The sequence below is a fragment of the Streptosporangium sp. G12 genome, assembly GCF_052983175.1.
Genome location: NZ_JBRIQO010000012.1, coordinates 1 through 225,613, shown reverse-complemented (window position 1 = coordinate 225,613; position 225,613 = coordinate 1). Strand labels below are relative to the sequence as shown.

The 225,613-nt window shown below is 72.0% G+C and carries 207 protein-coding genes and 2 riboswitches; of the genes, 113 read left to right on the top strand and 94 right to left on the bottom strand.

Going from position 1 to position 225,613, the window contains the following annotated elements:
• The first annotated feature begins 65 nt into the window (after nt 1-65).
• The 8 genes from ACVCAG_RS20080 to ACVCAG_RS20045 all read left to right on the top strand — a co-directional run bounded on the left by ACVCAG_RS20080 (nt 66) and on the right by ACVCAG_RS20045 (nt 10,189).
• Nucleotides 66-911 carry a hypothetical protein gene (locus tag ACVCAG_RS20080; RefSeq protein ID WP_440084828.1) on the top strand — a complete coding sequence of 282 codons (846 nt, stop codon included), beginning with the start codon at nt 66-68 and terminating at the stop codon, nt 909-911.
• Nucleotides 908-2,281, top strand: coding sequence for a CocE/NonD family hydrolase (locus ACVCAG_RS20075; protein WP_440084827.1), 1,374 nt, complete (start codon nt 908-910; stop codon nt 2,279-2,281). Before ACVCAG_RS20080 ends, ACVCAG_RS20075 begins: the two co-directional genes overlap by 4 nt.
• Nucleotides 2,282-2,343: 62 nt before the next feature.
• Nucleotides 2,344-3,750 (top strand): YcaO-like family protein, encoded by a 1,407-nt coding sequence (locus tag ACVCAG_RS20070; RefSeq protein WP_440084826.1) that lies wholly within the window; start codon nt 2,344-2,346, stop codon nt 3,748-3,750.
• Nucleotides 3,751-3,785: 35 nt separating this feature from the next.
• Entirely contained in the window at nt 3,786-4,997 is a 1,212-nt protein-coding gene (locus ACVCAG_RS20065) for a YcaO-like family protein (protein ID WP_440084825.1), read from the top strand.
• 169 nt (nt 4,998-5,166) lie between these two features.
• Entirely contained in the window at nt 5,167-6,156 is a 990-nt protein-coding gene (locus ACVCAG_RS20060; RefSeq protein ID WP_440084824.1) for an ABC transporter substrate-binding protein, read from the top strand.
• Nucleotides 6,157-6,260: 104 nt separating this feature from the next.
• Nucleotides 6,261-7,322, top strand: a complete 1,062-nt coding sequence (locus ACVCAG_RS20055; protein WP_440084823.1) for an iron chelate uptake ABC transporter family permease subunit — start codon at nt 6,261-6,263, stop codon at nt 7,320-7,322.
• Nucleotides 7,319-8,095, top strand: a complete 777-nt coding sequence (locus tag ACVCAG_RS20050; protein WP_440084822.1) for an ATP-binding cassette domain-containing protein — start codon at nt 7,319-7,321, stop codon at nt 8,093-8,095. Before ACVCAG_RS20055 ends, ACVCAG_RS20050 begins: the two co-directional genes overlap by 4 nt.
• 318 nt (nt 8,096-8,413) lie before the next feature.
• Complete coding sequence (locus ACVCAG_RS20045; protein WP_440084821.1) at nt 8,414-10,189, top strand: MOSC domain-containing protein; 1,776 nt, start codon at nt 8,414-8,416, stop codon at nt 10,187-10,189.
• 272 nt (nt 10,190-10,461) lie between these two features.
• Here ACVCAG_RS20045 and ACVCAG_RS20040 read toward each other — a convergent pair whose 3' ends face one another.
• Complete coding sequence (locus tag ACVCAG_RS20040; RefSeq protein ID WP_440084820.1) at nt 10,462-11,124, bottom strand: response regulator; 663 nt, start codon at nt 11,122-11,124, stop codon at nt 10,462-10,464.
• Nucleotides 11,125-11,180: 56 nt separating this feature from the next.
• Nucleotides 11,181-12,365, bottom strand: coding sequence for a histidine kinase (locus ACVCAG_RS20035; protein ID WP_440084819.1), 1,185 nt, complete (start codon nt 12,363-12,365; stop codon nt 11,181-11,183).
• 158 nt (nt 12,366-12,523) lie between these two features.
• Here ACVCAG_RS20035 and ACVCAG_RS20030 point away from each other — a divergent pair, with 158 nt between their 5' ends.
• Nucleotides 12,524-12,760 (top strand): hypothetical protein, encoded by a 237-nt coding sequence (locus ACVCAG_RS20030; RefSeq protein ID WP_440084818.1) that lies wholly within the window; start codon nt 12,524-12,526, stop codon nt 12,758-12,760.
• 98 nt (nt 12,761-12,858) lie between these two features.
• Here the strand turns inward: ACVCAG_RS20030 and ACVCAG_RS20025 are convergent, their stop codons facing one another.
• Complete coding sequence (locus ACVCAG_RS20025; RefSeq protein ID WP_440084817.1) at nt 12,859-14,103, bottom strand: MFS transporter; 1,245 nt, start codon at nt 14,101-14,103, stop codon at nt 12,859-12,861.
• A 143-nt stretch (nt 14,104-14,246) separates the two neighbouring features.
• Between ACVCAG_RS20025 and pdxR the strand changes: the two genes are divergently transcribed.
• Both pdxR and ACVCAG_RS20015 read left to right on the top strand, forming a co-directional pair.
• Complete coding sequence (gene pdxR / locus ACVCAG_RS20020) at nt 14,247-15,716, top strand: MocR-like pyridoxine biosynthesis transcription factor PdxR (protein ID WP_440084816.1); 1,470 nt, start codon at nt 14,247-14,249, stop codon at nt 15,714-15,716.
• 327 nt (nt 15,717-16,043) lie between these two features.
• A complete protein-coding gene (locus tag ACVCAG_RS20015; protein ID WP_440084815.1) occupies nt 16,044-16,895 on the top strand; it encodes a serine hydrolase in 852 nt (283 codons plus the stop codon).
• Nucleotides 16,896-16,925: 30 nt separating this feature from the next.
• Here the strand turns inward: ACVCAG_RS20015 and ACVCAG_RS20010 are convergent, their stop codons facing one another.
• The 3 genes from ACVCAG_RS20010 to ACVCAG_RS20000 all read right to left on the bottom strand — a co-directional run bounded on the left by ACVCAG_RS20010 (nt 16,926) and on the right by ACVCAG_RS20000 (nt 19,156).
• Nucleotides 16,926-17,156 (bottom strand): hypothetical protein, encoded by a 231-nt coding sequence (locus tag ACVCAG_RS20010; protein WP_440084814.1) that lies wholly within the window; start codon nt 17,154-17,156, stop codon nt 16,926-16,928.
• A gap of 59 nt (nt 17,157-17,215) precedes the next feature.
• Complete coding sequence (locus tag ACVCAG_RS20005; protein ID WP_440084813.1) at nt 17,216-17,986, bottom strand: Clp protease N-terminal domain-containing protein; 771 nt, start codon at nt 17,984-17,986, stop codon at nt 17,216-17,218.
• Nucleotides 17,987-18,091: 105 nt separating this feature from the next.
• Nucleotides 18,092-19,156: a hypothetical protein gene (locus ACVCAG_RS20000; protein WP_440084812.1), complete on the bottom strand. Its 1,065-nt coding sequence runs from the start codon at nt 19,154-19,156 to the stop codon at nt 18,092-18,094.
• Nucleotides 19,157-19,304: 148 nt separating this feature from the next.
• Here ACVCAG_RS20000 and ACVCAG_RS19995 point away from each other — a divergent pair, with 148 nt between their 5' ends.
• The 5 genes from ACVCAG_RS19995 (at nt 19,305) to mug (ending at nt 26,815) form a co-directional block, all read left to right on the top strand.
• On the top strand, nt 19,305-20,228 hold the full coding sequence (locus ACVCAG_RS19995) for a TIGR03560 family F420-dependent LLM class oxidoreductase (protein WP_440084811.1): 924 nt from the start codon (nt 19,305-19,307) through the stop codon (nt 20,226-20,228).
• 308 nt (nt 20,229-20,536) lie between these two features.
• Nucleotides 20,537-22,216, top strand: a complete 1,680-nt coding sequence (locus tag ACVCAG_RS19990) for a 3' terminal RNA ribose 2'-O-methyltransferase Hen1 (RefSeq protein WP_440084810.1) — start codon at nt 20,537-20,539, stop codon at nt 22,214-22,216.
• On the top strand, nt 22,209-24,707 hold the full coding sequence (locus ACVCAG_RS19985; protein WP_440084809.1) for a polynucleotide kinase-phosphatase: 2,499 nt from the start codon (nt 22,209-22,211) through the stop codon (nt 24,705-24,707). Before ACVCAG_RS19990 ends, ACVCAG_RS19985 begins: the two co-directional genes overlap by 8 nt.
• A gap of 83 nt (nt 24,708-24,790) precedes the next feature.
• Nucleotides 24,791-26,200 carry a sugar porter family MFS transporter gene (locus tag ACVCAG_RS19980; protein WP_440084808.1) on the top strand — a complete coding sequence of 470 codons (1,410 nt, stop codon included), beginning with the start codon at nt 24,791-24,793 and terminating at the stop codon, nt 26,198-26,200.
• 9 nt (nt 26,201-26,209) lie between these two features.
• Nucleotides 26,210-26,815, top strand: coding sequence for a G/U mismatch-specific DNA glycosylase (gene mug, locus ACVCAG_RS19975; RefSeq protein WP_440084807.1), 606 nt, complete (start codon nt 26,210-26,212; stop codon nt 26,813-26,815).
• Between the two features lie 117 nt (nt 26,816-26,932).
• Here mug and ACVCAG_RS19970 read toward each other — a convergent pair whose 3' ends face one another.
• Together ACVCAG_RS19970 and ACVCAG_RS19965 are read right to left on the bottom strand one after the other, a co-directional pair.
• The gene (locus tag ACVCAG_RS19970) at nt 26,933-27,484 is read right to left on the bottom strand and encodes a DUF1707 SHOCT-like domain-containing protein (protein WP_440084806.1); all 552 of its coding nucleotides are present in this window, start codon (nt 27,482-27,484) and stop codon (nt 26,933-26,935) included.
• 7 nt (nt 27,485-27,491) lie between these two features.
• Nucleotides 27,492-28,274 (bottom strand): helix-turn-helix transcriptional regulator, encoded by a 783-nt coding sequence (locus tag ACVCAG_RS19965; RefSeq protein WP_440084805.1) that lies wholly within the window; start codon nt 28,272-28,274, stop codon nt 27,492-27,494.
• Nucleotides 28,275-29,113: 839 nt separating this feature from the next.
• Here ACVCAG_RS19965 and ACVCAG_RS19960 point away from each other — a divergent pair.
• The 6 genes from ACVCAG_RS19960 to ACVCAG_RS19935 all read left to right on the top strand — a co-directional run bounded on the left by ACVCAG_RS19960 (nt 29,114) and on the right by ACVCAG_RS19935 (nt 37,850).
• Nucleotides 29,114-29,842 (top strand): metal-dependent hydrolase, encoded by a 729-nt coding sequence (locus tag ACVCAG_RS19960; RefSeq protein WP_440084804.1) that lies wholly within the window; start codon nt 29,114-29,116, stop codon nt 29,840-29,842.
• Nucleotides 29,843-30,032: 190 nt separating this feature from the next.
• Nucleotides 30,033-32,804, top strand: a complete 2,772-nt coding sequence (gene acnA, locus ACVCAG_RS19955; RefSeq protein ID WP_440084803.1) for an aconitate hydratase AcnA — start codon at nt 30,033-30,035, stop codon at nt 32,802-32,804.
• A 484-nt stretch (nt 32,805-33,288) separates the two neighbouring features.
• Nucleotides 33,289-34,404, top strand: a complete 1,116-nt coding sequence (locus ACVCAG_RS19950; protein WP_440084802.1) for a substrate-binding domain-containing protein — start codon at nt 33,289-33,291, stop codon at nt 34,402-34,404.
• 193 nt (nt 34,405-34,597) lie between these two features.
• Nucleotides 34,598-35,362, top strand: a complete 765-nt coding sequence (locus tag ACVCAG_RS19945) for an ATP-binding cassette domain-containing protein (RefSeq protein WP_362681189.1) — start codon at nt 34,598-34,600, stop codon at nt 35,360-35,362.
• Nucleotides 35,359-36,606 (top strand): ABC transporter permease subunit, encoded by a 1,248-nt coding sequence (locus ACVCAG_RS19940; protein ID WP_440084801.1) that lies wholly within the window; start codon nt 35,359-35,361, stop codon nt 36,604-36,606. Before ACVCAG_RS19945 ends, ACVCAG_RS19940 begins: the two co-directional genes overlap by 4 nt.
• A 35-nt stretch (nt 36,607-36,641) precedes the next feature.
• A complete protein-coding gene (locus ACVCAG_RS19935) occupies nt 36,642-37,850 on the top strand; it encodes an ROK family transcriptional regulator (protein WP_362681183.1) in 1,209 nt (402 codons plus the stop codon).
• A gap of 188 nt (nt 37,851-38,038) precedes the next feature.
• Here the strand turns inward: ACVCAG_RS19935 and ACVCAG_RS19930 are convergent, their stop codons facing one another.
• The 3 genes from ACVCAG_RS19930 to ACVCAG_RS19920 all read right to left on the bottom strand — a co-directional run bounded on the left by ACVCAG_RS19930 (nt 38,039) and on the right by ACVCAG_RS19920 (nt 40,680).
• Nucleotides 38,039-38,617 carry a hypothetical protein gene (locus tag ACVCAG_RS19930; protein ID WP_447190108.1) on the bottom strand — a complete coding sequence of 193 codons (579 nt, stop codon included), beginning with the start codon at nt 38,615-38,617 and terminating at the stop codon, nt 38,039-38,041.
• 292 nt (nt 38,618-38,909) lie between these two features.
• The gene (locus ACVCAG_RS19925) at nt 38,910-39,692 is read right to left on the bottom strand and encodes a neutral zinc metallopeptidase (protein ID WP_440084799.1); all 783 of its coding nucleotides are present in this window, start codon (nt 39,690-39,692) and stop codon (nt 38,910-38,912) included.
• Nucleotides 39,693-39,834: 142 nt separating this feature from the next.
• On the bottom strand, nt 39,835-40,680 hold the full coding sequence (locus tag ACVCAG_RS19920; protein WP_440084798.1) for a neutral zinc metallopeptidase: 846 nt from the start codon (nt 40,678-40,680) through the stop codon (nt 39,835-39,837).
• A 182-nt stretch (nt 40,681-40,862) separates the two neighbouring features.
• Here ACVCAG_RS19920 and dxs point away from each other — a divergent pair, with 182 nt between their 5' ends.
• Nucleotides 40,863-42,782 carry a 1-deoxy-D-xylulose-5-phosphate synthase gene (gene dxs / locus ACVCAG_RS19915; protein ID WP_440084797.1) on the top strand — a complete coding sequence of 640 codons (1,920 nt, stop codon included), beginning with the start codon at nt 40,863-40,865 and terminating at the stop codon, nt 42,780-42,782.
• On the opposite strand, the gene ACVCAG_RS19910 is transcribed toward dxs, so the two are convergent.
• Nucleotides 42,727-43,383, bottom strand: coding sequence for a VTT domain-containing protein (locus ACVCAG_RS19910; RefSeq protein ID WP_440084796.1), 657 nt, complete (start codon nt 43,381-43,383; stop codon nt 42,727-42,729). The genes dxs and ACVCAG_RS19910 overlap by 56 nt on opposite strands.
• Nucleotides 43,384-43,516: 133 nt before the next feature.
• On the opposite strand from ACVCAG_RS19910, the gene ACVCAG_RS19905 reads away from it, so the two are divergent.
• Nucleotides 43,517-44,977, top strand: a complete 1,461-nt coding sequence (locus tag ACVCAG_RS19905; protein WP_440084795.1) for an amino acid permease — start codon at nt 43,517-43,519, stop codon at nt 44,975-44,977.
• Between the two features lie 57 nt (nt 44,978-45,034).
• Here ACVCAG_RS19905 and ACVCAG_RS19900 read toward each other — a convergent pair whose 3' ends face one another.
• Together ACVCAG_RS19900 and ACVCAG_RS19895 are read right to left on the bottom strand one after the other, a co-directional pair.
• Nucleotides 45,035-47,137 carry a 3-hydroxyacyl-CoA dehydrogenase NAD-binding domain-containing protein gene (locus ACVCAG_RS19900; RefSeq protein WP_440084794.1) on the bottom strand — a complete coding sequence of 701 codons (2,103 nt, stop codon included), beginning with the start codon at nt 47,135-47,137 and terminating at the stop codon, nt 45,035-45,037.
• Nucleotides 47,134-48,333, bottom strand: coding sequence for an acetyl-CoA C-acyltransferase (locus tag ACVCAG_RS19895; protein ID WP_440084793.1), 1,200 nt, complete (start codon nt 48,331-48,333; stop codon nt 47,134-47,136). The genes ACVCAG_RS19900 and ACVCAG_RS19895 overlap by 4 nt, the downstream gene beginning before the upstream one ends.
• A 203-nt stretch (nt 48,334-48,536) precedes the next feature.
• Between ACVCAG_RS19895 and ACVCAG_RS19890 the strand changes: the two genes are divergently transcribed.
• On the top strand, nt 48,537-49,529 hold the full coding sequence (locus ACVCAG_RS19890) for a substrate-binding domain-containing protein (RefSeq protein ID WP_440084792.1): 993 nt from the start codon (nt 48,537-48,539) through the stop codon (nt 49,527-49,529).
• Between the two features lie 193 nt (nt 49,530-49,722).
• Here ACVCAG_RS19890 and ACVCAG_RS19885 read toward each other — a convergent pair whose 3' ends face one another.
• The 5 genes from ACVCAG_RS19885 to ACVCAG_RS19865 form a co-directional block, all read right to left on the bottom strand.
• The gene (locus tag ACVCAG_RS19885) at nt 49,723-50,469 is read right to left on the bottom strand and encodes a hypothetical protein (RefSeq protein WP_440084791.1); all 747 of its coding nucleotides are present in this window, start codon (nt 50,467-50,469) and stop codon (nt 49,723-49,725) included.
• 127 nt (nt 50,470-50,596) lie between these two features.
• Nucleotides 50,597-51,442 carry a TIM barrel protein gene (locus ACVCAG_RS19880; RefSeq protein ID WP_440084790.1) on the bottom strand — a complete coding sequence of 282 codons (846 nt, stop codon included), beginning with the start codon at nt 51,440-51,442 and terminating at the stop codon, nt 50,597-50,599.
• Nucleotides 51,439-52,578: a dihydrodipicolinate synthase family protein gene (locus tag ACVCAG_RS19875; RefSeq protein WP_440084789.1), complete on the bottom strand. Its 1,140-nt coding sequence runs from the start codon at nt 52,576-52,578 to the stop codon at nt 51,439-51,441. Before ACVCAG_RS19875 ends, ACVCAG_RS19880 begins: the two co-directional genes overlap by 4 nt.
• Entirely contained in the window at nt 52,578-53,720 is a 1,143-nt protein-coding gene (locus tag ACVCAG_RS19870; protein WP_440084788.1) for a Gfo/Idh/MocA family protein, read from the bottom strand. Before ACVCAG_RS19870 ends, ACVCAG_RS19875 begins: the two co-directional genes overlap by 1 nt.
• A 407-nt stretch (nt 53,721-54,127) precedes the next feature.
• Nucleotides 54,128-54,439: a hypothetical protein gene (locus tag ACVCAG_RS19865; RefSeq protein WP_440084787.1), complete on the bottom strand. Its 312-nt coding sequence runs from the start codon at nt 54,437-54,439 to the stop codon at nt 54,128-54,130.
• A 492-nt stretch (nt 54,440-54,931) separates the two neighbouring features.
• Between ACVCAG_RS19865 and ACVCAG_RS19860 the strand changes: the two genes are divergently transcribed.
• From ACVCAG_RS19860 to ACVCAG_RS19850, 3 genes are all read left to right on the top strand, one after another.
• On the top strand, nt 54,932-55,498 hold the full coding sequence (locus tag ACVCAG_RS19860; RefSeq protein ID WP_440084786.1) for a helix-turn-helix transcriptional regulator: 567 nt from the start codon (nt 54,932-54,934) through the stop codon (nt 55,496-55,498).
• A 116-nt stretch (nt 55,499-55,614) separates the two neighbouring features.
• Complete coding sequence (locus tag ACVCAG_RS19855; protein ID WP_440084785.1) at nt 55,615-56,334, top strand: VOC family protein; 720 nt, start codon at nt 55,615-55,617, stop codon at nt 56,332-56,334.
• A 265-nt stretch (nt 56,335-56,599) separates the two neighbouring features.
• Entirely contained in the window at nt 56,600-57,232 is a 633-nt protein-coding gene (locus ACVCAG_RS19850; RefSeq protein WP_440084784.1) for an HNH endonuclease family protein, read from the top strand.
• A gap of 204 nt (nt 57,233-57,436) precedes the next feature.
• Here ACVCAG_RS19850 and ACVCAG_RS19845 read toward each other — a convergent pair whose 3' ends face one another.
• Together ACVCAG_RS19845 and ACVCAG_RS19840 are read right to left on the bottom strand one after the other, a co-directional pair.
• The gene (locus ACVCAG_RS19845) at nt 57,437-57,742 is read right to left on the bottom strand and encodes a glycoside hydrolase family 95-like protein (RefSeq protein ID WP_440084783.1); all 306 of its coding nucleotides are present in this window, start codon (nt 57,740-57,742) and stop codon (nt 57,437-57,439) included.
• Nucleotides 57,742-58,263 carry a hypothetical protein gene (locus ACVCAG_RS19840; RefSeq protein WP_440084782.1) on the bottom strand — a complete coding sequence of 174 codons (522 nt, stop codon included), beginning with the start codon at nt 58,261-58,263 and terminating at the stop codon, nt 57,742-57,744. The genes ACVCAG_RS19845 and ACVCAG_RS19840 overlap by 1 nt, the downstream gene beginning before the upstream one ends.
• Nucleotides 58,264-58,663: 400 nt before the next feature.
• On the opposite strand from ACVCAG_RS19840, the gene ACVCAG_RS19835 reads away from it, so the two are divergent.
• The gene (locus tag ACVCAG_RS19835; RefSeq protein ID WP_440084781.1) at nt 58,664-59,149 is read left to right on the top strand and encodes an ATP-binding protein; all 486 of its coding nucleotides are present in this window, start codon (nt 58,664-58,666) and stop codon (nt 59,147-59,149) included.
• Between the two features lie 122 nt (nt 59,150-59,271).
• Here ACVCAG_RS19835 and ACVCAG_RS19830 read toward each other — a convergent pair whose 3' ends face one another.
• Together ACVCAG_RS19830 and ACVCAG_RS19825 are read right to left on the bottom strand one after the other, a co-directional pair.
• On the bottom strand, nt 59,272-60,498 hold the full coding sequence (locus tag ACVCAG_RS19830) for an HRDC domain-containing protein (RefSeq protein ID WP_440084780.1): 1,227 nt from the start codon (nt 60,496-60,498) through the stop codon (nt 59,272-59,274).
• A complete protein-coding gene (locus ACVCAG_RS19825; protein ID WP_362681124.1) occupies nt 60,495-61,091 on the bottom strand; it encodes a DUF3000 domain-containing protein in 597 nt (198 codons plus the stop codon). The genes ACVCAG_RS19830 and ACVCAG_RS19825 overlap by 4 nt, the downstream gene beginning before the upstream one ends.
• Nucleotides 61,092-61,790: 699 nt before the next feature.
• Between ACVCAG_RS19825 and hemE the strand changes: the two genes are divergently transcribed.
• Nucleotides 61,791-62,828: a uroporphyrinogen decarboxylase gene (hemE, locus tag ACVCAG_RS19820; protein ID WP_440084779.1), complete on the top strand. Its 1,038-nt coding sequence runs from the start codon at nt 61,791-61,793 to the stop codon at nt 62,826-62,828.
• 78 nt (nt 62,829-62,906) lie between these two features.
• Here the strand turns inward: hemE and ACVCAG_RS19815 are convergent, their stop codons facing one another.
• Nucleotides 62,907-63,974: a DUF4349 domain-containing protein gene (locus ACVCAG_RS19815; protein WP_440084778.1), complete on the bottom strand. Its 1,068-nt coding sequence runs from the start codon at nt 63,972-63,974 to the stop codon at nt 62,907-62,909.
• Between the two features lie 136 nt (nt 63,975-64,110).
• Here ACVCAG_RS19815 and hemG point away from each other — a divergent pair, with 136 nt between their 5' ends.
• From hemG to ACVCAG_RS19800, 3 genes are all read left to right on the top strand, one after another.
• Entirely contained in the window at nt 64,111-65,553 is a 1,443-nt protein-coding gene (hemG, locus tag ACVCAG_RS19810; protein WP_440084777.1) for a protoporphyrinogen oxidase, read from the top strand.
• A gap of 2 nt (nt 65,554-65,555) precedes the next feature.
• Nucleotides 65,556-66,257 (top strand): hydrogen peroxide-dependent heme synthase, encoded by a 702-nt coding sequence (gene hemQ, locus ACVCAG_RS19805; RefSeq protein WP_440084776.1) that lies wholly within the window; start codon nt 65,556-65,558, stop codon nt 66,255-66,257.
• Nucleotides 66,258-66,677: 420 nt separating this feature from the next.
• Nucleotides 66,678-67,247 (top strand): hypothetical protein, encoded by a 570-nt coding sequence (locus ACVCAG_RS19800; RefSeq protein ID WP_440084775.1) that lies wholly within the window; start codon nt 66,678-66,680, stop codon nt 67,245-67,247.
• Here ACVCAG_RS19800 and ACVCAG_RS19795 read toward each other — a convergent pair.
• Together ACVCAG_RS19795 and msrB are read right to left on the bottom strand one after the other, a co-directional pair.
• On the bottom strand, nt 67,225-67,362 hold the full coding sequence (locus ACVCAG_RS19795; protein ID WP_440084774.1) for a hypothetical protein: 138 nt from the start codon (nt 67,360-67,362) through the stop codon (nt 67,225-67,227). The genes ACVCAG_RS19800 and ACVCAG_RS19795 overlap by 23 nt on opposite strands.
• A gap of 170 nt (nt 67,363-67,532) precedes the next feature.
• Nucleotides 67,533-67,934: a peptide-methionine (R)-S-oxide reductase MsrB gene (msrB, locus tag ACVCAG_RS19790; protein ID WP_440064253.1), complete on the bottom strand. Its 402-nt coding sequence runs from the start codon at nt 67,932-67,934 to the stop codon at nt 67,533-67,535.
• Nucleotides 67,935-68,384: 450 nt separating this feature from the next.
• On the opposite strand from msrB, the gene ACVCAG_RS19785 reads away from it, so the two are divergent.
• The gene (locus ACVCAG_RS19785) at nt 68,385-68,885 is read left to right on the top strand and encodes an NUDIX domain-containing protein (RefSeq protein WP_440084773.1); all 501 of its coding nucleotides are present in this window, start codon (nt 68,385-68,387) and stop codon (nt 68,883-68,885) included.
• A gap of 155 nt (nt 68,886-69,040) precedes the next feature.
• Here the strand turns inward: ACVCAG_RS19785 and ACVCAG_RS19780 are convergent, their stop codons facing one another.
• Both ACVCAG_RS19780 and ACVCAG_RS19775 read right to left on the bottom strand, forming a co-directional pair.
• Nucleotides 69,041-69,412 carry a hypothetical protein gene (locus ACVCAG_RS19780; RefSeq protein ID WP_440084772.1) on the bottom strand — a complete coding sequence of 124 codons (372 nt, stop codon included), beginning with the start codon at nt 69,410-69,412 and terminating at the stop codon, nt 69,041-69,043.
• A gap of 46 nt (nt 69,413-69,458) precedes the next feature.
• Nucleotides 69,459-70,187, bottom strand: coding sequence for a pyrimidine reductase family protein (locus ACVCAG_RS19775; RefSeq protein ID WP_440084771.1), 729 nt, complete (start codon nt 70,185-70,187; stop codon nt 69,459-69,461).
• A 146-nt stretch (nt 70,188-70,333) separates the two neighbouring features.
• On the opposite strand from ACVCAG_RS19775, the gene ACVCAG_RS19770 reads away from it, so the two are divergent.
• Complete coding sequence (locus tag ACVCAG_RS19770) at nt 70,334-70,720, top strand: hypothetical protein (protein WP_447190107.1); 387 nt, start codon at nt 70,334-70,336, stop codon at nt 70,718-70,720.
• 136 nt (nt 70,721-70,856) lie between these two features.
• Here the strand turns inward: ACVCAG_RS19770 and glgX are convergent, their stop codons facing one another.
• From glgX to ACVCAG_RS19750, 4 genes are all read right to left on the bottom strand, one after another.
• Nucleotides 70,857-72,977, bottom strand: coding sequence for a glycogen debranching protein GlgX (gene glgX / locus ACVCAG_RS19765; protein ID WP_440084769.1), 2,121 nt, complete (start codon nt 72,975-72,977; stop codon nt 70,857-70,859).
• Between the two features lie 313 nt (nt 72,978-73,290).
• Nucleotides 73,291-73,719, bottom strand: a complete 429-nt coding sequence (locus ACVCAG_RS19760) for an OsmC family protein (protein ID WP_329083919.1) — start codon at nt 73,717-73,719, stop codon at nt 73,291-73,293.
• A 110-nt stretch (nt 73,720-73,829) separates the two neighbouring features.
• A complete protein-coding gene (locus ACVCAG_RS19755; RefSeq protein ID WP_440084768.1) occupies nt 73,830-75,470 on the bottom strand; it encodes an isovaleryl-CoA dehydrogenase in 1,641 nt (546 codons plus the stop codon).
• A gap of 203 nt (nt 75,471-75,673) precedes the next feature.
• Complete coding sequence (locus ACVCAG_RS19750) at nt 75,674-77,131, bottom strand: ankyrin repeat domain-containing protein (protein WP_440084767.1); 1,458 nt, start codon at nt 77,129-77,131, stop codon at nt 75,674-75,676.
• A gap of 143 nt (nt 77,132-77,274) precedes the next feature.
• Between ACVCAG_RS19750 and ACVCAG_RS19745 the strand changes: the two genes are divergently transcribed.
• Both ACVCAG_RS19745 and ACVCAG_RS19740 read left to right on the top strand, forming a co-directional pair.
• Nucleotides 77,275-78,051 (top strand): DUF1707 SHOCT-like domain-containing protein, encoded by a 777-nt coding sequence (locus ACVCAG_RS19745; protein ID WP_440084766.1) that lies wholly within the window; start codon nt 77,275-77,277, stop codon nt 78,049-78,051.
• A gap of 130 nt (nt 78,052-78,181) precedes the next feature.
• Entirely contained in the window at nt 78,182-79,240 is a 1,059-nt protein-coding gene (locus tag ACVCAG_RS19740) for a sigma factor (RefSeq protein ID WP_440084765.1), read from the top strand.
• A 29-nt stretch (nt 79,241-79,269) separates the two neighbouring features.
• On the opposite strand, the gene ACVCAG_RS19735 is transcribed toward ACVCAG_RS19740, so the two are convergent.
• The 6 genes from ACVCAG_RS19735 to ACVCAG_RS19710 all read right to left on the bottom strand — a co-directional run bounded on the left by ACVCAG_RS19735 (nt 79,270) and on the right by ACVCAG_RS19710 (nt 83,516).
• A complete protein-coding gene (locus ACVCAG_RS19735; protein WP_440084764.1) occupies nt 79,270-80,031 on the bottom strand; it encodes a CbiX/SirB N-terminal domain-containing protein in 762 nt (253 codons plus the stop codon).
• Nucleotides 80,028-80,756, bottom strand: coding sequence for a phosphoadenylyl-sulfate reductase (locus ACVCAG_RS19730; protein WP_344746662.1), 729 nt, complete (start codon nt 80,754-80,756; stop codon nt 80,028-80,030). The genes ACVCAG_RS19735 and ACVCAG_RS19730 overlap by 4 nt, the downstream gene beginning before the upstream one ends.
• Nucleotides 80,753-80,950: a hypothetical protein gene (locus ACVCAG_RS19725; RefSeq protein WP_440084763.1), complete on the bottom strand. Its 198-nt coding sequence runs from the start codon at nt 80,948-80,950 to the stop codon at nt 80,753-80,755. The genes ACVCAG_RS19730 and ACVCAG_RS19725 overlap by 4 nt, the downstream gene beginning before the upstream one ends.
• The gene (locus ACVCAG_RS19720) at nt 80,947-81,090 is read right to left on the bottom strand and encodes a hypothetical protein (protein WP_012893136.1); all 144 of its coding nucleotides are present in this window, start codon (nt 81,088-81,090) and stop codon (nt 80,947-80,949) included. The genes ACVCAG_RS19725 and ACVCAG_RS19720 overlap by 4 nt, the downstream gene beginning before the upstream one ends.
• Before the next feature lie 79 nt (nt 81,091-81,169).
• Nucleotides 81,170-82,852 (bottom strand): nitrite/sulfite reductase, encoded by a 1,683-nt coding sequence (locus tag ACVCAG_RS19715; RefSeq protein ID WP_440084762.1) that lies wholly within the window; start codon nt 82,850-82,852, stop codon nt 81,170-81,172.
• A gap of 538 nt (nt 82,853-83,390) precedes the next feature.
• Nucleotides 83,391-83,516 carry a hypothetical protein gene (locus ACVCAG_RS19710; RefSeq protein WP_440064229.1) on the bottom strand — a complete coding sequence of 42 codons (126 nt, stop codon included), beginning with the start codon at nt 83,514-83,516 and terminating at the stop codon, nt 83,391-83,393.
• 92 nt (nt 83,517-83,608) lie between these two features.
• Between ACVCAG_RS19710 and ACVCAG_RS19705 the strand changes: the two genes are divergently transcribed.
• The 5 genes from ACVCAG_RS19705 to rsgA all read left to right on the top strand — a co-directional run bounded on the left by ACVCAG_RS19705 (nt 83,609) and on the right by rsgA (nt 88,629).
• Nucleotides 83,609-84,394 carry a TIGR03084 family metal-binding protein gene (locus ACVCAG_RS19705; RefSeq protein WP_440084761.1) on the top strand — a complete coding sequence of 262 codons (786 nt, stop codon included), beginning with the start codon at nt 83,609-83,611 and terminating at the stop codon, nt 84,392-84,394.
• On the top strand, nt 84,391-84,525 hold the full coding sequence (locus ACVCAG_RS19700; RefSeq protein ID WP_440084760.1) for a hypothetical protein: 135 nt from the start codon (nt 84,391-84,393) through the stop codon (nt 84,523-84,525). Before ACVCAG_RS19705 ends, ACVCAG_RS19700 begins: the two co-directional genes overlap by 4 nt.
• A gap of 93 nt (nt 84,526-84,618) precedes the next feature.
• Nucleotides 84,619-85,647: a YihY/virulence factor BrkB family protein gene (locus tag ACVCAG_RS19695; RefSeq protein WP_362681055.1), complete on the top strand. Its 1,029-nt coding sequence runs from the start codon at nt 84,619-84,621 to the stop codon at nt 85,645-85,647.
• Nucleotides 85,641-85,724, top strand: a riboswitch (ZMP/ZTP riboswitch). Its footprint overlaps the gene before it by 7 nt.
• Nucleotides 85,725-85,756: 32 nt before the next feature.
• A complete protein-coding gene (gene glyA / locus ACVCAG_RS19690; protein WP_362681052.1) occupies nt 85,757-87,013 on the top strand; it encodes a serine hydroxymethyltransferase in 1,257 nt (418 codons plus the stop codon).
• Between the two features lie 497 nt (nt 87,014-87,510).
• Nucleotides 87,511-88,629 carry a ribosome small subunit-dependent GTPase A gene (gene rsgA / locus ACVCAG_RS19685; protein ID WP_440084759.1) on the top strand — a complete coding sequence of 373 codons (1,119 nt, stop codon included), beginning with the start codon at nt 87,511-87,513 and terminating at the stop codon, nt 88,627-88,629.
• A gap of 131 nt (nt 88,630-88,760) precedes the next feature.
• Here the strand turns inward: rsgA and ACVCAG_RS19680 are convergent, their stop codons facing one another.
• From ACVCAG_RS19680 to ACVCAG_RS19665, 4 genes are all read right to left on the bottom strand, one after another.
• Nucleotides 88,761-89,075, bottom strand: a complete 315-nt coding sequence (locus ACVCAG_RS19680) for a WhiB family transcriptional regulator (protein WP_012893126.1) — start codon at nt 89,073-89,075, stop codon at nt 88,761-88,763.
• A 104-nt stretch (nt 89,076-89,179) separates the two neighbouring features.
• Complete coding sequence (locus tag ACVCAG_RS19675; protein ID WP_440084758.1) at nt 89,180-90,127, bottom strand: sucrase ferredoxin; 948 nt, start codon at nt 90,125-90,127, stop codon at nt 89,180-89,182.
• Between the two features lie 252 nt (nt 90,128-90,379).
• Nucleotides 90,380-91,948 (bottom strand): FAD-dependent oxidoreductase, encoded by a 1,569-nt coding sequence (locus ACVCAG_RS19670; RefSeq protein ID WP_440084757.1) that lies wholly within the window; start codon nt 91,946-91,948, stop codon nt 90,380-90,382.
• A complete protein-coding gene (locus ACVCAG_RS19665; RefSeq protein WP_440084756.1) occupies nt 91,945-92,520 on the bottom strand; it encodes a TetR family transcriptional regulator in 576 nt (191 codons plus the stop codon). The genes ACVCAG_RS19670 and ACVCAG_RS19665 overlap by 4 nt, the downstream gene beginning before the upstream one ends.
• Before the next feature lie 46 nt (nt 92,521-92,566).
• On the opposite strand from ACVCAG_RS19665, the gene ACVCAG_RS19660 reads away from it, so the two are divergent.
• Nucleotides 92,567-94,141: an FAD-linked oxidase C-terminal domain-containing protein gene (locus ACVCAG_RS19660; protein ID WP_440084755.1), complete on the top strand. Its 1,575-nt coding sequence runs from the start codon at nt 92,567-92,569 to the stop codon at nt 94,139-94,141.
• A gap of 65 nt (nt 94,142-94,206) precedes the next feature.
• Here ACVCAG_RS19660 and ACVCAG_RS19655 read toward each other — a convergent pair whose 3' ends face one another.
• Nucleotides 94,207-94,617 carry an acyl-CoA thioesterase gene (locus tag ACVCAG_RS19655; RefSeq protein WP_362681037.1) on the bottom strand — a complete coding sequence of 137 codons (411 nt, stop codon included), beginning with the start codon at nt 94,615-94,617 and terminating at the stop codon, nt 94,207-94,209.
• Between the two features lie 118 nt (nt 94,618-94,735).
• Between ACVCAG_RS19655 and ACVCAG_RS19650 the strand changes: the two genes are divergently transcribed.
• The 3 genes from ACVCAG_RS19650 (at nt 94,736) to ACVCAG_RS19640 (ending at nt 99,638) form a co-directional block, all read left to right on the top strand.
• On the top strand, nt 94,736-96,397 hold the full coding sequence (locus tag ACVCAG_RS19650) for a protein kinase domain-containing protein (protein WP_440084754.1): 1,662 nt from the start codon (nt 94,736-94,738) through the stop codon (nt 96,395-96,397).
• A 92-nt stretch (nt 96,398-96,489) separates the two neighbouring features.
• Complete coding sequence (locus ACVCAG_RS19645) at nt 96,490-97,998, top strand: metallophosphoesterase (RefSeq protein ID WP_440084753.1); 1,509 nt, start codon at nt 96,490-96,492, stop codon at nt 97,996-97,998.
• Between the two features lie 35 nt (nt 97,999-98,033).
• A complete protein-coding gene (locus ACVCAG_RS19640) occupies nt 98,034-99,638 on the top strand; it encodes a bifunctional 3'-5' exonuclease/DNA polymerase (RefSeq protein ID WP_440084752.1) in 1,605 nt (534 codons plus the stop codon).
• A 36-nt stretch (nt 99,639-99,674) separates the two neighbouring features.
• Here ACVCAG_RS19640 and ACVCAG_RS19635 read toward each other — a convergent pair whose 3' ends face one another.
• The 5 genes from ACVCAG_RS19635 to ACVCAG_RS19615 all read right to left on the bottom strand — a co-directional run bounded on the left by ACVCAG_RS19635 (nt 99,675) and on the right by ACVCAG_RS19615 (nt 107,132).
• A complete protein-coding gene (locus ACVCAG_RS19635; RefSeq protein ID WP_440084751.1) occupies nt 99,675-100,988 on the bottom strand; it encodes an MFS transporter in 1,314 nt (437 codons plus the stop codon).
• Nucleotides 100,989-101,062: 74 nt separating this feature from the next.
• Nucleotides 101,063-103,186: a protein kinase domain-containing protein gene (locus ACVCAG_RS19630; protein WP_440084750.1), complete on the bottom strand. Its 2,124-nt coding sequence runs from the start codon at nt 103,184-103,186 to the stop codon at nt 101,063-101,065.
• A 221-nt stretch (nt 103,187-103,407) separates the two neighbouring features.
• Nucleotides 103,408-104,823 (bottom strand): oxamate carbamoyltransferase subunit AllG family protein, encoded by a 1,416-nt coding sequence (locus tag ACVCAG_RS19625; RefSeq protein ID WP_440084749.1) that lies wholly within the window; start codon nt 104,821-104,823, stop codon nt 103,408-103,410.
• Nucleotides 104,824-104,848: 25 nt separating this feature from the next.
• A complete protein-coding gene (locus tag ACVCAG_RS19620; RefSeq protein WP_440084748.1) occupies nt 104,849-106,252 on the bottom strand; it encodes an FdrA family protein in 1,404 nt (467 codons plus the stop codon).
• Nucleotides 106,239-107,132: a DUF2877 domain-containing protein gene (locus ACVCAG_RS19615; protein ID WP_440084747.1), complete on the bottom strand. Its 894-nt coding sequence runs from the start codon at nt 107,130-107,132 to the stop codon at nt 106,239-106,241. Before ACVCAG_RS19615 ends, ACVCAG_RS19620 begins: the two co-directional genes overlap by 14 nt.
• 189 nt (nt 107,133-107,321) lie before the next feature.
• Between ACVCAG_RS19615 and ACVCAG_RS19610 the strand changes: the two genes are divergently transcribed.
• The 6 genes from ACVCAG_RS19610 (at nt 107,322) to cutA (ending at nt 114,596) form a co-directional block, all read left to right on the top strand.
• Nucleotides 107,322-108,902: a PucR family transcriptional regulator ligand-binding domain-containing protein gene (locus ACVCAG_RS19610; protein ID WP_440084746.1), complete on the top strand. Its 1,581-nt coding sequence runs from the start codon at nt 107,322-107,324 to the stop codon at nt 108,900-108,902.
• A 20-nt stretch (nt 108,903-108,922) separates the two neighbouring features.
• Nucleotides 108,923-109,138: an RNA-binding S4 domain-containing protein gene (locus tag ACVCAG_RS19605; RefSeq protein WP_362681009.1), complete on the top strand. Its 216-nt coding sequence runs from the start codon at nt 108,923-108,925 to the stop codon at nt 109,136-109,138.
• Between the two features lie 270 nt (nt 109,139-109,408).
• Nucleotides 109,409-110,797 carry a solute carrier family 23 protein gene (locus ACVCAG_RS19600; protein ID WP_440084745.1) on the top strand — a complete coding sequence of 463 codons (1,389 nt, stop codon included), beginning with the start codon at nt 109,409-109,411 and terminating at the stop codon, nt 110,795-110,797.
• Nucleotides 110,794-111,663 carry an FAD binding domain-containing protein gene (locus ACVCAG_RS19595; RefSeq protein ID WP_440084744.1) on the top strand — a complete coding sequence of 290 codons (870 nt, stop codon included), beginning with the start codon at nt 110,794-110,796 and terminating at the stop codon, nt 111,661-111,663. Before ACVCAG_RS19600 ends, ACVCAG_RS19595 begins: the two co-directional genes overlap by 4 nt.
• Nucleotides 111,656-112,132 (top strand): (2Fe-2S)-binding protein, encoded by a 477-nt coding sequence (locus ACVCAG_RS19590; RefSeq protein ID WP_350970475.1) that lies wholly within the window; start codon nt 111,656-111,658, stop codon nt 112,130-112,132. Before ACVCAG_RS19595 ends, ACVCAG_RS19590 begins: the two co-directional genes overlap by 8 nt.
• A gap of 73 nt (nt 112,133-112,205) precedes the next feature.
• On the top strand, nt 112,206-114,596 hold the full coding sequence (gene cutA, locus ACVCAG_RS19585) for an aerobic carbon-monoxide dehydrogenase large subunit (RefSeq protein WP_440084743.1): 2,391 nt from the start codon (nt 112,206-112,208) through the stop codon (nt 114,594-114,596).
• A 160-nt stretch (nt 114,597-114,756) separates the two neighbouring features.
• On the opposite strand, the gene ACVCAG_RS19580 is transcribed toward cutA, so the two are convergent.
• Nucleotides 114,757-115,101, bottom strand: a complete 345-nt coding sequence (locus ACVCAG_RS19580) for a winged helix-turn-helix transcriptional regulator (protein WP_440084742.1) — start codon at nt 115,099-115,101, stop codon at nt 114,757-114,759.
• Between the two features lie 87 nt (nt 115,102-115,188).
• Between ACVCAG_RS19580 and ACVCAG_RS19575 the strand changes: the two genes are divergently transcribed.
• Nucleotides 115,189-116,079: a pirin family protein gene (locus tag ACVCAG_RS19575; RefSeq protein ID WP_440084741.1), complete on the top strand. Its 891-nt coding sequence runs from the start codon at nt 115,189-115,191 to the stop codon at nt 116,077-116,079.
• Nucleotides 116,080-116,207: 128 nt separating this feature from the next.
• On the top strand, nt 116,208-116,564 hold the full coding sequence (locus ACVCAG_RS19570) for an antibiotic biosynthesis monooxygenase (protein WP_440084740.1): 357 nt from the start codon (nt 116,208-116,210) through the stop codon (nt 116,562-116,564).
• Between the two features lie 355 nt (nt 116,565-116,919).
• On the opposite strand, the gene ACVCAG_RS19565 is transcribed toward ACVCAG_RS19570, so the two are convergent.
• Entirely contained in the window at nt 116,920-117,516 is a 597-nt protein-coding gene (locus ACVCAG_RS19565) for a TetR family transcriptional regulator C-terminal domain-containing protein (RefSeq protein WP_440084739.1), read from the bottom strand.
• A 150-nt stretch (nt 117,517-117,666) separates the two neighbouring features.
• Here ACVCAG_RS19565 and ACVCAG_RS19560 point away from each other — a divergent pair, with 150 nt between their 5' ends.
• Nucleotides 117,667-118,893, top strand: coding sequence for a nucleotide disphospho-sugar-binding domain-containing protein (locus tag ACVCAG_RS19560; protein WP_440084738.1), 1,227 nt, complete (start codon nt 117,667-117,669; stop codon nt 118,891-118,893).
• 202 nt (nt 118,894-119,095) lie between these two features.
• Entirely contained in the window at nt 119,096-119,515 is a 420-nt protein-coding gene (locus ACVCAG_RS19555) for a TIGR03618 family F420-dependent PPOX class oxidoreductase (RefSeq protein WP_440084737.1), read from the top strand.
• A 120-nt stretch (nt 119,516-119,635) separates the two neighbouring features.
• Here the strand turns inward: ACVCAG_RS19555 and ACVCAG_RS19550 are convergent, their stop codons facing one another.
• The 3 genes from ACVCAG_RS19550 to ACVCAG_RS19540 all read right to left on the bottom strand — a co-directional run bounded on the left by ACVCAG_RS19550 (nt 119,636) and on the right by ACVCAG_RS19540 (nt 122,133).
• Complete coding sequence (locus tag ACVCAG_RS19550; RefSeq protein WP_440084736.1) at nt 119,636-120,355, bottom strand: spermidine synthase; 720 nt, start codon at nt 120,353-120,355, stop codon at nt 119,636-119,638.
• 101 nt (nt 120,356-120,456) lie between these two features.
• Nucleotides 120,457-121,344 carry an LLM class flavin-dependent oxidoreductase gene (locus ACVCAG_RS19545; protein WP_440084735.1) on the bottom strand — a complete coding sequence of 296 codons (888 nt, stop codon included), beginning with the start codon at nt 121,342-121,344 and terminating at the stop codon, nt 120,457-120,459.
• A 72-nt stretch (nt 121,345-121,416) separates the two neighbouring features.
• Nucleotides 121,417-122,133 carry an SDR family oxidoreductase gene (locus tag ACVCAG_RS19540; protein WP_440084734.1) on the bottom strand — a complete coding sequence of 239 codons (717 nt, stop codon included), beginning with the start codon at nt 122,131-122,133 and terminating at the stop codon, nt 121,417-121,419.
• 88 nt (nt 122,134-122,221) lie between these two features.
• Here ACVCAG_RS19540 and ACVCAG_RS19535 point away from each other — a divergent pair, with 88 nt between their 5' ends.
• Nucleotides 122,222-122,800, top strand: coding sequence for a TetR family transcriptional regulator (locus ACVCAG_RS19535; protein ID WP_440084733.1), 579 nt, complete (start codon nt 122,222-122,224; stop codon nt 122,798-122,800).
• A 165-nt stretch (nt 122,801-122,965) separates the two neighbouring features.
• On the opposite strand, the gene ACVCAG_RS19530 is transcribed toward ACVCAG_RS19535, so the two are convergent.
• Entirely contained in the window at nt 122,966-123,511 is a 546-nt protein-coding gene (locus ACVCAG_RS19530; protein ID WP_440084732.1) for a MarR family transcriptional regulator, read from the bottom strand.
• 173 nt (nt 123,512-123,684) lie between these two features.
• On the opposite strand from ACVCAG_RS19530, the gene ACVCAG_RS19525 reads away from it, so the two are divergent.
• A complete protein-coding gene (locus tag ACVCAG_RS19525) occupies nt 123,685-125,310 on the top strand; it encodes an LLM class flavin-dependent oxidoreductase (RefSeq protein ID WP_440084731.1) in 1,626 nt (541 codons plus the stop codon).
• Nucleotides 125,311-125,369: 59 nt separating this feature from the next.
• Here ACVCAG_RS19525 and cydB read toward each other — a convergent pair whose 3' ends face one another.
• Both cydB and ACVCAG_RS19515 read right to left on the bottom strand, forming a co-directional pair.
• Nucleotides 125,370-126,311 (bottom strand): cytochrome d ubiquinol oxidase subunit II, encoded by a 942-nt coding sequence (cydB, locus tag ACVCAG_RS19520; RefSeq protein WP_440084730.1) that lies wholly within the window; start codon nt 126,309-126,311, stop codon nt 125,370-125,372.
• An 11-nt stretch (nt 126,312-126,322) separates the two neighbouring features.
• On the bottom strand, nt 126,323-127,807 hold the full coding sequence (locus tag ACVCAG_RS19515; protein ID WP_440084729.1) for a cytochrome ubiquinol oxidase subunit I: 1,485 nt from the start codon (nt 127,805-127,807) through the stop codon (nt 126,323-126,325).
• Nucleotides 127,808-128,349: 542 nt separating this feature from the next.
• On the opposite strand from ACVCAG_RS19515, the gene ACVCAG_RS19510 reads away from it, so the two are divergent.
• Nucleotides 128,350-128,877, top strand: a complete 528-nt coding sequence (locus tag ACVCAG_RS19510) for a hypothetical protein (protein WP_440084728.1) — start codon at nt 128,350-128,352, stop codon at nt 128,875-128,877.
• Between the two features lie 127 nt (nt 128,878-129,004).
• On the opposite strand, the gene ACVCAG_RS19505 is transcribed toward ACVCAG_RS19510, so the two are convergent.
• On the bottom strand, nt 129,005-131,266 hold the full coding sequence (locus ACVCAG_RS19505) for a hypothetical protein (RefSeq protein ID WP_440084727.1): 2,262 nt from the start codon (nt 131,264-131,266) through the stop codon (nt 129,005-129,007).
• 108 nt (nt 131,267-131,374) lie between these two features.
• Nucleotides 131,375-132,256 carry a polysaccharide deacetylase family protein gene (locus ACVCAG_RS19500; RefSeq protein WP_440084726.1) on the bottom strand — a complete coding sequence of 294 codons (882 nt, stop codon included), beginning with the start codon at nt 132,254-132,256 and terminating at the stop codon, nt 131,375-131,377.
• Nucleotides 132,257-132,518: 262 nt separating this feature from the next.
• Between ACVCAG_RS19500 and ACVCAG_RS19495 the strand changes: the two genes are divergently transcribed.
• The 9 genes from ACVCAG_RS19495 (at nt 132,519) to ACVCAG_RS19455 (ending at nt 142,239) form a co-directional block, all read left to right on the top strand.
• Nucleotides 132,519-133,601 carry a fatty acid desaturase gene (locus ACVCAG_RS19495; RefSeq protein WP_440084725.1) on the top strand — a complete coding sequence of 361 codons (1,083 nt, stop codon included), beginning with the start codon at nt 132,519-132,521 and terminating at the stop codon, nt 133,599-133,601.
• Nucleotides 133,602-133,756: 155 nt separating this feature from the next.
• Nucleotides 133,757-134,506: an SRPBCC family protein gene (locus ACVCAG_RS19490; protein ID WP_447190106.1), complete on the top strand. Its 750-nt coding sequence runs from the start codon at nt 133,757-133,759 to the stop codon at nt 134,504-134,506.
• Nucleotides 134,507-134,739: 233 nt separating this feature from the next.
• Nucleotides 134,740-137,535 carry a Na+/H+ antiporter subunit A gene (locus ACVCAG_RS19485; protein ID WP_440084723.1) on the top strand — a complete coding sequence of 932 codons (2,796 nt, stop codon included), beginning with the start codon at nt 134,740-134,742 and terminating at the stop codon, nt 137,533-137,535.
• A complete protein-coding gene (locus ACVCAG_RS19480; RefSeq protein ID WP_440084722.1) occupies nt 137,532-138,353 on the top strand; it encodes a Na(+)/H(+) antiporter subunit C in 822 nt (273 codons plus the stop codon). The genes ACVCAG_RS19485 and ACVCAG_RS19480 overlap by 4 nt, the downstream gene beginning before the upstream one ends.
• Before the next feature lie 64 nt (nt 138,354-138,417).
• Nucleotides 138,418-140,061: a Na+/H+ antiporter subunit D gene (locus tag ACVCAG_RS19475; RefSeq protein WP_440084721.1), complete on the top strand. Its 1,644-nt coding sequence runs from the start codon at nt 138,418-138,420 to the stop codon at nt 140,059-140,061.
• Between the two features lie 14 nt (nt 140,062-140,075).
• Nucleotides 140,076-140,618, top strand: a complete 543-nt coding sequence (locus ACVCAG_RS19470) for a Na+/H+ antiporter subunit E (protein WP_440084720.1) — start codon at nt 140,076-140,078, stop codon at nt 140,616-140,618.
• A gap of 109 nt (nt 140,619-140,727) precedes the next feature.
• A complete protein-coding gene (locus tag ACVCAG_RS19465) occupies nt 140,728-140,988 on the top strand; it encodes a monovalent cation/H+ antiporter complex subunit F (protein WP_440084719.1) in 261 nt (86 codons plus the stop codon).
• On the top strand, nt 140,985-141,314 hold the full coding sequence (mnhG, locus tag ACVCAG_RS19460) for a monovalent cation/H(+) antiporter subunit G (protein WP_447190105.1): 330 nt from the start codon (nt 140,985-140,987) through the stop codon (nt 141,312-141,314). Before ACVCAG_RS19465 ends, mnhG begins: the two co-directional genes overlap by 4 nt.
• A 25-nt stretch (nt 141,315-141,339) precedes the next feature.
• Nucleotides 141,340-142,239 carry a hypothetical protein gene (locus ACVCAG_RS19455; protein ID WP_440084717.1) on the top strand — a complete coding sequence of 300 codons (900 nt, stop codon included), beginning with the start codon at nt 141,340-141,342 and terminating at the stop codon, nt 142,237-142,239.
• 72 nt (nt 142,240-142,311) lie between these two features.
• Here ACVCAG_RS19455 and ACVCAG_RS19450 read toward each other — a convergent pair whose 3' ends face one another.
• Entirely contained in the window at nt 142,312-143,298 is a 987-nt protein-coding gene (locus ACVCAG_RS19450; RefSeq protein ID WP_440084716.1) for an MBL fold metallo-hydrolase, read from the bottom strand.
• Between the two features lie 217 nt (nt 143,299-143,515).
• Nucleotides 143,516-144,397 carry a serine hydrolase gene (locus ACVCAG_RS19445; RefSeq protein WP_440084715.1) on the bottom strand — a complete coding sequence of 294 codons (882 nt, stop codon included), beginning with the start codon at nt 144,395-144,397 and terminating at the stop codon, nt 143,516-143,518.
• A gap of 130 nt (nt 144,398-144,527) precedes the next feature.
• On the opposite strand from ACVCAG_RS19445, the gene ACVCAG_RS19440 reads away from it, so the two are divergent.
• Nucleotides 144,528-145,532 carry a LysR family transcriptional regulator gene (locus ACVCAG_RS19440; RefSeq protein WP_447190104.1) on the top strand — a complete coding sequence of 335 codons (1,005 nt, stop codon included), beginning with the start codon at nt 144,528-144,530 and terminating at the stop codon, nt 145,530-145,532.
• A 156-nt stretch (nt 145,533-145,688) separates the two neighbouring features.
• Here the strand turns inward: ACVCAG_RS19440 and ACVCAG_RS19435 are convergent, their stop codons facing one another.
• On the bottom strand, nt 145,689-146,138 hold the full coding sequence (locus tag ACVCAG_RS19435) for a nuclear transport factor 2 family protein (RefSeq protein ID WP_440084713.1): 450 nt from the start codon (nt 146,136-146,138) through the stop codon (nt 145,689-145,691).
• Nucleotides 146,139-146,196: 58 nt separating this feature from the next.
• Here ACVCAG_RS19435 and ACVCAG_RS19430 point away from each other — a divergent pair, with 58 nt between their 5' ends.
• From ACVCAG_RS19430 to ACVCAG_RS19415, 4 genes are all read left to right on the top strand, one after another.
• Entirely contained in the window at nt 146,197-146,886 is a 690-nt protein-coding gene (locus tag ACVCAG_RS19430) for a MarR family winged helix-turn-helix transcriptional regulator (RefSeq protein WP_447190103.1), read from the top strand.
• Between the two features lie 480 nt (nt 146,887-147,366).
• Nucleotides 147,367-147,561 carry a DUF5999 family protein gene (locus tag ACVCAG_RS19425; protein WP_440084711.1) on the top strand — a complete coding sequence of 65 codons (195 nt, stop codon included), beginning with the start codon at nt 147,367-147,369 and terminating at the stop codon, nt 147,559-147,561.
• Complete coding sequence (locus ACVCAG_RS19420) at nt 147,558-148,019, top strand: ATP-binding protein (protein ID WP_440084710.1); 462 nt, start codon at nt 147,558-147,560, stop codon at nt 148,017-148,019. Before ACVCAG_RS19425 ends, ACVCAG_RS19420 begins: the two co-directional genes overlap by 4 nt.
• A 471-nt stretch (nt 148,020-148,490) precedes the next feature.
• Nucleotides 148,491-149,189: a DsbA family protein gene (locus ACVCAG_RS19415; RefSeq protein ID WP_440084709.1), complete on the top strand. Its 699-nt coding sequence runs from the start codon at nt 148,491-148,493 to the stop codon at nt 149,187-149,189.
• A 42-nt stretch (nt 149,190-149,231) separates the two neighbouring features.
• Here ACVCAG_RS19415 and ACVCAG_RS19410 read toward each other — a convergent pair whose 3' ends face one another.
• On the bottom strand, nt 149,232-149,864 hold the full coding sequence (locus ACVCAG_RS19410) for a thymidine kinase (protein ID WP_440084708.1): 633 nt from the start codon (nt 149,862-149,864) through the stop codon (nt 149,232-149,234).
• Nucleotides 149,865-150,123: 259 nt separating this feature from the next.
• Nucleotides 150,124-150,762: a hypothetical protein gene (locus ACVCAG_RS19405; RefSeq protein ID WP_440084707.1), complete on the bottom strand. Its 639-nt coding sequence runs from the start codon at nt 150,760-150,762 to the stop codon at nt 150,124-150,126.
• 303 nt (nt 150,763-151,065) lie between these two features.
• Here ACVCAG_RS19405 and ACVCAG_RS19400 point away from each other — a divergent pair, with 303 nt between their 5' ends.
• The 3 genes from ACVCAG_RS19400 to ACVCAG_RS19390 all read left to right on the top strand — a co-directional run bounded on the left by ACVCAG_RS19400 (nt 151,066) and on the right by ACVCAG_RS19390 (nt 156,045).
• Nucleotides 151,066-151,512: a hypothetical protein gene (locus ACVCAG_RS19400; RefSeq protein WP_362680870.1), complete on the top strand. Its 447-nt coding sequence runs from the start codon at nt 151,066-151,068 to the stop codon at nt 151,510-151,512.
• A gap of 173 nt (nt 151,513-151,685) precedes the next feature.
• On the top strand, nt 151,686-153,902 hold the full coding sequence (locus ACVCAG_RS19395) for a hydantoinase/oxoprolinase family protein (protein WP_447190102.1): 2,217 nt from the start codon (nt 151,686-151,688) through the stop codon (nt 153,900-153,902).
• Between the two features lie 262 nt (nt 153,903-154,164).
• Nucleotides 154,165-156,045: a hydantoinase B/oxoprolinase family protein gene (locus ACVCAG_RS19390; protein WP_440084705.1), complete on the top strand. Its 1,881-nt coding sequence runs from the start codon at nt 154,165-154,167 to the stop codon at nt 156,043-156,045.
• Nucleotides 156,046-156,093: 48 nt separating this feature from the next.
• Here ACVCAG_RS19390 and ACVCAG_RS19385 read toward each other — a convergent pair whose 3' ends face one another.
• The 5 genes from ACVCAG_RS19385 to ACVCAG_RS19365 all read right to left on the bottom strand — a co-directional run bounded on the left by ACVCAG_RS19385 (nt 156,094) and on the right by ACVCAG_RS19365 (nt 159,445).
• Nucleotides 156,094-156,495 carry a hypothetical protein gene (locus tag ACVCAG_RS19385; protein WP_447190101.1) on the bottom strand — a complete coding sequence of 134 codons (402 nt, stop codon included), beginning with the start codon at nt 156,493-156,495 and terminating at the stop codon, nt 156,094-156,096.
• Between the two features lie 63 nt (nt 156,496-156,558).
• Nucleotides 156,559-157,062 carry a hypothetical protein gene (locus ACVCAG_RS19380; RefSeq protein ID WP_447190100.1) on the bottom strand — a complete coding sequence of 168 codons (504 nt, stop codon included), beginning with the start codon at nt 157,060-157,062 and terminating at the stop codon, nt 156,559-156,561.
• 150 nt (nt 157,063-157,212) lie between these two features.
• The gene (locus tag ACVCAG_RS19375; RefSeq protein WP_447190099.1) at nt 157,213-158,094 is read right to left on the bottom strand and encodes an ABC transporter ATP-binding protein; all 882 of its coding nucleotides are present in this window, start codon (nt 158,092-158,094) and stop codon (nt 157,213-157,215) included.
• Nucleotides 158,091-158,525, bottom strand: a complete 435-nt coding sequence (locus tag ACVCAG_RS19370) for a GntR family transcriptional regulator (RefSeq protein WP_440084702.1) — start codon at nt 158,523-158,525, stop codon at nt 158,091-158,093. The genes ACVCAG_RS19375 and ACVCAG_RS19370 overlap by 4 nt, the downstream gene beginning before the upstream one ends.
• Before the next feature lie 110 nt (nt 158,526-158,635).
• The gene (locus ACVCAG_RS19365) at nt 158,636-159,445 is read right to left on the bottom strand and encodes a TetR/AcrR family transcriptional regulator (protein WP_447190098.1); all 810 of its coding nucleotides are present in this window, start codon (nt 159,443-159,445) and stop codon (nt 158,636-158,638) included.
• A gap of 124 nt (nt 159,446-159,569) precedes the next feature.
• Between ACVCAG_RS19365 and ACVCAG_RS19360 the strand changes: the two genes are divergently transcribed.
• A complete protein-coding gene (locus ACVCAG_RS19360; protein ID WP_440084700.1) occupies nt 159,570-159,824 on the top strand; it encodes a hypothetical protein in 255 nt (84 codons plus the stop codon).
• A gap of 229 nt (nt 159,825-160,053) precedes the next feature.
• Nucleotides 160,054-160,257, top strand: coding sequence for a cold-shock protein (locus ACVCAG_RS19355; RefSeq protein ID WP_049562746.1), 204 nt, complete (start codon nt 160,054-160,056; stop codon nt 160,255-160,257).
• Nucleotides 160,258-160,400: 143 nt separating this feature from the next.
• Here ACVCAG_RS19355 and ACVCAG_RS19350 read toward each other — a convergent pair whose 3' ends face one another.
• Nucleotides 160,401-161,558 carry a hypothetical protein gene (locus ACVCAG_RS19350; protein WP_440084699.1) on the bottom strand — a complete coding sequence of 386 codons (1,158 nt, stop codon included), beginning with the start codon at nt 161,556-161,558 and terminating at the stop codon, nt 160,401-160,403.
• A 75-nt stretch (nt 161,559-161,633) separates the two neighbouring features.
• Between ACVCAG_RS19350 and ACVCAG_RS19345 the strand changes: the two genes are divergently transcribed.
• From ACVCAG_RS19345 to ACVCAG_RS19330, 4 genes are all read left to right on the top strand, one after another.
• Nucleotides 161,634-162,287 (top strand): TetR/AcrR family transcriptional regulator C-terminal domain-containing protein, encoded by a 654-nt coding sequence (locus ACVCAG_RS19345; protein ID WP_440084698.1) that lies wholly within the window; start codon nt 161,634-161,636, stop codon nt 162,285-162,287.
• Nucleotides 162,288-162,662: 375 nt separating this feature from the next.
• Nucleotides 162,663-163,826, top strand: coding sequence for a CoA transferase (locus ACVCAG_RS19340; protein ID WP_440084696.1), 1,164 nt, complete (start codon nt 162,663-162,665; stop codon nt 163,824-163,826).
• A gap of 49 nt (nt 163,827-163,875) precedes the next feature.
• Nucleotides 163,876-165,372, top strand: coding sequence for a carboxyl transferase domain-containing protein (locus ACVCAG_RS19335; protein WP_440084695.1), 1,497 nt, complete (start codon nt 163,876-163,878; stop codon nt 165,370-165,372).
• 117 nt (nt 165,373-165,489) lie between these two features.
• A complete protein-coding gene (locus ACVCAG_RS19330; protein ID WP_440084694.1) occupies nt 165,490-167,007 on the top strand; it encodes an MFS transporter in 1,518 nt (505 codons plus the stop codon).
• A 147-nt stretch (nt 167,008-167,154) separates the two neighbouring features.
• Here ACVCAG_RS19330 and ACVCAG_RS19325 read toward each other — a convergent pair whose 3' ends face one another.
• From ACVCAG_RS19325 to ACVCAG_RS19300, 6 genes are all read right to left on the bottom strand, one after another.
• Entirely contained in the window at nt 167,155-167,586 is a 432-nt protein-coding gene (locus ACVCAG_RS19325; protein ID WP_440084693.1) for a hypothetical protein, read from the bottom strand.
• Entirely contained in the window at nt 167,583-168,044 is a 462-nt protein-coding gene (locus tag ACVCAG_RS19320) for a hypothetical protein (protein WP_362834929.1), read from the bottom strand. The genes ACVCAG_RS19325 and ACVCAG_RS19320 overlap by 4 nt, the downstream gene beginning before the upstream one ends.
• Before the next feature lie 10 nt (nt 168,045-168,054).
• Nucleotides 168,055-168,849: a carbon-nitrogen hydrolase family protein gene (locus ACVCAG_RS19315; protein ID WP_362680824.1), complete on the bottom strand. Its 795-nt coding sequence runs from the start codon at nt 168,847-168,849 to the stop codon at nt 168,055-168,057.
• The gene (locus ACVCAG_RS19310; protein WP_440084692.1) at nt 168,846-169,916 is read right to left on the bottom strand and encodes a DUF418 domain-containing protein; all 1,071 of its coding nucleotides are present in this window, start codon (nt 169,914-169,916) and stop codon (nt 168,846-168,848) included. The genes ACVCAG_RS19315 and ACVCAG_RS19310 overlap by 4 nt, the downstream gene beginning before the upstream one ends.
• A 125-nt stretch (nt 169,917-170,041) precedes the next feature.
• Nucleotides 170,042-171,454, bottom strand: a complete 1,413-nt coding sequence (locus ACVCAG_RS19305) for an extracellular solute-binding protein (RefSeq protein ID WP_440084691.1) — start codon at nt 171,452-171,454, stop codon at nt 170,042-170,044.
• A gap of 48 nt (nt 171,455-171,502) precedes the next feature.
• Entirely contained in the window at nt 171,503-173,497 is a 1,995-nt protein-coding gene (locus tag ACVCAG_RS19300) for a substrate-binding domain-containing protein (RefSeq protein WP_440084690.1), read from the bottom strand.
• A gap of 212 nt (nt 173,498-173,709) precedes the next feature.
• Between ACVCAG_RS19300 and ACVCAG_RS19295 the strand changes: the two genes are divergently transcribed.
• The 3 genes from ACVCAG_RS19295 to ACVCAG_RS19285 all read left to right on the top strand — a co-directional run bounded on the left by ACVCAG_RS19295 (nt 173,710) and on the right by ACVCAG_RS19285 (nt 176,661).
• The gene (locus tag ACVCAG_RS19295) at nt 173,710-174,906 is read left to right on the top strand and encodes a pyridoxal phosphate-dependent aminotransferase (protein WP_440084689.1); all 1,197 of its coding nucleotides are present in this window, start codon (nt 173,710-173,712) and stop codon (nt 174,904-174,906) included.
• A gap of 10 nt (nt 174,907-174,916) precedes the next feature.
• Nucleotides 174,917-174,999, top strand: a riboswitch (ZMP/ZTP riboswitch).
• Between the two features lie 14 nt (nt 175,000-175,013).
• Nucleotides 175,014-175,937, top strand: a complete 924-nt coding sequence (locus tag ACVCAG_RS19290; protein ID WP_440084688.1) for a tetrahydrofolate dehydrogenase/cyclohydrolase catalytic domain-containing protein — start codon at nt 175,014-175,016, stop codon at nt 175,935-175,937.
• Nucleotides 175,938-176,157: 220 nt separating this feature from the next.
• A complete protein-coding gene (locus tag ACVCAG_RS19285) occupies nt 176,158-176,661 on the top strand; it encodes an RICIN domain-containing protein (protein ID WP_344749122.1) in 504 nt (167 codons plus the stop codon).
• Nucleotides 176,662-176,866: 205 nt separating this feature from the next.
• Here ACVCAG_RS19285 and ACVCAG_RS19280 read toward each other — a convergent pair whose 3' ends face one another.
• A complete protein-coding gene (locus ACVCAG_RS19280; protein ID WP_440084687.1) occupies nt 176,867-178,486 on the bottom strand; it encodes an MFS transporter in 1,620 nt (539 codons plus the stop codon).
• 81 nt (nt 178,487-178,567) lie between these two features.
• Between ACVCAG_RS19280 and ACVCAG_RS19275 the strand changes: the two genes are divergently transcribed.
• The 5 genes from ACVCAG_RS19275 to ACVCAG_RS19255 all read left to right on the top strand — a co-directional run bounded on the left by ACVCAG_RS19275 (nt 178,568) and on the right by ACVCAG_RS19255 (nt 182,902).
• Nucleotides 178,568-179,128, top strand: a complete 561-nt coding sequence (locus tag ACVCAG_RS19275) for a TetR/AcrR family transcriptional regulator (protein ID WP_440084686.1) — start codon at nt 178,568-178,570, stop codon at nt 179,126-179,128.
• 130 nt (nt 179,129-179,258) lie between these two features.
• Entirely contained in the window at nt 179,259-179,987 is a 729-nt protein-coding gene (locus ACVCAG_RS19270; RefSeq protein ID WP_440084685.1) for an alpha/beta fold hydrolase, read from the top strand.
• Nucleotides 179,988-180,183: 196 nt separating this feature from the next.
• The gene (locus ACVCAG_RS19265; RefSeq protein ID WP_440084684.1) at nt 180,184-181,092 is read left to right on the top strand and encodes a carbamate kinase; all 909 of its coding nucleotides are present in this window, start codon (nt 180,184-180,186) and stop codon (nt 181,090-181,092) included.
• Between the two features lie 27 nt (nt 181,093-181,119).
• Nucleotides 181,120-182,211, top strand: a complete 1,092-nt coding sequence (locus ACVCAG_RS19260) for a barbiturase (protein ID WP_435290259.1) — start codon at nt 181,120-181,122, stop codon at nt 182,209-182,211.
• Nucleotides 182,212-182,338: 127 nt separating this feature from the next.
• On the top strand, nt 182,339-182,902 hold the full coding sequence (locus ACVCAG_RS19255) for an SseB family protein (protein WP_440084683.1): 564 nt from the start codon (nt 182,339-182,341) through the stop codon (nt 182,900-182,902).
• Here ACVCAG_RS19255 and ACVCAG_RS19250 read toward each other — a convergent pair.
• Nucleotides 182,823-183,842, bottom strand: a complete 1,020-nt coding sequence (locus ACVCAG_RS19250) for a hypothetical protein (protein ID WP_440084682.1) — start codon at nt 183,840-183,842, stop codon at nt 182,823-182,825. The two genes, ACVCAG_RS19255 and ACVCAG_RS19250, sit on opposite strands and share 80 nt — an antisense overlap.
• Nucleotides 183,821-184,813 (bottom strand): hypothetical protein, encoded by a 993-nt coding sequence (locus ACVCAG_RS19245; protein ID WP_440084681.1) that lies wholly within the window; start codon nt 184,811-184,813, stop codon nt 183,821-183,823. Before ACVCAG_RS19245 ends, ACVCAG_RS19250 begins: the two co-directional genes overlap by 22 nt.
• Before the next feature lie 146 nt (nt 184,814-184,959).
• Here ACVCAG_RS19245 and ACVCAG_RS19240 point away from each other — a divergent pair, with 146 nt between their 5' ends.
• The 5 genes from ACVCAG_RS19240 to aroQ all read left to right on the top strand — a co-directional run bounded on the left by ACVCAG_RS19240 (nt 184,960) and on the right by aroQ (nt 189,292).
• On the top strand, nt 184,960-185,712 hold the full coding sequence (locus tag ACVCAG_RS19240; protein WP_440084680.1) for a prepilin peptidase: 753 nt from the start codon (nt 184,960-184,962) through the stop codon (nt 185,710-185,712).
• Between the two features lie 136 nt (nt 185,713-185,848).
• A complete protein-coding gene (gene aroC / locus ACVCAG_RS19235) occupies nt 185,849-187,027 on the top strand; it encodes a chorismate synthase (protein ID WP_440084679.1) in 1,179 nt (392 codons plus the stop codon).
• A gap of 64 nt (nt 187,028-187,091) precedes the next feature.
• The gene (locus ACVCAG_RS19230; RefSeq protein ID WP_440084678.1) at nt 187,092-187,595 is read left to right on the top strand and encodes a shikimate kinase; all 504 of its coding nucleotides are present in this window, start codon (nt 187,092-187,094) and stop codon (nt 187,593-187,595) included.
• Nucleotides 187,592-188,668 carry a 3-dehydroquinate synthase gene (gene aroB / locus ACVCAG_RS19225; RefSeq protein ID WP_440084677.1) on the top strand — a complete coding sequence of 359 codons (1,077 nt, stop codon included), beginning with the start codon at nt 187,592-187,594 and terminating at the stop codon, nt 188,666-188,668. Before ACVCAG_RS19230 ends, aroB begins: the two co-directional genes overlap by 4 nt.
• Before the next feature lie 189 nt (nt 188,669-188,857).
• Nucleotides 188,858-189,292, top strand: coding sequence for a type II 3-dehydroquinate dehydratase (gene aroQ / locus ACVCAG_RS19220; protein WP_440084860.1), 435 nt, complete (start codon nt 188,858-188,860; stop codon nt 189,290-189,292).
• Between the two features lie 114 nt (nt 189,293-189,406).
• Here the strand turns inward: aroQ and ACVCAG_RS19215 are convergent, their stop codons facing one another.
• Nucleotides 189,407-191,527, bottom strand: coding sequence for a helicase C-terminal domain-containing protein (locus ACVCAG_RS19215; RefSeq protein WP_440084676.1), 2,121 nt, complete (start codon nt 191,525-191,527; stop codon nt 189,407-189,409).
• 265 nt (nt 191,528-191,792) lie between these two features.
• Here ACVCAG_RS19215 and ACVCAG_RS19210 point away from each other — a divergent pair, with 265 nt between their 5' ends.
• From ACVCAG_RS19210 to ACVCAG_RS19190, 5 genes are all read left to right on the top strand, one after another.
• The gene (locus ACVCAG_RS19210; protein WP_440084675.1) at nt 191,793-193,253 is read left to right on the top strand and encodes a hypothetical protein; all 1,461 of its coding nucleotides are present in this window, start codon (nt 191,793-191,795) and stop codon (nt 193,251-193,253) included.
• 178 nt (nt 193,254-193,431) lie between these two features.
• Nucleotides 193,432-195,015, top strand: a complete 1,584-nt coding sequence (locus ACVCAG_RS19205; protein ID WP_440084674.1) for a Na+/H+ antiporter — start codon at nt 193,432-193,434, stop codon at nt 195,013-195,015.
• A 97-nt stretch (nt 195,016-195,112) separates the two neighbouring features.
• Nucleotides 195,113-195,862, top strand: a complete 750-nt coding sequence (locus tag ACVCAG_RS19200) for a hypothetical protein (protein WP_440084673.1) — start codon at nt 195,113-195,115, stop codon at nt 195,860-195,862.
• Between the two features lie 56 nt (nt 195,863-195,918).
• Nucleotides 195,919-196,575 carry a dihydrofolate reductase family protein gene (locus ACVCAG_RS19195; RefSeq protein ID WP_447190097.1) on the top strand — a complete coding sequence of 219 codons (657 nt, stop codon included), beginning with the start codon at nt 195,919-195,921 and terminating at the stop codon, nt 196,573-196,575.
• Nucleotides 196,576-196,630: 55 nt separating this feature from the next.
• Nucleotides 196,631-197,353 (top strand): hypothetical protein, encoded by a 723-nt coding sequence (locus ACVCAG_RS19190; protein WP_447190096.1) that lies wholly within the window; start codon nt 196,631-196,633, stop codon nt 197,351-197,353.
• A 26-nt stretch (nt 197,354-197,379) separates the two neighbouring features.
• Here the strand turns inward: ACVCAG_RS19190 and ACVCAG_RS19185 are convergent, their stop codons facing one another.
• On the bottom strand, nt 197,380-197,637 hold the full coding sequence (locus ACVCAG_RS19185; RefSeq protein ID WP_362680756.1) for a ubiquitin carboxyl-terminal hydrolase 14: 258 nt from the start codon (nt 197,635-197,637) through the stop codon (nt 197,380-197,382).
• A 200-nt stretch (nt 197,638-197,837) separates the two neighbouring features.
• On the opposite strand from ACVCAG_RS19185, the gene ACVCAG_RS19180 reads away from it, so the two are divergent.
• From ACVCAG_RS19180 to ACVCAG_RS19165, 4 genes are all read left to right on the top strand, one after another.
• Nucleotides 197,838-198,239 carry a hypothetical protein gene (locus ACVCAG_RS19180; RefSeq protein WP_440084670.1) on the top strand — a complete coding sequence of 134 codons (402 nt, stop codon included), beginning with the start codon at nt 197,838-197,840 and terminating at the stop codon, nt 198,237-198,239.
• Between the two features lie 159 nt (nt 198,240-198,398).
• Nucleotides 198,399-198,740, top strand: a complete 342-nt coding sequence (locus tag ACVCAG_RS19175; protein WP_440084669.1) for a DUF202 domain-containing protein — start codon at nt 198,399-198,401, stop codon at nt 198,738-198,740.
• A gap of 7 nt (nt 198,741-198,747) precedes the next feature.
• Entirely contained in the window at nt 198,748-199,080 is a 333-nt protein-coding gene (locus ACVCAG_RS19170) for a DUF202 domain-containing protein (protein ID WP_440084668.1), read from the top strand.
• A gap of 23 nt (nt 199,081-199,103) precedes the next feature.
• Nucleotides 199,104-199,835 (top strand): hypothetical protein, encoded by a 732-nt coding sequence (locus tag ACVCAG_RS19165; RefSeq protein WP_440084667.1) that lies wholly within the window; start codon nt 199,104-199,106, stop codon nt 199,833-199,835.
• 69 nt (nt 199,836-199,904) lie between these two features.
• Here ACVCAG_RS19165 and ACVCAG_RS19160 read toward each other — a convergent pair whose 3' ends face one another.
• Nucleotides 199,905-201,026 carry a diiron oxygenase gene (locus ACVCAG_RS19160; protein ID WP_440084666.1) on the bottom strand — a complete coding sequence of 374 codons (1,122 nt, stop codon included), beginning with the start codon at nt 201,024-201,026 and terminating at the stop codon, nt 199,905-199,907.
• Nucleotides 201,027-201,119: 93 nt separating this feature from the next.
• Here ACVCAG_RS19160 and ACVCAG_RS19155 point away from each other — a divergent pair, with 93 nt between their 5' ends.
• The gene (locus ACVCAG_RS19155; protein ID WP_440084665.1) at nt 201,120-201,752 is read left to right on the top strand and encodes a TetR/AcrR family transcriptional regulator C-terminal domain-containing protein; all 633 of its coding nucleotides are present in this window, start codon (nt 201,120-201,122) and stop codon (nt 201,750-201,752) included.
• Nucleotides 201,753-201,862: 110 nt separating this feature from the next.
• On the opposite strand, the gene ACVCAG_RS19150 is transcribed toward ACVCAG_RS19155, so the two are convergent.
• Entirely contained in the window at nt 201,863-202,357 is a 495-nt protein-coding gene (locus tag ACVCAG_RS19150; protein ID WP_440084664.1) for an aggregation-promoting factor C-terminal-like domain-containing protein, read from the bottom strand.
• A gap of 339 nt (nt 202,358-202,696) precedes the next feature.
• Nucleotides 202,697-203,086 (bottom strand): aggregation-promoting factor C-terminal-like domain-containing protein, encoded by a 390-nt coding sequence (locus tag ACVCAG_RS19145; RefSeq protein WP_440084663.1) that lies wholly within the window; start codon nt 203,084-203,086, stop codon nt 202,697-202,699.
• A gap of 220 nt (nt 203,087-203,306) precedes the next feature.
• Here ACVCAG_RS19145 and ACVCAG_RS19140 point away from each other — a divergent pair, with 220 nt between their 5' ends.
• Entirely contained in the window at nt 203,307-203,792 is a 486-nt protein-coding gene (locus ACVCAG_RS19140; RefSeq protein WP_440084662.1) for a glutathione peroxidase, read from the top strand.
• Here ACVCAG_RS19140 and ACVCAG_RS19135 read toward each other — a convergent pair.
• Nucleotides 203,764-204,762, bottom strand: a complete 999-nt coding sequence (locus tag ACVCAG_RS19135; protein WP_362680727.1) for a LacI family DNA-binding transcriptional regulator — start codon at nt 204,760-204,762, stop codon at nt 203,764-203,766. The two genes, ACVCAG_RS19140 and ACVCAG_RS19135, sit on opposite strands and share 29 nt — an antisense overlap.
• A 177-nt stretch (nt 204,763-204,939) precedes the next feature.
• Here ACVCAG_RS19135 and ACVCAG_RS19130 point away from each other — a divergent pair, with 177 nt between their 5' ends.
• Complete coding sequence (locus tag ACVCAG_RS19130) at nt 204,940-206,160, top strand: ABC transporter ATP-binding protein (protein ID WP_362680724.1); 1,221 nt, start codon at nt 204,940-204,942, stop codon at nt 206,158-206,160.
• A 120-nt stretch (nt 206,161-206,280) separates the two neighbouring features.
• Here ACVCAG_RS19130 and ACVCAG_RS19125 read toward each other — a convergent pair whose 3' ends face one another.
• Nucleotides 206,281-207,033, bottom strand: coding sequence for an SDR family NAD(P)-dependent oxidoreductase (locus tag ACVCAG_RS19125; protein WP_440084661.1), 753 nt, complete (start codon nt 207,031-207,033; stop codon nt 206,281-206,283).
• A gap of 180 nt (nt 207,034-207,213) precedes the next feature.
• Between ACVCAG_RS19125 and ACVCAG_RS19120 the strand changes: the two genes are divergently transcribed.
• The 5 genes from ACVCAG_RS19120 (at nt 207,214) to ACVCAG_RS19100 (ending at nt 212,951) form a co-directional block, all read left to right on the top strand.
• Nucleotides 207,214-207,615, top strand: coding sequence for a DUF6223 family protein (locus tag ACVCAG_RS19120; protein WP_440084660.1), 402 nt, complete (start codon nt 207,214-207,216; stop codon nt 207,613-207,615).
• Nucleotides 207,616-207,953: 338 nt separating this feature from the next.
• Nucleotides 207,954-209,162, top strand: a complete 1,209-nt coding sequence (locus tag ACVCAG_RS19115; RefSeq protein WP_440084659.1) for a PQQ-dependent sugar dehydrogenase — start codon at nt 207,954-207,956, stop codon at nt 209,160-209,162.
• Nucleotides 209,163-209,351: 189 nt separating this feature from the next.
• Nucleotides 209,352-210,275 (top strand): LPXTG cell wall anchor domain-containing protein, encoded by a 924-nt coding sequence (locus tag ACVCAG_RS19110; RefSeq protein ID WP_447190095.1) that lies wholly within the window; start codon nt 209,352-209,354, stop codon nt 210,273-210,275.
• Between the two features lie 49 nt (nt 210,276-210,324).
• A complete protein-coding gene (locus tag ACVCAG_RS19105; protein WP_440084657.1) occupies nt 210,325-212,109 on the top strand; it encodes a DUF4012 domain-containing protein in 1,785 nt (594 codons plus the stop codon).
• Nucleotides 212,110-212,219: 110 nt separating this feature from the next.
• Nucleotides 212,220-212,951, top strand: coding sequence for an arsenate reductase/protein-tyrosine-phosphatase family protein (locus ACVCAG_RS19100; RefSeq protein WP_440084656.1), 732 nt, complete (start codon nt 212,220-212,222; stop codon nt 212,949-212,951).
• Here the strand turns inward: ACVCAG_RS19100 and ACVCAG_RS19095 are convergent.
• From ACVCAG_RS19095 to ACVCAG_RS19060, 8 genes are all read right to left on the bottom strand, one after another.
• The gene (locus ACVCAG_RS19095) at nt 212,929-214,314 is read right to left on the bottom strand and encodes a polysaccharide biosynthesis tyrosine autokinase (RefSeq protein ID WP_440084655.1); all 1,386 of its coding nucleotides are present in this window, start codon (nt 214,312-214,314) and stop codon (nt 212,929-212,931) included. The genes ACVCAG_RS19100 and ACVCAG_RS19095 overlap by 23 nt on opposite strands.
• A 1-nt stretch (nt 214,315) precedes the next feature.
• A complete protein-coding gene (locus ACVCAG_RS19090) occupies nt 214,316-215,353 on the bottom strand; it encodes an MraY family glycosyltransferase (RefSeq protein WP_440084654.1) in 1,038 nt (345 codons plus the stop codon).
• Nucleotides 215,350-216,339 carry an NAD-dependent epimerase/dehydratase family protein gene (locus tag ACVCAG_RS19085; RefSeq protein WP_440084653.1) on the bottom strand — a complete coding sequence of 330 codons (990 nt, stop codon included), beginning with the start codon at nt 216,337-216,339 and terminating at the stop codon, nt 215,350-215,352. Before ACVCAG_RS19085 ends, ACVCAG_RS19090 begins: the two co-directional genes overlap by 4 nt.
• A gap of 57 nt (nt 216,340-216,396) precedes the next feature.
• Complete coding sequence (locus ACVCAG_RS19080; RefSeq protein ID WP_440084652.1) at nt 216,397-217,359, bottom strand: NAD-dependent epimerase/dehydratase family protein; 963 nt, start codon at nt 217,357-217,359, stop codon at nt 216,397-216,399.
• Entirely contained in the window at nt 217,356-218,537 is a 1,182-nt protein-coding gene (locus ACVCAG_RS19075) for a glycosyltransferase (RefSeq protein WP_440084651.1), read from the bottom strand. Before ACVCAG_RS19075 ends, ACVCAG_RS19080 begins: the two co-directional genes overlap by 4 nt.
• Before the next feature lie 225 nt (nt 218,538-218,762).
• Nucleotides 218,763-220,082 carry a hypothetical protein gene (locus ACVCAG_RS19070; RefSeq protein WP_440084650.1) on the bottom strand — a complete coding sequence of 440 codons (1,320 nt, stop codon included), beginning with the start codon at nt 220,080-220,082 and terminating at the stop codon, nt 218,763-218,765.
• A gap of 3 nt (nt 220,083-220,085) precedes the next feature.
• Complete coding sequence (locus ACVCAG_RS19065) at nt 220,086-221,150, bottom strand: glycosyltransferase (RefSeq protein WP_440084649.1); 1,065 nt, start codon at nt 221,148-221,150, stop codon at nt 220,086-220,088.
• A gap of 20 nt (nt 221,151-221,170) precedes the next feature.
• On the bottom strand, nt 221,171-222,289 hold the full coding sequence (locus tag ACVCAG_RS19060) for a glycosyltransferase (RefSeq protein WP_440084648.1): 1,119 nt from the start codon (nt 222,287-222,289) through the stop codon (nt 221,171-221,173).
• Nucleotides 222,290-222,848: 559 nt separating this feature from the next.
• On the opposite strand from ACVCAG_RS19060, the gene ACVCAG_RS19055 reads away from it, so the two are divergent.
• Entirely contained in the window at nt 222,849-224,045 is a 1,197-nt protein-coding gene (locus tag ACVCAG_RS19055) for a hypothetical protein (protein ID WP_440084647.1), read from the top strand.
• Between the two features lie 21 nt (nt 224,046-224,066).
• Here the strand turns inward: ACVCAG_RS19055 and ACVCAG_RS19050 are convergent.
• The coding region (locus tag ACVCAG_RS19050; protein WP_440084646.1) for a hypothetical protein at nt 224,067-225,613 on the bottom strand (1,547 nt) is incomplete at its 5' end.

Sequence of the window (225,613 nt, the reverse complement as noted above, 5' to 3'; positions counted from 1 at the left end):
GCATGAGCCAACCACGCCCGCACCCGGGTGCGAGGGATGTTACTTCGAAGAAAGGTGCGCTCGCGATGACTTCCGGGCTGGATCGGCCCGCGCGCTGGGCGGCTGGGACCACGTTCGTGCCCACCGGGGACGGGTGGCTGGTCCACGGCCCTGATGAGGACTTCATGGTCGTGCAGGTGCCGCCGCAGGACCAGGCCGCGGTGGCGGGGCTGATCAGCGGGCGGCTCGGGGTGCGGGCCGCGCTCGAGCGCCTCCCGGACGCCGCCGACCTGGTCGCCGAACTCACCGTGGCGCCGCAGGACACAGCCGACGCCGCCGACACAGCCGACACAGCCGCCGCGTCCCCATCCGCGGCCGAAGTCCTCCTGATGGGCGACGGCCCGCTGCTGGACCCGCTTTCCCGCCACCTGCGCCAGGCGGGCCTGACCGTACGGCGGGGCGAGCCCGGCCAGGACCTCCAGCCGCAGGCCGTAGCCCTGGTCGCCTGCGCCGAGTACCTGCCCGACACGGCCTGGCGGGAACTGGACGCCCGCTGCCGCGATCTGCGCCTCGCCTGGCACCGCGGCCACAGCGAGGGCCGCCGCTGGTACGTCGGCCCGTTCACCCCGCCGACCGGCGGCGCCGGGTATGAGGATGTGCGGCTGCGCCGCCTGGCGGCCTGCCCGTGGCCGGACGAGCTGGCCGCCTACTGGGCCTTCCTGGAGGCCGGCGGCCGGCCCGCGGCTCCGGCCGACCCGGCCGGAGCCGAGGTCGCCGCCGCCCTGGTCGCCGCCGACCTGCGCGCCTGGTTCGACGGCGCGCCCCCACCCGGCGGCGGGCACCAGGTGGGGATCGACTTGGCGGCCGGGGAGATCCGCCGTCACCCCGTGCTGCCGGTGCCACGCGGCCTGATGCGTGAGACACCCGCGTGAGCAAGGTGCGTACCGGCCTGACGGTGAAGGCGTCCGACGGCGCGCGGTTGGTGGCCGACCTGGTCCTGCCGGACCGGCTGCCCGCCCCCGCGGTGGTGATCCGCACGCCCTACGGCGCCTCGGGCTGCCTGCCCGAGGCGCTCTCCCTGGCCGAGGCCGGATTCGCCTGCCTGGTGCAGGACCTGCGGGGCCGCCACCTGTCGGAGGGGGCCTTCACCCCCGGCGCCGACGAGACCGCCGACGGCCACGCGAGTTTGGACTGGACGGCGGCCCAGCCCTGGTGCGACGGCGAGGTGTTCCTGTACGGCCTGGCCTACGAGGCCTACGCCGCCTGGTGCGCCGCCGGCCACCCCGCGGTCCGCGGGATCGTCAGCCGCCAGCCCTGGCCGCCGATCGGCTCGCCCGCCCTGGACGAGGAACTGTGGTGGCGCACAGACCTGGGCACCGGCCGGACGGTGCGCACCGGCCTGTACGACGCGGCCCTGGCCCGCGCACCGCACCTGACCGCGCTGATCCCGGCGGCCGCCGTCGCCAAGGCCTGGCCGGTGGACGTCGGCCCGTGGCCGGCCACGCCCAGCACCTACAGGACCGCGGCCCGGCGCATGGCGCGGGCCGCGCGCACCGCCACCGTGCCCAGCCTGCACCTGGGCAGCTGGTACTGCCGGTCGGCGCCGACCACGCTGCGTCAGGCCATGCTGGCAGCACGCGCCGAAGCCGTCGTCGGCGGCTGGGCGAGCGCGCTCACCCACCGCCTCCAGCCCGAGTGCGCCCTGCCGGAACCGGCCGGACCGCATCCCTTCGCGCTGGCACTGGAGTGGCTGGGCGGCTTCCGCCGCAGCGGGTGCCTGCTGCTGGGCACCGGCCGCTGGACGGACACCGATCCGATCCCGCCCGGCCGCCCCGGCTGGACCGCCCTGCCGCTCGGTGCCGACGGCATGCGACTGCGGCACGACCCGGCCGACCCCTGTCCGTCGGCGCCGCACTCCGCCGACCTGGCACCGTTGGCCGACCGCGACGACGTCGTCCGGCTGACCCTGGACGGCCCGTTGTACTGGCACGGCACACCCCGCCTCACCGCCGAGGTCACCACCGACACCGGCACCGAACTGGTCGCCACCCTCGTCCACGAGCAGCCTGATGGCACCGCCACCCGGATGGCCGACGGCACGGCGCCCATCGCGACGGGCACCTCCCGCTGCGAGATCCGCCCGGCCCCGGCCGCGGCCGAGCTGCCGCCCGGCCACCGGCTCCACCTGGAGCTGACCGCCGGGCGCACCCCCCGCTACCCGGCGCCGCAGCGGCGGGCCGAGCTCTCCTTCCGCGACGTGACGCTGCACCTCCCCCGCCCGAGAAAGGACGCCTTCGCATGACGGACGCAGGCGGTACGCCAGGTGTCACGACCGACACAGGCGAGAACACAAGGGGTGACACGATGGGCGCCGCCGACCGGCCGGACATCGCACAGGCCGGCAACGACCCGCTGGCGCTCCTGGCCGACGAGCGCACCGGCCTGATCCGCAGAATCGACCTCCTGGAGCCGGAGCCGTGGTGGCCCGACGGGCTCGCCATCTGCTCGGCCGAGGTGAGCTCGCCCTACCGGCTGCTGCCCTGGCCCGCCGACCGCGTTTCCACCGGCACCGCGTTCGGCGACCCAGGCCGGGCCAGGATGAGCGCCGTCGGCGAGGCGGTGGAACGCTACTGCGGCAACTTCGTCCCCGCCGGCCTGTTCCGCTCCTCCTACCGGCGGCTGCGCGAACCCGCCCTGGACCCGGCCCGGCTCGCCCTGTACCGCGACGCCCAGCACGCCGAGCCCGGCTTCCCGTTCACCCCGTTCACCGCGGACCTGGAGGTGCTGTGGACCCAGGGGACGGACCTGAGGGACGGCACGCCCGCCTGGCTGCCGGCCTCTCTCGTCTACGTCAACTACTTCACCCCGCCCCGCACCGGCGAGCCGCCGACCAACTACGCCATGCTCGCCGGCATCGCCGCCGGGTCCTCCGCGCGAGCCGCCCGCACGGCCGCGCTGGAGGAGGTCATCGAACGCGACGCCACGGTCGTGTGGTGGGCCGGCGAGCTGCCCGCCCGGCCCGTCACCGGCGCCGGCCATCCCGCGGCGCCGCTGCTGCCGGAGGCCGAACCCGGCTGGTACCGCGCCGCCGGTGCGGCCGGAAGCTGCCGCTACCGGGTCGTGGCCATCCCCACCGTCTTCGAGGTCGCGGTCCTGGGCGTGCTGCTCGACGACCCGCAGGCCGGCATCGCCGTCTTCGGCGTCGCCGCGCGTCCCGATCCCGCCGAGGCCGTGCGCAAGGCGCTGGCCGAGGCCGTCACCCTGCGCCGCTACGCGCTGGGCCTGATCGACCCGGAGGGGGAGATCTGGGCCGCCGCAGCGGCCGGCGTCATCGACGCCCGCATCTTCAAGCCCCACCGCGCCGACCGCCGCTACGCCGACGACTACCGAGGCGACTTTCGCGATGTCGTCGATCTGGGCTGCCACAGCCAGCTCTGGCTCGACCCCCGGATGCGCGCGCACCTGGCGCCGATCACCGCCTGCACCGACGCGATCGCCCTGGCCGACCTGCCGCACGTGGACGGCGATGTGCTCGACGGCTACCTCGAGCGGGTCGCCGCCCAGGGACTGGGCGCTTACGCGGCCGACCTGACCACCCCCGACATCGCGGCCGCCGGGCTGTCGGTCGCCCGGGTGATCGTGCCCGGCGCCTACTCCAACGCACCCGCCGCCTTCCCCTTCCTCGGCGGGCACCGCCTGCGCGAGGACCCCGCCCGGCTCGGCCTGCGAGCCGCCGACCGGGTCAACCTCGTCCCCCTGCCGCACACATGATCCCCGTCGACTCCCGAACCGGTCTCGTCACCGGCGTGCGCACCGCACTCCTGCGCGGTCGCCTGCACGTCGCCTTCGCCGACCTCGCCGCCACCGCCGGGTACGGCCTGCCGCTCGGCAACCCCACGGTCTGCGGCGCCTCCTGGCACGATCCCGCCGAGGCCCGCCGCCGCGCCCTGGGAGAGGCGGCCGAACGCCACTGCGGCCACCTCGTCCCCGGAGACCGGCTGGTGCGGGCCACCTGGCACGAACTGGCCCCTGGCGCCGTCGACCCGCAGACCCTGGCGCTGTACTCACCCGAACAGACCGCCCGCGACGGATTCCCCTTCACCGGGCTGGCGCGTACCGACCGCACCCACTGGGTGCGGGGTGGTCACTGTGACGGCGCGCCGGTCTGGGTGCCCGCCGCACTGGCCTGGCTCACCCCCTTCCGCGTGCGGTCCCGGCCCGTCGTCCTGCCGGTGTCGGCCGGGATCGCCGCGGGCCCCGACCTCGCCTCCGCGCGCTCCTCGGCGCTGGCGGAGGTCGTGGAGCGGCACGCGCTGGCCACCGCCTGGGCCTCAGGGCGCGCCTTCCCTGAACTGGCGGACGTGCGGCTGCCCCAGGTGCCCGGGGTGCGGCTGAGCGCGCACGCCGTACCGAACCTCCTGGACGCCCCGGTGGTGCTGTGCGTCGCCGAGGACACCGGAGAAGAATTCGGCGGGACGGCGGGGGTCGGCTGCGCGTTCGTTCCCGGAGCCGCCGACCCGCTGACCGCGGCCGCCTGGAAGGCCGCGGCCGAAGCCGTCCAGTCCCTGGACACCACCGCCCAGCTCGCCGCGGGCGACCTGTCCGAGTGGGAGCGCCCGCACGGCCCGCTCGCCCCCCACCGCCCCGACCGCGCCTTCGCCTCCTCCTACCGGCCCGACCTCGCCGACGTCACCGACGTCACCTGCCATCTGCAGCTCCTGGCCGACCCCTCCTTCTCCGCCCGCGTGCTGACCCGCCTGGCCCGCGGCGGGCTCACGACACCCGCGGAGCCCACCGTGATGGGCCGCTTCGACACGGACGCGGCGCTGACCGGCAGCGGCCTGCAGGCCGTCACGGTGGACCTCACCAGCCCTGACGTCGCCGTCTGCGGCCTGGCCGTCGCCCGCGTCGTCGTGCCCGGCCTGAGGGCCACGGCCCCGGCGGCCTTCCCCTTCCTGGGCGACGGCGCCGACCCCCTCCCCGGCCGCCCCGACCTGTCGCCGGTGCCCCATGCCTGAGCGCCCGTCCCGTCCCCCCGGACGACCTGCACCGTGAAGGGTTCGCCGCCGGCCGGGCCACGTCGGCCGGAGCCGAACCGCCCGGCGCGATCCTCGACGTACTCCGGCCGCGCGGCCGCCACGCCGACCGCCTGAAGAACCCGCACCAACCCGAAAGAGAGCACCTCCGATGAGACTCATCGCCCCTCGCGCGGCCCAGGCCCTGCTCGCCGGGGCCACCGTGCTCGCCGCCGCCGCGTGCGGCCAGACCGCCGGCCCCGCCACGGGCACCACCGCCGCCGCACAGGCCACCGCGCGGCCCTCGGCCACCCCGGTGGAGGTGAGCAACTGCGGCGCCACCTACCGCTTCGAGCGTCCGCCGCAGCGCATCGTCACCTCCAGCACGATCGCCACCGAGATCGTGCTGGCCCTGGGCGCCCGCGACCGGCTGGCCGGCACGGTCGCCCCGGGCGAGCTCCTGCCCGAGGTCGCCCCCGCCTTCGAAGGCGTGAACATCATCGCCAAGTCCGCCTTCCCACCCCCTTCCAAGGAGACGGTCTTCGCCGCCAATCCCGACTTCGTGGTCAGCGGTTACGGCGACGACTACGGCCCCAAGGCACTCGGTGATCGGGCACAGCTGCAAAAGGAGGGCGTCGACTCCTACCTGCTGTCGGGCAACTGCCCCGGCCGCAAGGCCACCGTCGAGGACACCTATACCGACATCCGCGAGCTGGGCCGCGTCCTGGGCGCCCAGGACGCGGCCGAGGACCTGGTGAGCAAGCTCACCGCCGAGGTGGAGGGCGTGAAACCGGTCTCCGGCACCCCCAAGGTGTTCGACTACGCGGGCGGCCTGGAGAAGCCGAGCACCGCCGGATCCAACGGCCTGATCGACGACCTCATCCGCCGAGCCGGCGGCGAGAACATCTTCCCCGAGGTGACCTCCTACGCGCAGATCTCCTGGGAGGAACTGGTCAAGCGCGACCCCGACGCCATCGTCGTCGAGGACCAGGCGTTCGAGCCGGCCGACAAGGCGATCGCGTTCTTGACCTCCTACGAGCCGATCAGGAACGTCACCGCGATCAAGGAGAGGCGATTCATCGTGATCCCGGTCAACGACACCCAGCCCGGCCTGCGCAACGGCCGGGCGCTGAAGACGCTCGTCGCCGGATTGGCCAAGTGACCTCTCCGGGGGCGGAGTCCCAGGCTCCGCCGGGGACGCCAGGGCCGCAGCGGCCACCGGGCTCCGCGGGACCCTCCGTCGCGGCTTCGAGACGGCGGGGCCCGGTGTCCGGCGCGCCGCGACGACCAGCGCCGGCCGGCCGCCTGACCTTCCTGGGCACGCTGGCCCTGCTGTCGGCATTGCTGGGTGTCTCGCTGGTCGCCGCCGTCGGTCTCGGGCCGGTCGCCATCGGTTCCGGCGACGTCGCCCGCATGCTCGGCCATCGGCTGCTGCCCTGGTTCGTGACCGAGGCGCCGGCCGGCCCCCAGGCGGTCATCGTGCTGGACATCCGCTTCCCCCGAGTCCTGCTCGGCGCCGTGGTCGGCGCGGGGCTGGCCCTCGTGGGCGCGGTGCTGCAGGCCGTACTGCGCAACCCGCTGGCCGACCCCTACATCATCGGAGCGAGCTCCGGGGCGTCCCTGGGCGCGGTGCTGGTGATGCTGGCGGGACTGTCACCGTTCGGGCCGCTGTCCCTGCCGCTGTCGGCCTTCGCCGGCGCCATGGCCGCCTTCACGCTGGTCCTGGCGCTGTCACGGCGCGGCGGACAGCTGGCACCGACCCGGCTCATCCTCGCCGGTGTCGCGGTCGCCGCGCTCACCGAGGCCGTCACCAGCTACATCGTGCTCACCACACCGGACAAGGAGGTGCGCTCGGCGCTGTTCTGGACCCTGGGCGGCCTGTCCGGCACCCAGTGGCGCGACGTGGGCGTGCCCGCGCTCATCGTCGCCGCGGCCACCGTCTGGGCCGCCACGCGGGCAAGCCTGCTCAACGCCCTCGTGCTCGGCGACGAAGGCGCCACCGGCCTGGGGGTGGAGGTCGACCGGCTGCGGCTGCGCCTGATCGTCATGTGCGCGCTGGTCATCGGCACGGTCGTCGCGGTGAGCGGCGGCATCGGCTTCGTCGCGCTCATGGTCCCGCACGCCGTACGGCTCGTGCTCGGCGGCGACAACCGCCGCCTGGTCCCGCTCGCCGCGCTGACGGGAGCGCTCCTGCTCGTCTGGGTCGACGTGGCGGCCCGCATGCTCAACCAGCCCGACGAGATCCCCATCGGGGTGATCACCGCCGTGCTCGGCTCGCCCTTCTTCCTCATGCTGCTCATCCGCGCCGATCGAAGGGCCCTGCGATGAACGTCGACATCCAGGACGTCTCCTGGCTGCACGTGCTGCACGACGTCAGTCTCACGGCCGGTTCCGCAAGGGTGACCGGGCTGATCGGTCCCAACGGCAGCGGCAAGTCCAGCCTGCTGCGGTGCGTCTACCGCCGGATCCGCCCGGACCGCGGCAGGGTCCTGATCGACGGCGCCGATGTGTGGCGGACCCCGCCACGCCAGATCGCCCAGCAGGTCGCCGTCGTCACCCAGGACACCCCCGCCGACCTCGACGACAGCGTCGAGCAGATCGTCGCCCTGGGCAGGATCCCCCACCTCGGAGCGCTGGGCCGGCTCTCGGCCGCCGAACGGGCGCTCATCGCCGAGACGATGGAGCGATGCGACGTCTCCGCGCTGGCGCACCGGCCGTTCGCGACCCTGTCGGGAGGCGAGCGCCAACGGGTCCACCTCGCCCGCGCACTGGTCCAGCAGCCCCGGCTACTGATCCTCGACGAGCCCACCAACCACCTGGACCCGCGCCACCAGGTCGACCTCCTGCGGCTGGTCCGCACGCTCGGCATCACCGTCCTGGTGACCCTGCACGACCTCCAACTCGCGGCCGCCGCCTGCGACCGCCTCGTCGTCCTCGACGGCGGACGCATCGTCGCCGACGGCCCGGTGACCGAAGTGATCACCACAGACCTCCTGCGCGCGGTCTACCGGGTCGAGGCCGAGGTAGGTCACGGACGTGACGGCCTACCCCGGGTCTTCCTGCCGCTGGACCGGCTCACCGAACCGATGCACCCGAGGTGACGGAAACCGGGGACCGGGCGCGCCGGCGGCTCACCCCCGAAGCAGGCCGGACAGGTCCCAAAAAGCCGACGGCCCCGACATCGGCCCGGCCTGAATTTACTTGGTAAAGGAATCCGGGCCGCACACCATGTGCGGCCCGGATTTCGTCATCTCCTGGCGAATCACGTCAAGGCGCGGAAAGAGGACTGGAAGATGAACGCCACGGCCGGGGCCGCGCTGCGCGCAGGCACGGGGACCGTGCTGCGAGATCCCAGCTGACCTGCGAGAACGAGGTATCGTGCAGGGGAGCCCGGTGCCTCTTGACGAGGGGGAAGACACGTGGCGACGCTCCTGTCGATCAATGTCGGCCTGCCCAGGGACGTCCCGTGGCACGGCACGACGGTGCACACCGGGGTGTGGAAGCGGTCCGTGGCCGGGCCGCGCACGGTGCGCCGGCTGAACATCGACGGGGACGGCCAGGGAGACCTTCGGGGGCACGGCGGCGAGCACCGCGCGGTGCTGGTCTACCAGATCGACTCCTACCGGCACTGGCAGGAGGAGTTCGGCCGCGACGACTTCGTCTACGGGCAGTTCGGGGAGAACCTCACGGTCGACGGGCTGCCCGACGACGAGGTGTGCGTCGGCGACCGCTACCGCGTCGGGGAGGCGGTGTTCGAGGTCACCCAGCCCCGGGTCACCTGCTACCGGGTAGGCCTGCGGATGAACGAGCCGCGGATGGCGGCCCTGCTGGTGTCCCACCGGCGTCCCGGGTTCTACTTCCGGGTGATCACCGAAGGGCGGGTGGAGGCGGGCGACGAGATCGTCAAGGTCGCCTCCGGACCGGAGGCGATGTCCGTCGCGGAGATCGACGCCCTGCTCTACCTGCCGGGGCACCCCCGCGACCGGCTGGAGCGGGCGCTGCGCATCCCCGCACTGAGCGAAGGCTGGCGGGCGTCCCTGCAGGCCCTGCTCGACCGGCCTGATGACAAGGGCACGAAGAAGGGATCGGCGGGGAACCCGGGGCTGACGCCCGCCGCGGCCGGGCCGCCGCCCGCCTGGCCGGGGTTCCGGCCGCTGCGGATCACCCGGATCGACGCCGAGAGCCGCAGCGTGTTCTCACTGACCCTGGAGGCCACCGGCGGGAAGCCGCTGCCGGCCGCCCTGCCGGGCCAGTTCCTCACCGTACGGCTGCGCCCCGAGGGCGGCGGTCCACCGGTCATCCGCAGTTACTCGCTGTCCGGCCCGCCCGACGCCGGTCGCTACCGGATCAGCGTCAAGCAGGAGCCCAGGGGTGTCGCCAGCACCTATCTCCGCACCCACCCGCGTGTCGGCGACCTTCTCGAAGTGGCGGCGCCGCGCGGCACGTTCACCCTGGAAGACGGCGACGCTCCGGTCCTGCTGCTCTCGGCGGGCATCGGCGCGACCCCCGTCCTCGCCATGCTGCACGCCCTCGCCGCCGCCCGCTCGACCCGCGAGGTGTGGTGGCTGTACGGCACGCGCGGCGGTACGGAACACCCGTTCGCCGCGGAGAGCGGCGGCCTTCGCGCGCTGCTTCCCAACGCGCACGAGCACGTCTGCTACAGCCGGCCCGCGCCCGGCGACCGCCAGGGAGCCGACTACGGCACGGCGGGACGGCTGTCGGTCGAACTGCTCGGCCGCCTCGGCGTCCCGCACGCCGCCGACGCCTATCTTTGCGGTCCTCCTGCCTTCATGCGCGACCTGCCGCCCGCCCTCGTCGCCTCCGAACTCGCCCCCGCGAGCGTCCACACGGAAGTCTTCGGCGCGGAGGCGGCGCTGACGCCGGGAGTGGCCCCGGTAGCCGCCCGCCCCCCGCACCCACCCGTCGGCGCGCCGGGAGCCGGGCCCGCCGTCACGTTCGCGCGCAGCGGCCTCACCGTCTCCTGGGACCCCGCCTACGAGAGCCTGCTCGAACTCGCGGAGGCGTGCGATGTGCCGACCCGCTGGTCGTGCCGTACCGGGGTCTGCCACACCTGCGAGAGCGGTCTGCTGTCCGGCGCGGTCGGCTACTCGCCGGAGCCGGTGGACGCCCCCGCCGACGGCAACGCGCTGATCTGCTGCTCGCAACCCCGCGAGGACCTCGTCCTCGACCTCTGACGCCCTGTCCCGCCGTCGGGCCGGACACGGAGGAACCCCTGTCCGGCCCGCCGCGCCGGGGAACTCGCGACAGTCGAGTACGCGAGCTCAGCTCATGCTCAATGGCCGGACCCGGCATGCGCTGGGCCTGGCGGCGCCGCGGCTCGTTGACCGGCCGCGTGATGGCCGGGTGTTCGTGACGAGGCGTCGGTCTCCGGGCGGCACTGGGCGGAGCCCGCTCGGCGCGGCGAACCGGCGGCGCGTCCGGTACGAGTGCCCGCCCGGCGGCGGTCTCACAGGCCTCCCGGCGTGCTCGCGTCGTGGACCAGCAGGGCGATCTGGACCCGGTTGTTGAGATCCAGCCGGGTCAGGATCCGTGACACGTGCGTCTTCACCGTCGGCAGCGCCAGATGCAGCTCCCGCGCGATCTCCGCGTTGGAGCGGCCGCGCCCGACCGCCAGGGCCACCTCCCGCTCCCGCTCGGCCAGCAGCGCCAGCCGGGCCCGGGCGGCGGCGGCCCGGTCCTCCTGCCCGGAGCCGTCCGTCACCTGCTCGATGAGGCGGCGGGTGACGGCGGGGGAGAGCACCGGATCTCCGGCGGCCACCGTCCGGACGGCCGTGACGATGTCCTGCGGCGGGGTGTCCTTGAGAAGGAAGCCGGCCGCGCCGGCGCGCAGCGCCCGCAGCACGTGCGCGTCGGTGTGGAAGGTGGTCAGGACCAGCACCTCCGGGGCACCGGGCCGGGCCCGGAGCCTCTCGGTGGCGGCCAGCCCGTCGACGCCCGGCATCCGGATGTCCATCAACACCAGATCGGGTCCGTACGCGGCGACCAGGGCGGGCACCTCCGCCCCGTCGGCGGCCTCCGCGACGATCTCGACGTCCGGGGCCCCGCCCAGCATCAGGCGCAGCCCGGCCCGCACGATCGCGTCGTCGTCGACCAGCAGGACGCGGATCACCTCGTCCCCCTCCTCGGCTCAGGCCCGCGGCGGACGCGGGTCATCTCGTCCCCTCCTCAGCCCCGGCCCGTGACGGGCGCGAGGTCCGTCGCCGGCCAGGGTAGTGAGGCGTGGACCCGGAAACCACCGTCGGCGGGACCGGCCGTCAGCTCACCGCCCGCCAGGCGGGCCCGTTCGGCCAGCCCGATCAGCCCCTGCCCGACGCCCCCGCCCTCGCTCGCGCCGGAGGCCGGAGCCGGTCCGGGCGGCGGCGCGTTACGGACCTCCACCGCCAGCCCGCCCGCCGGGCCCCCGGTCACCTCTACCGCGATCGCCGCGCCGGGCGCGTGCTTGCGTGCGTTGGTCAGCGCCTCCTGGACGATCCGGTACGCCGTACGCCCCACCACGGGCGGCGGCGCCGGTCCTTCCGGCGGCCCGGTCAGCTCGATCCGGCCGCCCGTCGCCCGGGCCTCCGCCACCAGCCGGGCCAGGTCCGCCAGTTCCGGCTGCGGGCGCTCACCCTCCTCAGGTCCGGCCCGCAGCACCCCGATCACCTCGCGCAGGTCGCGCAGGGCCAGGTGGGCGCTCTCCCGGATCACCCCGGCGGCCCGCGCGATCTCCTCCCCGGGCGCGCCCGGGTTGAACTCCAGCGCTCCCGCGTGCACGCTCAGCAGCGACAGCCGGTGACCGAGCACGTCGTGCATCTCGCGGGCGATCTCCTCCCGCGTCTCCCGCCGGACCCAGTCGGCGCGCGACTCCGCGTCCGCCTCCGCCAGTTCGGCACGCTCTCGCAGCGAGGCGATCAGCTGCTGCCGGGAGCGCCGGAACAGCCCCCACCCGACGGCCCCGGCGATCAGCGCGAAGTACGCCAGCGCCGAGTCCGCGCGGGCCTCGGGTATCTCCGCCACCTGCCACAGGAAGACGGGCAGCGGCGCGAAGGCCAGCGCCGCCACCCACGCCGTGACCCGCCACGGCCGGGTCGCGGCCACCGTGAACACCGCCACCATCGCCGGGCCGGTCAGGTGGTGCGCCTGGGTGCCCGCGAGCAGCAGCGTCACCGCCAGCGTCACCGGCCAGCGCCGCCGCAGGAGCACCGCCGCGCACCCCAGTCCGCCGGCCACCTGGTCGGCGTCCCGCCACACGGGATCGAGGTCCTCGGGGATCGGGACGGACTGCGAGCTGACGGCGGCGAAACAGGCGGCGAAGAGGAACAGCGCCAGGTCGGCGACCCAGTCGCGGCGGGTGCGGTGGATGCGGCGCATACTCAGAAAACCTACGCGCCCCCCGCCCGCGAACGGGCGTCCAGGCCGCGGCCGGATACTTAAGTACGACCCCCGGCCCGCCGGCGGCCGACCTTGGTCACCATCCGGCCGTCTTGAGCCCGATCCGGGGCCCGGAGCCACACGCCTACCGTCGGGCCATGACCTCCACCTCGAAGTCCCCCCTGGCGGCCTTGTCCGGCCTGATCTGCTTCGTCCTCGTCGTCGGCGGTGCGAGCGGCCTCCTGCACGAGTGGTTCGGCTGGATCCACTTCATGGGCTTCGTCCGTTTCCTCGTCCCCGGCGGCTACGAGATCTACAGCTACGTCGTCATGATCGTCCTCGGCCTCGCGGTGGGCGCGGCCGGCGACGCGGTCACCCGGCGAGGCCGCGGATGACCCACCGGGCGTCCACGAGCCGGCCCGCGGAACGGCGCGGCGGGTCATCCGGCGGGAACGGCCGCCCGGCCTCGGCGGTCCCGCAGCGCCCGCGCCCGCTACCCGGACACCCCCTCGGCGGCCGGCTCCGCCCGCCGGGTTCGCAGGGCCCAGCGCACGGCCGGTCCCGTGGCGAGGCCGGACAGCAGGAACAGGCCGCCGAGCACCAGCCAGCCCGGGGTCCCCCAGGTGAGGATCAGCGTCGTGAGCAGCAACGGGCCGAGCATCCTGGCGACCGCCGCGCCGGACCCGAAGAAGCCCTGGTACTGCCCCTGCCTGTCGGCCGGGGCGAGATCGAACCCGATCTCCCAGGCGCCGGAGGCGTGCGCCATCTCGCCGAACACCTGCAGGCAGGCCGCGAGGAGCAGGACGAGCGCGGCGGCCCACGCCGAGGACCAGGCCGACGACGCCGACGACAGGGCGAACACCGCGCACGCGGCGAGCAGCACCGCGCCCGCCCGCCGTACGGACCTGGAGGCGCTCTCCAGGTCCGTGACCCGCCGGGCCACCCGCACCTGGAACAGCACGACGCCCAGGGTGTTGAGGATCAGCAGGGCGGAGACCGTCCAGCTCGGGGCCTCGGTCCGCTGGACGATCCACAGGGGGATGACCAGGCTGAGCAGCGGCATGTTCAGCAGCGTGACCATGTTGAGCAAGGAGAGCAGGGCGTACGGCCTGTCCCTGAGCACCGCTAGCGCCGGTTCGCCCGCCGGTGCGGCCGCCGCGGGCGGCACAGGGGGGAGGCGGAGCAGGATCAGGGCGGAGAGCAGGAAGCTCAGCGCGTCCATCCCGAGAACCGTCAGGTAGGCCGCCCGGGTGTCGAGGTGCAGTGCCGCCCCGCCGAGCGCGGCGCCGACCGCCAGACCGGCGTTGACCGTCGCCTGCAGGTGGGCCCGGACCCGCGTCCGCCGCGTCCTGTCCACCAGACCGGCGAGCAGCGCCTGCCTGGCCGCGGCGAGACCGCACTGCGAGATCGCGTACAGGCAGGCGGCCACCACGAATACGGGGAAGGAACGGACGAACAGGAACGAGCCGACCGCGGCGGCCGTGGCGACGGCCAGCAGGACCGCCGTGCCGCGAGGTCCCCGGCGGTCGGCGAGGTGGCCGAGCGGGACGCCCGCCACGAAGCCGACGGCCCAGCCGAACGTCAGCGCGAAGCCGACCTGGGTCGGCGAGAGCCCCACGATCCGGATGAAGTAGAGCGCCGAGCACACGTAGTACGCGCCGTCCCCGATGGAATTGGTCAGTTGCGCGAGGGCGAGGACCCGGGGCGGCCCGGACGAGGGCATGATCCGGTTGAGCATGGTGCTCCTTCATCGGCTGTTCGGTCGTCACGGGCTTGGCGGGCCTCGCCGCGAGCCGTGCAGAGGGCAACTTTAGGGAGCCCATTGGTCCCATGTAAGATCCAATATGAGGAGAGTCCACTGGGCCAATACGAGGGGACGCAATGGACTTCCACGTGAGCCTCACCGGTCGCGGCGACCTGTCCGCCCGCATCTACCGGCAGCTCCTGGACGCCGTCCTCGACGGCCGCCTGCGCCCGGGGGAGCGTCTGCCCCCCACCCGCGAGCTGGCGCGGCGGCTTGACGTGTCGCGCAACACCGCGGCCGTCGCCTACGAGCGGCTCATCGCCGAGGGCGTTCTCGTCGGCAGGGTCGGGGCGGGCACCTTCGTGTGCGCCGAGCCCCTCGCCCGCACCCGTCCCAGGAACGCGCCCGCGGGCGGCGGCGTGCGTCCCCGCCGCCTCTGGCGCTCCCCGGCCGCCCCGCAGGCCGAACCGGAGGGGGAGGCGGTCTACGACTTCAGGGTGGGGCTCCCCGACGCGGAGCTGTTCCCGCTCGAAACGTGGCGCAGGCTCGTCGCCCGCGAGCTGCGCCCGGCGCTGGTGCGCTCCGCCGGCTACGGCGACCCCGCCGGGTACGCGGACCTGCGGGAGGCCGTCGCCCGCCACGTCGGTGTCTCCCGCTCGGTGCGGGCGAGCGCCGATGACGTGCTCGTCACGCAGGGAGCCCAGCAGGCGCTCGACCTGATCGGCCGCGTCATGATCGAGCCGGGCTGCCGGGTGGCCGTCGAGGAGCCGGGCTACCCTCCGGCCAGGCTGCTGTTCCGGTCCCTGGGCGCGCGGGTCGTCGGCGTCCCCGTCGACGGGGAGGGCCTGGACGTGGCCGCCCTCCCCGACTCCGCCCGCCTCGTCTACGTCACGCCGTCACACCAGTTCCCGCTGGGTACGCCGATGTCGCTCGGCCGCCGCGCCGCGCTGCTCGAATGGGCCGGGCGGCGCGGCGCCGTGGTGATCGAGGACGACTACGACAGCGAGTTCCGCTTCGAGGACCGCCCGCTCGAACCGCTCCAGAGCCTCGACCGCAGCGGTCACGTCATCTACGTCGGCTCCTTCTCCAAAACGATGCTGCCGATGCTGCGTCTGGGCTTCCTGATCGCCCCCGCCTCGCTCCAACCCGCCCTCCGCGCCGCCAAGCGGCTCACCGACTGGAGCGGCGAGCTTCCCGCCCAGGCGGCGCTGGCCTGCTTCATCGACGAGGGCCTCCTCGGGCGGCACGTCCGCAGGGCGACGCGCGAGTACGCGGCCCGCCACGAGCGGATCCTCACCATCCTCCGGCGTGACTTCCACGACTGGCTGGAGCCGGTTCCCTCCGCCGCGGGCCTGCATCTCTGCGCCCACCTGAAGCCGGGCGCCGGGGTCGACACGGCCCTTGTGGCGGCGTACGCGTGGGAGGCGGGCGTCGCGCTGCAGGACCTCGCCGCCTACTACGGCGAGGCCCCCGCGCGGGCGGGACTGGTGCTCGGGTACGGCGCGATCCCCCTGGAGAGGATCGAACCGGGCCTGGGGCGCCTCGCGGAGAGCTTCCGCGAGGCGGGGAGCCTCCGCGTCGGAGCGCGATGCCGACCGGTGCCCTGACGGTGCCCCACCGGTTTTCCCTCGCCGTCCTCCCGCCGCCCCCTGGCCACCGTCGGCCGCCGTGCGGGGGACCGTCCTCGGGCCGGTTCACAGCCGGTCCGGCCGGTTCGCCGTGGGGTGCGCACGAGCCATGGGGCGCGCACGACCGGAGGGGGTAGGGGAGGCCCTCCCGCAAGAGCGGTGCAGGCGTCACTGCTCTTCCCCCCTCCACCGGACAGAGTCGGAGGCGTCATTCGTCCCCCGATCCCTAAGGCGAACCCATGCCTCGGAAGAACTCCCGCCGGCTGCTCGCGACCGCGGTCGCCGGCGCGCTGGTCCTGGCCGGTCATGGCGGTGACCGTGATGCGGCTGGCAGAGCGGAAGAGGATCGACCTGGACGCGCCCGTCGACCGTTACCTGCCCGGCACCGTACGCGGGAAGGGCGCGGGCGCGGCGACGGACGGGCGGAGGATCACGGTGCGCGACCTCCTCCGGCAGACCAGCGGGCTGCCCGAATACGCCGACGTGGCCGACTGGTCCAAGATCCCCCAGGACTACCTCGGGCTCGCGCTCGCCCGGAAGCCGACGCCTCTCGGCCGGTTCGCCTACTCCAACACCAACTACCTGGTCGCCGGCATGATCGTGCGTGCCGTGACCGGCCGCGACTTCCGCGAGGTCAGCCACGATCTGGTGATCGAACCGCTGGGCATGCGGAACACCTACTGGCCGGCCCGCGGCGAGACGGGCATCCGCGGGGCGCACGCGCACACCTACGGTGTGCAGCCCGCGAATCCCGGAACCGGGATCGTCGACCTCACGAGGTTGCCCGGCTACGAGTTCGGCGCCGGCGGCGGCCTGGTCTCCACACCCGGCGATCTCGACCGGTTCTGGCGAGGGGTGTTCGACGGCAAGGTGCTGTCACGCGAGACGCTGCGGACGATGGTCGGCGCTCCCGTGCCCGTCGGGGAGGCGGGCTGGCCCGCGGACGCCCGGTACGGTCTCGGCATCGCCCGCGCCCGGCTGAGCTGTGGTCCGGCCTGGTTCCACGGCGGTGACGTGCCCGGCGTGTCCGTCATCAGCGGGCGCGACCGGGCGGGACGCCAGGCGACCGTCTACACCACGGGCCAGGCCGGTACGGCAGGGCGGCGCGAGCACCTGATCGCAGCCTTCGAGACCGCCCTGTGCGGCCGAGCACGGTGAGGTCCCCGGCGCCCCGCCGGTCTCCAGCGGTCACCGGACCGGGGGCGCCACCCGCCGGGCACCGGATCCCGGTTCCCGGTCCGGGCCCGCCTCGGCCAGGAAGCGCCTGATGAGGGCGTGCGCGCCCATGCCCGCGCCCATGCCCGCAGGCACCCCGGCGAGCACGCCCGAGCCCATCCCCACGAGCACGCCGACGGCGATCCCGGTGACCAGCCACGCGATCACGCCCGCGACCAGGTACACGGCCGGGCGGGTGGTCACCGGGTACCCGCGGTGTGGAGGTCCCGTCCCTCGGGGCGGGGAGGGAATCGCGCCCACGGCTACGCCTCGTCCGCCGTGCCGAGGCGCTCCTCCAGCCGTTCGAGCCTGAGCAGGACGGGGCGCAGCTCCTCGCGCACGGCCGCCGACAGGGTGCTCGCCGCGTCGGCGGGCAGGGCCGGGGAAGGGGCGGCGGGCCGGGTCTGCGCGCGCAGGTGGACGTATCCGGCGAGCGCGGCCGAGACCGCGTGGCGGGTCAGCCGGTGCTCGGCGCCCAGCTCCCGCAGGATGCGCCCGGCCGCCCCGTCCGGTTCGGCGACCAGTCCGAGGAGCAGGTGCTCGCAGCCGACGTAGTTGTGACCGAGCGAGGTGGCCTCGGTGACGGTCATCTCCAGGGCCGCCGCCGCGGGCGCCCCGAAGGCGAGCTCCGCCTCGTCGGCGCCGGTCGCGGCCGGGGTGTCGAGGCTGAGCCGGTCCAGGCGCCGCCGCACCTCCTCGGGGTCGATCTCCAGGGCGCCGAGAACCTGGATCGCCAGGTTGCCTCCCTCGGCGAGCATGCCGCCCAGCAGGTGCTCGGTGCCGACCTCGGCCGCACCCAGGGCGCGCGCCTGCTCCACCGACAGCCTGACCACGTCCCGGGCCCGCGGGGTGAAGTGGGTGAGGCGCGCGGTCAGGTCGTCGAGGTCGGGGGCGCCGAGCGCCGTCTCGCGGATGGCCGTCACCCGCCGTACGGCCTGCTCCAGAGCCCGCTGGCACACGGCGGAGACCGGCACGCCCGCCTTCTTCACCGCTTCTGCCAGCTCGTCGGGCAGATAGACATTGATCTTCGGCATTTCATCTCCCCTATGGGGTTACAGGAGGGTTATAACCCATTGATAACCCCAAAGAAGGCGCTTGTCCAGTGCCTGCCCGGGTTTCCCGGGCCCGCCGAGGGCCGGCTAGCGCGTCGCGCCGGTGAGGAACCGGGTGATACCGGGAGAGAGGGCCGCGCCTCTCGTGGAGAGCCACGCCAGGCGGTTGCGGCTGGTGAAGGTGGCGAGCCTGCGGGCCTCCAGCCGCGTGAGGTCGCCGGGACCGGCCAGCACGGGTGTCAGGGCGATCCGGTTCCAGGCGGCGCTCTCGCCCAGGGAACGGGCGATCTGAGGGTGCGCGGCGCGGACGGCCGAGGCGATCGGGCGCAGGCGGTTCCCCGCGCCCGAGGCGGTGTCGACGGGCGCCAGGAGGTTGACGGCGGTGATCTCGGCGCCCGCCGCCCGGGTGGTCCGGAGCATCTCCTGGTCGGCGGGGGACAGGCCGGCCCCGGTGACCGGAAGGGTGAAGCTCACCGTGAGGGAACGGCCCTCGCCGGCCGCCTCGCGCTGCAGGGCCGCGATCGCCCTGGCCCGCCGCAGCACGGTGGCGCCGCCCGCCGGGCCGTGGACCTCGAAGTCGATGTACGTGGCCTCGAAGGTGCCGATCGCCCGGCGGTAGGCGGCGGTGAGCCTGGCGAGGTCGAAGCAGGCTGCGGCGAGCTCGCGCCCCGCCGGGCCGCCGAAGGCGAGGCCCGCGTTCCCGCCCGCGGCGCGCAGGGGGGCGAGCCGGTTGGCGACCGGGTTGCCCCCCTGCGCCTGGAGCCCGCCCCACTTGGGGACGCAGCCCTTCTGCCCTGCGGTGAGGTGACCCAGCGTGAACCAGCGCACGTGGCTCCTCCTGGCCTCCCTGGAAAGGTTGAAGCGCGGCTCGCGGACCGCGTCCACGAACGCCACGAAGCCCGAAGGGCGGGTGACGGCCGGTGGGGGCGAGGGCTCGGCCGCGGACCCCGAGGCCGTTCCCGAGGGCGTCGCCCCGGACCCGGCCCGCCCCTCGAGGGGGGCCCACTCGCCCTGCGCCCTGGAGGGCAGCAGCCAGATCGCGGCCCCGGTGCCCGCGGCGAGCGCGATCGAGGCGAGCACCACGAGGGGCCGGGGCGGGGTGCCGGGCTCGCGGACCCGGCGGGTGTGGGGGCGGTCGGTCGCCACAGGCATGTGATCCCCTCCTCGACGGCCAAGGGGTGATCGCTGTGAGTGGTCGATCCGCTACCCGTTGCGTCAGAGGCCAGAACGTTAGCAAGCGTTCCCGCCGCGGCGCGGGCTTTCTGCGGATGCCGTCCGGAGTGCCCGGATAATGGTTCTCATGAAGTTGAGGATCTTCACTGAACCGCAGCAGGGTGCCACCTACGACGAACTGCTGACGGTCGCGCTGGCCGCGGAGCGGCTGGGGTTCGACGCCTTCTTCCGTTCCGACCACTACATGCGGCTCGGACCCGGCGACCCGGGACCCGGCTCCACCGACGCCTGGACGACCCTGGCCGGCCTCGCCAGGGACACCTCCACGATCCGTCTCGGCACCCTGGTCACGCCGGTCACCTTCCGGCTGCCGGGCCCGCTGGCGATCAGCGTGGCCCAGGTCGACCAGATGAGCGGCGGGCGGGTGGAGCTGGGCCTGGGCACCGGCTGGTACGACGCCGAGCACACCGCGTACGGCATCCCGTTCCCGCCGGTCGGTGAGCGGTTCGGCCGGTTCGAGGAGCAGCTGGAGATACTGGTCGGGCTCTGGACCACGCCCAAGGGTGAGACGTTCTCCTTCGAAGGGGCCCACTACCGGCTGGCCGACTCGCTCGCGCTGCCGAAGCCCGCGCAGAGCCCGAAACCGCCGATCATCATCGGCGGCACCGGCGCCACGCGCACCCCGCGCCTGGTCGCCCGGTTCGCCGACGAGTACAACGTGCCGTTCCGCACCCTGGAGGACACCTCGCAGGCCTTCGACCGGGTCAGAAAGGCGTGCGAGGCGGAGGGCAGGGAACAGGTCGTGTTCTCCGTCGCGCAGACCGTCTGCGTCGGTTCCGACGACGCGGAGATCGCGCGGCGGGCCGAGGCGACCGGGCAGGACCTCGCCGCGCTGCGTGCGACGGGCCTGGCGGGCACCCCCGCCGAGGTGGCCGAGAAGATCGGCCGGTTCGCCGAGCTGGGCGCCGAGCGGATCTATCTGCAGGTGCTGGACCTGGACGACCTCGACCAGCTGGAACTCATCTCGGACGAGATCCTGTCCCACGTGTAGGCCGCGGGCCCGCGCGTCACCGCGTACGGGCGGGCCGTTCACGGACCGGCTCGCCCCCGGCCTCCCGGCCCCCGCCCCCGCCCCTCGACCCGGCCCTCGCCCTCGGCCGTGAGCCGCCCCCGCGGGCGCGCTCCCGGTCCTGGCCCGGGACCGCGCCCTCGGAGCTCCCCGCTGGGAACGGATCATGACATGTCGCCCAACCGGCGGCGTGTCGTGTGGATCCGGAACCATCGGTCGATGGCCGGGTCATGGGGGTTCGGGGCGTTAACCGATGGCCGTCCCGGCGGGGGTGCGGCACACTGAACCGGGTGTTGCTGACGATCTCCACCACCGTGAGTCCCGCCACGGACCTCGGATTCCTGCTGCACAAGCACCCCGACCGGGTCCAGGAGTTCGGGCAGTCGTACGGCGTGGCACGTGTCCTCTACCCCGAGGCGAGCGAGGAGCGCTGCACGGCCGCGCTGATGCTCGACGTCGACCCGGTCCGCCTGGTGCGCTCGCGCGACCGGTCCACGCCCGACTACACGCTGGGCCAGTACGTCAACGACCGGCCCTACGCCGCGTCGTCGCTGCTGGCCGTGGCGCTGGCCGACGTGTTCCGCACGGCGCGCACCGGGCGCTGTGACAGCCGTCCCGAGCTGGCCGCGGGGCCGATACCGCTGGAGATCACCCTGCCCGTGCTGCCGTGCAAGGGCGGTCCCGAGCTCGCGCGCCGGCTGTTCGAACCGCTGGGCTGGCGGGTCGAGGCGACCGCCCTGCCGCTGGACGAGGAGTTCCCCGAGTGGGGCGACTCCCGTTACGTGCGGCTGGTGCTGCGCGGGGAGGTCCGCCTGGCCGACGCGCTCAACCAGCTCTACGTGCTGCTTCCCGTGCTCGACGACGCCAAGCACTACTGGGTGGCCCCCGACGAGGTGGACAAGCTGATCAGGGCGGGCGAGTCGTGGCTGGCCGCCCACCCCGCCCGGGGTCTGATCACTCACCGCTACCTCGGCCGTCGCCGGGCCCTCACCCGTACCGCCTTCGCCCGCCTCGCCGAGATCGGCGACGACGTGGAGGAGGACCTCGAGACCCCTGTCGAGGAGGACCCCTCGGCCGACCCCGCCGCGGAGGGTTCCGCCGGGGAGGAGCCGGGGGAGGGGCCGGGAGCCGCCGCCGTCGGCGGGACCGGCGCGCCGGACGGGGACCTTCCGGCCGGTGAGATCCCTTCCGAGGGGGAGTCGCGGACCGGGCCCGGGGGCGCCGCCAGGCGGCCGTTGAACATCCTTCGCCTGGAGGCCGTGCTCGCCACGCTGGAGGGACTGGGAGTGGGCACCGTCATCGACCTCGGGTGCGGTTCCGGCCGTCTGGTCGCGGCGCTGCTCGACCGGCCCCGGTTCACCAGGGTGGCGGGAGCGGACGTTTCCTCCCGGGCGCTGGCGCTCGCGGCCAGGCGGCTGAGGCTCGACCGGATGCCGGAACGCCGGCGGGAGCGGCTGGAGTTGTTCCAGGGCGCGCTGACCTACACCGACGTCCGGTTCGCCGGGTATGACGCCGCGGTGCTGATGGAGGTCGTCGAGCACGTCGATCCGCCGCGCCTGGACGCGCTGGAGCGGGTGGTCTTCGGAACCGCCCGGCCGGGGTACGTGATCGTCACGACCCCCAACGTCGAGCACAACGTCCGCTACGAATCCCTGAGCGGTGCGCGCCACCCCGACCACCGCTTCGAGTGGACCCGCGCCGAGTTCCGCGCGTGGGCGGCGAAGGTGTGCGGCGAGTACGGCTACCGCGCCGAGTTCCTGCCGGTCGGCGACGACGACCCCGAGGTCGGCCCGCCCACCCAGATGGCCCTGTTCGGCCTCGCGGGCGTGAAGGACCCCGCGGGCGTGAAGGGCCTTGCGGGCGTGAAGGACCTTGCGGGCGCGTCAGGCGGTCCCGGGAGTACCGAAGACGGTCCCGGAAGTACGGAGACGCCCATGGGCGCGGGAGACGCGGGAGGTGGAGATGACTGAGATCGCCGTACCGGAGATGTCGCTCGTCGTGCTCGTGGGGGTGTCCGGCAGCGGCAAGTCGACCTTCGCCGCCAGGCACTTCGCGCCGACCCAGGTGATCTCCTCCGACTTCTGCCGGGGGCTGGTCGCCGACGACGAGAACGACCAGGCCGCCACCCCCGACGCCTTCGACGTGCTCCACTACATCGTCGGCACCCGCCTGAGGCGCGGGCTGCTGACGGTCGTGGACGCCACGAACGTGCAGTGGGAGGCGCGCAAGCAGCTGGTCACCCTCGCGAAGGCGCACAACGTGCTGGTCGACGCGATCGTCCTGGACGTACCGGAGGAGCTGGCGATCGCGCGCAACGAGTCCAGGCCCGACCGGGACTTCGGGGCGCGCGTGGTCGTCAGGCAGCGCAAGGAGCTGCGCCGTTCCATGAGCAGGATCTCCCGTGACGGCTTCCGCCGGGTCCACGTGCTGCGCGGGGCCGAGGAGATCGAGGCCGCGACGGTCGTCACCGAGAGGGCGTGGACCGACAGGCGCGAGCTGACCGGCCCGTTCGACATCGTGGGCGACGTGCACGGCTGCCGCGCCGAGCTGGAGACGCTGCTGCGCGACCTCGGCTGGGAGGTCGACCCCGGCGGCGCGGGGGCGGTCCACCCCGAGAGCAGGACGGCGGTGTTCGTCGGCGACCTGGTGGACCGGGGGCCCGACTCGCCGGGCGTGCTCCGGCTGGTCATGGGCATGGTCGCGGCCGGGACCGCGCTGTGCGTGTCGGGCAACCACGAGCAGAAGCTGGCCCGCGCGCTCAACGGCCGCAAGGTCCGGGTGGCCCACGGCCTCCAGGAGTCCCTGGACCAGCTGGCCGCCGAGCCGGAGGAGTTCAGGCGGGAGGCGCTGGCCTTCATGGACGGCCTGATCAGCCACTACCAGCTCGACGGGGGCAAACTCGTCGTCGCCCACGCCGGGCTCAAGGAGGAGTACCACGGCCGCGCCTCCGGCAGGGTCCGCTCCTTCGCGCTGTACGGCGACACCACCGGCGAGACCGACGAGTACGGTCTGCCGGTGCGCTACCCCTGGGCGCACGAGTACCGGGGCCGGGCCATGGTCGTCTACGGCCACACCCCGGTCCCCGAGACCGAGTGGATCAACAACACGATCTGCCTGGACACCGGGGTGGTCTTCGGCGGGCGCCTCACCGCGCTGCGCTACCCGGAGCGGGAGATCGTCTCGGTGCCCGCCGAGCGCGTCTGGTACGAGTCGGTCAAGCCGCTGACCGCCCCCGGTCACCGCGCTCCCGGCATGCTCTCCGTCGACGACGTGCGGGGCACCCGCCACATCGAGGTGCGCCACGGCGGCGGCCGCATCAAGGTCCGCGAGGAGAACTCGGCAGCCGCCCTGGAGATCATGAGCCGGTTCGCGGTGGACCCGCGCTGGCTGGTCTACCTCCCGCCGACGATGGCGCCTCCGGAGACCTCCCGTCTCGACGGCTACCTGGAGCACCCGGCCGAGGCGTTCGCCGAGTTCGCGGCGGCCGGGGTGACCCGGGTGGTGTGCGAGGAGAAGCACATGGGCTCGCGGGCGGTGGCCGTGCTGGCCGCCGACCCGGAGGTGGCGGCGGCTCGGTTCGGGGTCACCGACGGCAGCGCGGGGGCGGTCTACACCCGTACCGGAAGGTCGTTCTTCGCCGACACCACCGAGCTGGTCGACAGGCTCAGGCGGGTGTGCGCGCCGCTGATGGAGGAGCTGGGGTCGGGCTGGATCGCCCTCGACTGCGAGCTGCTGCCCTGGTCGGCCAAGGCCGAGGGGCTGATCCGCGGCCAGTACGCGTCGGTGGGCGCCGCGGCACGCACGGTGCTGCCCGAGGCGATCACCGTGCTGGAGGCGGCGGCCGGGCGCGGTTTGGATGTGGGCGATCTGTTGGACCGCACCCGACGCCGCTCCACCAACGCTGCCCGTTTCAGGCAGGCATATGCACGTTACTGCTGGCCTGTCTCCGGACTCGAGGGTCTTCGGCTGGCACCGTTCCAGATCCTCGCCTGCGAGGGCAGGGCGACCGCGATCCAGGAGCCGCACTCCTGGCACCTGGATCTGCTGTCGCGGCTCGACGACCCGCTGATCGCGCCCACCCGGCACGTGTTCGCCGATCCGGCCTCGCCGGAGTCCACGGAGGCGGCCACGGCCTGGTGGTCGGCGCTGACCGCCGAGGGCGGCGAGGGCATGGTCGTCAAGCCGCTGGACCCGCCGGACGGGCGGAGCCGGGTGCAGCCCGGGGTCAAGGTGCGCGGACGGGAGTACCTGCGGATCATCTACGGGCCCGACTACACCGAGAGCCTGGACGTGCTGCGCCGCCGGTTCCTGGGCCGCAAGCGATCGCTCGCCCTGCGCGAGCACGCGCTGGGTCTCGAGGCGCTCTCCCGGCTGGCCGAGGGGGAGCCGCTGTGGAGGGTGCACGAGGCGGTCTTCGCCGTCCTGGCCCTGGAGTCCGAGCCGGTCGATCCCCGGCTGTAGTCCCCGCCGGTGGCCGGTGCATCCGCCCGTCCCGAAAGTCCGGAAGCCATGTCTCAAATCTCCTTCTGGGGGAAAGAACCCTCATGGCCAGCACTGCTCCCACGGGCACCTCCGGCGAGAACATCGGGCACGTCGTCTTCATCACCGCCGCGGCGGCGATCGGCGGCTTTCTCTTCGGGTACGACAGCGCCGTCATCAACGGCGCCGTCACCGGGATCGAGAAGAACTTCGACGTCGGCCCGGTCCAGACCGGCTTCGTCGTGGCGATCGCGCTGCTGGGCTCGGCGCTGGGCGCCTGGATCGCCGGAGGGCTGGCCGACCGCTGGGGACGCACCAGGGCGATGCAGGTGGCCGCGATCCTGTTCGCGGTCAGTTCCGTCGGCCAGGCCCTGCCCTTCGCGCTCTGGGACCTGGCCCTGTGGCGGGTGCTCGCCGGTGTGGGCATCGGCATGGCCTCGGTGATCGGCCCCGCCTACATCGCGGAGGTCGCACCGCCCGCCTACCGGGGGCGGCTGGGGTCCTTCCAGCAGCTCGCGATCGTGCTGGGCATCGCGGTCTCCCAGCTGGTCAACTACGCGATCGCGGAGCGGGCCGGGGGGGACGTCAACAACGAGCTGCTCGGGCTGCAGGCCTGGCAGTGGATGCTCGGCGCCTGCCTGATCCCCGCCCTGCTCTATCTGGTCTTCGCGACGATCATCCCCGAGTCGCCGCGCTTCCTCATCGCGGTCGGGAAGACGGACGCGGCGCGCAAGGTGCTGTCGGAGGTCGAGGGCGAGGGAACCGATCTGGACGCCCGGCTGGCGGAGATCGAGACCTCGCTGCGCAGCGAGCGCCGGCCCCGCCTGCGCGACCTGCGCGGTTCCCGGTTCGGGCTGATGCCGATCGTCTGGATCGGCATCCTGCTCTCCGTCTTCCAGCAGTTCGTCGGCATCAACGTGATCTTCTACTACTCGGCGTCGCTGTGGCAGTCGGTCGGCATCAACCAGTCGGACTCGCTGCTCATCAGTTTCTCCACCTCGATCATCAACATCGTCGGCACGTTCATCGCCATCGCGCTGGTCGACAGGATCGGCCGCAGGCCGCTGCTGCTGATCGGCTCCGCGGGCATGACGGCCGCGCTGGCCGTGGCCGCGTGGGCCTTCAGCGCGGGTGTCCCCAGTGGCGAGGCGGTCAAGCTGCCCGAGGCCCAGGGCACGGTCGCCCTGATCGCCGCGCACGTCTTCGTGCTGTTCTTCGCGCTGTCGTGGGGTGTGATCGTCTGGGTGCTGCTGGGGGAGATGTTCCCCAACCGCGTCAGGGCCGCCGCGCTCTCGGTGGCCGCCGCCGCGCAGTGGGTGGCCAACTGGCTGATCACCGTCTCGTTCCCGTCGCTGAGCGAGTGGAACCTGGCCGGGGCCTACGTGGGGTACGCCGCCTTCGCCGCGCTCTCCTTCGTCTTCGTGCTGTTCAAGGTACGGGAGACCAAGGGGCGAAAGCTCGAGGAGATGGGCTAGGTTCGTCCCGTGCCGTCCAAGAGACAGGAAAGTGCCCCGCTCGCGAGGCGGGCGACCTCCGGAGCGCGGCTCCCGGCGCGGCCGAGCCGCGCCGAGCTCGAGGCGGCCGGGGAGAGGACGATCGAGGACGTGCTCGGGCCCTCGCTGGACGTGCTGTTCTGCGGGATCAACCCCGGCCTGTACTCCGCGGCCACCGGCCATCACTTCGCCCGCCCCGGCAACCGCTTCTGGCCCGCGCTGCACCGCTCGGGCTTCACCCCCCGGTTGCTCTCGCCCGCCGAGCAGGACCTGCTTCCCTCGTACGGGCTGGGCATCACCAACGTGGTGCGACGGCCCACCGCGCAGGCGGCGGAACTGTCCGCCGAGGAGTTCCGCGCGGGCGGGGAGCGCCTGGCGGGGCTGGTCGCCGAGATCCGCCCGAGGGTGCTGGCGGTGGCGGGGGTGACCGCCTACCGGCAGGCGTTCGGCGTGCCCAAGGCCGTGATCGGGCCGCAGGAGAGCGAGATCGGCGGCGCGGCGGTGTGGGTGCTGCCCAACCCGAGCGGCCTGAACGCGCACTGGACGCTGGACGGGATCGCGGGAGAGATGCGCAGGCTCCGGGAGTCTCTCGCCTGACCGGCCGGTGCGGGCGCCCCCGCGAGCCGGTACGGGCTTCGGGCGAGCACGCCGCGCCCGCTCGCCCGAAGCCCTCAAAGGCCGGTGGAGGCCGGTCGGAAGCGGTTCAGAGGCGGGTCAGGACGCCGGACGGGGGCCGACCCCGCGGGAGCGCGTCCTGGAGCGCCCCCGCCCGCGGTGGAGCATGCCCAGCACCGCCATCACCAGCCAGGCGAGGAAGACGAACTTGAGCACCCCGAACCCGCCGATCAACACCCCGGCCACCATCACCGGGATGATCAGGGGGAAGAACGGCGGCCCGCCGCGGTGACCCCTGGGGCGGCGGCCCCCGGGACGGTGGTGGCCCCAGGGGTGGGCGTGCGCGCGGTGCCGGTGGCCCGGCCCCCACGGTCCGCCCGGCCCCCACGGTCCCCTCCCCGGACCCCAGGGGGCCCCCGCGCCCCAGGGACCCCAGGTGTCCTCGGACTCCTCCGGCCGGGAGCCGCTCGGGCCGGGCAGGTCCGCGCTCACCCGGGCCAGCTCGCCGCCGGTCCGCGCGGACAGGGTCAGTTCGAGGCGCTCGTCGAGCTCCTCGCGGGTCAGGCGGCCCTGCACGTAGTGCTCGCGCAGGGACTCCATCGCCGCGTCACGCTCGGCGTCTCCGATACGGAGGTCGTCTCGGGGGGTCATGGTCGGGTCACTCCTCGCCGGTGTCGCCGTCGGCCAAGATCTGGTAGAGCTTGCGGCGCGTCTCGACCAGGGTCTGCTTGGCCTGCCGGATCTGCGCGTCGCTGCCGGTCTGCAGGATCTGGAGCATGGCGAACCCCGACTGGCGGGTGATGTCCATCAGCTCCCAGGTGCTGTCGTCGACATCGGGCGTCATCTCCTCCCACGGGGCGCGGACCTCGTCGGAGTGCTCGGCCACGTAGGCGCGTCCGGCGTCGGTGAGGCTGAAGGTCTTGCGGCCCTCGTTCTCCTCGGCCAGGACCAGACCCTCGTCGGTGAGCTGCTGCAGGGCCGGGTAGACCGCTCCCGGGCTGGGCTTCCAGCCGCCCTCGCTGCGCCGCTCGATCTCCTGGATGATCTGGTAGCCGTTGCACGAGGACTCGGTGAGCAGGGCGAGGATCGCCGCGCGGACGTCGCCGCGCTTCGCCTTGCGCCCCCTCCCGAACGGCGGGCCGCCGAACGGGCCCCCGCCGAACGGGCCTCTGCCCCCCCTGCCGCCCCGGCCCATGTCCCAGGGGAACCCGCCGAAGGGGAAGGGGCCGCGGTGGCCGCGGTGCCGGTGCTCGCGAGGCCCGCCATCGTGGTGCTCGTGGTGGGTGTGGTGTGGCGCGCGGGGGCCGTGCTCCGGGCCGCCCTCGTGCCATCCGGCGGCCATCTGCCGCCATGCCTCCCTGGCCGCGCGCTTCATCTCGCGCCTGACCTCGTGGGACCCGAATCCGGCCCAGGGAGCGCCCATCGCGTTGGACGATGTCATGCCGTACCTCCATGCCGCGATCGTCTTTTGATCGCTCTCGATGCTTCAAAGATATATCGAGAACATTCTGACAGCAACCTCATGTCACGAAATGGGGGTTATGTGGGACCTGAGGCATTTGATCGTCGGCGGGATGAGACGCTTCCCGGCACGCCGGGGGTCGACCGAGCCCGGGCGGGAGTCGCCGAGCGGGTGGGCCCGGCACGGGCCCCGGAGCCTCCGGTTCGCCGCCCTCCGCCCCTGTTTCGGCCACCTTCGCCGAGAGTGATGACTCGTCACCCTGAGTAGAAGTGAGGCAGATCACGTAATTCTTGCCGGATTCTGGAACAAGTACTGAGACCTGCACGTTACAAAGGACGTAGACGGGATTCGTTCCGCGCCGGAAGGGCTGGGGGGTGCTTTCGGCGCGGAACGGTCCCGTCTGTCGTTTCTCCACGTTTTCGCACGTCTCTTCTTGATCGCGACCCTCCCGGGTTCGCGTCCGGGCCTCCGGTGAAGACCCCCGGAGGGCTCCCCGCCCCAGGCCCGCCCCGCGAGGGCGATCACTCCGCCGAGATGCTCCAGGGCCGCCGTCCCAGGCACCATTCGCCCGTTCCATCCGTTCCCCATCCGTAGGAAGATTCGGATGGCAGGCACCTCTCGTGAAGGGACGGGAAGATCGAAGCGGACCGTCGTCGCCCTCGGGCGACCCTGGAGTCGGCCGGAAACGATCAGCACGCACGCGCCGGGGCCGTCTCGCCCGCGCGACACGCCGATGGCGTGAAATGGCACGGTCCTCCATCTGGGGGAGGCTTTGACGTACAGTCTCCCGAGGTGATCTTGATGGGGGTTTTTGACCGATGATGGGGCATACGCACGCGCTGACAGGGGCGATCGCCTGGCTGGGGGTGGCGCCCGCGCTGGCCGCGCTGCCCTTGCTGACCGAGACGTCCAGGTTCATCGAGACCGGTGTCATGGTCAACGCGCTCAACCCGGCCGAGTTCGTCGCCGGGGCCATCATCTGCGCCGGTGCCGCGATGCTGCCCGACCTCGACCATCCGAGCGCGACGATCGCGCAGACGTTCGGGCCGGTCACCTGGGGGCTGAGCAAGGCGGTCTCGTGGCTCGCCGGAGGCCACCGCAACGCCACCCACTCGCTGGTGTTCGCGATCGCGGCGGGCTTCGGCGCGCACTACCTGGCCAACACCTATCCGATCGGCCGCGACATCCTGGTGATCCTGCTCATCGGCCTGTCGCTGCGGGCGATCGGCATCGGCATCCCGGGCAAGAAGTTCGCCTCGGCGATGCTCAACGTCGGCATGACGGCCGGGCTGTTCGTGGTGTTCCGCAGCGACAACGTGGAGTACGCCTGGCTGGGGCTCGCGGTCGCGATCGGGTGCCTCACCCACGTCGTGGGCGACTGCTGCACCGAGAAGGGCTGTCCGGTGCTCTGGCCGATGCGGCAGAAGTGGCTGCTGCCGTGGAAGATCGGCATCAAGACGGGCCGGGCCTTCGAGCAGAAGTTTCTCGCCCCGGTACTTTCCGTCGTCGTTCTCGGGTTGCTGTACCTCCGCCTCGCTCCGCAGTGATCATACTGAGGAGTAATTTGATGTCGAGATACCCGGAGGGATATCTTGATATCGAGACATCCGCTGCAACCTGCGGGTGGCCTGGAAGTTAGGCAGACCTAACAGTTCGGGGCGCTCGGGCGGTGCGGCAGGATTCAATCGCGCCCTATGTGCCGGCGCGCCAGACATCAGGTGATGAGGGAGGCGAACCGTGTCCGCGAACAGCTTCGGCAGTCGTGACACGCTCCGCGTCGGTGACGCGGAGTACGAGATCTACCGGCTGGACGCCGTGGAGGGGTCGGGACGTCTCCCGTACAGCCTGAAGATCCTTCTGGAGAACCTTCTCCGCACGGAGGACGGCGCGAACATCACCGCCGACCACATCCGTGCGATCGGCCAGTGGGACCCCGAGGCCGCCCCGAACGTGGAGATCCAGTTCACGCCGGCCCGCGTGATCATGCAGGACTTCACCGGCGTCCCGTGCGTCGTCGACCTGGCGACCATGCGCGAGGCCGTCCGCGACCTCGGCGGCGACCCGGCCAGGATCAACCCGCTCGCCCCGGCCGAGATGGTCATCGACCACTCGGTCATCGTCGACTTCTTCGGCGGCGCCGACTCCTTCCAGCGCAACGTCGACAGGGAGTACGAGCGCAACCGCGAGCGCTACCAGTTCCTGCGCTGGGGCCAGACCGCCTTCGACGAGTTCAAGGTCGTCCCGCCGGGCACCGGCATCGTGCACCAGGTCAACATCGAGCACCTGGCCCGGGTCGTGATGGTCCGAGAGGGTAAGGCATACCCGGACACCTGCGTCGGCACCGACTCCCACACCACCATGGAGAACGGCATCGGCGTCCTGGGCTGGGGCGTCGGCGGCATCGAGGCCGAGGCCGCGATGCTCGGCCAGCCGATCTCCATGCTCATCCCGCGGGTGGTCGGTTTCAAGCTGACCGGCAAGCTCCCCGCCGGGGCCACCGCCACCGACCTGGTGCTCACGATCACCGAGATGCTCCGCAAGCACGGCGTCGTCGGCAAGTTCGTGGAGTTCTACGGCGACGGCGTCTCCAGCGTGCCGCTGGCCAACCGGGCCACGATCGGCAACATGAGCCCCGAGTTCGGCTCGACCTGCGCGATCTTCCCGATCGACGGCCAGACGACCGACTACCTCACGCTGACCGGCCGCCCCGCCGAGCAGGTCGCCCTGGTCGAGGCCTACGCCAAGGCCCAGGGCATGTGGCTCGACCCCGAGGCCGAGGAGCCGGTCTTCTCCGAGTACATCGAGCTGGACCTGTCCACGGTCGTCCCGTCGATCGCCGGCCCCAAGCGGCCCCAGGACCGCATCGCGCTGTCGGACGCCAAGAGCGCCTGGCGCGCGGCCGTCAAGGACTACGTGTCGAGCGAGCAGGGCCCGCTCGACGAGGCGTCCGGCGAGTCGTTCCCCGCCTCCGACTCCCCGGCGGTCTCCCACAACGACAACGGCGACAAGCCGCACCCGGCCGGCCTCGGCGGCGAGCGCCCGCACAAGGTCGTGCGGGTCACCCTGGCCGACGGCACCGACTTCGAGATCGACCACGGCGTGGTGACCATCGCCGCGATCACCAGCTGCACCAACACCTCCAACCCGTACGTCATGATGGGCGCCGCGCTGCTCGCCAGGAACGCGGTCGAGAAGGGCCTGACCCGCAAGCCGTGGGTCAAGACCTCGCTCGCCCCCGGCTCGCAGGTGGTCACCGGCTATTTCGAGCGCTCCGGCCTGCAGCCGTACCTCGACAAGATCGGTTTCAACCTGGTCGGCTACGGCTGCACCACCTGCATCGGCAACTCGGGCCCGCTGCAGGAGGAGATCTCCGCCGCCATCCAGGAGAACGACCTCGCGGTCACCGCGGTGCTGTCGGGCAACCGCAACTTCGAGGGCCGGATCAACCCCGACGTCAAGATGAACTACCTGGCCTCGCCGCCGCTGGTCGTCGCCTACGCCCTCGCGGGCACCATGGACCTCGACCTGAACAACGAGCCGCTGGGGGTGGGCTCGGACGGCGAGCCGGTGTTCCTCGCCGACATCTGGCCGGCGCCCGAGGAGATCGCGGCGGTCGTCGCCTCCTCGATCGACCAGGAGATGTTCCTGCACGACTACGCCGACGTGTTCAAGGGCGACGAGACCTGGCGCTCGCTGCCGATCCCGACCGGCAACACCTTCGAGTGGGACCCGGACTCGACCTACGTCCGCAAGGCCCCCTACTTCGAGGGCATGCCGCCGGAGCCGGAGCCGGTGACCGACATCTCCGGGGCCCGGGTGCTCGCGAAGCTGGGCGACTCGGTCACCACCGACCACATCTCCCCGGCAGGCGCGATCAAGGTCGGCACTCCCGCCGCCGACTACCTGAAGGAGAACGGCGTCGGGGTCAAGGACTTCAACTCCTACGGCTCGCGCCGGGGCAACCACGAGGTCATGATCCGCGGCACCTTCGCCAACATCCGGCTGAGGAACCTGCTGCTCGACGGCGTGGAGGGCGGCTACACCCGTGACTTCACCCTTGACGGCGGGCCGCAGTCCTTCATCTACGACGCCTCGGCCAACTACCAGGCCGCGGGCATCCCGCTCGTGGTGCTGGCCGGCAAGGAGTACGGCTCGGGCTCCTCGCGCGACTGGGCGGCCAAGGGCACCGCGCTGCTCGGCGTCCGCGCCGTCATCGCCGAGTCCTACGAGCGCATCCACCGCTCCAACCTCATCGGCATGGGCGTGCTGCCGCTGCAGTTCCCCGAGGGCGAGACGGCGCAGTCGCTGGGCCTGACCGGCGAGGAGACCTTCGACGTCGTCGGCGTCGAGGCCCTCAACGAGGGCGGCGTCCCGCAGACCGTGACGGTCCGGGCCGACGGCAAGGAGTTCCAGGCGGTCGTGCGCATCGACACCCCCGGAGAGGCCGACTACTACCGGCACGGGGGCATCATGCAGTACGTCCTGCGCTCCCTGCTCGCCAAGAGCTGAGCAGGGGGGCGAGGCCGCACGTAAGCCTCGCCCGCATGGGGACACACCCCAGACGAGAACCGCCCGGCGGGACACCATCCTGCCGGGCGGTTCCGTGCTTTCCGGAGACTTTCGCGCGTCCCGAGGCGCCGGGATCCCGAGGATTCCCGAAGGGCGGGGCCGGGCAAGGGCAGGGGCCGACGGGGAGAGCGCCGCACCGCGCCGGGAAAAAGGCAGCTCAGAGCCGCGATCCCAATAACCGCAGGGGTATCGGGAAGGTGAAAGACCGGCTGGACCCGGGACGGTTAAGAGCGCGTTTCTGGATTGTTACCGGCCACAACAAACTTTACCTACGGAGGGTCTGGCGCTCCAGGCCAACGGCGGAATACGTTGCCGCAAACAACATTCAACGGAACGGTGAGCCGAGACCCGGCACAGCCGTACCCGCGAATTCGGCATGCCGCACGTCCGTACCCCCCAATTTCGAAGAAAGGACCCGTGCACCATGCGCAAGGGGATCCTCAGCCTTACCGCCGCCGCCGCGGCGATGACCCTCGGCCTCACCGCTTGCGGGAGCGACAGCCCCGAAACCAGCGCCTCGAGCGGTGCCGCCCCCACGGAGAGCGCGGCGGCCGCGGGCAAGGTCGGCGTCATCCTTCCCGACAGCAAGTCCTCCGCCCGCTGGGAGACCGCGGACCGCAAGTACCTGGAGGAGGCCTTCAAGGCCGCGGGTGTCGCCTACGACATCCAGAACGCCCAGGGTGACAAGACCCAGTTCCAGACCATCGCCGACCAGATGATCACCAACGGGGCCACGGTCCTGATGATCGTCAACCTCGACAGCGGCACCGGCAAGGCCGTGCTCGACAAGGCCAAGGCGCAGGGCGTGGCCACCATCGACTACGACCGCCTCACCCTCAACGGCGGCGCCCAGTACTACGTCAGCTTCGACAACACCAAGGTCGGCACCCTGCAGGGCGAGGGCCTGGTGAAGTGCCTGACCGACAAGAAGGCCGAGAAGCCGATCGTCGCCGAGCTCAACGGCTCGCCGACCGACAACAACGCCACGCTGTTCAAGAACGGCTACGACGGCGTGCTCAAGGCCAAGTACGACTCCGGCGAATACGTCAAGGGCCCGGACCAGTCCGTCCCCGAATGGGACAACACCCAGGCGGGCACGATCTTCGAGCAGATGCTCACCGAGCAGCCGAAGATCGCCGGCGTCCTGGCCGCCAACGACGGTCTCGGCAACGCCGCCATCTCGGTCCTCAAGAAGAACAACCTGAACGGCAAGGTCCCGGTCACCGGCCAGGACGCCACCGTGCAGGGCCTGCAGAACATCCTCGCCGGCGACCAGTGCATGACGGTCTACAAGGCGATCAAGAAGGAGGCCGACGCGGCCGCCGCGCTCGCCATCGGCCTGGCCAAGGGCGAGAAGCCCGCGGCGACCGGGACGGTCAAGGACACCGAGAGCGGCGCCGACGTGCCCTCCGTCCTCCTCGACCCGCAGCCGATCTTCTTCGACAGCGTCAAGGACGTCGTCGCCGACGGCTTCGTGACCAAGGACGAGCTGTGCACCGGCGAGTTCGCCGACAAGTGCACCGAGGCCGGAATCCAGTAAGGCGCGGAGGGGGCGGCCGGTCGTTCCCCCCGGCCGGCCGCCCCCTCGCGCTCGATCGCGGCACACCTCACCCTGTGACGCCGGGAGACGCGGCAGGTGGGCGTCTTCCGGCGTCACAGGGCGGGACGCCGCCCGCAGGCGTCCGAGCCGCGCGAGCTTCGCCGCGCGAAATGAACACAGGGAGCACAACCCCATGACCCCCGCACTGGAACTCCGCGGGATCGACAAGAGTTTCGGTCCCGTACAGGTCCTGCACGACGTCTCCCTCTCCGCGTACGCCGGAGAGGTGACCGCGCTGGTCGGCGACAACGGCGCAGGCAAGTCCACCCTCGTCAAGTGCGTCGGAGGCATCCACGCGATCGACTCCGGCGAGTACTTCTTCGACGGCAAGCCCGTCCAGATCGGCAGCCCGCGCGACGCGGCCGACCTGGGCATCGAGATCGTCTACCAGGACCTCGCGCTCTGCGACAACCTCGACATCGTCCAGAACATGTTCCTTGGCCGCGAGCACAAGCGCGGCATCGTCCTCGACGAGGACACGATGGAGGAGATGGCGGCCAGGACCCTGGAGAGCCTGTCGGTCAGGACCGTCAAGTCCATCCGCCAGCTCGTCGCCAGCCTCTCCGGCGGCCAGCGCCAGACGGTGGCCATCGCCAAGGCCGTGCTGTGGAACAGCAAGGTCGTCATCCTCGACGAGCCGACCGCCGCCCTCGGCGTCGCCCAGACGGCGCAGGTGCTGGAACTGGTCCGGCGCCTGGCCGACCAGGGCCTGGCCGTCGTCCTGATCTCGCACAACATGAACGACGTCTTCGCGGTGTCCGACCGGATCGCCACCCTCTACCTCGGCCGGATGGCGGCCCAGGTCAAGACCTCGGACGTCACCCACGCGCAGGTCGTCGAACTGATCACCTCCGGCCGCAGCGGGGACCTCGGCCTCACCAACGGAGTCACCGTATGACCGCCACGATTTCGCCGAAGACCGTACACGAGGCACCCTCGATCAGGACCAACGTCCGCGGCTACGCCGAGAGGGTACGCGGCGGCGACATGGGCGCGCTGCCCGCGGTGTTCGGCCTCGTGGTGCTCTGCGCGATCTTCGCCATCCTGCGTCCCTCCTTCCTGACCGCGGGGAACTTCGCCAACCTGTTCACCCAGGGCGCCGCGGTCACCGTGATCGCCATGGGCCTGGTCTTCGTGCTGCTGCTCGGCGAGATCGACCTGTCGGCGGGCTTCGCCAGCGGTGTCTGCGCGGCGGTGCTCGCGATCATGCTCAGCAGCCAGGGGCTGCCCTGGTACGTGGCGGTGGGCGCGGCGATCCTCACCGGCGTGGTGATCGGCACCGCGATCGGCTCCATCGTCGCGAAACTCGGCATCCCGTCGTTCGTGGTGACGCTCGCGGCCTTCCTCGCCTTCCAGGGCCTGGTCCTGCTGCTCGTCAAGGGCGGCACCATCATCGCCATCCGCGACGAGACCATCCTGTCGATCGCCAACAAGAACCTCCCGCCCACGCTGGGCTGGATCCTGCTGGTCGTGGGCGTCGCCGCCTACGCCGGTCTCCAGCTGCTGCGTGCCCGCAAGCGCACCTCCCGCGGCCTCACCTCCGACCCGATCTCGCTGATCGCGGTCAGGGTCGGCGCCCTCGCGCTGCTCGGCGGCCTCGCCGTCTACTTCCTCAACATCGAGCGCAGCCGCAACGTCGCCGTCGTCTCCCTGGCGGGCGTGCCGCTGGTGGTGCCCATCATCGTGGTGCTGCTGCTGATCCTGACGTTCGTGCTCCGCCGCACGGCGTACGGGCGCCACCTGTACGCGGTCGGCGGCAACGCCGAGGCCGCGCGCCGGGCGGGCATCAACGTCGACCGGATGAAGATCAGTGCCTTCGTGATCTGTTCCTCCATGGCCGCGGTCGGCGGCATCATCGCCGCCTCACGGGCCAGCTCGGTCGACCCCAACACCGGCGGCAGCAACGTGCTGCTCTACGCGGTCGGCGCCGCCGTCATCGGCGGCACCAGCCTGTTCGGTGGCAAGGGCCGGGTGCTGGACGCCATCCTCGGCGGTGCCGTGGTCGCGGTCATCGAGAACGGCATGGGCCTGATGGGCTACAGCTCCGGGGTGAAGTTCATGGTGACCGGATCGGTCCTGTTGCTCGCCGCCATGGTGGACGCGTTGTCCCGCAAGCGGGCGGCCGCCACTGGTCTAAGGTGATCAGCGACTCCGATCCACCGAAGGAACATCACGTCATGCGGGCAGGCCCCTCCCAGGAGGAGATCAGGCGTCACAACCTTGGGGCCCTGCTCAGGCACGTCCATCTGAGCGGCCCCACCTCGCGTGCGGAACTCACCAACCGGATGGGCCTCAACCGCAGCACCATCATGGCGCTGACCGCCGATCTGACAGCCGCGGGGCTGGTCAGGGAGGAACTCCCCAGGGAGACGGGCAGGGCCGGGCGTCCGTCCCTGGTGGTCCGCCCGGAGTCGGCGCGGGTCTACGTGTTCGCCCTCGACGTGGGCGTCGACCGGCTGGTCGCCGCCCGCGTCGGCCTGGGCGGCACCATCCTCGACCGCCGCGAGACGGTACGGCGGCGCGGTGACTTCTCCCTGGAGGAGATCGTCGGCCCGCTCGCCGCCTTCGCCCGGCAGATGCACCGCAGGACCCGGCCCGACACGGTGTGCGTCGGGGTGGCGGCGGCCTTCTCCGGGGGAGTGGGACGCGGCGACGGGGTCGTCAGGTTCGGGCCCAACATGGTCACCGTGGACGACGTGCCGTTCGCCGACGAGATGACCCGGCGGCTGGCCTTCGGCCTGCCGGTCACCGTCGGCAACGACGCCAACCTCGCCGCCCTCGCCGAGCAGACCAGGGGTGTCGGCGTCGGCTGCCGCGACCTCGTCTACCTTCACGGCGACGTCGGCATCGGCGGGGGAGTGATCGTCAACGGCCAGTTGCTCGGCGGCCACCTGGGCTTCGGCGGCGAGGTCGGGCACATGATCGTCAACCCTGACAAGGGACGGCTCTGCGGGTGCGGCTCGCACGGCTGCCTGGAGGCGGAGGTCGGGGAGCGCGCCCTCCTGGAGGCCGCGGGCCGCTTCGGCTCCCGGGTCGGCAGGGACGCCGTCCGCGCCGCGGTCGACGCAGCCGACCGGGGAGACGTCGTCGCGCAGGCGGCCCTGAGCCGCGTCGGCGACTGGCTCGGCCTGGGCGTCTCCAACCTCGTCAACCTGTTCAACCCCGAGATGGTCGTCTTCGGGGGCACGCTCAGGGAGATCTACCTCGGCTCCGCCGCGCAGGTCCGCAGCCGCCTCGCCCTCGACGCCCTGCCCCCGTGCCGCGAGCAGCTGCGCCTGCGCACCTCGGCCCTCGGCGATGACGCCACTCTCGTCGGCGCCGCCGAACTGGCCTTCTCCCAGGTCCTCGCCGACCCTCTCGAAGTCCTCGCCCGCGCCGGCTCCTGATCCTCCCGCGCCGTCCGGCGGTGGTGAGGAGCGGGGGCTGCCCCGCTGCCCGGGGTGGGGCGTTCTGATCCGCGGCGGTTCGTGGTCTGCGGCGATCCCGGTTCTCGGGCGATCGGTGCGTCGTGGCGATCCGTGGGGTGTCGCGCCGCCGGCACCCGCAGCCGTGGGGTGCCGGCGGTGGTGCGGGGTTACCTCACGAGACCGGCGACCAGGTGGCGCAGCTCGATGTGACCGGCCTTGAGTTCGGCGACGTCACCCTCGACGCGCTTCATGGAGAGCTCCAGGTTGCCGACGGAGCGCTTGACCACGGAGATCTCCTCGCGGAGTTCGGCGTGCCCGGCTCGCATCTCGGCACGGAGCTCGTCCTGTCCCGTGCGAAGTCCGGTCAGTTCCGTGCGGAAGCCGTCCATGTCCGTGCGGAAGCCGTCCATGTCCGTGCGGAAGCCGTCCATGTCCGTGCGGAAGCCGTCCATGTCCGTGCGGAGTCCGGTCAGTTCCGTGCGGAAGCCGTCCATGTCCGTCCGGAGTCCGGTCAGTTCCGTGCGGAAGCCGTCCATGTCCGTGCGGAGTCCGGTCAGTTCCGTGCGGAAGCCGTCCATGTCCGTCCGGAGCCCGGTCACCTCCGTCCAGAGTTCCGATGTCACCGTCCGCAGGTCCTTCAGAACCTCCAAGATGCCGGTGTTGATCACCCTGTTTTCCCGGTTCTGCGCGCGGAGCGCGGCGACGTCCGTTTCCAGGACGCTCAGGCGGTTGTCTGTTGTGTCCATTCCGTCTTTCTCCTTGCCGTCGACCAGCGGGGGGACCGGGCCTGGTTCCGTGGCGAGGAGGGCGCTCACGGGGAGGGTCGTTCAGGCGGCGTCGCAAGGTTACTGAATGTCATGAGGTCGTCGCCACTCGTGATCATGCTTCGTAGGGGGCCGCCCGCGCCGGGCGGGCACGGGGGATGAGGTCTGAGCCTCCCGGGGGATGAAACTTATACCGGGTGGAAAAGAACGACCACCCGTCACGCGTCCGTGGGACGGCGGCGGGTGGTCGCGGGGGTCAGCGCGGTCGGGAGGGTCAGGCGACCCTGGACTTGGGGGCGGAGAAGGTGTTGCAGGCGCCGGGGGTCTCCTGCTGGAAGCCGCGGGTCACCCAGTAGGCGATGCTCTTGGTCGTACCGTGGCTGGCCGTGCTGTAGGCGGCGTTCAGGACGTACCTGAAGTCCGACTCGCGGCGGCCGAGGGAACGCCAGATGCTGCCGATGAAGGCGCCGCTCAGGCACTCGGCCTGGAGCTCGACCTTGCGCAGCTCGGGCAGGTACGCCTTGTCGTTCTTGTACTTCCGCTTGAACACCGTGGGCAGGATCCCGGAGAGCTGCTGGACGTGGTGACCGTACTCGTGGGCCAGGGTCTGCAGCAGGAACAGCTCGGTCGCCTGGGAGAGGATCCCCTTGTCGAGGTAGAAGGTGATCTTCTTGTTCAGCGAGCAGTAGACCGCCTGGGCGCCCTTGGGGAACTTGCCGCAGCCGGTCGGGACGCCGATGCGCGTGGTGACCGCGAACTTGGGCTTGGAGAACGGCAGTTTCGTCTTGGAGAACTGGTACTCCCAGCCCTCGTTGAGGCAGTCCAGAGCGAAGCTGAGATAGGTCTCGGCGGTCTCCAGGTCGTCGTTGTAGACCGGTTGCTCCGGACAGGCATCCGGTTCGAGCTTGCCCGTCTTGTAGATCGGGTTGGCGGTCAGGGCGGCCTGGCCCGTGGGTACCGGCGCGAGTCGTCCGGTGGTGACCGCGGCGCCCGCCGTACCGGCGAGCAGCGTACTCACGAGCACGCCGGAGAGCAGTGCGATAAGGGGGATGCGCATGATCCTCAACCCTAGGGGAGGTTAAAGGGGGGGTAAAGCAGATATGCGGCCACGCTTGGGAAGCGCGGCCGCATATCGCGGTTTCGTGCCGGAAGTCAGGCGGCGTGCGGCGTGCCGGAGATCGGGCGACGGGTCGGGAGGCTCAGGCGACCCGGCCGGCCGGGGCCGTCCAGGTGTTGCAGCCGGACGGGGAGCTCGCGTCGAAGCCGCGCTCCATCCAGTAGGCCTGGCTGCGGCCCTTGCCGTGGTCGTTCTTGGGCCAGTTCTTGTGCCCGTTGGCGCTGACCCAGCTGACCATCGCCTCCCACTGCGCCTGCTCGACCGGCAGGTCGTCGGCGGCCTGGCGCAGGAAGGCGGAGGCCAGGCAGTCGGCCTGCAGTTCGAGGCGGCGGGAGAAGGCCAGCTTGGTGGACGAGGAGGCGCGCCAGATGCTGCGGCCGTAGTAGTCCATGATGCCCGCGAGGCGCTGCACGTGGTGGCCGTACTCGTGGGCGATGAACTGGGCGTGGTTGGCGGGGTGGGCGTTCTTCAGGACATCACGCGTGACACCGATGTAGATGGTGCGGTTGCTGGAGCAGTACAGCCCCCCGGCGCTGCTGGGCCACCGGCCGCAGGGGGTGTTCACCTTGGTGGTGGAGAAACGGAGCTTTGGGTGGGAGAACCCCAGGTTGGTCTTCCTGAACTGGGTCTTCCAGGCAAGGTTCAGGCAGCGGACGAGCTTGGTCACGAAGGTCCGGTAGGAGGCCGCGCTCCCCGCGCGGATCTGTCCGGCCTGACAGCGCATGGTGGGCAGGGTGCCGGTGCGGTAAAGGGGACTGGCCGTCGCGGCGGCCCGGCCGCGCGGGGGTGCCTGCTCCCTGGTGGAGGCGGCGGAGCTGGAGGGGGTGGTCGTACCCGACGTCGTCCCGGTGACCGGCGCGACCTGCTGCGAGGCGGAGGGCGCGATGGTCCGTGAGGCGGACGCGCCGGCCGGGCCCAGACCCGTCACCAGCGCAAACGTCAACGAGGCGGCAACAAGAGATGATAGTTGCCTATAGGGGAGAGTTTTCATGGTGGGGCAAAGGTTATTGCAAGTGTGGATAAAACGTGCAGAATCACTGCTCCCGGGGGTTGCGTCCTCCATCGCAACTAGACTCGTCGTGACGTTGACTGGACAGAGAGGATGATTCCGTGAGCGAGCGGACCGGGCAGCCTGGAAATCTTCTGGAGTCGGTCAAGGGGCCAGGAGACCTCAAGCGCTTGGCGGTGGACGAGCTACCGGTCCTCGCCGCCGAGATCAGGGATCTCCTGATCTCCTCCACCGCCCGCAGCGGCGGCCACCTCGGCCCCAACCTCGGCGTCGTCGAGCTGACGATCGCGATGCACCGGGTCTTCGACTCGCCACGCGACCCCATCCTGTGGGACACCGGCCACCAGGCCTACGTCCACAAGATGCTCACCGGCCGGGCCGGGCAGTTCGACACGCTCCGCCAGGAGGGCGGCCTGTCCGGCTACCCGAGCCAGACCGAGTCCGAGCACGACATCATCGAGAACTCCCACGCCTCGACCGCGCTGTCGTACGCCGACGGCCTGGCCAAGGCGTACAGGCTGCGCGGCGAGGCCGGCCGCACGGTCGTCGCGGTGATCGGGGACGGGGCGCTCACCGGCGGCATGGCCTGGGAGGCGCTCAACAACATCGCGGCGCGCAAGGACCTGCCGCTGATCATCGTGGTCAACGACAACGGCCGCTCCTACTCGCCGACCATCGGCGGGCTCGCCTCCCACCTGGCCTCCCTGCGCACGAACCAGCGCTACGAGGACGTGCTCGACTTCGTCAAGGGCAACCTGACCAAGGTCCCGGTGGTCGGCGCCCCCGTCTACGACGCCCTGCACGGCGTCAAGAAGGGCCTCAAGGACGTCCTGGCTCCGCAGGTCATGTTCGAGGACCTCGGCCTGAAGTACATCGGGCTGGTCGACGGCCACGACGAGCAGGCCGTGGAGTCCGCGCTGCGCAGGGCCCGCGACTTCCGCCGCCCGGTCATCGTGCACGTGCTCACCAAGAAGGGCTTCGGCTACTCCCCGGCGGAGAACCACGACGAGGACTGCTTCCACTCGCCGGGCGTCTTCGACCCGCTGACCGGTGAGGAGAAGCCGAAGCCGCACGGCTGGACCAACGTCTTCGGCCAGGAGATGGTGCGCCTGGGCGCCGAGCGGCGCGACATCGTGGCGATCACCGCCGCGATGCTCGGCCCCACCGGCCTGATCCCGTTCTCCGAGGCCTACCCCGACCGCCTCTACGACGTCGGCATCGCCGAGCAGCACGCCCTGACCAGTGCCGCCGGTCTGGCGCTCGGCGGCCTGCACCCGGTGGTGGCCGTCTACGCCACCTTCCTCAACCGGGCCTTCGACCAGCTCCTGATGGACGTCGCCCTGCACCGGCTCCCCGTCACGGTCGTGCTCGACCGGGCGGGCGTCACCGGCGACGACGGCGCCAGCCACAACGGCATGTGGGACCTGTCGATCCTGCAGGTCGTCCCCGGCCTCTCGGTCGCCGTCCCCCGCGACGAGCCCCGCCTGCGCGAGCTGCTGGCCGAGGCCGTGGAGATCGACGACGGCCCGACCGTCCTGCGCTACCCCAAGGGAGCGGTGACCGCCGAGATCGAGGCGGTCGGCCGTCTCGGCGAGATGGACGTGCTGCGCGCGGGCGATCCCGACGTGCTGCTCGTGGCCGTGGGGCCGATGGCCGGACTGTGCCTGGAGGCCGCCGACCTGCTCGACGCCCAGGGCATCTCCGCCACGGTGGTGGACCCGCGCTGGGTCAAGCCCCTGGACGAGGCCCTGGTGCCGGCCGCCCGCGCCCACAAGCTGGTCGTGGTGGTCGAGGACAACGGCCGGGTGGGCGCGGTCGGCGACGCGGTGGCCCGCATGCTGCGCGACGCCGACGTGGACGTCCCGATCCGCACCTACGGCATCCCGCAGCGCTTCCTCGACCACGCCAAACGTCCGAAGATCCTCGGCGAGATCGGCCTGACCTCGCAGGACATCGCCCGCCAGATCACCGAGGCGATCGCGAAGCGCTCCCCGGCCCTGGAGAACCACCCGGCCCGCTGACGGCGTCGCCCGCGCCCGTCCCCTCCCGGGGCGGGCGGGCGCGGTGGTTGATCACGAGGAGGCCCGCGACCACGACGGCCACGCACGCGAAGATCGGCACCAGTAGGTGCTGGTTCTGGCGCAGGGCCTCGCCCGCCAGGGCGCCCAGCGACAGGTAGACGGTCACCCAGACCGCGCCACCCGCCAGGGCCCAGCGGACGAAGCGCGTGTACGGCACGCTCGACGCCCCGGCGACGACCGGGGTGAGCGAGCCGACCACGGGCAGGAAGCAGGCGGCCGCCAGAGCCGGACCGCCGCCCGTGCCCGTGGCCAGTCGCTCGGCCCGCGACCAGCGCCGCTCGCCGATCCGGCGCCCGGTCCCGCCGCGGCGCAGCCGCGATCCGTACCGGCGGCCGACGAGCCAGCCGCCGGTCGCGTACAGGACACACCCGGCGCACCCGGCGAGCGCCACCACCGCGACGTCCCAGGGATCCGCCAGCGTCGCCCCCGCCACGAGGATCGCCGCGACACCGGGGACCAGCGATCCGGCGAACGCCAGCACCGCGAGGAGTACCGAACCGACCAGGTACGGAGACGACGACTGCAGCATGTCCAGGAGCATGACCCCAGGATCGCCGCCGTGAGCGGCGGCCGGCATCGGGGACCTCCCCCCAAACAACCCCGAGTTCGCCGTTCGGCCGCCGATCGGCTGGGCATGTGACCTGAAACACAGCGCCGGCGGCCGGGGAGGGACCATGAGTGTCTTGCGCGTCAAGTCGGTGGAACAGTCGATCTCGGATACCGAGGCGCCGGAACACCGGCTGCGCAAGGATCTCAGCGCGCTGGACCTCACCGTCTTCGGCATCGGCGTCGTCATCGGCACCGGCATCTTCGTGCTCACCGGCCGGGTCGCCAGGGAGACGGCCGGGCCCGCGGTCGCCCTGTCCTTCGTGGCCGCGGGCGTCGTCTGCGCGCTGGCGGCGCTCTGCTACGCCGAGTTCGCCTCCACCGTCCCGGCGGCCGGGTCCGCCTACACCTTCGCCTTCGCCACCCTCGGCGAGTTCCCCGCCTGGATCATCGGCTGGGACCTGATGCTGGAGATGATGCTCGGCGCCGCGGTCGTCGCGGTCGGCTGGTCGGGATACCTGACCTCGCTGCTGGCGTCCCTGGGCATAACGCTGCCCGGCGCGATCGCGGGGGAGGGGGCGGCGTTCAACCTGCCCGCCGCGCTCATCGTGCTGATCCTCACCGCCGTCCTGGTCGTCGGGATCAAACTGTCGTCCCGGTTCAACCTGGTCATCGTCACGATCAAGCTCGCGGTCATCCTGCTGGTCGTCGTGGCCGGGCTGTTCTTCGTCAGGGCCGCCAACTACTCCCCGTTCATCCCGCCGTCGAAGCCGACCCCCGCGGTGGAGGGGCTGTCCGCGCCGCTGATCCAGGTGCTGTTCGGGATCACCCCGGTCGCGTTCGGGGTGCTGGGCATCTTCAGCGCCGCGGCCATCGTGTTCTTCGCCTACATCGGCTTCGACGTGGTCGCCACCGCCGCCGAGGAGACGCGTAACCCGCAGCGGGACCTGCCCATCGGCATCCTGGCCTCGCTCGGCATCTGCACGGTGCTCTACGTCGCGGTCTCCCTGGTCGTCGTGGGCATGCAGCCCTACGGCCAGCTCAGCGAGGCGGCACCGCTCGCCGACGCGTTCAAGGCGGTCGGCCAGACCTGGGCCGCGTCACTGATCAGCATCGGAGCCCTGGCCGGCCTGACGACGGTCGTGATGATCCTCATGATGGGCATGTCGCGGGTGATGTTCGCCATGTGCCGCGACGGCCTGCTGCCGCGCGGGCTGGCCAAGGTGCACCCCAAGTACCGGACCCCGTACCTCATCACCATCATGATGGGCGTCGTCGTCGCGGCCCTGGCCGGACTGGTGCCGCTGTCCACCATCGCCGAGCTGGTCAACATCGGCACGCTCTTCGCGTTCGTGGTGGTCTCGACCGCGGTCGTCATCCTCCGCCGCGCCCGTCCCGACCTGCCGCGTTCCTTCCGCACCCCGCTCGTGCCGCTGGTGCCGATCCTGTCGGTGCTCGCCTGCCTCTACCTGATGCTCAACCTCCCGGTGGAGACCTGGCTCAGGTTCGTGGCGTGGATGCTCCTCGGGGTCCTGCTCTACTTCGGGTACGGCTACCGGCACAGCCGGCTGTCGGAGCACTCCCGGTGACCGCCGTACGGCTCCCCCGCCGCGGGAGGGCGGGGGAGCCGTACGGGGGACGGATCGTCAGGCGGGGACCGAGGCCACGCCCGGCGGCAGGAAGCGCGGCTCCGCGATGCCCGTCCGGTCGAGGTAGGGGGTGACGCCGCCCAGGTGGAACGGCCAGCCCGCGCCGAGGATCATGCACAGGTCGATGTCCTGGGGGGCCGAGACCACGCCCTCCTGGAGCATGAGGCGGATCTCCTCGGCCAGCGCCCGCAGCGCCCGCAGCCGCACCTCCTCCGCCGTCGATGGGGAGGTGCCGCCGGTGAAGAGGGCCACCGCCTCGGGGTCCAGCGAGAAGTCCGGCGCGTAGACGCCCGGCTTGCCCGCCGCGACCAGCCGGGCGAGGTTCTCCGACACCCCGTAGCGGGCCGGGAAGGCCTCGTGCATCGTCTCGGCGACGTGCAGCGCCACGGCGGGGCCCACCAGCTGCATCAGCGCGAACGGGGTCATCGGCAGGCCGAGCCCGTCCAGCGCGTGGTCGGCGACCTCCAGCGGGGTGCCCTCGTCGACGGCGCCGATGACCTCGCCCATGAAGCGCGTCAGCAGGCGGTTGACCACGAACGCGGGCGCGTCCTTGACCAGCACCGACGACTTCTTCAGCGACCGTCCGACGGAGAAGGCCGTGGCGAGCGTCGCGTCGTCGGTCTCCGCCCCCCGCACGATCTCCAGCAGCGGCATCACCGCGACCGGGTTGAAGAAGTGGAAGCCCACCACGCGCTCCGGGTGGCGCAGGCCGGAGGCCATCTCGGTCAGCGAGAGCGAGGAGGTGTTCGTGGCCAGCACGCACTCGGCGGAGACGACCTCCTCCACCTCGGCGAACACCTTCCGCTTGACCTTCATGTCCTCGAACACGGCCTCGATGACGAAGTCGGCGTCGGCGAACGCGTCCTTGGTCAGCGAGCCGGTCACCAGGGCCTTGAGCCGGTTGGCCTGGTCGGCGGAGACGCGCCCCTTGCCGAGCAGCTTGTCCACCTCGGCGTGGACGTAGCCCACACCCTTGTCCAGCCGGGCCTGGTCCAGGTCGGTCAGCACGACCGGGACCTCCAGGCGGCGGGCGAACAGCAGCGCCATCTGCGAGGCCATCAGGCCCGCGCCGACGACGCCGACCTTGGTCACCTTGCGGGCCAGCGCCCTGTCGGGGGCGCCCGCGGGCTTCTTGGCCCGCCGCTGGACCAGGTCGAAGGAGTACAGGCCGGCGCGGAGCTCGTCGCCCATGAGGAGGTCGGCCAGGGCCTGGTCCTCGGCGTCGAAGCCCTCGTCGCGCGAGGCGGTGCGGGCCAGCTCGACCAGTTCCAGCGCCCGGTACGGGGCCGGGGAGGCGCCGTGCAGCCTCATGTCGAGCAGGAAGCGCGCGTCGGCGACCGTCTTGGCCCAGTCGTCCCCGGTGTGGTCGGTACGGGAGACCGTCACGTCACCGCGCAGCACCTGGGCGGCCCAGCGCAGCGACTCCTCCAGGAAGTCGGCGGGCTCGAACATCGCGTCGGCGACACCGAGCGCGAACGCCTCCCTGCCCTTGATCATGCGGTTCTGCGAGAGCGGGTTCTCGACGATCAGCTTGACGGCCGCGGCCGGGCCGATCAGGCGGGGCAGCAGCTGGGTGCCGCCCCAGCCGGGGACCAGGCCGAGAAAGCACTCGGGCAGCGCCACGGCGGGCACCCCGGAGGAGATGGTCCGGTACGTGCAGTGCAGCGCGACCTCCAGGCCGCCGCCCATCGCCGCGCCGTTGACGAAGGCGAACGAGGGCACGTCCAGCTCGCCGAGGCGGCGGAACACGTCGTGTCCCAGCTTGCCGATCCGCAGCGCCTGCTCCCGCTCGGTGACCAGCGCGGCCCCCTTGAGGTCGGCGCCGACGGCGAAGACGAAAGGCTTGCCGACGACGCCCACCGCCGCCAGGTCGCCGCGCCCGGCGACCGCGTCCAGGGCCTCGCCCAGCGAGGTCAGCCCGCCGGGGCCGAACGTCGACGGCTTGGTGTGGTCGAAACCGTTGTCCAGCGTGATCAGGGCCATGGTGCCCGCCCCGTACGGCAGCTCCACGTCGCGGACGGCCGCCCGGGTGACGACCTCGTCGGCGAAGAGCTCCGCGATGTCGGTGGTGCCCGCGCCGCTCGTCTTGATGTCCGTCACTTCTCGCCCTCCCAGCCGAGGTTCTCCCAGATGACCGTTCCGCCCATGCCCAGGCCCACGCACATCGTGGTCACGCCGTAGCGGACGTCGGGGCGCTCGCCGAACTCGCGGGCGAGCTGCGTCATCAGGCGCACCCCGGAGGAGGCCAGCGGGTGGCCGAAGGCGATGGCGCCCCCGTAGGGGTTGACCCGGGGGTCGTCGTCGGCGATGCCGAAGTGTTCCAGGAACGCCAGCACCTGCACGGCGAACGCCTCGTTGATCTCGAAGAGCCCCATGTCGGAGACGGAGAGCCCGGCCAGGCGCAGCGCCCGCTCGGTGGACGGGATCGGCCCGACGCCCATCACCTCGGGGTCCACGCCCGCGAAGGCGTACGAGACCAGGCGCATCTTCGGCGCCAGGCCGAGCTCCTCCGCGACGTCGGCGGCGGCCACGACACAGCCGGTGGCACCGTCGTTGATCCCGGAGGCGTTGCCCGCGGTGACCCGGCCGTGCGGGCGGAACGGGGTCTTCAGCCCGGCGAGGCCCTCCAGCGTGGTGCCCGGGCGGGGCGCCTCGTCGGCGGTGGCCAGCCCCCACCCCTTCTCCGCGGACCTGATCGCCGTCGGGACCAGGTCCGGCTGGATCCTGCCGTCGGCGTACGCCTTGGCGACCTTCTCCTGGGAGGCGAGGGCGAAGGCGTCCGCGCGGTCCTTGGTGATGGAGGGGTAGCGGTCGTGGAGGTTCTCGGCGGTCATGCCCATGACGAGGGCGGAGCCGTCCACGAGCTGCTCGGCCAGGAAGCGGGGGTTGGGGTCGACGCCCTCGCCCATGGGGTGACGGCCCATGTGCTCGACGCCGCCGGCGATGGCGACGTCGTAGGCGCCGAAGGCGATGCCGCCGGCGACCGAGGTCACCGCGGTCATCGCGCCCGCGCACATGCGGTCGATCGAGTAGCCGGGCACGGTCTTGGGCAGGCCGGCCAGGATCGCGGCGGAGCGGCCCAGGGTCAGGCCCTGGTCGCCGATCTGCGTGGTGGCCGCGATGGCCACCTCGTCGACGCGCTCGGGAGGCAGATTCGGGTTACGCCGGATCAGCTCGCGGATGACGCGGATCACCAGGTCGTCGGCGCGCGTCTCGGCGTACAGGCCCTTGGGGCCCGACCTGCCGAATGGTGTGCGCACACCGTCGACGAATACGACGTCACGAGACGAAGGCACGGGGTTCGCTCCTCGTTGCTGGATGGCTTCCCCACCATGCTACTCGTCAGTAACAACGCTTGGCGCGGCCGGGCGCGCGAGAGGTGGGTAAGTTGTCCCCAAGGGTGTGCGGGCCTACGGCCCCACCTCGCGGGCCGTGTCCCGGGATGCGGGGCGAGGGTAACTCTGGCAGACTTTGGAAAACGCTTTCCGGGAGGTTGTCGGTGGTCACGCTTGAGGATGTCGCCCGGCAGGCGGGCGTCTCGCTCGCCACGGCGTCGCGGGTGCTCAACGGCAGCACCCGGCAGGTGGGCGCCTCCCTGCGGGCCAAGGTGGAACTGGCCGCCGCCGAGCTGGGGTACCGCACCAACGTGGCCGCGCAGACCCTCGCCAGGGGGGCCAGCAACGTGATCGGCCTGGTCGTCCACGACCTCACCGACCCCTACTTCGCCGCGATCGCCGACGGGGCCATGCGGGTCGCCGAGAGCCAGGGGCTCATGGTCATGATCGGTACGACCCACCGCGACCCCCAGCGGGAGATCGCCTACGTCTCGACGCTCAACGCCCAGCGGGTCCGTGCCGTGCTGCTCGTCGGCTCCCGGGTCACCGACCCGGAGGCGACCCGGCGGCTCCGGACGGAACTCGACCACTACCGGGAGTCCGGGGGCCGGGTCGCGTGCGTGGGCCAGAACCTGCTCGGCGTCGACACGGTGGTGCCGGACAACCGCCTGGGCGCCGCCGAGCTGGCCCGCGCCCTCGCCGGGCTGGGGCACCGCAACTTCGCGATCCTCGCCGGGCCGGACTGGCTGATCGCGCCCAAGGACAGGGTGGAGGGGTTCACCGGCGCGCTGGAGGAGCTCGGCCTGCCCGCGCCGCGCGTCCTGAACGGCTCCTTCGACCGGGAGGGCGGCTACGCGGCGGCCACCCAGGTGTCGGGGGTCACGTGCGTCTTCGCCGTCAACGACGTGATGGCGGTGGGCGCCCTGGCCGCCTTCAGGGACCGGGGCATCCGGGTTCCCGAGGACGTCTCCGTGGCGGGCTTCGACGACATCTTCACCCTGCGCGACCTGGTTCCCTCGCTGTCCACCGTGCGGCTGCCGCTCGCCGGCATGGGCGCCCGCGCGCTGGAGCTGGCCCTCGACCCTTCCGAGGAGTCCAGGGCCGAGATCGTGACCGGCGAGGTGATCCTCCGGGAGAGCACCCGCGGCCTGGGGTGACACGCCTCCGTCCCGAAAGGCCGGTCCGCCGCCCGTCACGGCGAGCGGATCCGGCGGCCCGGCCGCCACGGGGCCGTCCTGAGAGGCCGGAGGCGGTGAGGCCGGCACGACGATCGGCCCGGACACCTTCCGGGGTGTCCGGGCCGATCGTGTCGTAGGGGAAGGCGAGGGCGGGAAGAGAGAAGAGCGGGGGTCAGCGCATGCCGGGAACGGGGTTTCCCTGCTCGTTGACCGGCGGGACCATGATCTGGCCGCGCAGCCAGCGGATCGTCCTGATGACCCCGTCGCCGTAGCCGGGGGAGTGCTGGCGGCCCCGGCCGAGCTGCCGGGACACGTCCTCGGCGGCGCTCTCCTCCATGCCGAGGTTGAGGCCGGTCGGCCCGTGGATGGGGCGGGGAGTGTTACGGACCGGGGACTTCCTGCGGGTGCCGAGGACCCACTCGCACACGGCGATGGTGCCCGCGCACCATTCCTTCTCCCACTCGCCCGCCGCGTTGGGCCGGCCCTCGGCGGCCAGCTGGGCGACCTTGGCGATCTCGGCTTCGGTGCGCAGGATCACGCCGCGCCCGCCGACCAGGTGTCCCCAGCCCTCCGAGGACCGGCGGCCGGGGATGGGCAGCCCGTCCTTGGCGCCGATCAACCAGTTCAGGGTGCTGATGACCCCGTCGGCCGGCACGACCCGGCCCTCGCGCGGAACCCGCTCGGCGGCGTCGATCTCGGCGCGCGCCTCGGCCAGGGTGGGCGGGGATCCCGAGGAGGGGCGGCCGCTGATCGGCGCCTGCTCCCGCTTGCCCAGGGCCCAGAGGATCGCCTCTCCCTGGCCGGAGGGGGCCGAGTCGGGGTTGGCCGCCTCCCACTCCCTGATCGCTTCCAGTACGGCCATCACATGTTCCGGCGGCCGCTGTACGGCGGGGCTGGCTTCGCTTTCTGCGGTCGTCATACCCCTACCGTACGAGTACCTGCCATGTCACTCCAACGTGAAGCGGTAATCCGGGCCCGTCGAACACGTTTTCCTGCCCGTTGGAACGGTCCCCCGCCCCCGGAACACCGTGGCGGGGGACCGCGTGTCAACCGCCGACGAACTCGGCGAAGGCGGCCTTCACCCTGGCCAGGATCCCGTCGGGGTCGGCGGCCCACACGTCCGCGTTGAAGATCTCCACTTCGATGTCCCCCGTGTAGCCCGCCTCGGCCACCGCCCGGGTCATCGGCGCGAAGTCGATCACCCCGTCGCCCATCACCCCCCGGCCGAGCAGCACGTCGGCGGGCAGCGGCGACAGGAAGTCGCACACCTGGTAGCTCGCGATCCGGCCCGACGCCCTCGCGATCTCCTCCAGCACCCGCGGGTCCCACCACACGTGGAAGGTGTCGACGACGACGCCCACCTGCTCGGCGGGGTGCGCCTCGGCCAGGTCGAGCGCCTGGCCGAGTGTGGACAGCACGGCCCGGTCGGCGCAGTACATCGGGTGCAGCGGTTCGAGGGCGAGCCGCACCCCGCGCTCGCCCGCGTACGGGGCCAGCACGGCCAGCGCCTCGGCGACCCGCTCCCGCGCGGCGGGCAGGTCGCGGGAGATCGTGCCCAGCGGCTCGCCGGGCACCACGCCGGGCAGGCCGCCGACCACCATGACCAGGCAGGCGGCGCCCAGCGCCGCGGCCTCGTCGATCGCCCTGCGGTTGTCGTCCAGGGCCTCGGGCCCGCCGGAGGTGAGGAACCCGCCCCGGCACAGCGACGACACCCGCAGCCCGGCGTCCGCGACGAGCTTGACGGTCTGCTCCAGACCCTGCGCGGCGACGTCCTGCCGCCACAGGCCGACGGCCTCGACGCCGTGCCGCACGCACCCGTCGACGGCCTCGGCCACCGACCACCGCTTCGTGGTCCACTGGTTCAGCGAGAACCGGCTCGTACGCGCTCTCACAGGCCGTTCACCGCCAGCAGGGAGCGCATCCGGGAGACCGCCAGCTCGGGGTCGGCCAGCAGCCCGGCCCCGTCGGCCAGGCGGAAAACCTCGGCCAGGTGGGGCAGGGAACGGGCCGCCTGGGCGCCGTTGACCATGGCGAAGGCGTCCTGGTGGCCGTTGAGCCACGCCAGGAGGACGATGCCCGTCTTGTAGTTGTACGTCGGGGCCTCGAAGATCTTCCGCGAGAGCGGGACCGTGGGCTCCATGATCTCGTCGTACCGCCCGAGGTCGCCCGCGTCGAGCGCCTCCAGGGCCGCCGCGGCCGCGGGGGCGATCGCGTCGAAGATCCCCAGGAGGGCGTGGCTGCCCGATTTGATGAGCGAGGGGTAGTTGAAGTCGTCGCCGGTGTAGAGCCGCACGCCCTCGGGCAGCGCCGCGCGCAGCCCGATCTCGTGCTCGGCGTCCAGCAGCGAGACCTTGACCCCGTCCACCTTCGCCGCGTGGTCGCGGATCAGGGACAGGAAGGACGCGGTGGCCTCGGACACGTCCCGCGAACCCCAGTAGCCCGCCAGGTTCGGGTCGAACATCTCGCCCAGCCAGTGCAGGACCACCGGGCGGTCGACCCGGGAGAACAGCTCGCCGTAGACCCGGTGGTAGTCCTCCGGGCCCCGCGCGATCGCGGCCAGCTGACGGCTCGCCATCACGATGACCCCGGCGCCCGCGTCCCGCACGGTCTCGATCTGCTCGGTGTAGGCCGCCACGACCTCGTCCAGGGTCCGGGCGTGCGGGGCCTGGTCGGTCCCCGCGCCGCAGGCCACCAGCTCCGCCGGGTCGCCGAAGGCCTTCGCCTCGGTGGCGCTGCGCCGGATCAGCTCGCGGGTGGCCGCCCAGTCGAGACCCATGTTGCGCTGCGCGGTGTCCATGGCGTCGGCGACCCGCAGCCCGTACGACCACAGGTGGTGCCGGAAGCGCAGGGTGGCGTCCCAGTCGACGGCGGCGGGGGAGCCGGGGGTGTTGTCGCCGAGCGGGTCGGCGACCACGTGGGCGGCGGCGTAGACGGTGCGGCTCACCGCCGGGCCCGCGGGCCTGGTCCAGGTGACCCGCTCGCGCAGGGTGTGCTCCCCGCCGGGCAGCGCGATCCTCAGGGTGGTCATCAGGGCTCCACCGGCAGGCGGCGGCCCTCGGCGGAGGAGCGCAGGCCCAGCTCGGCGAGGCGGACGCCGCGCGCGCCCGAGGCGAAGTCGTAGGGGAAGGGCGCGTCCTCGACCACGTGGCGGACGAACAGCTCCCACTGGATCTTGAAGCCGTTGTCGAACTCCGCGTTGTCGGGCACCTCCTGCCAGCCGTCCCTGAAGCGGGCGGTGGCGGGCAGGTCGGGGTTCCAGACCGGCTTGGGAGTGGCGGCGCGGTGCTGGATCCGGCAGTTGCGCAGGCCCGCGACGGCGCTGCCGTGCGTGCCGTCCACCTGGAACTCCACCAGCTCGTCGCGGTTCACCCTGACGCTCCAGGAGGAGTTGATCTGCGCGATGGTCCCGCCCTCCAGCTCGAACACCCCGTAGGCGGCGTCGTCGGCGGTGGCCCGGTAGCTCTCGCCCCGCTCGTCCACCCGCTCGGGGATGTGGGTGACGGCCTGGGCGTAGACCGAGGTGACCCGGCCGAACAGGTTCTCCAGCACGTACGCCCAGTGCGGGAACATGTCGAGGACGATGCCGCCGCCGTCCTCGGTGCGGTAGTTCCACGACGGGCGCTGCGCGTCCTGCCAGTCGCCCTCGAACACCCAGTAGCCGAACTCGCCGCGCACCGACAGGATCCGGCCGAAGAAGCCGCCGTCGATCAGGCGCTTGAGCTTGAGCAGGCCCGGCAGGAAGAGCTTGTCCTGCACGACGCCGTTCTTCACACCCCTCGCGGTCGCGGCCTCGGCCAGCGCCAGCGCGTCCTCGTACGTCTCGGCGGTCGGCTTCTCCGCGTAGACGTGCTTGCCCGCCTCGATCGCCGCGAGCACGGCCTTCACCCGGGCCTGGGTGACCTGGGCGTCGAAGTAGACCAGGTTGGCGTCGTCCGCGAGGGCGGTGTCGAGGTCGGTGGTCCAGTCCGCGATGCCGTGCTCGCTCGCCAGCCTCTCCAGTTTCTCCGCGCTCCGGCCCACCAGCACCGGCCTGAGCAGAACCCTCCCGCCGCCCGACAGCGTCACGCCGCCCTGCTCGTTGATCGCCAGGACCGATCGGACCAGGTGCTGGCGGTAGCCCATGCGGCCCGTGACACCGTTCATCACGACGCCGATGCTTTGCGGGGACATCTTTTCTCCGACCTCCGATTGGAAAGCGCTTTCCTTTCCACGGTACGGCAGCCGTCCCGCCTGCTGCAAGCGCCGGGAGAAAGGAGGGGTGAGCTGGAGGGCGTCCGCGTGGGCGGCGGGCGGGCCGCGCCGGCGGCCGGTCCGGGGGTGGCGTGCGTGCCTCGCCCCGCGCCCGGAGGCGGGGCCCGCGCCGTCCTCGGCAAGGAAGGCGACTTCGCCGGCGCGATCGGCGAGGGACCCCGGGTCGTGTTCAACGTGATCGACCGGCACGCTGCGCGGCTGCTTCGTCGACGACGAGGGCACGAATCCGGCCGGCACCGCCGCAGTCGCCTACGAGCCGTGTCGCGCGGTCGGAACCCTGCCCGCCCCAGGGGTCCGTCAGATTTTGGTGGACCATTCCCTTCGAATTACCTGCCCTGATTTGTAGTAATTGACCTATTTTGAGTGCTTTTGATAGCTAATGTCGGGTATTTCTTCTTCGCTGAGACAGCGGCGGCCTCGCCGCTTCGGCTCCTGCCGATGCGACGGGCCGCACGACCAGCAAAGGAGATGACTGCCATGTCCACCAGAATTCGCCAAGCGATCGTAGTCGCCGTCGCCGGTATCGCGATTATCGGCAGCGGCACGATGAACGTGGCCTCGGCCGGCACGGCCTCCACGAAGACGGCGGTAGCCGATGCTTCACAGCGCGCGGCAATGGCAAGCACGTCCCAGGCCAAGCCCTGCCATGAAGACAAGCACTGCTCGCAGGGCTACAGCGCCGGGTACAGCGCCGGAAGGGCCTCCTGTAAAAGCGAGCGGCGGCGAGAGTACAGGCGGGAGAGCGGTCGCGGCTTCGGACGGTTCCAAACCGGGTTCGACATGGGATATGACCGAGCCCGTGCCAGGTTCTGCTGACGAAGAATAGGCACCCGAGAATTCGAGGTGCCGGCGGGTCCCGACCTTCCCTCCGGAGGTCGGGAGCCGCCGCCGCGACCGATCTCCGACGACGCCGGGCCGAGCGGGGAGCGAACGCGATGACGTCGTCGGTGGGTTCGGGCATGGGGGCCTCCCGTGGGCGCGTTCTGCATTACCGGCGGAAGCGGCGATCATCGGTACCGATGACGCCGTGCAGACGCACGCGGCCACGTTGATCATGTGAATTCCCTGGTCAAGCGTCATTCGTGTCTTCGGCCGGGGACCGGTAAACTCCGGTCACCGATCGTTCGGAGATGGGGGCTAGGGTGTCGGCCATCCGGCTGCTGGTGCTCGGGGCCGTCCGCGAACGCGGCCGGGCGCACGGTTACCAGGTGCGCGGAGACCTGGAGAGCTGGGGCGCGCACGAGTGGTCCACGGCCAAGCCCGGCTCGATCTACCACGCGCTCAGGCAGATGGCCAAGCAGGGGCTGCTGCGTGCCCACGAGATGGCGCCGAGCGCCGCGGGCGGACCGCCGCGCGTGGAGTACGAGCTCACCGACGCGGGTGACGCGGAGTTCCTGGACATGTTGCGCAAGGCCCTGGCCAGGCACGACCAGAAGATCGACGAGCTGACGGCCGGGGTGGGCTTCCTCACCTGCCTGCCCAGGGAAGAGGTGGTCGCGCTGCTCAAGAAGCGGCTGGCGGCACTCGACGGCTGGCGGGCGGAGGTCGCCCGCCACTGGACGGCCGACGACGCCGACTCCCGGGACTGGGAGCCGATCGCCGAGATCATGCGACTCTGGACGCACTTCTCCGGCAGCGGCGCCGAGTGGACCCGCGGGCTGATCGAACGCCTGGAAAGGGACGCGCGCGCGTCCTGAGGGAGGCCGTGCCGGTGCCGTCGGCTTCCGGTGGACACGAGTGGACATGGGCGATCGCCGCTACACTCGGCTCCGGCAATAGTAAAATTTGACTACTGCTCATCCGGAGGAGCGAGATGGCCGACGAGACGACCGTGCCGGCACTGCCCTGCCGATCGATCGACGAGATCGAGGAGTTCTACACCGCGCTGGGTTTCACCAGGACCTACCACCAGGTTCGCCCGAACCCGTACCTCGCCCTACGGCGGGAGGACATCCATCTGCACTTCTTCGCCATCCCGGGCTTCAACCCGGAGGACTCCTACGGCACCTGCATCATCACCGTCCCCGATACCGGAGCTCTCTTCAGCGCCTTCGCCGAGGGCATGCGATCCGCGTACGGCAAGCTCCTGATCTCCGGGATCCCCCGGATGACCAGGCCGCGGAAGCGGAAGAACGCCGGCGACCTCGCCGGGTTCACGATCGTCGACCCGGGAGGGAACTGGATCCGGATCTTCCCCGCGGCCGCGGCCGCGGACCGGGAGGAACCTCCGGCGGGCAGGCTCGCCACGGCGGTGCGGAACGCCGTCGTCATGGGCGACTCCCACGGCGATCACCGGCAGGCCGCCAAGATTCTCGACGGCGCGCTGGCGCGAGCCGGGGACGCGCCGAACGCGGACCTCGTCGAAGCGCTCGTCTACCGCGCGGAGATGGCCCTGGCGCTCTCCGACCACGGGCGGGCGGGCGAGCTGCTGGCCCGCGTCCGCGAGATCCCCCTGGACGCCGCGGAGCGGGAACGGCTGGCCGACTCGCTGGCCGGCGCCGACGACATCGAGACGATCCTGTCGGCCGGTTGAGCCTGGCGAGGATTCCGGCGTTCACCAGATCTTCATGCCGTATTGGCAGGGGAAAGGGAGGGCCGCGCCTTTCCGCGCGCCGTGTCGTCGCAGATCAAACGCATCCGATCATGGACCGAGGCAGTATCCGACCAAGCGCGCCCTGACTCGTCGTCAAACCATGACATTTAAGCATTTGTCATGAGTTGAGACGTTCCGTCTGTCGTCCTCTCGCCGTGCCCAGACCCCCCGACTGGCCGAGGTGGAGCGACAGAAGGGGCCACTCGTGAAACGAGTCGTCACCGGGATTTCCGCTGCCCTCACGGCAATTCTCCTCACCGTCTCCCTGACGACGGGAACGGCCTCGGCGACCCCGCCGAACATCCCCTCGGCGGCCACCGCCGCCAGCAGGCTGGCGACGCTCACCGTCGCCCCGGAGACCAACCAGTCCTCCTACGACCGGTCGCTGTTCAACCACTGGATCACCATCAGCGGCGCCTGCAACACCCGCGAGACGGTGCTCAAGAGGGACGGTACGGGAGTGGTCGTCAACTCCAGCTGCGTGCCCACCTCCGGCAGCTGGTACTCCCCGTTCGACGGCGCCACCTGGACCGCCGCGAGCGACGTCGACATCGACCACATGGTGCCGCTCGCCGAGGCGTGGCGCTCGGGCGCCTACGCCTGGACCAGCGCGCAGCGCCAGTCCTACGCCAACGACCTGGGCGGCCCCGAGCTGTGGGCGGTCACCGACGACGTCAACCAGGCCAAGGGCGACCAGGACCCCTCGACGTGGCAGCCGCCGCTGGGAGGCTTCGACTGCACCTACGCCAGGGCGTGGATCCAGGTGAAGTATTACTGGAAGCTGACGCTGCAGAGCTCGGAGAAGAGCGCCCTGCAGGGCATGCTCGCGACCTGCTGAGCGTCTCGTCCCTCTGGTCGGAGGGACGAGACGCCCGCCGTCCGCGTGACGGGGAGATCCCGCGTCGGGTCCCGCGCCCCGGCTCAGGGGTGGGGGCGGGACCCGGGGCCTCCCCGTCACGCGACGGCCGCCGTGAGACCGGCCAGGCCGGTCAGGCCGTACGGCTGGCGGAGACGGAGACGGAGACGGAAACGAAGACGGAGATCACGGGGCCGCGATGGTGTACGTCGCACCCGCCTGGGTCGGGAAGGTGATCACGTTGCCGCCGACGGTGTGGGCCACCGTGCCGCCGCCGACCCGGTCGACCACGATCGTCCGGCCGGGCCAGGGGTGCTGCAGGCGCACCTGGCGGCCCGCCTCGCTGGTGATGTCCACGTAGGTCACGCGACCGCCGGAGAACGCGCTGGAGACGACCAGGGCGCCCTTCTCCCGCAGCTTGACGAAGCTCGCGTTCCTGTTCGACGGCCAGACGGGGAACACCCGCATGACGCCGCCGTCACTTTGCAGCATCAGGTTGTTGACCGCCTCGATCGCCCCGCCCTTCTCGATCCCGTGGTGGGGGGTCGCGGACGGGCAGGTTGGCGTCCAGCTTGGCGCTGATCTGGTTCTTGAGCCTGTCGATCAGGCTCTGCGCCGGACGGCCCACCCGCGATGCCCGGATCGGACAGCCGGCCGGGCGGGTCCTCGACGCCCAGGCCGCGCAGCGCGGAGTCGAGCAGGCCGTCGTCGGTGAGGACGACCTGCCGGATGACGCTGACCACCACCGAGCTCAGCACCACGGGGGTGAAGAACACCCTCCGCGGCGCGACGTGGAGCCGGGTGGGCCGGTCGAGCAGCTGCGCGATGAGCAGGCCGCCCACGTTGGCCGGCACCATCACGATGACGGTCACCACGACGGTGTTCGCCAGCGCCTTGAGGAACTCGGCGTCGCCCAGCGGCTCGGTGTAGTTGCGCAGCCCCACTCGTCTGGTCGGCGGGTTGAACGGGTTGCGGTTGGTCAGGCCGTAGTACGCGGTCATGCCGATCGGCACCAGGACGAACAGCAGGTACGCCAGCAGCCCGGGAAGGGCGAACAGGGCAAGGTGGTGATCCTGCCGCTCACCCGCCGCCGGCCGCGGACGGGGGCGGCCGCGAGGGTCAGGCGGCCGGGGAGGGTGGGCGGTGCGCCGCGTGACGGTGCCGGTGGAGCTCCTCGCGCGGGGATCGGGGGAGTCGGCCCCCGGGACCTGACGGCTCCGGCGCCGTCGTCGCCCCGCCGCCGTCCCCGCGAGGCGAATGTCCAGGCTTCTTCGCCGGCCGCGTGAAAAGCGCGCGGCAGCGCGTACCCGTGCGTGTCGAGCCGGACACGAAGGGTAGTCGTCCTTTGGGGGGATTCCCGCGAGGGCGGATGTGACGACGGCGATTCGTGAGACCAGGTGGAGGGCTTCGGGCATGGAGACGGGAAAGCTCGCGGAGGTATTTCTGGACAGCGCCTACGAATCGGTCGGGCGGGCGCGCCGCGAGACGCACGAGGCCCTCGGGCCGGACCACGTCCTGCTGCCGGACGTCGTCCAGGTGGTCTCGGAACTGCTGGCGAACGCCGTGGAGCACGCCGACCGCGGACTGGTGGGCGACCTGATCGGCCTGACGCTGACCGCCACCCTCGACTCCGTCCACGTCGAGGTCTCCGATCCCGGCTCCGCCTCCCGCGCCCCGCACATCCCGCGGGACCTGCCTCCCGGTGCCAGGCGCGGGCGCGGCCTGCTCATCGTCGACCGGCTCTCCGGCGGGCGCTGGGGGACCCGCGAGCACGGCCCGGGGCTGGGCCGGACGGTGTGGTGCGCCGTTCCCTACGTGCGGCCGGAGCCACCCGCGGCGGAGGAGGAAGAGGCGGAGCGGTTCTCGTCGTGGGCCCTCTCGGCGGCCTGCCGGAACTGAGCCGGAACGTTCCCGCAGGCCGGGGAGCCGGGCCAGGAAGCCGGGCGGGGGAGCCGGGCCGGAGCGGGCCATGCCCGCCCGGGTCCCGGAAGTAGTGATCTACTTTGTAAAAGGCGGGGGTCTCACGCCTGCCCCTTGATCTCCAGACGGAGCAGCGCCTTGGCGATCGGATGGGCGGTCAGCCCGATCTGCCACTCACGGGCGCCCAGCTCGCGCAGCCGGGCGGTCACGGCCTCGTCGTCGATGACCGGGGGAGGCTCCCAGGTCAGCCGGCGTACCGCGTCGGGCTGGATCAGGTTCTCCGCGGGCATGTGGTGCTCGTCGGCGAGCGCGGCCACCACGGCCCTGGCGGCGGCCAGCCGGCGGGCGGCCACCGGGTCGCGGTCCATCCACCGGTTGGCCGGCGGCGGTCCGTCGCCGGGGGTGCTGGGCTGCGGCAGCTCCGCCTCGGGCAGCGAGCGGGCGGTGCCGATCGCGGCCAGCCAGTCGCGCAGATGCCGCCGGGCGCTGCGGCCGGTGAACGGGGGGATGTCGGTGAGCGCCTTGGTGGTGCGGGGCAGCTCCAGCGCGGCCGTGACGATCGCCGAGTCCGGCAGGACCCGGCCGGGGGCGACGTCGGACTCGCGGGCGAGCCCGTCGCGCAGCGTCCACAGCTCCCGTACCACCGCCAGCCCGCGCAGCGAGCGGACCTTGTGGATCCCCGAGGTACGCCGCCACGGGTCGGAGCGCGGGGCGGGGACCTTGTGCGCGAGCACGGCGGCGAACTCCTCACGGGCCCACGCCAGCTTGCCGCTGGAGACCAGCTCCTCGTACAGGACGTCGCGGAGCTCGATCAGCACCTCGACGTCGAGTGCGGCGTAGCGCAGCCAGTCCTCCGGCAGCGGGCGGGTGGACCAGTCGGCGGCCGAGTGGCCCTTCTCCAGCCTGAATCCGAGGACGTTCTCCACCATCAGGCCGAGCCCGACCCGCTCGTAGCCGAGCAACCGGCCGGCCAGCTCGGTGTCGAACAGCTCGCGCGGGTGGAAACCCAGCTCGGCCAGGCACGGCAGGTCCTGGGAGGCCGCGTGCAGCACGATCTCCGCGTCGGCCAGCGCCGCGTCTAGCCCCGACAGGTCGGGGCAGTGGATGGGGTCGATCAGGGCGCTGCCCGCGCCGGCCCGGCGCAGCTGGACCAGGTAGGCGCGGCCACTGTAGCGATAGCCGGAGGCGCGCTCGGCGTCGACGGCGACGGGGCCGGTGCCCTCGGCGAAGGCGCGCACCATGCGTGCGAGAGCGGCCGGGTCCTCGATGACGGGTGGGATTCCCTCGCGAGGTTCCAGCAGCGGGACTACGGTCGTCTCATCGGTCACGTTCTGAAGGGCTCCGGATCTTCGCGACGGCGCGGCGGCAGCGCCGCCACGTCGGGTGGCAGGGGTGGTATGCCCGCGGCAAGGCACATCAGGTCGCACCAGGCGGCGACATGGCCGGAGAGGTCCTCCTGCAGCGGCGACCAGGACGCGCGCAGCTCCAGCTCGGTGGTCACCGGGTCTTCGGCCTTGTTGCCGAAGCCCTCGGAGACCGCCCGGGTGACGGTGCCTCCGGCGGCGGCGTAGCCGGCGTCGTGCGCGTCGAGCGACTCGGTGAGCCAGCTCCACGCGACGGGCCCGAGCAGCGGGTCCTCGGTGATCTCCGGCTCCATGTCGGCCCGCACGTAGGCGACGAGCCGGAACTGGCCGTCCCAGCCACGCTGGCCGTCGGGGTCGAAGAGCACGATGAGGCGGCCGACGGCGAGCTCGTCGTCGTCGCGGTACACCGACGCGCCGATCGCGGCCGAGTAGGGGGCCAGGCGCTGCGGGGCCGGGATGTCCTCCAGCTCGATCTCGGGCCTGACCTCCGCGGGGCGCATGCTCGCCACCGCGCGCCTGAAGGCGGCGGGAGCGGGCGGCGCGTCACCGACGGTCATATCGGAAGCGTAGGTCGAAACTGAGCGCATGGGGACCACTGGGGTATGTGTAGGAGCCATTGGAGCCGATCAAGCCGCTGCCGGAGGCCTGCGGAGGGCGGGGACGACCCCGCCGACGGGAACTCCTGGAAAGAGCGCGCGACCGCGCGTGGCGCCGGCCCGTGCGGTGCGGGGCCGTTCCGGGCTCCCGTCTCGGCCTTGGTCGCCGGAGTGGGGTCGTGGTCGTGGAACCCGTCCGCGGGCGCAGGAGGCACGGTGCTCACCGCGATGTTCGGGTGAACTCCACATGGTGGACATCGCACGGGCCTTTCGTCGGGTCGTGGTCCGACGTTGGCACGTCGCGCCGACATTTCCGCGCAGCGTGCTCGGCGTGTCCCCAAAGTGGTGCGGGAATCGATGCCGCGCGGTGAGTTGGCGAACATTTGGACCAGCCGGGGGCCGGGCCAGGATCGCCGATGGGAGGAACTGTACCCGGAAACATGATCGCTTCGCTCCGCGCGACGGCACTTGTCGCGTACCAACATCGGATTTCAGTGGACGAAGCTCTCAAAACCGGTAAGACACGATCATTGTCATCACTTGGTCGTGCCTGGGTGGTGTGAGGTGGGATCTCATTGGATAGTCGGTGATTTCGTATCGACCTCACCGGTCGGCGGCCTTGGTGAGCCGACCGGTCCCCCGACGTGGCACCCTGGTGGGGTGACTTCCGAGCCCGCCGACTCCGCTTTCCTGCGCGCCTGCCGCCGCCGGCCCGTCTCCCACACCCCGGTGTGGTTCATGCGCCAGGCAGGGCGCTCGCTGCCCGAGTACCGGGCGCTCCGCGAGGGGGTGCCGATGCTCACGGCCTGCGCCACCCCCGAGCTGGTCGTGGAGATCACGATGCAGCCGGTCCGCCGCTACGGCGTGGACGCGGCCATCCTCTTCAGCGACATCGTCGTGCCGCTCAAGGCGATCGGCGTCGACCTCGACATCAAGCCCGGCGTCGGGCCGGTGGTGGCCGCGCCGATCAGGGACGCCGAGGCGGCCAGGGCGCTGCGCCCGATCGAGCCGGACGACGTCTCCTACGTCACCGAGGCCGTCCAGGCGCTGACGAAGGAGCTGGGCGCGACCCCCCTGATCGGTTTCGCGGGAGCGCCGTTCACGCTGGCGTCCTACCTCATCGAGGGCGGCCCCTCCAAGAACCACGACCACACCAAGGCCATGATGTACGGCGAGCCGGAGCTGTGGCACGCCCTCATGGACCGGCTGACCGAGATCACCCTGGGCTTCCTGCGCGTGCAGCTCGCGGCCGGGGCCTCCGCCGTCCAGCTCTTCGACTCCTGGGTGGGGGCGGTCTCGCCCGACGACTACCGCGAGTTCGTCCTCCCCTACACCAGCCGGATCTTCGCGGGCCTGGCCGGCCTGGACGTCCCGCGCATCCACTTCGGCGTCGGCACCGGCGAGCTGCTCGGCCTGCTCGGCGAGGCGGGGGCCGACGTCGTGGGCGTCGACTGGCGGGTCCCGCTCGACGAGGCCGCCCCGCGGGTCGGTCCTGGCAAGGCGCTGCAGGGCAACCTGGACCCGGCGATCCTGCTCGCCCCGTGGGAGGTCGTGGAGCGCCGCGCGGGCGACATCCTCGCCCGCGCGTCCAAGATCGAGGGTCATGTGTTCAACCTGGGGCACGGAGTGCTGCCCGGCACCGATCCCGACCAGCTGGCCCGCCTCACCGACTTCGTCCACGAGGCCTCGGCCCGCTGACCGTCCCGCTCGCCGAGGCCCGCTCACCGGGGTTCGTCCGCCGGGGTTCGTTCGCCCGGCCCCGTTCCCCGGAGGCGTTCACCCGGGGGTGTCGTTCCTTCGCGGGCTCATGGGGACGGGCCCCTCGTCGTCCTCCACCCTGTCATCGCCGTCGTCGACCTCCCTCTCCCTGTCCTCGACCGGCGCGGGGTCCGGGTCCGCCGGCGCGGGAGCGAGCGGCCTGTCGCCCCGCCCGCCGCGGCGCAGGCGCAGCAGGAAGGCCAGCACCAGCCAGACCAGGCCGATCAGGACCAGCCAGGGGAGCAGCACGCCCAGCAGCGTCAGGCCGATCTTGACGGCGGCGACGAAGGCGCTCCACCCCGTTTCCAGGCCGCCGAAGAAGCCGGACGGCTCGTCGTCCTCCTCCTGGACCACCGCCGCCGGGCCGACCAGGTTCAGCGTCAGCGTCGCCATGCTCGTCTGCGAGGCGAGGGTCCTCTGCCTGGCCTGCAGTGACTCCAGCTCGCTCTCGCGGTTGGAGACCTCCCGCTCCACGTCGAGCACCTCGCCGATGGTGTTGGCCCGCTTCAGCAGCGTGCGCAGCGAGTCGAGCGCGGCCTTGGCCGACTTCAGCCGGCTCTCCACGTCGGCCATCTGCTCGGTGACGTCCTTGGTGTTCTGCTGCAGCGACTCGCGCGTGCCCAGGTCCTTGCCCAGGCGGTCGAGCGTTCCCGGGTAGTTCCCCGGGGGGATCTTGAAGACCAGCGTCGCGGAGCCCTCGCCGTTGGAGTGGGCGTCCGACCTCTCCCTGGCCAGGTAGCCGCCCGCGGTGGTGACGATCTGCCGGGCGCGGTCCGCCGCGGCGGTGACGTCCTTGGCCCTCACCGTCATCTCCGCGGTGTAGACGATCGCCCGGTCCTCCGGGACCACCTTCACCTGGGCGGTGTTCTGGGAGTCGGACTGGGACGCCGGGGACACCGGGGACGCGGAGGACGCGGCGGCATCCCTGGCGGCAGACTCCCCCTCGGGAGCCCGCATGTCGGAGTCGGCGGCGGGTGCCGCGGCGCCGGACGTGCTCTGTAACTCGCCGCCACCGCAGGCGGACACCAACAGCGCCAGGCCCACCAGGGGGACCGCCAGGCGCGGGCCGTACCGGAATCTGCTCATGAACATCATGACGGCGGGCGCGGCGGAGGGGTTCGGCGAAGGGCAGTCACGATGGCGTCACGTTCTCCGCGCCGTCGGGTCACGGGGGCGCCGGGCGGGATGCGCGGGCGGGCGGGGGGACCGATACGGTCGGGTCATGGAAGGCAAGCGGAGGCATGTGGTGGTCGTCGGCGGCGGGATCGCCGGACTGGCCGCCGCGTGGCACCTGCGGCGGCACGGCGAGCACCTCAGGGTGACCGTCCTCGACGGTGCCTCGCGGATCGGCGGCAAGCTCCACGCCACCGAGGTGGCGGGTGTCGCGATGGACGCGGGGGCCGAGGCGATGCTCGCCCGGCGGCCCGAGGGCAAGGAACTGGCCAGGCTGGCCGGGCTGGGCGAGGAGCTGAGGCTCCCCGGCACCACCAAGGCGGGCATCCTGACCAGGGGCGTGCTGCGGCCCATGCCGGAGGGGCACGTCATGGGCGTCCCCTCCGACGTCCTCGCGCTGGCCAGGTCGGGCGTCCTGAGCCCGGCGGGCCTGGCCCGGGTGCCGCTGGACCACGTCCTGCCGGCCACGCGCGTCACCAACGACGTGTCGGTGGCGGCGTACATCCGGGCGAGGATGGGCGAGGAGGTGGTCGACCGGCTCGTCGAGCCGCTGCTCGGCGGCGTCTACGCGGGCAGGGCCGAGCGGCTCTCGCTGGACGCGACCATGCCGAGGATCGCCATCGCGGCCAGGTCCGAGCGGTCGCTGCTCACCGCGGCCAGGGAGATCGCCGCCGACGCCCCCAAGGACGCCGGACCCGTCTTCACCACCCTGAGCAGGGGGATGGGCAGCCTGCCCGAGGCCGTCGCCGCCGCCTCGGGGGCCGAGATCAGGACCGGTGTCACGGTCCGGGAGCTGCGCAGGACCGAGGACGGCTGGCTGCTGGTCACCGGCCCCGTCCCCGCGCCTGAGACCGTCGAGGCCGACGCGGTTATCGTCGCCGTTCCGGCCCCCGCGGCGAGCCGCCTGCTCGCCGCGGAGGTGCCCCGGGCCGCCGCCGAACTGGCCAGGATCGAGTACGCCAGCATGGCCATCGTCACCCTCGCCTATCCGCGCGAGGCGTTCCCCAAACCGCCGACCGGCAGCGGCTACCTGGTCCCGGCCGTCGACGGGCGCCCGATCAAGGCCGCCACGTTCAGCTCGGTCAAGTGGCCGCACCTGGCGGAGAGCGACCCCAACCTGGTCCTGCTGCGCTGCTCGATCGGCAGGATCGGCGAGGAGGCCGTGCTCCAGCGCGACGACGCGGAGCTGGTCGCGCTGGCGATGGCCGAGATGGTCGAGGTCATGGGCGTGCGCGGGCTGCCCCGCGACTCCCGGGTGACCCGCTGGGGAGGCTCCCTGCCGCAGTACGAGGTGGGCCACCTCGACCGGGTGGCCCGCATCCGGGCCGCCGCGGCCGACCAGCCGGGCCTGGCCCTGTGCGGTGCCGCCTACGACGGCCTCGGCATCCCCGCCTGCGTCGCCACCGCCCGCACCGCGGCGGCCCGGATTCTCGACCACCTGGACCCCGCGGGAGAATGGCAGGACAGCACCGATTCGTTGACAAAGGGGTGACGATGACGGACGGGAACCCGCGGCCCAAGGCGCGCGACCTGAACCAGGTGATCCGCTACACGATGTGGTCGGTCTTCAGGATGAAGGAGCACTGCCCGGGACACCGCGAGGGCATGGCCGCCGAGGTCGAGGAGCTCATGGCCCAGATGGGGCGCAAGGACGTGGTCACCCGCGGCCTGTACGACGTGGCGGGCTTCCGCGCCGACGCCGACTTCATGTTCTGGTGGCACGCCCCGACGGCCGAGGACCTGCAGGAGACCTACTCGCGCTTCCGCCGCACCGGCCTGGGGCAGCTGGCCGAGCCGGTCTGGTCGGCGATGGCGCTGCACCGCCCGGCCGAGTTCAACAAGTCACACATCCCGGCCTTCCTGGCCGAGGAGGAGCCACGGGCGTACGTGAGCGTCTACCCGTTCGTGCGCTCCCTGGAGTGGTACCTGCTGGACGACGCAGACCGCCGCCGGATGCTCGCCGAGCACGGCAGGATGGCCCGCGACTATCCCGACGTGCGGGCCAACACCGTCGCCTGCTTCTCGCTGAACGACTACGAGTGGATGCTGGCGTTCGAGGCCGACGAGCTGCACCGCATCGTCGACCTGATGCGCGTCCTGCGCGGCGCCGAGGCCCGGCGGCACACCCGCGAGGAGATCCCCTTCTACACCGGGGTCCGCAAGCCCCCGAGCGAGCTGATCGCGGCACTGCCTTGACGCGCTCCCCGGCCTGAAGGCCGGGGATTCAGCCTGTGCCGCGTCAAGCGGCACCTCTGAGGCTTCCTGCGCAGGCTTCGCGCGTTCCCGCGCCACCGCCGGGTCCGGCCCGGCGAAGGCGCGGTTTCCGCGAGCCTCGCGAAAGCCGTGAGTCCCGCGGACTCCGCGGATTCTGGGGGTTCGGCGGGTTCTGGGAGGTTCGGGAGTTCCGCCAGGTGAAGGATGTGTCTCCTGGGACGACCCCGCGAAAAATAATCCCGTGAAGGTCTCTTTACCGCTCCTTGGCTTTGTCATACTCGGGGAAAATCACCTGTCTATGTGAGGCCAAGGGTGAAAAGGGGCGAAGGTCTGGCACGATCCAGGCGGCGTGCTCGGGGGCGCCGGAGGAAGAAGTCTCGCTCGCACGTTCTCGAGGTCTCGGTGGCCGTCGTCGCCTTCGCGGTGGGGGCCCTCGCGGTGAGCGGGTGGTTCTCCGGTGGGGCGGCCCCCGCGGGCGGGACGGCTCGGGCGCCGGTTCCCGGCGGCGTGGCCGCCATGGCGCCCCCCGGGGCCCCGGCGGCCGGCACGGTGGTCGCCGCCGATGTGGACGGGAAGGGTGAGGGGAGCGAGGAGACGGCCGAGAAGCGGGCCAAGGCCGAGAAGAAACGCCAGAAGGACAGGGAGACCGAGGCGTCGGGGCCTTCCAGGCACACCGACAAGAAGGCGGTGGCCTACTTCGAGAGCCGTAAGGTGACCAAGCGGATCAAGGACATCCGCATGGTCGGCGGCTATCTGCGGATATATACAGACTTGCCGGAGACGGCGGACAACTCGAAGCAGGCGATCAAGCTCTGCGAGGCGGGCGTCGACTATCTCGTCGGAGAGCTCGGCATGCCCAGCCCCGTCGTCTTCGTCCAGGCCGAGTTCGGGGAGAACGGCAACCCGGTCCTGGCCAACGTCCTCGGCCCCGACGACGCCGACTGCCGCCTCACCTACCCGAGTCCGCGATAGTCGACGCGGGGGGCGCCGGGGTCACCCGGACCCTGGTCCTGCCGCAGATCGAGCAGCGCTGGGTGACCACCCGGCCGATGGTCTCGATGATCTCCCATCTGTGGCGGAGATGCACGGGAGCTCCTTAGGTGAACACGCTACGGATGTGTCCGAGCACTACGCGTCATCTCGCTCTGCCCCTCCTGGAGGCGATTAACCTCCGGACGGAGCGAGGCGGCCGTCCGAGCGCGGGAAGGCCCCGCCGGAGGTCGGTCCGGCGGGGCCTTCCACAGGTGAGCCGGTAGCCTACTCGACGGGCTCCAGCCTCAGCGAGATGGAGTTGATGCAGTAGCGGTCGTCGGTGGGCGTCCCATAGCCCTCGCCGTGGAACACGTGGCCGAGGTGCGAGTCGCAGGTCGCGCACCTGACCTCGACGCGGGTCATGCCCATCGAGCGGTCCTCGATCAGCGTCACGGCCTCGGACTTCGACGGCTCGTAGAAGCTGGGCCAGCCGCAATGACTGTCGAATTTGGTATCGGACCGGAACAGTTCGGTGCCGCAGGCCCGGCAGCTGTAGACGCCCACTGTCTTGGTGTCGACGTACTCGCCGGTGAAGGGACGCTCGGTCCCCGCCTGGCGGAGCACGCGGAACTCCTCGGGAGAGAGCTGGACGCGCCATTCGGCGTCGCTCTTTACCACCTTGTCCATTCCACCAGCCTATGCGGTCGCCGAAGCGGGCGGAGGGGCGAGTCCCGGCGTCGGGCGCCTGGCACGTACGCCCGGCTGATACGCCCGGAAAAAATCTTGATAGGCGAAGCATCCTTTGATGACCGTTTTGGCGTCTTTAATGGTGTGGAGGGTGGTTCACCTTCCCGTTGAGGGGTGAAATCATCTGCCGGTCGTCCGCGTACCGCGGATCGGCCACAATGCCGCCGTCCGGGTGGCGCGCCAGCGCCCGGACACCGGTGGGTACGGCAGGTGATTGTGCGGTCCGTCCCGTCGAGTGCCCGGTCCCGCCGCCGTGGCGGCTCCGGGGCGGACCTACCCGTTCTCAGGCGGTTCCCGTCCCGCCGCGACGGCCCGGTTTTCGGCTGGTCTACGGTTGGTCCCGACCGGCGGGCGGACGCCCGCGCCTCCCCTCACCCAGGACGGGCTCCCTTGAGCGACCGCGACCACGACCACGACCACGATGCGGCCCCCGTCGACCCCCGCCCGGCCGGCCGTTCCCACATCGGGGTCAGCTGCAGCTTCGTCTGTCACGACGGCGAGGGCCGGATCCTCCTGCACCTGCGTGGTCCCGGGGCGAGGGACAGCCGTGAGGTGTGGGACTCGGGGGCGGGCGAGCTCGGGTTCGGCGAGGACTTCGAGGAGTGCGTCCGGCGCGAGGTCGGCGAGGAGTTCGGCGCCACCGCCCTGGACGTGGTCCAGGTGGGGGTGGCCAACGTGAGGCGGACCTCGGGCGGGCTGCTGACGCACTGGGTGTCCGTCCAGTTCGCGGTGCTGGTCGATCCGCGGGAGGTCACGCCGTCGGAGCCTGACCGCATCGGGAACCTGACCTGGTTCGGTGAGGGAGAGCTGCCGACCGGCCTTCACCCCGCGCTGCCGGGCCTCCTCGCCCGCGCGGCCCCCCACCTCGGCTGGTCGGCCGCGCACGCCTGACCGGGTACGTGCCCGGGGGCCTCACCCCGCCGATGACGGCGCCGCGGAAGCCTCCTCGCCCGCCACGGGGTCCGGCCGTGCGCGGAAGCCTCCCGGACGCGCCTGCCCGGCGGGGGCCGCGGGAGCCGGGCGGGCGGCGGAGGCGGAGCCGGAGGTCAGCCCTGGCGGCGCCGCCCGAGGGTGAACGACATGTTCACGCTGACGATCCCGACCCACATGAGCACCAGGATGAACCCGAGGAGCGAGTCGCCCAGGCCGGAGTAGGACACCGCGATCGTCCCCGGCACCCCGAGCCCGAGGGAGATGATCGCCAGGGCCAGCCGCTGCCCGGCGTCCACGGAGGGGCGGACCCCGGGGCTCTCCGTGCGTGCGCGGGCGGCGAGCCGGTCGTCCACCCGCTTGTCGATCTCCTGGTCCACCTTCTCCAGGAAACCCTCGACGAGGGAGTCTTCGTATTCCGGCCCGAGGTGCCGGCGGGCCTCGAGCGAGGCGCGCAGTTCGTCACCGGAGGAAGAGGTTCGAGGCATATTCGAGATATATCGTTTCTTTGTCGGGATGTCCATACGAACGGCGTCACGACCCCTCGCGCCGCCGGACGTACCGCGTGAAGAGGAACCCCTCGTCCTCCAGGACGTGGGCCAGGCGCAGGCGCGCGAGCGAGGACGGGCCGTCGAGGACCCTGGCGGCGTCCCCGCCGATCAGCACCGGGCTCACCGTGAGGCAGAGCTCGTCGACCAGGTCCGCGGCGGCCAGCTGGGCGTTGACCTTCGGGCCGCCCTCGCACAGCACCCGGGTCAGGCCGCGCTCGGCGAGCTCCCGCATCGCCAGCGCCGGATCCACCCGCTCGTCCCCGGCCACGATCACGTCGGCGTGCCTGGCGGCCTCCTCGCGACGCTCCCTGGGCGCGGCCTCGCAGGTGATGACGATCGTCCGGGCGTACGGCTCCGCCTCGGCGAACAGCGGGCCCGACAGGTCGAGGTCGAGCCCGCGGGTGATCACCGCCACCGGGGGGACGGCCGGGCGGCCCTCGCGCAGCCCTCGCCACGACGGCCTGACCCGCGCCGGGCCGTACCCCTCGGCCCGTACGGTCGCCGCCCCGGCCACGATGACGTCGGCCAGCCCGCGCAGCACCCAGAAGACGTGGCGGTCGCCCCTGCCGGACAGCTCGCCCGACAATCCCTTCAGCCAGGTCCCGCCGTCGGCGCTGGCGACCATGTTGATCCGGAGACAGGGACCGGCCGGGTAGGCGTAGGCCCGCGCGAGGTCGACCTCGGCAGAGGTCTCGGGATGGATGAGGCGCATCGCCCTACCTTCGCACGAAGGCGGTCTGTGAGCTTTCCCGGCATGGTCGATAACGGTTGTGACGGCTTGTAGTGACTTCGGACGGCTCCCGATACATGATTCATCCTTGGAGACACGGGGAGGGCTGTGTGGGGCTTGTCGCGATCGTGACATGGTTGATCACCGCGATGGTCGGGATCTACCTGCTGTACCTGTGGCTCTCCGGGGGAGGGCTGCGCCAGCAGGCGACCAAGGTCACTCGGTTTCCGACATTGCTGATCTTCGCTCATCCGGTCCTGGCGGTCTCCGCCCTGGCCTGCTGGGTCGTCCACGTGCTCACCCTGGATCCGCTCTTCGCCTGGTTGTCGTTCGGCGTGCTCTCGGCCTCCGCGCTGCTGGGCTTCACGATGTTCACCCGCTGGCTGGGCGGTGGCCGCCACGCCCGCGGTGCCGAGCAGCGCTTTCCCATGGTCGCCGTCCTGCTGCACGGCGCCGTGGGGGTGGTGACCTTCGTGCTCGTCCTGCTCACCGCCGCGGTCGCGTCCGGCGCCTGAGAGGCCTCAAGGGCGCCCAAGGGACCTTCGAGGGCACCCAGGAGACCTGGAAAGACGCCTGAAAGGCCTCAAGCCGCCAAGGGATCTCAGGGCACGGGAGAAGGATCCCAGGACGCGCGAGAGGCCTCGAAGCGCTCTACAGGCGCGCGCAGCGCAGGATCCGCACCGAGCGCGCGGTCACCTCCACCGAGGCCTCGGCCGGCCACGACTCCTCGGCGAAGGGGGCCTCGGCCGGCCCGTCGTCCGCGGTGTCCAGCACGCGCTGCCACCGCTTGCCGTACTTCGCCTCGGGAAGGTTGAAGGACATGTCCTCGTGGTGGGCGTTGATCAGGAGCAGGAAGGAGTCGTCCGTGATCCGCTCGCCGCGCGTGCCCGGTTCGGTGATGGCGTCGCCGTTCAGGAAGACGGTCAGCGACTTGGCGTAGCCGGTGTGCCAGTCGCCGGCCGACATCTCCTCGCCGGCCGGGGTGAGCCAGACGATGTCGCGGGTCCCGTCGTCGGCCTTGTGGCCGTGGAAGAAACGGCGCCGCTGGAAGACGGGGTGCTCGCGCCGCAGCTTGGACAGGCCCCTGACGAAGTCGAGGAGCTCCCCCTCGGTGTTGACCAGCGACCAGTCGATCCAGGAGATCTCGTTGTCCTGGCAGTAGGCGTTGTTGTTGCCGCGCTGGGTCCTGCCGAACTCGTCGCCGGCCAGCAACATCGGCACGCCCTGGGAGATGAACAGGGTGACCAGGAGGTTGCGGCGCTGGCGCCGGCGCAGGCTCACGATCTCCGGGTCCTCCACCGGGCCCTCGGCGCCGCAGTTCCACGACCGGTTGTCGTCGGTGCCGTCGCGGTTGTTCTCCTTGTTGGCCTCGTTGTGCTTGCGGTCGTAGGAGACCAGGTCGGTCAGGGTGAACCCGTCGTGGCAGGTGACGAAGTTGATGGAGGCCACCGGGCGGCGCCCCGAGATGGCGTACAGGTCGGCGGACCCGGTCAGCCGGGAGGCGAACTCCGGCAGCGCGGACCCGCTCCCGCGCCAGAAGTCGCGCACGCTGTCGCGGTACTTGCCGTTCCACTCCATCCACAGCGGGGGGAAGTTGCCCACCTGGTAGCCGCCGGGCCCCACGTCCCACGGTTCGGCGATCAGCTTCACCTGGGAGATCACCGGGTCCTGCTGGATCAGGTCGAAGAAGGCGCTCAGCCGGTCGACGTCGTGCAGCTCGCGGGCGAGGGCGGAGGCCAGGTCGAACCTGAAGCCGTCCACGTGCATCTCCAGCACCCAGTAGCGCAGCGAGTCCATGATCAGCTGGAGGGCGTGCGGCGAGCGGACGTTGAGGGAGTTCCCGCAGCCGGTGTAGTCGAGGTAGTAGCGCCGGTCGCCGTCGTGCAGGCGGTAGTACGACCGGTTGTCGATGCCGCGGAAACCCAGCGTGGGCCCCATGTGGTCACCCTCGGCGGTGTGGTTGTAGACCACGTCGAGGATGACCTCGATCCCCGCCTCGTGCAGCGCCCGCACCATCGCCTTGAACTCCAGCACCTGCTCGCCGCGCTGGCCCGAGCCGGAGTAGGCGGCGTGCGGGGCCAGGTAGGCGATCGTGTTGTAGCCCCAGTAGTTGGTCAGCCCCCGGGCGACCATCGCGTGCTCGGGCACGTACTGGTGCACCGGCATCAGCTCCACCGCGGTGACGCCCAGGCTCAGCAGGTGGTCGATGACCGCCGGGTGGCCCAGCCCCGCGTAGGTGCCGCGCTGCTCCTCGGGCACCGCGGGATGGCGCATCGTGAGCCCGCGCACGTGCGCCTCGTAGATCACGGTCTGGTGGTACGGGGTCCGGGGCGACCTGTCGTTGCCCCACTCGAAGAACGGATTGATCACCACGTTCTTCGGCATGAAGGGGGCGGTGTCCTCGTCGTTGCGGGTGCCGGGATCGGTGAACTGGTACGAGAACATCGCCTCGTTCCACTTCAGGTCACCCTCGACGGCCTTGGCGTAGGGATCGAGGAGCAGCTTGGAGGGGTTGCACCGGTGCCCCTGGGAAGGGTTGTAGGGGCCGTGGACGCGGTAGCCGTACCGCTGCCCCGGCATGATCCCCGGGACGTAGCCGTGCCAGACGAACCCGTCGACCTCGGTCAGCTCGACACGCTCCTCACGGCCGTCGTCTCCGAAAAGGCAGAGTTCGACACGCTCCGCTACCTCGGAGAACAGTGAGAAGTTGGCACCCACGCCATCCCAGGTGGCGCCGAGCGGATAGGACTCTCCCGGCCAGACTGCGCGCATGTGACCCCGTTCTCCTCTGGTCCGGCTCCCTTGTGCAGGCTGTATCTCGCCCCTGTCACTTTAAGGTGGTATTGAGGAGTTTCGTATCCGGGGTATGGAGTGCTTTCCGTACCTACCCTTTTCCGTGCACGCCGTGCGACCACGCGTGACCGGAGGGGTACGCGTGGCCGCGAAGGCGTCGTGGCCGGCCCGCCGCCGGCCACCCTCGGTGACCGGTTCGAGGCGACCGTCCACTCCGGGCACCCCACCCGTGGTGAGCGCCCGGAGGGACGGTTCGACCGCGGTCAGCCCGATCGCGGAGGCAGGGCCGCGATCAGCTCAGCAGCTCGGCGTTGAGGCTGATCGTCGTGCCCGAGAGGGCCTTGCTCACCGGGCAGTTCGCCTTGGCGGTCTCGGCCGCCTCCTGGAACTGCTCGGCCGTCAGGCCGGGAACCTGGGCGCGGACCGAGATGACGATCCCGGTGATGCCCTCGCCCGGCTGGAAGGTCACGTCCGCCTTCGTCTCCACGGTCTGGGGCGGGGTGCCGGCCTGGGCCAGCCCGTGGGAGAGAGCCATCGAGAAGCACGAGGAGTGGGCGGCCGCGATGAGCTCCTCCGGGGAGGTCTTGCCGTTGGCCTGCTCGGCGCGCGAGGGCCAGGACACGTCGAACGTGCCCACCCCGGAGGAGTCGAGGGAGACGCTGCCCGAACCGTCGAGCAGCGCGCCCTTCCACTGAGTCGTCGCGGTACGTGTCGTCGCCATGGCGATTGTCCTTTCGATCATGAACCGTTGGCCATGACCGACCCTACTCGGCGCCGTGACCCGGCCGTGTCCCGGAGCACCCGTTGCGCCGGAACCCGGAGGGCCGGAGTTCAGAACGAGGCGCGCTCGACGAGGACGTCCAGGTCCAGGCCGGTGGGCAGGGTGCCGAAGGCGCGGCCCGCGTCGCCGGACAGGCGGGAGACGCAGAAGGCGTCGGCCACGGCCGCGGGGGCCAGCCGGACGAGCAGGGAGCCCTGCAGCACCAGCGCCATGTCCTCGGCGACGCGCCGGGCCCGGATCTCGAGGTCGGTGGTGTCGTCCAGGGACTTGCGCAGGCGGTCGGCGGCGGCGTCCAGGTGCCGGTCGGCTCCGGCGGCGAGCGCGACCTCGGCGAAGAACGCCTCCTGGGCCTCGGGCTCGCGGCCCAGGGCGCGCAGCACGTCCAGCGCCGCGACGTTCCCCGACCCCTCCCAGATGCCGTTCAGCGGCGATTCGCGGAACAACCGCGGCATCTGGGACTCCTCGACGTAGCCGTTGCCCCCCAGGCACTCCAGCGCCTCCGCCGCGTGGACCGGGGCGCGCTTGCAGACCCAGTACTTGCTCACGGCCAGCGCGGTGCGGCGCAGCGCGGCCTCGGCCTGGTCGCCGGCGATGGCCCGGTCGGTGGCCCCGGCCAGCCGCGTCATCAGGACGGTCGCCGCCTCCGACTCCAGGGCCAGGTCGGCCAGGACGTTGCGCATCAGCGGCTGGTCGGCGAGCTTCCTGCCGAACGCGCCGCGGTTCCCGGCGTGGTGGACGGCCTGCGTGACGCCGTACCTCATGCCGGCCGCGGAGCCGATCACGCAGTCCAGCCGGGTCATGTTCACCATCTCCAGGATGGTCCGCAGCCCCCGGCCCTCCTCGCCCACCAGCCAGGCCGTCGCGCCGTGGTACTCCACCTCGGCGCTGGCGTTGGACCTGTTGCCCAGCTTGTCCTTCAGCCGCATCAGATGGACGGCGTTGCGGGTCCCGTCGGGAAGGACGCGGGGGAGCAGGAAGCACGACAGCCCGCCGGGGGCCTGGGCGAGGACCAGGAACACGTCGCACATCGGGGCGGAGTTGAACCACTTGTGGCCGGTCAGGACGTAGCTCCCGTCGCCCTGCGGTTCGGCGCGGGTGGTGCCCGCGCGCACGTCGGAGCCGCCCTGCTTCTCGGTCATCGCCATCCCGGCGAGCACGCCGCGCTTGCCGAGCGGCGGGCGCAGCCCGAAGTCGTAGCTGCGGGCGGCGAGCAGGGGCTCCCAGTCCGCGGCGAGCGCCGGGCTGTGGCGCAGCGCGGCGATCGAGGCGTAGGTCATCGAGATCGGGCAGCCGTGCCCGGCCTCGACCTGGCCCCAGACGTAGAACTTGGCGGCGCGGGCCACGTGCGCGCCCGGCCTGGCGCTCGACCACGGGGTGGCGTGCATGCCGTTGTCGACGGCGACGGTCATCAGCTCGTGCCAGGCGGGGTGGAACTCCACCTCGTCGATCCGCCGCCCGTACCGGTCGTGGGTACGCAGGACGGGCGGGTGCTCGTTCGCCAGCCGCCCCCAGTCCTGGGCCTGCTCGGAACCGGCGAGGAGGCCGAGCCGGCGCAGTTCCCCGGTGGCCCACCCCGCGCCCTCGCGGGCCACGCCCTCCATCAGGGCGGCGTCGGCGGACACGTCGTGCCCGGTGAGCGGATGAGCCTGGTTGAAGACGTCATGGGTCACGTGCGGCCTCCGGTGAATCATCCGGCTCGTCGCCGGCTTCTGTGCCTATCTCAACACCCTTCCGGAGGGGGAGCGCCCTTTATTGGGGTCTATATCCGATTTTCGTCCATAGTTGGACACCGGCCTCCGGAAGTTCACCCCGGCGTACGCGGGACGGGCCCGTCCGCGCCCCGACGACGCCGGGGCGGGGACCGGGCCCGAGTGCGGAGCGGCCGGCTCGCGGGTCAGGGGTTCTTGACCAGATCGCGGATGTAGTCGTCGTCCTCGTCGCTCTCGGCGAGCACGCGGTCGGCGCCCCGCTGGGCCCGCGCGTCGCCCCGGGTGGCCAGGCCGCGCGTGGCCTCGGCGACCGTGTTCAGGTCCTCGTCGTCGAGCCTGGCGGCCAGCGCGTCGCGGATCCGCTCGCTGTCCTGCGGGGCCTCCGACAGGCCCGCCAGGCCCATGGTGGCCCAGTCGCGCACCTCCGCGTCGGGGTCCTCCGTCATGGCGATGAGCAGCGCGAGCCCCTCGGCGTCGCCCGGAGGCAGGACGGCGGCCAGCGCGGCGGGGTCGGCCTGCGTGCGGGTCCAGCCGTCGGCGTTGATGATCTCCAGCACCTCGGGCAGGGCGCGCGGGTCGGCGTGGTGGCCGAGCGCGCCGAGCACCGAGCGCAGCACCCGCTCGTCGCCCTCGGTGGCCGCCATCCGGCGCAGGATCGGCAGCGCCTCCTCCAGGTAGGGCTTCTCGTCGCCGGTGAACCCGAACTGGGCGAGCACGTCGACGGCGAACTCCCGCTTGCGCGGATCCTCGTTGGAGCACAGCCGCGCCGCCGCGTCGAAGGTCTCCCCGTCACCGCGCCCGCTCAGCGAGCTCGCCACGGTCCACCAGGTCTCGGCCTCCTCGTCGATGTCCCGGTAGGGCATCGCCCGCTCGACCAGCTCGTCGAACGGCAGCCGCTCGCCCGTGGCGTCCTCCAGCAGGGTGGCGACGGCCGCGTGCCCGCGCTGGCAGGTGAGCTCGGCCAGGCGGGTCCCGTCGGGGCCCACCGCCGCGACGGTCACCAGGTCGGTGCCGTCCTTCGCCCTGCTGCGGCCCACGACGAACTGCGAGTCCTCGGGGACCTGCTCGGTGAGCTGCTCCAGGAGCGCGCTCTCCAGCTGGGTGCCCAGCCAGTCGTAGGCGATGGACAGCGGCGTGTCGCCGTCGCCGTCGGGCCGGTCGGCCTCGGCGCCCGCCTGCAGCAGCGCCTGCACGACACCCAGGGCGCCGCGCCGGGTGGCCAGGGTGAGCGCGGTGTCGCCGGTCTCGTTGGAGTCCTCGGGGTCCGCCCCGGCGGCGAGCAACGCGTGGAGCGCGTCGGCCCGTCCGTTGGCGGCGGCCCAGAGCAGGGCGGTCCACCCGCCGGCCTCCCGCCCCGACACGTCGGCACCGGCGGCCAGCAGCGCCTCCAGGGCCTCGACACGGTCCAGGGCGGCGGCGGCCGACAGGGGCAGCCCTCCGTCCTCACCACCGCTGATCCGGTTGGGATCGGCTCCGTGGGCCAGCAGCGCGCGCACGACGGCCACGCGGCCCCGGTTCGATGCCAGGTAAAGGGCGGTGGGCTCTTCCGCGCCGTCGGGGTCGGCGCTCGTGCCGCCCTGCAGCAGCCGCTCGGCCCGCTCGGCGTCGTTGGCCGCCACCGCGTCCAGAAGTTCTCGGTACATGCCTCCGGATCATATGGCGTGCCTCCCCGGCTCGGCCGTACGCCGGCCTCGCGCCCGGCGACGAGGCGTCATCCGATGTGTTTATCGGGCTTCCTCCTTCCGAGGGATCCTCTATGGGGCCAACTCGCGATATGTTGTGAGTTATGAATGATCCCGGGGAAATGCGGGTCTCGGACGCGGAGCGGGAAGCCGCCGTGGAGTCGTTGCGGGTCGCCTCCGTCGAGGGCCGTCTGACCCTCGGGGAGCTGACCGAGCGCACCGAGGCGGCCTACACCGCCCGCACCCAGGCCGAGCTGGCGGTGGTCACCTCCGACCTGCCCGGCGGCCACCCGGTGCCCGCGCCCGCCTACTCCCCGCCCCCGGCGGAGCGGAGCGGCCAGGCGCGGCGCTGGTTCGTCGCGGTGATGGGCAGCTCCAAGCGGCGCGGTTCGTGGCGGATCGACAAGCCGCTGGGCGCCGTCGCCGTGATGGGCGACGTCGTGCTGGACCTGCGCCAGGCCGAGGTCCGCACCGGGGGAGTGGTCGACATCATGGCCACCGCGGTCATGGGCGACGTGAAGATCATCGTTCCGGACGGGGTGGACGTCGAGCTCGACGGCATCGCCGTCATGGGGGACAAGAAGGTCCAGGTCATCGAGGCGCCCCCGGGCACGAACGCGCCGCTCGTCAGGGTCAGGGCCTACGTCCTCATGGGAGACGTCAAGGTGGTCGGGGACGCCAAGGCCAAGCCCCTCAAGAAGGCGTGGGCCGCCTGGCGGGAGCAGTGGAACGAGCTGCGCGGCGAGCTCACCGGCGAGTCGGGGCCCTACCAGGTCGGACCGGGCTCCCACCAGATCCACCCCTCCCACCAGGAGTGGTCGCGGCACCCGCACCCGTGGCCTCCGGCGCCGCCCCAGCCCCCGCAGCCGCCCCGCCACTGAACGCGGCCCCGCTCTCGCCGCCCGCACGGGGACTCCGAGCCTTCGGCGGGTGAGCTCCGGGACACGTGCAACGTCCGAGGATCCCCGAGGCGTAGTGATCGGTGACACACACCGACAGTGAGGATCCCCGATGCGAGATCGGGCTGACTTCGAGCACTACGTGGAGCAGCGCTCGGCCCGCCTGTTACGGGCCGCATACCTGCTGTGCCGCGACCGGGGCACGGCGGAGGACCTGTTGCAGACGGCCCTGGCCAAGGCGTGGCTCGCCTGGCGGAGGGTGGGCGACGATCCGGACCCGTACGTCTACCGCATCCTGGTCAACACCCACGCCACCTGGTGGCGGCGCAGGTGGCGCGGAGAGGTGCCGAGCGCGGTCCTCCCCGAGGCGCCGGACGGCGACACGGTGGACGCCGTGGTGACGCGAGAGGCGGTCCGGCAGGTCCTGGCCGGACTTCCCGGCAGGCAGCGGGCCGTGATCGTCGCCGGCGTCCACCGGCGCGTCCGCGCGATCAGGCGTCGCCGCCGCTGGGTGGCGGGCGGCGCGGTCGCGGTGGCCCTCAACACACCCGCGGGCGGCGTCACGGACGACCTGGACGTCTGGACCGGCGTCATGGCCAGACCGTCCCCCACCGTCCCGACGACGTCACAGCCGCTGGGCGGACCATACCCCGGGGACGAGGTCGCGAGCGGCGGCTACAGGACCGGCGGGACGCGCGAGAGACTCCGGATCGAATCCGGGAGCGAGCTGCTGGGGGTGACCGTCCACTGCTCCGGGCCGCTGCGGCGAGCGATCGTCTGGATCGGCGACGGCCCTCCCCGACGGCACCTCTGCGGAACCGGTCCCGACGGATACCCCATGACGATCTTCAGGGAGACCCCGGGCGGCCAGGCGATCCGAGGTGGGGATCGCCTGGCCGGGGGGCGGTTCGTGTCCGCGGTCGTACTGCCCGGCGAGGTCGACAGGGCCGGCCGGACGGCCGGTGAACTCGTCGAGGAGATGGACGGCTTCTTCGAGGGATGGGAGGAGCAACTCGCCGAAGCGAAGTCCTTCCCTCTCGATTGGGCGCTCTCGGTGCGGGAGATGATCCCCTCGGTCTGCCGGGACAACGTACGCCAGCTGGATCCGCGCACCGGAGAGATGGTCCGCCTGACCTGCGAGGGCGGAACCACACCGCCGGGCGGTCCCTGAGATCCGCGCGGCTCCGCCCCCGCCGGCGTTCAGGCCGTGGCGAGCACAGGATGCCGGCGCGTGGCCCGCTCGTAGCGTTCGAGCAGCACCGCGGCGACCTCGGGGGCGGCGCCCAGCACGTCGGCGACGGCGTCGGCGCCCGCGGCCAGGGTCTCGCGGCGGATCTTGTCGGCGAAGTGGCCGGGGGCGAGCAGGTAGGGGGCGACCACGATCCGCGAGGCTCCCGAGCGTCGCAGGCGCAGCACGGCCTCCTCGGGGGTGGGGCCGGCGGCCGAGGCGTAGGCGGCGGTCACCGACCGCCAGCCGCGCGCCCTCGCCCAGTCCCCGGCGATCCCGGCGACCGTCGCGTTGGCCCGCCGGTCGCTGGAACCGGCCGAGACCAGCACCACGGCGGTGCCGGGCTCGCCCGGCTCCACGCCCGCCTCGGCCAGGCGCCGCTCCAGCGCGGTGACCAGCAGCGGGTGCGGGCCCAGCGTGGCGCCCGCGTGCACGCGCAGCAGGGGCCTGCGGGCCGTCGCCTCGGCCAGCGCGCCGGGGATGTCGACCCGGCTGTGGTAGGCCTCTGTGAGCAGCAGCGGCAGCACCGCAGCCTCGGCCAGCCCCGACAGCGCCATGGGAAGCGTCGGGGAGGCGTGGTCGAGGTAGGCGGTGCGTACGAGAAGCTCGGGCCGCGCACCCCGTACCAGGTCGAGCAGGTCCTCCACCGTCGCCGCGGCGCGCGGGTCACGGGACCCGTGCGCCACCGCGACCAGCGGTGTCCCGACAGCGGCGCCGGGGGCACGCCACGTCATACGTGCAGCCCGCACTCGGTCTTGCCCATGCCCGCCCAGCGACCGCTGCGCGGGTCCTCTCCCGGGGCGACCTGGCGGGTGCAGGGGGCGCAGCCGATCGAGGGGTAGTTGTCGTAGTGCAGCGGGTTGATCAGCACCCCGTTGTCGGCCATGTAGTTGTCGACGTCCTCCTGCGTCCACCGGGCGATCGGGTTGATCTTGACCATCTGGCGCTTGGCGTCCCACTCGACGACCTTGACGCCGGCGCGGGTGACGGCCTCATCGCGGCGGATGCCGGAGACCCAGGCGAGGTACGGTTCGAGGGCGCGGTTGAGCGGCTCGACCTTGCGCAGGTAGCAGCACAGGTCGGGGTTGCGCCCGAACAGGCGCGGACCCAGGTCGCGCTCCTGCTCGGCCACCGTGCGGGACGGCTTCACGTCGATCACGTTCACGTCGTAGACCTGCTGGACGGCGTCACGGGTGCCGATCGTCTCGGCGAAGTGGTAACCGGTGTCGATGAACAGCACGTCCACGCCCGGCTTGACCCGGCTGACCAGGTCGATCAGCAGGGCGTCGCTCATCGAGGCGGTCAGGCAGAGCCGGTCGCCGAAGGTCGCCGCCGCCCAGCGGATGATCTCGAGGGCCGAGGCGTCCTCGAGGAACCGCGCCGCGGACTCGACGATCTCCTGCAGATCGAGCGTCCCCCGCTGCTGACGTAATCCGACTTCGATGTCCACCAGTGTCATCGCTCGCTCACCCAATCCTCGTTCGCCGCGCGGGCAGATCGTGCCGCGCGGACCACTGCGCTCGTCGTCGTGCCGGGATCCGGCCGGGGTCCGGCCGGATCCACCGTGCGGGCCGTGCGGACCGCGGTGACCTCGCCGGCCGGAGAGGTCACCGCGGTCATCGCGTTCGCCGCGCCGGATTCGCCGCGCGTCACGAGCGCACCCCGATTCCGAGAAACTTCAATTTGAAGGCGCGCACGCACGACCGGCAGTACCAGCCGCCGTCGCCCTCGTAGGGCTCCAGGTCTTCCTCGCCGCAGTACGGGCAGTGGAAGGGAACGGCTCGCTCGCTCATCCGCTCCTCCTCGTCCCGGTGCGCGTCCGGCTCGTCTGGTTCGTCCGGCCCGTTCCCGGGAGGACGGCGTACCGGCCGTTCACTTCAGGTCCGTCTCGTCGGCGCGCTGCACCCAGTCGGAGAAGGTCTCCTCCTCGTCCTTCTGCTTCTCGAAGTTGCGGAGCACGCGCTCCACGTAGTCGGGAAGCTCCTCGGAGGTGGCCTTCAGGCCGCGGACCTTGCGGCCGAAGCCGGGGTTGACGCCCAGCGAGCCGCCCAGGTGGATCTGGAAGCCCTCGACCTGCTCGCCCTTGTCGTTGACGACGAGCTGGCCCTTGAGACCGATGTCGGCGACCTGGATGCGGGCGCAGGAGTTGGGGCAGCCGTTGACGTTGATGGTCAGCGGGCTCTTGAAGTCGGGCAGCCGCTGCTCCAGCTCGTCGATCAGGTCGGCCGCGGTGACCTTGGTCTCGACGATGGCCAGCTTGCAGAACTCGATCCCGGTGCACGCCATGGTCTGGCGGCGGAAGGTGGAGGGGTTGACCCGCAGGTCGCCCGCCTCCAGCTCGGCGACGAGGCTGTCGACCCTGTCGGGCGCCACGTCGAGGATGACCATCTTCTGCTCGACCGTGGTGTGCACCCGGTCGGAGCCGTGCCGCTCGGCGATGTCGGCGATCAGGTGCAGCTTGTCGCCGTCGAGGCGGCCGACCTTCGGGGCGAAGCCGACGTAGAAGTTGCCGTCCTTCTGCGGGAAGACGCCCACGTGGTCCCTGCGGCCGCCGCGCGGCGGCTCGGGCGCCGGGCCGTCGGGCAGGGTGTATCCCAGGTATTCCTTCTCCAGGATGTCGCGGAACTTCTCGACACCCCAGTCGTTGATCAGGAACTTGATCCTGGCCCGGTGGCGCAGCCGGCGGTAGCCGTAGTCGCGGAAGATGCCGATCACGCCGCCGTAGGCGGGGGCTACCTGCTCCGGGGTGAGGAAGACGCCGAGCCGCTTGCCCAGCATCGGGTTGGTGGACAGGCCGCCGCCCACCCACAGGTCGAAGCCGCGCTCGCCGCTCTCGTTCACGACGCCCACGAACGCCACGTCGTTGATCTCGTGCACGGTGCAGTGCGCCGGGCACCCGCTCACCGCGGACTTGAACTTGCGCGGCAGGTTGGAGAAGGCCGGGTCGCCGATGTAGGTGTCGTGGATCTCCTGGACCAGCGCGGAACCGTCGATGACCTCGTCGGTGTCGATCCCGGCCAGCGGGCAGCCCAGGATCACCCGCGGGGTGTCGCCGCAGGCCTCGGTGGTGGACAGGCCCACCGACTCCAGGCGCTCCCAGATGTCGGGGACGGCCTCGATCTCGATCCAGTGCAGCTGGATGTTCTGCCGGTCGGTGACGTCGGCGGTGCCGCGGCCGTAGAGGTTGGAGATGTCGGCGATGACGCGCAGCTGGGCCAGGTTGAGCCGGCCGCCGTCGATCCTGACGCGGAGCATGAAGTAGCGGTCGTCGAGCTCCTCCGGCTCCAGGATCGCGGTCTTGCCGCCGTCGATCCCGGGCTTGCGCTGGGTGTAGAGGCCGAACCAGCGCATCCGGCCGCGCAGGTCGGCGGGGTCGATGGAGTCGAAGCCGCGCTTGGAGTAGACGTCGATGATCCGTTGACGGACGTTGAGGCCGTCGTCGTTCTTCTTGTTCTCCTCGTTCTTGTTCAGGGGCTCGCGGTAGCCGAGAGCCCACTGACCTTCGCCGCGCGGGCGCTTGTGATGTCGATTCGCCGACCGGGCTGGGGTCGTCATGTGCGCGTCCTTATTGTGGCTCGATGGAATGATTTCCGGACGCGCACCGGCGGCACCTCCCGCCTCATCGTCGAGTGCGGGGGTTGATTACTCAGAAGAGGACGCCTGTTACGCGGCCGAGCTGGGTGAAATCAGCAGGGGGCGACGGTTAACGGACGTCACAACAGATGGCACTGTGGACACGCAGGAGGTCGACGTGGCGTCGCACGACGAGCAACGGGTCCGCTGGCATGTATACGACGATACCCCGGGCGTCGTGGATGTCCAATGTCAGTTCCACTATCTGGACGGGAACGTGGACGTCCGGTCGCGGGCGTAGGGATCCGGACCCGCGCCGGAGCACGGGGGCCGGGAGCGTCCGGAGTGCGGGGGTGCCGGCCCGCGCTGAGCGCCGGCCCGGCAGGGGAACCGGTCCGGCGCGGACGTCAGCCCGGGGAGGAGACCGGTCCAGAGGGGACACCGGTCCAGTGAGGAGACCGGTCCGGCGGGGACACCGGCCCGGCGGGGAGACCGGACGTTCCGCGGGCCGGGTCGTGGGTCATCCCTGGCGCGGCCAGTCCAGCGCCGACTCCCTGGGCTCGGGAGCGGGCTGGTGCTGGCAGTCGCACCACGAACCTCCCCGGCACTTCTCGTGCCGCCGCTCCTTGCAGTCTTCGCAGATCACGTGCAGTCCTCGCAGATCATGGGTCCATTCTGCGCTGTTCCTTCCAGAATATTACTCGGTTATCCTTGTCCGGGTCGAGACAGGGAGGCGTCATGGGGCTGATGGACGAGCTGCTGGCGGATCTGCGCGCCGAGACGGCCGAGTTCGACACCATGATCGGAGGCCTCGGCCCCGGCGAGTGGGAACTGCCCACCCCGGCCGAGGGCTGGGCGGTCCGGGACCAGGTCGGCCATCTCGCCTGGTTCGACGACGCCGCTTCCCTCTCCGCCGTCGATCCCGAGGCGTTCCGCGCCGCCCTGCCCGCGTTCCTCGCCCGCGGGGACTCCGCGGTGGACGAACTCGCCGCCGCCTCGCGCGGGCTGACCGCCGCCCGGCTCCACGAGTGGTTCCGCGAGGCGAGGGCCCGCTGCCTGGAGGCCTTCGCCCGGCTGGACGCCGGTGCCAGGCTGCCCTGGTACGGGCCGGAGATGTCGGCCGCGTCCTTCGTCACGGCGCGCCTGATGGAGACCTGGGCCCACGGGCAGGACGTGGCGGACGCGCTCGGTGTCGAGCGCGTGCCGACCGCCAGGCTCAGGCACGTGGCGACGCTCGGGGTGCGCGCGATGCCGTACGGCTTCGCGGTGCGCGGCCTGGAGCCGCCGTCGCGCCCGGTGCGGGTGGAGCTGACCATGCCCGACGGGTCGCCGTGGGAGGCCGGGCCCCCGGCCGCCGCCGACGTGGTCCGCGGGCCCATGCTCGACTTCTGCCTCCTGGTGGTCCAGCGCCGCCACCTCGCCGACACGTCCCTGCTGGTGCGCGGCGAGACCGCCCGGACGTGGACCGCGGTCGCCCAGGCCTTCGCCGGGCCGCCGGGCAAGGGGCGGGCCCCACTCGGGTGATCCGGCTCTTCCTGCCGATCATCGGCATCCCGCTGGGCCCGGCCGGCCTCAAGCCGATCCCGGTCTCCCCGCTGCCGCTGGGCGCGCGCATCGTCGACGCCGGCGACGCCGGGGCGTTCCACCACGGGTAGGTTTCGCCCCAGGCGGCGCGGGCAGGTGCGTGAGATTGGATCGTTGCCCGCCCGACTCGTGATCAAGCGCGGCTAGGAATACCGTTGTGTGGCATGACGTCCACTGATGCCCCGGCCCATCGGCCCGGGCCCGAGCGGCGCCCTCCGCGCGGGCCCGGGGTTCGCTGGCGCGCCGGGATCGCGTGGATCCGCGGTACGGACGTCTGGGCCAGGTTGCGGGCGTTGCGCGCGTGGATCCGCGGCACCGACGTGTGGACCCTGATCGTCGCCACCACGAACGCGGGCATCACCTATCGCGTCACCGGCCTGGCGGGCGAGGCGGCCTTCTTCGCGCTGCTGTCGCTGCCGCCGTTCATGCTCGGCCTGATCGGCGTGCTCGGCCAGCTGACCCGGGTGTTCGGCCCCGAGACGGTCAAGAACGTCAGCGTCTGGATCGACCAGCAGGCCCACCTGCTGTTCACCGACAGCGCCGTGGACACCGTCGTCACCCCCCTTCTCCAGGACGTGCTGAAGCCCGAGAACCAGGTCTCGCTGATCTCCCTGGGCTTCCTGCTCGCGCTCTGGTCGGGCTCGCGGGCGCTGTTCGTCTACGTCGACCTGATCTCGGTCGCCTACGGCCTCGGCGAGGAGCGCGGCATCATCCGCACCCGCCTGATGTCCTTCGGGTTCTATCTCGCGGGCCTGCTGATCGGGCTGGTGGTCATGCCCGTGCTCGTCCTCGGCCCGGCCGCGCTGCGCGGGGCCCTGCCGGCCGACTACACCGTGCTGGTCGACATCCTCTACTGGCCGGTGGTGATCATCGGTTCGGTGATCTTCCTTACCCTGCTCTACCACGTGAGCGTGCCCGTACGCACGCGCTGGTGGCGCGAGCTGCCCGGGGCGTTGCTCGCGCTCGTCATCTGGATCGTCTGCGCGGCCGTGCTACGCGCGGTCCTCGCCGCCTGGTTCTCGCCGGTCTCCATCTACGGCTCGCTCGCCGCCCCCATCGCCGTGCTGCTGTGGCTCTACATCACCGCGCTGGCCGTGCTCATCGGCGCCACGCTCAACGCCGAGGTCGACCGGCTCTGGCCTGTCGAGGGCGCAGGTCGCGCCGGGCGCGGAGCCCAGTCCGCTATCGTCTAAACCGCGACTGGCGCATAGGGTGGGAGAGACCACCGGGGAGCGAAAGGGCGAGGAGGCCGAGCGCCTGGGTCTTCGCGCGATGTCGACGATGACAGGGGAGTGAAGGCGCATGAGCGCTCTTTCCAGCGTGGATCCGCAGATCGCCGAGCTCATCAGGGCCGAGGAGCGGCGGCAGTCCGACACCGTCAAGCTGATCGCCTCGGAGAACTACGTCTCCAAGGCCGTCCTCGAGGCCACGGGCACCGTCCTGACCAACAAGTACTCCGAGGGCTACGCCGGCAAGCGTTACTACGAGGGCCAGCAGGTCATCGACCAGGTCGAGACCCTCGCCATCGACAGGGCCAAGGCCCTGTTCGGGGTGAACCACGCCAACGTGCAGCCCTACTCGGGCTCGCCCGCCAACCTCGCCATCTACCTGGCCTTCCTGAAGCCGGGCGAGACCGTGATGGGCATGGGCCTGCCGTTCGGCGGTCACCTGACCCACGGCTGGTCGGTCTCGGCCACCGGCAAGTGGTTCAACCCGGTCCGCTACGGCGTGCGGCAGGACACCGGCCGCGTGGACATGGACGAGGTACGCGAGATCGCCCTCCGCGAGCGTCCCAAGCTGATCTTCTGCGGTGGCACCGCGGTCCCGCGCACGATCGACTTCCCGGCCTTCGCCGAGATCGCCCGCGAGGTCGGGGCCGTGCTCGCCGCCGACATCGCGCACATCGCGGGCCTGGTGGCCGGCGGCGCCCACCCCTCGCCTGTCGGCCACGCGGACGTCATCTCCACCACCACCCACAAGACCCTGCGCGGTCCCCGGGGCGCCATGCTCATGGCCACCTCCGACGAGCACGCCACCGCCCTCAACAAGGCCGTCTTCCCCGGCCTGCAGGGCGGGCCGCACAACCACACCACCGCGGCCATCGCGGTGGCGCTCAAGGAGGCGTCGACCGACGACTTCAAGGACTACGCCCGCCAGGTCGTCCTGAACGCGCAGGCGCTGGCCGAGGAGCTTCTGGGCCGGGGCTTCGACCTGGTCTCCGGGGGCACCGACAACCACCTCATCCTGTTCGACCTCACCCCCAAGGGCATCGGCGGCAAGCCCGCCGCCCAGGCCCTGGACAAGGCCGGGCTGGAGACCAACTACAACAGCGTGCCCTTCGACACGCGCAAGCCGTTCGACCCCTCGGGCATCCGTATCGGCACCGCGGGCGTGACCAGCCGGGGCATGGGCGTCGCGGAGATGCGGCAGATCGGTGCCTGGATCGACCAGGTCGTCACCGCGCTGGCCAAGGACGAGGAAGAGGCCAAGCACGTGATCACCCGCGTCCACGGCGAGGTCAGGGAGCTCACCTCCCACTTCCCCGCCCCCGGTCTGTGACCGTGCCCGTGGCGTCCGGACCGCCGTTCTGATGACCTTCGCGGTTCGCGAGGTCTCCGGGGCGCCGTGACGCGCCGATCGACCACGTCGAGCGGGACGAGCAGGACGAGCGGGACGAGCGGGACGAGCAGGACGAGACGCCCGGCCGGGGACTCCCCGGCCGGGCGTTCTCGCGTCGCCGGGCGCCGTGGCGGCCGGAAGGTCCACCCCGGGGACGGAACCCGCCGCGCGGCACCGGGGCGGAGCGCGCCGGGCGCCGGCGGCGCCCGGGATTTCCGGGCCTCGGCCGTGGGAGGCGCGCCAAATGTGTTTGCGCCACAGGGGTGGCACTGCGCTAAGGTTCTCCCGAAGACGCCGTTCGAGAGACGCGCGGCCACGAGGCGACAGGAGGTGGGGACTATGCGGGTTGTTCTGGTGAGCCTGCCGTCCGTCAACCTCCGGGTGCCCGCCTAGCCGATTCGCGACAGGGCACCCGGCCTTCCACAAGGGTGCTTACGTTGTCTTCGCCAATCGTCTCTTCTTCATCCGTTCTCACCGCGCTCGGCTGGAACGACTCCTTCGCCGCCGAGCTTCCCGAGGGCCTGATCCCCGCCCGGGTGTCCCGCGTCGATCGCGGTGCCGCCGAGGTGCTGACGGCCTCCGGTCATCTCCGGGCCGACTACGGCGCCAGGGTGCGGCGCGACGCCGCCGCCGATCCCGTGGCCCTGCCCTGCGTCGGCGACTGGGCCGGGCTCCGCCGCCTGGCCGAGGGCCGCTTCGAGCTGGAGGCGCTGCTGCCCCGGCGCACCGCGTTCGTGCGCGGCGGCGTCGCCAGGGTCTCCAGGGGCGGGCTCTCCGGGGACTCCCAGGGCCAGGTGCTCGCCGCCAACGTCGACGTCGTGTTCGTCGCCGAGCCCGCCCTGCACGCCACCGACACCGCCGACCTGGGCAGGATCGAGCGGCTGCTCGCGCTCGCCTGGGAGAGCGGTGGCCGTCCCGTGGTGCTCGTCACCAAGTCCGACCTGATCGGCGAGGGCCTCGACTTCCTGATGGACGAGGTCGCCTCGGCGGCGCCGGGTGTGGACGTGCACCCGATCTGCTCCGTCACGGGCGAGGGCGTCGACATCGTCCGCGGATACCTGGGGGGCACGCGCACCGCGGTGGTGCTCGGCGCCTCGGGGGCGGGCAAGTCGACGCTCGTCAACGCCCTGGCGGGGGAGGGGGTCATGGAGACCCAGCAGGTCAGGGCCGGTGACGGCCGGGGCCGTCACACCACCGTGCACCGCGAGCTCATCCCGCTCGCGGGGGGCGGGCTCATCATCGACACCCCGGGCATCCGCCGCGTCGGCCTGTACGACATGGGCGAGGGCGTGGACATGGTCTTCTCGGACCTGGAGGAGCTCGCCGAGCGGTGCCGGTTCGGCGACTGCCGCCACGACAGCGAGCCGGGCTGCGCCGTGATCGCCGCGATCGAGGACGGCACGCTTCCCGAGCGGCGGCTGGAAAGCTGGAACAAGCTCCAGAGGGAGGCCGCGTGGATGGCGTCCAGGAGTGACGCGCGGCTCCGCAAGGAGCTGCAGAACAAGTGGAAGGTCATCCACAAGGAGATGCGGAAGACGGGCCGTAACCGGCCCTGAGCCGAGGGGAAAACCCGCCGTGCGGTCACCCGTCCTAGGGGCCGCACGAGCGGGGCCCGACACGACAACGTGTGATCTCGCAGGGGGTGCGCGAGATCACACGTGCGGGGGAAGCCGGGTGGAGGTACTGCTCAGGCGACGGCACTGATGCCGGCGCTGGCGGCGCGGCGCATACGACGGCGACGCTCGGAGGCGCGCTCGTCCTCGTTCAGACCGCCCCAGGTGCCGTACTTCTCCGGACGGGAAAGCGCGTAGTCCAGGCACTCTGCGCGAACGGGGCACTGGGCGCAGATCGCCTTGGCCTTACGCTCACGGATGTCACGCTCGGGCTGGCGCTCGCCGTCGGGGCCGAAGAAGAGCACGAGGTCCTCGCCCCGGCACGCGGCGTCATCCTGCCAGCCCCAGCTGGGCCGAGGCCGGGCGGTCTGCCGACGTACCTGAGACATGAGAAAACCACCTTATAGTGAGAGGTATTTCTGGTTAATGCCGCATTGGACGCTTGTGACGTCCCTGGGTCCAACGCCTGGATTGGCCGTGATGTTCCCTCAGGTCAGGTCAGAGCGGACGTGGCGTACCGCACAGGGGTGAGCCTGTCCAGCGTGACCAGCCGGTAGGTAGTGATCGTATCGGCGCAAGCCGTACCGCATGGCGTTGTCAGCGTCATGGGCTCAACCACTACCCGAAAACGAGCGCCACTACCGCGCACAAATGCCTCGGTGACGGCGCCGTCCAACCTGGAGGATTCCACGGCCACTCCGCCAACCGAGAGATCACCCGTATGAATGCGGATGAAATGCTCAGCGGCCTGCAGTGGCTCAGGGATGCCTGCGCGTCCCCGGAAACGGTCGAGGATGACCTCGCCGGACCGGTACGCGTCGGCTGCCGCGATCGCAGCAGCCTGAGACATGCTGCCGTAGTAAAGCCCGTGTGGCAAGCACACGAGGTTGGCGGCGTATCGATCGCCGCCAACATGTGATGTTTCCCATACTGTGTCCGGCAACGTTTTTGCCAAGGACCGAGCTAGGGGTAGTCCAATGCGGGCGCAGCACGCGTTGCGCTTGGCATGCGTGCAGACCAGAAAAACCGGCTCACTCACAAGTATGCAGGACTCCGGGACCACTCCGGCCACCACGCTGTCAAGGTTAAGATCGTCCGGATCTGCGATGACGCCTTCGGCGATCCATGGCTCGGCGGACCCGGAGTCGGCGACCATGACGTGGATGCCGGTTTCCTCGAGGTTCCTGCGTCCGGGACGACGGATCAGCTGGGGCCGGATGCCGAGCCGCGTGGCGCGTTTGATAAGGATGTGGACATCCTCGGGGAGGCTGCAGTCCTCCAGGTGGGAGGCCCAGGGGCCGGAGTGCTCGATGAGCAGCCAGAAACGGGCTCCGACGGTCGCGCTGGCGTGGACCGGCAGCTCGCCGGTGTGACAGCCCGGTGGGTGCGCGCACCCCTTGACCGTCGTATCCGCCCTGCTCACGACACTCCCCGCGCTCACGCTCTCTCCTCGCTCTGACTTAGGTAAGACTAACCTAACAGCCTGATCGACGTGGCGAAGAGTAAAACGATCACAGGGATGTAAAGGCGATGCGCCCGCCGCGGGGAGTACGCAGAAGGCAGCCGGCGTCCGCGGGAGGCGGCCGTGTGCCTGCGGGAGGCGGGTGTTCGCGGGAGAGCGCGGAGGAAGCCCGCGGGGAGGGATCCCCGTGGGCTCGGCGGCCTCCCGGGCGCCGGTGGACGGGCGCGGGCGTCAGTAGGCCAGCGCGGCGCGTGCCAGGGGAAGGGCCGCGGCGCGGTCCTGCGGGACGAGGCCGATCCTGGTCCGCCGGTCGAGGAGATCGTCCACGTCCAGGGCGCCCTCGTGCCTGACCGCCCAGACGAGCTCGGCCCCGGTGACCCCCGTCGGCCCGGACTCGGCCAGCCAGGGCTCCTGCGCCATCAGGGCCCGTACGGCGCCCGCCTCGCTCCCGTACCGCTCCAGCAGCCGATCCGGCTCCCGGACCTTCTCGCCGTCCGCGCCCTTCCCGCTCTTCGTTCCGCCCGCGCCGTTCGTGCCGCCCGCGCCCTCGGGGCCGTCCGCCGGGACGGCCCCGACCAGGGGCAGTTCCGCCGTGCGGCTGCGTCCCGCGTCGAGCCGGCCCAGCGACACGGCCCGGTCGACCGCGTCCTCGGCCATCCGCCGGTACGTGGTCAGCTTGCCGCCCACGATCGTCACCATCCCGTCCGGCGTGGTCAGCAGCGCGTGCCTCCTGGACAGGTCGGCGGTGCGGCCGTCGGCGGCGAGCAGGGGCCGCAGCCCCGCGTAGGTCCCGGCGACGTCCTCGCGCCGGACCGGCTCCTCCAGTACGGAGTTCAGGACGGCCAGCAGGAAGGTCACGTCCTCCTCCGGCACCGGGGGGACGTCCGGGACGGGGCCGTCCACCGGCTCGTCGGTGAGGCCGACGTGGACCCGTCCGTCGGGCTGGGGGAGAACCAGGGCGAAGCGATTGCTCTCCCCGGGAATCGGCACGTGCAGTCCCGCGGCCAGGCCCGGCAGCGTCTCGGGCCGCAGCACCAGGTGGGTGCCGCGCGAGGGGCGCAGCCGGATGCCCGGGTGCAGCCCGGCGGCCCAGACGCCGGTGGCGTTGACCACCGTCCTGGCCCGGATCGTGAAGGTGTCCCCGCCGAGCTCGTCGCGGACCAGCGCGCCGTCGCCGGACAGCTCCAGCGCCCGGCAGCGCGTCAGTATCCTCGCCCCCTGGGCGGCGGCCGTCCTGGCCACGGTGACCACCAGGCGGGCGTCGTCGGCCAGCCGCCCGTCCCACGACAGCAGGGCGCCGCGCAGTCCTCGCGAGGTCAGCGGCGAGGCGAGGGCGAGGGCCTGCGCGGCGGAGATCCGCGAGGGGCCGGGCAGGAGGTGACGCGGCGTGCGCGCGGCGATGCGCAACCCCTCGCCGGCGCGGTACCCGGTCATCACCAGTGCCGCGTGACGGCGGGAGACCTCAGGGACCAGCGGCAGCAGGTAGGGGTGGGCCCTGACCAGGTGCGGCGCGGTGCGCCCGAGCAGGTGGCCGCGCTCCACCGCGCTCTCGTACGCCACCCCGACCTGCCCTTTGGCCAGGTAGCGGAGCCCGCCGTGGATCATCTTGGAACTCCACCGGGAGGTCCCGAAGGCCATGTCGTGGGCGTCGATCGCGGCCACGGAAAGGCCCCGGGAGGCCGCGTCGAGCGCGACCCCGGCGCCGGTGGCGCCCAGACCCACCACCAGCACGTCCACCACGAGGTCGCGCACCTCGGCCAGCTCGCGTTCGCGGCGGGCGGCGTTGAGGGAGGAGTTCACGGTCGCAGATACCTTTCCAGGAGCGTGGTGAGCTCGGCGTCCAGGTCGTCCAGGTCGTCCAGGCCGACCGGGCCGAGCATGGTCGGGCCCGAGATCAGGAACGACTGGGCGGTCAGCAGCACGGCCCTGGACAGTCTCGCCGGGTCACCGGGGCGCACGGCGCCCTCCCGCTGGCCCCGGACGATCGCGGCCTCGACGAGCGTGAGCATGGCCTCGTGGCTGGCGCCCCTGCGGTCGAGCAGGTAGGGCAGGAGCAGCTCCGGGTCGACCTCGACGATCTTCCGCCAGAGCGGGTGGCCGCGCAGCGCCCGCACCACCGCCACCGACGAGGCGACCGGGTCCTCGGTCGCGAACCGGTCCGCGACGCGCACCCACTCGCGGGTCATCAGGTCGGCGACGAGGGTGCGCACGTCGGGCCAGCGGCGGTAGATCGTCATGCGGGAGAGCCCGGCCCTGCGCGCCACGTCGGTGAGCGTGGTGCGCCGCACCCCCACCGCGAGGACCGTCTCCCGGGCGGCGTCCAGAACCCGGTCGGTGCGCTCTGCGTCTGCATTGTGACGAATAGACGTCATATGTCACAGTGTAAGGGTGGAAAATCCGACGAGTGCTGCAGATCCCATGCTCTGGTCCGGCTGGGGTGACCCCGGCAAGGCCGCCGACCTGCCGGAACCGGTCAGAAAACTGCTCCAGGACGTGCTGGGCGTGCGCCCGCGGCAGGACCGGGCCGCCGAGCTCGGCGAGGTGCGGCTGCCCGCCGTGACCCTCTCCCCGCCCGTCCTGGCGGAGCTGCGCGGCGTCGTCGGCGCCGGCCACGTGCGCTCCGACGACGAGGCCCGCGTCCGGCACACCCGGGGCAAGTCCACCCCCGACTTGATGCGCATGCGCGCCGGAGACGGCTCCGACGCGCCCGACGCCGTGGTGCTGCCCGGTTCCCACCGGGAGGTGCTGGAGGTGCTGGCGGCCTGCGCCGCGCACCGGGTCGCGGTGGTCCCGTTCGGTGGCGGGACCTCCGTGGTCGGCGGCCTGGTCGCGGACCGGCGGGGCTTCGCCGGTGTCGTCGCGCTGGACCTGGCCAGGCTGGACCGGCTGGTCGCCGTCGACGCGGAGTCGATGGTCGCCGAGATGGAGCCGGGACTGCGGGCCCCGGAGGCCGAGCGGCTTCTGGCCGGGCACGGATTCACCCTAGGTCACTTCCCGCAGTCGTTCGAATACGCCACACTGGGGGGCTTCGCCGCGGCCCGCTCCAGCGGCCAGGCCTCGGCCGGGTACGGGCGCTTCGACGACATGGTGGTCGGCATGACCGTGGCCACTCCGCGCGGCACCCTGGAACTCGGCCGGGCGCCCAAGTCGGCGGCCGGGCCCGACCTGCGCCAGGTGATCCTCGGCTCCGAGGGCGCCTTCGGCGTGATCACCTCCCTGCGGCTCCGCGTCCGGCGCGCGCCCGCCGAGCGGGTCTACGAGGGGTGGCGGTTCGCGTCGTTCGCGGAGGGAACGGCCGCGCTGCGACACCTCGTCCAGGAGGGTGTCGTGCCCACCGTGCTGCGCCTGTCCGACGAGACCGAGACCATGGTCGGCCTGGCCCGCCCCGGCGAGATCGGCGCCTCGCCGACCGGCGCGGGCTGCCTGGCGATCGCCGGGTACGAGGGCTTCTCCGAGGTGCGCGCGCTGCGGGAGCGGGTCGCCGCCGTGCTGTCGGGCCTCGGCGGCGTCCACCTCGGCACGGAGCCGGGGGAGTCGTGGGCCCGCGGGCGCTACTCCGCGCCCTACCTGCGCGACTCGCTGCTCGCCGCCGGGGCGACCGTCGAGACGCTGGAGACGGCCGGGTTCTGGTCCAACCTGCCCCGCCTCTACGACGCCGTACGGCTCTCGCTGCACGCCTCGCTCGGCTCGCCGCTGGTGATGTGCCACATCTCCCACGTGTACGGCACCGGCGCCTCCCTGTACTTCACGGTCGTCACGGCGCAGGGCGACGACCCCGTCGGGCAGTGGGAGGCGGCCAAGCGGTCGGTCAACGAGGCGATCGTCGCCGCCGGGGGCACCGTCTCGCACCACCACGGCGTCGGCCGCGACCACCGGGAGGCCTACGCGACCGAGATCGGCGACCTGGGCGTGGAGATCCTGCGCGGGATCAAGGACCGGCTCGACCCCGAGGGCGTCCTCAACCCCGGCGTTCTCGTCCCTCCGGGGAGGTGACGGGTACGGGTTCGACCGGGGAGGGGCGATCGGGAGGGTCCGGCCGACGAGCTCGTCCCGGAAGGTCAACCGGCGACCACGAGCTTCTCCATGGCCTCGCGGAGCGGCCCGGGGATCCCGGCCGGCCGGCGTGTCTCCCGGTCGACGAACACGTGGACGAAGTGGCCCTCCGCCACGACCGTCTCGCCGTCCTCGCGGAACAGCCCCAGCTCGTACCGGACGCTGGAGCGGCCCAGGCGGCCGACCCGCAGCCCGACCCTGACGGCCTCGGGGAAGGACACCGAGGCCCGGTAGACGCAGTGCGACTCGACGCACAGGCCGATGGCGTCGCCGCCGTGGATGTCCAGGCCTGCGGTCCTGATCAGCCAGGTGTTGATCACCGTGTCCATCATCGAGTAGTGGACGGCGTTGTTGACGTGGCCGTAGACGTCGTTGTCCTTCCACCTGGTCGGAACCGTCTCCCAGTAGGCGTACACAGTAGAACCATATTCCAGAGGGGGTCGCTCCGGGTCCGCCTGACGATTTCCGAACAAGCCTGCCTTGATAGTGAAATTTCACTTCATTGAGTGATCCATCAAATCTAGGATCACCAGCGTGACGGCATACGGACTCCCTCCCGTTCTCGGCCTCGACCGCGGGGATCCGACCGAGCTCGGCCCCTACCGCATCGCCGGCCGCCTGGGCAGGGGCGGGATGGGCACGGTCTACCTCGCCGAGGGGCCGTCGGGGCCGGTGGCCGTCAAGGTGATCAACGCGCACCTGGCCGCGGACCGGGAGTTCGTGGCCAGGTTCAGGAACGAGGTGGCCGCGGCGCGCAAGGTCAGCCGGTTCTGCACCGCGCCGGTCCTGGACGCCAGGCTGGAGGGCGAGCCGCTCTGGGTGGTGACGGAGTACGTCGCCGGCCCCGACCTGGCCCGCGTGCTGCGTGACCACGGGCCGCTGAGCGGATCCAACCTGGAGGCGCTGGCCGTCGGGGTGGCGACCGCGCTCACCGCGATCCACGGCGCGGGGATCGTCCACCGCGACCTCAAGCCCGCCAACGTGCTGCTCTCCCCGCTGGGGCCGCGGGTGATCGACTTCGGCATCGCGCGGGCCCTGGCCGCGGAGGACGGGCAGACCGCGACGGGCCACATCCTCGGCACCCCCGAGTACATGGCCCCCGAGCTGGTCTCGGGGGAGCGGGCGGGCCCGCCCGCCGACGTCTTCGCCTGGGGATGCGTGGTGGCCGCCGCCGCGACGGGCAGGTCGCCCTTCTCCTCCAGGACCGTCCCCGAGGCGCTCTACCGCGTCGTGCACGACGTTCCCCGGCTGGACGACGTCGACCCCGCGCTGCGCGGCGTGGTCGAGGCCGCGCTCGCCAAGGACCCCGCGGCCCGGCCGACCGTCAGGGAACTGCTGGCCGGGCTGGTCGGGCGGAGCGACGCGGAGGACACCGCCAAGGTGGCGGGCACGCTGCGGCTGAACCTCTCCGGCCTCGTCCCGCAGGCCGCGCGGACCGTCGTGGACCCGGCGGACGGGCCGGGCGGCGCGGGCCCGGCGGTGTGGCGGTGGCGCCCGGTGGTCATCGGGGCCGCGGCGGCCGGAGTCCTGCTGCTGGCGGCGGTCGCCGTGGTCGGGAGCCGCCTGGTCTCCGGCGGACCGCCCGAGATCACCGACGTGCTGTACCGGGAGGGCTTCTCCGCCGACACCTCGGGCTGGTCCAGCGGCCTCACCGGCCTCAACACCTCGTACGGCTACACGGGGGACGGCCGCTACACGATGCTCACCGACGGCTCCAGCGTCGACCGGTGGGCCGGCGCGGTCGTCAACGCCGAGATCCCGGACCGGGTGCTGATCGGCGTCAAGACCGAGATCGTCCAGGGGGGGAGGAACGGCGCGTGGGCGGGGATCTACTGCGAGTACTCCAAGGACAGGAATCCCGAGAACTCCTTCTACTACTCGCTGGAGTTCGGCCCGGACGGCAGGGCCAGGATCGGCAAGGCGGTGGCGGGAAGGACCTGGGACCTCACGGCCGACCTGCCGATCCCGGGATTCGGCAAGGGCCCCGTCACGCTGCGGGCACGGTGCGAGCGCGGCGACGGTGAGGTGCGGGTGGGACTGTGGGCCGGTGACCACCTCGTGGCGGAGGTGGTGGACACCGAGGTCAAGGAGGCCACCGGCCGGCCCGGCTTCGGCCTGCACGTCCAGCAGCGTTCCGACGCGGAGGCCGCGACCCGGGCGTACTTCGACGACTTCGAGATCGGCCGCCTCCCCTGAGCCGTCGCGGGCCTTCTCGCGTTTCCCCGTGCTTCCCCGTGCTTTCCGAAGAGGACGTGCGGCCCTTTAAGATCATTGCCAAGATATGGGACATGGTTGACATAGGACAGGCGGCGGAGCGCGGGCGTGAGGCCTCCTCCCGGGTGTCGAAGGAGGGCGCGGGCTGGTCCTGCGCCCAGACGGGTACCTTCACGGACCTGCTGCCCAGCAAGGAGACCTTCTCCTGGCTGAACCCGCGCACCATCTGGCGGTCGCGGAACGAGGTCCTCGCGATCCTGTTCGGAGACCCCTCGGGGCAGGTGCGGGCGCGCTGGGTGGGCTCCCAGCGGGACCGGGGCGTCGACCCCTCCTTCCGCATCCCGATGGACGTCGGCCCCGAGTTCTCCTTCCTGGTCCTCGGCGACACGGGGGAGGGCGACGCCTCGCAGTACGCCGTGGTGCCGGGCATGCTCAAGATCGGCGAGGACACCGCCTTCGCGGTCGTCGCCAGTGACGTGATCTACCCCACCGGCTCGGGCAACGAGTACGAGGACAAGTTCTTCCGCCCGTACCAGGGCTACCGGGCGCCGATCTACGCGATCCCCGGCAACCACGACTGGTACGACGGGCTCGGCGGCTTCATGCGCGTCTTCTGCGACGCCCCGGCGCTGGCGGCCGAGAACGAGGGGTTCAAGCTGTCGCCCTCGGGGCTGCGCGGCCTGCTCTGGCGCAAGCCCGAGAAGATCGACGAGGCCCGGCTGGCCAGGGCGCGCGAGTGGCGGGCGCGGCCCGAGCAGCGGGTCGTGCAGCCCGCCCCCTACTGGGCGATGGAGACTCCGGGGCTGCTCATCGTCGGCGTGGACACCGGGATCCGCGGTGACATCGACAGGGAGCAGGCCGAATGGCTGCGCACGGTCTCCCGCGACCCCCGGCCCAAGGTGCTGATCACCGGGAAGCCCATCTACACCCGTAACGACCACAAGCCGTCGAAGCTGGCCGGCGGCGGCACCATCGACGACATCGTCACCGATCCCGCGCACAACTACGTCGCGGCGATAGGCGGCGACGTGCACAACTACCAGCGCTTCCCGATCAAGGTCGGGGAGCGGACCATCCAGTATCTCGTGGCGGGCGGCTCCGGGGCCTTCATGCACGCCACCCACACCATCCCGAGGGTCACCGTCGGCGGCCTGGACGAGGACGACTACCGCTGTTACCCGCTGCGCGGCGACTCGCTGTCGTTCTACAGCAGGCTCTACAGCGACCGGCTGCGCATGCGCTGGCTCTACCTCACGCCCGACGAGAGCGCGGCGCTGATGTCCCGCCGGATCGGCAACACCCCGGTGCGGGACACCCCGGCCGTGCCGATCACCCGGCGGATGAGGTGGGCGGCCCGGATCCTCGGTGGCTGGCCGATGCCGCTGCGGCTGCCCGTGGGCAGGACCTTCCACCGCTACCTGTCGGAGCTGTCCGACTGGGACACCCCGCCGTTCTTCAAGAGCTTCCTGCACATCTCGGTGACCCCGGAGGTCCTGACGATCCGCTGCTTCGCCGCCACCGGCTGCCTGCAGCAGGAGATCGAACCCCCGATCGAGGACGAGATCGCCATACCGCTCGTCTGATCGAGAATGTCGTGGCGGCGTGGCAGTGTTGGGGTATGCACGTGTCGGTCGCGGCGGCTCCCGGGGGCGGGGGCGTGCTGCGTGTGGACGGCGAGCCCGCCGGGGCCGTCGCCGATCTGGCCTCGGCCGCCCGCGAGCTGGAGGCCCGGAGCCCGCGCTGGGTCTGGGCCGACACGCGGGAGGTCTACCCCGCGCTGCTCGCCGCCGGGGTGCGGCTGGCGCGCTGCCACGACCTGGTGCTGACCGAGGGCCTGCTCCTGGCCCACGAGGGGCGGTTCGGCGAGCCGAGGTCCGTCCCCGCGGCCCACGCCCGGCTGCACGGCCTCCCCGTGCCCGACGACCACCACGGGCCCGCCGGGGGGCAGGCGCGGCAGGCCACCCTCTTCGAGGAGGAGGCGCCCCCGCCGGACGCGAACCTGATCGCCGAGGTGTACGCCGACCAGCTGCGCCGCATCGAGGCCACCGCCGACCCGCGGCGGTTCCGGCTGCTGGTCGCCGCCGAGTCGGCCGGGGCGCTGATCGCCGCGGAGATGGCCCAGGAGGGCATGCCCTGGCGGGAGGACGTGCACGACGAGCTGCTGACCGGCCTGCTCGGCCCGCGCCCGGTGCACGGCATGCGGCCCGTCAAGCTCCAGGCCCTGGCCGACCAGGTGGCGGCGGCCTTCGGCACGTCGTTCAACCCCGACTCCCCGCAGCAGATCGTCAGGGCGTTCAAGGCGGCGGGCGTGCCGGTCGCCTCCACCCGGGCCCACGACATCAAGCAGGTCGAGCACCCGGGCGTCGCGCCCCTGCTCGCCTACAAGGAGATGGCCAGGTTCTACAGCTTCCACGGCTGGGCCTGGGCCGACCAGTGGGTGCGCGACCACCGCTTCCGCCCCGAATACGTGGTGGGCGGCGTGGTGACGGGCCGCTGGGCCACCAACGGCGGCGGGGCCCTGCAGATCCACAAGCTGATGCGCAAGGTCATCGTGGCCGACGAGGGCTGGACACTCGTCGTCGCCGACGCGGCCCAGCTGGAGCCGCGGGTGCTGGCCGCCATGGCGGGAGACGGCGGCCTGGCCAGGGCCGCCGGGCAGGCCGACCTCTACCAGGCGCTGGCGAAGGCGTTCGGCGGCGAGCGCGACAACGCCAAGCTCGCCATGCTGTCGGCGATGTACGGGGGCACCAGCGGTGACGCGTCCAAGCTGCTGGCCGTGATGCGCCGGCGCTTCCCCCTCGCCCACCGGTTCGTGGAGGACGCCGCCCGGGCGGGGGAGGAGGGCAAGGTGGTCCGCTCCTGGCTGGGCCGCACCTCGCCCCCGCCCTCCGCGGGCTGGCGGGAGCTGGTCTCCGGTCCCGAGGGGGGCCGCGCGGCCCGCGACCGCGGCCGGTTCACCCGCAACTTCGTCGTCCAGGCGACCGCGGCCGAGTGGGCGCTCGCGCTGATGGCCGTGCTGCGCGGCCTGCTGCCCGACCCGGCCAGGCTGGTGTTCTTCCAGCACGACGAGGTGATGGTGCACTGCCCGGCCGACCAGGCCGGCGAGGTCGTCGCGGCGGTCGGCAAGGCCGCGGAGGAGGCGACCCGGCTGCTGTTCGGATCGACCCCGGTGCGCTTCCCCATGCAGGCCGTCGCGGTCAGGTGCTACGCCGACGCCAAATGACGCCCGGCGCCCCGCGCACTCCGGCCCTGACCGCGCTCAGGCGCGGGCCAGGGCCAGCCAGGCACCGGTGACCGTCACCATGACCGCGACGGCCGCGCCGAGCACGCCGTACGACAGGCTGCCGACGATCACTCCGGCGATCACGGTGCCGGTCGCGCCGCAGACGTTCATCAGCAGGTCCGAGAGGCCCTGCACGGGGGTGCGGTGTTCCAGCGGCACGGCCTCGCTGAGCATCGCCGAGCCGGAGATCAGCCCGCACGACCAGCCGAGGCCGAGCAGGACCAGGCCGGCGGTCACCTGCGGGACGTCGTGCGCCCCGGCCCCGCCCGCGAGGACGGCGGCGGCCAGCAGCAGGCCCATCCCCAGTACCAGCACCGGGGTCCTGCCGGCCCGGTCGGCCAGCCAGCCGACCACGGGTGACAGGACGTACATCCCCGCGATGTGCAGGCTGATCACGATGCCGATGACCGTGTACGTCGAGCCGCCGTGGTCGAGGTGGACCGGCGTCATGGACATGACCGAGACCATCGCGGTGTGGCTGACCGCGATCGCGACCAGGGCGCGGCCCGCCACGGGCGTCTCGCGCAGCACCCGCCAGGCGGTACGGAACGTTCTCCCGCCCTTCTCCGGAGAGCCGGCCTGGCCGGACGCGGGGGTGCCGGGAGCCGGAGACGCGTCCGGGGCACGGAGGGCGGCGTGGGCCAGGAGCAGCGGATCGGGGCGCAGGGCGATCACGATGATGCCGAGGGCGACGGCGAAGCCCAGCAGGGCGAGGGCGAACGGGCCGCTGCCCGTCGGCAGCCCGAGTCCGGCGCTGAACCGCTCCGCCGGTCCCGCGAGGTTCGGCCCGGTGACCGATCCGACGGTGGTGGCCCACACCACCAGCGACAGGTGCCGGGCCGAGTGCCCCGGCGGGGACAGGTCGGTCGCGGCGTAGCGCGAGGCCAGGCCTCCCGCGCTGGCCGCGCCGAACAGCACCAGCCCGGCCAGCAGCAGCGGCCACGATCCCAGGCCGACGGCGAGCAGCGAGACCAGGCAGCCGAGCAGGGCGCACCCGTAGGCCAGGGCGAGCCCGGCCCGCCGCCCGCCCCTGCCGGACGATCTCGCGGTGGGCAGTGCCAGCAGCGCGGCGCCCAGCACGGTCGCGGTCCCGGCCAGCCCGCTGAGCGCGGTGGAGCCGGAGAGCTCCTCCACGGTCACCGAGCTGAAGGTGAGCCCCACGGCGACACCGATCCCGCCGCTGATCTGGGCGGCGGACAGGACGGTGAGCGTCCGCCGCTGCACGGCGGCGATCCGTTCCGCATTGGGGGAGCCGCCGGGGTTCGCGGTGTTCGTGGGGTTCGCGGTCACGAGCGAAGTCTGCCATCACTCATGACCGGACCACGAGGCCATTTCGCCGACGGGGCGAGGAGACGGCCGGCGGATCAGTCGACCGGTACGAAGGTGGCGAAGAACGTCTGGAGGATCTCCGAGTTCTTCTCCCAGTCCAGATCCTGGACCCTGAACGTGATCTGGTAGGCGGTCAGGCCGTTGACGGCGATGTAGCGCGTCAGCCCGTGCATCGGGACGCCGTTGGACTGGACGTAGGTGTACTCCCAGTCCGCGGCCTTCCACGTGCGGTAGTTCACCGCCGTCACGCCGACCTCGGTGTATTCGTCCAGGCCCTTCTTGCTCGCCCTGCTCAGTGCCAGCACCGGCTCCGCGACCGGCACCTTGGCGACGACGATGTTCTGTCCGCCGCCCTTCGGCCCGGAGAAGGTGGCCGTTCCGCCGGCGCTCTCCTTCACCGTCCAGCCGTCGGGCACCGCGCCGGAGACGCCGGCGGCGTCCACCCGCTTGAAGCCCTCGGGGACCTCGCTCGGCCCGGCGGGGGTCAGCGGCTCGGCCGCCGTGGAGATCGCCGTGGACGGGGTCGCGGGGGCCGCGGGATCGGAGTTCCCGCCGGGCAGGAAGACGAGCAGCCCGGCGACCACGATGGCCAGCACGCCGCCCCCGCCGAACATCAGCAGGCGGACGTCGGGACCGCCGCCCTCGTTTCCCTGCGCGCGGCGCGCGCTCCCGCGCGCCCCGCTCCGGCCGGGAGAGGTCGGACTCTGCGAGTCCCGTACGGCGGCGCGGGAGGGCGCCTCCGGCGAGGAGGGGGTGGGCCAGAGCGCCGCCTCGCGGGCCCGGGACGCCTCGCTCTGCCCGCCGCGCCGCGGTGCGGCCGGTGGCGCGGACAGCGGCGCGGCCGGCGCGGCGACGGGCAGGTCGCCCGAGAAGCTGGTCAGCGGGTCGAACGGGTTGCCGTCGGGCCCGGTCGCCGGGATGCGCAGCGCGTCGTAGCCGCGCTGGTGCCCGCCGGTCAGGCCGGTGGCCGCGTCGGCGGGCGGCCCGCCCGCCCGCGGGAACCCGCCGGAGGCGGAGGCGGGGAAGGACAGCAGGTCCGCGCGCTGGGATCCCGACGGGCCGGAGAGCGCGTCGTAGGGGAGCGGGTGGCCACCGGAGGAGTCGTTGCCCGAGCCGTACGGCACCCGGATCGGGCCGGAGGGCGTCTCGATGATCCGGGAGGGCATCGGCCCCGACGGCATGTCCAGCGGGGGCATCAGGTGGATCGGCATGGAGTCGCCGGGGACCGGCATCGACGAGGGCGAGGGGGTGGGCGCGCGGTTCGGGGTGCTGGAGCCGTGGCTGCGCAGTATCCGGTCGAGCAGGTCGGACACCTGCGAGGCGCTCATCCGGTCGGCGGGGTTCTTGCGGAGCAGGCCCTCGATGACGGTGATCAGGGCGCCGGCCCGCTGGGGGCGGCTGGGCTCCTGGGTGAGGATCGCGCCGAGTACGGCCACCGCGTCCGGACCCTCGTAGGGAGGCCGCCCCTCGACCGCCGCGTACAGGGTGGCGCCGAAGGACCACAGGTCGGAGGACTGCGTGACCGGCTGGCCCGACAGCCGCTCCGGCGGGATGTAGCCGGGCGAGCCCATCAGCAGGCCGGTCTGGGTGATCGCGACGTCGCCCTCGATCGCGGCGATGCCGAAGTCGGTGAGGACCACCCGGTCGGAGGTGAGCAGCACATTGCCCGGCTTGACGTCGCGGTGCATGATCCCGGCGGCGTGGGCGTGGCGGAGCGCGTCGAGCACCCGGACGCCGATCTCGGCGGCCTGCACCACCGGCAGCGGCCCGCTCTGCCGCACGGCCTGCTCCAGCGACCAGGCGCGGACCAGCTCCATCACGATCCAGGGGCGGCCGTCCTCCTCGACGACGTCGTGGACGGTGACGATGCCGGGGTGGCTGAGCCGGGCCGCCGAGCGGGCCTCGCGCAGCATCCGCCGGTGGGCTCCCTGGGTGCCCGCGTGGTCGAGCCCGTAGGGGAGGATCAGCTCCTTGACCGCGACGTCCCGGTCGAGCAGGACGTCGTGCGCGTGCCACACCATGCCCATGCCGCCACGGCCCACCGGTGACACCAGGCGGTAGCGCCTGCCCACCAGCCTGCCCTGGCCCTCCGGTGTTCCGCCGGCGGAATCGCCGCCCTCAGGCCCCTGGGGGTTTCTCCCGAGCAAGCGATCGGTCATCGTTCCCCGTTCCCCATAACCAGCGCTTTCGTGAGGTGGACACGATAGCGAGATGGCATTTGGTTATGGAAGTTTGCATGCTGAGAAAGCACGTGACGGTATTTGTCAGGATCGGTGTTCTCCGGATCACTGAGGTCTGCGCCCGCGCTCTGACGTCGCCGAATGCTACCGGCGGATGGCGGAATTGTCAGCTTTACCCAATCTTAATAGACAAAAGATCACTAAGACGCCGTATGTTCATGATCGGTCACCTCGGCCGCCGCGGCCAGCGCGGCCAGCGCCGAGGTGAAGGCCGAGGCGGGCGGGCTGACCAGGCCCGCGCCGACCTGTCCGGTCCCCGCGACCCGTCCGGCGATACCGGTGTTCACGGTGGGCAGCAGGCCCGTCCTGGCGACCAGCGTGACGTCGACGCCGACCGGCGTGCCCCGGAAGTCCAGCCCCGGGATCTGGTACGCGGGGTGCTCGGCCAGGGTGATCTCGTACATGGACCGGGTGGCCGCCATCGCGTCCGACACGTCGCCGCCGACGAACCTCACGATCGCCGGGGCCGCGGCCATCGCGAAGCCGCCCAGCCCCGCCGTCTCGGTGATCGTCGAGTCGCCGATGTCGGGGTTGGCGTCGTCCGGGCCGTACGCGCCCAGGTAGAGACCGTCCGGCACGCCCGCGGGGCCGGTGAACCACCGGTCGCCCAGCCCGGAGACCTGGACCCCGAAGTCCGTGCCGTTGCGGGCCATCGCGACGACCATCGTGGAGCCGGGGACGTCCCGGGCGGCGTCCGTGCTGACCTTGCACGCGGCCATGCCCGCGTTGAGGAAGAAGTGGTCGTTGCCGTTGACGAAGCGCAGGACCTCGGCGGCGTGGCCGGGAGCGGCCTCCACCACGTCGGGGGCGAGCTCGCGCACCAGCAGCGAGGTGGCGGCGCGGTTGCGGTTGTGCAGCTCGTCGCCCATCTGCAGGGCCTGCGCGGCCAGCGACCTGAGGTCGAGCGGCCCGCTCCGCTGCAGGGTGGCCTGGAGCACCGGGCCGAGCACCTCGGCCATCCAGCGCAGCCGTTCCAGCACCTCGGGACCGTACGCGCCGTACCGCAGCACCTTGCCCAGGCCCTCGTTGAGCGAGCAGTAGGCGGTGCCGCCGTGCTCGGCGTCGTGGACCTCGAACATCCACATCGACGGGGTGACCACGCCCGCCATCGGCCCGACGGTCCGGTGGTGGTGGCAGGAGTCGAACCGGGCCCGCCCGGCGGCCAGCCGCTCCTCGGCCTCCCCGGCGTCGGCGGCCAGACCCTCCAGCAGCATCGCCCCGATGAGCGCGCCCCGCATCGGGCCCGACGCCCGTTCCCACTCGATCGGCGGTCCCGCGTGCAGGAACGTCCCCCTCGGCAGGTCGAGCACCTCGTGCGCGGGCCGCACCCCGACGAGCTGAGGCCGCGCCGAGACCAGGCGGCCCACGGCCGTCTCGTTGGCGCGGACCCTGCGCGGGTCGGCCAGCACCCTGGCCAGGTCCGCCTCGGTGCCGGGCATCGGCGGGCGCCAGTCCACCCGGACCCGCGGGACGGCCTGCGCGTCCAGCGCCTCGCCGAGCACGTCGGCCCCCACAGTGATCACTTCCGGCTCGCCGGAAAGCATGGACAGCGTCATCAGTTCTCCCTGAACCTGAAAACGGTCAACGGGCGTTCGCGGTGATCCCGGCGGCCGCTCGCGCGGCGTACCCGGCGGCCCCGGCGTTGGACGTGAACACCGCGGCCCCCGCCGCGTTCAGGGCCCCGGCCTGCGCGGCCAGCCCCTGCGGGTCACCCTCGGAGCCGACCAGCGCGACCACCGCCGTGACGCCTCTCGCGACGGCCTCGGCGATCGCGGGCGCGAGCCTGGCGGAGGGGTCGGGGTCGGCGCCGTGGCCGAGCACCACGTCGAGCAGGACGACGTCGCCGGGCGGCACCTCGGCCAGGGCCTCCAGGCGGAGCGTCGGGTCGATCATCGGGTGGGCCCTGCCGACCGTGTAGGCGTCGTCGCCGAAGTCGGTGAACTCGCCGCGCCCGGCGACCAGCCGCCCCTCCACGCACAGCGTCCCGCCCGAGTAGATCCCCCGCAGGTTCCCCCCGGCTCCCGCGCCGCCCGTCCCGGGGACGGGCCAGGAGGGCCAGGTGGGGACAGGGACGCCGAGGGCGCGCAGGGCGGCCTCGGTCACCGAGGTCAGGTCGTCCCGGCCGGGACCGAGCAGGGCGGTCACGACCGGCGTGCCGAGTTTCGCCACGGCCTCCTCGACGGCCCGTGCGACCTCGGGGGCCGGAGGCTTGGAGATCAGGACGATCAGCTCCGTGGCCGGGTCGGCGTCGAGGGCCTCCAGGGCGCGCAGGGTGGACAGCCCGCCCACGTCCGCGGACAGGTCGCGACCGCCCACGCCCAGCACGTGCGACACCCCCACCCCCGCCAGGTCGAGCAGGCAGGTCACCTGCTGCGCACCGGTCCCCGAGGCGGCCACCAGCCCGACCGGGCCCGGCCGCAGGACGTTCGCGAAGCCGAGACCCGCCCCGCCGACCACCGCGGTGCCGCAGTCGGGACCCATGACCAGCACGCCGCGCTCGGCGGCGCGCCTCTTGAGCAGCACCTCCTGCTCGACCGGCACGTTGTCACTGAAGATCATCACGGACAGGCCCGCCTCGACGGCGTCCAGCGCCTCGGCGAACGCGTGCGGGCCCGGCACCGAGACCAGGGCCAGGGTGGCGGCGCGCTCGCGGGCCGCGGCGCGGACGGTCCGCGGGGGGCGCTCGGCGGCACCGCCGCCACCCGCGGACGGGGCCGACAGCGCGGCGAGCAGCCCGTCGAGTTCCGCGGACGCGGCCTCCAGGGCGTCCGCCTCGCCGCGCAGCGCGATCAGCAGGTCGGCGGGATCCGCCCGGGGAAGGTCGAAGCCCAGCTCGGCGGCGATCCCGAGGTTGAGCTCGGTGGCCATCGCCACCACCGCGACCTCCACGCCGGGCAGCGCGGCCGCCGCGCGGCTGACCCGCATCAGGCTCACGGAGTCGTGGTAGACCCCCGTACGCGTCCGGACCACATCAGTACTCGCCATTGCCCCCGCCTTCCAGATCGATCACCGCCGCGAGCCCGATCCGCAGCCCCCACGCCAGGTCCGCCCCGGAGGTGTGGCCCAGTTGCAGGAGGCGGTGCAGCGCCGGCTCCAGGGACTGCCGTCCCGCCACGCCCCGCAGCACGGCCAGCACCTCGCCGCTGGCCTCGCCCCGGGCGGCGCAGTGCAGCAGCGCCGCCGAGATGGGGGTGGTCCTGCCGCGCACGTCGAAGGTGACCGCCGCGGCCAGCCAGCCGGCCAGCCAGACGGCCCGGCCCGCCCCCGCCGCCCCGCCCAGATGGCGCAGCGCGACCAGCAGTCCCGCGAGCACGTCGTCACCGCTCGGCGTGAGCCCGGGACCCAGGCCGACCAGCTGCTCGGCGGCGACCACGCTCTTCAGCAGCGAGCCCTCGGCGCATCCCTGGGCCAGCAGGCCGGCCGCGCCGTTGCCCTCCAGCCCCGGACGCCTCGGCGACCGCTCGCACAGCTCCGCCATCGCGGGCAGCGAGCGGGCCAGCCGCGCGACGTCCACGGCGCCGAGCGGCGGGGCCGGGTTCCACCAGCGGTGGGCCCGCAGGCTGAGCCGCCCGACGTCGATCGAACCGTCGCCGACGGACGCCTCGTCGCCCACCGCGACCTTCGGCATCGGGCCGGTGACCACCATGGCGTTGGGCAGGCGGGTGGCCTCCCCGGTCACCACCGCGATGACCTGCGGTTCCAGCTCGGTGCGTACCTCAAGGTAGACGCCGGCGGGGAAGGCCGCCAGCACCCGCGCCGGGCGGCGGGGCGCCTCCAGCATCCGGCGCAGGGCCGTGCTGGCCGCGCCGGTCCGGTGTGTCCGTACGTGTACGCGCTGCGCCCTCGGGCGCGTCTTGACGCTCATGAGCGCTCCTCGGCCGGCCCCGTGGGTGTGAAGGTGCTCTCTCCAGCGGTTCGCTCGCTCACGGACTCCCCCATCCATTGAGCCGACGGTAGAACGGGCGCGGACACAGGCCGTACGGAGAAAGCTGCCAACAGTCTGCCCAAAGGTTGGCTCTTCCTGACAGACGGGTCCATCAGTCACAATCACCTCATGGAACCCCCCGTGCGCCCGGCGAGCACCGGAACGATCATCCATGGCGTCGCCGTCGGCGAGGTCCTCGGCGTCTCGACACTGGCGGGGGCCCGGCTGATCGCGGGGGAGCGGGGCCTGGACCGCGTCGTGCAGCGCCTCAACGTGATGGAGGTGCCCGACGTCCTGGCCTGGGTCAAGCCGCACGAGCTGCTGCTCACCACCGGCTACCCGCTGCGCAACACCCCCCAGTCGCTCGGCAGGCTGGTGGCCGACCTCGACGAGCGCGGCCTGGCCGCGCTCGCCGTCAAGCTCGGCCGCTATCTCGACGAGCTGCCCGAGGAGATGGTGGAGCAGGCCGACCGGCTGGGCTTCCCGCTCATCCAGCTTCCCGACAACGTCGGCTTCGACGACATCCTCAACCAGGTCCTGACCGACATCCTCAACCGCCAGGCCGCCGTGCTGGCCAGGGCCGAGGAGGCGCACCGGGCGCTGGTCCAGGTCGTGCTCGCCGGGGGCGGGCTGCGCGAGGTGACGGCCGAGGTCGCCGGGCTGCTGGGCGTGGGGGTGGCGGTGCTGGACGGGACGGGCCACGTGCTGGCCGCGGCCGGGCCCGTCGAGCACGTGGCCACGCTGCGCGAGGCCCCTGGGGCCGCCGGAACCCCTGAGGGGCACCACACCTCGGTGCCGGTCGTGGCGGGTGGCCACCACCACGGCAGGATCGTCGCCTGCGGCCCTGTCGGGTCCATCGGTGACGGCGACGTCGGCATTCTGGAACGTGCCGCCACGGTCGCCGCGCTGGTGGTGACCCGGCAGGAGGCGGTCAACGCCGTCGAGAGCAAGTACCGCGCCGACTTCCTGCGCGACGTGCTCACCGGCAGGGCCGGGGGCTCCGAACGGGTCGCCTCCCGGGCCAGGGCCTTCGGCTGGGACCTGCAGCGCCCGGTCACCGTGCTGGTGGCCGAGCTCGACCCCGAGGGTGACGAGCGGGCCGCCCAGGACCGCCTGGTCACCTGCTGGACCGGCGCGATGCGCCGCCACGACGTGCGCGGCGCGGTGGCCGGGTTCTCCCACGAGGTCGTCACCGTCGTGGACGCGTCCGTCGACGCGGGCCGCCTGGCCAAGGACGCCGCGGCGGCCTTCGCCGAGTCCCTGCCCGCCACCTTCTCCACCGGCGCCAGCCGCACCGCCATCGGGGCCGAGGCGCTGCCCGAGGCGTACGGCCAGGCGCTGAAGGCCGCGCGGGTGGGCCGCCAGCTGCACGGCAACGGCGCGGTCGCGCACTTCGACCAGCTCGGCGTCTACCGGCTGCTCTCCCTGGTCAACGACACCGCCGAGCTGCACGCCTTCGTCCGCGAGACCCTCGGGCCGCTCGCCTCGGACGACGACGCGGAGAACGCCGACCTGCGCCGTACGCTGCAGGTGCTGCTGGAGACCAACCTCAACGTGGCCGAGACGGCGCGCAGGCTGCACTTCCACTACAACACGCTGCGCTACCGGATCGGCAAGCTGGAACGCATGCTCGGCGGCTTCACCGAGGACGCCCACCTGCGCCTGAACCTCACCCTCGCCCTGCACGTCCTGCGGATGCGCGGGATCTGACGGGATCTAAGCTGTTCGGCGTGAACGAGACCTTCGAGCTGGACACCGAATACATCCCGCTGTGCGACCTGCTCAAATACTGCGGCGTCACCGAGACGGGCGGCCAGGCCAAGCACTTCATCGCCGACGGCAACGTGCTGGTGGACGGCGAGGTCGAGCTCCGCAAGACCTGCAAGATCCGCGACGGGCAGGTGGTGACCGGCGACGGCTTCGAGATCCACGTGGTCGCGAAGTAGTGCGCGTCATGCGTGACTCCCGCCGGGCCGGCGGGTGCACCGTGCGTGATCCTCGCCGGGCCCGCGGGGGCGACGTACGCGATTCTCACCGGGCGGGTAGATAGGCCGTGCGCGAGGTGTCCACTGGTCGGCCGCTCAGATTTGGCAGATCATGACGGTGTAAGGGCATGCTTTCCGTCCTAACGTGCCCGCAACAGCTGTAAGGGGATTCGCCGGAGGGAAGCCCGCGGGGTGGTCACCGACCGACGGCCCGGTGAAAGGTGGGGCTCGATGGTTGCAGGTTGGACGAAACACGGCGACGGCAGGACACTCGCCCCGGGAGAGGTGGTCAGACCCGACGAGCGGCTGTCGTGGCCGCGCATGGTCGGGTTCGGGGCGCAGCACGTCGTCGCGATGTTCGGCGCGACCTTCGTCTTCCCCCTGGTGATGGGACTCGACCCCAACGTCGCCATCATGTTCTCGGGCGTCGGAACGATCATGTTCCTGCTCATCGTGAAGGGGAAGGTCCCCAGCTACCTCGGCACCAGCGCCTCGTTCGTGGGCGGTGTGCTCGCCATCCGGGCGCTCATGGGCGGCGACACGCCCGCCACCGACGCGATCGTCACCGGCGCCATCCTCGTCGCCGGGCTCGTCCTCGCGCTCGTGGGCGTGGCCATCCACTTCCTCGGCGTGCAGATCATCAACCGCGTCTTCCCACCGGTCGTCACCGGCGCCGTCGTCATGCTGATCGGCTTCGGCCTGGCGTACGTCGTCGCCGACATCTACTGGCCGCAGGACCAGTGGATCGCCCTGATCACGATGACCGTCACCTTCGTCATCATCGTGCTCTTCAAGGGCTTCATCGGCAGGATCGGCATCCTGCTCGGCCTGGTCATCGGTTTCCTGCTCTCCTGGGTGGCCGACAGGGTCTTCGGGAACATCACCGCCTTCAACGCGGCCACCGGCGCGGTCGACACGCACCCCAGGGTGAACTTCAGCGGTGTGGCGTCGGCCGACTGGATCGGCCTGCCGAGCATGCACTTCCCCGACTTCAGGTTCTCCGCCGTGCTGCTGGTCCTCCCGGCGGTGATCGCGCTGGTCGCCGAGAACGTCGGCCACGTCAAGGCCGTCGGTGAGATGACCAAGACCGACGTCGACCCGTACATGGGCCGGGCGGTCGCCGCGGACGGCGCCGCCACCGTCGTGGCCAGCGCCTTCGGCGGCTCCCCGACCACCACCTACGCCGAGAACATCGGCGTGATGGCCGCCACCCGCGTCTACTCGACGGCCGCCTACTACATCGCCGCCGTCATCGCGATCCTGTTCGGACTCTGCCCCAAGTTCGGCGCGCTGGTCGCGGCCACGCCGGGCGGCGTGCTCGGCGGCATCACCGTCATCCTGTACGGCATGATCGGCCTGCTCGGCGCGAAGATCTGGGTCGAGAACCGGGTCGACTTCGCCGACCCCGTCAACCTCGTCCCGATCGGGGCCGGGATCATCCTCGCCATCGGCCCGGTCAAGCATATGATCAGTTCGGACTTCACGCTGGAGGGCATCGCCCTCGGCACCATCGTGGTGGTGGCCGGCTACCACCTGCTCCGGGTCATCGCCGGGCGCGGCGGCACCGGCGGCGGCGCCGGTCCAGAGGTGTCCGAGCCGCAACGAGAGGCCGCCGGGTGAAGCCACCCCCGTTCGAATACCACGCCCCCCGCTCCCTCGGCGAGGCGCTCGACGCCCTCGCCGGGGCCGGGGAGCACGGCAAGGTGCTCGCCGGGGGGCAGAGCCTGATCCCGCTGCTGAACATGCGGCTGGCCGCCCCTGACCACCTGGTCGACATCAACCGGCTGCCGGAGCTGGCGTTCGTCGACGTCGCACCGGACGGTGTCCGGGTCGGCGCCCTGGCCAGGCACGCCCAGGTGGAACGGCACGAGCCGGCCGCCGCCGCCCAGCCGTTGCTGCGCCAGGCGCTCCGGCTGGTGGCCCACCCGGTGATCCGCAACCGGGGAACCGTCGTCGGCAGCCTGGCCCACGCCGACCCCGCCGCCGAGCTGCCCGCCGTCCTCACCCTGCTGAAGGGCTCGGTACGGCTGGCGCGGCCCGGCGCGGTCAGGGACGTCCCCGCGGACGCCTTCTTCACCGGCCCGCTGGAGTCGGCCCTCGCCCCGGGCGAGCTGGCCGTCTCCGCGTTCTTCCCCGCGCCGCCCCCGCGCTCGGGCACCGCGTTCCGCGAGGTCGCCCGGCGGCACGGCGACTACGCCCTGGCCGGGATCGCGGCGCTGGTCGTCCTGGACGACGACCTGAGGATCACCTCGGCCGCGGTGGCGTGCGTGAGCCTCGCCCTCGTCCCGCTGTTCGTCGACGTCACCGAGGCCGTCGGCCACCGCCCGGCCGCCTCGGCCGACTGGGACTCGGCGGCCCGGGTCGTACGGGAACGGGTCGATCCCGAGACCGACATCCACGCGACCGCCGCCTACCGGCGGCACCTCGCCGGGGTCCTCACCGAGCAGGCACTCCGTGACGCCGCCAGGGAGGCCGCGGATGCATGAGATCACGCTGACCGTCAACGGGGTGCTCCGGCAGGCCGAGGTCCCGGCGCGGCGGCTGCTGTCCGACTGCCTGCGGCACGATCTCGGGCTGACCGGCACGCACGTCGGGTGCGAGCACGGGGTCTGCGGCTGCTGCACGGTGCTGCTGGACGGCGAGCCCGTCCGCTCCTGCCTGACGTTCGCGGTCACCGTGGACGGGCGCGACATCACCACCGTCGAGGGGCTCGCCGACGGGGACGGCACGCTCTCGCCGGTGCAGCGGGCCTTCGCCGAGTGCCACGGCCTGCAGTGCGGCTTCTGCACCCCCGGCTTCCTGTGCACGGTGACCGCGCTGCTGCGCGACAACCCGGCGCCGACCGACGAGGAGGTGCTGGAGGGCATCTCCGGCAACCTGTGCCGGTGCACCGGGTACCAGAACATCGTCAAGTCCGTCCACCGCGCGGCCGAGATCATGGCGGAGGAGCCGTGAGCGGGCGTGGCGAACACCCGGGCGGGCGAGGCGGGGGACACGTCCCGGCGGGCCGGCAGGTGAGGCGATCATCATGACCACGAAACTGTTCGGCGAACCGGTCACCCGGCGCGAGGACCCCCGGCTGCTGACCGGGCAGGGCCGCTACGTCGACGACCTGGGAGCCGGGGCGCTGGAGGCGGCGTTCGTCCGGTCCCCGCACGCCCACGCCAGGATCCGCGACATCGACGTCTCGGCCGCCGTCGAGGTCGACGGGCTGGTGGCGATCTACACCTGGGAGGACCTGCCCGGCGCGCTCGCCCAGCCGCTGCCGCTGCTCATCCCGCACCCGGCGCTCACCCACGGCCGCACCGCGTACCCGCTGGCCCGCGAGATCGTCAGGCACGTCGGCGAGCCCGTCGTGATGGTCGTCGCCCGCGACCGCTACCTCGCCGAGGACGCCTGCGCGCTCATCCGGGTCGACTACGAGATCCTCAAGCCGGTGGTCGGCGTGGAGGAGGCCGCGCAGTCCGCCCAGCTCGTCCACGAGGGCGTGCCGGGCAACGTCGGCGCGCACCTGGTCCAGGAGGTGCCCTCGGCCGCCGGGCTCGGCGCGCGCGAGGCGATCGACGCCGCGCCGCACACCTTGTCCTTCCGGCTCGACATCGAGCGCAGCGCGTCCATGCCGCTGGAGGGACGCGGCGTGCACGCCCGCTGGGACGCCGACGACCGGTCCCTGCGCGTCCACTCCAGCACCCAGACCTCCACGAGCGTCCGCATGGCCATCGCGGCCAAGCTCGGCCTGCCGCTGCCGAAGGTCGAGGTGATCGCCCCCGACGTGGGCGGCGGCTTCGGTGTGAAGATCGTGCACCCGTGGCCGGAGGAGATCCTGGTCCCGTGGGCGGCGATCACGCTCGGCCACCAGGTCAAGTGGACCGAGGACCGGCGCGAGCACTTCGTCTCCTCCGCGCACGAGCGGGCCCAGGTGCAGTCGGTCCGGGTCGGCTTCGACGACGAGGGCCGGGTGCTCGGCCTGGACGTCGAGATCCTGCACGACCACGGCGCCTACACGCCGTACGGGATCATCGTGCCGATCATCACCTCCACCCAGCTGCTCGGTCCCTACCGGATCGGCGCCTACCGGGTCGAGTTCTCCTCGATCTACACCAACACCGTGCAGGTCACCCCGTATCGCGGGGCGGGCCGCCCCCAGGGGGTCTTCTGCATGGAGCGGACCATGGACCACATCGCCGAGCATCTCGGGGCCGACCGCACGGCGGTGCGCGCGGCCAACTTCATCCAGCCCGACGAGTTCCCCTACGACCAGGGCCTGATCTTCCAGGACGGCCGCCCGCTGATCTACGACAGCGGCGACTACCCCGAGTCGCTGCGGATGCTCAAGGAGCTGATCGGCTGGGACGACTTCCCGGCGCGCAAGGCCCGCGCCGCCGAGGAGGGCCGCACGATCGGGATCGGCGTCGGCTGCTACGTCGAGGGCACCGGCGTCGGCCCGTACGAGGGCGGGCACGTCCAGATCACCTCCGACGGCCGGGTGCACGTCTCCACCGGCCTCACCTCCCAAGGCCAGGGCCACGAGACGGTGTTCGCCCAGATCGCCGCGTCCGAGCTGGGCGTGCCGATGGAGCGGGTCTCGGTCGTCACCGGCGACACCCGCAGGTTCGGCTACGCGGTCGGCACGTTCGCCTCGCGCGCCGCGGTGATGAGCGGCAACGCGATCGCGCTCGCCTGCAGGAAGGTGAGGGAGAAGGCGCTGCGGATCGCCGCCGACGCGCTGGAGGCCGACCCGCGCGACCTGGAGATCGTCGACGGGGAGGTGCGGGTGGCGGGCACCCCCGGCGCCTCGATCCCGCTGGCGACCGTGGCGGTGCTGTCCAACCCGCTGCGCTACGCCTTCGACGAGGAGGCGGCGAGGGCCACCCAGTTCGCGGGCGCCGCGGCCTACGACCGGCCGCCGGTGGCGGAGGGGGAGGAGCCCGGGCTGGAGGGCCGCGACTACTACTCGCCGATCCGCTCGACCTTCGCCTCCGGCATGCACGCGGCGATCGTCGAGACCGACCCGCTCACCGCCGAGATCCGCATCCTGCGCTACGCCGTCGTCCACGACTGCGGCAGGCTGATCAACCCGATGATCGTCGAGGGCCAGATCCACGGCGGGGTCGCCCAGGGCGTCGGCGGGGCCCTGTACGAGAAGATGGTCTACGACGGCCACGGCCAGTTGCTGAACGCCTCGTTCATGGACTTCCTGATGCCGTACGCCACCGAGGTGCCCTTCATCGAGACCGCCCACCTGGAGACGCCGTCCCCGCTCAACCCGCTCGGCATCAAGGGCGCGGGCGAGGCGGGGGTCATCCCGGTCTCGGCGGTGATCGCCTCGGCGATCGAGGACGCGGAGGGGATCAGGATCGACAGGATGCCGATCTCCCCGTCGGACCTGTTCGACCTGCGTCGCGCCGCCGCGGGCTGACCCCTGGCGTTTTCAGGGTCTGCGGGGCCAGGCCTTCTCGGCCGGGCAGGACCCGTTCCCAGGGGGATGAGGGAATCTTCCCGAACTCCGCGGGATCATCCGGCCGGGCGGTCGTGGTCCCGGACGGTGCCGAACCGGACCGGCGGGGAGCCGCTCCGGGTCATACGTCGCCGGCCGGGAGATGTTGCTCACTCCAGCGCGACAACGGCTGAAGGGCGGAGATCAGCTCTTCGGCGTCGGGCGTGAGGGCGTAGGTGATCTGGACCGGCATGCTGGGGATCACCGTGCGTTCGATGAGCCCGCGGGCCTGGAGTTGCTTGAGCCGCAGCGTGAGCTGCGGATCCGAGATGCCCGGCACCAGGGCGCGGTACTCCTTGAACCGGCGGGCGCCGCGGACCGCGGCGAGCAGGATCGGCCCGGTCCAGCGGGTCCCGATGATGTCGATCGCGCGCAGGATGCGGTGGCAGTGCTCCTCGTCGATCGGAGCGCTGGGCGGCGTAGTCACTTTCCAAATGTAAGTAACTTTGGTGTCCTTTGCCAACCCGGGCCGGCGGATGGATGCTTTTGACGACCGACGAAAGGGAGGGGCGTCATGACCACGCGAACCGTGCCGGCGAGCCGGAAGGTGAACCGGGTTCTCGACAAGGTGGACATCGGTGCGACCGCGATGTCCGATCACAGCGCGATGATCATCGCACCGGGCAACAGCGCCTGGACCGATCCATTCCTGGTGATGGGGGAGGAACTGGTCAACCAACCGGGGTTCGACTGGCACCCGCACCGCGGGCTGGAGACCGTGACCCTGATCCTGGACGGGGCCCTGGAGCACGGCGACAGCATGGGCAACGCCGGTGTGCTCGGGGCGGGGGACGTGCAGTGGATGACCGCGGGGCGGGGCATCATCCACCGTGAGGTCGCCGCCCGCTCCGAGCGGGCCCACATCATCCAGATATGGGTCAACCTGCCGGCGCATCAGAAGATGGTACCCACCCGCTACCAGGACCTGCGGGCCGGCATGCACGCCGTGCACACCGAGGACGGTGTGCTGGTCCAGCTGATCTCGGGGGAGACCGGGCCGGCACGCGGGCCGGCGCTCAATCACTGGCCGATCCTGGGCATGGTGATCACGCTCGACCCGAGGACCGAGTACCGGCAGCTGCTCGACGGGGACCAGCGCGCGTTCGCGTACGTGCTCTCGGGCCGGCTGACGATCGCCGGCCGGACCGTGCACGCCGGGCAGGTCGCCTGGTCCGATCCGGTGTCCCGGCAGGGCGACGCGACCACGCTGACCCTGGCCACCGGCGACGGTGACGAACAGACCAAGGTGATGCTGTTCGCCGGGCGGCCCATCGGTGAGTCCGTGTACGCCAGCGGCCCCTTCGTGATGAACACTCGCGCCGAGATCGAACAGGCCTACCGCGACTTCCACTCCGGCAAGTTCGGCAAGATCCCCCGGCACACACGCCTGCCCGCCGGTGCGTAGTCGGCCGGGGTCGCCGCTTGTCGAACACGCGTGGCAACGCCTCTTCGTGTTCGCGCGGCGGCTTGGAACATCCTCATCGCCTCACCCCCGTACGGGTGAGGGACCAATGCTGTGAAGGGATCCATCCCATGAGCAACACCGACGGTGCCGTTCCCGAGGGACTGGTGCCGGCCGAGGTGCTCGCCTCGACCGGCCCGGTCGCCGTTCACGCGGTGGGCCGCGCGAAGCCCGGTAAGGACAAGGAGTTCGAAGAGCTGATCAAGTCGGTCGTTCCGCTGATACGCGCGGAACAGGGCTGCGAGCAGTACGTGGTCCACACCAGTGACGAGGAACCCGGCGTTTACGCGATCTACGAGCGTTTCTCGAGCGGTGCGGACATGGTGCGGCACATGCGGCAGCCGTTCGTGCAGGAGTACTTCGGCCAGGCGGGCAGGCTCCTGGAAGGGCGACTCGAGGCGAAGTGGCTCCGGCCCCTGGACGCCTGACACGCGATGGCAGGCCCGGTACGGCGAGGCCGGACGGCGCAGACCGTTCCCCTCGCGAGGGTTCCGACACGGGAGCGCGATGCGGGAAGACCGGTCAGCCCCCGGTCACCGCAGGGGGAGCGCCGACCGTGCCGGTCCACTGGTCGTTGATGCGCAGCCGGTCGGCGTCGTTCACCACGAAGATGCCGTTGTGCGGGTAGATGGTGTTGTCCTGCGACAGGTGGACGTAGTGGTACTCCGTGTCGGATCGGTGGCCGGGATCTGGGGCGCCGGGCGCGGCCGGCCTCGCCGCGGGGGTGGCGGTGGAGGCCGGGCCTCCGAGATCGGCTCGCTCGGAGTCTCCGACCGGTACGCGCTACGGGTCGCTGCGGGGGAACAGCCTGTCCAGGTGATAGTCCACCGTCGCCACGACGGCCTCCGGGGTGTGGTGGCCGATCAGCGCCGGGTTGACGAGGCCCTGGACGAGGGCGAACAGGATCGTCGCCTCACGCTCGGGGTCGAGGGTCGCCGGGACCTGACCGTCGCCCTGGGCGATCCTGATCTGCTGGGCGTAGAACCCGATGACGTGGGGCAGGGCGGCCCGCAGGAGGTCCGCGAGGTCGACGGCCACGACCGACCGGGCCAGGTAGGCCAGTGCGATGCGGGCCTCGGTGCGGCGCTCGTCGTCCAGCGGCAGCAACTCCAGGATTGCGGCGCGTACGAGTTCTCGCGGTGAGCCCCGATCCCGGGCGGCGGCGATCCGCAGGCCGATGCGCGCGTTCAGGTGCTCGAGCGCGACCATCAGCATCTCGTCCTTGGTCGCGAAGTAGTGCTGGACCATCCCCATGGACACGCCCGCCTCCGCCGCCACCTCCCGCAGGCTGACGGCGTCCAGCCCGTCCCTGTCGATGACCCGGTGGAGGGCCTCGGCGATGTGGCGCCGCCGCACCTCGTGATCCACCTTCTTCGGCATCCGTTTTTCCCATGCGGTCGTATTGAATGCGGCATCTCTTCTTTTTACAATGCGAGTGCATTGTATTGTGCCGTCCGAGGAGGCCGTGCCCATGCCCGTCTTTACCGCACGCAGTGTCGGCGCCCCGTCGGGCACGGAAGGCCCGCCCGCATGCGAGTGCTGATCATCGGGATCGGCACCCGAGGCGACGTCGCCCCTTACACCGGGCTGGGCTGCCGGCTCCGTGCCGCCGGGCACGAGGTGGCGATCGCGGCCCATGAGCCCCACGCCGAGATGGTGAGGGCGTGTGGACTGGAGTTCCGGCCGATCCCCGGCGACCCGCTCCCCCTCCTTCCCGCGGGCAAGGGGCATGGGCGGACGTCCATGACCGCCAAGGTCGGGATGTTCGCCGAGTACGAGCGCCAGACGGGCGACGGGATCGTGGCCGCGGCCGAACGCGGTGCCGACGTGCTGCTCCTCAACGTGCCGGCTTCGGCCGGAATCCACGTGGCCGAGGCCATGGGGGTTCCGAGCATGGGGGCGTATCTCCAGCCGGTCGATCCGACCGGTGACTTCTCCCCGGTCCTGGGCGCGTTCACCCGTTCGCTGGGCCGATGGGGCAATCGCACGGCGGCCCGGCTGGCGTTCACCACGCCCTCGCCGGTTTATCTGGGCGCCAGAAGACTGCGTGCCCGCCTGGGGCTTCCCGGTGCCACCGCCACCGCGACGTACCGTCGTCGCGAATCCACCCGCTGGCCGGTCTTCCACGGCTTCAGCCCGAGCGTGCTGCCGCGCCCGGCCGACTGGAGGGAGGGGCTCGAGGTGACCGGATACTGGTGGCCCGAGGATCCACCGGGCTGGCGACCGCCCGCGAAGCTGGTCGATTTCCTGGACGCGGGGCCGCCGCCGGTCTTCATCGGGTTCGGCAGCATGGGTTCCGGCCCCCTCGCGCGGGCGGACGAGGTGGCCGTGACCGCGTTGCGGCGGGCCGGGCTGCGCGGGGTGCTGCAGACCGGCACGGCTGACCCGGGCCTCGGCGGTGACGACGTGTTCCATGTCGGAGACGTGCCGCATTCCTGGCTGTTCCCTCGGATGGCCGCGCTGGCACACCACGCCGGCTGCGGGACCACGGCGGCCGGGCTGCGCGCCGGAGTGCCCGCCGTCGGGGTGCCGGCGATGGCCGACCAGCGGCTGTGGGCCTCGCGTCTCGCGGCACTCGGCGTGGGACCGGCCGCGATCCCTCTCGAACGCCTGTCGGCCGGGCGACTCGCGGCCGCCCTCGACGCCGCCGTGTCGGAGCGGTCCTATCGCGACAGGGCCGGGATTCTCGCCGGGCGGATCGAGGCCGAGGACGGTGCCGGAGCCGTCGTCGAGGCGGTGGGCAGGATCGGCGGCTGATCCGGTGGGGCGCCGGCGACGTGCGGCGGCACCGGGCGGCGAGGCTCGTGAGCCGCGGCGGGTCCCTCGGAGGCCGGCGAGCGGCCGTTTACGGAGGGTCGCCGGATCGTCACCATCCGGGATGTGACACCGTGGATGTGTATCTCGTGAACCGTACGCGCCGCCCTCACCGCAGGGGACGCCGGGGCGAAGAGGAGTGATCATGTCGAAGCCGCCGCTTCCCGAGGAAGCAGTCGCCATGCTGAGGAAACCGAATCACGCCGTCATCACCACGCTCCGGCCCGACGGCCAGCCCGTGTCCACGGCCACCTGGTATCTCTGGGACGACGGCCGGATCCTGGTCAACATGGACGGGGGCCGCAAGCGGCTGGAGCACCTGCGCGAGGATCCCCGGGTCTCCCTCACCGTGCTCGACGAGAAGGACTGGTACACCCACGTCAGCGTCGTCGGGCACATCGCCGAGATGCGCGACGACGGAGATCTGACCGACATCGACCGGCTGGCCCGCCAGTATCTGGGGAAGGAGTATCCGGACCGGAACCGCAGCCGAGTCAGCGCCTGGATCGAGGTCGATTCCTGGCACGGCTGGGGCGCGCACAAGGACAGCGACCAGCCCGGCTGACGTTCACTCCCGTCCGGGTGCCGGGCGGCCCGCCGGTCGAGACCGGATCTCGCCCGGCCTGACGGGCCGTCCCCGGACCGAACGCGGCCGGATGCCGAGGAGGCGGGCGGCGCCGGGGCGTCAGGTGACGTTCGTCGCGACGTAGACGGTGTTGGCCGACTCGCCGCCCCGCAGCGGGTTGGGGAAGGTGACGACGTGCGCCCGCGAGGTCGCGAAGACCTCCGCGAGCACGGCGGCGAAGTCCGGGTCCGGCGGGTCGTCCGACCACAGGGCGAAGACACCGCCCGGATGGAGGCGTTCGGCGAGCCGGCGCAGGCCCTCGGGGGTGTAGAGGGCGGCGTGGCTCGGGTGCAGCACGTGGCGCGGCGTGTGGTCGATGTCCACCAGGACGGCGTGGAAGCGCCGGTCCGGGGTCTCGGGGTCGAGGCCCGGACCGGCGGCGACCATCGCGAAGAAGTCACCGTGGACCAGGCGGCAGCGGGGGTCCGACATCAGCCGGGCGCCGACCGGCAGCAGCTCCCGCTCGTGCCACTCGATCACCTCGCCGAGCGCGTCGATCACGACGAGCGAGCGCACGCGGGAGTCCTCGAGCACGGCCTGGGCGGTGTATCCGAGCCCGAGCCCGCCCACGGCGACGTCGAGGTCCGAGCCCGGCAGCGCCGCCAGCCCGAGCCGGGCCAGCTCGATCTCGGCCACCGTGAACAGGCTCGACATGAGGAAGTCGTCGTCGAGTTTGATCTCGTAGACGTCGATGCCGAGCGAGGGTTCGCGCCGGCGCCGCAGGCTGATGGCGCCGATCGGCGTCGGACGCCAGTCGATCTCCTCGAAACGCGCGCTCATCGCAGCCGTCCGTCCATGGCGAAGGAGGCGGCCGGGCCGATGCCCGGGTCGGCCCCGGTGGTACCGGGCCTGAATCTATCCTGGCGGAGGCGTTTCGGTGGTCAGGGCAGGAGGGCGCGGACCTCGGCGAGCAGGTCGCACTGCTCGCGCCAGTCGCCTCCGGCGAATCCCAGGACCACGTGACGCGCCCCTGCCTCACGGTAGGCGGCCAGCTGCTCGGCCGCCCGTGCGGGTTTCCCGGTGACGGGGAGTCTCGTCGCCTCCTCCAGCGGGATGCCGTACCCGGTGATGCCCGAGGCGATGGAGGCGCGGGTGGGCAGGCCGGGTGCCGAGCCGAGGACGCCGGTGGCGCCGATGGCGACGACCGGCTCCGGGCGTCCGTGGGCGGCGGCGAGTTCGGCCAGCACGGCCCTTCCCGAGGCCACCGCGGCCGGGGGGACCATCGAGGGGAACCAGCCGTCCCCGTGGCGGGCCGCCCGCCGCACGGCCACCGCCGACGCGTTGCCGACCCAGATCGGCGGGGGCGTCACGGCCGGTTCGAGCCGCACCTTCGCCGGCTCGTCCGCCAATGTGACGGTCTCGCCGGCCAGCAGGCGCGGGAGCAGGTCCAGCGCGGTGTCGGTCCGCCTGCCGCGCTCGCCGTACGGCACCCCGGCCGCCGCCCACTGCCCGGCTCCGCCGCCGGACCCGACGCCCAGCACCAGCCGCCCGCCCGAGACGTGCTGCAGGCTCGCGATCTGCTTGGCCGACCAGGCGAGGGGACGGATCGCCGGGACGAACACGCTCGCCCCGATCCGGATCCGCGTCGTCGCCCCCGCCGCGACGGCCAGTGCCACGGCGCAGTCCAGCGAGGCCGCCCCGGTGGCCAGGTGGTCGCCGTGCCAGACGCCGTCCAGCCCCGCCTCCTCCGCGTGCCGCGCGGCGGTGCCCAGGTCGAGCCGCTGCTCCCGCTGCACGGCGACGGAAGGCAGGATCACTCCGATGTCCATGGAGGCCATCCTTCAACCTCAAGTCCCCTTGAGGTCAATCCGCGGCGGGTGGCCGGGCGTGAGGGGAGCGCCTCAGGCGGCGGCCCGGGGGAAGACCTGGGCGGGGTCCAGGGCGGCCGCCGCCTTGACCTGCACGCTGATCGGGTCCGCGAGGATCTCCGCCGCTCCGGCCTCGATGCCGTCGAGCGCCTTCCGCGCGATCTCGGGGGCCGGGGTCTTCTGCACGGTCGGGTCCCGCAGGATGTCGGTGTCGGTGAAGCCCATGTGAAGGCTGGACAGCTCCACGCCCCGCGCGGGGAGCGTGTCGCGCAGGCCGTTGGTCGCCATCAGGAGCGCGGCCTTGGTCGACGCGTACGCGGTGTACGACCCGAAACCGGGCGCCACGAGGAGGCCCAGGGCCGAGTTGACGTTCTGGATGTGGCCGCCGCCGTTGCCGGCGATGACCGGGGCGAAGGCGCGCATGAGCCGCAGCGGGCCGAAGAAGTTCACCTCGAACTCGCGGCGGACGTCGTCGAGGTCGTGGGTCAGGATGTCGTCGATGGCGAGGTCCACGCCGGCGTTGTTGATCAGGACGGTCACGTCGGAGGCCTGCTCGGCGGCCGCGGCGACCGCCTCGGGGTCGGTGACGTCCAGCTTCAGGGGCACGGCGTTCGGGGTGGAGACGGTCTTCGGGTCCCGGGCGGCGGCGTACACCTTGCGCGCGCCCCGCGCCAGAGCCTCCTCGACCAGGGCCCTGCCGATTCCGCGGTTGCCGCCGGTGACGAGCACGACGGCGTCTTGGATCTTCATGTGAGCCTCCAGAAGGTGGAAACCGATCGGTTTCCGCCATGGTAAACCGATCGGTTTCCAACGCCAAATCGGGAGGTACCCTTCAGGGGTGAGCACGATCCTGAAGGCCACCCCCCGCGAGCGGCTGCTGCGCGCCGCGGCGGACCTCTTCTACCGCGAGGGCATCACCGCGACCGGTGTCGAGCGGCTCTGCCGGGCGGCCGGGGTCTCGAAGCGGTCGATGTACCAGCTCTTCGAGACCAAGGACGAGCTGGTCGCGGAGAGCCTGGCGCTGCTCGGGGCGGACGTCCTCGCGGACTACTTCCCGGATGAGGCGGCCGGGCTGACCCCGCGCGAGCGGATCGTGCACGTCTTCGAACGGCTGGAGGCGCTGGCCGGAGATCCGGCCTTCCGCGGGTGCCCGTTCGTCGGCACCGCCACCGAGCTCAAGGACCCGGCCCACCCGGCGGCCCTGGTGGCCCGTGCGCGCAAGCAGGAGCTGACCGACTTCTTCGCGCGGCAGGCCGCGCTCGGCGGCGCGGACGATCCGGAGACGCTGGCGAACCAGCTGACGATCGTGTTCGACGGGCTGGCCGCCCGCGCGGTGGTTCGGGGGAGCGGGGTCGGGGGGCTGGCCGTCACCACCGCGTCGGTGCTGCTGGACGCCGGCGGGCTGCGCGCCGGTTAGGCCCGTTCCGGGCCGGGAGCCGGTCGTGGGGAGCGGGGGCGGCCGTCGGTCTCTCGAATCCCCTGGGCCTCCCGGGACTTCCGGGCTTTCCCGGGTCTTCCGGACCGCTCCGGGCCGGAGGCCTGGGCGGTCGTCAGGTGGGAGGGTGTCCGCGGCGGCCGGCGTTCAGCCGCGGGCGGAGCGCCGCGGTTTGGGAGGAGCGCCGTCGGGGTCCAGCTCCTCGACGAGCCGGCAGGCGCTGTGCACCGGGTCCACGCTGTTGGCCTGGACGGCCAGCTTCCGCAGCAGCTCCCGGAACACCGAGCGGTCGGCCGGGTCCAGCGGTGCCAGCACGTGCTCCTCGGCGTGTTCCAGCCGGGACTGCGTGTCGGTCCAGGTCGCCCTGCCCCGCTCGGTGGCGACGACGCGCTTGTTGCGCCGGTCGGCGGGGTCGGGGCGGCGCTCGACCAGGCCGGCCTTCTCCAGGTCGTCGAGCAGGTAGGTCATCACCGTCTTGTCGACGCCGAGGCGCTGTGCCAGCGCGCCCTGGCCGCCGGGCAGCCCCTGGACCGCGGCGACGAGGACCTGGTAGCCGCGCGGGCCACCGGGGAGATGGCTGACCAGCGCGTTCGCGGTCCTGACGTAGGAGCGGAAGACCACCCCGAGTGTCCAGCCCAGATCGGTGTCCAGGGCGTCCGGGGTCTCGGCGCCGGAACGTGGGGTTGCGGGCATGTCACGAGATTACCAGGATCGACGGTCGTCAAGACCTTCTGTTTGACAATTCATCTGCTTTGCATACGATCTGTCGTGCCGCACCATCGCGGCGCCACGCGTCCACGCGTCCGGGAACCCGGGCATCCGGGAGACGCGTGCCGCGCAGCCGAGATGACGCACCGAGGAGAGACATGGCCGACTACGGGCACGAGCTGCTGTTCGGGACCTTCCTGACCCCGATGGCCGACCAGGCCGAGAGAGTCGTCGCGCTCGCCCGGCTCACCGACCAGGCCGGTCTGGACCTGGTGACCGTGCAGGATCATCCGTACCAGGCGCGGTTCCTGGACACGTGGACGCTGTTGTCGGTCATCGCGGCGAGCACCTCGACGGTGCGGGTGTCGCCGAACGTGGCGAACCTGCCCCTGCGCCCGCCCGCGGTGCTCGCCCGCAGCGTCGCGACCCTGGACATCCTCAGCGGAGGCCGCGTCGAGCTCGGGCTCGGAGCGGGCGGCTTCCGGGACGGCATCGCCGCCGTCGGCGGCCCCCGGCTGACCGCCGCCCAGGGGGTCGACGCGCTGGAGGAGGGCATCCAGGTCATCCGAGCCATATGGGCGGAAGGGGGCGAAGCCGTACGGGTGGACGGCCACCACCACCGCGTCTGGGGGGCGCATCCCGGTCCGGCGCCCGCCCACGAGGTCGGCATCTGGCTGGGGGCCTACAAGAAGCGCATGCTCGACATGACCGGCAGGCTCGCGGACGGCTGGCTGCCCACCCACGCCTACGCCGCCCTGGACGCCCTCCCGGCCATGAACGCGATCATCGACGAGGCCGCTCTCGGCGCGGGGCGCTCACCGGCCGACGTACGGCGCCTGTACAACATCGCCGGCACCTTCACCGGTTCCGGCCGGGCCTTCCTCCAGGGGCCGGCGAGCGTCTGGGTCGAGCAGCTCGCCGAGCTCACCCTGGAGCAGGGGATGAGCGCCTACATCCTCGCGAGTGACGACCCCGACGACATCCGGCGCTTCGCCGCCGAGGTCGTCCCCGGCGTGCGCGAGCTCGTGGCCGCCGAGCGCGCCGCCTCGAGCGCGCCGGCCGCCGAGGACCGGTCCCGGCCGGCCGGGACGGGCACGCGGGCCGGTGACCGGAGCGCGTCACCGGCCACCGCGCCCGCCACCTCACCGGCCACCGTCGTGCCCGCCCGCACCGGAGGCGGGGCCCCCGCACTGGGGTTCATGCCGACCCCGGACGACGGCACCCGGCTCACCGACGTCCGGGTCTGGGACGAGTCCACCCGTCCCACCGGCCCGGCCCCCGACCCGGCCCGCACCTACACCGCCAGGGAGCAGGCGGCCGGACGCCATCTCGTCGACGTCCACGACCAGCTCCGCCAGGAGCTCGCCGAGGTCCGGCGGCTCGTCGAGGAGGTCACCGCCGGGGCGATGGATCCCGGCGTCGCGCGCTCGCACATCAACACGATGACGATGCGCCAGAACAACTGGACGGCCGGGGTGTACTGCGAGTCCTACTGCCGGATCGTCACGACCCACCACACCATCGAGGACCAGAGTCTCTTTCCCCATCTGCGCCGGGCGGACCCCAGGCTGGCGCCCGTCGTCGACCGTCTGGAGCAGGAGCACCACGCCATCCACGAGGTGCTCGAAGGCGTCGACCGGGCGCTGGTCGCCTTCGTCTCGGAACCCGACGGTCACAAGGCCCTGTGGGCCGCCCTGGACCTGCTGACCGACGCGCTTCTGTCGCACCTGTCCTACGAGGAGAGGGAGCTCGTCGAGCCGATCGCCCGGCTCGGCGCGCACTGAGGCGGCCGGTACCGAGAGGTGTCCGGTACTGAGACGGCCGGTCGAGGCGGCCGGCGTTCTCAGGACACCTCGGCGACCAGGCGCCTGCGGAAGACCCAGTACGACCAGGCCTGGTAGCCGAGCACGAACGGCAGCGCGATCAGGCCGATCCAGGTCAGCACCCCCAGCGTGTACGGGCCCGAGGCGGCCTCGGCGACGGTGAGGCCGGGGAACGGGGCGGGCCACAGGGCGCCGAACAGGGCGGCGCCGCCCAGCGCGATGGACGAGGCCGTTGCGGCGAACGCCCAGCCGTCCCGGCCGCGCCAGGTCAGCGCGACCCCGGCGGCCAGGGCCGCCATCGAGGCGAGCGCGCCCGCCCACAGCCACGGGGCGGCCGACCAGGCGCCGACCGCCGTACCCGCGACGGGGATGTGCGACAGGGCCGCCACCGCGGCGGGCAGCGCCACCGCGGAGGCGAGCATCGCGGCGCGCCGGGCGCGGGAGCGCACCGGCCCGGTGGTCTTGAGCGCGACGAACACCGCCCCGTGCAGCACGCACACCGAGAGCGAGAACAGCCCGCCGACCAGGGCGGCCGTCGCGCTGCCCCGCAGCAGGTCGGCGAAGACGGCGCCCCACAGGAACGCGGGCAGGGCGCTGCCGGCCAGCACGCCCAGGTCGCACCAGGCGCGGTCGGCGGCGTGCCGGACCTTGCCGCGCCACTCCAGGCCGACGCCGCGCACGATCAGCCCGACGAGGACCAGCACGATCGGCAGGTAGAACTCGCTGAGCAGCCCGGCGTACCAGGCGGGGAAGGCGGCGAACATGGCGCCGACCGCGGTGATCAGCCAGACCTCGTTGCCGTCCCAGACCGGGCCGATCGTGCCCAGGACCTGCTTGCGTTCGGCCTCGTTCCTGGCCAGCGCCGGTGCCAGCATGCCCACGCCGAAGTCGAAGCCCTCCAGCACGAAGTAGCCGGTCCACAGGAACGCGATGACCGCGAACCAGAAGGTGGTGAGTTCCATCGTCGTCGCCTTCAGTACATGAGGGTCGGCTGGAGCCGGGCGTCCGCGCTCTCGTCGTCGTCGCGGGAGGGCGGCGTACGGGGAGCGGCGGGGGCGGCGGGCTCGGGGCCCGTCTTGACGTGGCGCGTGAGCAGTATCGCCTCGGCCAGCGCGAGCGCGCCGTACAGCACCGTGAAGACCGTCAGCGAGACGGCCACCTCGGCCAGGCTGACGCCCGGCGAGACGCTCGCGGCCGTGAGCAGCTCTCCCTGGACGGTCCACGGCTGGCGGCCGATCTCGCTGAGCAGCCAGCCGGAGATCATCGCGATCGTCGGCAGCGGCAGCGCGAGCAGGCAGATCCGGGCGAACCAGGCGGGGACCTCCCGCGGGGTACGGGCGGCCACGGGGGTGCCGCGGCGCCTCCGGCGGGTGAGCCAGAGGCCGAGCACCGACAGGCCCACCGTGGACAGACCGAAGACGATCATCACGCGGAAGGACCAGAAGACCACCGGGAGGTTGGGCCGGTAGTCGCCGGGGCCGAACCGCTCCTCGTACCGCGCCTGCAGGTCCTCGGTGCCCTGGACCACCGCGTTCGGGTCGTCGGTGGCCAGGAAGCTGAGCAGCATGGGCACCTCCAGCCCGGGGACGGGGGAGAACGGCGCGCCGGCGGTGTCGTGCCGGAGTCCCTCGGCCGAGGCGAGCTTCATGGGCTGCTGCTCGTACAGCAGCTTGGCGGACATGTCGCCGCTGCCCGCGACCAGGGCCCCGGCGATCGCCGTCATCACCAGCGCGGCCCGCATCGGGGTCCGCCAGATGCTCACACCTCGCGACGCCGGTGCGGTCCCGCCGGTGGCCGTGGTCGTGGTGGTGCCGGTGGCGGCGGAGGCGGTGTGGCGCTCGCGCAGGAGGTGGTAGCCGCAGACCGCCAGCACGAAGGCGCCCGCCACGACGAAGGCTCCCGCGATCACGTGGGGCACCTGGGCGAGCGCGGTGGAGTTGGTGAGCACCGCCCACAGGTCCGTCATCCTGGCCTTGCCGTCGACCACCTCGTACCCGACCGGGTGCTTCATCCAGGCGTTGGCGGCGAGGATGAAGTACGCCGACAGGTTGGATCCGATGACCGCGGCCCAGATGGTGGCCAGGTGGACGCGTCTGGGAAGCCTGTCCCAGCCGAAGATCCACAGGCCGATGAAGGTCGACTCCAGGAAGAAGGCGAGCAGCGCCTCCAGCGCCAGCGGGGCGCCGAAGACGTCGCCCACGAAGATCGAGTACTCGCTCCAGTTCATGCCGAACTGGAACTCCTGCACGATGCCGGTCACCACGCCCATCGCGAAGTTGATCAGGAAGAGTTTCCCGAAGAACTTCGTGAGCCGCAGGTAGTGCTCCTTTCCCGTGCGGTACCACGCGGTCTGCAGCCCGGCCACGAAGACGCCGAGCCCGATCGTCAGGGGTACGAACAGGAAGTGGTACACGGTGGTCACCCCGAACTGCCACCGGGCCAGGTCTAGCGCTTCCATCGTTCCCCTTCGTTCCCCTCGCGGGCCTGGAGCTCTACAGCTTGTAGTTCTACTTCTAGTAGTACTACGGCTTGTAGAGCTATGGGCGGGAGAGGCGCCGCGAGCTACTGCGATCTTCGTCACATGGTCCGCCGGGAGACCGCACTTCTCCGTTGGACCGAGATCGTCTCCGTCGGCTCGCGACGCCGGCTCTCCCGTGCGCCACCGGGGACCCCTCCCCGGATGTCCCCCGCCCGAAGGGGCGTCCTTCCCGTCACGCCGGGCGATCCCCGTGCCGCCGTCCCCCGGGGCGTGACTCCATGGTGGGCCGGGCACCCCCCGCGAGGCGTCCGCCTCCGGGGTGATTTCCCGGTACGCCGGGCGGCGGACCCGCCACCCTCGACGACCGGGTTGTTCTCCACACGACCGGGTCAAGCCACTGCAAACGGCTCGCAAGTGCTCCGTAAGGAGCGGTACGGGGACCTGCAAGCCTCTCCCCATACAAAGGAGTCACTCCAGGGGGAAATCGGCAAAGGCCGGTTCGGGGAGGTAAAGGAGAAATCATGATCAAGCGACTTGCCACCGGCCTGCTGGCCACGGCCGCCCTCGGCGCGATCGCGCTCGCCGCGCCCGCCACCGCGCACGCCGCGACCACGGCGGCCCCGGCGGCGGCGACCACCGCCGCGACCGGCTCGTCCGGCTACGACTACAGCGAGAACTGGGGCCACTACTTCTCGTCCAACCACCGGGCCAAGAGCCGCGGCTGGATCGGCGTCGAGTGGGACGACCAGCAGAAGTGGAACCGGGTCGACGTCAAGGGCAAGCTGTACGACCTCGACCACCGCACGTACAAGCAGGGCGGCAAGTGCGCCTACGTGAAGTTCGCCGTCCACCACTTCGGCGACGGCGGCGGCGAGTGGTACGACGGCAAGTCCTACAAGTACTGCAACGCCGGGGGCGCCAAGCACTTCGCCTTCAGCAAGCACAAGGTCGACAGCGTCCGCGTCAAGGTCTGCCAGATCGGCCTGCACAGCTCTTACCCCACCCGGTGCGGCGACTGGGAGTACCTCTACACCGCCGAGAGCGAGTGATCACATATATCCCCGGACGGTCCGTCCCCCGCACCGGGGGCGGGCCGTCCGGCCGGGAACTCCCGCACGGGGGCGGGAGTTCCGCCGTCCGGTCCGGGGCTTCCGCCGCCGCGGCCGGGCGAGCGGTTCACCGTGCCGGCGTGGCGGGCGGCAGCGGCGGGAGAGGCGGGAGAGGCGGGAGAGCCCACGCCTGCCTGATCTGCTGCAGGGTCGATCTGGTCAGCGTGCCGGTCGTGCCGATCTCGCGCTGTGCCCGGGCCAGGGCCGAGAAGGAGCCGGGGAATCGAGGATCGGATGCCTTGACGACCAGTTCTCTGGACAGGTCCGCCGAGAAGATCCTCGACAGGGTGTCCATGTAGTACGCGCGGTTGGCGAGTGTCGTCCCCGACGTCGCGCCGTCCGTGGTCACGGCGGCGTGCCGGGTGACGCGGTCTCCGAGCTCGCCCAGCCCGCCGTGCGCGTGGACCAGATCCGCCTGGAAGAACCGGAGAAGCTCTTCCGAAGCCTCCGTGCCCGTGCCGGCGCTGACGGCGATCCGGGCCAGCTCGCGGTCGATCAGGGCGGCGGTGACCTCGGCCAGCGGACGAGGCCGATCCGGTGTGACGAGCGCGACCGCCGCCCGTGCCGTGCGGAGCAGATCGCGCGGGATGCCGCCGGACAGGCAGTAGAACAGTGCCGCGAACGGCGCGGGCAGGCCGATGACCCTGGTGTCGAGCAGTTTCACGGCGGTGGGGTGGTCCAGCGGCTCGACCCGGACGACCTCGTCGATGGCGCTGTCGAAGGCGTCGCGCCGGCCCGCCGGCGCGAGATCCGCCTCTCTGAGCGCCTCGTCGGAGACCGACAGCACGAACAGGCAGTGCGGCACGTCGAAGACGGCCTTGAGCTCGTTGAGGAAGTCGCGCGCGTCGGTCGCGGGCACGATCCGGTCGAGCTCGTCGACGCCGATCACCAGGCGACGCGCGGGCCTGGCGTCGTCGAGCTCTTTCGCCACCACGTCAAGGAAGTCCGTCAGCGCCTGGACGATCTCCGGGTAGGTGAGCGGCTGGCGCGCGTGACCCGTCCCGCGCCTGACCGACAGCCCCCAGCCGCCCCAGCCCGCGTTCGCGGTCGCCTCGGCCGACCGCGTCTGCAGGTAGCGGATCTGCCGCAGGTTCCTCGAGGCCTCGTTCGACGCCTTGAGGCCGGTGTTCATCACGCGAACGCAGAGTTTGGCGAACAGGTGCAGCATGAACTCGCGCCGATCGTAGACGACCGGCGCCGTCACCTCGACGCTCAGCTTGGCCGCCGCGCCACGGGCGGCCCCGTCGCCCTCCGCGCAGAACGTCCTCAGCAGCTCGGTCTTGCCCACCCCGCGTGGTCCGGACAGCGCGATGCTTCCGCCGTCCATCCCGTCGCTGATCATGATCAGCCTCTTCTCCGCGGAGGTCGGCACGTGGTAGTCCAGCGCCCGTATCCGGCGCAGGCCCGGAGCGGTTCCGATGTCGAGCGTCGTGGCGTACCGGCGCGCGAACTGCGTGCTGATCCGGGTGCTGATCTGCGCGCGCATGAAGCCCAGCAGGCTCTCGTGGAGCGCCTCCCGCCACGCGCTCTCCAGCCAGGAGGCCTGTCCCCTGCCCGCGCTGGAATCGGTGAACTCGGGCGTGAGCTCCACGAACGCGCGGGACCGCTCCTTCCTCAACGGCAGGAGTGCCGCGGCGTAGACGGCCAGGGCGCCGAGGAACACCCACCCCCACCAGCCGTAGGATTCATCCGGCCCCTGCAGACGCTGGTGGACGAGTTGCCAGACCAGTTCCTGGGCGGAGAAGGCGAGATTCGAGGCCACCATCACCGCCACGGTCCAGACCGTCACCGTCACCGTCACCGCCGTCTGCCGCTCCTCGGCCGAGGGAGTCCTCGCGCGTACGGCGGGTGAAAAGAGCCAGAACAGCCACCGGGTGGCGAGGGCCACGAGCGCGCCTATGAGGGGGATCGCCAGGAGCAATCCGACCCCGTTTAGCGCGACGTAGCCCACGGAGAGAGGGCGACGTTCGGTGATGGCCGCCTTGAGCTCGATGTCCCAGCCGCCCACCACGCCCAACGCCAGTGTGGCGAGCAGGGCCGCTCCCCACGCGATGCGGTACAGAATCCAGGTCAGACGTCGTGTGCCCAGCCTGGTCCGCTCCTGGGCGGTGGTCCGGCGGTGTTCCTCCTCCGCGGTGGTGGCCCGGCGGTATTCCTCCTCCGCGTTCCTGGCCTGTCCCAGAATGGACGCTCGCTCGTCCATCGCGGCTTCACGCAGTTCGCCGGCTGACGGCGCGTCGACGTCGTTCATGCTCGCGGTCAGCTCCGGCTCGTCCAGAACCTGGGCCAGAACCTCCGCGAAGACCTTTTCCCGATCGGTGTCCGTCAATCTCCAGCGCCTTCCATGCCGGGTCTTCGCCACAGAATGGCCCGGTATCGCGCCGGCCGCCAGGGACATTCACGAAAACGCGCGAGGACCGGACGGCCGGTCATCGCGTCAGCGGGCCGCCGCCTTCAGGTACGCGCCGAGGTTGCCGATCTCGAAACCCCGGCGCTTGATCTTCGCGACGAGGATCCTGAAGTCGCGGGCGAGGTTCGGGCGGAAGTGAAGCAGCAGGATGTCGCCGGGGCGGAGCTTCTTGTCGGGCACCTGGTAGGCGATCTTCCCACCCGGCTGCACGGTCGCGGTCCAGAGCAGGAGCGCGTCGATGCCGCAGGCCTTGGCGGCCCTGCGGGTCAGGGTGTTGTGGTTGCCGAACGGCGGGCGGAACAGCGTGGGCGCGGTGCCGGTGTGCCTGCGGATCAGCTTGGAGATGCCGCAGATCTCGGTCTTCTGCCCCTCGTAGCCGAGCGCCGGGAGGTTCGGATGGGTCAGCGTGTGGTTCTCGATCGTCGCCCCCGCGTCGCGCAGGTCGCGCACGTACTCCCACTTGCCCGCGCCCAGGAACCTGCCGCCCTGGGCGGTCGGATCGGCCGCGCCCCTGGCCTCCACGGCGTCGCGGGTGACGAAGGCCGCCACCGGGATCCGCTGGTCGCGGACCTGTGCCACGAAGCCGGGATCCTGCTCCCAGCCGTCGTCGATGGTGAGGAAGACGACTTTCCGCCTGGTGGGAATGGAGCTGATCACCGGAGGCAGGCCGTCGCCGGGGCGGGGGAACCGGCCCACCTCACCCGGCCTGGGCGTCACCCCGGGCGGCCCGGCCGGTCTCGCCGCCCGGTCGCCCGCACCGGAGGGGGCCTTCGACGCGTGGGAGGCGCCCGGACCGGGGGTGGCGCCGGCCCCGGTCCTTCCGCCGTCGGGGCTCGTGGCGCACCCGGCGCTCACCGCCAGAGCCGTCGCCGCCGCCGTTCTGATCGTCCAGTATGTCCCCGATGCCATGGGCGACCATCCTGCCAGCAGCCGGGAGTCCGACACAGCGGTCCTGAAAGGAGTGACTCCGGCGGCTATCGCGTGATCATCCGGGAATCATGGCATCTGCCAGGGTAGGGCCAGCACTACCACAAGCTGGGGTGTGAGCGGGGGTTTGGGATTACGGCGGGCACGGAATCCTGGGATGGTCGTCTTGCTTGGTCGACGTCGATCCGTGGCGCCACCGGCTGACGTGATCATGTCGAGTGATCCGGCCCATCTGAGGAGAACCGTGACCAACTCAACCGCGATCGATGACGCGGATCCTCCCGTCGTCCCCGAGAACGCCGTCCCCGGAGAAGGAGAGCGGGGCAGCGATTTCGCGCGCCTGTCGCGCCGGATCGCCCAGGCGGGACTGCTCGATCGGCGCCCCGGTTACTACGCCGCGCGGCTCGGCCTGGTCGCGGCGGCCTTCGTCGGCGGCTGGGCCGCCTTCTTCACCCTCGGTGACTCGTGGTACCAGCTGCTGGTGGCGGTCTTCCTCGCGGTGGTGTTCGCCCAGATCGGGCTGGTCGCCCACGACCTGGCCCATCGCCAGGTCTTCCGCTCCCGCCGCTCCAGCGAGATCGCCGGGCTGGTGGCCGGAAACCTCGCCATCGGCATGAGTTACGGCTGGTGGATGGACAAGCACACCCGCCACCACGCCAACCCCAACCACGAGGACCACGACCCCGACGTCAACCCCGACTTCCTGCTCTGGTCGCGCGAGCAGGCCGCCGCGAGCAAGGGGCTGCCCAGGCTCGTGGGCCGCTGGCAGGCGTTCCTGTTCTTCCCGCTGCTCACCTTCGAGGGGTTCAACCTCCACGTGTCCAGCGTCCGGGCGCTGACGCGCCCGACGATGAAGCACCGGGCCGTGGAGGCGTCGCTGCTCGTCGTGCACGCCGTCCTGTACCTGGGCGCGCTGTTCGCGGTGCTGTCACCCGTCAAGGCCGTGGTCTTCCTCCTCGTACACCAGGCGATCTTCGGCGTCTACCTGGGCTGCACCTTCGCCCCCAACCACAAGGGCATGCCGATGCTCAGGGGCGAGGACAAGCTCGACTTCCTCCGGCGCCAGGTGCTGACCTCGCGTAACGTGCGCGGCAGCGTGGTCCTGGACGTCGTGCTCGGCGGGCTCAACTACCAGATCGAGCACCACCTCTTCCCGAGCATGCCGATGCCCAACCTGCGCCGCGCCCAGCCGATCGTCCGGGCGTACTGCGAGGAGCTGGGGGTCGACTACCTGGAGTCCGGGATCGTCAGCTCGTACGCGCAGGCGTTGCGTCACCTGCACGACGTGGGCGTGCCCCTGCGGTCCGGGAGTCCCGTGCCCGGCTGATCCGTGGTGTCCCGCCCGAGCCGGGCCCCGGCCCGCGTTCCGGGTACGCCGGAGGCCGGTTCGAGGCACTGAGGCAGCACTGACAAGGGCGGGTCCCGCCGGCGGGCAGATGTTGCTGTTATCCGCCCGCCCGGCGATTGCCTAGGGTGCTTGGTGTGAAGCTCGCAGGCAGTGCCGTGCTCGGCATCGACAGAGATCGTGTGTGGTCAGCGCTCCAGAACCCGGCCGTGCTCGTACGCACGATCCCCGGCTGCGAGCGCCTGGAGGAGACGGGGCCGGACACCTACCGGATGACCGTCACCGCGGGGGTGGCCTCCATCAAGGGCGTCTACCAGGGCGAGGTCGCCCTGTCGGAGCCCGAGGCGCCGGCACGGTTCGTGCTCAGGGCCCGGGGCCAGGGTGCCCCCGGCACCGTGGACGCCACCGTGGAGATCCGCCTCAGCGAGGTCGAGGGCGGCACCCGGATCGACTACGACGCCGAGGCCGTGATCGGCGGCATGATCGGCGGGGTCGGTCAGCGCATGCTGGGCTCCGTCGCGAGGAAGACCGCGGGGGAGTTCTTCTCCGCGGTGGAGAGCCACCTCGCCTCGGGGGAGATTCCGGCCGCTCCCGCCCCCGTTCCCGCTCTCGGTTCCGTCCCCGGTTCCGGCGTCCTCACCCGGATCGCGCCGGGCGGCGGTCCGTCGCCCGCCGCACCCGCCGTGTCCGCCGAGGTCGCCGCGCCGGGATCGCCGGTCGCGGCCGGCCGGCCCGGATCCGCGCACGTCTTCGAACGCCCGGCCAAGCAGCCCAGGCCCGGGGTCCCCGCCTGGTCGCTTCTCGCCGCGTTCGGGATGGGCGCGGGCGTCGCGCTCGGCAGCGCGGTGATCGGCTGGCTGCTCGGCCGTACCGGCGGGAGGCGGTGACGGCGCTCCGCGACAGGACGCGGCTCCTCCGGGGGACGACCCTGCCGGTGGGACGCCGCTCTCCGGCGGGAAGCGGCGGGAGGCGGTGACCGTGCCCGCCGGCCCGAGGAGCTGATCACGCCTCGGTGAAGAACCGGCGGTGTTCGGGTCAAGCGGCCCGCGCGCTTGACCGGTGAAACGTGTACCTCCCGGCATTTTGGGATACGTCGGCCACGACGGGTGCCCGGGGGGACATGGAGCCGCTGCTGATCCTGCACGCCGTGGCGGCGGTACTCGCCCCGGCACTGGTGCGCCGCTTCGGCCGGGACGCGTTCTTCCCGCTCGCCGTACCGCCCGCCTGCGGGTTCGCCTACACGGTCCGGATCGCCCTGACCGGCGTCCCGGTCGAGTCGCACCATGACTGGGCACCCGCCCTCGGCCTGGGACTGTCCTTCCGCGCCGACGCGCCGGCCGCGCTGATGATGGCGCTGGTCACCGGCGTGGGCGCGCTGGTCGTGCTGTACTGCTCGCGCTACTTCGCCGTCACCGCCGAGGGGCTCGGCCGGTTCGCCGGGGCGCTCGTGGCCTTCGCCGGGGCGATGCTCGGCCTGGTGGTCGCCGACGACCTCCTGCTGCTGTACGTGTTCTGGGAGCTGACCACCGTCTTCTCCTACCTGCTGATCGGCCACGACCCCGCGAGCAGGGCCGGCCGCAGGGCCGCGATGCAGGCGCTGACCGTCACCGCGTTCGGCGGGCTGGCGATGCTGGGCGGCATGGTCGTGCTCGGCGAGGCCGCGGGGACGTACCGCATCTCGCGGATCGTCACGGACCCGCCGTCCGGCGGCCCGGTCCCGGTGGCGGTGGCGGTGGTGCTGATCCTGGTCGGCGCGCTGTCGAAGTCTGCGATCTTCCCGTTCAGCATGTGGCTGCCGGCCGCGATGGCCGCGCCGACGCCGGTCTCGGCCTACCTGCACGCCGCGGCGATGGTGAAGGCGGGGGTCTACCTGATCGCCCGCCTGGGCCCGGCCTTCGGGGACCTCGCCGTGTGGCGCTGGACGGCCGTGCCCCTGGGCCTGCTCACCATGCTGCTCGGAGCCTGGCGGGCCCTGCGCGAGTACGACCTCAAGAGGCTGCTCGCCTACGGCACGGTGAGCCAGCTGGGATTCCTGACCGTGCTGTTCGGGGCGGCCACCCGCGACACCGCGATCGCCGGGGCCGGGATGCTGCTCGCGCACGCGCTGTTCAAGGCGTCCCTCTTCCTGGTCGTCGGTGTCGTCGACCGCTCGACGGGAACCCGTGACCTGCGCGAGCTGAGCGGCCTGCGGCGCTCGGCGCCGTGGCTGTTCGCGACCGCCGCCGGGGCCGCCGCCTCGATGGCGGGCATCCCGCCGTTCCTGGGGTTCGTCGGCAAGGAGGCCGCCTTCGAGTCGCTGCTGACCGGGCGGCCCGCCGACACGGCGGTCCTCGCGGGAGTCGTCCTCGGCTCCGCGCTCACCGCCGCTTACAGCGCGCGTTTCCTGTGGGGCGCCTTCGGGAGCGAACCCGGCAGGGAACCGGTGCCGGTGCGCCCCGCCGGCACCGCGACGTTCCTGCCGCCCGCGCTGCTGTCGGTGCTCGGGCTCGCCGCCGCCCCGCTCGCCGGGCGGTACGGAGCGGCGATGGAGGGCTACACCGGCACCTTCCCCGGTCCCGGCCACGGCACCCACCTCGCGCTGTGGAGCGGCGCCCCGGTACCGCTGCTGCTGTCGGCCGCCGCGCCGGCGGGGGGAGCGCTCCTCTTCTGGGTCAGGGAACCGCTGGCCAGGGCGGGGACGGCACTGCATGTGGTCGACTCCGGCCGGGTCTACTGGGCGCTGGTCCGCGGGCTGGGCCGCTTCTCCCTGCAGCTGACCGGTGTCGTCCAGCGCGGTTCGCTGCCCGACTACCTCATGATCGCGTTCGTGTCCCTGGCGGGGATCGCGGCCTTCTCGCTGCTGTACGGGCCCTCGCCCGACCTGCGGCCGGACGTGGTGCTCTGGGAACGCGTCGAGCAGCCCGTCATCGGCGTGCTCCTCATGGCCACGGCCGCCGTCGCGCTCAGGGTGCGCTCGCACATCGTGCTGGTGCTGGTGGCGGGCCTGACCGGGTACGGCACGGCGCTGCTGTTCCTCGTCCACGGCTCGCCCGACCTGGCCCTGACCCAGTTTCTCGTCGAGACGCTGAGCCTGGTCGTGTTCGTGCTGGTGCTCCGCAGGCTTCCCCTCGGTCCCCGGGAGGAGCGGCCCCGGGTGCCGTTCACCGCGCGACTCACCCTCGGCGTCGTGAGCGGCGCGGTGGCGGCCGGGGCGGGGATGCTCGCGATGAACGCGCGGCAGGCGACGCCGGTCGGCACGCTGATGGTCCCGGCCGCGAAGGAGGCCGGGGCCGCCAACGTCGTCAGCGCGATCCTGGTCGACATCAGGGCCTGGGACACCATGGGGGAGACCTCCGTGCTCGTCGTCCTCACCCTCGGCATGACCGGCCTGGTCTTCCTGCGCAGCCGGTCGTACGCGCTGCGGGCCCCGCAGGGCAGGACCGGCGACGACTCCGGGACGTACTGGCTGACGGCCACCCTGCCTCCCGGGCAGCGGGCGGTCATCTTCGAGCTCGTGGCCAGGCTGACCTTCCACACGGTGATGGTGGTCTCGGTCTTCCTGCTGTTCACCGGGCACGGCGCGGTGGGCGGCGGGTTCGCCGGGGGCATGGTGGCCGGGCTCGCGCTGGTCATGCGCTATCTCGCCGGAGGCCGGTACGAGCTGGCCGCCGCCGCGCCGGTCACCGCCGGGGTGCTGATCGGCCTGGGGCTCCTGCTGTGCACGGTCACCGCGTTCTGGGGGATGCTGGCCGGCGCCGGACCGCTGGACATGCTCCCCGCCGGCCTGCGCCTCCCGCTCGTCGGCGACCTTCACCTGTCGACCGTGCTGCTGTTCGACGCCGGGGTCTACATCACGGTGATCGGCATGGTGCAGGACGTCCTGCGCAGCCTGGGCGCCGAGCTGGACCGGCGGATCGACGAGGGAGAGGACCGGTGACCGCCCCGCTGCTGCCCCTCCTGGTGGCCGGCACGCTCGTGGCCACCGGGGTCACGCTGCTGCTGGAGAGGAGCCTGGTCCGGCTGCTGGCCGGTGTCATCCTGCTCGGCAACGGGGTGAACCTGCTGATCCTCACCGCGAGCGGGCCGCCGGGAAGGCCGCCGCTCCTGGGCACGGCCGCCCCGGAGCGAATGGCCGACCCGCTGCCGCAGGCCATGGTGCTCACCGCCATCGTCATCACGCTGGGCGTCACCGCCTTCCTGCTCGCCATGGTCCACCGGTCCTGGCAGCTCACCGGTGCCGACGAGGTGCAGGACGACACCGAGGACCGCCGGGTGCGGCTGCGGGCCAGGCGCGGCGAGCTCGGCCAGGAGGTGCTCTACCGCAGGGAGGCGTACCGGCGGCTGGTCAGGGAGCAGCGCGCCGAGCTCGCCCGCCTGCAGGAGGCCCGCCACGAGCGGGAGCGCAGGGAGACCGCGGAACTGGAACAGCGGATCCTCGACGTGAACGTCGACCTGGGCCACTGGCTGCAGGAGCACAAGGACGAGGGACTGTCCGCCGAACGGCTCGCCGAGCGGTTCGCCGAGGCGCGGCGCGCGGAGGACGTCTCCAAGGAGGGAAGGCAGGAACGCGTCCGGGAGATACGCGCCGAGTTCGCCCGCAGGGAGCGGGAACAGATCGCGCGGGAGCGCGAGATCCGCAGGCGGCTCCACGCCCGCCGTCGCGACGCCCTCCGGCAGATGCGCGCCGCGATCCGCGCCGACCGGGCGCGGCAGGCCAGGGCACAGGACGACACCGACCTGGAGGGGGAGGACTGATGCGGGATCGCGTCCCGCGCGGTGCGGGAGGGAGGTCCGTGACGGACGGGAGGAGAGAGTGCCGGTGGAGGCGCTGATCCCGGTGCCCGTGGTGCTGCCGCTGCTGGCCGCCGGGCTCAAGCTGGCCATCGGCCGGAAGCTGGTGCGGCTCCAGGCGCTCATCAGCGTGGGCACCCTCGCGGTGGTACTGCTCGTGTCGCTGCTCCTGCTGCCGGCCGCCGACCGGGAGGGGCCGCTGGTGGCCCATGCCGGAGGCTGGGGCGCGCCGATCGGCATCGCGCTCGTCGCCGACAGGCTCTCCACGCTGATGCTGGTGGTCTCCTCCGCGGTGACGCTCTGCGTGATGGTCTACTCGCTGGCCCAGTCCCGCGCCGACCAGGAGCACAGGGCCCCGCTGTCGATCTTCCATCCGGCGTATCTGATCATGGTCGCCGGGGTGTCGGACGCCTTCCTCTCGGGTGACCTGTTCAACCTCTTCGTCGGGTTCGAGATGCTGCTCGGCGGCTCGTACGTGCTGCTGACCTTCGGCGGGACCGAGGCCCGCATCCGGGCGGGCGCCACCTACACGGTGGTGGGACTGGCGTCGTCGCTGCTGTTCCTCGTCGCGATCGCGGTCGCGTACGCCGCGACCGGCACCGTGTCGATGGCGCAGCTGGCCGAGCGGTTCGCGGTGCTGCCCCAGCACATCAGGCTGCTGGTCGAGCTGACGCTCCTGCTCGTCTTCGTGGTCAAGGCCGCGATCTTCCCGATGTCGGCGTGGCTGCCCGACTCGTACCCGACCGCGCCCGCCCCCGCGACGGCGCTCTTCGCGGGGCTGCTCACCAAGGTCGGCATCTACTCGATCATCCGGCTGGAGGCGCTGCTGTTCCCCGGCGGCCCGGTGAGCGGCCTGCTGATGTGGGCGGCGCTCCTGACCATGCTGGTCGGGGTGTTCGGGGCGGTGGCGCAGACCGACATCAAGCGCATGCTCTCCTTCACCCTGGTCAGCCACATCGGCTACATGGTGTTCGGGGTCGCGCTGTTCACCGTCGCCGGCATGGCGGGCGCCGTCTTCTACGTCGCCCACCACATCACCGTGCAGACGAGCCTGTTCCTGGTGACCGGCTTGATCGAGCGCCGTACCGGCACCACCTCCCTGAACCGGCTCGGCGGCCTGGCGGGGACGGCCCCCGCGATCGCGGTGCTCTTCTTCGTGCCCGCGATGAACCTGGCGGGGATACCGCCGATGTCCGGCTTCCTGGGCAAGCTCGGGTTGATCCAGGCGGGGGTCGCGGACGGCCGTCCGATGGCCCTGGCCCTGGTCGCGGGAGGGCTGCTGACCAGCCTGCTCACCCTCTACGCGATGGCCACGGCCTGGAACAGGGCCTTCTGGGGGGCGCCGGTCTCGCCGGCCCCGGAAACGACCGCGGAGGGGGGAGCCGTGCGGGAGAGCGGGGAGGGCGAGCCCGGCGCGGCCGGCATGGAAGGGGCGGGAGAGGCGGGAAGCCGGGGGAGCGGGGCGGGGGGCGCCGGGGACATCACCGGTGAGGTCGTCGTCACCGCCGTCGCCATGCCGGCGCCGATGCTCGCCGCCACGGCGGCGCTGGTGGTGCTGGCCCTGTCGTACACCGTGCTGGCCGGGCCGCTGTCCGCCCTGGCCGAGCGGACCGCGGGCGAGCTGCTGGCCCGCGAGCCGTACGTCTCCGCGGTGCTCGGCGGTGAGCGGTGAGGGGGCCGGGCCCGATGATCCCGGTGCCCCGGGTGCTGGGCAGGCCCGTACCGCTGCCGCTGGTGGCCTGGCTCACCGCGGTCTGGCTGTCGCTCTGGGGAGACCTCAGCGTGGGCAACGTGCTCGGCGGCCTGCTGGCCGGGCTGATCGTCGTGTGGCTGCTGCCGCTGCCGGTCCAGGATTCCAGGATCCGGCTCCACCCCGTCGGGATCCTCCTGTTCGTCGTCCGCTTCGCGGGGGACCTGGTGGCCTCCAGCCTCCGGGTCGCCTTCTGGGCGCTGCGCCCGGGAGGGCCGCCCCCGGTCCAGATCGTCGAGGTCTGGCTGCGCTCCTCGTCGGAGACGGTGGCCGTGCTGATGACGGTGGCGTTGTCGGCGCTGCCGGGCAGCCTGGTGCTGGAGGCGAACGTCCGGCGGAGGCTGCTGGTGCTCCACGTGCTCGGCATCCCGGGTGACGCGCAGACCGTCGCCCGGGTCACCCGCGAGGACGTGACGCGGCTGGAGAGCCGCATCGTGGCCGCCTTCGGCACCCGCGCCGACCGGGAGGAGCTGCGATGACGGCGACGTGCCGGGAGGGGCGTGACGGCCATGACGCGTCCGGGGGAACCGGGATGACGGTGACCCGTGAGGGGGCCACGATGACGGGGGCGTGTGAGGGAGAGGCGCGATGACGGTGACATACCTGACCGTTCTGGTGCTGCTCGCCGCCGCGGCGGCGATGACGCTCTACCGCCTGGTTCGCGGCCCCACGATGCTGGACCGGGCCGTCGCGCTGGACGTGCTCACCGCCGTCGTCATGTGCGCGATCGGTGCGGAGGCGGCGACGTACCGGGAGTACTCGGCGCTGCCCGTGCTGCTGGTGCTGTCCCTGCTGGGGTTCGTCGGCTCGGTCTCGCTGGCGAGGTTCTTCGCGGCACGTGCCCGGTGACCGCGCTGGATGTGGCCGCCGGCGCGTGCCTGCTGCTGGGGGCGGGACTGGCGTTCGCGGCCGGGGTGGGGATGGTCCGGTTTCCCGGCACCCTGTCTCGCATGCACGCGGCGACCAAACCCCAGGTGCTCGGCCTCCACCTCGTCCTGCTCGCCATGTGGCTGCGCCACCCCCGCTGGACGATCGTCGGCACGCTGCTGCTGATCGCCGTCTACCAGGTGGTGACGGTGGCGGTGGCCGCCTACATGGTGGGAAGGGCGGCGCATCTCGCCGAGTCGCCACGGGACGACGGCACGGCCGTACCGCCCGGTGACGCTCGCGCCTAAGGATCTCCCGGCGTACCGTGTCGGTATGCGTGATGCACGTGCGGAGGACGCGAGGACCGAGGCCAGACGACTGATCCGTGATCTGCTGGGCGAGGAGCGGCCGGACGCGGCCCTGCTGCTGAGCGAGGCGAAGGCGGCGCTGGGCGCCGACCGCGTCGCGCGTTCCGTCGAGCTCGCACGCGGCGCCCCCCTCACCCGCAGATCCACCGAACTCGCCGCGCTGGCCGGCCTGCTGGTCGGCACCCGCGAACTCGGGAAGGAGTGGTGGCGGCAGGAGCGCGGCGGCAAGCTGCCCGCGCCCGACGAGGTGCTCCAGACCTCCACGGCGATCGAACCGTGGACCGATCTGACCGTCCTGGAGATGCTCGCCGCCTGGATCGCCGACGACGCGGCCGACGAGACCTGGGGTCGTCCGGCCGCGGTCACCGACCTCAACTCCTGGCAGGCCGAGGACCGGGTCGAGCTGCCCAAGGACGCGCACCCCGGCCAGCGGGTCGTGGTCTCCTTCGACGCGGGCGGCCGTCTCGACGCGGTGGTCCTGCGCCGCCCCGACGACGAGCTGGGCTCCAACCTCGACTTCGACTCCCTCCGCTACTCCCGTCCCGCCGAGGCCCAGTGGAGCTGGGGCGTCGCCGCCGGGCTCGGCCCCCACCGGCTGGACGAGCACCCCGACCCGTACGAGCAACCGGTCGACGCCAAGGCCGCCGCGACCCTGCACGCCTGGGCGTTGCGACACGGCGCCTCCACCGAGCAGGCCGGTGAGGTGTGGCGCGCCAAGGGCGACGTCGTCGCCTCCATCGAACGGATCGACTGGATGTGGCGCAGCGGCGAGTGGTTCGCCTGGTGGCGCGGGGTGTCCGCCCTGGTCGACGGCGAGCCCGAGCAGCTGGCCGCCCGCCTCGAGGAGATCGCCTCCGTTCCCTAGCGCCCCCGTGAGCACGGGTCGTCGGCGCGCCCCGTGGGCCTGGGCCGTTGGCAAGGACCGGGAGGGCGGGCGTCAGCCGAAGGTGCGCGGTGTCAGATAGTCCGGGATCACGACCTTCGTCCCGGGGCTGACCTCGCGCACCGCCGCGACGAACCCGGCGAGGCTCTTCCTCGACTTCTCGTCGGCCTGCGGCGGGTTCCGCAGTGCCACCTCGAAGTTGTCCCAGTGCACCGGGACGACCACGCGGGGCATGTCCAGGGCCCGCAGGAGGCGCGGCACGTAGTCGTACGTGGACGACGAGGAGGTGGTGGGGATCATCGCGACGTCCGGGGCGAGACCGGTGAGGTTGCGCTCGACGAAGTCACTGCCGCCCATGAAGAAAACCGACGGGCCACCCTTGATCTTCACCTGGAACGCCAGGGTGTCGCCCTCGGGCAGCTCGGAGATGTTCTCCGGCCTGCGCTCCGGCCGGGTCAGCCGGACCCCGGGGAAGACCATGGAGTAGTCGGCGTTGCGGCTGTGCAGCGACGCCACCACCTCCACGACGTAGTCGCCGAAGTCCAGGACCTCCCCGCCCTTCACCGGGCTGAGCAGGTTGCTCTTCACGTCGAACGCCAGCGCCAGGTTGCACGCGGTGGCGGTGCCGACCACCCGTGCCCCGGTCGACGTCGCGATGTGCGGGACGTCGTTGAAGTGGTCCCAGTGCGCGTGCGTCACCAGCACCACCTTCGGCGTGCCCGCGTGCTCGCCGACCGCCTCGGCGTCGACCTCGAGCCGGGTGGTGGGCTTGAACGCGCCCGCCGCCAGGCCGGTGTCGAACCGCGTCACGTACGGGTCGACGAGGAACGTCGACGACCCCACGTCCACGCGCCAGCCCGACGTACCGAGCCAGCGGAACGTCGCGGCGGTCTTCTTCCCGCCCGGACGCGCCGCCGCGGCCCTGGTGGGGGACGGGGACAGGAGGTCTCCGGCAGCCGGTGCCAGCGCGGCCCCCGCCAGCGCCGCCCCCGCCGTCGCCGTCGCGGTGCGCAGGAAACCTCTTCGATCGAATCGGGACATGTCTCTCCTCGGTGCGGATGAACGCACGGTCGTCACCGGTCATCCGGGTGACGACCGCCGGCCGCGTGCGGCCCGCTGAGGACCCAACCATCACGGAGCCGTCCACGTCCAAGATCCTCGACCGTCGTCTCCGATAGGCGAACGCGTATCAGAGCAGCTGGGGAGGGGACCCGGACGGCGTGCGAGAAGGCGGAACCCGCCCGGCGAGTGGGAGAGGTCACCCGGCCCGCAGCGCGTCGACGGCGGTCCGCGCGGCCTGGCCGATCGCCAGGTCGACGTCGATGCGCCGGGTGGGCAGCTGCCCGGTCCGGGTGAACGCCGCCACCGCGTAGCTCTCGCCGGAGGGATACTCGACGACCCCGGCCTCCATGTGCAGGCCGGGCAGCGTCCCCGTCTTGGCGGCCACCCGCGTTCCCGGGGGGAAGCCCGAGGCGATCCGCGTCCAGAAGACCTGCCGTGTCATGTAGTCGCGGACGGCCGCGCACGCCTCCGGCGGCCCGGCCTCGTCCCGCCAGATCAGCCCGAGCAGCCGGGTCATGTCGCGCGCCGTGCTGGAGGTCGTGTGATCGGGATCGAGGACCCGCAGTGCCCGTACCCGCTCGGGGGGCAGCGTCGGGAAGATCCGCGCGAACTCGGCGTCGTCCCGCGCCCCCACGTCCGCGAGCATCGACTCCAGCACCTGCCTGGGCCCGCCGATCACGCGCGTGCGCGCCAGCCCCAGCTCCGCCGCGAGCATCCGCACGGTGTCCAGGCCGATCCTCCGCATCAGCAGGTCGGCGGCGGTGTTGTCGCTGACCTGCATGGCGAAGTGGGCGAGATCGCGCAGCGACATCTCCACGTCGTCCGCGCATCCGGCGGTCCCCCATCCGCCGAGCCTGTCCTCCGCCGTCACGAGAACGCGCTCGGCCGGGTCGAGCTGGCCGGCCGCCGCCTGGCGGGCGAACTCCAGGACCAGGAGCACCTTGAAGATCGAGGCGATCACGACCTGTTCGTCGGCGCGCACGGCGATCTCGCGGCCCCCGGCGACGTCCAGCGCGTGCAGGTGCCCCTCCACCCCGGCGGCCGCGAAGATTCCCGATATCCGTTCCTCTGCCGACATGCCCGCAACGCTATCCAGCCCCGCCGCCGGGTCGTGACGCGCCGCCGGATCATGCCGTGCCACCGGATCGCGGCGCGCCGCGGGTCTGTGACGTGCCGCGGGTCCGCGGACGATCGCCTATCGTGACGCCGTGGACCTTTCCCGGCATCTGCGGCATTTCATCGTCGTCGCCGAAGAACTGCACTTCGGCCGCGCCGCGGAGGTACTGGGCATCGCGCAGCCGCCGCTCAGCCAGTCGATCCAGAGGCTGGAGCGCGAACTCGGTGCCGAGCTGTTCGACCGCTCGCGCCGGCAGATCGAGCTCACGATGGCGGGACGGCTCCTCGTCGAGGAGGCCGGGCGGTTCCTGGCCGGTGAGGAGCGCCTGCGGGCGATGATGCGCCAGGCCGGCGACGGCGAGCTGGGAACCCTCCGGATCGGGGTACCCCCGGAGATCCCGGCCGTGACGCTGCACGCCCTGCTGCGGCACGTCGCCGAGGAGACTCCGGGGCTACGGTTGGAGCTCCACGAGCTCACCATTCCGGAACAGCTGCGCCGTCTGACCTCCGCCCAGCTCGACGCGGGCCTCGTGCACCACCCCGTCGACGTTCCCGGCCTGCGGTCCGGGCCCGTCGTGGAGATCCCGCTGGGCGTGGTGCTGCCCCGCACGTCCCCCCTGGCGCTGGCACGGCCGCGACCGCGGCCGGGGCCGGGGTCACGGCCGTGGGAGATCGAGCTGGCCGACCTCGCCGGGCACGACCTCGTCGTCTTTCCGCGCGAGACCTCCCCCGCGTGGTACGACCGCATGCTCGATGTCTGTCGCGCGGGGGGTTTCTCGCCCGTACGCCTTCAGCACGCCCGCAACCCGGAGTTCCTGCTGGGGCTCGTGCTGGCGGGGCACGGGGTGGCGTTCGAGCAGGAGGCGATGGCCCGCAGGGAGCCTCGGCTGGCCTGGCGCCCCCTGGCCGGTGCCCCTCTCCTGAGGGGGATCTGTGTCGCCTGGCCGGAGCGGTCGGCCCACCCCGCGGCCGCCGGGTTCGCCGCCCTGGCGGCCGGGATCCTCGCCCAGGACGTCACCGCCGGGACACCGCGGGCGGCACCCGGGACGTCCCCGCCGCCCGCCCCCCGCCCCTGGTCCGTCGTCTACGCCCCTTGACGTCCTCCCCGGTCTGCAGGCCGGGGATCCTCCCGTCGCGTCGCGGTTGAGCGGCGCGCGGGGGTGGCGCCCCCGGTTCTCGTCCACACCCGATGGAGCCCCAGGCCCGTCGTCCGCGCCCTGTGATCCCCGCCGCCGGTCGCGTTCGGCCTTCCCCTAGACCGCCCGCAGGGGACCTGGAACGGTGACCTCGTCGATCTCGGCCAGTCCGGCGGCGAGGAGCGCCGCCGTGAGGCCGCTGTCGTAGCGGGCGATACCGGCGATCTTCGAGTCCCGTACGGTGAACAGGGTCGCCACGGTCGTCGCGTCGCCGAGAGCCCCGGTGCCGGGGTCGTGCCAGCGGGCCGTCTGCTCGGCCACCAGGTGGGGGAGCCGGACGAAGAGGCGCCGCGAGGTGAGCCGGATGCCCGAGTCCGCGACCCACCGGCGCAGTACGTCCACCCCGTGAGCGGTGCCGCGCGGCCCGGTGATCGCGACATCCTCGGCGGCCATCCCCGCCGCCTCGGCCACCGCCCGCCGGTTGACCGCCTCCTCGAATCGCGTGACCAGGGAGATCGCTTCGTTCACCCGTTCGGTATCGGGAGCGCTGCCATCAAGTGCGTGCATTTTGCACACATTACATGTGTGATTTGCACACATCAAGGGCGAGTGCGATGCTGCGCCCATGCGGACCATCGGTGACCAGGCGCACGACCCGGAGTCCGGTGCCGGGGCCGGTCCCGGCACCGGCCCCACGGCCGATCCCGGGTCCGGCTCCGCGGCCGACCCCGCGACGCCTCTCGTGCCCGGTGCGTCCTCTGGCTCGGCGGTGGCCCCCGCCCTTTCCGAAAGTCGCCTCCCCGCCGGCGGGCAGGCGGGGCCCGCGCTGTTCGCGCTGGTCCGTTACTGGTCGCGGCGCTGGCCCCAGCGGGTCGCCGGTGACGACGCCGAGGGCGGGCACGTCTCGCGGGTCGTGGTCGTCGACATCATCGGCGGGAGGGGTGAAGGTGGCGAGAGCGGCTGCGTCGGAGGGTCCGGAGGGTTCGGGGAGGCCGGTGTGACGGGCGGGGGCGGTGGGCGTACCGGCGTGCGGGCCGTCGCCGACGCCCTCGGGGTGGACCGCTCCGTGGCCAGCCGCATGGTCGCCGACGCGGTCGCCGCGGGGCTGGTACGGCGCGGCACGATGGAACGCGACGCCCGCCACGCCGACCTGGAGCTGACCGCGTCCGGCCGTGAACTCCTCGCGGCCGCCCGCCGCTGGCAGAACGACACGTTCGACGCCTTCACCGCGCACTGGCCCGCCGAGGACCGCGAGACCTTCGCCTCGCTCCTCGTCCGTTTTGCCGCCGACGCCACCGCGCCACGCCGGGAGTGATCAGGACTCCCCCGGGAGCCTCCTCGCCATCCGCCCGCTTTGCCTGATGCGGCAAGAACCCATGCCGCAAAAAATGCTCTACCAGGACAAGACCCTGGCCCTATCGACGTTCAACATATACGGGTGTAAACACAGATAAAAACACATATAAGTGGCTACAAATCAACACCGCGTTCGTCCGGGGGAGCCTGGCAGAAGATCCCGCGTCACGTACAGGTCATCGAACGGGTGAATGTGGTCGCCGACGACGGATTTCCGGCCATCACCGGAACCGTTCGCCACCGGTCGCGCTGGGGCATACGCAGGCGCGGGCGCGCGTGAAGGGTCGTCGCCGGCGGCGGAAGCGAGTCGAATCCATCGCGTTCGGCAAGGAAAACCGGTCCCGTCGTCGACGGGCCGGAGGCGAGCCGGTGAGGACGATCGTCCGCTCGGGGTTCCGCGAGGTTCCCCTCCGCAGCCAATCAAGATCGGAGTAGGACCGTGTGTCAGCACCTGCCCACCTGTCCGTCCGCGGACGCCCTCGATCATGAGGCGGCTCGTCTCGTGGTCTCTCACCCTGAGCAGGGATGGGGGCTGCTCTGCAACGGTGTGGTGGTCTTCGAGGACACCGGGGAAATCCTGCCGGACGGGCGTGTCGTTCCCGCCCATCGCACTCCCTGCGGGAGGGCGGCATGAGACCGTCCCTCGCCCTCGCCCTCACCATCTGCGCGGTCGCCGTCTCGTTCCCGCGCCCCTCTGCCAGAAGGGCGTCCTGGCCACTCCCGCCCATCCCGGCCGCGGTGCCCAGAGCCCGGCGGCTGATCTGCGGGCAACTGGCCGAGTGGGGGATCGGCGAGCAGGGCGAGATCGCCCGGCTGCTCGTCAGCGAGCTCGTCACCAACGCGTTGCGCCACGCGTGGGGACCGATCCGGCTCGCCGTCTCCTACCAGGAGGGAATGCTGCGTTGCGAGGTGGACGACGCCAATCCCGCCCTTCCCTACGTGCGCGACGCCCACGAGGACGACGAGGGAGGGCGCGGGTTGTATCTGCTCGATCTGCTCTCCGACCGGTGGGGCAGCGAACGCACGTCCCTGGGAAAGGTCAGCTGGTTCGAGCTGGCCATCCACCCGCGTCTCAACGGCACCGCGGCCTGAGGAGGTCGAAGGGAACCTGCCGCGACCCGGCTCGCCGACCACGACAGGAAAGCCTCTCCTCACCGAGGGCAGAGAGGATACGGGGGACGTAGACGACATGGACCGACCGCGCCGCCCGGACGGCGGCACATCACAGGAATCGGCAAGTCAGGCCCGTACGCGCACCGGAAAGGAGTTCCCGGCGATGCGCCAGACACGAATCCGCAAGCGCTCACGACGCCGCGACCGGGACGTACTGGATCTGCGGAGCCCGTCGGGAAGGCCGCTGCCGTACTGACCCCGGACGCCGGGCGTGAACACCCCGCCCGGCGGCGAGCGCGATCCCCGCGGCCTCCGACGTTCCGGTCGGTGCCGGTCGGTGCCGTTCATATGGCTCTCGCCGGGGTGCCACGTGTCCCTGTCCGTCCCGCGTCCACGAACGGCGGGCCGGTCCGTGGAATCAGCGGATCCCGGTGCCGGTTGCAGCGTGGTGTGAAGGTTGAAATCTACTCAGACGTCGTCTGCCCATGGTGCTACATCGGCCACACCCGCTTCGCCCGCGCCGTGGAGCGCTACCGGGCCAAGGGCGGTGAGGTGGAGGTCGAGTTCAGGCCGTTCCAGCTCGCGCCGGACGCGAAGTCCAACGGTGAGCCCACGCTCACGTGGGCCGCGGCGAGGTTCGGCGGGGCCGAGCAGGCCGCGCGGATGTTCGGCAGGGTCACCGAAGTCGCCGCCGAGGACGGGCTGGTGCTGGACTTCGATCACTCGATCCAGGCCAACACCTTCGACGCGCACCGTCTCATCCGGCTCGCCGGAGAGCAGGGCAGGGGTGAGGAAGCGCTCTACGCCCTTTTCCGCGCCCACTTCACCGACGGCCTCGACGTCGGCTCCCGCGAGGTCCTCGCCGGACTGGCCCGCGAGCTCGGCGTACAGGCCGATCTGGACGGGGAGGACGGTGCGGCGGCGGTGAAGGAGGAGCTGGCCCAGGCCCGCGCCATCGGTGTCAGCTCGGTGCCGCTGTTCCTCTTCGAGGGCCAGTTCGCCGTCTCCGGCGCCCAGCCCGAGGACACCCTGCTCGCCGCCCTCGAAGAGGTCGCCGAGCGCACCGGCCGGTCGCCGGCCGCCAGGGCCGTCAAGGCCGCCACGAACGGCGGCGACGCCTGTGACGACGAGGGCCACTGCGCCGTCTGACACCCGCGCCGGGCGGGGTGTCCCCCTCGCCCGGCGCGGGGCTCAGCCGGGCAGGCCGAGCTCTCCGGAGCGGTAGTGGCGACGGCAGAGCACCTGGTAGCGGATCGGGTCGGCGCCCGTGTCGCCGATGACGACCTGCTCGCCGGTACGGACCATCCTGCCGCCGACCACCCGGGCGTTCAGGCGCCCGGGGCGCCCGCACCAGCACAGGACCTCGACCTGCAGGCGGCTGATCTCGTCGGCCAGCTCGAACAGCCGCTGGGTGGCGGGGAACATCTGCGAGCGGAAGTCCGAGGCCAGGCCGAAGGCGTAGACGTCGATGCCGTAACCGTCGGTGAGATCGGCGAGCTGCTCGATCTGGGCGACCGTGTAGAAGCACGCCTCGTCGCAGATGACGTAGTCGATGGGCTCGTGCGCGCGGACCAGGGCCACTAGGTCGAGGTCGTCGACGACCTCGACGGCCTCACTGCCCAGGCCGATCCGGCTGGTGACCTGCGGGGTGCCCGAGCGGTCGTGCTTGGTGAGCACCAGGCCACGCCTGCCCTGGCGGCCGTGGTTGTAGTTCATCTGCAGGGCCAGCGTGGACTTGCCGCAGTCCATCGGGCCGAAGTAGAAGCGCAGCACTCCGTCCCGGGAACCGGCGGGAACGGCGGAAAGGGCAGACAATTCGGTCACGGGGGGCCAGCCTAGTACTCCGGCCGCGTTCCGCGATCTCCACCCCTGGCGATCGGTTCGTCGCCCTCACCAGGCGTCGGAGCGTACGGGATCGCCCGCCGCGCCCGCCGGGACCGCTTCCGGCCCCGCCGCCGGGAACCGGCGAGACCCGGGAACGGGAGAGAGGGAAGAGACGGTGGGAGAACCGAGGGGGCCTCGCCCGATCCCGCGGGCGAGGCCCCCTCGGCCGATGGGTCGGCTCAGAGCTCGCCTGTTCGGCTCAGAGCTCGCCGCTCTCGATCGCCGCCTTGAGACCCGCCTGCGTCGCCTCGTGGGAGGAGACGCCGTTCGTCACGGTGAAGTCGATGAGCAGGATGCTCGCCTCGAAGGTGAGGTGCTCGGTGACGCGCGTCCGCCCGTCGCCCAGGTCCTCGAAGACGATCCTCTGGTGCGTGACGACGTTCGGCAGCGTCCAGGTGTCGGTCTCGTAGTAGAGCTCGTCACGGTGGATGCGCTGCTGCGCGTGCGTGTTGGAGGTGACGGGCAACCCGGCGACCGGGATGTCCTCCACGGCCGTGAAGTTGACGTAGCGCGTCCCGGCGTCGGTCCAGTCCGCGTGGGTGACGACCCGCTTCAGGAACGAGTGCATGCCGAGGTGGTTGTTGATGTTCGAGTAGGCGTCGAACACGTGCTGCACCGGCGCGTCGATCTCAATGGAGATGTCGCGCTTGGCCTGGCTCCGTCCCGTTATCGGGAGGGGGGCGGTCAGACACTCGTAGAACCGGTAGGTGTCCCACGCGATCTGCCACCGCGCGGCGAGCACGGGGTCGGTGTCGGCCCGGGCGGGGGTCGAGAACACGCTGAGAAGGAGGACGGCGGCGGACAGCGGGGCCACGAGGAGCCGGAGAAGCTTCGTCACAGATACCTCTGAAAACCGGATGAGAGTGGTGAATGTCTTCTATCTCATCCGAGTCCTCTTTTACCGCGCCGAGCGTGGATCGTGATCTTCATGTTTCGTGGACGGCTCGCGCTCGTGCACCCGCCTGAAAGATAACGATCTACACCTCGTAGTGAGCTGTGGGGTATATGAGGGCGTTTGGGTGGAAGATGCGCTGGTAGAAGGGGGTGATCCCCCGTCGGCAGGCCCGGGCGTGACCTGACTTGGCCTGGCGGTGAAAACCGTGGGAGATTCCTTTTGGTCTATCGAAAAGTGGGAGAATCTGTGACGACCACCAACAACTCCGCTCCACCCCTCGGCAAGACCCCCGCCGTCGTGACCCCCGGTCCCTCCGGCGCGGAGACCACGGAGATGCCCGCGGCGCTCGCGGCGATGATGACCGAGGACGAGGCCGTCGCCGCCCAGGCCGAGGCGGCTCGCTGGCGGTACGGGTTCTACGTCGTGGTCATGGGACTCGTGGTCATCCTGATCGGCTTCGTGGTGATCGCGCTGCGCGAGGGTGACACGGCCGCGCCGTTCGCCGGGCTCGTCGGGGTCTCGGGCGCGATCATCGGTGCCTACTTCGGCGTGCAGGTCGGCCAGTCCGGCAAGGACCGCGTCGAGGCCGAACTGCGCCGTACGAACGAGATGGCCATCCGCCTCGCCGCCAAGATCCACGCGCACGACGCCGACGCGGTGATCAACACCACCATGGGTCCCCGCCGCCGCTAGGGACCGCTCCCGCCGCCTCCCGGTCCGTGACCGGGAGGCGGCGGGACCGTTTCCGGCGAGGTCGTTCGAGGTCGTTCGAGGTCGTTTCCCGCCAACACTGCCCAAGGACCGGGCACAGCTTCGGCAGGGTCCGCCGATTTGCGGACTCGCCGGGACTGGGTAGACACGGGGGCATGCGCAGCGTCCGTATCGGGGTCGACACCGGAGGCACGTTCACCGACGTGGTCGCGGTGGACGAGCAGACCGGTGAGATCACCACGACCAAGACTCCCTCCACCCCCGCCAACCCGGCCGACGGGTTCATGGAGGGGGTACGGAAAGTCCTGCGGAAGGCGGCCGGTGCGGAGGACGCGGGCGACCTGGGCGACGCGGGCATGGAGGCGGTGTCGGCCGTCGTGCACGGCACCACGGTCGCCACGAACCAGCTCCTCGAAGACCGCATCGCCGACCTGGGCTTCGTCACCACCGAGGGCTTCGAGTTCATCCTGGAGATCGCCCGCCAGAGCGTGCCGGACGGCTACGGCAACTCCTACTTCTGGGTGAAGCCGCCCCGCATCGTCCCGGTGCACCGGGTCAGGACCGTCGGCGGGCGCCTGGACCACACCGGTGCCGAGGTGCGGCCGTTCGACGAGGAGCAGGCCGTCGCGGCGGCCCGCTGGTTCCGCGACCGCGGCATCACCGCGATCGGCGTGTGCTTCCTGCACTCGTACGCCAACCCCGCCCACGAGCTGCGCATGCGGGAGGTCCTCGAACGGGAGCACCCGGACGCCGTCGTCTCGATCTCGTGCGACGTGCTGCGCGAGTACCGCGAGTACGAGCGGTCGGTCACCACCCTGGTCGACGCCGCCGTCAAACCGACCATGCGCCGCTACATCGCCAACCTGGCCGAACGCCTGGAGGCGGCGAGCCGCGCGGGGGACGTGGACGGCCGGGCGTACGCGGAGGGCGCGGGGGACGCGAGCGACCGGACGTACCGGAAGGGTGTCGTGGGTGTGGCGGCGGCGTCGTCCGCGGCGGGGGTCGCGCGTGCGGGGAGTGCCGGGAGGGGGAGCGGCATGCCGTTCTCCGTGATGAAGAGCAACGGCGGTGTGCTGTCCGCGGCCGAGGTCGTACACCAGCCGATCACCACCGTGCTCTCGGGACCGGCCGCGGGCGCGCTCGGCGCCGCGCTGATCGCCGCCACCGCCGGGCACCCCTCGGTGATCACCCTGGACGGCGGCGGCACCTCGACCGACGTCGCGGTGGTCGTCGACGGGGAGCCGTCCCTGACCACCGAGGGCAGCATCGGCCGTTACCCCTGCAAGATCCCGATGATCGACATCGTGACCGTCGGCGCGGGCGGCGGCTCCGTCGCGTGGATCTCCCCCGAGGGCACGCCGAAGGTCGGGCCCAGATCGGCCGGGGCCGACCCCGGCCCCCTCTGCTACGGCCGGGGCGGTACCGAGGTCACCGTCACCGACGCGCACGTCTTCCTCGGCCGGGTCCCCCCGCACCTGCTCGGCGGGGAGATCCCGCTCGACGCCGACGCCGCCCGCGAGGGGATCGAGGCGCTCGCGGGCAAGATCGGGCTGTCCCCGGAACGGACCGCGGCGGGCATCCTGGAGATCAGCGCGTTCAACCAGTCGAACGCCATCCGCCAGATCACCGTCAAACGCGGCCTGGACGTGCGCGACTTCCCCATGGTCGCCTTCGGCGGCTCGGGCCCGCTGCTGGTCTGCCGCCTGATCGACATCCTCGGCCTGCCGTCGGTGATCGTGCCGCCCGACCCGGGCAACGTCTCGGCCTTCGGGCTGCTCACCGTGGACGTCAAGAACGACTACGTGCGCACCTTCGTCACCCGTGACCTCTCCCTGGAGGCCGCAGGGGAGATCTTCGGCGACCTGGAGGGGCAGGCCGCCGCGGCCCTGGACCGCGAGGGTTTCGCCGCCGGCGCGCACGTCTACGCGCGCAGCGCCGACCTGCGCTACTACGGCCAGGCCTACGAGGTCAGGGTGCCCGCGCCGTCCGGCCCGCTGGACGAGGACTGGCGGGCCGAGGTGCTGGACCGCTTCCACACCGAGCACCGCAAGCTCTACGGGTACGGATACCGCGACGACCCCCGGCACGGCGTCGAGTGGGTCAACCTCCGTGTCTCCGGCATCGGCCCGATCACCCGGCCCGTCATCGGGCACAGGCCGCACGGCGACCCGCGGCCCGAGCCGGCCGCCTTCCGCGAGGTCTTCTACGACGAGTGGGGCGCCACCCCCATCCACCGCCGTTCCGACCTGACCGCCGGAGCGCAGGTCACCGGCCCGGCGGTCATCGAGGAGTACGGCTCCACGCTGCCGCTCCACCCCGGCTTCACCGCGACCATGGACGAGTTCGGAAACCTGGAGGTACGCCGTGCATGACGCGGAGCGAACCCGACGCAGTGAGCGGAGTGGTCCGCGAGGGACGAGCGGCCCGCGGAGTGGGCGAGGAGCGGTGAGCGACGGATGAGCACGGAGCGAACCCGACGCAGTGAGCGGAGTGGTCCGCGAGGGACGAGCGGCCCGCGGAGTGGGCGAGGAGCGGTGAGCGACGGATGAGCACGGAGCGAACCCGACGCAGTGAGCGGAGTGGTCCGCGAGGGACGAGCGGCCCGCGGAGTGGGCGAGGAGCGGTGAGCGACCGATGAGCACGCAGCGAGCCCGGCACGGTGAGCGGCCGGTGAGCGGGGCCGACCCGGTGCTGGTGGAGATCGTCGAGGGGACGCTCGCGTCGGTGGAGATGGAGGTCGAGACGGCCATCGCCCGTACCGCCCGCTCACCCATGATCCGCGACGCGCACGACTTCCGCGCCGGCATCCACGACGTACGGCTGCGCAAGCTGACCGGCAGGTCCTACTCGGCGCTGGTCCAGCCGATCGTCAGGGACTTCCCGATCGGCGAGATGAGGCCCGGCGACGTCTTCTTCCACAACGACGTCTACCTGTCCGAGGGCGGCATCGGGCACCTGCCCGACCTGTGCGTGACGGTCCCGGTCTTCCACGACGGGCAGGTCGTCGCCTTCGTGCAGGCGTTCGGCCACCACGACGACATCGGCGGGGCCGTACCGGGCTCCATGCCGAGCAACGCGCGCAGCGTGTTCGAGGAGGGGCTGATGGTCCCGCCGATCAAGCTGTGGGACGAGGGCGTGCCCAACCGGGCGGCACTCACGATCATGACACGCAACTCCCGGATGCCCGACTCCCTCGCCGGAGACCTGGACGCCGAGTGCTCGGCCTGTCTGATGGGCGCCCGGCGGCTGGGAGAGCTGTTCGACCGGTACGGGCGCGAGGCGGTCGAGGCGTGCTTCGACGCGATCATCTCCAACACCACCGAGACGTTCCGCAGGGAACTGCTGGCCAAGATCCCCGAGGGCACGCACGTGTGGGAGGACTACGCCGAGCACGACGGCGTCGACGAGCCCCGCCTGCACACGCAGCGGATGACCCTCACCGTCGACCACTCCGCAGAGGTGCCGCTCGTCATCGACTTCACCGGCACCTCCCCGCAGGCCAAGGGCCCGATCAACCACGCGGGCGACTACGCCGACGGGGTGTTCCTGAAGAAGTGGCTGGCGCCGATCCTGCGCAACCTGGCCGACACCCCCGAGCGGATGGCCGAACTCGACGTCAACGAGGGAGTCGTCCCCCTCATCGAGATGCGGTTCCCCGAGAAGGGCACCCTGCTCACCCCGATCTTCCCCGCCCCCACCAACGCCCGCACGTTCGTGATCCTGCGCCTGCTGGGCGTGCTGGCCGGGGTGCTGGCCAAGGCGACCGGCGGCCGGATGCCCGCCGACCAGGAGACCATCCGCTACACCGGCGTCTACGGCGCCGGCGCCGACGGCACCCCGTACCTGATGAGGGAGGTCCTCGGCGGCGGCTCCGGCGGCCGGTGGTACGCCGACGGCGAGGACACCATCCACGTGGTGCCCGACTCGCGCAACATCCCGGTCGAGTTCGCCGAGTCCCGCTGGCCGTTCCGGGTCGAGCGGCTCGGCCTGGCCCGCGACTCCGGCGGTCCCGGCCTCTACCGGGGCGGCCTCGGCTACGACAAGCACCTGCGGATGCTTCGCGACGCCTCGTTCATGTCCATCGCCGACCGCTCGATCCTGTCGTGCTGGGGCGTGAACGGCGGCCGCGCCGGACGGCCCTTCGTCGTGGAGATCGAGGGCAGGGAGATGGAGGGCCTGGTGGACGACTCGCCGGTCCGCGCGGGCGAGATCATCCGGGTGCGCACCACGGGCGGGGGCGGCTGGGGCTCCCCGCTGGACCGCGACCCCGCCCTGGTGGCCGCCGACGTCCGCGACGGCAAGGTCTCCGCCGAGGGCGCCCGCGACGACTACGGCGTCGTCCTGTACGGCGACCCCGACGACCTCCGGGTGGACGCCGAGGCCACCGCGACCCGCCGCGCCGGGCTCCGCGCCCTCCTCCCGGCCGATCCGGCCGACCGGCCCTTCTTCGACCGGGGTCCGGGCTTCCCCACCCTGTCGGGCGGCCTGCCGTACGCGGAGGTGGACCTCATCTGACGCTCGCGGGGCGCTCATGTGACGCTCGCGGGGCACTCGCGAGGCGGTTCACCTCCGGTGGCGGAGGGTGCGGGTGACGGTGAGCCCGCCGAGGGCGAGGGCGCCGGCCAGCAGGATGCCGGTCTCTGTCCACTGGAAGCGCCAGAACCGGTCGGCCGGATGGTGGTAGACCGCCTTGCGGTAACCCTCGTCGATCAGACACTCCTCCTTCAGCAGCTGGGCCCGTTCCGAACGGGCGTCCACCCCGGCGGGCGGCGGGCAGGTGCCGGCCGGCGGCTCAGCGATCTCCCGGCCGGAGGGGGTGACCCAGGCCTCCCCGACCAGGGTGCCGCCGCCCTCGTAGAGTGCCGTCCAGCCGGTGGTGACGGTACGCACCGGCTCGGCGTAGGAGTCGCGGGAGAAGAAGACGGCCGGAACGGCCACCGCGACCAGCGCCACGGTCACCGCCATCGCGGCCAGGGTGCGCCGGAAGAACGTCCCGGCGGCGGCGCCCAGGACGAACGCGAACAGCCACTACGCGGCCGGGACGACGCCGATGACGGTGAACGTCCCGGGTTCCAGCGACTTGTCGCCGATCGCGTCGCGGAACACCGGCAGCCACGCGCTGATCATCGCCGACAGGAGCAGGGCGGCGGCCACGACCATGCCGCCGAGCAGGCAGAGCTTGGTCACGAGCCACCGCAGAGGGGAGACCGACTGGGTCCATGCCAGCGCGCCGGTCCCGCGTTCGAACTCGGCCGCCAGCAGCGGCGCGCCCCAGAAGGCTCCGACCAGCGCGGACCCGGCGACGGGAAGCAGGCCGAAGACCATGAAGACCGGATGGTAGTAGTCGTAGTAGATCGTCGAGTTCACGCCGGAGCACGCGGCGGCGGAGCCGGGGCAGCCGGGCGGGGCCTGGCCGGCGATGTAGGCGGTCGCCCGCAGGCCGGAGATCAGCAGCAGCGCCCCCAGGGCGAGCAGCAGACCGCAGGTCGCCAGGATCTGCGCGCGATGCTGTCGCCAGGTCAGCCAGAGCAAGGAGGAATCCCTTCAGGTGGTACGCCCGGTTCACCCGGGTGGTCCCGCACGAGGGACCGCCCGAACCCGGTGGTCCGGTACCGGTCTCGCACGAGGGACCGCGCGAACCCGCCGGTCTCGTGCCGGTTCCGTACGGCGGAGGCAGGAGGATCAGCGGGTGGAGGTCAGGGTGGGGCGGGGGAGGGCCGCGAGGTCCGGGGCGCGCAGATAGGCCAGCACCGTCTCCTCCAGGTTCACCGGGCGGGTGGTCCAGCGCGGGTCGGGCGGCGGGGTGCCGTCCCGGACGAGCAGGGTGGCCTGCCGCCCCGTCCCGCCCCGCGAGATCACCGGCAGCCGGGCGGCGAGCGCGTCGGCGCCCTCGGCGGGACCGGTCAGCAGGCGGTGCCCGGCCACCAGCTCGTCGATGTCGCCGCTGACCTGGACCCGGCCCCCGTTGACCACCATCAGCCAGTCGCAGGTCCCCTCCAGTTCCGACACCACGTGCGAGGAGAGCAACACGGTCAGCCCTGTCTCGGCGACCGCCGCCATCAGGCCGCGCATCACGTCCTGGCGGGCCAGCGGGTCGAGGTCGGCCAGCGGTTCGTCCAGCACCAGCAGGTCCGGGCGCTTCGCCAGTGCGACGGTGAGCGCCACCTGCGTCCGCTGCCCGCCCGACAGCCTGCCGACCCTGCGGCCGAGCGGGATGTCCAGCTCCGCCAGCCGCCTCCTGGCCGCCGCGTCGTCCCACCGGGGGTTGAGCCCGCGCCCGAACCTGAGCATCTCGGCCACGCTGAAGCCCGCGTACAACGGCTTGCCCTGCGCCATGAACGCGATCCGCCACAGGTTCTCGCGCACGGGTTCGCCGAACACCCGCACGGTCCCCGTGGTCGGGGCGAGCAGGCCGACGGCCATGTGGAGCAGGGTCGACTTGCCCGCGCCGTTGGGGCCCACCAGCGCGACCACCCGCCCGGACGGCACCGCCACCGAGCAGTCGCGCAGCGCCCAGGTCCGCCGGTAACACCTGCCCAGGGCCTCGGTCTCCAGCGCGTTCACGCGATCTCCTCGCGGGATCCGTGGCCCCCGGGGGCCACGGGGGTCTCGTGGGAGAGGTCGGTCAGGACGGAGGCGACCAGCGCCTCCAGATCCTCCAGGTCCAGACCCGCCTGGCGCCCGTCGCGCACCCAGCGCACCAGGTCGGCGCGCAACCGCGCGCGGTCGCCCATGGAGGTCTGGCCCAGCGACCGCTCCACGAACGTGCCCTGCCCCGGCCGCCCGCTGACCAGGCCCTCCCGCTCCAGCTCGCGGTACGCCTTCAGCACGGTGTTCGGATTGATCGCCAGCTGGGTCACGACCTCCCTGGCCGTCGGCAGCCGGTCACCCGGCCGCAGCACACCGAGCCGCAGCGCGTGCCGGACCTGATGCACCAGCTGGAGGTACGTCGCCACCCCCGACCCCCGGTCGAGGCGGAATTCGATCAACGCCACACCCTTTCACTAATTAAATAGTGAAAGGGTGGAGCCAGGGTGGGGGAATGTCAAGCCGCGCCGGGCACGCCTTCACGATCGGCGCGCCCCGGTCACGCGAAGGCGCCGGATCAGGGCGGGGTGGCCGCTCGAGGGCCGTCGGATCGGGGCGGTCCGGCCGCGCCCGAGCCGCCTTCCCGGCTCGTGGGGAAGACGCGGCCGAGGTGGTAGTCGATGGCCCGCCGTACCTCGGCCACGGTGCGCCGTCCGTGGAGGACGTCCATGCCCAGCCCGGTGATCCCGGCCACCAGGAGGTCGGCCTCGTGGCGCGGGTCGAGCCCCGGCGCGGCCGTACCCTCGCGCTGCGCCTGCCCGATGACACCGGCGACCAGCTGTTCGAGAGGCTGGGCGTCGTGCAGGAAGACCGAGGCCAGCGCGGGATCGGTGAGGCTGCGGGCGTAGTAGGCGGCGAGCACCCGCAGGGCCGCTCCGCGCTGGTCGTCCAGCGGCAGGAACTCGGCCAGGATCGCCCCCAGCAGGGCACGGGAGTCGGAGGGGTCGACCGAGGCCATCCGTGCCCGGGCGTGCCGCTCGTTGTCCTCGTTCAGCAGCCGGAGCGCGGAGACGAGGAGCCGGTGCTTGCTGTCGAAGTGGTACTGGACCACCCGCAGCGACACCCCGGCCTCGGCGGCGACCTCCCGCATGCTCGCCGCGTCCAGCCCGCGCTCGGCGGCGACGCGCCAGAGCGCCTGGCTGATCTCGCGGCGCCTGGACGACCGCGCGCCCGGCTCGGGAGCCGGGGGCGCGGGGGGCGGGTTCTTCCGCCGCCGGTACGCCTTCGCCTGGCAGCCGCGCGAGCAGTACGCCGGAGGACGCCCCCGCGTCGCCGCCGGCAGCGGGGCACGGCAGACCCGGCAGGTCACCCTCTTTTCGTCACGCACCCTCACAGCATATTCCCAATAATCTGTGATGTAAGTCGAGAATTGTCCAGATCAGAAGCTTTTCAGTCAACATCCTTTTGATACGTTCGTATCGTTCTCAGATCATGACGTGAGGAGGTCGACGATGAACGAGGCCTGGTACCGGCTCGGGATGCTTCTGGTGCTCGCCGCGGGTGTCTGGGAGGGGCCGCTGGCGATCGTTTTCCGCGTGTTCACCGACAAGGCGCCCGACGTCCTGACCGCGGCCAACTACCTGCCCGCCCCCTGGTGCTACCTCGCGGCGGCGGGCGCGACGATCGCCGCCCTGGCCGTGATCGCGGTTCTGGACGCCGCGCACAAGCGGGTTCTGGCGCGCGAGGAGCGGCCGGGTGGCGGGTGATCGTCGCCGGTTCCGTATTCCGGCCGGGGTGGACTCGTGCGTTGGTCCGGACAGGTGCTAGCCTGGACGTAGTTGCGGTTGTGGTACCCATGAAACTTTGTGTGCACCTGACGGATAACCCTTCAGGTGCATTTTGTTTTCCCGGTCATCTCCGGATGGGCTCATCGCGGCGACGCGAGATCCACGCGGTGTGGATCTCGGCTCTGCCCCCTATCGAAGGAGAATGATCATGGCGACTGGCACCGTTAAGTGGTTCAACGCGGAAAAGGGCTTCGGCTTCATCGAGCAGGACGGCGGCGGCGCCGACGTCTTCGCCCACTACTCCAACATCGCCGCCCAGGGCTACCGTGAGCTGCAGGAGGGCCAGAAGGTCTCCTTCGACGTCACGCAGGGCCAGAAGGGCCCGCAGGCGGAGAACATCGTTCCCGCCTAGTAGCACAGGCACATCACGGGCCGGGGCCCGCACCTCTCTGAGGTGCGGGCCCCGGCTCGTTTCGCGTCCCCGTCCGTACGCCGGGATCCACGGGGCGGTGGGGCCCCTCGTCGGCGTAATCCGACGACAACCGGTGACCCGGGTCAACCTCGGGTGAGCGTCGTCCTCGCGGGCGCGTGGATGTCGGCGGGGAGCAGTTGCTCGGTGAGCAGGCGGCGGATCCGGTCAGGGCTGGTCGCCCAGGGCCGCAACAGCTCCCATCCATGGAAATATCCAAAAATATACGGACTCATCGCCGACGGCCTCAGCACCCTGAGCGCGAGTGCCGCCTCGTCCTCGCTGTACAACGCCCACCGGGTGAGATAGGCGGCCAGTTCCGCCTCGCTCCGTCCTTCGGCCGCCAGGAACGTCGCGTTGCCCCAGACGCCCCACAGCACGTTCTTGGCATGGTGGATCGCCGCGAAGTCGCTCCCGTCCGGCCGGATGCCCACCAGCGGGAAGATGTTCGCGTTCAGCCAGGCCTGCGCCTCGTCCCCGGGGAACAGGAGTTCCTCGGCCAGCAGCCCCAGCCCCTCGCTGAGCACGAACGACGGCGACAACATGAACCGCACGCGCTGGTCCGGGTGGATCTCCTTCAGCATCGACTCGGCGATGTGACCGGGGTGGCCTTCGTGCGCGACGAGATACAGCAGGTCGGCCAGGTTGAAGGGAATTGCTCGGTTGATGTGGATCGTGGACTTCAGCCCGCCCTCGTAGTCGCCCGCACCGTGAAAGGCCACGTCCCGCACGAGCCGGCACTTCACGACCTCCTCCTCGGGCAGCGCGATGATGGTGCCGGTACGAGCACGTGTCTCGGCCACCGCCCTGGCCACCAGATCCGGCAGCCGCTCGATCGGCTCCAGCGTGTGGGCAGCCTGCCATGCCCGAAACCGCTCGGCCAGCGAGCCGGGGGTCTTCGGCAACGCGGCGTCCAGCTCGGCGTGCGCCTGCTCGAACACCGACTCGGGCAGCCGGCGCGGTTCCAGGCCCAGGCATTCCGCCGCGTATTCGGCCGGCGGGAGCCGCGCACCGTTCAGGTAACCGGCAACGGCCCGCATCGCACGCACGTGAGCCCTCAGATAGGCGGACGGTGCGCTGTCCAGCAGCCTGTCGGCGTCCCGTACCAGCTCCGCGGGGGACGCGGGCGGCCGGGCGTCGACCTGGGCGCTCCAACCGGCCGGTCCCCGGTAGATGAGCATGGTGACGTCCGCCAGACGGTCGATCCGCAACGCGAGCATCGCGTAGGCACGCTGCCATTCCACGAGTTCCTCCTTCGTCTCGGTGGTGGTTAAGCTAGCCGTACGGTTTTCCGTACAGTGCACGGAAAGAAGGGGGAGATGCCGGAGTCCATCTGGTTCCGTGACGAGGACCGCTCGCGAAAACCGCGTCTGTCACGTGAACGCGTCGTCGAGGCCGCCATCACCCTGCTCGACAGCGAGGGTGTGGCCGGATTCTCCATGCGGGCCCTGGCCGCCCGGCTGCGCGCGGGCACGATGTCGCTCTACGAGTACGTCACGAGCAGGGAAGACGTGCTGGACCTGGCTCTGGACGAGGTGATCGGCGGAATCGAACTCCTGGAGGCCGGCTCGTGGCGCGACACGTTGCTCGGCCAGCTCACCCAGAGCAGGGCCGTCATGCGACGCCATCCCTGGGTGCCCGCGCTCACCGCCACCCGCCCCCTGCTCGGCCCGAACGCGATGGCCCGCTCCCGTCGCTTCTACTCCGTCCTGGCCGACGCAGGGCTGAGCGGGCCCGCCCTCGTCTCCGCCGTCGGGACGCTGTCGTCGTACGTGAACGGCTTCGTCGCGGCCGAGAACACCTGGTGGGCGACGGTCCGCACCCCCGGGGCCGACGCCGAGATCCGCGGCAGGGTCGACCGCTACCTCGACGAGCACTCCCACCTCGCCCAGGTGACCGACTCCGACTTCGACGGTCAGTTCCTGCTCGGCCTCGACCTCATCCTCGACGGCATCGCCACCCGCCTGCCGTGACCGTCATCCGGGCGGACCCGTCGATCGGCGTCGCCGTCGCGCTCCCGCCGGCCTTTGCCGTACCTCGATCCCCGGCTCGTCCCGGTGCTCGGCTCGTTCGTCCTCGAAGGGCCGATACATGTTGCGGTGCTCGGTTCCTTCGCCTCCGAGGTGCCGATGCGTGGGCGGCCCCCGCTCTCCCCGGCCGGAGCCGTACGGGAGGTCGTGACGAACACGTCCTCATGATCTTGCCCCCTCCCGTCCCGCTCGGTGACGGTATGGGAGATCATGGGTGTGCCCCCGTCCGGGTGTCGTGCCAAGTGGTCTCATGGCAAACGGGCCGGGAACGGGGAGCCCTTGCCGGCCGGGCCGGCCGCCACGCACCGGAGGTTGATCTTGCAGGGAGCACTCGGCGACATCGTCGTCCTCGATCTCTCTCGCGCGCTCGCGGGCCCGCACGCCGCGCAGATGCTCGGTGACCTGGGCGCCCGGGTGATCAAGGTGGAGCATCCCGCGGGAGGTGACGACTCGCGGGGCTGGGGTCCGCCGTTCGTGGGCCCCGACCAGGACATCTCCACCTATTTCCTGGCGGCCAACCGCAACAAACAGTCAATCGCCATTGATCTCAAGTCCGCCGAGGGCAGGTCGCTCGTCGAGCGTCTGGTGCGGCAGAGCGACGTGCTGGTGGAGAACTTCCGCACCGGGGTCATGGACCGGCTGGGCTTCTCCGTCGAGCGGCTGCACGAGCTCAACCCCCGCCTGGTCATCCTGTCGATCACCGGGTTCGGCCACGACGGCCCGGAGGGCGGCAGGCCCGGTTACGACCAGATCGCGCAGGGCGAGGCGGGGCTGATGAGCCTGACCGGCCCGTCGCCCGAGGAGCCGTACCGGGTGGGCGCCTCGGTCGCGGACCTGCTCGGCGGTATCCACGGCGCGTACGGGGTGGTCGCCGCGCTCTACGAGCGGGAGCGGACCGGGCGGGGCAAGGTGGTGCGGACCTCGTTGCTGGCCGCGGTGACCGGGGTGCACTCCTACCACGGGACGGCCTGGACGGTCGGCGGCCAGGTGTCCCGGGCGGGCGGCAACCACCACGCCTCCATCGCCCCGTACGGCGCCTTCCGCTGCGCCGACGGCATGATCCAGATCGCGGCGGCGAACGACACGCAGTGGCACAAGGTCGCCGCCCTGCTCGGGTTGGACGTCGACCCATATGTCACTAAATATGCGAATAACAGGGAAAGATTTACGCATCGGGATGAACTGATCTCCGACATGGAGCGGGCGCTCACCAAGCACGACCGGGCCCACTGGCTGGCCGCGCTCGGCGAGGCCGGGGTGCCCGCCGGGGCCATCAGGTCCCTCGACGAGGTCTACGCCTGGGACCAGACCCGTTCCCAGGGCCTGGTCGTCGAGGTGGACCATCCCGTGCTCGGCACCATCGAGCTGCCCGGACCGCCGCTCCGTTTCGACGGAGACCCTCCCATGCGCCACGGCGCCCCGCCCGCTCTCGGCGAGCACGACGACGAGGTCCTCGCCTGGCTGGAGGCGCGCGAGCGATGACAGGCACACCCCCCGTCCACGCCCGGACGCCGTCCCGCGGAGCGCGGGTATGACCCCGGCACGGCCCGACGCGCGCACGCTGATCGGCACCTTCCTCGACCCGGGTACGTGGCTGTCGTGGGACGAGCCGCCCGCCGACCCCGCCGCGCCCGGTTCGGGGTACGCCGAGGAGCTGGCCGCGGTCCGGGGCAAGACGGGATACGACGAGTCGGTGATCACCGGGGAGGGCCTGCTGGACGGGCGCCGGGTGGCGATCGTCGTGTGCGAGTTCTCCTTCCTGGCCGGTTCGATCGGGGTGGCCGCCGCCGAGCGGCTCACCGCCGCGGTCGAGCGGGCCACCGCCGAGGGGCTCCCGCTGCTGGCCGCCCCCGCCTCGGGCGGAACCCGGATGCAGGAGGGCGCGGTGGCCTTCGTCCAGATGGTGAAGATCACCGCCGCGGTGGCCGCGCACCGCGCCGCGGGGCTGCCGTACGTCGTCTACCTGCGCCACCCCACCACCGGAGGTGTCTTCGCCTCCTGGGGGTCGCTCGGGCACGTCACCGCCGCCGAGCCCGGCGCGCTGATCGGGTTTTTGGGGCCGAGGGTGTTCGAGTCGCTGCACGGCTACCCGTTCCCCGAGGGCGTCCAGGTCTCCGAGAACCTCTTCGCCCACGGCCTGGTCGACGCGGTCGTGTCGGCGGAGGACGCCCGCCGGGTCGCGATACGGGCGCTCGCCGTGCTGTGCGCCCCCCGCCGGGACCTGGACCCCGGGCCCGAGCCGGACGAGCGGGTCCCGACGGTCCAGGCGTGGGACGCGATCAGCCGCTCCCGCCGCGACGACCGCCCCGGGGTGCGGGCGCTGCTCAAGCTCGGCGCCTCCGACGTCACCCCGCTCAACGGCACCGGCGTGGGCGAGAACGACCCCGGGCTGATCCTCGCCCTGGCCAGGTTCGGCGAGGCTCCCGCGATCGTGCTCGGCCAGGACCGGCGGCACCAGCGGATCGACGCCCCGCTCGGCCCGGCCGGGCTCAGGGTCGCCAGGCGGGGCATGCGCCTCGCCTCCGAGCTGGGGCTGCCGCTGGTCACCGTGATCGACACCGCCGGGGCCGCGCTGTCCAAGGCGGCCGAGGAGGGCGGCCTGGCCGCGGAGATCGCCCGTTCGGTGGCCGATCTGGTGATGCTCGACGCCCCGACCGTGTGCCTGCTGCTGGGAGAGGGGGCGGGCGGTGCCGCGCTCGCGCTGCTCCCCGCCGACCGGGTGCTGTGCGCCCAGCACGGCTGGCTGTCGCCGCTGTCTCCCGAGGGGGCCTCGGCATTGCTGTACCGGAGCGTCGACTTCGCCCCGGAGATCGCCGCGGCGCAGGGGGTGAGGTCCACCGACCTGCGCAGGGACGGCCTCGTCGACCGGATCATCCCGGAGTTCCCCGACGCCGCCTACGAGCCGGAGGCGTTCTGCGTCCGGGTCGCGCGCACCCTGGAGCACGAGATCGCGGGACTGCTGGGCCAGGCCCCCGCCGACCGCCTCGCCGCCAGGCTGGCCCGTTACCGGCGGCTCGGCGTGAGCTGAGGATTCCCGGCCCGGGGGACGGCGGCGTCACCCGTACGGATGCCGGACGTCCCCGGGGCCTGGGCGTGGCCGCCGGCGGTTGACCTGAACTTTGGTTGAGGTCTCATCCTGATGACCATGACCACACCGATCACGCCTTCGACGCCGGCCACGCCGGTTACGGCCGGGCGGCGGGAGTGGGCCGGCCTCGCCGTGCTGGCGCTGCCCGCCCTCCTCGCCTCCCTCGAACTGACCGTCACGAACCTCGCGTTGCCCGCCATCGGCAGGGACCTGGCGGCGAGCGGCACCCAGTCACTGTGGATCGTGGACGTCTACGCCTTCCTGCTGGCCGGGTCGCTCATCACCATGGGCGCGCTCGGTGACCGGATCGGCCGCCGCCGGTTGCTGCTGATCGGGGCGGTGGCGTACGGCCTCGCCTCGGTCCTGGCCGCCTACGCGCCCGACGCCGGGAGCCTGATCGTCGCCCGGGGGCTGATGGGGGTCGCCGGATCGACCCTGATGCCCTCCACGCTCTCCCTGGCCACGTCCATGTTCTCCGATCCGCGGCAGCGGGCGACGGCCATCGGGGTCATCGTGGCCAGCGTCTCGGGAGGCACCGCGATCGGCCCGCTGGTGGGGGGATGGCTGCTGGAACGCTTCTGGTGGGGGTCGGCGTTCCTGCTGGCCGTACCCTTCATGGCGGTGCTGCTGGTCGCGGGCCCGCTGCTGCTGCCGGAGCGCAGGGACGCCGCCGCGGGGCGGCTGGACGTCACCGGCGCGCTGCTGTCACTGGGCGCGGTGCTGCCGCTGGTCTACGGGCTCAAGCGGATCGCGGCCGACGGCCCGGAGATGACGTCCGCGGTCGCGGTCGTGGCCGGGCTGGCGCTGGCGGCGGCGTTCGTCCGCAGGCAGCGTACGCTGGCCGATCCCCTCGTCGACCTGCGGCTGTTCGCCGGACGGACGTTCAGTGCCGCGGCCGCCACGCTGGCGTTCGGCATCTTCGTGCTGTGGGGTTCCAACTACGCCGTCGCGCAGTACCTGCAGCTGGTGCACGGCCTGTCGCCCCTGGAGGCGGGCCTGTGGACGGCGCCCTCGGCGGCGGGGGTCATCGCCGGTTCCCTCCTGGCGCCCCGGGTCGCGCGGAGGATCCCGCCCTCCGTCGTGATCGCCACGGGCCTGGCCGTGTCCGCGGCCGGCTATCTCGTGCTCACCCGGACGCAGGGGACGGGCGGGCTCGCCGTCCTCGTGTCCGGGGCCGTGGTCGTCTCCGCAGGGCTGGGGCCGATGATGGCGCTCGCCACCGACCTGGTCGTCGGCTCCGCGCCGCCTCACCGGGCCGGTGCCGCGGCGGCGATCGCCTCGGTGGCGCCCCAGTTCGGCGGCGCGCTCGGCATCGCGGTCCTCGGCAGCGTCATCACCGCGGTCTACCGGAGCCGGATCTCGCCGGCGGAGGTTCCCGAGGCCGCCCGCGACAACCTCAACGCCGCGGTGGCGGTCGCGGGGAGCCTTCCCGGGCGGCTCGCGTCCGGACTCCTCGACACGGCGCGCACCGCGTTCGTCCAGGGCTTCCACCTGACCGCGGCGATCAGCGCCGTCCTGATGGCGGGCGTCGCCCTGCTGGTGGTGATCCTGCTCCGCGAGGACGCCGGGCGGTGAGACGCTCCCGGCCGGCCGACGGGCCGACGAGCCGGCCGGTCAGCGGGCGGGCCCGGCTCGGGACTCCTGGTCGGCCGGCCGGTCAGTGGGGCCGCCCTGCGGTTTCCGGTCGGCCGGTGAGCCCGCTCCGCGGACGTGCCGAGAGCGTTACGGCTCGGCGCCCTCCGGGGTGAGCGGGACGGGCAGGCGCTCGATCCTGATGGAGAAGACCTCGTCGCGGGGGACGACGACCTCGTACGCCCCGTGGTCGACCATCCAGTAGCCCAGTGCCTCGGCCTTCATCCCGCTGTGCCCGGTGTAGGCGATGTGCAGGCTCTCCTCGCCGTTCTCCTCGGAGACGTCGAGGACCAGGCACGGCTCCCCGCCGAACGCGCCGACCGTGCGGACCAGCACCAGCCAGTCGAGGTCCTCCCGGGCGACGACCAGCCGCCAGTAGCCGGTGGCCGCCTCGAAGCCCTTCTGCGCCTCCTCGTTGAACAGCACCACCTCGGCGCTGCCGGGCCCGAGGGCCGCGGCGTACGTACGGCCCAGGTAGCGGGCGGCGAACCCCGAGGCCACCGGCTCGATCTCGGCGCTCATGAGGCGGGCCGCCAGCTCAGGCCGTCGTAGAGGCCGAAGAGGCGCTCCTCGCCGGGGACCACGTGGATGATCTCGGCTCCCGCGGGGATCGGCATGGGCGTGGTGTGGAACTGCGGCACGACGTGCTCCCGCGAGGTGGTGAAGCCGTTTCCGGTGAAGGGCGGTGAATCGTTCCAGTCACCGCCCATGTGCGGGCCGTACGGCACGACGTAGGCGTCCATGTCGCGGGCGAACCAGCGCATCAGATAGATCTCCGGGACCGTCGCGGTCAGCTCCGAGCCCTCGAACCCCAGGTCGAGGCCGGCGAAGAGCTGCGCGGGGGTGGTCAGCCGCGCGCAGTCCTGAACCCGGTAGACGTACCCGGAGATCACGGTGCGTCTGCCGGCCAGATAGGGCACGAGCAGCCGAGGCGGTATGACCTTCTGCATCTGCGTTCTACGCCCAGGTGGCTCACTCACGGTCGGCATTTTACGATCCGCCGACCTGGAGCCGCCGGTGTTCCAGGCACGGCAGGGCATTCCGGGTGGCAATCGTGATCTGCGCGTCGATTTCGCACGTCTGCACGGCGGCTGTGGGTCCCATATCGGTGCGTACCACTCCCATCGGATCGACCAGCATGCTCCGCCCGATCCCGAAGCCGTCGCGGGCCTCCGGGTTCGGCGCCTGGCCCACGGCCGCGACCCAGGTGGTGTTCTCGATCGCGCGGGCCCTGACGAGGGTGGTCCAGTGTTCCTCCTTCATCGGCCCCGAACCCCATGCGGCTATCACCGCGAACATCTCGGCCCCCAGGTCGACCAGGGCCCGGGTGAGCTCGGGGAAGCGGATGTCGTAGCAGGTGACCAGGCCCACCCGGATCCCGGCCAGCTCCACCACGACCGGCGTGTCGCCCGGCGCGACCAGCTCTGACTCGCGGGCGCCGAAGGAGTCGAACAGATGGATCTTCCGGTAGGCCGCCTCGATCGAGCCCGAGGGGCCGATGGCGACCGCGGTGTTGTGGACCCGGTCCTCGCCGGGTTCGAACACCCCCGCGATCACCGACAGGCCGTGCTCCCGCGCCGCCGCGGCCAGCCCGGTGACGAACGGCCCGTCCAGCGGCTGGGCGAGGTCGGTGACGCGTTTGCCGTACCGGGTGAGGGCGGCCTCGGGGAGGATCGCCAGCTCGGCGCCGCCCGCGGCGGCCTCGGCGAGGGCGTCGCGGGCACGGCTGAGGTTGGCGGCGGGGTCTTCGGCCACCGGGATCTGGCAGAGGGCGATGCGCGTCACGGATGTGACCCTATCCGTCTGTTCGGCACTCGTTCCATCCACGTCAGGCTCCGCCACGCCCATTCCAGCGGCCCGTACCTGAACCTGGCCAGCCACGCGCGGCTGAACAGCACCTGAAGCGCCAGGACGGCGACGGAGAGCGCCACGCCGGCGAGCCGGGTCGTGTCCGCGACGAGCAGGGGTACGAAGATCAGGATGATCGGGGTGCTCACCAGGTAGTTCGTCAGCGCCATCCGGCCGAGCGGGGCCAGGACCGACAGCAGCGGGCCGCGCAGCCGGGTCCGCAGCAGGAGCAGCAGCCCGGTGCCGTAGGCCGTGGCGACGGCGAGCCCGGCGGCCGCGTGGACGGACGCGTGGAAGAGGAGGGGGTCCTTGGCGATGCGCAGCCAGAGCCAGGTGAGCGTCACGCCCAGCACCGCGCTCGCCACGAACGCCGGCGGCAGCAGCCACCCGGGCGGCGGGCGCTCCATCAGGAGCATGCCCAGCAGGAACAGGCCGGGAACGAGGATGATCCCGCCGCCCTGGTACACCGCCCACGCGGTGAGGGCGACGCCCAGCACCGCCACCGCGGGCCGGGGGAGGAACGAGGCGGGCAGCAGGACCAACGCCCCGAAGATCGCGTAAGGCAGGAGCACCTCGCCCGAGTTGAAGAGCTGGTGGACCGCGCCGAGGGCGGCGAGCACCGCCAGCCTGCGCAGCAGCACGGCCCAGGGGTGTTCGGTCCGGTCGGCCGCCGACCTCAGGAAGAGGACGAAGCTCAGCCCGAACAGGAACGAGAAGATCGGGTAGAACCTGCTCTGCAGCAGGTTGTCGAGCGCCCAGTCGACCGCGTTGCGATCGGACTCGCCCAGGTGGTCACGCGTGTGCTGCCAGGTGTTGACCACCATGATCCCGCACACCGCGAAGCCGCGGAGCGCGTCGAGCGCGTGGAGCCGGGCCGGCCCTGCCGGCCCTGCCGGTCCCGCCGGTTCGATCGGTCGGGCCGGTCCGCTCGGGTCGGCCGGGTCGGGCGGTCCACTCGGGTCGGCCGGGTCGGGCGGGCCGGTCGGTTGGGTCGGTCGGGTCACAGGAAATAGACGTACCACCCCATAATCCATCACGCATAGACGACCCCGGCTATTGACCGGCGCCCGGACGGCCGGAGTGGCGGGCAGCGGCATCCGGCGGACCGGCGGCGTCGCTCCCGGCCGGGTCAGCCGCCGGCCAGCGCTTTTCTCAGCTTGGGGGCGAGGCCGGCCGTGAACGTCCCCGCGTCCTCGCAGCCCTTGCGCCCGAGCGACCAGCAGCCGAGCAGCTCGTGGACCTCCGTGCGGAAGACCCGGCTGAACTGGCTGTAGTACGGGGAGGGCGGGCGGGCCCTGGCCTGTGTCAGCGCGCGCAGCAGCGTGTCGGGCCGCACGCTCTCGGACTCGGGCTCGGCGGCGGGGGAGGGGGTGGGGCCGGGCGGGGTCGCCGCGGGCGACGGGCCGCCGCAGCCGCTCTCCGGCTGTGCGTAGAGCGCGGAGACCCTGGCCGGGGCGAACCCGCCGCAGTGGTAGAGCAGCCTGGCCGCCTCCCCGCCGGTCAGCGCCGCCACCAGTTGCTGCGCGGCGTCGCGCCGGACGGTGTGCCGGGAGACGGCGAGGTACTGGCCGCCGAGGACTCCCTGCCAGGGCAGCGGTGCCGCGCGGAAGGCGACCCCTCCCGACTTCGACTCCCCGGAGAGCACCTCGTGGGCGGAGGGCCAGTGCCGCAGGAACAGCGCGTGCCTCTTGCGGAAGGCGGTCAGTGACTCCGTCTCCGTGCTGCCGAGGGTCTCCCCGGAGATCACGCCGGCCCGCACCGTCTCGATGAGCCGTCCGACGGCCTCCACGCCCTCCTTCTGGGTGATCACCACGCGGCCGTTCGCGTCGACCACGTCCCCGCCGTTGGCCCAGATCGCCTCCAGGGCGTTGACCGTGAGCCCCTCGTAGGAGGCGAACTGTCCGGTGAGTCCGAGGACGGTGGAGCCGGGGCCGGCGCGGCGCGCCTTCGCGAGGCCGGTCATGTCCCGCCAGTCCTTCGGCTCCCGCAGGTCGTCGAGGTGGTAGAGGAGTCCCACGTCGGTGTTGAACGGCACCGCGTACTGGACGCCGTCCCAGGCGCCCGCGGACCAGATCTGGGAGAGGAAGTCGTTGGTCCCGCCGTGCTCGGAGGTGTCGATCGGGCGCAGGTAGCCCCCCTCGGCGAACTCGGGGATCCACTGGATGTCGAGGTTGTACACGTCGTAGTGCCCGGCCTTCGACTGGGCGGCCGAGATCATCGCGCTGCGCTGCTCGTCCGCGACCGAGGAGATCGCCACGAAGCACGCCCGGGGCCTGCCGCCGACGCCGTTCCAGACGGCCTGGAGCGCCCGCTCACGGGCCCCTCCCGAGACGTCGGCGCCGCTGGCGATGCGCAGGACGCAGTCGTCCCTGGGCGGGCCGGGGGGCGGGGTGGGCGCGGCGCTCGCCCCCAGGGAGGGCAGAAGGACGAGCAGCAGGAGGAGAAGGATCACCCCGTGGCCGACCGGCTCCGCCCCGGAGGGCGTGCCCCGCCCGCCCGTCCCACCCGAGGCGGACGTGGTGGACGGCGAGGGGCGGCTCATCGGATACCTCCAGTGTGGAGACCTCGGGCCTCGGCCCCGGGGAGGACGTCAATCGGTGACCGTCCGGAGTTCGGTGAACGCGTCGTCCAGCTTCTGGTCGGGGTCGGTGCTCGCGTCGTAGCAGGACATCAGGCCCTCGTCCCTGAGCTTCGGCAGCGGGGACGTGGCGCAGCCGTGCAGGTCGAAGGAGAGCATCAGCAGGCGGACACCGTCGTGTTCCCTGATGTCCCGGCCGGTCAGCCCGTGAGGGCTCCCCCCGTCGGTGAGTACGAGCACGGCCTTCCGCTCCCCGGGGTCACCGATCCTCGCCATCTGGCCGAGCGCGTCCCTGATGATGGGGCGCATCGGGGGATCGCGGTGCGAGCTGTCCCGGTAGGCCTTCTGGACGGCGGTGAGCCTGTCGGCGAGAGCCCTTCCCTCGTCGGCGACGGGCGCGAGGGGGACACCGCGGCCGTCGTCGTCGTCAGGGAAGAACGTCATGATCCCCGTGGTCAGCTCACCGCGCCTGGACGTGACGGCGAGCTGGGCCACCTGGATCGCCGCCTCCAGGCGTGACCTGCCGTCGTTCACCCTGTTGCCCGCCATCGATCCGGAGACGTCGACCACGACGAGCACGTGGTCGGCGAGCGGGGTCGCCAGCTTGTACAGCAGTTTGGAGATGTCCGGCTTCCAGTTCGCCGCCACCGGCGCGCCCGGCCTCAGCCAGGGTGCCTTCGCCGGCAGCCTCCCGACGTTCAGGCGGCCCTCGGCGTCACGGAATCCGTAGCGGGGGAGGGCCTCCCGCAGGAAGTCGCAGAACTCCTCGACCGTCCGCTCGACGGCGGGGGGCCGCCTCAGGTCCGGCCACCGCTTGGAGACGCAGGCGTACCGCATGGCGTGGCCGCCCCTCGGGTAGACGGCGGTCAGCCGCGGCGGCCTCTCCCCGGCGCTCCCCGGCGCGGCGGCGGCACCCGGCGAGCCCGCGCCGGGGACGGCGCAGCCGCCCGACGCGGGGAGCGCGGGGTCGGCGCCCGACAGGGAGACGTTGAGCTCGTGGAACTGCTGCTCGGTCAGGACCATCGCGGACGTGTCGAGGGAGCCCGCGTACCGGCACATCACGTCGCGGACGTCGTCGCCCGGCCGTACCTTCGTGGACAGCCCCTCCGCGCGGCCGGGGGCGGCGGCCGTGGCCATCAGGCCGACGTTGGAGGCCAGCGGGTGGGTGCGCACGACCTGCCGGGCGCCCGGCCTGCCTCGCAGCAGGTCGGCCCAGTCGCGGTCTCCCGGTTTCCTGTTGGCCTCGGTGAGCTCCTCGGCGAGCTCCTCCGGCGCGGCGATGACCAGGGGCGAGGTCGCGACGACCGTCCGCGCGCCGAACGCCGACATGCCGTCCGCGCCCCTGTCCAGGTAGTCGATCTCCTGCGGGGAGTCGGCGATCCACCCGTCGGGCCGGGCGCCCGGGGGTCGCGGGGCCGTCCGCCCGGTCGCCGGCTGGACGGGGAACGTCCAGTCGCCCAGCCGGTCCCGCACCTCGTCGGCGCGCAGCCCGCTGACGTTGATGTTCATCTGACGGCAGCCCCACCAGTCGGTCTTCCCCGCCATGAACTCCCCGGCCGCCCGCTGGATGGCCGGGGAGGTCTCGGCGGACGCCAGGAGCGTGACCTCGTCGGGGATCCGGCAGGTGACCCACGGCTCGTCCTTGGGAACGACGGCCAGGGTGACGACGACGGTGACCAGGACACCGGCGGAGAGCAGCCACCAGGCGTCTTGGCGCACCCACTGGGAGAACGTCCCGAGAAGGCCGTACAGCCGTTCCGGAATCGCGCGGCGCAGCCAGGCGGTGCTCTTCAGCAGGTGGCCGGGGAAGATGGTCAGCGCCGTCAGCGCGAGAATCCCGCAGACCAGGAGCACCTTCGAGACCGTGGAAATGGAGAGGGCGAGAAGCACCAGCAGTGTCTGGACGAGGGCGTTGGAGAAACCGGTCACCATCTGCCACGCGCGTTCCGTCGAGCCGGTGGTGTCCGTCGAAGGCGAGGTCTCCGCGGTCTTCTCGCTGTTCACCATCTGTCAGTCGTCTCCGCCGGTGGTTTCCCGAGACTTCGCGTTCACCCTACGTCGGACCATCACCACCGAGAGAGGGTTTCGGTGATCCACGGAACGGGGGTTCGCCGAACACATGCCGTCCCGGCATCTCCCCGGTGGCGCGGCGGCGCGAGCGGTGATCGGACGGCTTGCCACCGGGAGCCGCCGGCTGGGGCGGGACTACGCTGGAGCGCGTGAGCGATCCTCTGGTGGCGCGGATGCGCGAGTTCGGCACGACCATCTTCGCCGAGATGTCGGCGCTGGCTCTACGGACCGGTTCGATCAACCTCGGGCAGGGCTTCCCCGACACCGACGGGCCCGCCGCGATGCTGGAGCGCGCGGTGTCGGCGATCCGCGAGGGCGCCAACCAGTACCCGCCGGGGCCGGGGGTGCCCGAGCTGCGCCGGGCCGTCTCCGAGCACCGCAAGGACCACTACGGGCTCGACTACGACCCCGACGGCGAGATCCTCGTCACCGTCGGCGCGACCGAGGCCGTCGCCGCGACGATCCTCGCGCTGTGCGAGCCCGGCGACGAGGTGATCGTCTTCGAGCCGTACTACGACTCCTACGCCGCCGCCGTCGCCCTCGCCGGGGCCGTGCTCCGCCCGGTCACCCTGCGCCCGGTCGAGGGCCGCTTCACCTTCGACCCCGCCGAGTTGCGCGCCGCCGCCGGACCGCGCACCCGGGCCGTCCTGGTCAACTCCCCGCACAATCCCACCGGTACGGTCTTCACCCGCGCCGAGCTGGACGAGATCGCCCGCCTGTGCCTGGAGCGCGACCTGGTGGCCGTCACCGACGAGGTCTACGAACACCTCACCTTCGGCGGTGTCGAGCACGTGCCGGTGGCCACCCTGCCGGACATGCGCGAACGCACCGTGATGATCTCCTCCGCGGGCAAGACCTTCTCGGTCACCGGCTGGAAGACGGGCTGGATCTGCGCGCCGCCCGAGCTCGTCAGGGCCGTGCAGACCGTCAAGCAGTTCCTCACCTTCACCGCCGCCGCGCCCTGGCAGCTCGCCGTCGCCCACGGCCTGCGCCACGAGCTCGACTGGGTCTCCTCCCTGCGGGCGGCCCTGGAGGCCAAGCGCGACCGCCTGACGGCGGGGTTGTCCGCGGCGGGCTTCGAGGTCTACCGCCCCGCGGGCACCTACTTCGTGCAGACCGACATCCGGCCCCTGGGCTTCACCGACGGTCTCGCCCTGACCCGCGAGCTGCCGTCCCTGGCGGGCGTGGTCGCCATCCCGACCCAGGTCTTCTACGCCCGCCCCGAACGCGGCAGGCACTTCGTCCGCTTCGCCTTCTGCAAGCGGGACGAGGTCATCGACGAGGCCGTGAGCCGCCTGGCCGGTCTCGGCGCGGCGGCGGGGGCGGTTCGACCCGGCGGGGGGTGATCGGGCATCCTGGGGATGACGCGACTGGCGGCTAGGGGATGGCATCAACCATCGGGGAGCTCGTCGTGGGAGTCGACCGCCTGGGCGCCCACGCCGAGAGGACACGCATGTCCCAGTTCGCAGCGAACGGCCCGGAGTCCGAGAGCGCGCCGTCCGCCCGGCTTCTCCCGGGCGGCCCGGTGGCCGAGAGGATCCTCGCCGACGTGGCCTCGCGGGTGGCCGCCCTGACCCGCGAGGGCGTCACCCCGAGCCTGGCGACGGTCCTGGTCGGTGACGACGACGCCAGCGCCGGATACATCCGCATCAAGCAGCGGCAGGCCGCCGAGCTCGGCTTCGCCTCGCCGCACGAGCACCTGCCCGCGAGTGCCACCCAGGCCGACCTGCACGCGGTCATCACCGCCTTCAACGACGACCCGGCGGTGCACGGGCTGCTCGTGCAGCACCCCGTCCCCAAGCACCTCGACTACGACCGGGCCCTGCAGGTCATGGATCCGGACAAGGACGTCGACGGCATGCACCCGCTCAACATCGGGCGGCTGGCGCTGGAGCTCCCCGGCCCGCTGCCGTGCACGCCCGCCGGGATCGAGGCGCTGCTCGCGTACTACGACATCCCGGTGGCGGGCCGGGAGGTGGTCGTCCTCGGCCGCGGGGCCACCCTCGGCCGCCCCCTGTCGATCCTCCTCGCGCAGAAGCGCCCGACGGCGAACGCCGCGGTCACCGTCGTCCACACCGGGGTGGGCGACTGGCCCCGCTACACGCGGCGCGCCGACGTCCTGGTCGCCGCCGCGGGGGTGCCGGGGATCGTCCAGCCCGAGCACGTCAAGCCCGGCGCCGTCGTCATCGGGGGCGGGGTGCGCTACGAGGGCAGGCGCCTGCTGCCCGACGTCGACGAGTCCTGCGCCCGGGTGGCCGGGGCCATCACCCCCAGGGTCGGCGGGGTCGGGCCCACCACGGTCGCGATGCTGTTCCGCAACGCGATCACGGCGGCCGAGCGCGCCACGGGATCCCCCGCGGGGGAGGGGCCCAGGTAGCCCGCCCGGAGGACGCCCGCGCCCCGCGAAACGCCGGTCGCCGTGTCGCCGACCCGGAATCGATCTCTCTGCGTGTACCTTCTGCTGCGGAGAGTGATGGCCGGGCGTGCTCGCGGGAGCGGTACGCGCGGTGCGGGGTGGATCGGGCTGGGCGGTTTCCTCCCGGTGGCGTGCGCCGCTCTCCACACTGCCGTGATTCGCAGGAAGGAGAGCATCGACGATGCGACGGAGATTCAGGGTGCTGGCGTCGGCGGCGGCGGTCGCGCTCGGTTGCGCGGGGTTCGTCCCCGGCGCGGCGACCGCCTCGGGTTCGGAGTCCGCGGCCTGGGGTCCCATTCGCAGCCACCAGAACTGGCGCTGTCTGGACGCCGACCTCGGCACCATCGGCCCGAACGGGACGAAGGTGCAACTGTGGGGCTGCAACGGCTGGGACAACCAGTCGTGGAGCTACGACGTGTCCAGTCACACGATCCACAGCAAGGAGAACGGCCGCTGTCTGGACGCCGACCTCGGCACCATCAACGCGAACGGGACCAAGGTGCAGCTCTGGGACTGCAACGGCTGGGCCAACCAGAAATGGATCTACGACGCGACGAGTCGCACGATCTACAGCATGTACAACGGGCGCTGCCTGGACGCGGACCTGGGGACCATCAACGCGAACGGGACCAAAGTACAGCTGTGGAACTGCAACGGCTGGGCCAACCAGAAGTGGACGCTCTGACGGCCGCCGCCCGCGGGTGGCGGTACGGGCCGTATCCGCCGTCTTCCCGCGCCGGGGCCTGACCCCCGGACGGGGAAGGGGGGCGATCCTCGCGGCGCCGCCGGGAGGATCGCCCCCGTCCAGGGGCGGGCGGTTCGGGTGAGGCGGGCGTGAGAGGGCCCGGGGCCGGCCGGAGAGCGGGCCGGCCCCGAGCGGCGCGGGGGTGTCACCGCCTTCCCGCGACGGTCGGCGGGGAGGCCGGATCGGTCGTGGCGACCGGCGGGGAGGCCGGGCCGGCGGTGGCCGCCGGGGTGGCGGTCCGCGCCGAGCGCAGGGGGATCTCCTTGAGCATCAGGGCGGCAACCGAGGCCAGGACGGCGATCGGGACGCCGACCACGAAGACCGCGCTCATCGCCCGGGTGAAGGCCTCCAGGATGACCTCCAGGACCGGCGCGGGAAGATTGTGGATGGCCTCGGGGGAGCCGAGGCCGGGGACCGCGCCGCCGCTCAGTGGCAGGTGTGCCGCCTTCGCCAGGGAGATCAGTTCCGCGGTGAGCCGGTTGGACAGGATCGCGCCGAAGGCCGCGACGCCCACCGCGCCGCCGAGGGAGCGGAAGAACGACACCCCGGAGGTCGCCGAGGCGAGGTTCGCGCGGGTCACCGCGTTCTGGGCGGCCAGGATCAGGATCTGCATGGAGGCGCCGAGCCCGATGCCGAGCACCGCGTTGTCGAGGCCGACGATCACCAGCGAGCTGTCGACGTGCAGACGGGAGAGCAGGAACAGGCCGACCGCGACCAGCAGCATGCCCACGACGGGGAAGATCTTCCATCGGCCCGTCCGGCTGACGAACCGGCCGGTCAGGATCGAGGAGGTGAGCAGGCCGAGTACCAGGGGCAGGGTCATCAGGCCCGAACCGGTGGGACTCATGCCCTTGACGATCTGCAGATACTGCGGCAGGAACATCAGCGCGCCGAACATCGCCGCGCCGACCAGCAGGGAGGCGACGGACGTGAGCACGAAGGTGTGGTTGCGGAACAGGTGCGGGGGCAGGATCGGGTCGGCGGCACCGCGCTCGGCGACGACGGCGAGGCCGAACATCACCAGGCTGAGTGCGCCCAGGCCGTAGGTCCACGCGGAGTTCCAGCCGAACTCCTTGCCCCCGAGGGAGAGCAGCAGCATCAGCGCGGTGGTGCCGCCGGTGATGAAGGTCGCGCCCCACCAGTCGATCTTCGTGTCGCGGCGGACGAGCGGCAGCTTCAGCACCTTCTGGATGACGACGAACGCGACCACGGCCAGCGGCACGCAGATCCAGAAGGTCCATCGCCAGGACATGTTGTCCACGATGAACCCGCCGAGCAGCGGGCCGGTCACCGTCGAGACGCCGAAGACCGCGCCGATGTAGCCGGAGTAACGCCCGCGCTCGCGGGGCTCGACCACGTCGCCGAGGATGATCTGCGGCAGCGCGGCGAGGCCGCCGGCGCCGATGCCCTGCGCCGCCCTGGCCGCGATGAGCTGGCCCATGTCCTGGGAGAAGCCGGCGGCGACGGAGGACAGCAGGAAGACGACCAGCGCGACCTGGAACATGAGCTTGCGGCCGTAGAGGTCGGAGAGCTTGCCCCAGATCGGGGTGGAGGCGGTCATGGTCAGCAGGGTCGCGCTGGCCACCCAGGCGAGCTGGTCCTGACCGCCGAGCGTGCCGACGATGGTCGGCAGCGCGGTTCCCACCACGGAGGTCGAGATCATCGACGTCAGCATGGCGAGCATCAGTCCGGCCAGGATCTCCAGCACCTGTCTGTGGGTGAAACCCGGTGCGGCCTCGGCCTGGATCTGTTGTTCGGTCGGCATGAACCTTCCCCCAATACATGTACGGTACATATGAAGTTAGTAGACGCTTGTTTACTCGTCAAATCTGGAAGGATCCCGTAGGTGGACGAGACACGGCAGCGCGACAGGGAGGGCACCAGGCGGCGCATCCTCGACGCCGCCCGCCGGCTGTTCGCCGACCTCGGGTACGACCAGGTGACGATGCGGGCGATCGCCGCGGAGGCGGATGCCAACATCGCGCTGATCAACCGCTACTTCGGCAGCAAGCGGGAGCTGTTCGCCGAGGTGCTCGCGATGCAGGGGCGCTTCCCCGGCGTCCTGGAGGGGCCCGAGGAGGAGTTGCCCCGCCGCCTGGCCGAGTACGTCGCCGACCGGCTCCGCTCCGACCAGGGGAGCGTGGTGCTCGCCGCGCTCATCCGGTCGTCCAGCTCCCCGGAGATCCACGAGATCATCCGCGACCGGGTCAGCTCGGCGATCCTGGAACCCCTGTCGGCGCGGCTCTCCGGTCCCGACGCGGCCTTCCGGGCGACGGTCGCCACCGCGCTCGTCACCGGCACCGGCACGATGCGCCAGCTCTACGGTCCCGACGCCGCCGCGGTCCCCGACCACGAGGCCGTGGTCGCCCGCCTCACCGCCGTCTTCGAGGCCTGCCTCGGGATATGAGGCGCGGGGCCCGTCCCGGCGCCATCCGCGATCATCCGGTCTCCCGCGGCATGCGAACATGGTGGACCCCGGGCCCGTCGCGGAGATCGCGGCGCTTTCAGAGAGGACACGCGGTGAGCGGGAACGTCGAATGAGCTGGTTGCGCTGCGCCTTCCCCCGTCCGGGGGCGACCACGAGGCTGTTCTGCTTCACGCACGCGGGAGGGTCGGCCACCGCCTACCGCGCGTGGTCCGAGCTGCTGCCCGCGTCCGTCGAGCTGCACGCGACGCAGCTGCCCGGCAGGGCCGACCGGTTCGACGAGCCGCCGCCGGACGACATGGACACGCTGGCCGACGAGGTGACCGGGTCGATGCTGCCGCTGCTGGACAGGCGTTTCGCGCTGTTCGGGCACAGCATGGGGGCGACGCTCGCCTACGAGGTCACGCGTCGCCTCGAAACCAGGGGAATCGCCCCGGCACGGCTGTTCGTGTCCGGCGCGAGAGCGCCGCACGATCCCCGCGACAGGCCTCCGGTCTCGGAGTACGACGACGACCGCTTCGTGGCCGAGCTGACGAAGCTCGGCGGCACCGAGGTGGAGATCCTGTCCCACCGGGCGATGCGCGAGATCGTCCTGCCCTACGTCCGCGCGGACTTCCGCCTGGTCGAGGCCTACCGCCACCGTCCCGGACCTCCGCTGCTCACCCCGATCTCCGCCTTCGTCAGCGACGCCGACCCGGTGGTCACCCCGGTCCAGGCCAAGTCGTGGGAGGCACGTACGAGCTCCGACTTCTCCCTGACGGTCTTCCCCGGCGACCACTTCTACCTGCAGCCGCAGCGTGCGCCGGTGGTCGAGACGATGGTCCGGACGCTCCTGGGGTGAGCGGCCGTCCCGCACGGGGGCAGGGGAACGTCCCGGTACGGGCTCCGGATGGTGGGAGCCGTACCGGCTCCGGGTCATGCCCGCCGCCGCGAGGCCGGCGGAAACCAGCCGGTTGGCTGGTTGTGCCGAAGGAAGGGTGCCCCTTGGGCAATGAGTGCCCATGAGGTGGGGCGAGGAGGCCGTTAGCGTCGGCCAGGTGGGTGAACGAGTACTGATCGCGCTCGGCGGCAACGCGATGACCGGGCCCGACGGCGGCGCCTCGCCGGGCGACCAGCACCGCGCGGTCGAGCAGGCCGTGCGCCACGTCGTCGCGCTCATCGAGGACGGCCACCAGGTGACCCTCACCCACGGCAACGGCCCCCAGGTCGGCAACCTGATCCTGAAGAACCAGCTCGCCGCCCACGTCGTGCCCCCGGTGCCGCTCGACTGGTGCGGGGCGCAGACGCAGGCCACCATCGGCACCCTCATCCTCAACGCGCTCGACGGCCGCGCCGCGGTCGTGGTCACCCGTACGCTCGTCGACCCCGCCGATCCGGCCTTCCAGGACCCCGTGAAGCCGATCGGCCGCTACTTCAGCGAGGCGGAGGCGCGCCGCTTCGAGGGCCTCGGCCAGACCTGGCGCCGGTTCGAGCGCGGCTGGCGCCGCGTGGTGGCCTCCCCCGAACCGCTGGAGATCCTCGACGCGCCCGCGGTGGCCGCGCTGGTGGCCGCGGGGTTCACCGTCGTGGCCGCGGGCGGCGGCGGCGTGCCCGTGACCCGAGACGACGAGGGGCGGCTGGCCGGGGTCGAGGCCGTGATCGACAAGGACCTGGCCGCCGCCGTGCTCGCCCGGGCCGTGCGGGCCACGGTCCTGGTCATCGCGACCGACGTCCCCCAGGCCGTCGTCGGGTTCGGTACGCCCCGGGCCCGGCCCCTGGGCCACGTCACCGCGGCCGAGCTGCGCGTGCTGCACGCCGCAGGGCACTTCGCCGGGGGCAGCATGGGCCCGAAGGTCGAGGCCGCGCTGCGCTTCGTCGAGCAGGGCGGCGACCGGTCGGTGATCACCTCCCTCGAGGACATGGGAGCGGCGTTCACCGGGGAGACCGGCACCGTGGTGCGAAAGTGAACATGACGCGATCGAAAGGCGGCAGGGATGCCCGAACCCATTGAAGTGCGCAAGGTCCCCATCGAGAGCGTGACCGACGCCTCCGGGCTCGCCCGGCTCATCGACGACGGGGTGATCGAGGCGCACCGGGTGCTCGCGGTGATCGGCAAGACCGAGGGCAACGGCGGGGTGAACGACTACACCCGCATCCTGGCCGACACGGCCTTCCGCGGGGTGCTCGCGGCCAAGGGGCACCCGTCCCCCGAGAGCGTGCCGCTGGTGTGGTCGGGCGGGACCGACGGCGTGCTCAGCCCGCACGCCACGATCTTCGCCACCACCGCGAACGCCGAGCCGGGCGACGAGCCGAGGGTGAGCGTCGGCATCGCGATGAGCGACGTGATCCTGCCCGAGGACATCGGCCGCCCCGCGATGGTGGAGAAGGTCGCCGCCGGAGTCCGCGAGGCCATGAAGCTCGCCGGGATCGACGACCCCGCCGACGTCCACTACGTCCAGACCAAGACCCCGCTGCTCACGCTGTCCACGATCAACGACGCCAAGTCGCGCGGCAAGGACGTGGTGATCGAGGACACCGGCCCGTCGATGGACATCTCCAACTCCACCACCGCGCTCGGCGTCGCCGTCGCCCTCGGCGAGATCGAGATGCCCGCCGCCGACCAGATCCACCGCGACCTGTCGCTGTACTCCTCCGTCGCGTCGTGCTCCTCGGGCGTCGAGCTGGACCGGGCCCAGATCGTGGTCGTCGGCAACGTACGGGGGATCGGCGGCCGGTACCGGATCGGCCACTCGGTGATGAAGGACGCGCTGGACGCCGACGGCATCTGGGAGGCCATCCGCTCGAGTGGCATCGAGCTGCCCGAGCGCCCCCACCCGTCCGACCTGGGCGACCGGCTCGTCAACGTCTTCATGAAGTGCGAGGCCGACCCGTCGGGCAGCGTGCGGGGCCGCCGCAACATCATGCTCGACGACTCCGACGTGCACTGGCACCGCCAGATCAAGGCCACCGTGGGCGGCGTCGCGGCCAGCGTCACCGGAGACCCGGCCGTGTTCGTCTCGGTCGCGGCGGTCCACCAGGGACCGAGCGGCGGGGGGCCGGTGGCCGCCATCGCCGACCTCGGCTGACGGACCGGCACGCTCTTCGGCCCGTGCCCACCCCGGCACGCGTTCCCGACGGACCGGGCACGGGCCGGGGCGCGTGCCGGGCGGGGCGTTCGTCCTCCCGTCCCGGCCGCGGGTAGGCTCCCGGTTCGTGCCGAGCATTCCGCAGCCCCTGGTCCCCGGCGACGACGGTGCCGCCGACGCCGCCGTGACATCCGCGCTCGCGGCCTTCGCCGCGGGAAAGGCGCAGGCCGGCGAGGTCGTCGCCGCGCTGAGCGGGGCCCGGCTGCTCGTGCCGGTGGTCGCCCTGCTGAAGGAGTCGGAGATCGGCGAGCACGGGCTGCGGCAGGAGAAGGAGAGCGAGATGGCTCTCCCCAAGCTCGTCGGCGCGGACGGCCGCGAGGCGGTGCTCGCCTTCACCGGGATGGAGCCGCTGCGGCGCTGGCGCCCCGACGCCAGGCCCATCCAGGCCACGATCCTCCAGGTCTGCCAGGCGGCGGTGCACGAGGGCACCGCGGCCGTGGTGATGGACGTCGCGGGCCCGGTGCCCTTCGTGATCGAGGGCGGTCTCCTGCGGGCGCTCGCCGCGGTCGAGTCGGGCACCCTCGACCGGCTGGGGACCGAGGCCCCCGACGTCACCGTGGCGCGGATCGAAGAGATCGACGAGCCTCCCAGGCGTCGGCGGTTCGGTTGGCCGCCGCGTGGACGAGGTTGACCGTCAGGATCGCCGGGGCGATCACGGCGACGAACCCGCCGAAGTCGCGCTCGAAGACCAGGGCGAGGATCACCGCCGTCACCCCGTTCTGCTGGGCCAGCCCCAGGTGCACCCGGTCGACCATCGGCAGGCCGTGGGTGAGCACCAGCGCGGCGACCATCTGCGCGGCGTACGCGGCCAGCCCGAGCAGCACGCCCATGCCCATGTTCGTCCCGCCGACGAGCAGCAGGCCCATCAGGAACGCCGACAGCGCGAACGCCACGCTCACCGCCCGTCCCAGCCAGCGCGCGTCGGGCAGGCGCAGGTAGAGCCCGGCGGTCGCTATGCCGAGCATGAGGGAGGTCCACGCGGCCGACACGACCGCCCCGGCCGCCGTCACGTACGTCAGCACCGGCGGGGCGTTCCTGATCAGTCGCCACAGCAGGTAGACCGCGCCGGCGAACAGCACGTTCAGCCCCAGGTCGGCGAAGTACGAGGCCGACAGCCCGCCGCCCCCCGAGCCGCTCACCAGCGCCGCCGCGTAGACGGCCAGGATGATCGTCACCGGGTCGTCGAAGGAGGACCACGCGCCGAGGATCGTCTTCGCCTGGTTCGACAGCCGGTCGTCCCGCATCACCCCGGCGACCGACAGCGGGTCGATCTGGGCGACCACCACCGCCATGATCAACGCCCGGGGGTCGCCGGAGACGAGGTAGACGACCCCGGCGATGAACGCCGCCTTCAGCAGCACCCCGACGGTGACCGCGAGCACGATCAGCCGGGAGTGCTCCCTGGCCTCGGCGCGGTCGATCCCGTGCGTGCTGCCGTACAGGCCGATCGCGAGCAGCAGGCTGCTGAGCAGCACGTACGCGCCCGAGTGTTCCAGATTGCGCAGGCCGCCCAGGTCGGCGGCGAGCCAGCCGAGGCCGACGACGACGATCAAGAGCCCGATTCGGGCCACCGCTCACTCCTCGGGATGGATCGCAGGTGCCCCTGGGGCTTCGGGACGCGTTCTCGCTGGTTGATCGGGGGCAGGGTGAGGTGCCCGCGGATGGTGTCCACGAGCCTGGCCATCTTGTCGTCGGAGGCCTCGACCTTGCGCTGGTCCAGGGTCACCCCGATCAGGTAGCGGTTCTCGTCGATCCAGTAGAAGAACATGGCCCCGCGCTCCACGTCGAGGACAGTGCGGATGAGGACGCCCCCCTCCAGCCTGCGCAGCTGCCGGTTGAGCCGCTGGGTGAGCCAGTTGAGCTGGTTGCCCGCCCTGAGATAGATCTTCCTGCGTTCCTCCTGGTCGGTCTCGTGGAAGAAGTGGGCCAGGTCGCCGTCCTCCAGCACGTCGGTGTAGAAGCAGCACCTCTGGTCGGCGAAGTAGGCCACGAAGTGCAGGTCGTCCTGGTCGACCATGGCCACGCAGCTGGTCAGCGCCTTCTCCACCGAGGGGCCGATGCCCGGCATGGTGCGGATCAGGATCTCCGACTCGCCGATCACCCTGCGCTTGGTGGCGGTGGGCAGCGGGCCCATCCCGGCCTCCAGATAGGGCAGGTAGAGGCCCCGGCGGTACTGGACGAGCAGGTAGACGCCGGTGGCGACGGCGAACGCGCTCACCCCCGCGGTGACCAGCCCGTGCAGCTCGCCGGGCACCCCGCCCCGCCAGAGCACCGGGCCGAACGCCGCCACGAACCCCAGCACCGCCTCGCCCGCCGCGGTGACCGTCAGCGCGACCACCAGCAGCACCGGCAGCCGCGCCCTGATCCGGCCGAGCACGGTGGCGATGAGGGCGAGCGTCACGATCACCGCGATCACGGTGACCGCGCGGGCCACGTCGTACTCCTCGCCCTCGATGTACCACGCGAGGAGTTCGAGCAGCACCGGCAGGAGGACGAGTGACGCGATGATCGCGGGAATCTTGCTGAAGCGATCCGTGTCCACGCGGTCCGGCCCTCCGGGGGTAGGGAGGCCTCCAGCCTCCGTGATCATCGCGGTGCCCGTCAATGACCTCCGAGGTCACTTCGACGCCCGGGCCCAAGTGGCCGGATCCCCGGCGCGGGAGGGGTTCGCGGATTATGGTCGGCTCTATGAGCCCCCCGGTGCCCCTTCTGGTCCTCCCCCCGCTGGCGGCCCTGGCGGGGCTGGCGATCGGGTTCGGGACGCGGCGCGTGGTGGCCCGCCACTCGGCGACCGAGAGAGCCGAGGGGACTGAGAGGTCCGAGGGGGGACGGTACGGCCCCTGGCCCGCGGCCGGGGCGGTGGAGGGGGTGACCGCGGCGGTGCTGGCCGCCCTCGCGCTGCGGGCGCTGTGGCCGGACGCGGCGGGAACGGCCACGTGGCCGGGAGCATCGCCGGGGGTGGAGACCACGCCGACCGGCAGGGCGGGGGAGCTGCTCGCCTTCGGCTGGCTGGCGGTGGTCGCCGTCGCCCTCTCCTTCGTCGACGCCGCCGTCCACCGGCTGCCCGACCGGCTCACCCTCGCCGCCTACCTGGGGACCGCCGCCCCGCTGGCCGTACCGGCCCTCGCCGACGGCCGCCTCGGGGACCTGCTCGGCGCCGGGCTGGGCGGTCTCGCCCTGGCGGGCTTCTACCTGGTGCTGTTCCTGGTCAACCCGGCGGGGATGGGGCTGGGCGACGTCAAGTTCGCGGCGAGCCTGGGCACCGCCCTCGGCTGGCTGGGCTGGGACACCCTGGTCGCCGGGGCCTTCCTCGGCCTCCTGGCCGGCGGGCTCTACGGGGCCGCGCTGATGGTCGCGCGCCGCGCGGGCCGCAAGAGCGAGATCCCCTTCGGCCCCTTCATGGCCGTCGGCGCCCTCGCCGCCGTCCTCACCGCCCTCTGACCGGACCGCCCTCGTGACCGTCCGCCCCCCGGACCGCCCGCCCCGGTTCCGCCCTCCGGCGTGACGATCACCGGCGGATGTCTCAACCGGTGAACGGAGGCCATTCCAGTGGGCGACACGTGGAAGACTTGTCACCATGTTGCGCTGGTTGACCGCCGGAGAGTCCCACGGCCCCGAGCTCGTCGCGATCCTGGAAGGCCTGCCCGCCGGGGTGGAGGTGACCACGGCACAGCTGGACGAGGCGCTGCGCCGTCGCCGCCTCGGCTACGGCCGCGGCGCGCGGATGAAGTTCGAGCAGGACGTCGTGACCATCGCGGGCGGGGTCCGCCACGGCCGGACGCTCGGCAGCCCCGTGGCCATCCGGGTGGGCAACACCGAGTGGCCCAAGTGGGAGACGGTCATGGCCGCCGACCCCGTCGACCCGGCCTTGCTGGAGGGCCAGGCGCGCAACGCGCCGCGCTCCCGCCCCCGTCCCGGCCACGCCGACCTCGCCGGGATGCAGAAGTACGGCTTCGACGACGCCCGCCCGGTGCTCGACCGGGCCAGCGCCCGCGAGACCGCCGCCCGCGTCGCGCTCGGCCAGGTGGCGCGGAGCTTCCTCAAGCAGGCCCTCGGCGTCGACATCGTCAGCCACGTCGTCTCGATCGGCGCGGCCGTCAGCACCCGGGGCGTCGTCCCCGGCCCCGGCGACCTGGAGGCGGTCGACGCCGACCCGGTGCGCTGCGCCGACCCCGCCGGCAGCGCGGCCATGGTCGCCGAGATCGACAAGGCGCACAAGGACGGCGACACCCTGGGCGGCGTCGTCGAGGTGATCGCCTACGGCCTGCCGCCGGGCCTGGGCAGCTACACCCACTGGGACCGCCGCCTCGACGCCCGCCTCGCGGCCGGCCTGATGGGCATCCAGGCGATCAAGGGCGTCGGCGTCGGTGACGGGTTCGAGACGGCCCGCCGCCCCGGTTCCCTCGCCCACGACGAGATCGAGAACACCGCCGACGGCGTACGCCGGATGACCAACCGGGCCGGCGGCGTTGAGGGCGGCATGACCAACGGCGAGCCGCTGCGCGTCAGCGCGGCGATGAAGCCGATCTCCACCGTCCCCCGGGCGCTGGCCACCGTCGACGTGCTGACCGGCGAGGCCGCCAAGGCCCACCACGAGCGCTCCGACGTGTGCGCGGTCCCGGCGGCCGCGATCGTCGCCGAGGCGATGGTCGCGCTGATCCTGGCCGACGCGGCGATCGAGAAGTTCGGCGGCGACTCCGTCGAGGAGGTCGCCCGCAACCTGTCCGGCTACCTCTCCTCGTTGGTGATCAAGTGAGCGGGCGTCCGGGCGAGGGCGTTCCCGGTTTCCCGGTGAGCGGTCCGGCGTCGAAGGAGAGCAGATGAGTCCCCGAGCAGTGCTGATCGGTCCTCCGGGATCGGGCAAGTCGACCGTCGGGCAGCTCCTGGCCGAGCGGCTCGGAGTCGCCTTCCGCGACACCGACGCCGACGTGGAACGCACGGCGGGCAAGCCGGTGAGCGACGTCTTCATCGAGGACGGCGAGGAGCGCTTCCGCGAGCTGGAGGCCGACGCCGTACGGCTGGCGCTGGCCGAGCACGACGGCGTGCTCTCCCTGGGCGGCGGCGCGATCCTCGCCGAGGCCACCCGCGAGCTGCTGGCCGGCCGGCCGGTGGTCTACCTGGAGGTCGGCCTCTCCAACGCCGTCCAGCGGGTGGGCCTGGCCTCGGCGCGGCCGCTGCTCGTACTGAACCCGCGCAGCCAGCTGAAGAAGCTGATGGACGCCCGGCGGCCCGTCTACGAGGGGCTGGCCACGATCGTCGTGTCGACCGACGACCGCGATCCCGGCCAGATCGTCGACGAGATCGTGGAGGGCCTGAAGCCGTGACGATCTCCAGGATCGAGGTCCCCGGCGAGAGCCCGTACGACGTGGTGGTCGGCACCGGGGTGCTCGGCGAGCTGCCCGGCCTGCTCGGCGCGGGGGTGAGCACCGTCGCGGTGATCCACCCGGAGAGCCTGCCGGAGATCGCCCGCCCGGTCTGCGGCGCGATCGAGGCGGCCGGGTACGAGGTCGTCGCACTGCCGGTGCCCGACGCCGAGCGCGCCAAGACCGTCGAGGTGGCCGCGGGGCTGTGGTCCGCCTTCGGCCGCGCGGGCGTCACCCGCTCCGACGCCGTGGTCGGCGTCGGCGGGGGAGCCACCACCGACCTGGCGGGGTTCGCCGCCGCCACCTGGCTGCGCGGCGTCAAGGTCGTGCAGGTGCCGACCACCCTGCTCGGCATGGTCGACGCGGCGGTGGGCGGCAAGACCGGCATCAACACCCCCGAGGGCAAGAACCTGGTCGGGTCCTTCCACCCGCCCGCCGGGGTGCTCTGTGACCTGGCGACGCTGGTCTCGGTGCCCCGCGACGACTACGTGGGCGGCCTCGCGGAGATCGTCAAGGGTGGTTTCATCGCCGACCCGCGGATCCTCACGCTCATCGAGGACGACCCGGAGGGCGCCAGGCTCCCCGAGGGGCGGCACACCCGGGAGCTGATCGAGCGAAAGATCCAGATCAAGGCCGACGTCGTCGGAGCCGACCTGCGCGAGGGCGGCCTGCGGGAGATCCTCAACTACGGCCACACGCTGGCGCACGCCATCGAGCGCGTCGAGGGATACCGGATGCGCCACGGCGAGGCCGTCGCGATCGGCATGGTCTACGCCGCCGAGTTGTCCCGCCTGGACGGCAGGATCGGCGCCGACCTCGTGGAGCGGACCAGGTCCATCCTGACCTCGGTCGGGCTGCCCACCGCCTACCGCCGCGAGGCCTGGCCGGAACTGCGCGACCACATGCGCCTCGACAAGAAGAGCCGCGGCGCCAAGCTGCGCTTCGTCCTCCTGGACGACCTGGCGAAGGTGTCCCCGCTGGTCGACCCGCCGGAGGAGCTCCTCGAGGCCGCCTACCACGAGGTCGCCCGGTGAGCCTCGCGTCCCCGGGCCCGTACGCCTCCGGGAGGGCGGGCGTGCCCGGTGGCCCGGGAGCGTCCGCGCGGCGGGAGCCGGGTCCGGGGCGTCGGCGAGGCGCGGCGGAGCCGTGCCGGGTGGCGCGCCGGGTGAGTGACGTCGGCCGCGCGGCAGGCGCGCGGCCATCAAGGAGCGGTGAGTGACCCGATGAGACCCGTCTACGTGCTCAACGGCCCCAACCTGGGGCGGCTCGGCACCCGCGAGCCGGACGTCTACGGCGCGGAGACCTTCGCGGACCTGGCCGCGCTCTGCCGGGACACCGGCAGGGATCTCGGCCTGTCGGTCGACGTCCGGCAGACCGACGACGAGGCCGAGATGCTGGGCTGGCTGCACGAGGCGGCCGACGGCCGGATCCCCGTGGTGCTGAACCCGGCGGCGTTCACCCACTACTCCTACGCGCTGCGCGACGCCATCGCCCAGCGCACCGCGCCCCTGGTCGAGGTGCACATCAGCAACCCGGCCGCCCGCGAGGAGTTCCGGCACAACTCGGTGGTCGCCGCCGTGGCGACCGGCACCATCGCGGGCTTCGGCCTGAGGTCGTACGTGCTGGCCCTGCACGCCATCGCCGAGACCGCCTCCTGAGCCCACGCCCCCGAGACGCCCCGGGACCCGCGCCGGGCCGCGGACCCGGTTCGTACGAGCCCCGCGCGGGGCACCTCGGCATGGCGTCCCGCGCGGGGCCACCGGCCGGCGGCCTCAGGAGTCGCTGAGGCGCTTGAGGGCGCTGCGGACCTTCGCCGGGTCGTTGGTGGGCCAGAAGGGCGGCAGGGAGTCACGCAGGAACCCGGCGTAGCGGGCCGTCGCCAGCCGGGGGTCGAGCACCGCGACCACACCCTTGTCGTGCTGGCTGCGCAGCAGGCGGCCCGCGCCCTGGGCGAGGAGCAGCGCGGCGTGGGTGGCGGCGACCGACATGAACCCGTTGCCGCCCTTGGCGGCGACGTGGCGCTGGCGGGCGGAGCTGAGCGGGTCGTCCGGGCGGGGGAAGGGGATGCGGTCGATGATGACCAGGCGCAGCGAGGGGCCGGGGACGTCGACGCCCTGCCAGAGCGACAGCGTGCCGAACAGGCAGGTCGGCTCGTCCTCGGCGAACTGCTTGACCAGCAGCATCGTGGAGTCGTCACCCTGGCAGAGCAGCGGAACGCTCAGCCGGTCGCGCAACGCCTCGGTGGCCGCCTTGGCGGCGCGCATCGAGGAGAACAGGCCGAGGGTGCGGCCCCCCGCGGCCTCGATCAGCTCGGTGATCTCCTCGAGGTAGGCCTCGGGCAGGCCGTCGCGGCCCGGCTGGGGCAGGTGCTTGGCGACGTAGAGGATGCCGCTGCGCGGATGGTCGAAGGGGGAGCCGACGTCGATGCCGGCCCACCCGGCCCTGCCCTTACCGCCCTTACCGCCCTTGCCGCCCTTACCGCTCTTGCCGTCCTTCCCTTCTTTGCCCTTCCCCTCTTTTGTCTCCGCCTCCTCCTCCGCGCTCTCCGCGGCGCCCTTGCCGCCGCCCAGGCCCCACTGGCGGGCCAGGCCGTCGAAGGCGCCGCCCAGGGCGAGCGTGGCCGAGGTCAGGATGACCGTGCGGTCGCCGAAGAGCTTGTCGCGGAGCATGCCCGCCACCGTCAGCGGCGCCACCCGCAGCAGGGGCGGGCGCCGGTCGGTGCCCGCCTCCAGCCAGACGACCTCGGCGCGGTCGACCTCCTCGGCGTGGCCGAAGGCGTCGAGCATGCGCTGCGCGGTGTCGTGGACCTCGTCCAGCGAGGTGAAGGCCGCCCTGCGCAGCCCGGCCCCCTCCGGGTCGTCCTTGTCGCCGTTGCGCGGGCCGAGGGCCGTGATGCACGCCCACGCCGCGTCGCGGATCAGGGCGAGCGTCATCCCGAGCACCTGGGGAAGCTCGTCGAGGCGCCCGGCGGGAGCGGCGGCCAGCAGGGCCTTGAGGTCCTCGCCGCTCTCCATGAGCCGGTCGGCGAGGTGCTGCTCGATGAGCTTGCCGACCCGTCGCGCGGCCACCGTGACCATCGTCTCCGACAGCTCGCCGCTGACCACGGAGGTGACGCGGTCGACCAGCTCGTGGGCCTCGTCGACCACGACGACCTCGTGCTCGGGCAGGAGCGGGAAGTCCTCCATCGCGTCGATCGCGAGCAGCGCGTGGTTGGTCACGACCACGTCGGACTCGCCGGCACGGGCGCGGGCCAGCTCGGCGAAGCACTCCGTGCCGCTCGGGCAGCGGGTGGCCCCCAGGCACTCCCTGGCGCTGACCGAGAACTGCCGCCAGGCCTGCTCGTTGACGCCGGGGACGAGCTCGTCGCGGTCGCCGGTCTCGGTCTCGTTCGCCCACTCCTGGATGCGCTGGACCATCCGGCCCGTCGCGTTGACCTCCCGGGGGTCGAAGAGCTGGTCCTGCTCCTCGTCGGGCCACCCCGCGCTCGCCTTGTAGCGGCACAGGTAGTTGCGGCGGCCCTTGAGGATCGCGAACGTCGGCTCGTGCGGCAGCTGCGGGGCGAGCGCCTTGGCGAGGCGCGGCAGGTCGCGGTCGACGAGCTGGCGCTGGAGGGCGATGGTGGCGGTGGAGACGACCACGGCGCCCTTGGAGGTCATCGCGTGCCTGATCGAGGGGATCAGGTAGGCGAGCGACTTGCCGGTGCCCGTACCCGCCTGCACGGCCAGGTGGTCGCCCGACTCGATCGCGTGCTGCACCGCCCTCACCATGGTGATCTGGCCGGGGCGTTCGACCCCGCCCACCGCCTCGACGGCGGTGCTCAGCAAATCCTCAACCGGGGGAATATCCACCTTTGAGGAGACGTCTTCGGATGGGGCGATGGAGTCGGTCGGCACGACAGCCAACCGTACCCGTTCGGCCCGACAGTCGCGGCTGCTCCGGCGAGTCGCGGCGTGGACGCATACCCGTATTCCGGAACCCGGGGTTCACCTCGCATGGCAAACTGGCTGGATCACCCGGCTCATCAATCCTCGTAAGGTCAAGGGAAGGTCTACCGTTCTGGTGCCGCTGGGGCGGAAGATAGGGATGGAAAGACCGGTTCGGTAGGGTTTCCCGAGGTCGAGTGGACGAATAAAGGCTGGTTAAAGCACTATGTCCTCCATGTCGGAAGTTGTCCCGTTGCCGTCGTTCGGCGAGGTGTTCTTTGACGAGCGTGGCCAGGAGCGGGTGCTCCGGGTCACCTGGCACGAAGGCACGCTGGTGCTGAGCCTGTGGCGCGGCGAGATGTGCACCGCGAGTTTCCGCATGCCCATGAGCGATGTGGGGCGCCTGGTCGACACCCTTGACGAGGGCTTCGTCGAGGCCGGTGGGCAGTACCCCGACGAGGTGGGCGAGCCCGTGCACGCCGAGCAGCCCCCGCAGGACGAGCCGCAGGCCTACGGCGAGTATCCCGGCACCGGCCAGTACGCCCGGCCCCGGCCCGAGGACTACGCCCAGCCGCAGCATTATCCCGACCCGGCGGGCCATGTCCCCTCGGCCCCCTCGGTCCCCTCGCCGCTGGACGAACCCCGCCAGGTCGCCGCCCTCGGCCCGAACGACGTGCTCGTCGCGCGGGGCGTGGTGCCGCCGCCCATGGACCGGCCCGACCGGCCCGACCGGCCTCAGGACCGGATGCCCCCCGGGTACGGCTCCTCCGACGCCGTGCCGCGCGAGAACATGATCGTGAACGACTCCCTGCCCTACGGGCAGCCGCAGCCCGTCGAGCCGCTCGGCGCGGGCCCCGCCCCCGGCGTCCCCGGTGAGCCCGCCTACCAGCTGTCCGGCGACCGCTACCCGCCCGCGCAGCCCCCGTACGGCGCCCAGCAGCCGGACCCGTACGCCGCGCCCGTCCAGCCCGACCCCTACGCCGCCCCGCCCGTCCAGCAGCGGCCCGACCCCTACGCCGGGCCCGCCGACCGGTTCGGCGCCCAGCAGCCGGACCCGTACGGCGTGCCGCCCCAGCCCCGGCCCGTCGACCCGTTCGCGCCCCCGGAGGGCCGGCAGAAGCCGGCCGCCCCGTTCACGCCCCGCCCCGACCAGTTCTTCGGCCAGTTCGCCGACTCCGCTCAGCGGCCGGAGCCCGACTCCTACGGGCAGGGCCAGCAGAACTCGACCGACCCCTTCGGGTTCGCCGCCCAGCAGCAGGCCGCCTACGGGAACGCGCAGGCCGACCAGTACGGCGGCGGCTACCCGCCCCCCTCGCAGCCCGACCCGTACGCGTTCGGCGCCCAGCAGCCCCACCAGTCCCACCAGGCCCACCAGGCCGGTCACCCGGCCGACCTGCGCGACCTGTACGGCTCGCCGCCCGCCTACCCGCAGCAGGACGTCGACCCGTCCGACCCGCTGGGCCTGCTCGGCCAGGCCGCGCCCGACCAGAGACTGCCCCGCCCCTACGTCCAGGAAACGCCGCACTCCACCGGCGAGAGGCTCCGCCCCGAGCAACGCTACGACGAGCAGCGCTACGACGAGCGGTACGACGACCGCCGCCGCGACGAGCGCCAGTACGACGACGGGCGCCAGTACGAGGGCGGGCGCCGCGAGGGGCGTCGCCGCGACGACCGGGACGAGCACCGCGACTGGTGATCTCCCTCCGGGACCCGGCGCCGCCGCGCCCCGGTCGCGAGCTTGCCGCCGGAGGGGATACCGTGTGGCGTCCGCCGGGTCCGTGGTCCGGCGCCGTGTGGCGGTTTCGGCCGCCCCGGGCGGTTCGCGAGGCGCGCCGGGACGCATAGGCTGATCGATCCCTATCGGGCGGGGTGGCGTGGACGAGTCGACGGTGCTGCAGATGCTGGCCGTGTCGGTCGTCGCGATCGCGGTGGCCGCGGTGGCCAGGCGCAAAGGATGGCCGGCGCCGCTGTTGCTGGTGCTCGCCGGGGTGGTGCTGTCGCCGTTCGTCCCCACCTACGAGCTCGACCCCCAGCTGGTCCTGCTGGTCTTCCTGCCCCCGCTGCTCTACTCGGCGGCGATCGACAGCTCCTACCTGAGGCTCAACGACTTCCGCAGGCCGGTCGCGCTGCTCTCGGTCGGCCTGGTGCTGTTCACCACGCTGGTCATCGGGTGGGTCACCCACCTGCTCCTGCCCCAGCTGCCGCTCGCCGCCGCGTTCGCGCTGGGCGCGATCGTGGCCCCGCCCGACGCGGTCGCCGCCGTCGCCGTGGCCCGCAGGCTCGGGCTGCCCCGCAAGGTGGTCACCATCCTGGTGGGGGAGAGCCTGTTCAACGACGCCACCGCGCTCACCGCCTACCGGGTGGCCATCGCCGCCGCGGTCGGGCAGGGCATCACCTGGCAGCACGCCGCCCTCGACTTCGCCCGCTCCGCGGCGGGCGGCGTGGTGATGGGCCTGGCGCTCGCCTGGGTCCTGGCCTGGGTGCTGGTCCGGCTGCGCGACGCGCTCGTCGAGAACACCGTCATGCTGCTCATCCCGTTCGCCGTCTACCTGGCGGCCGAGAGCGTGCACGTCTCCGGCGTGATCGTCGTGGTGATCGTCGGCCTCTACATCGGCCACCGCATGCCCAGGGCGGGCTTCGGCACCCGGCTGCTGTCCGACGCGGTCTGGCGGGTCCTCGACTTCTTCCTGGAGACGATCGTCTTCGCGCTGATCGGCCTGCAGATGTGGCCGATCATGAGGGGACTGGAGTGGGGCGACGGGTGGAAACTCGCCGGGATGGCGCTCGCCGTCTTCGCCGCCGCGGTGATCGCCAGGGTGGTCTGGGTCGTGCCCAGCATCTACCTGCCCCGGATGCTGTCGAAGAAGATCCGCAGGACCGAGACCCACGCGCCGACCTGGCAGAACGTGACCATCGTGAGCTGGGCGGGCATGCGCGGCGTGGTCTCCCTGGCCGCGGCCTTCGCCATCCCGGAGACCTTCCCCGGCCGTGACCTGCTCCTCTTCCTCACCTTCTCGGTGGTGATCGGCACCCTCCTCGTCCAGGGCCTGACGTTCCCGGCGTTGATCCGCAGGCTGAGGATCTCCAACGCGCAGGAGATCTACACCGACAACCTGGCGGAGGCGGCCGCGCAGCAGGCGGCCGCCGCGGCCTCGCTGGCCCGGCTGGACGAGCTGGTGGCGGAGGGTGTCGACGAGCTCCACCGGGAGGTCGTCGACCAGCTCAGGTCCCGCGCCGAGCGCCGTACCCTCACCGCCTGGGAGCGCCTGGGCGGCGGTACGGGGCCGGAGGGGGAGGAGACGCCGAGCAGCGTCTACCGGCGGCTCCGCCAGGAGATGCTGACGGTCGAGCGCGACGTGTTCGTCCGCCTCCGCGACGAGCGGCGCATCGACGACGAGGTGCTTCGCCGGGTCCTCCACGAGATCGACTTCGAAGAGGCCACCCTGGAACGCGGCTAGCCCCGTTTTCCGCACGTCGAAGTGATTGAAGATCGCGGGTTGCTCTCCTCCGGCATTTCGATCCTCGTTGTCCGTTTCTCTATGCTCCAGGGGAGGCTTGAGCGGATTGGAGGCCGAGGAGGCCATGGCCTTGCGGTTCGAGCATCGCGACACCGAGATCGGCGCGAGCGTCGTCGACCGCGTGTGGCGCACCCGTAGCGACGCCGAGGACACGATGACGTCCGCGGCGCGCACCTGCTGGCATCTGATCCTCTCGCGGAGGCGGGGATGCCTGCTCGCCAGCCTGCGCGGGCCGGAGACGAGGGCGACCATCGCGCCGGTTCCGCCGGACACCGAGTTCCTCGGGGTCCGGTTCGCGCTCGGCACGGTTCTTCGGCCGCATCCTGTGGGCTCGATCATCGACGGGAACGTGCCGTTCCCGGTGACGGACTCGGGCAGGGTGGTCATCGGCGGCGATGACTGGGAGGCGCCGACGTACGAGAACGTCGAGCACTTCGTCCGGCGACTGCAGGACGCGGGGCTGCTGGTGCGATCGCGCCTCGGGGAGGAGGAGCGCGAGCATCCCGGGGCCGACCCGACTATGCGTACCCTTCAGCGTCGCTACCGCGCGGCCACCGGACTGTCGCGGACCGCCGTGACGCAGATCGACCGCGCGAACGCCGCGGCCACGATGCTGCGCGACGGCCACGGCTGGCGCGCGGTCGTGGAGACGCTCGGGTACTTCGACCAGGCCCACCTCGCACACGCGCTGCGTCGCTACGTCGGGCGCACCGCGCGCGAGCTGCAGGCGGGCGAGCATGCCACGATGTCGTTCCTGTACAAGACCCACTCTGTACCTGGCAGCTAGCGTCTGCATGCCGGCCGGCCCTGGCCGGTGTCCGACCCGGACCCCGGAGGGGAACCGTGCTGCTCAGCGTCAACATCTTCGTCAGCCTCGACGGCGTCATGCAAGGACCCGGAGCCCCCGACGAGGACCGCTCCAACGGCTTCGACCGCGGCGGGTGGCTCGTCCCGCACGCCTCGGCGCACACCAACGAGGTCGTCGAGAGCTGGTTCCGTGAGGCCGGCGCGTTCCTGTTCGGCCGTACCAGCTTCGGTCTGCTCGGCGGGTACTGGCCGAAGGTCACCGAACCCGACAACCTGATCGCCACCAAGCTCAACACGCTGCCGAAATATGTCGTCAGCTCGACGCTGACCGACGAGGAAGCCGGCTGGAGTCCCACGACGGTCCTGCGCGGTGACGTGGTCGACGAGGTACGCCGCCTCAAGGGGCTTCCCGGCAAGGAGCTCCAGGTTCACGGGAGCTGGATGCTGGTGCAGACCCTGCACCGGGCAGGGCTCGTCGACGTCTACCGGCTACTCCAGTACCCGGTCGTCGTCGGGACGGGGAAGCGCCTGTTCCCGGACGGATCGATGCCCGCGACGTTCACGACCGTCGAAGAGAGCTCGCGGCTGCCCGGCGGCGTCGTCTCGCTGACGCTCGAACCCGTGAGCCTCGGCGCGATCTCCGCAGGCGAGTACGCCGTGGACGAGGGACGCTCGGTGACGGTCCTCGACTGACTGCGAGAGGGCGGCGGCGCCAGCCGCCCGGCGGTCGGCGACGATCACCGGCGGGATGCGGGATGTCGCGGAGCTGACTCAGGGGCAGGTTGTCGAGGTGCCGGTGGCCAACCGGCTGACCTCACCCGCGCCGCTGGTGCACGTGCGGGAGTGGGCGCGTGCCCTGGGCAGCCGCCACCGTCCCACCCAGCAGGCCGTCGCCGACCGGATCACCGCGATCGGCCGGGCCCGCCGGGCGGCCGCTTACCTGACCGCGCGGACCGGCACCGACCCGGCCACCGGCAAACCCGCGCTGGCCCGGCACTTCGACCAGCAAGCGCTGGACGCCGAAGCCGCTGCCGACGGCTGGTACGCCCTGCTGACCGACCTCGCCCCTCATCAGGCCGACGCCGAACAGGTGCTGCGCCATCACAAAGGCCAAGAGGCCGTCGAACGCCGCTACCAGGCCTTCAAGGGCCCGCTGGCCGTCACCAGCCTGTGTCTCGAGAGCAACCGCCGCATCAGCGCGCTGATCACCGTCATCTGCCTGGCCCCGCTCATCTTCTGCCTGATCGAACGCCAGGTCCGCCGGGCTCCGGCCGCCCGCGGCGCGACCAAGGTCGACGGCTTGTACGCCGGACGGCCCGCCGTTCCCACCGGCAAGCTCGTCCTGAACGCGCCGGCCGGCATCCGGCTGATCCCGGGCACCGGCCAATCACCGCCGACCATCCCGCAACCCACCGACCTCCGACTCCATCTCCTGGACCCCCTCGACATCGATCCACGAGACCTCCGCTGAAGATCACTCAGGTGTGGAAAACGGGACTAGCCGATGACGTTGTCCACGTAGCACCAGCGCCAGTCCTCGCCCGGTTCGAAGGAGGCGACGACCGGGTGGCCGTCCTCCGCGAAGTGGGCGGTGGCGTGCTTGCTGGGCGACGAGTCGCAGCAGCCGATGTGCCCGCAGGCCAGGCACCTGCGCAGGTGGACCCAGCGGCCGCCCGTCGCCAGGCACTCCTCGCACCCCTGCGGAGTACGCGCGGGCGTGTCCTGGGCCTCCACGATGTGCTCACAGGTTGTCATGGTCTCCCCCTTATGTGACTACTGAGGATCGTACGACCATCGCGGCGTCCCGATTCCGCCACCTCCCGCGTTCCGGTTTCGCGATCTTCCCGCGTCCCGGTGCCGCCGTCTTCCCGGCGTTCCGGCCCGCCGGCGGATCCGCGGGTAACGAGCCGGTACGGCGGCGCCTGCCGTGGCGGCCCGTTGGGTAGGGTCTGGGCATGCGACCCCTTCCGCGACGAATTCCCGTCCTCGCCGCCTCTGCGCTGGCCGCCGCCCTCATCACCACCGGCTGCTCCGAGCTTCAGGAGGTGAGCCAGGGCATCGACAAGGCGCAGCAGTGCGTGCAGGCCGCGGGCATCGTCACCGAGACCGCCGCCAAGGTCTCCGGGCTGATCAACGACCCCGCCGCGATGGAGCAGGCGCTGAACGAGGGCGGCGCCAAGCTGGGCGACCTGGCCGACAAGGCGGCCAACACCTCGCTGAAGGAGGCCGCCGAGGGCGTCTCCGGCACCCTGGAGGGCTTCAACGTCACCGACGCCAACAGCGCCGTCGACGCCGCCCAGAAGGTGGCCACCGACTCGGTGCAGTGGGTCCAGAAGCTGACCAACGCCTGCGGGTAGCCTCCGCCGCCCCGGTGCGGCACGCCCGCCCCGCCGGAGGTGAGGGTGCCGCCCGGCGGGGCCGGCCGCAGGTGCCCGCGGGCACCTGCGGAAATCCCGGGTTCTCTAGGGGAAATGTGGTTGAAATACCGTCATTCCTATGAAGCCCCAGGACAGTTCATGAACTCTCCGGACCATGAGCCGGATCCCCGGTTCACCCTTGCCAACGAACGCACGTACCTGACCTGGTTGAGCACGTCGCTCGCGCTGAGCGCGGGCGGCGTGGCCATGGCCGCCGTCTCCGCCGACGTCTTCGTCCCGTGGATGCGCACCGTGCTCGCGGTGGTCCTGGTGTCGCTGTCCGCCCTGGCGGCCGCGATGGCCTACCCCCGCTGGCGCCGCGTCCAGCGCGCCCTGCGCAGCTCCGCCCCGCTCCCGCCCCCCGCCCTCGCACCCCTGTTCGGGTACGGCGTGGCGGCGGTCGCCGTGCTCGCCCTGATCCTCATCCTGCTGTCCCGGTGAGCCCTCGGTGAACAGGCTGTGGGACGCGGGTCTGCAGAGCGAGCGGACCCGCCTCGCCTGGGTCCGCACCACCGCCATGCTGGCCGTCACCAGCCTGGCCGGTGCGGGGGTCGCCCTGCGGGCCGGCACGCCCGCGGTGGCCATCGTCCCCTTCGCCCCGGCCGTGTTCTGCGCCGTCCTGCTGCTGACCCACACGGGCGTCCGCTACCGGAGCACCCAGGAGGCCCTGCACGGGAGCCGTCCCCTCGACAACCGGGCCGACGCCCTCATCGCCTGGCTCGGTACCCTCGCCGCCGTGGCCGGAGCCTTCGCCTTCGTGCTGGGAAGGTTCGGAAGGTAAAAAATGCGGCAAGATATCGCAGCATGTCACGCTTCGATGATCTGCCCGGCTACGCGGCGTCGATCGCTTCGCTGATCGACGCGGTCAATCTCGGCGTTCACATCGCGAGCAGGCCCCTCAGCCGGGAGCTCGCCGAGCGGTCCGGCCTCCAGACGGACCTGCTGGTCGATCTCCGATTCGTGCTCCCCGCCAGGCCGCTCACCGCCGAGGGGCTGGCCGCCCTCTACCGCTACAACCCCGTCGACCGGTCGGAGATCGACGTACAGATCGCCCAGGGCACCCTCGTGGACGACGGTGGCGCGCTGCGCGCCACCGCGGCCGCGCTCTCCTTCGTCGCCTCCCTGTACGAGGTGCACGCGGCGGTGACCGGCGAGCTGTGGGCCGCCCAGGCCGACCGGCTGCCCGAGCTGGCGGATCTCGCCGGCAGGCTCCTGGCGGCCGGTGCCGCCGGTGGCGGCGGTGGCGGTGCGGCCTTCGCCCAGGCCTCGCCGCCCCACGAGCCGGTGGGGACCCCGCCGGGCGTGCTGCTGTTCAACCGGCTGGCCGTGTTGCGCTACCACCGCGCCGACGCGCACGCCGGCGCCTGGATGCGGGAGGGCCTCACCGCGGCCGAGATCATCGCCCTGCCCCCGGGGCCGGCCCGCGACCGGATCGAGGCGGAGACGAACCGCCGCGCCGCGCGGCCGTACGAGAGCCTGACCACCCGTGACCGGCAGGCTCTCCTGCTGGGTCTGAGCGCCCTCGACCTGCCCTGAGACCCTCGGGCGCCGAGGAGCCCGGTCCTTGGGACGGTTCCGGGGACGCGGGTCCCGGGGCGGATCAGGTCAGGACCGCGGCTCCTCGCCGAGGGAGACGGTCTCGGCGACCTCCGCGTGGCGTTCGGCCTCCTCGGCGGCGAACCGCTCGGCGTCGAGCCTCTCGGCGATGTCCTCGTCCTGCCGCATCAGCCTGTCCAGGCTCTGACCGGCCATGTCCAGCACGCCCATGTCGGCGTAGGCCTGCTGCAGGCGGGGGCTCCACAGCCCGATGTCCTTGACGCAGGGGACGATGCGGCTGAAAAGCAGAGAGCGAAAAATCCTGAGATATTCGGACTTGTCGACGCACTCCATGGCCTCGTTGACCTCGGCCTTGGTCAGCCCCAGGTTCTCCCATGTCTCCCGGCCGCGCAGCCGGTCGCGCATCAGGTAGCAGCCCTCGATGACGAAGTCCTCGCGCTCGCGCAGCTCGGACTCGCCGAGCTGGGCGTAGTAGTCGCGCAGCGCCATCCGGCCGAAGGCGACGTGCCGGGCCTCGTCCTGCATCACGTAGGCGAGGATCTGCTTGGGCAGCGGCTTGGTGGTGATGTCGCGCATCACGCCGAAGGCGGCCAGGGCGAGACCCTCGATGAGCACCTGCATGCCGAGATAGGGCATGTCCCAGCGGGAGTCGCTCAGGGTGTTGTCGAGCAGCGACTTCAGGTGCGGGTTGATGGGGTAGGCCAGGCCCACCTTCTCCTGGAGGAACCGCGCGTAGGTCTCGGCGTGTCGCGCCTCGTCCATGGTCTGGGTGGCGGCGTAGAACTTGGAGTCGAGGTCGGGGACGGACTCCACGATCCGCGCCGAGCAGATCATCGCGCCCTGCTCGCCGTGCAGGAACTGGGAGAACTGCCAGGAGGCGTTGTGCAGGCGCACCTCCTTGCGCTGCCTGTCGTCCATCCGCTCCCAGAGCGGGGTGCCGAAGATCGCGATGGTCTCGTCGGGGACGCCGAGCACGTTGTACGGATCGACCTCCAGGTCCCAGTCGATGCGCTTGACCGAGTCCCACTGCTTGTCCTTGCCCTTCTGGTAGAGGGCGAGCATGCGGTCCCTGCCGTCGTCGTACTCCCAGGTGAAACGGGCGGCCCCGGCCGCCTCGACGTCCCAGGTGGAGAGCTCGGCGGGAATGGTGTAGAGATCGTGCGTCGACATGCGGCCTCCAGAGACGTACACCGTACGTATCCATCGAGGTTGTCACGTACGCTGTACGTGCGTCAATGGAACCGATGAGGGGACCACGGCCACATGCCTGTCCAGCCACTGTCCCGGCCGCGCATCGTCGCCTCGGCCATCGCGCTGATCGAGCGGGAGGGCGCCGACGCGGTCTCGATGCGCGCGATCGCCGCCGATCTGGGCGTGGGTGTGATGTCCCTCTACAACCACGTGCCGAACAAGGAGGCGCTGCTGGACGCGGTGGCCGAGACCGTCCTGTCGCAGATCGAGTTCACCGACGACCCGGACGCCGAGTGGACCGACCGGGTGCGCATGCAGGCGCTCGCCTTCCGGCAGATCGCGAGCCACTACCCGCGCTGCACGATGGTGGTGGTCAGCCGCCAGCTCCGCTCCACCGCCGGGCTGCTCCCCGTGGAGCGGGCGCTGGACACGCTGCGCGAGGCGGGGTTCGGCGGTGACGAGGCGGTGCGCGCCCTGCGCGTGTTCATCGCCTACATCGTGGGCTCGCTGCTGCGGGAGGTCGGGGTGACCCCGACGTTCGCTCCGGTGCACCGCTCGGACGTCAGGGTCGACGAGGTCGATCCCGTGCTGTTCCCCCAGGTCGGCGAGCTGGCTCCGATACTCGACGAGTGCGACCACGAGGCCGAGTTCGCCTTCGGGCTGGAGATGCTCATCCAGGCGATGGCGGTGCGCCTCAACCGCTGACGGCCGCCGGCGCGGCCGGGCGGCCCGGAGGCCCGGAGGGTGACGCCCGGGGCCCTGGGGCCCCGGGCGTCAGGAGAGTGTTCCCTTCCCCTGGACACTCTCCGTACGGGTCAGTACCAGTTGCTCGACCGGAAGTGACCCCACGCGCCGCACGGTGACCCGTAGCGGCTCTTGATGTATCTCAGACCCCAGTGGATCTGCGTGCTCGGGTTGTATCGCCAGTCCCTGCCGCTGCCGCCCATCTTCGAGCCGGGCAGCGCCTGCGGGATGCCGTACGCACCCGACGAGCGGTTGTACGCGCGGTGGTTCCAGTTGCTCTCCCTGGTCCAGAGACTGTCCAGGCAGCGGAACTGGCGGTGCGGCCACGCTCGGCGGGACACGAGACGATAGGCGATCGTCTTGTTCCTGCCCTTGGCGGTCCTCGCGACCGCTTTCACCCTTGGCTTCACCTGGGTGGCCCAGGTGAGGCGGTACACCGTCCTCGCCGCCCCTTTCCTGGACGTCTCGGAGGTGCTTTCAGCCTGCCCCGTCGTCGGTGGACCGACCATCGCCGAGGCGGTGAGCACGGTCATGACGGTGTTGCGCAGAACGCGGTAGCTGTTCACGTGGATCCTTGTCCTCGGGCCGCGTGCGGAAGGCACGGGAGGGCACGTGGTGCCCTCCGGCGTCCGACGATCCGGCGTCCGTGGCTCGGACGGGGAACGTCCGCGCGGTCTCTCCGGCCTGTTTCCGGCATGAGACGCCGCGGCGATCTCTCTAGGCCGCTTTCTATTACGCGAGAGCGCGCCGAGCGGCGGATGGGACACGCGAAGGAAAGGTGTTTGCCCGATCTTCGGGATTTACGGGTGATTCGGAGAAGGGGCGGTTACGACCGGCGAATCACCCATGCTGGGAGACGGTGTGAAAATCACCCTGCCATGGGGTTTCAATTCACCGTTCCCTGATCAGTACCAGCCCCGCGTCGTGAAGTGCGTCCACGCCCGGCACGGCGAGCCGTAGCGCTGCTTGATGTAGCCGAGCCCCCACCTGATCTGCGTCCTGGGGTTGGTGCGCCAGTCGCGTCCGGCGCTGGCCATCTTGCCGCCGGGCAGCGCCTGCGGGATGCCGTACGCGCCCGACGAGCGGTTGTACGCGCGGTGGTTCCAGTTGCTCTCCCTGGTCCAGAGCCTGCTGAGGCAGGCGAACTGGCTGTTGTTCCAGCCGTGTGCGGACACCATGGGCCTGGCGACGGCCTGGTTGCCCGGTCTTGCCGAGGACGCCTGAGCGACCGTGGTGGTGCCGAGGGCGAGCACCGAGGTGATCACCAGCACACCGGTACGGCGGAGCGTCGACATGGGACTCCCTGTGCTTCGGGGACGGGGGACGGCCGACACGATGCCCGGCCATCCGGCGGCGGGCCAGTCGACAGCGCCTGTCAGGGGTCCTGTCAAAGATCGGTAAGAAGATGATCAGAGCCTTGGTGAGGCGGGCGTCGTCTCACCTGTGGTGTCGGTCACATTTCACTTGGTGGACGTCATAACTCTCAAATGTGACAACGGGATTAGGCTGTGGATCATGGGAATCCGTGATATCGCCATTGATACTCTTTCCGGCGCGCCCACCACCCTGGCCGAGCTGGCCGGGGACCGGGCCGTCCTCGTCGTGAACGTCGCCTCCAGGTGCGGCCTCACCCCTCAGTACGCGGGGCTCGTCGACCTCCAGCGGACCTACGGCGAGCGGGGCTTCACCGTCGTCGGCGTGCCGTGCAACCAGTTCTACGGTCAGGAGCCGGGCACCGCCGAGGAGATCCAGGAGTTCTGCTCCACCACCTACGGCGTCGACTTCCCGCTGCTGGCCAAGGCCGAGGTCAACGGCGACGACAGGCATCCCCTCTACGAGGCGCTGACCGCCACCCCCGACGCCGGGGGTGAGGCCGGTGACGTCAAGTGGAACTTCGAGAAGTTCCTCGTCGCGCGGGACGGGGAGGTGCTGGCCAGGTTCCGGCCGACCGTCCAGCCCGACGACCCCGCCCTCATCGCGGCGATCGAGAAGTCCCTTTAGGCGCGCAGCTGCCCCTGACGATCAGTTCCGTGGGCAGCAGCACGCCTCGCGGCCTCCTGGCGCCGCCGCGCAGCACCAGCTCGGCGGCGCGGTAGCCGATGTCCCTGGCCGGCTGGGCGATCACCGTCAGCGGCGGTGAGCACAGCTCGGCCCAGGGCACGTCGTCGAACATGATCAGGGACAGGTCCCGGGGGATGCGCAGGTCCAGCTCCCGCGCCGCCAGCACGGCCGCCTCGCCCAGCAGGTTGCCCCCGGCCAGCACGGCGGTCAGGTCCGGCCGGTGCTGGAAGAGCCCGGCGGCGGCGGCGTACGCGGAGTCGCGGCTGCCCCGGGCGACGACGATCAGCTCCTCGTCGACGAGGGGCCCCAGCGCCTGCCTGAAGACCGACAGGCGCTGCTCCTGCCCCGGGCCGCCCAGATAGGCGACGCGCCGGTGTCCCAGCCCCGTGAGGTAGTCGACCGCGGTCCTGACCCCCGCGCGGTCGTCGGCCACCACCGCGGGGATGTCGTCGCGCCCGGCCGCGAGCCGGTGCGCGAACACCGTGACCACCCCGGCCCGCAGGGTCGGCGCCCAGCTGTCGCCGTCGCCCGAGGGGACCGCGATCACCCGGTCCACGCCCTGCTCCAGCAGCGTGCCGATCAGCTCGGCCTCGGACTCGGGATCGTCGCCGGTCGCGCCCACGATCACCGGCTCGCCCGCCGAGCGCGCGCAGGCGAGCACGCCGTCGGCCACCCGGCCGTAGAAGGTGTCGGTGATGTCGGGCAGCAGCAGCCCGATCCCGCCCGAGCGCCGCTGGCGCAGGTTGCGCCCGAGCGCGCTGGGCCGGTAGTCGAGCTGGGCGGCGACGGTCAGCACCCGCTCCCTGGTCTCCGGGCTGGCCGACCCGCCCGACAAAACCCGGGACACCGTGGCGACCCCCACCCCGGCCGCCCCGGCGACGTCCTTGATCGTCGTACGACGCATGTTCATGGAAACGATTCCATCATGATTTCCAGGTTCGATCCAGTGTGAAGCGGCAACAGCGGTCCTGCTGACAGGCCAGAACCGGGCAGACTCTTGACATGGATGTCCGTTTCCGATGAGATGCATGAAAACGTATCCAATATCGGGTGAACGCGGGGTTGGCCCGAGGCGACAAGGACTTTCATGGCATCCATTGTTCTCAGCAAAGTCGACAAGATCTACGCGGGCGGCGTCAAAGCCGTGAACGGCCTCGACCTTGAGATCAAGGACGGGGAGTTCATGGTGCTGGTCGGGCCGTCCGGATGTGGCAAGTCCACCGCCCTGCGGATGATCGCCGGGCTTGAGGACATCAGCGGCGGCGAGATCTCCATCGGCGACCGGGTGGTCAACCACCTGCCCCCGAAGGACCGCGACATCGCCATGGTCTTCCAGAACTACGCGCTCTACCCGCACATGACCGTCGAGGAGAACCTCGCCTTCGGTCTGAAGCTCCGCAAGATGCCCAAGGCGGAGATCGCCAAGCGCGTCGGCGAGGCCGCCAAGATGCTCGGCCTGGACCAGTACCTCAAGCGCAAGCCCGCCGCCCTCTCCGGTGGCCAGCGCCAGCGTGTCGCCATGGGCCGCGCGATCGTGCGCGAGCCGCAGGCCTTCCTCATGGACGAGCCGCTGTCCAACCTGGACGCCAAGCTCCGCGTCTCCATGCGGGCCTCCCTCAACACCCTGCACGAGCGCCTGGGCGTGACGACCGTCTACGTCACCCACGACCAGGTCGAGGCCATGACCCTCGGCGACCGCGTCTGCGTGCTGCGCGACGGCCTGCTCCAGCAGGTCGACACCCCGCAGAACCTCTTCGACAAGCCGGTCAACCTGTTCGTCGCGGGCTTCATGGGCTCCCCGTCGATGAACTTCGTCAACGCCGAGCTGGTGCGCGGTGACGGCGGCGCCGCCGTCGCCTTCGCGGGCTTCAAGCTGCCGGTGCCGGCCGAGACCCTCGCCGAGAAGCGCGGCCTCGACCAGTACTTCGGCAAGAAGATCATCCTGGGTATCCGCCCCTCCGACTTCGACGACTCGATCGCCGCCAACGGCTCCTCCTCCGGCTGGGTCCGCCTGCCGGTCCGCGCCGAGGTCACCGAGGAGCTGGGCTCCGAGATCAACGTGCTGTTCCTGATCGACGCCCCGCCGGTCCAGCACCAGGACACCGTGGCCGCCGCCGCCGACGACGGCGAGGAGGACGCGACCCTGCCGCTGGTGGGCGACAAGTCGCTGTGGACCGCCCGGGTCAACTCCCGCAGCCACGTCCGTCCCGGCCAGAACATCGAGCTGATCGTCGACACCCACAACCTGCACTTCTTCGACCCGGTCTCGGGTCTGGCGATCGGTCACGAGGCCAACGCCCGCGTCTGATCCCGAGCGGGCCGTCGCGGGCGGAAAGGCCCGTCCCGACGACCACCGCAGGCCGGAAGGGCCCGCGCCACGACCCCCTCCCGTGGCGCGGGCCCTTTTCGTCTTCGCCGGCGGCCTCGCTCAGCGGCGGGCGAGGCGGCGCGAGAAGCGGCCGATCGGGCCGAGGGGGAGCAGCCTGCCGACCCTGACGATCACCTTGTAGCGCAGATCGGGGATGCTCACCCGCACGCCCCGGGCCAGATCGCGCATCGCCTCGCGGACGACGTTGTCCGCCGACAGCCAGAAGAACTCGGGGATGCCCGACTTGTCCATCGAGGCGCGCTCGTGGAACTCGGTGTGCACGAACCCCGGGCACAGGGCCATGACCCGCACGCGGCTGTCGGCCATCTCGACGGCCGTGGACTCGCTGAAGCTGACCACCCACGCCTTGGACGCGCTGTAGGAGCCCCTGGGGAAGAACGCCGCCACCGACGCGACATTGATCACCGCGCCCCGGTCGCGGGCCCTCATCCCCGGCAGCGCGGCCAGCGTCAGCCGCAGCACCGCCTCGCAGTGCAGCTTGAGCATCCGCAGCTCCTCCTCCGCGGGCACGTCGAGGAAGTGCCCCCGGTGGCCGAAGCCCGCGTTGTTGACCAGCAGGTCGACTCCCTCCCCGAGCCGCCGCTCCACCGCCTCCAGGCCCTCGTCGGTCACCAGGTCGGCGGCGAGCACCTCGCTGCTCACCCCGTATCGCAGGCGCAGTTCCTCGGAGACGGAGACGAGACGCTTCTCGTCGCGGGCGACCAGGACGAGTGAGAATCCGTCGGCGGCCAGGCGGCGGGCGAAGGCGGCACCGATGCCGGCCGTCGCCCCCGTGATCAGTGCGGTTGGCATGCCAGCAGTCTAGGGACGACGCCGTGGACCGGACGTACGGGCCTACCGCGGATGCAGCAGGTTTTCGCGGCTCGTGCGGCGTCCGCGGTAGGGAGAGGTGTCTCCGTCAGCAGGATGACCGGCGACGGGTTCGGCGGACATAGTTCTGGCGTCCGGTCGCAGGAAGCGAAGGAGAACTTCATGTCCGTCCTGTTGGTGCTCGCCGTACAGACGGCCTCGCCGGTCTGTACGACGTCGGCGGAATGCGCGGGCCAGGGTGTCGATGCTTTCCTCGGGACCCCGCAGCGAATCTGGGCCAGCGTGGCCGCGCTGGTGGCACTGGGCGGCGTGGTCATCGGCCGGCTCGCGCTGCGCTCCGTGCGTCGTGTCGGCAACGGCGGAAGGAGGGGAGCCGTCGTGGCCCTGGTAGCGGGGTCGATCGGCGGGCTCAACGGCGCGGTGAATCTGGCTGTCGCCGACGGTGGTCTCGGCACCGGCAACGGAGTGTTCGGGGGAGCCGTGGCCCTGGTGCTCGGGCTGGTCGGTGCGGTCCTCGGCGGGCTGGCTCTGACCCGCTCCCACCGCACCGAGCCGAGCGGCTGACCGCAGCGGATGCAAGCGCGCGATCGAGGCCCCGATGACCGTACACGCCTCGACCACCGCACGGCGATCGCTCCTCGTGATCTTGCATGTACGTACGGGCAGACAGCCGTACCTCAACATCGGCTCGGGCCAGGAAGGCGATCACTGAGGCCGGGTACGCGCCGACCGGGCTCGCCACCCAGCGGACAAGCCGGGGAGGAGACCGAAGAGAATGGACGTACGCGGACGGGGGAGGGCGGGGGCGTGCGGGAGTCGCCCGGCGCGGCCGGAACCTTCGCGGCGCCCGGCGCGTACAAGTGATCGCCTGAGCAGGCGACGAACACAGGAGGCTGAGAACCGTGCCGATCTCCCGCCGGACAGGACGCCGGACAGGATGGGGCCTGGCCCTGCTGAGCGCGGCGCTGGTCGCCTGCTCTTCCACCGGGGCCACCGAGACCCCCGGCTCCGCCGACTCCGGATCCGCCCCTCCCGCGGCCTCGCCCGCGGAACCCACCGGGCGGGCGGGGACGGAGGCCGCGCCGAAGGTCCGCTTCACCGAGTTCGCCCGGCTCGACATGCCGGTGGCGATGGCCCTGCGCGAGGACGATCCGACGCTCTACATCGCCGAGCAGACGGGACGGCTGCGCGCGGTGAAGGACGGGAAGGTCGCCGAGGCGCCCGTCGTCGACCTCTCCCGGGAGATCAGCACCGGCAACGAGCAGGGACTGCTCGGGGTGGCCTTCCACCCGGACGGGAACTTCCTCTACCTGAACTGGACCGACCGCGAAGGACACACCCACCTCACCGAATGGGCCTTCTCCGGCGGAAGGGCGACCGGCCGCAGGGACGTGCTGACCCAGCGGCAGCCGTACGCCAACCACAACGGCGGGCAGCTCGCCTTCGGGCCCGACGGGCACCTCTACATCGCCCTCGGCGACGGCGGCAGCGGGGGAGACCCGCAGGGCAACGGCCAGAACCTGGACACCTGGCTCGGCAAGATCCTCAGGATCGACCCGCGCGGCACCCCGTACAAGGTCCCCCGCGACAATCCCTTCGTCGGCAGGCAGGGCGCCAAGCCGGAGATCTGGTCGTACGGCCTGCGCAACCCCTGGCGGTTCACCTTCGACGCGAGGACCGGCGACATGTGGATCGGCGACGTCGGCCAGAACGCCTGGGAGGAGGTCGATTTCGAGCCGAAGGGCGAGGGGGGCCGCAACTACGGCTGGAACCTGAAGGAGGGCACCCACCCCTTCGAGGGCGGCGGCGACGGCGGCGACGGCGGAGACACGGTGGATCCCGTCATCGAGTACCCGCTGGGCGAGGGCGGCAACTGCTCGGTCATCGCCGGATACGTCTACCGGGGCGAGAAGATCCCCGGCCTGGAGGGGCGGTTCGTCTACGGCGACTTCTGCGCGGGCTGGGTCAAGGCCGCGCCCCCCGGCGGGAAGGGGCGGGGCGACGACCTCGGCACGGTGGAACAGCTGTCGTCCTTCGGCCAGGACCACGACGGCGAACTGTACGCGCTCAGCCTGTCGGGGCCCGTCTACCGGGTCGAGGCCGCGCCGTGACTCCTTTCCTCCACGTTGGCGCGGCCGGGCGAGTCCCAATATCTGGAGAATGGTTGACGATCGTTCGGTAAGGGGGGGAACAGCCTGCGGGTTATCGCGGGGCGGGCGAATATAACAGGCTCTGGGGACATGTCGCTTCTGCTTCAGCGTCTTGTTCTGTGGCCTGAACCATCGCTATGGGAGCCCTAAATGGCTAGAAAATACATGATGTGTTTCCTGCTCGCGGTAATGACCGGGGGCGGCCTGATAATCGGTCCCGCAGGGGCGGCGACCGCGGAGAGCGGGCTTTTGCCGCTTGAGACCCTCCAGGGCGCGCCCTACCCGCCGTACATCATTCTCCTCACCGCGGCGGAGGACCTCGCCGACGAGGCCGACGCGATCGGCAGGCGGGCGGACGACCTCGCCGCGCAGGCGGCGGATGTCGCCGAGTCCTGCGCGGAGGCTCGGGGGGAGACCTGCATTGAGATCAACAACAGGAACGACAACCGCAACCAGCTGAGGAACACCGACAGGGACAGGATAGGCGGGGTCGTCGTCCAGCCCACCTCCACCGCTCTGCGGGTCAACCCGGCCGCCGCGAGGCTTGCCCTCGGCGCCTCGGCGGGGGGAGCCGTCTCCGGGAGCACCGGCACGGCCGGACCCATCACCGCCGAGGCCAGGCGCATCGTCGCCGAGGCCAGGCGCATCGGCCCGGAGGCCGGGCGCATCGCCGGTGAGGCGGAGGGCATCGTCGGCCTCGCCGCGGGAGTCAATCCCAAGGCCGAGCAGGTGGCCTCCGGAGCCGTGGGGAGGGCGGAGGCCGCGAAGAAGAAGGCCTCCGAGGCGAGGAGGATCGCCCTCCAGGTCGCCCGGACGCCTCTCGGGGAGAATGCCCGGACGCCCCGCGGGGAGAATGTCGTCGAGGACGACGACTGCAGGGGCGATGACTGCGGGAACGGGTCCGTCGGCGACGACTGCGGTGACGGGGGACGTTCGTGCGAGGCCGGCGGGGAGAGTCTTCCGTTCACCGGAGTGCCCGCGACGGCGTCCGCCGGGCTGGGAGCCGGCCTGCTGGTCGCGGGAGCCGGTGCGCTGTGGCTGGTGCGGCGCCGCCGATCCACCGGTGCGAAGTAGGCGATGGGGAGGGAGAGCCCGCCGTGACGTCGGGCCGTCCCTTCCACCGGTGCGAAACGGGCCGTCCGGATGGAGGGCCCGCCGGATCGTCCTGTGGGCCTCGGCCGCCCTGGTGATCGCCGGAGTCTGGGAGGCTCACCTGGGCCTGCGGGTGCGTGACCATCTGGTGGCGGCCGGAGGCGCGCTGACGCGGCTGGGCTCGCTGGTGAGCGCCGGTGCCCCCGTCCAGGTGGCGGGTGCCCCCGCCCAGGTGGCGGGGGCGCTCGCGGACGCCCGGTCGCACGCGGTCGAGGCGCGGCGGCTCACCGGGGGCCCCGGCTGGTGGGTGATCTCCCACCTTCCGTTCGCGGGAGACGCCGCGACGACCGTGCGCGGCCTCGCCTGGGCCGCCGACGAGCTGACCGGTGTGCTCACCGACGTGCAGGGGGCGGCCGCGCCGTTCATGACGGCCGCCGCCCCCTCCCGAGGCACCGTGCGGGGGCGACTGGCCGCCCTTGACGCGGCGGCACCGGTCCTGGCGAGCGCGGTCACCCGCCTCGCGCGGGCGGACTCACTTCTGCGTGCCACCCCGGCCGACAGCGGGCTGGACACGCTCGACGAGGCGAGGGACACCGCGCTGGGCGAGATGACCCGGCTGCGCGACCTGCTGCGCACCGCCGCCGACGCCGCCGCGCTCCTGCCCCCGATGTTCGGCGGCGACGGTCCCCGCCGCTACTTCCTGGCCTTCCAGAACAACGCCGAGGCGAGGGGCACCGGGGGCCTCGTGGGCGCCTTCGGCATCCTGAAGGCCGGCCGGGGCCGAATCTCCGTCGAGCGGCTGTCCGCCGACACCGGTCTGTTCACGAGCCCCGTCCCCGTCGCCGACCACGGCCGGGACTTCCTCAGGCGCTATGGGCCGGGGGCGACCAGAATGCTGTCCGTCTCCAACCTCTCCCCGCACTTTCCGTACGCCGCCGCCACCTGGACCCGGTTGTGGGAGAGGCGGACCGGCACGCGGCTCGACGGCGCCGTGGCCACCGACCCTGCCGGGCTGGCCCACCTGTTGCGGCTGATCGGCCCGGTCACCCTTTCCGGCGGGGAGAAGGTGACCTCGGCGAACATCGTCGATCTCACCGAGCGGGCGGCCTACGCCCGTTACCACGATCCGGTGGCGCGCAAGCGGTTCCTCATCGAGGTCGCCGGCGCCGTCGGGGAGGCGCTGCCCGGGTCCCTCGCCGACCCCGCCGGGCTGCTGCCCGTACTGGGCCGCATGGTCGGCGAGCGGCGGATCCAGGTCTGGAGCCGTCACGAGGCCGAGCAGCGGCTCCTGGCCCGCGCCCCGATCGGCGGCGTGCTGCCCTCGCGGCCGGGACCGTTCGCGGGGCTGGTGGTCAACAACTCGGCCGGAGGCAAGCTCGACTACTACCTGGAGCGTTCCCTGGCCTACGAGCTGGGCGCCTGCCGGGACGGCCTGCGTCCCTCGACCGTGCGGATCCGGCTCGTCAACGACGTCCCGGCGGAGGTCCTGCCCTCCTACGTCACCGGCCGGCTCGACCTCCCCCGGCGGTGGCACGCTCCCGGGTCCAACCTGCTGTGGGTGTCGCTGTACGGCGGGCTCGGCGGGCGGATGACCGCGGCCAGGCTGGACGGGGAGCGGGCGGCCGTCGTCAGGGGGACGGAGCGCTCCCATCCCGTCTACTCGGTCATGCTGGAACTCGCTCCCGGGCAGTCGAGGTCCCTGGAGTTCGACTTCGTCGAGCCCGCCTCGGACGCGGCCCCGCTGGTCCCCGTGCAGCCGCTCGTCCGGCCCCAGCGGACCCACGTCACCGAGGACCCGCGCGGTTGCGGCCCCTGACGGGAACAGGCGTCTTCCGCCGCACGCCCTGTCGCGTGCGCCTGCATGAAAAGGGCAAAGAGCGGTGTGCCGCGGGCGACGGCGTACAGGAGCCGATCTACCCTCTCGGAATGAGAGCCTCACCGGAGAACACCGGGATCGCGCGGAACCCCACGACCCGGGGAGACTCCGGTGTCACCGGGAACGGGAAGGTCGAGATCGTCCCGGCCGGGCACGAGTACTGCGGCCCGCGCTGCTGGAGGGACGTCTGGAAGGCGCCGGTGCCCCAGGAGGGCGTTCGCTTCCGCATCCTGTTCGTCTGTACGGGCAACATCTGCCGCTCCCCGCTCGCCGAGCGGCTGACCCGCTCGGCGCTCGGGCCGTGCCCGGCGGTCCAGGTGATCAGCGCGGGCACACACGCCCAGCCCGGACTGGAGATGACCGGGCACGCCCGGCGGACGCTGGTCCGGCTCGGCGGGGACCCCGAGGGCTTCGGCTCCCGGCTCCTCGTCCCCGAGCTGGTGGCCGACGCGGACCTGATACTCACGGCCACCAGCCGGCATCGGGCGGAATCGGTGGCACTGCATCTCGCGGCGGCCACCCGGGCCTTCACCATCTCCGAGTTCGGCACGCTGACGCGGGCCGTGCCGCCCGGGAGAGTCACCCGGCATCGCGATCCCGCGCATCGGGCCCGCGCCCTGGTCGACGAGGCGCGGGCGCTGCGCGGGCTGGTGCGGGTGGACGAGCTCGACATCGCCGACCCCTACCGGGGTTCCCGGCTGGCCCACCGGGCGGCCGGGCGGAGCATCGCCGGCGCGCTCGCCGTCCCGCTCGGGTTGCTCACACACTCACAGGATGCTTGACCTCGGGCTTGGGCTCCTTGGCGTCGTAGCCGTAGCCGTAGCTGTACCCGAAGTACGTGTTGTCCTTGAGCGGGAAGAAGTTCAGGACGGTTCCCACCACGCGGGCGTTGACCGACGCCAGCAGCTCCGTGGCACGCGCCATGTGCTCCCGCCGGGTCTTGCCGTGACGGGTGACGAGGAGAACGCCGTCGCAGAGCGCGCCGAGCGTCGCGGCGTCGGTCACCGGCAGCAGCGGCGGCGCGTCGACGATCACCATGTCGTACGTCTCGGCCAGCTGGGCCAGTACCTCGCGCATCCCGCCGGAGCCGAGCAGCTCGCTCGGGTTCGGCGGGATCTGCCCGCTCGGCAGGACCGACATGCCCGGCTCGCCCCAGACCTGGATGACCTCCTTCAGCTGGGCCCTGCCGATCAGCACGTCCGTCAGGCCCGTCGTCCCCTCGATGCCGAGGTAGTTGGGAATGGTCGGGCGGCGCAGGTCGCCGTCCACCAGGACGACCCGCCATCCGGCCTGGGCCAGGGTTATCGCCAGGTTGGTCGAGACCGAGGACTTCCCCTCGCTCGGCAGGCAGCTGGTGACCACGAGCGACTTCGGCTGCCGGTCGACGCCGATGAACTGCAGGTTGGTGCGGAGCGTGCGGAACGCCTCGGACCTGGACGACCGGCCCTGGTTGCGCACGATCAGCGGATGGCGCCGCGCGTCCCGCTCGTAGCCGATGATGCCCAGGGTCGAGCTGCCCGACGCCTGCTGCAGTGCCTCCGTCGACTTGACGGTGGTGTCCAGGCGGTCGCGGACGACGATGACGGCCATGGCCAGGACCAGGGCGATCAACAGGGCCATCACCAGGTTGACCACCGGCCTGGGACTGACCGGTGCCTCGGGCGTCTCCGCCCGGTCCACCAGCGTGACCTTCACGACGGGTCGGCTGGAGGGGGTGGGCCGCTCGATCTGGTCGATGAGCTCGGTGAAGCGCTCGCCCAGGGCGTTGGCCAGGCCGGCGGCCCGGGAGGGGTCGGGATCGCCGACCGTGGCGCGCAGCAGCACGGTGCCGGGGACGGCCTCCGCGGTGATGTTCGCCTGCACGCGCTCCACGTCGTCCTCCCCGGTGATCTGGGCGACCACCCGCCGGCTGGAGAGAAGGGTCGCGTACGAGTGCACCCGCTGCGCCGACAGCATCCCCGCCTGGTAGGCGGTGGACAGGCTTCCCTCCCTGTCGTGGCCCGAGACCAGCATGGAGATCGTCGCGACGTACTTCGGCGGCGTGCCGGCCGTGACGGCGGCCGACGTGCCCACCGCCAGGACCAGCGCCAGGAGGATGAGCGGCCAGTTCCTGCGCGCGAGCCGCGTGTAGTAGAGGAGTTCCATGTCAGTGCCGCCTTTCGCGGATCTTCGGGAGGGGTGCGGGGGAGGGGGCCGGCGCGCGCCCGCTCACGCCTCGCAGCAGGCAGGTGAGGGCGACGGCGATCACGCAGGCCGCGGCCGTCGCGGCGAGCGGGGAGACCCGGCCCAGGGCCATCGCCAGGCAGAGGGCGCCGGAGATCGCCGCGATCGCGCCGAGCGCCGCCGCGACCGCGCGGGTTCCCAGGCCGGTCCGGCGCAGCCGGTGGGACAGGTGGTCGGTGCCGCCCTGCAACGGTGGGCGGCCCGCCAGCATGCGGGAGACGAAGACCACGCAGGTGTCGAGGGTCGCCAGGAAGGTCGGCAGGAACAGTCCGGCGACCGCCGCGTCCGGAGGGCGTCCGGCGGAGAGGACGGCCGCCGAGCAGGCCAGCGTGAATCCGATGAACAGCGACCCCGAGTCGCCCATGAACACCCTCGCGGGCGCCCAGTTGTACGGCAGGAAACCCAGGCACGCGCAGGTGAGCGCGCACAGGAGCAGCGCGAGCGCGATGTGGCCCCGCGCCAGGGCGGTGGCCGCCAGGAGGGCCGCGGTGACGGCGGTGACGGTTCCCAGCGCGCCGTCCATGTTGTCCAGCAGGTTGAAGGAGTTCGTCATCACGACGATCCACGCCACCGTGAGGACGCCGTCCAGCCACGTCCCGGTCATGGTCGCCTGGACACCGGAGAGCACCACCCCGATCGCCACCAAGGTCTCCACGGCCAGCCTGGTGACCGCGGGCAGCGGGGCGATGTCGTCGATCAGCCCGAGGACGGACACCGCGGCCGCGGCGAGGACGATCGCGGTGATCTGCAGGTCGGCGAGGCCGAGGGCGATCAAGGAGGGCACGACGGTGCCCGTCACGATCGCGATGCCGCCGATGTACGGGGTCGGGCGGGCGTGCACCTTGTGCCCGCCGGGGGTGTCGGTGAGGTTCCAGCGGATCGCCAGACGCCTCAGCGGTACGACGGTCGTGGCGCTGAGCGCGCAGGCCGCTCCCGAGACGAGGGCGACGGTCCCGCTCACGGGATGGACGCCGCCGGCTCCCCGGAGGCCTCCCTGATGATCTCGGTGAGGATCTCGTCGAGGCTCCGCCGCGGGACCCAGCCGGTGAGCGCGCTGAGCTTCGCGGTGTCGGGAACCCTGCGGGTCATGTCCTCGAACCCCTGCTCGTAGGCCTCGGAGTAGGGGATGAGGTCGATCCCGGAGGTGGACCCGGTGAACTCGACGATGAGCTTCGCCAGCTCCATGATGCTCACCTCGTCGCCGGAACCGATGTTGAAGGTCTCGCCGATCGCCGCGTCCTCGTCGAGCAGTTTGAGCAGCGCGTCGACGACGTCCGCGACGTGCGCGAAGCAGCGGGTCTGGGTCCCGTCGCCGAACACGGTCAGCGGGACGGCCGACAGTGCCTGCCGGACGAGGCTCGGGATGACCATGCCGTAGCTCGGGCTCTGCCGCGGGCCCACCGTGTTGAACAGCCGGACGATGATCGTCGGCAGGCCGCGCTCCTTGTGGTAGGCGTTGGCGAGGATCTCGTCGACGGCCTTCGCGGTGCTGTAGGCCCAGCGGACCACGGCGGGACTGCCGAGGATGCGGTCGGCGTCCTCGCGCAGCGCGCCCGAGGAGTTCTTGCCGTAGATCTCGCTCGTGCTCGTGATCAGGATCTTCTTCCGGTACCGGTGTGCGGCCTCGATGACGATCTCCGAACCCCGGATGTTGGTCGTCAGGGACCGCAGTGGCTGCTCGACGATCAGCTTGACGCCGACCGCGGCCGCCAGGTGGACGACGACGTCGCACCGGTGGACCAGCTCGTCGACCATGAGCTCGTCCAGGACCGAACCGTGCACGAAGCGCAGGTTCGGGTGCGGCCTGAGGTTCTCCAGGCGTCCCGTCGAGAGGTTGTCCAGGACGACGACGGAGTCGTCGCGGGCGAGCAGGGCGTCGGTCAGGTGCGAGCCGATGAATCCGCTGCCGCCCGTTATCAGATATTTGGTAGGTGGTGTCTTGCTCACGGGCTTCTCCTCATCATGTGCTTGGAGAGATCTCTGTCTTCGGCGGGAGACGGCTGCTCACGCCTGCACGCCGGCCACCTCGACGTTCGCGGCCTGCGTCCTCTCGAACCAGGCCACCGTCGTGCGGAGCCCGTCCTCCAGGGAGACGGGGCGCGCCCCGGGGAACAGCTCGCGCAGCAGGCGTGCGGAGGCCTGTGACTCCCGGACGTCGCCCCTGCGCGGCGGCAGGGAGACCGGCTCCACCACCCGGCCGAGGATCTCGGAGATGATCTCCATCAGGTCCCGCAGGGAGACACGGGTGCCGAAGGCCAGGTTCACCGGTTTCGTGCTCGTCACCCGGCGGGCGGCCGCGTCGGCGAGGATCCCGGTCACCGACTCCACGTAGGTGAAGTCCCGCGCCTGGCCGCCGTCGCCGTGCAGCGGAACCGGCTCGCCCCGCAGCGCCGCGGAGACGAACGCCGGGATCACCGCCGCGTACGCGTGCCCGGCGCTCTGCAGCGGGCCGTAGACGTTGAAGAAGCGGAACGGCAGGACCGGCAGGCCGTAACTGTGCGCGTAGGCCAGCGCGTAGGCCTCCGCGGCGAGCTTGCCGGCCCCGTACGGGCTGAGCGGCCTGGTGGGCAGGTCCTCGTGCTTGCGGGGTTCGGGACGGTCGCCGTACACCGAGGAGGAGGAGGCGAGGATCACGTGCGGCCCGCTCGCGCGGCACGCCTCCAGCACGTACAGGGTGCCGGTCGCGTTGACGGCGTGCGAGGCGAGCGGGTCGGCCAGCGACCGGGGCACCGACGGCCTGGCGGCGAGGTGGATCACGTGCGTGGCGCCGGCCACCAGGTCCGTCAGCAGGTCCCGGTCCAGGATGCTGCCGATCACGACGTCGGCCTCGACGCCGTCGAGGTTGGCGAGATCCCCGCTGCTCAGGTCGTCCAGCACCGTGATGTGTCCGACGTCGGGCCTGGCCGCCAGGGCCCGGCACATGTGCGCGCCGATGAACCCGGCACCGCCTGTCACCAGTACTCTCATCGACTGTTTTCCTCCGTAACGAGATGGCGGTTGGACGTCTCGCGCAGCGACCGGTAGAGGCGCTCCGTGTCCGAGACGAGGCGGTCCACGCTGAACGCGTAAGTGGTCCAGTCGCGGGCTGCCTCGCCCATCCGGCGGGCGAAGTCCGGGTCGGACAGCAGGCGGACGGTGTGCGCCGCCAGTTTGTCCGGGTCTGTCGTCGACAGCAGGCCGGTGTGCCCGTCCCGGACGACCTCGGAGACGCTCCCCACGCGTGTGGAGACGACAGGGGTGCCCGCCATTCCCGCCTCGATGAGCGTGAGGGGGGTGCCCTCGTTGTCGGAGGTCAGCAGGACCACGTCGGCGGCGGCGTAGACCGTCTCGACGTCCTTGCGCCACCCGAGCAGATGGAAGGAGTCGTGGATGGGCGCGATGTCCCGCTCGACCTGCTGCCCGAGCTCGCCGCCGCCGCACATGACGAAGTGGCATCCGGGGATCCGCCCGAGCACGGTACCGGCCACGGCGAGGAACCGGTCGGGCCGTTTCACCTGGGTGAGGCGGCCCACGTACGCCACGACGGGCGCGTCCTGCGGCAGGCCCAGCTCGGCGCGGGCCGCCTCGCGGCCGGGGACCGGCCCCAGGCCGACTCCGGGCGGGATCACCACGTACTGCCCGGGGCGGCCGATACCGGCCCTGAGCAGGTCGTCCCTGACCTGGAAGCCCACCGTCACCAGCCGATCCGACATCGAGGCCAGTAACCGTTCCGACTGGATGTAGAGCCGGCGCTTGGCCGGGGAGAAGTAGCCGTGCAGGAGGTGCCCGTGGAAGACGTGCACCTGGGTCGAGCCGATGCCGGCCAGCCGGGCGGCCACGCGGCCCAGGGCACCCGCCTTGGCCGTGCGGGTGTGCACGATGTGCGGGCGGAACGCCCGCATGGCGCTGATCAGCCAGAAGAGCGCGCGGTAGTCGTCGCCCGGCCGGATCGCCCGGCCGAGGCCCGGGACCCGGTGAACCCGCGTCTCCACGTCGCGCAGCCGGAGGTGATCACTCTCGTGATCGTCGACGTAGCCGGTGTAGAGGCGATGGTCGAACTCCTCCGGGTTCAGCCGCTCGCGCAGTCCTAGAACCTGGGTGGCCGGGCCGCCGACGTTCATCCGCGCGATGATCTCCATGACACGAATCCGGTTAGCCGGTTTCATTACGGGCTCCTCAGCGATGGCCTGGTCACGTCGGAGAAGGTAACCCGCTGCTTGATCCGTTTACCGGCACCGTCACGCCGGTAGCGAGATGTTTTCCCTTTTCCCTACCTGGATGTGATCTAAGTTGGTCGCCTGTTATAGGGCTCTTGCCCCGTCACGGAGCGTGCTGTGTGGAAGACGGATCGATGCCGCAGTCGAATGAGTCCTCCCTGCGGCATCCGTACTTCATCGGGCGCCGCCGATGATTCGCCGCGCCGAGGCGATCCAGACGCCCGCGCCGAGAACGGCCAGGGCCAGTGTCCCCCAGGCGAAGGAGAGAGAGGCTCCGCCGGCGCCCGGGACCACCCGGCAGGCGAGCAGGAGCGTGCCGAGCAGGAGGACGACCTCGGCCGAGAGATAGCCGAGCCGCCAGCCCGCCTGGCCGACGGCCAGGGCGAGGGCGTTGGACCAGCACACCAGTGCCTTCACACACGCCGCCGCGGTGAGCACCATGGCCACCGCCGCGAGGGCGGTGTACTCGGGCCCGTAGACGAGGCGGAGGGCGTCGTCGGTGAACGGCAGCGCGACGACGAGTGTCACCGTCCCTGTCACGGCGAGGACGCGGGTGGCACGCGCGATGTCCCGCCTGATGAGCGTCCCCTGCCCCCCCTCGGCGACGGCCTGGGCGAGCCGGGGGTACAGCATCGAGGCGACGGGCATGGTGAGGGCCCCGTAGAGACGCCCCGGAGCCGATGCGATCTTGATGATGGTCACGAGGGTGGGGCCGCCGAGGACCCCGGCGACCGTGAGGACCCCGGAGTCGGCCAGCTCGGCCACCGACGTCCCGCTGGAAGCCTTGACGGTGAAGGCGACCAGGCCGGCCGGGAGCGGGACTCGTCCCCGCGCCGGTCCCAGCTCGGTGAACAGCGCGCGGATGCCGAACACGGCGAAGACCACCGCGGTGATCAGCGCGCCCACCACCTGGCCGACCAGGTAGACGACGGGGCCGCCGGCGAGCAGTCCGCCGGACGACAGCCCGAAGGACAGGATCGCGCACCGCACGCGGAGCGATCCGTAGGCGCGCAGCCGGTCTACCAGCGCGAAGGCGGCGCCGGCGGTGCCGTGCGGGGCCATGGCTCCGCGCGCGGCGATCGCGAGAGCGAGCATGAGCGCGAGCTCGCCGGTGACCAGCCCCGCCGACCGGGCCGCCAGTACCGCCGCGAGACCGGCGCCCGTCGCAGCCAGGCCGATCGCCACGTCCCATCGGAACAGGCGCAGGAAGAGCGTGGAGCCCTGCCCGGTCCGCCGTTGCTCGAGGGGGACGAACCGCTGGGCGGCGTTCTCCAGGCGGGGGTCGCACAGCAAGAGGGAGACGGTCGCCACGGACTGCGCGAAGATGACCTGCCCGGCGCTCCCGGCCCCGGCCAGCCGAACCAGGACGATCACGCTGAGGGAGGAGACGATCGCCTCAACGAGGCCGGCGGCGGAGAGCGACGTGAACGTCCGCAGATGGCGCCCGCCGGGTCGGCGTATCCGGTGGACCACATGTCCGAGTACGTTGACCATGACCTACGGGCAGACCTCGTCGTAGAGTCTGTCGAACCAGCGTGCGGCCTCGCCGATGTCCACCAGCCCGGCGCTGTCCCGCGCGCCCTGCCGCAGACGTGCGTAGGTCTCGGGGCGCATCGCCCGCAGGATGCCCTCCGCGAGGGCTCCGGCGTCACCGGGTCTGGTGAGCAGGCCGTTGTGGTCGCTGCTGACCAGGTCGGGCACGCCCCCGACCGCGGTCGACACCACGGGAACGCCCGCGGCGAGGGCCTCCATGACGACGACGGGCAGCCCTTCGTACAGGGAGCTGAGCACGAGGAGGTCGGAGGAGGCGATGAGGCGACCGGCGCCGGGTACGTGCCCGAGCAGGCGCACGCGATCCAGGCAGAGGTCGCCGACGCGGCGGGCCACCTGCTCGTACGAGGGGCCGGACCCCGCGAGGAGGAACAGCGCGCGTGGCTCCCGGGCCAGGACGGTCGCCGCGGCCTCGATCAGTAGCCCGTGGTTCTTCTGCGGGTGGAAGTTGGCCACATGCACGATGAGGAAGGCGTCATGGGGAACGTTCCAGTCCCGCCTGGTCTGCTCCGAGAGGAGCGTCCAGCGGCGCTGTTCCGACACCTGGACGCCGTGGACACGGACGGCCAGGCCGCGGGAGCGGCGACCGGTGCGAGCGCGTGCCACCTCGGGGGAGACCGCCACCGTCCGGGTGTCCAGCCACCTCGTCGCTCGATCGAGCAGCGCGGTCGCCGGCCGGTAGCGCACGTTGTGCACGGTGGAGATCAGGACCGGGCGCGGCCTCCACAGCCGCGATATCGGCCGTAGCAGCGACGCGGGGAGCGGAGAGTGGACGTTGAGCACGTCGGGCCGCATCCGCCCGACCATCTGGGCGAGACGGGCCAGGCGGAGGGGAGCCGGGCAGGAGGTCAGGTCGACCACGTGGATGCCGGCCGACCGCAGCCGTCCGGCGAGCTGCTGGGTGGACGCCTTCAGGCACACGACGGTGTAGCGCTTGTCCTTCATGGGCGTGGCGAGCAGCCGCTCGACGAGCAGGACCTCCGCGCCGCCCACGTCCAGAGTCTTGATCACTTCGCAGATGTGTGGCTTCTTCACGACGCGGCCCGGGACGGACCTGGTGTTCCGGCGCCCGTGAACGCCCCGTACAACTCCTCGACGCGTGCGGCCACCAAGGGCCAGTCGAGGCCGGAGGCCGCCTGCCTCCCCCGTTCGGCCAGCTGGAGGGCGGCCGCCTCGTCGTCGAGCACCGAGCGCAGGTGGCACAGCAGCTCCACCGCCGATCCGGTACGGAAGGTCCGGTAGGCGCCGGGGTCCGTGATCGCCGGATCGAGCGAGGCGTCCGACGAGACGATGACGGGGGTGCCCAGGGCGAGGGCCTCCAGGGCGGCGGTGGGGATCCCCTCTCCGACGGTGCGGAGCCTGCGAGAGGAGAGGACGAAGGCCCGGGCGCGGCCGACCAGCGAGTAGACCTGGTCGGCGGGCGTGTGGCCGGCGAACTCGACTCCGGAGTCCGCCCCGGTGAGCCGCTCGAGCCGGGCGCGTTCCGTGCCGTCCCCGACGATGACCAGGCGCGCTCCGGGGTGGGTGACGCGCAGTTCACGGAAGGCCCGGATCGTCAGCGCGTGGTCCTTCACCCGCTCCAGCGAGCCGACGCTGACGATCAGCCCGGCCTCCGCGGGTCCCCGTCGCCGGAACCTGGCCAGGTGTCCGAGGTCCAGGCCGCTGGACATCGTGGTGATCTTTCTGGCGGGTACCCCGGCTGCGAGCAGGTCCTCCGCGGGCCGCCTGCCCAGCGCGATGAAACCGTCGACATACCGGAAGGCCAGCGGCATCATCAGCCGGTGGCGCGCCGTGAGGGCGCCGTGGACCGTGAGGACGACGGGGATCCCCAGCCGCCGTGCGGCGGGACCCAGCACGAGGGCCTCACGGTGGTCGCCGTGCAGATGCATGACGTCCATCCGCCCAGCCCGGGGGAGCGCATGTGCGCATTCGGTGGCGAACGCGAGCACGTCGGACTTCCTGGCGAGGGCCCGGCTGATGCGGGTCGGCGCCGGCGTCACCGTCCTTGCGCCGTCCGGGACCCGCCCCCACCGGTGGGCGACGTGCACTTCGTGGCCGCGGAGGATCTGCTCGCGGCTGAGGCGTTCGATGTGGCGTTCCTTCCCTCCGGGCTCGGGCGGCAGCCGGTAACCGATGCGCAGAATTCTCATGGCGGCCTCTCTCGCAGGAAGTCTCCCCGGCGGCGCGTTTCAACGAGGCGTCGGGACGCGCGTGGTCACTGAAAGACTCGACGGGCCCGTCTCAGGTGTGGGACGTCCTGCGGGTTTGGAAGGCCGAGATTCGTAAAGTGGCGTTCGCGCAGGAAAATCGTAAGAGCAGGACGGCCGATGGTCGCGCCATTCACCCTGCGTGCGGGAGTTTCAGCCATGAATCCCAACAAAGGGATAAAAGCTCTTAAAGGGGTTTAATTAGTATGTCGCATGCCGTATAGGTGCATGATGGGATGGCCTTCTCCGCAGCCGTATTTCTTTGCCCGGATTTGAGGGGTCGGGCGATGGTACACGCCGATGGGAGTCGCGGCCGATCATTACAGTCTGCGGGATGACAGAGACGGCCACGGTCGCTTCGGCCACGTGCCCGCCGCCCCGCCGAGCTCCCGGAGCACGTGATCTCTGCCCTGATCCCCACGTCCAGCACATCTGACAGATTCGTGAGTGATTTCCGGTGGAGTACCTTGTCGTTGCGGCCATCGCGCTGACACTTGTGCTGGTGGTTCATGCGAGCTTCGAAGCGGACGTGGAGTGGAAGGCACTGTGCGTGCTGGTTCCGGCCTTCGCCGCTCGGCTGGTCGTCCACGTTTTCGCGATGCGGTCCGGCGCGATGGCGTACGGCGGCGACAACCTCGCCTACGAGGCCAGAGCCCTGGAGGTCGTCGAGTACTGGCATCATTACGGATTCCAGTTCGTCACCTCGGAGCAGATTCCAGGCCTGTACTCCGCCGCGGTGCCGTGCAACCTCTTCGCGGTGTTCGTCTATCTCTGCGGCGGCCCGGCACCGCTGGCCTGTACGGCGGTGGTGAGCCTCGTCGCATGCGGGCTGCCCATCGTGATGTACAGGTTCGCGCTGCTCATCGGGGCCGACGAGCGATCGGCGTTCCGGCTCCTCGCCGTGACGGCGTTCATCCCGGCCTTCCTCCTTCACACGTCGGACATGTTCAAGGACGGTTTCAACGCCTTTCTCGCCGTCGCCTGCCTCGCCCTGGCGGCCTCGAACGTGCGCCGTTTCGACGTGCGGAAGCTGCTCCTGCTCGGCCCGCTGCTGTGGACGCTCTGGCATATCCGGCCCTACATGGTCTTCATGTGCGGGCTGCCGTTGATCCTCGGCGTCGTCAAGCTCAAGCGAGCGCTGTTCCTGTACGCCCTGGCCTTCCTGGTCACGATGCTGGCGTCCGGCATGATCTTCCCCGGGGTGACGCTGGAAGGTACGCCCATCACCGAGATGCAGGAGCAGCTGGAACGCGGCCAGTCGGAGAACTTCCGCAGGGCGAACGCCCAGGGGGGCTCAGGAGTGCTCTTCGAGGATGGCGGCAGCGCGTGGGGGGCGCTCCTGCCGAAACTGTTCTACACGGTGTTCTCCCCGTTTCCCTGGATGGAGGGGAGCTTCGTGCTGCAGCTGGCCAAGATCGAGACGCTGCTCTGGTACTACCTGCTGTACTGCGCGGTGCGCGGAGCCCGCCTGCTGTGGCGGCGCGACCCGCGGATGCTGCTGATCCTCCTGCTGTTCATCGTGCCGGGCACGATCGTCTACGCGACCACCATGTCCAACGTCGGTCTCATCTTCCGGCAGCGGATCCCGATCGTCATGGTCGTGAGTCTGCTGTCCGCGGTCGCGTGGAGCGGCGTCTCACCGGATCGCCGGCGGTCCGCGCCGGCTTCCCCCGCCCCCGCCACGGGCGTCCCCGTTTAGGGACGCCCGTGGCGGGCGAGGTCAGGCCGGGCCGCCGGGCAGCCGGTACAGGGTGTAGTCGCCGGAACGGAACCGCAGCTCGGCGAAGTCCCCGATGTCCCCGATGTCCCCGATGTCCCCGATCCTCGAATCCGGTGTTGTCCGGCTCTCGTCGGCGAAGAGCCAGCGCACCCCGTGACGCTCGTGCAGGCGCCGGACGGCGTCGGCGGTGGGCGCCTCGAAGACCAGGTCGTTCAGCCGGATCAGCTCGCCGTCCCAGAACGGGGAGTGCTGCGTCGGCAGGCCCGGATGCCAGCGGGCCATGTTCTTCGAGGTGTACGTCCACCCTTCGACAAGAACGCGCCGTTCGGTCAGCGCGGCCACCCAGAAGTGCCGGCTGTCGCACGGATTCTCCAGGCCCCAGCGGCAGTGCGCGTTCGTCGCGACCAGGTCGCCGGGGTCGGAGTGGTCGCGCAACCAGCGCCCGGCGGCGAGGGCGCCCTGCGGTACCGCCGCCGCGACCGACCCGCTCGGACCGCTCCTCTCGGCGCCGTGCACGACCGACAGAACGCGTGCGTGCAGGTCGGCGGGCAGGCCCACGGCGGCGAACGCGACGGTCACCAGGGACCAGGCGCGCAGGCGCCCTCTCGTGACGGACAGGACGACCGCCGCCACCAGAGCGGCGCCGAGGAGGACGGCGTACGGCAGGTAGAGGGCGGCGTCCCGGCGGCCCGCGCCCAGGGGGACCGTGACGCCGCAGAGGACAGGAATCAGGTAGGCGGCGCCCAGTCCCGCACCGGCCGCACACAGCGTCGCCCGGAGCGGCTCGCGCGCCCGCCGCACCAGGACGAGGATCCCGAAGGCCGTGATGGTCGCCAGGTAGGGGTAGGCGGCCCAGAGGAAGAAGAGCTGGCTGCGGCCAGGGTGACCCAGCAGGAGGGCCGCGCCCAGACCCGCCGCGCCCATGCCCAGCATGAGTACCACTGCGGACCGGGCGATCAGCCGGGGCCGGCCCAGCAGCCCGAGGATCCCGCACCAGGTGACGGTCCAGCACAGCAGGAACACCAAGACGACTCCCAGCGTCGCCGACGGCGCCGGATCGACCTGGCCGCCCAGTCCGGTCAGTTCCCGCCACGCCTCCCGCATGAGGGAGAAGGGGGCGAGGTCGAGCGCCTGCCTCGCACCACCGAACAGGACCAGCTGTGCGAAGAGGAGGCATGCCGTCGTCATCCCGAGCGCGATGAGCGTGGGCCCGGATGGCCTGCGCCGCCTGAACGTCTCAACCGTGGCCACCGCCAGCAGCCCCACGCCCAGCAGGGGAACGTACGTGGCCTTGGCCCCTGTCACCGCCATCAAGAAGATCCCCAGCAGGAGCCACCGGCCGACGGTCGACCGCCGGCGCTCCAGAAGGTCGACGAGGAGGAGGACGACGGGGGCGAACAGCAGGGCCCCGAACGTCTGGGTGGGGCTCGACCACATGAGGTCGGGGACGCCTCCCCAGGTGAACGCCCCGTTCGCGCCGAGGTAGAGGCTCGGCGCCGCGACGAAGACCGTACCGCCGACGGCCAGGAGGGCGCCCGCCCACGAGC

What these genes read in the sequence shown, in the direction of transcription:
- ACVCAG_RS19305 (WP_440084691.1), bottom strand. Translation starts at nt 171,454, where the DNA reads ATGAGCCGCCCCTCGCCGTCCACCACGTCCGCCTCGGGTGGGACGGGC.
- aroQ (WP_440084860.1), top strand. Translation starts at nt 188,858, where the DNA reads ATGAGACCCGTCTACGTGCTCAACGGCCCCAACCTGGGGCGGCTCGGC.
- ACVCAG_RS19075 (WP_440084651.1), bottom strand. Translation starts at nt 218,537, where the DNA reads ATGAAACCGGCTAACCGGATTCGTGTCATGGAGATCATCGCGCGGATG.
- ACVCAG_RS19625 (WP_440084749.1), bottom strand. Translation starts at nt 104,823, where the DNA reads ATGACGCTGTCCATGCTTTCCGGCGAGCCGGAAGTGATCACTGTGGGG.
- ACVCAG_RS19435 (WP_440084713.1), bottom strand. Translation starts at nt 146,138, where the DNA reads ATGCACGCACTTGATGGCAGCGCTCCCGATACCGAACGGGTGAACGAA.
- ACVCAG_RS19780 (WP_440084772.1), bottom strand. Translation starts at nt 69,412, where the DNA reads ATGCCTCGAACCTCTTCCTCCGGTGACGAACTGCGCGCCTCGCTCGAG.
- ACVCAG_RS19600 (WP_440084745.1), top strand. Translation starts at nt 109,409, where the DNA reads ATGGTTGCAGGTTGGACGAAACACGGCGACGGCAGGACACTCGCCCCG.
- ACVCAG_RS19445 (WP_440084715.1), bottom strand. Translation starts at nt 144,397, where the DNA reads ATGTCGGCAGAGGAACGGATATCGGGAATCTTCGCGGCCGCCGGGGTG.
- ACVCAG_RS19950 (WP_440084802.1), top strand. Translation starts at nt 33,289, where the DNA reads ATGCGCAAGGGGATCCTCAGCCTTACCGCCGCCGCCGCGGCGATGACC.
- ACVCAG_RS19775 (WP_440084771.1), bottom strand. Translation starts at nt 70,187, where the DNA reads ATGCGCCTCATCCATCCCGAGACCTCTGCCGAGGTCGACCTCGCGCGG.
- ACVCAG_RS19430 (WP_447190103.1), top strand. Translation starts at nt 146,197, where the DNA reads ATGCGGACCATCGGTGACCAGGCGCACGACCCGGAGTCCGGTGCCGGG.
- hemG (WP_440084777.1), top strand. Translation starts at nt 64,111, where the DNA reads ATGGAAGGCAAGCGGAGGCATGTGGTGGTCGTCGGCGGCGGGATCGCC.
- ACVCAG_RS19390 (WP_440084705.1), top strand. Translation starts at nt 154,165, where the DNA reads ATGAGCACGCAGCGAGCCCGGCACGGTGAGCGGCCGGTGAGCGGGGCC.
- ACVCAG_RS19465 (WP_440084719.1), top strand. Translation starts at nt 140,728, where the DNA reads ATGACGGTGACATACCTGACCGTTCTGGTGCTGCTCGCCGCCGCGGCG.
- ACVCAG_RS19755 (WP_440084768.1), bottom strand. Translation starts at nt 75,470, where the DNA reads ATGATTCACCGGAGGCCGCACGTGACCCATGACGTCTTCAACCAGGCT.
- ACVCAG_RS20060 (WP_440084824.1), top strand. Translation starts at nt 5,167, where the DNA reads ATGAGACTCATCGCCCCTCGCGCGGCCCAGGCCCTGCTCGCCGGGGCC.
- ACVCAG_RS19550 (WP_440084736.1), bottom strand. Translation starts at nt 120,355, where the DNA reads ATGAGCGCGCGTTTCGAGGAGATCGACTGGCGTCCGACGCCGATCGGC.
- ACVCAG_RS19175 (WP_440084669.1), top strand. Translation starts at nt 198,399, where the DNA reads ATGAACTCTCCGGACCATGAGCCGGATCCCCGGTTCACCCTTGCCAAC.
- ACVCAG_RS20005 (WP_440084813.1), bottom strand. Translation starts at nt 17,986, where the DNA reads ATGCCGAAGATCAATGTCTATCTGCCCGACGAGCTGGCAGAAGCGGTG.
- ACVCAG_RS19325 (WP_440084693.1), bottom strand. Translation starts at nt 167,586, where the DNA reads ATGAGCGCCGAGATCGAGCCGGTGGCCTCGGGGTTCGCCGCCCGCTAC.
- ACVCAG_RS19630 (WP_440084750.1), bottom strand. Translation starts at nt 103,186, where the DNA reads ATGACCGATCGCTTGCTCGGGAGAAACCCCCAGGGGCCTGAGGGCGGC.
- ACVCAG_RS19240 (WP_440084680.1), top strand. Translation starts at nt 184,960, where the DNA reads ATGAGCCCCCCGGTGCCCCTTCTGGTCCTCCCCCCGCTGGCGGCCCTG.
- ACVCAG_RS20080 (WP_440084828.1), top strand. Translation starts at nt 66, where the DNA reads ATGACTTCCGGGCTGGATCGGCCCGCGCGCTGGGCGGCTGGGACCACG.
- ACVCAG_RS19130 (WP_362680724.1), top strand. Translation starts at nt 204,940, where the DNA reads ATGGCATCCATTGTTCTCAGCAAAGTCGACAAGATCTACGCGGGCGGC.
- ACVCAG_RS19540 (WP_440084734.1), bottom strand. Translation starts at nt 122,133, where the DNA reads ATGAAGATCCAAGACGCCGTCGTGCTCGTCACCGGCGGCAACCGCGGA.
- ACVCAG_RS19875 (WP_440084789.1), bottom strand. Translation starts at nt 52,578, where the DNA reads ATGACCACCCTGAGGATCGCGCTGCCCGGCGGGGAGCACACCCTGCGC.
- ACVCAG_RS19140 (WP_440084662.1), top strand. Translation starts at nt 203,307, where the DNA reads ATGGGAATCCGTGATATCGCCATTGATACTCTTTCCGGCGCGCCCACC.
- aroC (WP_440084679.1), top strand. Translation starts at nt 185,849, where the DNA reads ATGTTGCGCTGGTTGACCGCCGGAGAGTCCCACGGCCCCGAGCTCGTC.
- ACVCAG_RS19640 (WP_440084752.1), top strand. Translation starts at nt 98,034, where the DNA reads ATGCACGTGTCGGTCGCGGCGGCTCCCGGGGGCGGGGGCGTGCTGCGT.
- ACVCAG_RS19960 (WP_440084804.1), top strand. Translation starts at nt 29,114, where the DNA reads ATGATGGGGCATACGCACGCGCTGACAGGGGCGATCGCCTGGCTGGGG.
- glgX (WP_440084769.1), bottom strand. Translation starts at nt 72,977, where the DNA reads ATGCGCGCAGTCTGGCCGGGAGAGTCCTATCCGCTCGGCGCCACCTGG.
- ACVCAG_RS19070 (WP_440084650.1), bottom strand. Translation starts at nt 220,082, where the DNA reads ATGGTCAACGTACTCGGACATGTGGTCCACCGGATACGCCGACCCGGC.
- ACVCAG_RS19080 (WP_440084652.1), bottom strand. Translation starts at nt 217,359, where the DNA reads ATGAGAGTACTGGTGACAGGCGGTGCCGGGTTCATCGGCGCGCACATG.
- ACVCAG_RS19510 (WP_440084728.1), top strand. Translation starts at nt 128,350, where the DNA reads ATGATCAAGCGACTTGCCACCGGCCTGCTGGCCACGGCCGCCCTCGGC.
- ACVCAG_RS19110 (WP_447190095.1), top strand. Translation starts at nt 209,352, where the DNA reads ATGGCTAGAAAATACATGATGTGTTTCCTGCTCGCGGTAATGACCGGG.
- ACVCAG_RS19230 (WP_440084678.1), top strand. Translation starts at nt 187,092, where the DNA reads ATGAGTCCCCGAGCAGTGCTGATCGGTCCTCCGGGATCGGGCAAGTCG.
- ACVCAG_RS19930 (WP_447190108.1), bottom strand. Translation starts at nt 38,617, where the DNA reads ATGGACACAACAGACAACCGCCTGAGCGTCCTGGAAACGGACGTCGCC.
- ACVCAG_RS19695 (WP_362681055.1), top strand. Translation starts at nt 84,619, where the DNA reads ATGACGTCCACTGATGCCCCGGCCCATCGGCCCGGGCCCGAGCGGCGC.
- cutA (WP_440084743.1), top strand. Translation starts at nt 112,206, where the DNA reads ATGACCACGAAACTGTTCGGCGAACCGGTCACCCGGCGCGAGGACCCC.
- ACVCAG_RS19160 (WP_440084666.1), bottom strand. Translation starts at nt 201,026, where the DNA reads ATGTCGACGCACGATCTCTACACCATTCCCGCCGAGCTCTCCACCTGG.
- ACVCAG_RS19500 (WP_440084726.1), bottom strand. Translation starts at nt 132,256, where the DNA reads ATGGCATCGGGGACATACTGGACGATCAGAACGGCGGCGGCGACGGCT.
- ACVCAG_RS19185 (WP_362680756.1), bottom strand. Translation starts at nt 197,637, where the DNA reads ATGACAACCTGTGAGCACATCGTGGAGGCCCAGGACACGCCCGCGCGT.
- ACVCAG_RS19870 (WP_440084788.1), bottom strand. Translation starts at nt 53,720, where the DNA reads ATGTCCCCGCAAAGCATCGGCGTCGTGATGAACGGTGTCACGGGCCGC.
- ACVCAG_RS19555 (WP_440084737.1), top strand. Translation starts at nt 119,096, where the DNA reads ATGTCGAAGCCGCCGCTTCCCGAGGAAGCAGTCGCCATGCTGAGGAAA.
- ACVCAG_RS19545 (WP_440084735.1), bottom strand. Translation starts at nt 121,344, where the DNA reads ATGGACATCGGAGTGATCCTGCCTTCCGTCGCCGTGCAGCGGGAGCAG.
- ACVCAG_RS19590 (WP_350970475.1), top strand. Translation starts at nt 111,656, where the DNA reads ATGCATGAGATCACGCTGACCGTCAACGGGGTGCTCCGGCAGGCCGAG.
- ACVCAG_RS19720 (WP_012893136.1), bottom strand. Translation starts at nt 81,090, where the DNA reads ATGAGCGAGCGAGCCGTTCCCTTCCACTGCCCGTACTGCGGCGAGGAA.
- ACVCAG_RS19935 (WP_362681183.1), top strand. Translation starts at nt 36,642, where the DNA reads ATGCGGGCAGGCCCCTCCCAGGAGGAGATCAGGCGTCACAACCTTGGG.
- ACVCAG_RS20070 (WP_440084826.1), top strand. Translation starts at nt 2,344, where the DNA reads ATGGGCGCCGCCGACCGGCCGGACATCGCACAGGCCGGCAACGACCCG.
- ACVCAG_RS19450 (WP_440084716.1), bottom strand. Translation starts at nt 143,298, where the DNA reads ATGTCCCGATTCGATCGAAGAGGTTTCCTGCGCACCGCGACGGCGACG.
- ACVCAG_RS19855 (WP_440084785.1), top strand. Translation starts at nt 55,615, where the DNA reads ATGGCCGACGAGACGACCGTGCCGGCACTGCCCTGCCGATCGATCGAC.
- ACVCAG_RS19530 (WP_440084732.1), bottom strand. Translation starts at nt 123,511, where the DNA reads ATGCCCGCAACCCCACGTTCCGGCGCCGAGACCCCGGACGCCCTGGAC.
- ACVCAG_RS19345 (WP_440084698.1), top strand. Translation starts at nt 161,634, where the DNA reads ATGCCGGAGTCCATCTGGTTCCGTGACGAGGACCGCTCGCGAAAACCG.
- ACVCAG_RS19570 (WP_440084740.1), top strand. Translation starts at nt 116,208, where the DNA reads ATGAGCAACACCGACGGTGCCGTTCCCGAGGGACTGGTGCCGGCCGAG.
- ACVCAG_RS19260 (WP_435290259.1), top strand. Translation starts at nt 181,120, where the DNA reads ATGCCCGAACCCATTGAAGTGCGCAAGGTCCCCATCGAGAGCGTGACC.
- ACVCAG_RS19885 (WP_440084791.1), bottom strand. Translation starts at nt 50,469, where the DNA reads ATGACGACCGCAGAAAGCGAAGCCAGCCCCGCCGTACAGCGGCCGCCG.
- ACVCAG_RS19730 (WP_344746662.1), bottom strand. Translation starts at nt 80,756, where the DNA reads ATGACACTGGTGGACATCGAAGTCGGATTACGTCAGCAGCGGGGGACG.
- ACVCAG_RS19165 (WP_440084667.1), top strand. Translation starts at nt 199,104, where the DNA reads ATGTCACGCTTCGATGATCTGCCCGGCTACGCGGCGTCGATCGCTTCG.
- ACVCAG_RS19515 (WP_440084729.1), bottom strand. Translation starts at nt 127,807, where the DNA reads ATGGAAGCGCTAGACCTGGCCCGGTGGCAGTTCGGGGTGACCACCGTG.
- ACVCAG_RS19965 (WP_440084805.1), bottom strand. Translation starts at nt 28,274, where the DNA reads ATGACATCGTCCAACGCGATGGGCGCTCCCTGGGCCGGATTCGGGTCC.
- ACVCAG_RS19280 (WP_440084687.1), bottom strand. Translation starts at nt 178,486, where the DNA reads ATGCCGACCGAACAACAGATCCAGGCCGAGGCCGCACCGGGTTTCACC.
- ACVCAG_RS19335 (WP_440084695.1), top strand. Translation starts at nt 163,876, where the DNA reads ATGACCCCGGCACGGCCCGACGCGCGCACGCTGATCGGCACCTTCCTC.
- ACVCAG_RS19845 (WP_440084783.1), bottom strand. Translation starts at nt 57,742, where the DNA reads ATGCTGCAAAGTGACGGCGGCGTCATGCGGGTGTTCCCCGTCTGGCCG.
- ACVCAG_RS20050 (WP_440084822.1), top strand. Translation starts at nt 7,319, where the DNA reads ATGAACGTCGACATCCAGGACGTCTCCTGGCTGCACGTGCTGCACGAC.
- ACVCAG_RS19985 (WP_440084809.1), top strand. Translation starts at nt 22,209, where the DNA reads ATGACTGAGATCGCCGTACCGGAGATGTCGCTCGTCGTGCTCGTGGGG.
- ACVCAG_RS19740 (WP_440084765.1), top strand. Translation starts at nt 78,182, where the DNA reads ATGCGAGATCGGGCTGACTTCGAGCACTACGTGGAGCAGCGCTCGGCC.
- ACVCAG_RS19735 (WP_440084764.1), bottom strand. Translation starts at nt 80,031, where the DNA reads ATGACGTGGCGTGCCCCCGGCGCCGCTGTCGGGACACCGCTGGTCGCG.
- ACVCAG_RS19180 (WP_440084670.1), top strand. Translation starts at nt 197,838, where the DNA reads ATGCGACCCCTTCCGCGACGAATTCCCGTCCTCGCCGCCTCTGCGCTG.
- ACVCAG_RS19485 (WP_440084723.1), top strand. Translation starts at nt 134,740, where the DNA reads ATGGAGCCGCTGCTGATCCTGCACGCCGTGGCGGCGGTACTCGCCCCG.
- ACVCAG_RS20030 (WP_440084818.1), top strand. Translation starts at nt 12,524, where the DNA reads ATGACCTCCACCTCGAAGTCCCCCCTGGCGGCCTTGTCCGGCCTGATC.
- ACVCAG_RS19525 (WP_440084731.1), top strand. Translation starts at nt 123,685, where the DNA reads ATGGCCGACTACGGGCACGAGCTGCTGTTCGGGACCTTCCTGACCCCG.
- ACVCAG_RS19620 (WP_440084748.1), bottom strand. Translation starts at nt 106,252, where the DNA reads ATGGCGAGTACTGATGTGGTCCGGACGCGTACGGGGGTCTACCACGAC.
- ACVCAG_RS19980 (WP_440084808.1), top strand. Translation starts at nt 24,791, where the DNA reads ATGGCCAGCACTGCTCCCACGGGCACCTCCGGCGAGAACATCGGGCAC.
- ACVCAG_RS19705 (WP_440084761.1), top strand. Translation starts at nt 83,609, where the DNA reads ATGGGGCTGATGGACGAGCTGCTGGCGGATCTGCGCGCCGAGACGGCC.
- ACVCAG_RS19060 (WP_440084648.1), bottom strand. Translation starts at nt 222,289, where the DNA reads ATGAGAATTCTGCGCATCGGTTACCGGCTGCCGCCCGAGCCCGGAGGG.
- ACVCAG_RS19355 (WP_049562746.1), top strand. Translation starts at nt 160,054, where the DNA reads ATGGCGACTGGCACCGTTAAGTGGTTCAACGCGGAAAAGGGCTTCGGC.
- ACVCAG_RS19660 (WP_440084755.1), top strand. Translation starts at nt 92,567, where the DNA reads ATGCTCTGGTCCGGCTGGGGTGACCCCGGCAAGGCCGCCGACCTGCCG.
- ACVCAG_RS19910 (WP_440084796.1), bottom strand. Translation starts at nt 43,383, where the DNA reads ATGCTCCTGGACATGCTGCAGTCGTCGTCTCCGTACCTGGTCGGTTCG.
- ACVCAG_RS20035 (WP_440084819.1), bottom strand. Translation starts at nt 12,365, where the DNA reads ATGCGCCGCATCCACCGCACCCGCCGCGACTGGGTCGCCGACCTGGCG.
- ACVCAG_RS19385 (WP_447190101.1), bottom strand. Translation starts at nt 156,495, where the DNA reads ATGGCGGTGACCGTGGCGCTGGTCGCGGTGGCCGTTCCGGCCGTCTTC.
- msrB (WP_440064253.1), bottom strand. Translation starts at nt 67,934, where the DNA reads ATGGACAAGGTGGTAAAGAGCGACGCCGAATGGCGCGTCCAGCTCTCT.
- ACVCAG_RS19300 (WP_440084690.1), bottom strand. Translation starts at nt 173,497, where the DNA reads ATGGTGAACAGCGAGAAGACCGCGGAGACCTCGCCTTCGACGGACACC.
- ACVCAG_RS19575 (WP_440084741.1), top strand. Translation starts at nt 115,189, where the DNA reads ATGACCACGCGAACCGTGCCGGCGAGCCGGAAGGTGAACCGGGTTCTC.
- ACVCAG_RS19860 (WP_440084786.1), top strand. Translation starts at nt 54,932, where the DNA reads ATGGGGGCTAGGGTGTCGGCCATCCGGCTGCTGGTGCTCGGGGCCGTC.
- ACVCAG_RS19330 (WP_440084694.1), top strand. Translation starts at nt 165,490, where the DNA reads ATGACCACACCGATCACGCCTTCGACGCCGGCCACGCCGGTTACGGCC.
- ACVCAG_RS19360 (WP_440084700.1), top strand. Translation starts at nt 159,570, where the DNA reads ATGAACGAGGCCTGGTACCGGCTCGGGATGCTTCTGGTGCTCGCCGCG.
- ACVCAG_RS19270 (WP_440084685.1), top strand. Translation starts at nt 179,259, where the DNA reads ATGAGCTGGTTGCGCTGCGCCTTCCCCCGTCCGGGGGCGACCACGAGG.
- ACVCAG_RS19825 (WP_362681124.1), bottom strand. Translation starts at nt 61,091, where the DNA reads ATGACCGTCGGTGACGCGCCGCCCGCTCCCGCCGCCTTCAGGCGCGCG.
- ACVCAG_RS19395 (WP_447190102.1), top strand. Translation starts at nt 151,686, where the DNA reads ATGCGCAGCGTCCGTATCGGGGTCGACACCGGAGGCACGTTCACCGAC.
- ACVCAG_RS19120 (WP_440084660.1), top strand. Translation starts at nt 207,214, where the DNA reads ATGTCCGTCCTGTTGGTGCTCGCCGTACAGACGGCCTCGCCGGTCTGT.
- ACVCAG_RS19100 (WP_440084656.1), top strand. Translation starts at nt 212,220, where the DNA reads ATGAGAGCCTCACCGGAGAACACCGGGATCGCGCGGAACCCCACGACC.
- ACVCAG_RS19420 (WP_440084710.1), top strand. Translation starts at nt 147,558, where the DNA reads ATGAGACCGTCCCTCGCCCTCGCCCTCACCATCTGCGCGGTCGCCGTC.
- ACVCAG_RS19615 (WP_440084747.1), bottom strand. Translation starts at nt 107,132, where the DNA reads ATGAGCGTCAAGACGCGCCCGAGGGCGCAGCGCGTACACGTACGGACA.
- ACVCAG_RS19210 (WP_440084675.1), top strand. Translation starts at nt 191,793, where the DNA reads ATGTCGGAAGTTGTCCCGTTGCCGTCGTTCGGCGAGGTGTTCTTTGAC.
- ACVCAG_RS19945 (WP_362681189.1), top strand. Translation starts at nt 34,598, where the DNA reads ATGACCCCCGCACTGGAACTCCGCGGGATCGACAAGAGTTTCGGTCCC.
- hemQ (WP_440084776.1), top strand. Translation starts at nt 65,556, where the DNA reads ATGACGGACGGGAACCCGCGGCCCAAGGCGCGCGACCTGAACCAGGTG.
- ACVCAG_RS19715 (WP_440084762.1), bottom strand. Translation starts at nt 82,852, where the DNA reads ATGACGACCCCAGCCCGGTCGGCGAATCGACATCACAAGCGCCCGCGC.
- ACVCAG_RS19680 (WP_012893126.1), bottom strand. Translation starts at nt 89,075, where the DNA reads ATGTCTCAGGTACGTCGGCAGACCGCCCGGCCTCGGCCCAGCTGGGGC.
- glyA (WP_362681052.1), top strand. Translation starts at nt 85,757, where the DNA reads ATGAGCGCTCTTTCCAGCGTGGATCCGCAGATCGCCGAGCTCATCAGG.
- ACVCAG_RS19285 (WP_344749122.1), top strand. Translation starts at nt 176,158, where the DNA reads ATGCGACGGAGATTCAGGGTGCTGGCGTCGGCGGCGGCGGTCGCGCTC.
- ACVCAG_RS19610 (WP_440084746.1), top strand. Translation starts at nt 107,322, where the DNA reads ATGGAACCCCCCGTGCGCCCGGCGAGCACCGGAACGATCATCCATGGC.
- ACVCAG_RS19760 (WP_329083919.1), bottom strand. Translation starts at nt 73,719, where the DNA reads ATGGCGACGACACGTACCGCGACGACTCAGTGGAAGGGCGCGCTGCTC.
- ACVCAG_RS19970 (WP_440084806.1), bottom strand. Translation starts at nt 27,484, where the DNA reads ATGACCCCCCGAGACGACCTCCGTATCGGAGACGCCGAGCGTGACGCG.
- ACVCAG_RS19290 (WP_440084688.1), top strand. Translation starts at nt 175,014, where the DNA reads ATGTCCCAGTTCGCAGCGAACGGCCCGGAGTCCGAGAGCGCGCCGTCC.
- ACVCAG_RS19190 (WP_447190096.1), top strand. Translation starts at nt 196,631, where the DNA reads ATGCGGGATGTCGCGGAGCTGACTCAGGGGCAGGTTGTCGAGGTGCCG.
- ACVCAG_RS19145 (WP_440084663.1), bottom strand. Translation starts at nt 203,086, where the DNA reads ATGTCGACGCTCCGCCGTACCGGTGTGCTGGTGATCACCTCGGTGCTC.
- ACVCAG_RS19665 (WP_440084756.1), bottom strand. Translation starts at nt 92,520, where the DNA reads ATGACGTCTATTCGTCACAATGCAGACGCAGAGCGCACCGACCGGGTT.
- pdxR (WP_440084816.1), top strand. Translation starts at nt 14,247, where the DNA reads ATGGACTTCCACGTGAGCCTCACCGGTCGCGGCGACCTGTCCGCCCGC.
- ACVCAG_RS19905 (WP_440084795.1), top strand. Translation starts at nt 43,517, where the DNA reads ATGAGTGTCTTGCGCGTCAAGTCGGTGGAACAGTCGATCTCGGATACC.
- ACVCAG_RS19455 (WP_440084717.1), top strand. Translation starts at nt 141,340, where the DNA reads ATGCGTGATGCACGTGCGGAGGACGCGAGGACCGAGGCCAGACGACTG.
- ACVCAG_RS19940 (WP_440084801.1), top strand. Translation starts at nt 35,359, where the DNA reads ATGACCGCCACGATTTCGCCGAAGACCGTACACGAGGCACCCTCGATC.
- ACVCAG_RS19745 (WP_440084766.1), top strand. Translation starts at nt 77,275, where the DNA reads ATGAATGATCCCGGGGAAATGCGGGTCTCGGACGCGGAGCGGGAAGCC.
- ACVCAG_RS20025 (WP_440084817.1), bottom strand. Translation starts at nt 14,103, where the DNA reads ATGCTCAACCGGATCATGCCCTCGTCCGGGCCGCCCCGGGTCCTCGCC.
- ACVCAG_RS19995 (WP_440084811.1), top strand. Translation starts at nt 19,305, where the DNA reads ATGAAGTTGAGGATCTTCACTGAACCGCAGCAGGGTGCCACCTACGAC.
- ACVCAG_RS19095 (WP_440084655.1), bottom strand. Translation starts at nt 214,314, where the DNA reads ATGGAACTCCTCTACTACACGCGGCTCGCGCGCAGGAACTGGCCGCTC.
- ACVCAG_RS19125 (WP_440084661.1), bottom strand. Translation starts at nt 207,033, where the DNA reads ATGCCAACCGCACTGATCACGGGGGCGACGGCCGGCATCGGTGCCGCC.
- ACVCAG_RS19925 (WP_440084799.1), bottom strand. Translation starts at nt 39,692, where the DNA reads ATGCGCATCCCCCTTATCGCACTGCTCTCCGGCGTGCTCGTGAGTACG.
- ACVCAG_RS19645 (WP_440084753.1), top strand. Translation starts at nt 96,490, where the DNA reads ATGGTTGACATAGGACAGGCGGCGGAGCGCGGGCGTGAGGCCTCCTCC.
- ACVCAG_RS19815 (WP_440084778.1), bottom strand. Translation starts at nt 63,974, where the DNA reads ATGAGCAGATTCCGGTACGGCCCGCGCCTGGCGGTCCCCCTGGTGGGC.
- ACVCAG_RS20000 (WP_440084812.1), bottom strand. Translation starts at nt 19,156, where the DNA reads ATGCCTGTGGCGACCGACCGCCCCCACACCCGCCGGGTCCGCGAGCCC.
- cydB (WP_440084730.1), bottom strand. Translation starts at nt 126,311, where the DNA reads ATGGAACTCACCACCTTCTGGTTCGCGGTCATCGCGTTCCTGTGGACC.
- ACVCAG_RS19135 (WP_362680727.1), bottom strand. Translation starts at nt 204,762, where the DNA reads ATGAACATGCGTCGTACGACGATCAAGGACGTCGCCGGGGCGGCCGGG.
- ACVCAG_RS19470 (WP_440084720.1), top strand. Translation starts at nt 140,076, where the DNA reads ATGATCCCGGTGCCCCGGGTGCTGGGCAGGCCCGTACCGCTGCCGCTG.
- ACVCAG_RS20015 (WP_440084815.1), top strand. Translation starts at nt 16,044, where the DNA reads ATGGCGGTGACCGTGATGCGGCTGGCAGAGCGGAAGAGGATCGACCTG.
- ACVCAG_RS19750 (WP_440084767.1), bottom strand. Translation starts at nt 77,131, where the DNA reads ATGTACCGAGAACTTCTGGACGCGGTGGCGGCCAACGACGCCGAGCGG.
- ACVCAG_RS19835 (WP_440084781.1), top strand. Translation starts at nt 58,664, where the DNA reads ATGGAGACGGGAAAGCTCGCGGAGGTATTTCTGGACAGCGCCTACGAA.
- ACVCAG_RS19565 (WP_440084739.1), bottom strand. Translation starts at nt 117,516, where the DNA reads ATGCCGAAGAAGGTGGATCACGAGGTGCGGCGGCGCCACATCGCCGAG.
- ACVCAG_RS19560 (WP_440084738.1), top strand. Translation starts at nt 117,667, where the DNA reads ATGCGAGTGCTGATCATCGGGATCGGCACCCGAGGCGACGTCGCCCCT.
- ACVCAG_RS19155 (WP_440084665.1), top strand. Translation starts at nt 201,120, where the DNA reads ATGCCTGTCCAGCCACTGTCCCGGCCGCGCATCGTCGCCTCGGCCATC.